The following is a 230,686-nucleotide window of genomic DNA, read 5'->3' on the forward strand; positions in this document are numbered from 1 at the left end:
GCGGAGTGAGACGCTGGCATTCCCTGGAACACCCCTCATCCGACCTCGCTTCGCGAGGCCACCTTCCCCCACAAGGGGGAAGGGAAAAACAGCTCACGCCGCCTTGTCGCGGACCTGATAGTCCTTAACCGCGGTGAAGCGGATCGCCTTCCAGCGCTCGGCTTCGTAGTTAAGCGAAAAGGCGTGCTGGGCGAGGAACACGGGATCGTTGTCGAGGTCGCGGGCGATGTCGCCGCGATGCGCCTCGATGAAGCGCTGCACCTCCGCCTTGTCGTCCGCCGAGATCCAGCGGCAGACGGAAAAGCGCGACATCTCGAAGTCCACCGGAAGCGTGTATTCGAAGTTCAGCCGCTCCTTCAGCACATCGAGCTGCAGGGCGCCGACGACGCCGACGATGGCCGGCGAGCCGTCCTCCGGCGAAAACAGCTGCACGACGCCTTCCTCGGCCATCTGGTGCAGCGCTTCCTTCAACTTCTTGGCCTTCATCGCGTCGCCGAGCCGGACGCGGCGCAGGATTTCCGGGGCAAAATTCGGCACGCCGCGAAACAAGATTTCCTCGCCCTCGGTCAGCGTGTCGCCGATGCGCAGCGTGCCGTGGTTGGGAATGCCGACGACGTCGCCGGCAAAGGCCTCGTCGGCGGTGACGCGGGTGCGTGCGAAGAAGAACTGCGGCGCCGAGAGCGACATCGGCTTGCCGGTGCGCACCAGCTTGGCCTTCATGCCGCGCTCCAGCTTGCCCGAGCAGACGCGGACGAAGGCGATGCGGTCGCGATGGTTGGGATCCATGTTGGCCTGGATCTTGAAGACGAAGGAGGTCATCTTGTCCTCGGTCGCCTCCACCATTCGCGCATCAGCGTCCTGCGCGCGCGGCGGCGGGCCGTAGGCGCCGAGCGCTTCGATCAGGTCGCGCACGCCGTAATTGCGCAGCGCCGAGCCGAAATAGACCGGTGTCAGATGGCCTTCGCGAAAAGCGTCGATGTCGAGCGGGCGGCAGGCCTCGCGCGCGAGCTCCAGCTCCTCGATGAAGGCCTCGCGCTCGTTTTCCGGCAGCAGGCCGGCGACGCGGTTGGAATCAGGACCGTTGACCGGCGTGCGCTCCCGCTCCGCATCGCGCTTGCGCACGGCGTTCAGCGCCAAATGATAGGTGCCGCAAAAGCTCTTGCCGCGGCCGATCGGCCAGGTGATGGGGGCGGTGTCGAGCGCCAGCTTCTGCTCGATCTCGTCGAGGATCTCGAACGGATCGCGGCTCTCGCGATCCATCTTGTTGACGAAGGTGATGATCGGGATGTCGCGCAGCCGGCAGACCTCGAACAGTTTCAGCGTGCGCGGCTCGATGCCCTTGGCGGCGTCGATGACCATGACGGCCGAATCCACCGCCGATAAGGTGCGGTAGGTGTCGTCGGCAAAATCCTCGTGGCCGGGCGTGTCGAGCAGGTTGAAGACATTGTCCTCATATTCGAAGGTCATCACCGAGGTGACGACCGAGATGCCGCGCTCGCGTTCGATCTTCATCCAGTCGGAGCGGGTCTGGATGCGATCCTTCTTGGCCTTTACCTCACCGGCAAGCTGGATGGCGCCGCCGAACAAAAGCAGCTTTTCGGTGAGCGTGGTCTTGCCGGCGTCGGGATGCGCGATGATCGCGAAAGTGCGGCGGCGCGCAACCTCTTCAGGTATGATTTCGGGCATTTCTCTTTTAAGGCGTTCCGTGTGACAGGCGGCGCTTCTACCAGCGCGGCGCCGGTCTGTCGACCTGCGGCGACGAACGCCTTGTGCCCGCGGCTCCGGCTCAGGCCGGTTCAGTCTCACCTTCCGCCCGGGCGATCTCAGGCAACCAACCGGCAACGGCCTTGCCGATCGTATCCGGATGGTCTTCCTGCAGATAATGGGCGCCTGGCCCCAGATCGATGAAGCGGCAGTTCTTCAGCGTCGACGCAAATTCCTTTGCCGCCTGCGGTGAAATCAGAGCGCCTGGATCGCCAGCGAAAAGCAATTTCGGATAGGTGGAGAGCCGCAGCGCCCGGTGGTCGTGCGCGCTGATTGCGGCGACATCGGCCGGCAGGCCCTCGATCGGCAGTTCCCTCGGCAGGCGCAGCGCCGGCTTGCGCGACTGCGGCGTCGGGAACGGCGCCCGGTAAGCATCCATTTCCTCCTCGCTCATCGACCGCAACACGGAGGCCGGCAGTACTTTCTCGACAAAGACGTTCTCCTCCAGCACCAGCTTCTCGCCGGCGCCCGGCGTGCGCAACGCCTTGAAGAGCTCGCGCGCCTGCGGACGCTGGTGGAAATCGTCCCAGCGCTCGAAGGGCCGGATGAATTCCATGAAAGCAAGTCCCAGAATGCGCCGCGGCCGTCGCGCGGCGAAATGGAACGCGAGCGCGGTGCCCCAGTCCTGGGCGACGATCGCCAGATCCTTGAGGTCGAGGGCGTCGATGAAGGCGTCGAGATAACGAACCTGATCGAAGAAGCGGTAGTCGATATCCGGCTTGCCCGACTGACCGTAACCGATCAGATCGGGCGCGATGCAGCGGCCGACCTGCGCGACATGCGGGATGATGTTGCGCCAGATGTAGGAGGAGGTCGGGTTGCCGTGCAGGAACAATATGGTCGGGCCATCCGATCCGGCCTCCAGATAGGACATGATTGAATCCAGTACCGCCACATGTGAACGCCGCAAGGCGGCCTGTTGTCCGTCGGTCGTCGCATTCATCACGCTGTCTCCTTCCCAAATACAGTGCTGAAGATGATTTTCTTGAACCGCTCGAGCGGTTCCGGGCTGCGCTCGACCTTCATGCGCAGCATTGCGCCCTGCCAGGACGACAGCAGGAAATCGGCAAGGTCCTCGGCATCGAATGTCCTGGATATCTCGCCTGCCGCCTGACCCTCCGCGATACAGGCTGCAAATGGCTGGCGCCAGCGCTCGAAAATATCGACCAGCCTGAGCCGGAGCGGCTCGCTGTGAACCGCCGTCTCGAGGCTGAGATTGCCGATCATGCAGCCGCGCGCCCAGTCATGAGCTTCGAGCTTGGAGGTGATGACGTCGAGATAGCGGCGCAGCCTGCCGACGGGCGGCGTGCCGTCCTGCGCCAGCGCATTTTCCACCAAGCCGCTAACATAGGCGAAGTAGCGTTCCAGCACTTCGCCGGCGAAGTCTTCCTTCGAGGCGAAATGGTTGGTGAAGGAACCCGGCCTGGCGCCGGCCGCCGCGACGATGTCGCGCACGCCGGCTGCGGTGTAGCCGGCATTCCAGATGGTCTGGAAGCCGGCCTCGAGAAGGTTTTCGCGGAGTGATTGTCTAGCCATGGCAATATAATACGTACGTACGTATTTATGTCAAGCGAGAAGTTTGCGTTGGCAAAAGCCCGCGCAGATGGCAGGTAAAAACGACCTCACCGACGAGAGGACTGAGAGGGCAGCGTGACAAAAGAAGTCATCGTCATCGGCGCCGGTATCATCGGTGCATCTATCGCTTGGCATCTGAGCAGAGCGGGTGCGCTGGTGACGGTGATTGCCGACAGCGGGGCCGGCGGTGTCGCCACACCCAATTCCTTCGCCTGGATCAATGCCAGTTGGGGTAACCCGGAAACCTATTTCCGGCTGCGTGTCCGCGCCATGGCCGAATGGAAACGGCTGGCGAAAGACCTGCCCGGCCTGCCGCTCGCATGGTGCGGCGGCCTGTGCTTCGACCTGCCGGCGGACAGGCTCGAGGCCTATGCGGCCGAGCATTCGGCCTGGGGCTACGGCATCGAGCGGGTCGGCCGCGAGCAGGCGGCGCTGATCGAGCCCAATCTCGCCGAGCTTCCGGATTTCGCAATGTATGTTGCCGAGGAAGGCGTGGCCGAGCCGGTCGCCGCCGCCAAGGCGCTGCTTGGCGATGCCGAACGGCGCGGGGCGCGGATCGTCACGGGGACCGTCGGTGCCCTGGCGATATCCGGCGATCGCGTCACCGGCGTGGTCGTGTCCGGAGAAGCAATTGCCGCCGACGAGGTCGTCGTCGCGGCAGGCGCCGGCGTTCCAGCCATCGCTGCAACGGCCGGCATCAAGCTGCCGATCGAAACGCCGCCGGGCCTGATCGTCCACTCGCGTCCATACGAAAAACTGCTCAACGGGCTGGTGCTGGGCGACCGGCTGCATATGCGGCAGACGGCGGAGGGCCGTATCATCGCCGGCTCGGATTTCGGCGGTGGCGATCCGGGCGTGGATGCAACCGCGACCGCGCGGGACCTGTTCGCGGCGACGAAGGCGATGCTGCGCGGCGCCGAGGGGCTGGAGCTCGATTTCCATACCGTCGGCTACCGGCCGACTCCGATCGATGGTTTCCCGATCATCGGCCGCGCCGAAGGTGTTGACGGTCTTTATATCGCCGTCACACATTCAGGCGTCACGCTGGCGCCCGCTGTCGGGCTGTTTGCCACCCGCGAGATCCTCGATGGCGAACGCGATGCGCTGCTTGCGCCCTATGGGCTGGGGCGGTTTGCTCAGTAGCCGGCGGGCAACCCCGACCGGGACGCGCTTGATCAGCCGACCAGCGCCAGCTTCGCCGCTGCCGGAGCAAACGGGCGGATGCTGGTGGCGTCCCCGGACATGGTGACGAAGCTCGACGGCGGGATCGCCTGCCACTCGCCGCCGTCGCGGTCGAAGGGTTCCGACACGATGCAGCGGCCGCCATTGCGGAAGACGGAGGTGTAAAGCGTCGGCGCATGATGGTCGGTAGCATAGCGCACGGCGTAGAGCGCCTGTCCGTCGGAGAAGGCGGCGGTGAGTCTCAGGGCGGGCTCGAGCCCGGCGCGGCGGGAGGCTTCCAGCACGCGGCTGGTGGCGCGCGCAACTGCGCCTTGCGGGTCGCTCGCCAAATCCTCGTCGATCATCAGCAGGAAAAACAATTCGGAATCGGTGGTGCCCTCGCGCAGGTCGAAAACTTCGTCGGAGAGCGAGTTTTCCAGGGCGCGGCGGATTTTTTCGAAGCCGCCGATCTGGCCGTTGTGCATGAACGACCAGCGGCTGGAGATGAAGGGATGGCAGTTCATGCGGCTGGTGGCGCCGCCGGTCGAGGCGCGCACATGGGCGAGGAACAGGCCGGATTTGATCTGCCGGCACAGGCTCTTCAGATTGGGATCCGACCAGGCCGGCAGGATGTCGCGATAGAGGCCGGGCTCCGGCCGGTCGCCGTACCAGGCAAGACCGAAGCCGTCGCCATTGGTCGGCGACTTGGCTTCCTGGGCGCAATGGCTCTGGGCGATCAGCGAATGGCAGGGCGCGGTGATGATGTCTTCGAGGAAGACCGCTTCACCAAAATAGGCCGCCCACCGGCACATCGCTTCTTCCGTTGCTAGGCGCGATCCATCAGGGCCCGAGGCTCCTTGACCGCATGTGAGCCTCTGTTGTGCGTGCGCTCATAGAGCTCGCGGACGATTCGGCTGGCCGTAGTCTCGAACAGAAATGGCAAGAAAGCATGAACGAGCGCGGCGCCCGCGGCCATCGACAGGCGGGAACAGAACCAGGCGGCAAAGGCCATATGGCTGAAATAGGTCTCGCCCACCTTGGCCGGGTGAGAGGTGAAGAGCGAAGCAAACCGTGTCGTCATGGTGATCCCTCCTGCCGGGATGAGCCCCGATGCTGAGTATCCTGCCACGGACCGAAGGTTCATTGGTCTCAAATTGTCCTTGTATCGCGCCATTTTTTGGGACATTTATCCCAACATGACGCTGGAAATCGATGAAATCGACCGAAGATTATTGGCAGAACTCCAGCGCGACGGCACACTGTCGGTCGACCAGCTGTCGGAGCGGGTAGCGCTGTCGCGCAACGCCTGCTGGCGGCGGGTCAAGCGGCTGGAGGAGGACGGGGTCATCACCGGACGGGTGGCGCTGGTCGATGCCGACAAGCTGGGGCTGGGGCTGTCGGTGTTCATCCTGATCCGCACCTCCAACCACGATCCGGACTGGCTGCAGAAATTCCGCGCCGCGGTGACCGTGTTTCCGGAGATCACCGGAGTCTATCGCATGTCCGGCGATCTCGATTATGTGGTGCGCGCCCGCGTCGCCGACGTAAAGGCCTATGACCGGCTCTACCAGCGGCTGATCGCCAAGGTGGCACTGTCGGACGTCTCGGCTTCCTTCGTTATGGAGGAGATCAAGGAGACGACGGTGGTGCCGGTGGAGCTGCGCTGAGGCAGCCACGGCCTCCCAACTTCGTCATCCTCGGGCGGAGCAACGCGTAGCGGAGCGCAGACCCGAGGATCCATTCTGTTACCTCGACCGTAGAATGCAGCGGAGCAGAATTCTGGATCGTCGCGACGCTTCCCAGTCACGGAATGGATCCTCGGGTCTACGCGCGTCGCTTCGCTCCTTGCTCCGCCCGTGGATGACGACGTGATGGGCGTTCTCGCCAATCGCCAAGTGGGCATTCCACCAGCGCAGCACCTTGTTGACACGTCTTCGCTTGAAAGCAAGGTCATCGTGACGCCTCAAAGAAAGCGTTGGATACCGTCACGGTCGAGTTGACCGAATCGGCATTCGCGACGATAGGAGTGGGCTCATGCGCACAGCTGTCTATCCCTCCTCCGTCATCGGCCCCCCCGTCGGTTTCGTCAGGCTTCCGCATGGCGAGGGCCTGCCGCTGCCGGCCTATGAAAGCGCCGGCGCCGCCGGCATGGATTTGCGCGCCGCGGTGCCGGACGATCGGCCACTGCTGATCCTACCGGGAAAACGCGCGCTGGTGCCAACCGGATTGATCCTGGAAATCCCGGAAGGCATGGAAGGCCAGGTCCGGCCGCGCTCCGGCCTTGCCTTCAAGCATGGGCTTACCGTCCTCAACACGCCCGGCACCATCGACAGCGACTATCGCGGCGAGGTGAAGGTGCTTTTGATCAACCTCGGCGATGAGGATTTCGCGGTGACGCGCGGCATGCGCATCGCCCAGATCGTCTTTGCCGCGGTGACGCAGGTCGCCAGCGAAGAGCGATCACTGACTGGCGGGACCGCGCGAGGTTCCGGCGGATTCGGGTCGACCGGCACCGCTTGATGGCTGGGCATTGTTTCAGTCATATTGAACCATTCTGGTGGGTGAATTCGGGCCAAATCCTTCGGCCTTCGGACTTGGCCGTGCCACCAGCACGGCCTGCGCCGAAGGTCTCGACCTTGGCCCAAATTCCCTCCGCCAGAATGGTGCAATATGACTGAAACAATGTCCCTTCCCAAACTCGTCATCTTCGATTGCGACGGAGTCCTGGTCGACACCGAGAATCTGGCTAACCGGCGTCTCGCCGAATGGCTCAAGGCTGCCGGCTTTGCCACCACTTTCGAATATTGCCGCAAGCATTTCTCCGGCCGCAGCATGATCTCGGTGCAGAAGGAGATCGAAGAGGCGACGGCTGTCAGGCTGGGCCCAGACTTCGTCGAGCGCTGGAATGCCGGTCTGCCGGATTTGTTCGCGCATGGGGTCGAGGCGATCCCCCATGCGCGCGACTTCATCGAGAAGCTGCGCGCCGCCGGCATCGCCTATTGCGTCGCCTCCTCGGCGCGCGTCTCGAAGATGCACATCACGCTCGGCCAGACCGGGCTGCTGCCACTGTTCGAGCATGCCATGTTCTCTTCGACCATGGTCGCGCACGGCAAGCCGTTTCCCGACCTATTCCTCCATGCCGCAAAGACTATGGGCTTCGCGCCGGCCGACTGCATCGTCATCGAGGACAGCGTCGCCGGCACCGAGGCCGGCATGGCCGCCGGCATGCGCGTCTTCTCCTATCATGCCGATCCCTATTCCGACCGCGACGGGCTGGCGGAAGCCGGCGGCATCCTGTTCGACGACATGCGCGATCTGGCCGGACTGGTGCCGATCCAATAGGCTGGTTTGGGTTGGCTGACCGACTGGCTCTCCAAGACACTCACGAATTGTCAGCAGAGAACGTAAAACGTTTCTGAACCAACCGCATTCGTTTGCCCGGCCCCGGCTGGCGCGATAAATTCCCCCGACAATTCCGATCATGATCGAGGACCCGCCATGGACAAAGGCAAGATCTTTCGCGACCTGCATGCCTCCACCTTCGTCATGCCCAATCCCTGGGATGTCGGCACGACCAAGCTTCTTTCCTCCTTCGGCTTCAAGGCGCTGGCGACGACCAGCGCAGGCTTTGCCTTCTCGCGCGGCCTGCCCGACGGCGGCGTGACGTTCGAGGCGATGATCCACCACTGCCGCGAAGTGACGGCGGCAACCGACCTGCCGGTTTCGGCCGACCTCGAGCGCGGCAAGGGCGACAGTCCCGAACAGGCCGCCGAAACCATCTTCGCGGCGGAAGCCGCCGGCCTTGCCGGCTGCTCGATCGAGGATCACACCGGCGACCCGGACAACCCGATCTACGAATTCTCGCATGCGGTCGAACGGGTCGCCGCGGCCGCCGAGGCGGCGCGGGCGCTGAAGCACGATTTCGTCTTCACCGCGCGGGCCGAGAATTTCCTCTGGGGCAAGACCGACCTCGACGACACGATCAAGCGCCTGCAGGCTTTCGAGAACGCCGGCGCGGACGTGCTCTATGCGCCGGGCATCAGCGATATCGAAATGGTGCGCACGATCTGCTCGTCAGTTGGCAAGCCGGTCAATGTCATGGCGCGGCCGGGCTTCACCACCGCCGACCTCGCCATGGCCGGGGTAAAACGCATCTCGCTCGGACCGTGGCTGACGAATTTCGCCTACGGCATGCTGGAGACGGCGGCGCGCGAGATCCAGCAGGACGGCACCTTCGGCTTCACCCGCGCGGCGATGCCGTTCGGCAAGCTGCAGGCGCTGTTCCGTGGCGGCGGCACCGACTAAACGGGCTCCTTCGCCGAAACCGCCTTGTGCAGATGCACCATCATGGCGGCGGCGAAGAGCGGCGTCAGCAGGTTGAGCAGCGGCACGGCTAGCAGGGCGGCGATGAGCAACCCGGCCAGGAACACCGTGCCGGCATATTTCCGGCGCAGCGCCTTGGCCTCCGCCTCCGGGCGGAACCGCATGGCGGCGAATTCGAAGAATTCGCGCCCGAGCAGATAGCCGTTGACGATGAAGAAGGCGGCGATGTTGATGCCCGGCACCAGCAAGAGCAGCAAGGCGACGATATTGCCCAAAATGACGACGCCGAAGAATTTTATCGCCAGCGCCAGCGAATGCAGCGCCGGCACGGCGCGGCCTGGCGGATCATCTGGGTAGTCGGTGCGCTCGACCACCTCGGCGATATCGTCGAGAAAGAGGCCGGCGACGATCGCCGTGGCCGGCGCGACGAGCAGTGCCATGCCCATCGCCAGGAGGATGCCGGCGATGATCGCGCCCAATAATCCGGCCCAGGACGGCAGGCCGGGCAGCAGCGCATCAAGCCACGGCCAGGCCAGCCATTCGAGCAGGCTCTCGAGAGCGAACCACAGCGCCACCAGGGCCAACAATGTCAGCCCCAGCGTCTTCAGGAACACGGTGCGGAATTCGGGCGAAAACAGCCGGCTGGCGGCGGCGCGGGCGGCGTCGAGAATCACGGCGTCCTCAAAACCCATTCGAGAAAAGACGCTTCCGAGATAAGCGGGCTTGATGAGCAGCGCAACTATTGCGCAAGCCTGGCCTGGCGGGCCGGAATGGTCATGGCCGCGACGCCGGCGACGACGAAGGCCATGCCGAGCCAGGCCGTCGGGCCGAGACTCTCGCCGAGGAAGAGGGCGCCGATGCCGACCCCGATCGGCACGCGCAGATAGGCCTGCGAGGTGGTGCCGACCGAGCCCAGCGTGTGGATGAGGCGGAAGAAGATTGAGAAGGCGAGAGCGGTGGAGAAGACCGAAAGCCCAAGCAGCGCCAGGATCGACGCCGTCGATGGCGACAATGTCCACGGCCGGTCGAAGACAAGGCTCAAGGGTATCAGGATCGCTGCGCCGCAGATCATCGAGCCGGCCGCCGGCACCATCGGGTCGAGACCGCGGAAATTGCGCCCGAAAATGGCGGCACCTGCATAGCATATGGTGGCCGCGACGACCGCAAGCTGCGCCCAAAGCTGATGACCGATGCCGCCAAGCGCTTGCGCGCCGACGATGAGGCATATGCCGGCGATGCCGGCGCCGACGCCGACCAGCTTGCGCGTCGTCACCGGCTCATGGCGAGTGATCAGCGCCGTCAGCAGGAAGGTGAAGATCGGCGACGTCGCGTTGAGGATGGTGGCAAGGCCGGCATCGATCGAGCGCTCGGCGGCGGCAATCAGCGTGAATGGCACGACGCTGTTCATGCAGGCCTGAAACATGAACCGGCGCCAGTGCACCGCATCCCAAGGCATGGCAAGGCCGCGCCAGCGGATGACTGCAAGCAGAATGCCGCCTGCGATCAAGGTGCGCCCGGCGATGAAGGTCACCGGCGGGATCGTTTCGACGCCGATCTTGATGAAGGTATAGGACGCGCCCCACAGCACCGCCAGCACCGCAAGCAGCGCCAGTTCAGTGGCCATGTCGGTCTTTGCGGGCATTGGTGTGGTTCGCGCCTCGGTTTCTGCCGGATCATCCGCTTCTAATCCACAATGAAGCGGGATGTTTCGGCCAAGGTCCAACCATAGCGGTCGTTGCTGCAGTCGATATGGTCCAGTTCGATCCGATCGATGCCGCAGCCGGCGAACAATCGCGACCGAGGTCGGCGCTGGGCAAAACGGCACCGATTTTCGGGGTATGCAAAGCGTCGGCAACTCGCTAGACCCGCGCCCGGCCGGCATGGCAGAAAGCCGGCAGTTTTTTGGCGGAGATATTGATGCCGGAATACGACGTGCTTTGCATCGGCAACGCCATTGTCGACATCATCGCCCAGTGCGACGAGGAATTTCTCGAGACCAACGGCATCATCAAGGGCGCGATGAACCTGATCGACGGCAGGCGCGCCGATCTGCTCTACAGCCGCATGGGGCCGGCGATCGAGGCTTCGGGCGGCAGCGCCGGCAACACGGCGGCGGGCGTTGCCAGCTTCGGCGGCCGCGCCGCCTTCTTCGGCAAGGTGTCGAACGATGCGCTCGGCGAAATCTATGCCCACGACATCCATGCCCAGGGCGTAGCTTTCGACACCAGACCGCTCGACGGCGAGCCGCCGACGGCGCGCTCGATGATCTTCGTCACGCCGGACGGCGAGCGCTCGATGAACACCTATCTCGGCGCCTGCGTCGAGCTCGGCCCGGAAGACGTCGAGGCCGACAAGGCCGCTGGCGCCAAGGTCACCTATTTCGAGGGATATCTGTGGGATCCGCCGCGCGCCAAGGAAGCGATCCGCCAGACCGCGAAGCTGGCGCATGCCGCCGGCCGCGAAGTGTCGATGACGCTGTCGGATTCCTTCTGCATCGACCGCTATCGCGACGAGTTCCTCGAGCTGATGCGTTCGGGCACCGTCGACATCGTGTTCGCCAACAGCCACGAGATCAAGTCGCTCTACCAGACCGCTTCATTCGAAGATGCGCTGGCGGCCATCCGCAAGGATTGCAAGATCGCCGCCGTCACCCGCTCGGAAAAGGGCTCGGTGATCGTGCGCGGCGACGAGACCGTCGTCGTCAAGGCGACGACGATCAACGAACTGGTCGACACCACCGGCGCCGGCGACCTCTATGCCGCCGGCTTCCTCTTTGGTTACACCGCCGGGCGCAGCCTCAAGGATTGCGGCGATCTCGGCTCGTTGGCGGCCGGGCTGGTGATCCAGCAGATCGGCCCACGCCCGCGACAGAATCTGCGCCGCGAGGCCGAACAGGCGGGGCTGCTTTAGATCGGTTCAGCGTCTCACTGAAACGTCGAGCCAATCCATCTTTGAGGACGGAAACGGTTTCACACTTTTCTGGAGTTGCTTTGGGTCCCCTTGCGTCACCACCGGCAGGCTCCAAAGGAGGCCATCTGTCGCGTGGCTGTCATGGAGCGCTCCTACACGAAAACTTGGGGGCCCTATGACTGACATTTCGGGGCCAGCATTTGGGGTGTCTAAAATGCACGACAGCAACCTGCCGGGTGGCTGCATCTTTTGCCGTTGCGCATTCCACTTCCCGCCATAGCCGTACAACAACCGGCCGCAGTTGGGGAGGAGCGCGCGGCCCGCAAGACAGATGCATGACCAGATTTCAGAATCCGACGGATGGAATTTCCCAAGAGGCCTTGGCAGGCCTGATCGCCGAGGCGGTGCAACAGGCATTGACGCAGCATGGCGTCGTGCTGGATGCGCAGGCCCTGGTTTCGGCCGGCGCGATTGCCGGCGCCGTTGCCGCTGCCCTTCCCTTCCTGCCGCAGGCACAGCGGCTGGAGATCGGCTCGTTCAAGGGCGAATGGACCGCTCTCGCCTCCGATTTGCTCCGCACGGCGGCTGACAGGATCGCGCGTGGCACTATCGATGCCGGCAGCGCCGGCGAAACTCCGGCAGCCCGGACCGGGAAGCCCGCGTTTCAGCTCCTGGCCGAGCAGGCTCCCGACCTCCAATCAATGCTGATCGAGGACTGGGCGGGCGAGGTTGCCGGCTCGACCTATCTGGAGGAAAACTTCCGCATCCCACGCTCGACATTGCATCGCTGGCAAAGGCGGGGCGAAGTCGTTGCGCTTCGCAAGGGCGGCCGCAAGCATGTCTTCCCGCTGGCCCAGTTCGTCGATGGCAGGCCGGCTCCAGGCATAAGCGAGGTGCTGTCGGCGATCGCCAACCCGAGGCTGGCATGGTTCTGGCTGATCCGTCCTTCACTGGAGCTCGATGGCCGCATCCCCATCGAAATGCTCAGGCAGGACATGGTCGAAGAGGTGGTCCGGGTCGCCCGCGCCTTCTCTTAACATGCTGATTTTCGGACGGCTGCAATTCTTCACCATCAAGGCCTGAAACATTAGCCGGCTATAGAACCGTCATAAAACTGCAATAAATGGGACGTTTGGCACAGTTGTAAGCTTATTTTCCGTATCTATTGTATAGATTGTGCCATATGTCCCATTCTTTCAAATATGTGACGTGATATTTACGCAACAAGACTTTTTGAAGAGTTCAAAAGCCGCTTTCCAGACACAATCTCTGTTGTATGGCGCCGCCAATTAGGTCATGTCGAAGGCGAAAAAGCGGCGCCGGTGCGCGACTTTTTCACGATGGGGACGGGGATGGCAAAGCCGAATGGCAGTCCAGGCCTGTCTTGAACCTTTGACTGGAGATTCAAGAAAATGAATATCAAGAGCCTTCTTCTCGGCTCCGCTGCGGCTCTGATCGCAGTTTCCGGCGCCCGCGCCGCCGATGCGGTCGTCGTCGCCGAGCCGGAACCGGCCGAATACGTCAAGATCTGCGACGTTTACGGCGCGGGTTACTTCTACATCCCCGGCACCGAGACCTGCCTGCGCGTCGGCGGCTATATCCGCTATGACGCCGGCTTCGGCGACGTCGGCACTTTCGACGGCCGCAAGACCACCGACGTTCAGGACGGCGACTCGCAGAACAGCTGGAACAAGAACGCCCGTTTTAACCTGAAGACTTGGACCGGCCAGGAGACCGAGCTCGGCACGTTGAAGACCTATACCGAGACGCGTTTCAACTTCAAGAATGGTGGCCCGACGAGCACGCCAACGCTGAACTTCGCGTGGATCCAGCTCGGCGGGCTGCGCGTCGGCAAGGACGAGACGCCTTATGACTCGTTCATCGGCTATGCCGGCAACGTCATCCAGGACACGACCATCCCGTACGGCATAAAGGACACCAATGTCGTCAGCTACTACTTCGATGCTGGCAGCGGCTTCTCGGGCGTGATCTCCCTTGAAGAAGGATCGGACGTTACAGGTCTTGTTACCGGCACGGGTACGGGCGTTATCGCAGGCACGATCGACAGCTACGTTCCGCATGTCGTCGGCGGTCTGAAGTATAAGGGCGACTGGGGTGCGATCACCGGTGTCGTTGCCTATGACAGCAACTACGAAGAAGTGGCCGGCAAGGTTCGCCTGGATGTCAATGTCACCAAGGAACTGACGCTGTTCATCATGGGCGGCTACGGTACGGACGATAACTTCCGCGACGCGGGTAACGCCATCAACACCCATGGCCGCGGCTTCTACAAGCCGTGGGGCGGCAACTGGGCTGTCTGGGGTGGCGGCACCTACAAGTTCGACGCCAAGACTTCGTTCAACCTCCAGGCTTCGGCTGACGACGACAAGAACTACGCCGTGGCTGCGAACATCGCCTACAGCATCGTTCCGGGCTTCACGATCACAGGCGAAGTTGATTGGGATCATTTCGGCAGGTTTGACGATGGGATCGGTGACACCAATGTCGTCGACTGGACCAAGGCCGACAAGAAGAACAGCGTCGGCGGCATCGTTCGCTTCCAGCGCAATTTCTGATCGGACTGGCGATCTCAGGGAAGGCTCGCGGCATCGCCGCGGGCCTTTTCCAATTCCAAACGTTGGCGATGTGGGCAAACGCCTCGTCAGCAAACGCCTTCGTCAGTTGCCCGCCGTATAAGCTGCAATTGCCGCCATATTGACGATGTCCGAGTCCTTGGCATTCAGCGAAACGATCTGTACCGGCTTGTTCAGGCCGACCAGCAGCGGGCCGATGACTGTCGAGCCGCCAAGCTCCTGCAGCATCTTGGTTGAGATCGACGCCGAGTGGAACGCCGGCATGATCAGCACGTTGGCCGGGCCGGTGAGCCTTATGAATGGATACTGCGCCATGGCGCGCGCATTGAGCGCCACATCGGCAGCCATCTCGCCGTCATACTCGAAATCGACGCGGCGCTTGTCGAGGATGCGCACCGCCTCCTGCACACGCTCGGAACGCTCGCCCTGCGGGTGGCCGAAGGTGGAATAGGCGAGCATGGCAATCCTCGGCTCATAGCCCATGCGGCGGGCAAAGCCGGCCGCCTCCTCGGCAATGTCGGCGATCTGCTCGGCGTTCGGCATGTCGTGCACGGCGGTGTCGGCCACGAGAACCGTCTTGCCCCGCGCGAGCACGATCGAGACGCCGATGACGCGGTGGCCTGGCTTGGCGTCGATGATGCGGCGCACGTCGTCGAGCGCGGTGGAATAGTTGCGGGTCACACCGGTGACGATGCCGTCGGCATCGCCCAGCGCCACCATGCAGGCGGCGAAATGGTTGCGGTCGTTGTTGATCAGGCGCTGGCAGTCGCGGAACAGGAAGCCCTTCCGCTGCATGCGCTCGTAGAGATAATCGGTGTATATGCCGTTGCGGCGCGACAGCCTGGCATTGATGATTTCGAGGCCCTGCTTGTCGAGATCGATGCCGGCATGCCTGGCGTTCTCCTTGATGACGTCGTCGCGGCCGAGCAGGATCGCCGTGCCGAGCTTCTGGTTCACATAGGAGACGGCGGCGCGCATCACCTGCTCCTCCTCGCCCTCGGCGAAGACGATGCGCTTGGGCTGGCGGCGCACGCGGTCGTAGATGCGCTGCAAGGTCGACGCGATCGGGTCGCGGCGGGCGGATAGTTCCTGCGCATAGCGGTCGAGGTCGAGGATCGGCTTGCGGGCGACGCCGCTGTCCATCGCGGCTTTCGCCACGGCAAGCGGGATGGCCGAGATCAGGCGCGGATCGAAAGGCACCGGGATGATGTAGTTGGGGCCGAATCTCGGCCGGTTGCCCTGATAGGCGGCGGCGACATCGTCGGGCACGTCCTGGCGCGCAAGTGCTGCGAGCGCCTGGGCGGCGGCGATTTTCATCTCGTCGTTGATGGTGGTGGCCCGGACATCCAGCGCGCCGCGGAAAATGTAGGGGAAGCCGAGCACATTGTTGACCTGGTTCGGATAGTCGGAGCGGCCGGTGGCCATGATGGCGTCGGTGCGGATCTCGGCCACCTCCTCCGGCGTGATCTCCGGATCGGGATTGGCCATGGCGAAGATGATCGGGTTTCTGGCCATCGACTGCACCATGGCGGTGGTCAGCGTGCCCTTGGCGGACAGGCCGAGGAAGACATCGGCGCCGTCCAGCGCCTCGGCCAGGCTGCGCGCCTCGGTCTTGACCGCATGCGCCGACTTCCACTGGTTCATGCCTTCGGTGCGGCCCTGGAAAACCACTCCCTTGGTATCGCACAAAATGATGTTTTCGGGCGCAAAGCCCATCGCCTTCATCAATTCGATGCAGGCGATGCCGGCGGCGCCCGCGCCGTTGCAGACCATCCTGGTGGTCTTCATGTCGCGGCCGGTGATCTCCAGCGCGTTGATCAGCCCGGCGGCCGAGATGATGGCGGTGCCGTGCTGGTCGTCATGAAAGACCGGAATGTCCATCAGCTCGCGCAGGCGCTGCTCGATAATGAAACATTCCGGCGCCTTGATGTCCTCGAGGTTGATGCCGCCGAAGGAAGGGCCGAGAAAGCGCACGCAATTGATGAACTCATCGGCATCCTCGGTCGCCACTTCGAGGTCGATCGAATCGACATCGGCGAAGCGCTTGAACAGTACCGCCTTGCCTTCCATGACCGGCTTGGAGGCGAGCGCACCGAGATTGCCGAGGCCGAGAATGGCGGTGCCGTTGGAGATGACCGCCACCATGTTGCCGCGCGCCGTATAATCGAAGGCGCGGCTCGGGTCCTCGGCGATGGCGCGCACCGGAACGGCGACGCCCGGCGAATAGGCGAGGCTCAAATCGCGCTGCGTGGCCATCGGCTTGGTGGCGACGATTTCAAGCTTGCCGGGCCGCCCCATGGCATGGAATTCGAGCGCCTCCTGCGCGCTGACGGAGGGCCCGCTGCTTTCGGTTTTCCTGGCCATGATGCTTTTGATTTCCTCACCGGTGCGGCACCGCTTGGGACGGGTGCTTTCTTATGGATTTCCGGATTAAGGCTACACGCGGCCACTGTAAACCGACAAGCCCGGCGAAGCTGCTTCAACGAGCAGGCATTGCCGGGACTCGGTTGGCGGCCGACTGGCAGTTTGCTGGCGGTTTCCCCTGCTTTTCGAGCGGCCGGCATTAAACCCCGCAGCCACATCTGCTAGCGTTTCGCTATGAATATGCACATGCCAACCGATCCCGACGGCCTGGAAACAACAGCGGCGGCGCCAGCCATGGGCGGCGTCACGCCGATGATGGAACAGTATATCGAGATCAAGGCGGCGAACCCGGATTCGCTCCTGTTCTACCGCATGGGCGATTTCTACGAGCTGTTCTTCGACGACGCCGAAAAGGCTAGCCGGGCGCTCGGCATCGTGCTGACCAGGCGCGGCAAGCACCAAGGCCACGACATCCCGATGTGCGGCGTGCCGGTGCATGCGGCGGACGACTATCTGCAGAAGCTGATCGCGCAGGGTTTTCGCGTTGCCGTATGCGAGCAGATCGAGGATCCGGCGGAAGCCCGGAAGCGCGGCGGCAAATCGGTAGTGCGCCGCGACGTGGTGCGGCTGGTCACGCCTGGCACCATCACCGAGGACAAGCTGCTCGCGCCGTCGGAATCGAGTTTCCTGATGGCATTGGGGCGCGTGAAGGGCAGCAGCGACACAAGAGGCGGGGAGCGCGGCAGCGCGACGGGGAACCCAGGAAGTTTCGCGCTTGCGTGGATCGACATCTCGACCGGCGCTTTCAGGGTCGCCGAGACGACCGCAGAGCGGCTGCTTGCCGACATCTTCCGCGTCGATCCGCGCGAGCTGATCGTTGCCGAACCGGTCTTCCACGATGCCGAGCTTAGGCCTGTGTTCGATGTGCTCGGCCGCGTCGCCAACCCGCAGCCGCCTTCGCTGTTCGATTCGGCATCGGCCGCGGGCCGCATCGCCCGCTTCTTCGAGGTGGCGACGCCGGACAGCTTCGGCGCGTTTTCGCGCGCCGAGCTCTCGGCGATCTCGGGGGCCATCGCCTATGTCGAGAAGACGCAAAAGGCCGAGCGGCCGCCGCTGTCGCGCCCCGAGCGCGAGGAAGCCGGCTCGACGCTGTTCATCGATCCGGCGACCCGCGCCAATCTGGAACTGTTGCGCACGCTTTCCGGCAGCCGCGACGGCTCGCTGTTCAAGGCGATCGACCGCACGGTGACCGGCGGCGGCGCAAGGCTGCTTGCCGACCGGCTGATGGCGCCGCTCACCGATCCGGCGGCGATCGCGGCAAGGCTGGACTCGGTGTCGTTCTTCCGCACCGAGACGCGGCTCTGCCAGGGGTTGCGGACGAGCCTGAAAGGCGTCGCCGACATGCCGAGGGCGTTGTCGCGACTGGCGCTCAACCGCGGCGGCCCGCGCGATCTCGGCGCGCTGCGGGCCGGCTTCGAAGCGGCCGGCGCGATCGCCGAACTGTTCGAGGGCGCAGAGCTGCCCGCCGAGCTGGCTGCGGCGCTGGCGGCAATCAAGGCTTTGCCCGAAAAGCTAGCCCGGCACCTCAGCGAAGCGCTCGACGACGAACTGCCGCTCATCAGGCGCGACGGCGGCTTCGTGCGCGCCGGCTATCACGCCGAGCTCGACGAGATGCGGGCGCTCCGCGACGAATCGCGCAAAGTGATCGCCGGGCTGGAGCGCTCGCTGATCGAGGAAACCGGCATCCGCTCGCTAAAAATCCGGCACAACAATGTGCTGGGCTATTACATCGAGGTCACCGCCAACCATCACGCGGCGATGACCGGCAGCGACGGCGCCAAGGCGCGCTTCATCCACCGCCAGACCATGGCCAACGCCATGCGCTTCACCACGACCGAGCTGGCCGAGCTGGAGACGAAGATCGCCAATGCCGCCGACCGGGCGCTGAGCATCGAGCTTGCCGCCTTCGATCGGCTGACCATGGAAGTCGTGGGAGAAGCTGACGCGATCCGCGCCGGCGCCGAGGCGCTCGCTGTCCTCGACGTGTCGGCCGCGCTTGCCCTGCTTTCGGAGAGCGAGGCCTGGTGCCGGCCGCTGGTCGATGCCAGCCTTGCCTTCGAGATTTGCGGTGGGCGCCACCCGGTGGTCGAACAGGCGCTGCGCCGTTCGGGCGAAGGGCCGTTCGTCGCCAATGACTGCAATTTGTCGCCGGAAGGCAACGCGAAAAACGGCGCGATCTGGCTGCTCACAGGCCCCAATATGGGCGGCAAGTCGACCTTCCTGCGGCAGAACGCGCTGATTGCGATCCTCGCCCAGACCGGCTCGTTCGTGCCGGCGCAAAGCGCCCATATCGGCGTCGTCGACCGGCTGTTCTCGCGCGTCGGCGCCTCCGACGATCTGGCGCGCGGCCGCTCGACCTTCATGGTCGAGATGGTCGAGACGGCGGCGATCCTCAACCAGGCGGGCGAGCGGGCGCTCGTCATCCTCGACGAGATCGGCCGCGGCACCGCGACCTTCGACGGCCTGTCGATAGCCTGGGCGGCGGTCGAATATCTGCATGAGAAGAATCGCTGCCGGGCGATCTTCGCCACGCATTTCCACGAGATGACGGCGCTGGCCGGCAAATTGCCGCGGCTCTCCAACGTCACCATGCGGGTCAAGGAATGGGAAGGCGATGTCGTCTTCCTGCATGAGGTCGGCAAGGGCGCGGCCGACCGCTCCTACGGTGTGCAGGTGGCGCGGCTCGCCGGTCTGCCCGAGGCCGTCGTGGCGCGCGCGAAAGAAGTGCTGCGCCAGCTGGAAGAAGGCGAAGTCTCGGGCAAGGCGAACCGGCTGGTCGACGACCTGCCGCTGTTTTCGGTGGCGGTGAAACGGGAAGCGCCGAAGCCGGTGAAGGACGATGCGCTGGGTGCGGCCTTGGTCGAGATCAATCCCGACGAGATGACGCCAAGGGAGGCGCTGGAAGCACTGTACCGGCTGAAGGGGCTGGCGACAAAACAATAGCAGCCGTCCGGGCACTGCTCATTGTGCCATTCGGTAAAAGCGCCGGTTCTATACGGGCTCAAAGCGGAAGCCGGTTTCGGTTCGGAAGATCCGCCCGACACCCGGTGAATCGAGATGCGCTCCTGCAACGCACCAGGCGTTGTCGGCGGCAAGGGCCATTATCCGCAGCCGGCTTGCTCGCGCTTGCTCCTGATCCGCGTCGAATTCCCACGCAACCTCCGGCCGATCGAACTGAAGCGACGGCACATGCACGATGTCGCCCCAGATCAACAATGTTTCGCCCCTGCTCGTCACCCGAAAACATGTGTGGCCGACTTCGTGGCCAGGGGTGGCGATCGTCTCGATGCTCACACCCAGGCGCTGTCCAGGGTCGAAAGGTTCGGCGCGGCTGTGGAAGCGCTTCAATCTCGCCTCTTGCCGAAACATGTCGAGCTCGGCTCGAGGGACAAGCAAGCGGCAGAGTTGCGGGAAACCGTCCCCGCCATTCGGAAGGATGAGCCCCTGGATATGGTCGAGATGGGTGTGGGTGAAGGCAACCGTGCGTATCCGATCGACGGCGATCTTCGCCTCGCTCAGCGCCTGCGGCAGAAAGCCCATCGTCGGGTGCCAGGCGTTCGAGGATCCGGTATCGATCAGCGTGATGTCTTCGCCGTCGTGGACGGCAAAGGCATTGACCGACAATCGGAGCGCGCCTTCGAAGAGCGGCACCTGCGAGGGGAGATCGTCGCCGAAAGGCTTGTCTCCCGGCTGGCGCAGTCTCCGGACCGGCATGTCGACATAACCGTCGCGCAGCGAGGTGACGGTCAAGTCGCCGATTTTATAGGTCGTGTGATAAGACCCGTCTGAAACTCGTTCCAATGCTTGCTCTCTTTCAGCCGTGCATTCCGACGTGGGGTTTTCGGCTAGATCATCTCCAGGCCGCGCTTGCGCGTCGGCGGCGGGAAGGCGCGGTCGAGCTCGGCGAAATCCTCCGGCGTCAGCCTGATGTCGAGCGCGGCGGCGTTCTGGCGGACGTGCTCCTGCCGGCTGGCTTTCGGGATGGCGATAACGCCTTGCTGCGCCATCGTCCAGGCAAGTGCGATCTGCGCTGCCGTGGCGTTGTGTCGGGCGGCGATCGCGTCAAGCCTGGCGTTGCGTGCCAAGGCGCCCTGCTCGACCGGCGAATAGGCCATCAGCGGAATGCCGCGCTTCAGGCTCCAGGGCGCGAGGTCGAATTCGGGTCCGCGGCGCGAGAGATTATAGAGGACCTGGTTGGTCTGGACGTTGCCGCCGTGGGCCAGGTCGACCAGTTCCTCCATCTCGTCGGTGTCGAAATTGGAGACGCCCCAGTGGCGGACCTTGCCGGCCGCCTTCAAGGCCTCGAAGGCTTCGACGGTTTCTGCCAAAGGCACGCTGCCCGGCCAGTGCAGCAGATAGAGATCGATGCGGTCGGTGGCGAGCCGTTTCAGGCTGTTCTCGCAGGCCCGCTCGACGCCGGCGCGCGAAGCGTTGGTCGGCAGCACCTTGGAGACCAGGAAGGTCTCGTCACGGCGCCCGGCAACAGCTTCCGCCACCACTTCCTCGGCGCCGCCGCCGGCATACATCTCCGCCGTATCGATCAGCGTGATGCCGAGGTCCAGGCCAAGCCTCAATGCCGCAACCTCGTCGGCGCGGCGCCGGCGGTCCTCGCCCATTTTCCATGTGCCTTGACCGAGCACCGGAACGGCTTCACCGGACGGTAGAGTGGTGGTTCTGATTTCAGCAGATTTCGGCTTGGAAGACATGGTGGCTTGCTCCGCGTGAAGCCGGATCGCAGCACAGCCATGGCCGGAAATCCAGAGCGAAGGCCTCACCTTCGTCCAGAGTCCTGGCTCTGGCTGCTACTGCACCGGATGCTTGGCAAGCCAGTCCTGCATTTCCTTGATCTCGGTTTCCTGCGCCTTGACGACGCCTTCGGCGAGCTTGCGGATTTCCGGGTCCTTGCCATTGGCGATCACCACCTTGGCCATATCGATGGCGCCCTGATGATGCGGGATCATGCCGCGGACGAAGTCGACATCTGCATTGCCGGTGTATTTGATCGTCATGTCCTTGTGCATCTTTTTCATCGCCTTCTCGTAGCCGACTGTGGCCGGGCTCTGGGCGCCCATCGCCATCTTGGACATATCGTGCTTCATCTCCTCCGACGAGGCCGGCACGCTTTCGAGGAAGACGGCAAGCAGCATTCCAGCCGCCATCAGCAACAGCACGATTTTCTTCGCCAGCGTCATTCAAGCTCTCCTTGTGGTTGGGGTTCGTATCTGGGGGTTTTGGTCAGAGTTTCAACGTCCTCAGCCGCAAGGCGTTGCCTATCACCGAGACCGACGACAGGCTCATCGCCGCCGCCGCGATCATCGGCGACAGCAGTGTGCCGGTAAGCGGATAGAGCACGCCGGCCGCGATGGGCACGCCGAGCACGTTGTAGAGAAAGGCGAAGAACAGGTTCTGGCGGATGTTGCGGATCGTCGCCTGGGCGAGCGTGCGGGCTCTGACGATGCCGTTGAGGTCGCCCTTGACCAGCGTGATGCCGGCGCTTTCGACCGCGACATCGGCGCCCGTGCCCATGGCGATGCCGACATCGGCGCCAGCCAGCGCCGGCGCATCGTTGACGCCGTCGCCGGCCATCGCAACACCGGCGCCGCTCGCGCGCAGCTCCTCGACCAGCGCGCCCTTTTGCTCGGGCAGCAAGCCGGCGCGCACCTCGTCGATGCCGAGCCTGCCGGCTATAGCTTTCGCGGTGCGCTCATTGTCACCGGTCGCCATGATGATCCTCAAGCCCTTGTCGTGCAGCGCCCTGATCGCTTCGGCCGTCGTTGCCTTGACCGGGTCGGCGACGGCGACGATGCCGGCCAACCCGCCGTCAACCGCAACGAACATCACCGTCTTACCTTCGGCCTGCAGCGCGTCGGCATTGGCCGCCGACGTGTCGATGCCGAGGTCCTTCATCATCGCGGCATTGCCGAGCGCCACCTTCTTGCCTGACACCGTGCCGGACACACCTTTGCCGGTTGCCGCCTCGAAGCCGTCGGCGTCAGCGATCTTCACGCCGCGCTCGGCCGCGCCTTCGACTATGGCCTCAGCCAGCGGATGCTCCGAACCTTTCTCTAGCGCGGCAGCGAGCGCCAGAAGGCCATTCTCATCAATGTCGTCGGCCGCCACCACGTCGGTCAATTTCGGCCGGCCCTCGGTCAGAGTGCCGGTCTTGTCGACGATCAGCGTGTCAACGGAAGCAAAACGCTCCAGCGCCGCGGCTTCCTTGACCAGCACGCCGGCGTGGGCGCCGCGCCCCGTGGCGGTCATGATCGACATCGGCGTGGCGAGGCCCAGCGCACAGGGGCAGGCGATGATCAGCACCGACACCGCCGACACGATGGCGAAGATCAGGCTGGGCTCGGGGCCGAAGAGCGACCAGGCTGCGAAGGCGATGATCGCCACGAGCACCACTGCCGGGACGAAATAGAAGGAGACGCGGTCGGCCAACCCCTGGATCGGCGCGCGCGAGCGCTGCGCCCTGGCGACCATCTCGACGATGCGCGACAGCGTGGTCTCGGCGCCGACCTTCTCGGCGCGCATGATCAGCGAGCCGTTTTTGTTCAGCGTGCCGCCGGTGAGAGGATCGCCTTTCGATTTTTCGACCGGAAGCGGTTCGCCGGTGATCATTGATTCGTTGACCGCCGAGCGTCCCTCGAGCACGGTCCCGTCGACCGGGACCGCGTCGCCCGGACGGACGCGGAGCTTGTCTCCGGTATTGACGCTGTCGAGCGGCACGTCCTTCTCGGACCCGTCGGCGCCGATCAGGCGCGCCGTCTTCGGCGCCAGGTCGAGCAAGGCGCGGATGGCCGAGCCGGTGCGCTCGCGGGCTCTGAGCTCCAGCACCTGGCCGAGGAATACCAGCGCGACGATCACGGCGGCCGCCTCGAAATAGACCGGCACGGCGCCGTCATGGCCGCGGAACTGATGCGGGAAGACTTCCGGGAACAGCGTTGCGACAAGGCTGAACAGATAGGCGGCGCCGACGCCGAGCGAAATCAGCGTCCACATGTTGGGGCTGCGGTTCAGGATCGATTCCCAGCCGCGATGGAAAAAAGGGAAGGCCGCCCACAGCACCACCGGGCTTGCCAGCGCCAGCTCCAACCAGGTTTTCGTCCGGCCGTCGATGAAGCTTTCGAAGCTGACGCCCAGCATCGGCGCCATGGCAATGACGAGAAGCGGCAGCGAGAGCACCGCGCTGACCCACAAGCGGCGGGTGAAATCGACGAGTTCCGGGTTCGGACCTTCATCACCGGTTGGCACGCCCATCGGCTCCAGCGCCATGCCGCAGATCGGGCAGGAGCCGGGCTTGTCGCGGATGATCTCGGGGTGCATCGGGCAGGTGTATTGTGTGCCTTTCGGCATCGGCTCCGGCTCAGGCCGGCCGGAAAGGTATTTTTCCGGCTCGGCTTCGAACTTGCCCTTGCAGCTCTCTGAGCAGAAGTAGAAGCCCTGCCCTTCGTGGCGAATAAAGTGCTTGGCACTCGCTCGGTCGACCTTCATGCCGCAGACGGGATCGGTGGCCGTCAAATATTTGTCCGGCTCAGCCTGGAACTTCGCGCGACAGCGCTCGCTGCAGAAATGAAAGGTCCGGCCGGCATGCTCGGCCGTCGGCTTGCCGGCGGCCGGATCGACCGTCATGCCGCAGACCGGATCGCGAATCACCGCCACGGTTCCGGGTGTGGCATTTTTCGCCGAACAGCAGGATGCGCCGTGTGCATGATGATGGTTGTGGTCGGGATGGCTCATGAGCAAATGCCTCGGAATTCTCGAATTGAGGCGGAGGTAGCCCTTCCAGCAACTGGAAGGTCAAGGGCCAGTTTCAATTTTCGGAAATTCCGGCCCGGCCTTGCGCTGCATCAATCGCACGTCATTGAAAGCGCGGCCGCCAGCCCCATACACAGCGCCGCGAAAACACGCTATAGACGCCGCCGAAATGGCAAAGATCTCCCTGAAACTCGACGAGCTCATCGACGGCGATGCCTTGCGCCGCGACATGACCGCACTGACGGCGGCGAGCACCGGCGACGGCTCCGGCAAGGCCACGCGCATGGCCGTCCTCCATCTGCTCAAAGATCGGCTGGCGGAAGGGCGAAAGATTGCCGAGGCGATGTTGAAGGAGGACGGCGGCGGCAATGCCTGCGCCGAACGGCTGTCGCATCTGATGGATGAGCTGATCCGGGCGCTTTACGATTTCGCCGCCGCCCATGTCTACCGGGTCAAGAACCGCTCGGCGGCGGAGCGCATGGCGGTCGTCGCGGTCGGCGGCTATGGGCGCGGCACGCTGGCGCCGGGTTCCGACATCGACCTGCTTTTCCTGCTCCCCTACAAGCAGACCCCATGGGGCGAGCAGATCGTCGAATACATGCTCTACATGCTGTGGGACATGGGGCTGAAGGTCGGCCACGCCACCCGCAACATTGACGAATGCTTGCGCCTGTCGCGCACCGACATCACCATCCGCACCTCGATCCTGGAAGCGCGCTTCCTGTGGGGCGAACGCAAGCTCTATGACGAGCTGCTGACCCGCTTCGACCATGAGGTGGTACGCACCACCGGGCCCGAATATGTGCAGGCCAAGCTTGCCGAGCGCGACGAGCGCCACGCCAAGGCCGGCGAGAGCCGCTACCTGGTCGAGCCCAACGTCAAGGACGGCAAGGGCGGGTTGCGCGACCTGCAGACGCTGTTCTGGATCGGTAAGTATTTCTACCGCGTGCGCACCGGCCAGGAACTGGTCGAGAAGGGCGTCTTCACCGAGGCCGAATATCGCGAGTTCCAAAAGGCCGAGGATTTCCTCTGGGCGGTGCGCTGCCATATGCATTTCCTCACCGGCAAGGCGGAGGAGCGGCTGCATTTCGACATCCAGCGCGAGATCGCCGAGCGGCTGGGCTACACCACGCATCCCGGCCTGTCGGCGGTCGAGCGCTTCATGAAGCACTATTTCCTCGTCGCCAAGGACGTCGGCGATCTCACCCGCATCTTCTGCGCCGCGCTCGAGGAGGAGCAGGCCAAGCATGTGCCCGGCTTCAACCGCATCTTCCTCACCTTCCAACGGCGCAAGAGGAAGCTTGCCGGAACCTCAGACTTCATCGTCGACAATCACCGCATCAATGTCGCCGACGACAGCGTGTTCGAACGCGATCCGGTCAACCTGCTCAGACTGTTCTGGTTCGCCGACAAGCACGGGCTGGAATTCCACCCCGACGCGCTGAAGCTGCTCACCCGCTCGCTCGGCCTGGTCAACAAATCGCTCAGGCGCGACGAGGAGGCCAACCGGCTGTTCCTCGACATTCTGACCTCGGACCGCAACGCCGAGCTCAATCTGCGGCGCATGAACGAGGCCGGGCTGCTCGGCAGGCTGATCCCGGATTTCGGCAAGATCGTCGCCATGATGCAGTTCTCGATGTATCACCACTACACGGTGGACGAGCACCTGATCCGCTGCATCGGCGTGCTGGCCGAGATCGAGCGCGGCGACGGCCAGAAGGTGCATCCGCTGTCCCATACGCTGATGCCTGGCTTGAGGAAGAGCCGCGAGGCGCTCTATGTCGCGGTGCTGCTGCACGATATCGCCAAGGGCCGGCCGGAAGACCACTCGGAGGCCGGGGCCAGGATCGCGCGGCGCATCTGCCCGCATATGGGGCTCTCCGCCGCCGATACCGAGACCGTCGCCTGGCTGGTCGAGAACCACCTCGTGATGTCGATGACGGCGCAGACGCGCGACCTCAACGACCGCAAGACGATCGAGGATTTTGCCTCGATCGTGCAATCGGCCGAGCGGCTGAAGCTGCTTTTGATCCTCACCGTCTGCGATATCAGGGGCGTCGGGCCGGGCGTCTGGAACGGCTGGAAGGGGCAATTGCTGCGCACGCTCTATTTCGAGACCGAGCTGCTTTTGACCGGCGGCTTTTCCGAGGTGTCGCGCGCCGAGCGCATTGCAGCGGCACGCGAGCAGCTGGCCGGGGCGCTCGCCGCCTGGCCGGCGAAAGAGCGCAAGCGCTATGTCGCGCAGCACTACGAAAATTACCTGCTGGCTGTCGACCTGCCCGACCAGCTGCGGCATGCCGAATTCGTCCGTGAGGCGGATGCGGCCGGCAAGAAGCTCGCCACCATGGTCAAGACGCATGAATTCGAAGCGGTGACCGAGATCACCGTGCTGGCGCAGGACCATCCGCGCCTGCTCTCGGTGATTGCCGGCGCCTGCGCTGCCGCAGGCGGCAATATCGTCGACGCGCAGATCTTCACCACCTCGGACGGACGCGCGCTGGACTCGATCCTGATCTCGAGGGAATTCGACCTTGACGAGGACGAGCGGCGGCGCGCCGAGCGCGTCGGTAAGCTGATCGAGGATGTGCTGTCGGGCAAGAGCTGGCTGCCGGAGATGATCGAGAAGCGCGCCAAGCCGAAGCGCGGCGCCAAGGCCTTCCGCATCCAGCCTCGGGCCGAGATCCGCAACACGCTGTCTAACCGCTTCTCGGTGATCGAGATCGAGGGCCTGGACCGGCCGGGCCTGCTTTCCGAGATCACCCGCGCGCTGTCGGATCTGTCGCTCGACATCGCCTCGGCCCACATCACCACGTTCGGCGAAAAGGTGATCGACACCTTCTACGTCACCGACCTCACCGGCCAGAAAATCGACAGCCCGACACGCATCGCCGCCATCCACAAGCGGCTGATCGATACGCTGGAGGGCAACGCGTCCGAACGCAACGGAAAGACCAAGGCAGCCGCCGAGTGACCATGCATTTGTCGCAATTTTCGTTGCAGTCGTCCCGCGCATGAGCCTTGTCAAGAAATTCGCCACCGTCGCCTCAGGCACGCTGATGAGCCGCGCGCTGGGTTTCGGCCGCGAGATGCTGATGGCGGCCGCTCTCGGCACCGGGCCAGTCGCCGATGCCTTCAACGCCGCCTTCCAGTTCCCCAACACCTTTCGCCGGCTGTTCGCCGAGGGCGCCTTCAACGCCGCCTTCGTGCCGCTGTTCGCCAAGGAGATCGAGACGCACGGCACCGAAGGCGCCAAGCGCTTCTCGGAGGAAGTGTTCGGCGTGCTGTTCTCGGCGCTGCTGGCGCTGACCATCGTCATGGAACTGGCGATGCCGCTGATCGTGCGCTACCTGGTGGCGCCGGGCTTCGCCGACACGCCGGGCAAGTTCGAGACGACCGTCACGCTGGCGACGATCATGTTCCCCTACCTCATCTGCATGTCGCTCGGCGCCATGATGGCCGGCATGCTGAATTCGCTGCGCCGCTATTTCGCCGCGTCCGTCGCGCCGGTGTTCCTCAACATCATCCTGATCGGCGTGCTGGCCTATGCCTGGTATCACGGGCTGGATGCCCGCGCCGTCGGCTTCGGCCTCTCCTGGGGCGTGCTTGCGGCCGGGCTGGTGCAGCTCGCCATCGTCTGGGTGGCGGTGCGCAACGCCGGCATCTCGATCGGTTTTCGACGGCCGAAGATGACGCCATCGGTCAAGCGGCTCCTGATCCTGGCGCTGCCGGCGGCGATCACCGGCGGCATCACCCAGATCAACCAGCTGATCGGCACGGCGATCGCGTCGGCGCAGGACAGCGCCGTGTCCTCGCTCGCCTATGCCGACCGCGTCTACCAGCTGCCGCTCGGCGTCGTCGGCGTGGCGGTGGCGATCGTGCTGTTGCCGGAACTGTCGCGGGCGCTGAAATCGGGCAATCTGATCGAGGCCGCCAATCTGCAGAACCGCTCGGTAGAGTTCACTTTGTTCATGACGCTGCCGGCGGCGGCGGCGCTCTGGGTCATGTCGGAGCCGATCGTGCGGCTGGTCTACGAGCGCGGCGCCTTCGCCGCCAACCATTCGACACCGGTGGTGGCGGCGATCCTGGCGATCTTCGGCCTCGGCCTGCCGGCCTTCGTGCTGATCAAAGCCTTCACGCCCGGCTATTTCGCGCGCGAGGACACGCGCACGCCAATGATCTTCGCCGCCATCTCGGTCGGCGTGAACGTCGCCACCGCGCTGACGCTGTTTCCGTCGATGGGCGCGCCGGGCATCGCGGTGGCGTCCGCGGTCGCTGGCTGGGTCAACGCGATGATGCTGCTCGCCGTGCTGATCCGGCGCGGCCATTGGGGCCGCGACATACCATTGCTCAAGCGCATTCCCAGGCTGGTGCTGTCGGCGGCGATCATGGCAACGGCACTCTATTTCGCCGAGCACTATTTCGCCGTCAGGCTCGGACCCGGCTCGCCGCTGGTCATCAAGGCGACGACGCTGCTGGCGCTGGTTGCCGGCGGGGCGGCGCTCTATTTCATCGCCGCCTTCGCCACCGGCGGCGCCGATTTCGGCATGATCCGCAGGAACGTGAAGCGGGGCTCGGCGAAATCTGCGTCGCGGGAATCGAATACCGGCCTGGACGAATAATTCGAGCTGGCTTGCAGCAACACCGGTATTGATCCCGCAAACACCTTCGTCCATAAGCGCGCCGTCGAAAGACTTTCGCCACTCGCGGTTCCCAGCCGCATGATTGGGTTCCAAAAAGTCTGCAATTTTTTGGAATCATGCCTAGACGGCCCTCCACAAGCCAAGAGGAAACCATGTCCGCCTTCAAGCCACTCGTCTTTTCGGGCGTCCAGCCGACCGGCAATCTGCACCTCGGCAATTATCTCGGCGCCATCAAGAAATTCGTCGCCTTGCAGGAGACGTCAGACTGCATCTATTGCGTAGTCGACCTGCATTCGCTGACGGCGCAGCTTGTCTACCAGGACCTTGCCGACCAGACGCGTTCGATTACCGCAGCCTTCCTCGCCTCCGGCATCGATCCGAAGAAGCACATCGTCTTCAACCAGTCGCGGGTCATGCAGCACGCCGAGCTTGCCTGGATCTTCAATTGCGTGGCGCGCATCGGCTGGATGAACAAGATGACGCAGTTCAAGGACAAGGCCGGCAAGGACCGCGAGAACGCCTCTCTCGGCCTGCTCGCCTATCCCAGCCTGATGGCGGCCGACATCCTGCTCTACCGCGCCACCCATGTGCCTGTCGGCGAGGACCAGAAGCAGCATCTGGAGCTCACCCGCGACATCGCCCAAAAATTCAACAACGATTTTTCCGAGCGCATTGCGGCGCTCGGTGTCGGCGTCGAAATGCAGGTAGGCGAGGAGACCGTCAACGGCTATTTCCCCATCACCGAACCGGTCATCGGCGGCCCGGCGGCGCGCATCATGAGCTTGCGCGACGGCTCGAAGAAGATGTCGAAGTCGGACCCGTCGGACCTGTCGCGCATCAATTTGACCGACGATGCCGACACCATCTCGAAGAAGATCCGCAAGGCCAAGACCGATCCCGAGGCCTTGCCGAGCGAGGTCGACGGGCTGGAAAGCCGGCCGGAAGCGGAAAACCTGGTCGGTATCTATGCCGGGCTGGCCGATGTCTCGAAGCAAGACGTGCTGAAGGAGTTCGGCGGCCAGCAGTTTTCCGTGTTCAAGCCGGCGCTCGCCGACCTTGCGGTGGAAAAGCTGGCGCCGATCGCCGGCGAGATGCGCCGCATCGAAGGCGACCGCGCCTATGTCGACGCCGTGCTCAAGGACGGCGGCGACCGCGCCCGTACGTTGGCCGAAGCGACGATGAGGACGGTGCGCGACATCATCGGCCTGCTGCAGGACTGAGCGAGCCAACTTCGTGGACCAGTTCGTGGACCAGCAGCGCCGCACCGGACGGCGGCTTGCCGCCGACCCGTGGCGGTGGCAGATTGCGCCCGAATTGATACCGAGCAGATAGACATGGTTTCCAAACGCCTCAGCCGCGAAGCCGGGCATCGCCGAAAATTCCTGGCGATCATCGATGACACGCCCGAATGCGAACGCGCCGTCGCCTACGCCTCGAAGCGGGCGCAAAGCACCAGCGGCGTGCTGGTGCTGCTCTATGTCATCGAGCCCGACGATTTCCAGCACTGGCTGGGTGTCGAAAAGATCATGCGCGAGGAAGCGACGGCGACCGCGCGCGCCGCGCTCGACAGCTACGCCAACAAGGTGCGCCAGAAGGTCGGCATCGAACCGGAGCTGGTGGTGCGCGAAGGCAAGCCGACCGAGGAGATCCACAAGCTGATCGAGGAAGACCAGGACATCGCCATCCTGGTGCTAGCGGCCGGGGCCGGCAAGGAAGGTCCGGGGCCGCTGGTCGGCGCCGTGGCCGGCAAGGGCGCCGCCTTCCCCATTCCGGTCACCGTGGTGCCGCAGAATCTGTCGGACGAGGAGATCGAGAGCCTGGCCTGACGCAGCCCAGGTCTCGAGACAGGCAACCGCTTTCCCAGCGACATATCGGCGCAACCACGTTCGTGTCATGGCCCCTTGGCCTGTCTTTGCAGCGCGCCATTTTGGAATCGTCACGCAGATGACATTCCATGGAGGGCCGATGGCCAAATCGAAGCGCGGGGCAAGCCGAAGCAGAAAGTCGACACATCAAAGCGAGGCAGCCGGACCATCGGTACAGCCCCGCTCGCAAGCAGCACGATCGCAGGAAAGAGCAAGGCAGACGCCTCATGCGCAGCAGGAGCGCAAGCGCCGCGTGCTCGCCAAGGGCCATCCGGCCATCGTGGACAGCATTGCCGGAGCGGTTACCGTCAAGAATCTCGATCTTTATTATGTCGTCGCTTCCGACGCTCAGATCCCGCTGAAAGGCGGGCACGGCTTCGGGCTGTATTTCCACGACTGCCGCTTCCTCGGCGGCTATGAGATGACATTGGGCGGCTTGCCCCCGATCGTGCTGGCCTCGACCGCGCAAAAGGGTTACGCCGCGCTTTTCGAATTGGCCAATCCCGACCTCCATTGCGACGGAGGGCGACTGATCCCCAAGGACGAGCTCGGCATCCGCTGGGAGCGCATCCTCGATGCGGGACAAACATGCGTGCGGGAGGTCCTGACCATCCAGAATTTCGGCAACGAGCCGCATGGCTTTCCGCTGGCCCTGCATTTCGGCGCCGGTTTCGAGGATATTTTCAATGTGCGCGGGTTGGTGCCGAGGTACCCCGGCAGGTCCGAGCGGCCCGCCTGGCGGGAGGGCAGGCTGCACTTTGTGTATCACGGCGCCGACCAGGTTCGCAGAACGGCGACAATCGTCTTCTCGCCGACGCCCGATGCGATGCACAAGACGGCGGCCGAGTTCCGGCTCGATGTGCCGTCGGGCGAAAAGCGCATCATCGCAATCACCATAGAACTGAGGGAACTGCCCGAAGAGCCTGAGCCCGAGCAGTCGAGCCAACACCCGGCGGCGTTTGCTCTCGGCAGCCTTGCCGGGAAGGTTCAGTCAGACACCGAAGATTGGCTGGAGCAACATACGAAATTCGACAGCGACAGCCTGCTGCTTAACAGCATCATGGACCGCTCGCTGCGCGACCTCGCAGTGCTCAGATCCGATCTCGGCAACAGGGAGTATTTTGCCGCCGGCGTGCCGTGGTTCGTTGCCCTCTTCGGGCGCGACAGCCTGATCGTCGCGCTCGAGATGCTCGCCTTTCAGCCGGAGATCACCGCCGAGACGCTGCGCCTCCTTGCCAGTTACCAGGGACTGCGAACGGATCGATGGCGAGAGGAACAGCCCGGCAAGATCCTGCATGAGCTGCGCGTCGGCGAGCTCGCCCGTGCAGGCGATGTCCCGCATGCCAGGTTCTACTGCACGGTCGACGCGACCCCGCTTTTCCTGCTGCTTCTCGGCCGCCATGCGACATGGACAGGCGACCTTGCGCTCTTCCGCGAACTGCAGGAGCCCGTGGAACGGGCCTTGGGCTGGATCGCAAAGGCCGGAGACAATCACGGCGGAGGCTATCTCAAATATCGCACCATATCGGAGAGCGGCCTTATCAATCAGGGATGGAAGGACTCCGCCGGTGCGATCGTCAGGACTGACGGCGGCATCGCCAGGCCGCCGATCGCGCTTGTCGAGGTGCAAGGCTATGTCTTTGCCGCCAAACACGCGATCGCCGACCTCTACGAACGCACGGGAAAGCGCGATCGCGCCAGGCAGCTTCGCGAAGAGGCCGAAAGGCTTCGCACGCGGTTCAACCGCGACTTCTGGTGCGAGGACCAAGGTATCTTTGCCCTTGCGCTCGAAGCGCGAAGGCGCCCGCTCGGGGTCGTTTCCTCAAATCCCGGGCAGGCGTTGTGGACCGGTATCGCGGACAAGGACAAGGGCCGCCGGTCGGCTCGGCGGCTGATGCAGGACGACATGTTCAGCGGCTGGGGCGTGCGCACGCTTTCGACCGCCGAGCGGCGTTACAATCCCGTCGGATATCATCTCGGAACCGTCTGGCCGCACGACAACGCATTGCTGGCAGCCGGTTGCCGACAGTATGGCGAGGACGACGCCGCGCTGCGGATCTTCACTGCCATCGCCGAGGCGGCGATGCACTTCCGCCACCATCGGCTGCCCGAGGCGATGGCGGGGTTTCCACGCAAGGATTTTCAGGTGCCGGTGCACTATCCCGTGGCCTGCCACCCGCAGGCTTGGGCGGCGGGGGCAGTGCCGTTCCTGGTGACCACCTGCCTCGGCCTGGAGCCCGATGCCTTTGCCGGCAAGCTTCGGATCGTGCGGCCGCGGCTGCCCGATTTCGTCAATCGCATCGAGCTTCGCGGGCTGCGGGTCGGCGGCGGATCTGCCGATCTCGAATTCAGGCGGACGGCCGACGGAGCCGAGGTGAACATCCAGAAGACGAGTGGACAACTCAGCGTCGAAATCGGAGGATGAACTGGCCGCGGTCGAAGCGCTCCGACCGGGCAAAGACATTCCGCCAGCCAGCCATCCGGGCGATGCGTTTCGCTTGAATGTCCAGCCGACAAAGCCTATTTAGAATTATTCCAAACTGTACGCCCTTGCGGGCATGGAGCCAGCCCATGTTCATCCAGACCGAATCGACGCCAAACCCGGCGACGCTGAAGTTCCTGCCCGGCAGGGAGGTGCTTCGCGAAGGCACCGCCGACTTCCGCAACGCCGAAGCGGCCGCTCAGGCCTCGCCGCTGGCCGGCCGACTGTTCGATATCCCCGGCGTCACCGGCGTCTTTTTCGGCTACGATTTCATCACCGTCACCAAGGACGGCCCCGACTGGCAGCATCTGAAGCCGGCCATCCTCGGCGCCATCATGGAACATTTCATGTCGGGCACGCCCGTCATGGCGTCGAGCGGGCCTGCGGCCGAGACCAGCCAGACCGGCGAATTCTATGACAAGGCCGATGAGGAGCTGGTGCTGACCATCAAGGAGCTGCTCGACACGCGCGTGCGTCCGGCGGTCGCCCAGGACGGCGGCGACATCACCTTCCGCGGCTTCGAGAACGGCACCGTGTTCCTGCACATGAAGGGCGCCTGCGCCGGCTGCCCGTCGTCGACGGCGACGCTGAAGCACGGCATCCAGAACCTGCTTCGTCATTTCGTGCCTGAAGTACAGCACGTCGAACAGGTCGCCTGATCTTTTCGCGGCGCGCCGCGACCATGTTCGCCACAACAAAAAACCGGGCCCCAACAGCCCGGTTTTCTGTTCTGGACGTCTTGTTGTTGCCTAGACGGTCCGCTTGCGAAAGCTTTTGCCTTCGGTCTTCGTGATCACAACACGATGACCTTGGCGCCGACCGAGGTGCGGTCGTAGAGATCGATAATGTCCTGGTTCATCAGCCGGATGCAGCCCGACGACATCGCCTTGCCGATTGAATTCCATTCCGGGCTGCCATGCAGGCGATAACCCATGTCGCCGCCCTTGTTGAACAGATACATGGCGCGTGCGCCGAGCGGGTTCATCAGGCCCGGCTCCATGCCGCCGGCGAATTTGGCGAGCTCGGGCTGGCGCCTGATCATCTGCGAGGGCGGCGTCCAGGTCGGCCATTCGCGCTTCAGCGCGATATGGGCGGTGCCGTGCCACTCGAACCCTTCGCGGCCGACGCCGATGCCGTAGCGCATCGCCATGCCGTCACCCTCGACGAAGTAGAGGAACTTGTTCTGGGTATCGACGATGATAGTGCCCGGCTTCTCCGGGGAGTCGTACCGCACTTCCTGCCGGTGATACTTTAGGGGCACCTTCTCTATCGGGATGCGCGGCAGCTGATAGCCGGCATCGGTCATCGCGCCATAGTTGTTGGTGAACAATTGCCCGCCGATGGTGCTGCAGCCGCTGATCGCCGTCGATAACGCAAGAGCAGCGACGATTGCAAATGACTTCACGCGCATGAATAGGTCCGCTGCCCTGCCTGAATATCAGCGGCACGAGTCGGCCGCTTTGTTGCCTACATTCATGCTGGCAATTCTTTTGCTTGCCAAGCAGGTACTGCCTATATGCGAGGTTCTACCTGCCGGTAAGCACGCAACTGCGACATTTCGGCAACAGGCCCTACAGGATTGTGAAACAAAATCAATGGGGCCTGCCCGAAGCACCGCTGAAGACAAAGGAGAGCGCCATGAATGTCGGTGATGCCGCGGAGCGTTCCGGCCTGCCGGCCAAGACCATCCGCTATTATGAGGAGATCGGCCTGATCCGGCCGGCGCGGGCCGAAAACGGCTACCGCGATTATTCCGGCGACGACATCCACAGGCTGGCTTTCCTGCGCCGCGCCCGCAATCTCGGCTTTTCAATCGACGATTGCAGGCAGCTTATGGCGCTTTACCAGGATCGCAGCCGCGCCAGCCACGACGTGCGCGAAATCGCCGCCGCCCATGTCAGGGCGATCGAGGAGAAGGTGCGCGAGCTGCAGTCGATGCGCGCGACGCTGCAGACACTGATCCACGCGTGTCATGGTGACGCGCGGCCGGAGTGTCCGATATTGGATGATATGGCGGGGGTGGTGGAGGACGAGAAGGCGTTGCTCGCGTAATTTTTGTCGATGGGGGAGCAAGCCAGCGACAAGCGCCTCAACCAAACTGGTGCAAGAGCGGGAAGGTGGAGAGTAGCGCTGTTCGCCTGCTATGTGTTTGGGTTGTGGATAATTTCCCACAGATGTCCGTCCGGGTCACGAAAGTAACCGGAGTAGATACTCCAGGGTCTGTCGTGCAGTTCAGTGACGGGTGCTCCCGCCGCTTCGGCTTTGGCTAGCAGCTCGTCCACTTACTGCCGGGTCTCGACGACATGGCCAAGGCTGAACTCCCCGCTACGCGCCGGCCCGGGTGCGATGCCTGCGTCTTTAGCAAGTTCACTACGCGGGTAAAGGGCGAGAGGCACGCATCAGTGGTTCCCATCCATCGGGCTGGTTTGTCAACCAGATAATCGCCGTCAAACAACGGGTTCAAACCGTGAGCAAAATCTGGCATGGTGGCTCCCATGCCTATCATCTCCCCGATTCCCATCAATCCCCTGATCGACGGCCGCCAGTCGGAGCGCGCCATGCTGGTGAGGCGCGGCGTGCAGCGTCTGCTCAAGGAAATGGGCGCGCATGTGCTGCCAGAGCTGTCGCTCGCGACCGGCCGGCGCGCCGATCTCGTCGCGCTGACGCGGCAGGGCGACATCTGGATCATCGAGATCAAATCCTCGATCGAGGATTTCCGGGTCGACCGCAAATGGCCGGACTATCGCCTCCACTCGGACCGCTTCTTCTTCGCCACCCATCCCGGCGTGCCCTCGGAGATTTTCCCCGAAGAATGCGGCTTCATCCTTTCCGACGGCTACGGCGCCGAGATCCTGCGCAACGCGCCGGAGCACCGCATGGCGGCCGCAACGCGCAAGGCGCTGATGCTGCGCATCGCGCGAGCGGGTGCTGCGCGCCTGCTGGCGGCGGAACTCGCCGGGGTTTCAGTGCCGGCGCTGGAGGGGGAGAGCGAGTAGCCGGTTCCTCGCCCACGAAGTGGTCCGCCTTCGCCTGGGCCTGGCCTACTCCACTTCTTCCTCAACTCCACCAGTGGCGGGCGCCATCAGCAGCACCGCGGCGCCAAGCAGTGCTGCGAGCAGCGAGCCGGCAAGGATGCCGATCTTCACCGCGTCCTGAAGCGCCACATCGCCGGCGAAGGCGAGAAGGCCGATGAAGAGGCTCATGGTGAAGCCGATGCCGCACAGCAGCGAAATGCCGATCATGTGCGTCCAGCCGGCATTGACCGGCAGGTCGGCAAGGCCGAGCCGGATGGCAAGCGCGGAGGAGCCGAAGACGCCGACCAGCTTGCCCAGCACAAGGCCGGCGGCGACGCCGAGCGTCAGCGGTTCGACCAGCCCGGCGAGGCTGAGGCCGCCAAGCGAGACGCCGGCATTGGTGAAACCGAAGATCGGGATGACGATGAAAGACACTATTCTGTATAGGCCGTGTTCCAGCCTATGCAGCGGCGAATGCTCGGTGTCATGGCCGATGCCGGCGGTGCGTTCGAGCGGGATGGTGAGCGCCAGCGCCACGCCGGCAAGCGTGGCATGCACGCCCGATTTCAGCACCAGCACCCAAAGCACCGCGCCAAGCACCAGATAAGGCACGAGGTTCATCACCCGCATGCGGTTGAGCACGATGAGCACGGCGATGACGGCGAAGGCTGAGCCGAGATAGGCGAGCGACAGACCGGTGGTGTAGAAGATCGCGATGATGATGACGGCGCCGAGATCGTCGATGATGGCGAGCGCGGTCAGGAACACCTTCAGCGAGGCCGGCACGCGGCTGCCGAGCAGCGACAGCACGCCGAGCGCGAAGGCGATGTCGGTGGCGGTCGGAATCGCCCAGCCGGAGAGTGCTGCGGAATTGTTGCGGTTGATCGCGACATAGACCAGCGCCGGCACCACCATGCCGCCGGCGGCGGCGATGCCGGGCAGCACCCGGCGCGGCCAGGTCGAGAGCTGGCCGTCCAGCATCTCGCGCTTGATCTCCAGCCCGACCAGCAGGAAGAACACCGCCATCAGCCCGTCATTGATCCAGTGCGAGACGCTGAGCGGCCCGAGATAGGCATGGAGGACGGCGAAATAGGTTTCGGCCAAGGGCGAATTGGCGACGATCAGCGCAAGGGCCGCGGCCGCCATCAGGATGATGCCGCCGGCCGCCTCACTATCGAGGAATTCGCGCAGGATCGGTTTTGGCCGCTCGTCTTGCATGGTCGCTCCCTAACCCAGCCTATTGGCCGGGAACCTGTAGTCCATTGATGCGCAGCGCCAGTGGCGATGCAAGGCTTACGAGTTACACGGCAGCGCATGTTTCGAAAATTAACTAACCGCCCGTCCCATCGTCATCCACGGGCGAAGCAAGGAGCGAAGCGACGCGGCGCAGACCCGAGGATCCATTCCGTTACATCGGAGCGGTGCCAACGGTGCAGAATTCTGCTCCGCTGCGTTCTTCGGCCGGGGTCACGGAATGGATCCTCGGGTCTCCGCGTCCGCTTTGCTCCCGCTCCGCCCGTGGATGACGACGCCTGCCTAACGCGGCGCGCGCTTGGCCAGGATACGCTGCAAGGTGCGGCGATGCATGTTGAGCCGGCGCGCGGTCTCAGAAACGTTGCGGTCGCACATTTCGTAGACGCGCTGGATGTGCTCCCAACGGACCCGGTCGGCCGACATCGGATTTTCCGGCGGCGCGGCGCGCGTGCCCGAGGTGCGGGTCAGCGCGGCAAAGACATCGTCGGCGTCGGCCGGCTTGGAGAGATAGTCGATGGCGCCGAGCTTCACCGCGGTCACCGCGGTGGCGATATTGCCGTAGCCGGTCAGGATGACGGTGCGGGCATCGTCGCGCTTCTCGCGGATGGCGGCAACGACGTCGAGGCCGTTGCCATCGCCCAGTCGCATGTCGACCACCGCATAGGCCGGCGGACGGGCGCGCGCCTTGGCGACCGCCTCTTCGACGCTCTCGGCCGTCTCGACCACGAAGCCCCTGGTTTCCATGGCCCGGGCAAGCCGGGTCACGAACGGCTTGTCGTCATCGACGATCAGCAGCGAGGTGTCCTCGCCCTCTACCATCGTAGCCGTGGTTTCGTCTGCGCTCATCGTCATTGCGATTCCTGCTGCCTTAATTTTACGCAGATACAATTCCGCAACACCAATGTCCAACTTTTAGAGCCAGTCGCAGGTTGCCATGCGGCCAGCAGCGCCGGCTCAGGTCCGGGTCAGGCCCGGCTCAGGCATTGTCGAACATGCTCGCCGGCGCCTGCTCTGGGTTGAGGAAGACACTGCGCGGCCAGGATACCTGCACCACGGCGCCTTCGCCGAGGCCGCTCGAATTGCGGAAATCGAGCGTCGCCCCGGAGCGCTCCAGCAAGGTCTTGGCGATGAACAGCCCCAGCCCGAGGCCACCGCCCGCCTCGTTGCCCTGGCGGGTCGACATATAAGGCTCGCCGATGCGGTCGATGATCTCGGCCGGGAAGCCAGGCCCGTCGTCGGTGATGGAGAGGGTGACTGCGACCTCGTCCCAGGTCCAGCTGATGGTGACCGACTTGCGGGCGAAATCGACGGCGTTCTCGACCAGATTGCCGAGCCCATAGATGACGCCGGGGCTGCGCTGCCCGACTGGCTCGGGGCCGATGCGCTCGCCGGGACGCAGCTGGATCGAAATGCCGAAATCGCGGTGCGGCGCCGTCACCTCCTCGATCAGCGAGGTCAGCGGCAGGCGCGACAGATGCGCCTCGCCCTCGGTGGACAGGCTGGTCAGCCGCTTCAGGATCTCGCGGCAGCGCTCGCTTTGCGTGCGCAGCAGCGTCACGTCCTCGCCATAGGTCGGATCCTTGCCGAGCGCCTTTTCCATCTCCCTGGAGACGAGCGCGATGGTGGCGAGCGGGGTGCCGAGCTCATGCGCGGCCGCGGCCGCAAGCCCGTCCAGCGCCGACAGATGCTGCTCGCGCTGCAGCACGAGCTCGGTGGCGGCCAGCGCATTGGCGAGCAGGCGTGCCTCGGCGGCGACGCGGAAGGCATAGATGGCGGTGAAGGCGATGGACGCGAACACCGCCATCCACATGCCGGCGACATAGATGAACGGCATCGGCAGCGGCGCGCCTTCATACCAGGGCAGCGGCAGATGATAGAACACCAGCAGGCTCGCCGCCGTCAGCACCAGTGCGCCCAGCACCGCGGTGAAGCGCAGCGGCAGAGACGCCGCCGAAATGACAACCGGCACCGAGAGCAGCACCGAGAACGGGTTGGTCAGCCCACCCGTCATGTAAAGCAGGCCGGTGAGCTGCAGGCCGTCAAAGGTCAGGATGCCGAAAGCCGAGGCAGGGGTCAGCCGGTGGGCGGCCGGATAGCGGAAGGTGAGCCACAAATTCATCCAGGCCGAGCAGGCGATGAGCGCGAAGCACATCGGGACCGGCAGCGGGAATTTCAGCCCGTAGGCCACCACCAGCACCGTCAGGCTCTGGCCGACGATGGCCAGCCAGCGCAGGCGGATCAGCGTGTTGAGCCGCAGCCGCTGGCTCAGCTGGAAATCGGGGGTGTTGAGGATGTTGATCATCGACTTACGATTATAACCGCGGGAGGGTAAGCGCTAGTAGTGCTGACCGGTCGGCAGCTGGTGTTTCGGTTCACCATCATGAGCGCTTGGTGATTGGCGAGACCCCCTCGCGATTTCGTCATCCACGGGCGCAGCGACGCGAAGCGGAGCGCAGACCCGAGGATCCATTCCGTTACCTTAACCATAGAATGCAACGGAGCAGAATTCTGAACCGTCGCAACGCCTGGAAGTCACGGAATGGATCCTCGGGTCTGCGCGCGTCGCTTCGCTCCTTGCTCCGCCCGTGGATGACGAAGTAATGGCGTTTGCGCCAATCACCAACGCACATTGTCCACTAACGCGAATGGCCTGCCGACGTGGCACGAACCTACGTCCCGCGCGGCTTGGCGCGGCTGGTTGCCGGGGCGAGCAGCGGGTTCTCCGGCCAAACATGTTTTGGGTAACGGCCGCGCATGTCGGCGCGCACATCCGCCCAGGAGCCGCGCCAGAAGCCGGGCAGGTCGCGGGTCGTCTGGATCGGCCGGTGCGCCGGCGACAACAGTTCGAGCGTCAGCGGCACGGTGCCGTTGGCGATCGAAGGATGGCGGTCGAGGCCGAACAATTCCTGGACGCGGATGGCCAGCACCGGCCACTCTCCTTCATAGCGGATCGGCACATGGCTGCCAGACGGCGCATCGAAATGCGTCGGCGCCAGCGCGTCGACCTTGCGCTGCAGGTCGTGCGGGACCAATGACATAAGAGCATTTGCAAGCGCCGCCGGCTTGATAGCCGAGAAGGAAGCGTCGCCGGCGAGAAACGGCAGCAGCCAGTCGTCGAGGCGATCGAGAAGGGCGGCATCGGAGACATCTGGCCAGGGCGCGCCGAGGCCACGATTGAGCCAGCCCAGCCGCTGGCGCAGCGTCTCGGCCTCCTTGCCCCAGTCGAGCAGCGACAAGCCGTGCTCGCGTAAAGCATCGAGGATGGCGCGGTCGGCATCGGCGCCCGACGGCGCCGGCAGCATGCGCTCGGACAGCGTGATGGCGCCGAGCCTGGCCGTCTCGCGCACGCGCACCGTGCGGCGCTCGCGGTCGAAGCTGGTCTCGCGCCGCGTCTCGATGCGGTCGGCGAGCGCCGCACGGATATCGGCTTCGTCGACCGGAGCCGCTGCGGTGATGCGGGCATTCTGCGCCTTGCCCTGCATATCGGCGACGACCAGCCAGGTCTCGCCGGCCAGCGGATCGGCGGCATCGACCACGGCGCCTGAGCCATTGGCCAGCACGAAGCGGCCGCGCTCGCCGCGCGCCCGTGCCACTCGGTCGGGCCAGGCGTGGATAAGGAGTGCGCCGGCGCCACCCTCCCCCCTGAGGGGAGGGTCGACCCGCGCAGCGGGGCGGGGTGGGGTCGCCGATGGCGTGCCCGAACCGACCCCACCCCGCTCCGCTATGCGGAGCGACCCTCCCCTCGAGGGGGAGGGTTTTGCCAGCCGCTCGGCGAGTTGCCGGGCGGCATTGGCGCGCGGCGATTTCTCGCTGCGAAAGCGCATCAGCCGGCGCTCGAGGTCGGCGCTGTCGCCGCCCAGCCCACGCTCGGTCAAGAGCACGGCAAGCGTCGCCGCCTCCAGCGCCTGTCCGCTCCTTGCCGCTTCGGCGACCATATGCGCCAGCCGCACCGGCAGCGCCAGCCCGCGCATCGCAGCGCCCGCTTCCGTCAAGCGGCCGGCCTCATCGATGGCGTGCAGGGCGCGCAGCAGCGCCCTCGCCTCGTTCAGTGCCGGCCCCGGTGGCGGATCGAGGAAGGCGAGGCTCGACGGATCGGCGACGCCGAAGGCGGCACAGTCGAGCAGCAGTCCGGAGAGATCTGCCTCGAGGATTTCCGGCGGCGTGAAGGCCGGCAGCGCCGCCGTCTGCTCGGCGCGCCACAGCCGGATGGCGACGCCGGCTTGCGTGCGCCCGGCGCGGCCAGCGCGCTGGTCGGCGGAGGCCTTGCTGACACGCACCGTCTCCAGCCGCGTCAGGCCGCTCGCCGGCTCGTAACGCGGCAGCCGCGACAGGCCGGAATCGATGACGACGCGCACGCCGTCGATGGTGATCGAGGTCTCGGCGATCGAGGTCGCCAGCACCACCTTGCGGCGACCGGCCGGCGCCGGCTTGATCGCGGCGTCCTGCGCCTTGTTGTCGAGTTGGCCGTAGAGCGGCACGATGTCCGTATCGGCGCCGACATTGCCGTGCAGCCGTTCGGCGGTGCGTTCGATCTCGCGCTGGCCGGGCAGGAAGGCGAGCACACTGCCCTGCTCGGTGGCGAGTGCTGAGCGAATCGCCTTGGCCATGGCGTCCTCGATGGCGACACCAGCCGGCCGTTCGTCATAACGTATATCGACCGGGAAAGCGCGGCCTTCGCTTTCGATCACCGGAGCTTGCACCAGGAGCCTCGCGACACGCGCGCCGTCGAGCGTCGCCGACATCACCAGCAGGCGCAGGTCGGGCCTGAGCGCGCCCTGCACGTCGAGCGCCAGCGCAAGGCCGAAATCGCCATCGAGCGAACGCTCATGGAATTCGTCGAAGATCACCGCCGAAACGCCGGGCAGTTCCGGATCGTCGAGGATCATTCGGGAAAGAACGCCCTCGGTGACGACGAGTATCCTTGTCCGGGCCGAGGTGCGGTTCTCCATGCGCATGGCATAGCCGACGGTGCCGCCGGGTTCCTCGCCCAGCAGCTCGGCCATGCGGCGGGCGGCGGCGCGGGCGGCGAGCCGGCGCGGCTCCAGCAGCACGATCTTGCCGGTGCCGAGCCAAGAGGCATCTAGCAGCGCCAGCGGCACCAGCGTCGTCTTGCCGGCGCCGGGCGGCGCCACCAGCACGGCGCTGTTGCGCCCGGCCAGCGCCTCGCCGAGCGCCGGCAGCACGGCGGAGACCGGAAGCTCCGGCAAGGGTTTTGTCGTCATCGCGCCCGCATATCAGCGGTCGTGCATGGCATGCAACTGTCGCACAAATTGAAGGCGCCGGCGCTGCCGGCGCACTTGCCGAAGGCTTCCGCTTCGAACCCACCTTCCCCTTCGCCGACATCCGCGCGCTGTTGCCGCCGGCGCCGCCGATCCGGCCGGTGACGGTAAGCACTAGGAGCGTCGGGTAAGCTGGCTGACGAACGACCCGACGAAGCATCCCGGCGGGCATTTAGCAACGATTTCAATGAGGCTTTCGCTATGCTGCGGCGCAGCAACGAATTCGCTTGCCTTGTTTAGTAAAAATTGCATCACTAAACAAATTACTAAACATCCGCCGCGCCGCGCGCTGCCATGTTTGGGCCTCTGAGGAGAGAGGTTTGAGGGCTCTTGAAACCGTCATCCGGACGCGTTTCGCAAATGGGAGGAAGGCATGAAATCGACCTTGAAAATGGCGTTGGGACTGGCCTCGGCGATCGCTGCGTCGACAGCCGTCACCAGCGCCGCGCATGCGGAAGACCTGACGCTGTGCTGGGCGGCCTGGGATCCGGCCAACGCGCTCGTGGAACTGTCCAAGGACTTCACCAAGGAAACCGGCATCGGCATGAAGTTCGAATTCGTGCCGTGGACCAACTATGCCGACCGCTTTCTCAACGAGCTCAACTCGCACGGCAAGCTCTGCGACCTGATCATCGGCGACAGCCAGTGGATCGGCGGCGCGGCCGAGAACGGCCATTACGTCAAGCTGAACGATTTCTTCGACAAGGAGAAGATCAGCATGGACGACTTCGTGCCGGCGACCGTCGTCGGCTATTCGGAATGGCCGAAGAACACGCCGAACTACTGGGCGCTGCCGGCGATGGGCGACGTCGTCGGCTGGACCTATCGCAAGGACTGGTTCTCGCGGCCTGAGCTGCAGAAGGAGTTCAAGGAAAAATACGGCTGGGATCTCGGCCCGCCGACCACCTTCGACCAGTTGAAGCAGATCGCCGAATTCTTCCAGAAGCGGCAGATCGACGGCAAGACTGTCTACGGCGCCTCGATCTACACCGAGCGCGGTTCGGAAGGCATCACCATGGGCGCCATGGACGTGCTCTACAGCTACGGCTTCCAGTACGAGAACCCGAAGAAACCCTATGAGATGGAAGGCTTCGTCAATTCCGAGAAATCGGTGAAGGGGCTGGAATTCTACAAGGCGCTCTATGATTGCTGCACGCCGCCCGGCGCCTCCAACAGCTACATGGGCGAAGGCGTCGACGCCTTCAAATCCGGCCAGGTGGCGATGCATATGAACTTCGCCTTCACCTGGCCCGGCCTGCAGAAGGACGAGAATGTCGGCGGCGACAAGATCGGCTACTTCGTCAATCCGAAGGGTCCCGACGGCGACCAGTTCGCGCAGCTCGGCGGCCAGGGCATTTCGGTGGTGTCCTATTCCGACAAGCAGGAATCGGCGCTGAAATACATCAAGTGGTTCGCCAACAAGGACGTGCAGGCCAAATGGTGGTCGCTCGGCGGCTATTCCTGCCTGAACTCCGTGGTGAAGGACCCCAAGTTCCCGTCAAGCCAGCCTTACGCGCAAGCCTTCCTCGACTCGATGGCGATCGTGAAGGATTTCTGGGCCGAGCCGAGTTACGCGCCGCTGCTGCAGGCTTCGCAGAAGCGCTTCCATGACTATGTCGTCGCCGGCCAGGGCTCGCCCAAGGACGCGCTCGACGGGCTGGTCAAGGACTGGACGCAGGTCTTCCAGGACGACGGCAAGATGTAAGCTCCTCCCGAGCTAGAAGAGGCGTCCCGTGCCACCCTTGGCACGGGACGCGGTTCAGATAAATTCCATCGCCGAGAAGACCCAAGTGACCGAAGCAGGACTGACCATGCTCAATCGGACTGCGGACAACGTTGCCCGGGCTACGCCGGAGCCGTTGGCCAAGAAGATCCGGGGCATCAGCGACAAGGGGCTGGCCTGGCTGTTCATTTCGCCGACGATCCTGCTTTTGCTCGCCATCAACATCTTTCCGCTGTTCTGGGCGATCTATCTCTCCTTCACCAACTTCCGCGCCAACCGGCCGAACGAGGTGGTGAAGAACCTTGGGCTCGCCAACTACCAGCGCATCCTCGGCGACCAGGACATCTGGATCGCCATGCAGACGACGGCGCATTTCGTGTTCTGGACCATCCTCCTGCAGACGCTGATCGGCTTTACGCTCGCCTGGCTGATCGACAGAAAATTCCGCGGCCACGCCTTCTGGACCACCATCATCCTGGTGCCGATGATGCTTTCGCCGGCGGTGGTCGGCAATTTCTGGCGCTTCCTCTACGAACCGCAGATCGGCCTGTTCTCCTATGTCATCTCCTTCGTGTCAGGCATTCCGCCGACTAACGTGCAGATGCTGTCCAATGTCGAGCTGGCGCCATGGTCGATCATCATCGTCGACACCTGGATGTGGACACCTTACGTGATGCTGATCTGCCTCGCAGGCCTGCGCTCGATCCCCGAATATATCTATGAGGCGGCCGAGGTCGACCGCGCCTCCAATTGGCGGCAGTTCTGGTCGATCACGCTGCCGATGGCGCTGCCCTTCATCATGCTGGCGGTGCTGTTTCGCGGCATCGAGAACTTCAAGATGTTCGACATGGTCAATCTGTTGACCGGCGGCGGGCCGGGCTCGACCACCGAGGTCGCCTCAATCACGCTGAAGCGGCAGGCCTTCGAAAGCTGGCGCACCGGCTATTCCTCGGCATTCGCCATCATCCTGTTCGTCGCGGTGTTCGGTCTCGCCAACATCTACGTCAAGGCGCTCAACAAGGTGAAGCAGAGATGAGCCTGACCACCGCCCATTCCGTCGTCGCGCCTTCGGCGAATTCGAAGCGCATCGCCGGCACTATCATCGTCGCTTATGCGCTGATCTCGATCGTGCCGCTGCTGTGGATCTTCGCCACCAGCTTCAAGACGCCGCCGGATTCGATCGCCTATCCGCCGAAGATCGTCTTCCAGCCGAGCATCGAGGGCTATTGCAACCTGTTCACCACCCGCACCAGGCAGACGCCGGAATACATCAACTCGCTCGGACCGGCGACCGGCTTCTGCGACGAGACGGTGCGCAAGCGCAACATGGTGATCGCCGGGCCGTCGAACTTCCTGCCGCGCTTCGTCAACTCGCTGATCATCGCCTTCGGCTCGACCTTCTGCGCTGTCTTCCTCGGCACGCTCTCGGCCTATGGCTTCTCGCGCTTCAAGGTGCCGCTGGCCGACGATCTGTTGTTCTTCATCCTGTCGACGCGCTTCATGCCGCCGATCGCGGTCGCCATCCCCATCTACCTGATGTACCGCGAGCTCGGCCTCTCCGACACCGCGCTCGGCATGATCCTGCTCTATACCGCCGTCAACGTTTCGCTGGCGGTGTGGCTGCTCAAGGGCTTCATCGACGAGATCCCGCGCGAGTATGAAGAGGCCGCGATGATCGACGGCTATACTCGGCTGCAGGCATTCTGGCGCACCGTGCTGCCGCAGGCGACCACCGGCATTGCCGCGACCGCCATCTTCTGCCTGATCTTTGCCTGGAACGAGTATGCGTTTGCGGCGCTGCTCACCTCCGGCACGGCGCAGACGGCGCCGCCCTTCATCCCGACCATCATCGGCGAAGGCGGCCAGGACTGGCCTGCGGTGGCGGCCGGCACGACGATCTTCCTGGTGCCGATCCTGGTCTTCACCATTCTGCTGCGCAAGCAATTGCTGCGCGGCATCACCTTCGGCGCGGTGCGTAAATGAGCAGTGTGGGAATAAGAAGCCGAGGCGTGCACGCTAAGCAGGCGCATGCATTGTCTCGCGTCGCGCCGGGTCGACCCCCACTCCGTCGAGCTTCGCTCGACACCTCTCCCCCGATCGACGGGGTGGAGGAAGGGCGCGAACTTCATTCAGCCAGGCTCCCTTCCTCTCCCTCCGGAGGGGGGAGAGGTGGCGCTGCGAAGCAGCGACGGAGTGGGGGAACCACCTGGCAACCATCTCTCCCCTTGAACGGGAAGGAAGGGAGGGACGCATGAACCGCTCTGTTGCCTCCAAGCGCTCCTCTTGGCCGCGCTGGGCAAGGCGCGGGCTGATGGAAAACATCGCCACGGCGCTGATCGCCATCGGCTTCCTGATGCTGTTCCAGCCGTTCGCGCTGGCGCTCTATACCTACTCCTTCATCACCATGCTCGCCGGCACCGTGATGTTCATCATCGTCTCGAAGTTTCCGGAATAGACATGGCCGAAATCCGCGTCCAGCATCTGAGAAAAGCCTTCGGCGATTTCGTCGCCGTGCAGGATTCCAACTTCGTCGTCGAGGACGGCGAGTTCTTCGTCATGCTGGGGCCGTCGGGCTGCGGCAAGACGACAACGCTGCGGATGATCGCCGGGCTCGAACTGCCGACCGGCGGTCAAATCCTGCTCGGCGGCGAGGACGTCACCATGCGCCGGGCGCGCGAGCGCGACATCGCCTTCGTCTTCCAGCTGTTCGCGCTCTATCCGCACATGAATGTACGCAAGAACATCGGCTTTCCGCTGCTGGCGCAAGGCATGCCGGCAGCCGAGATTCGCCAACGCGTCGAGGAGACGGCGAAGCTGCTGCGCATCGACCATCTGCTCAACAAATCGGTGTCGGGTTTGGCGGGAGGCGACCGCCAGCGCGTCGCGCTCGGCCGCGCGATCGTGCGGCGGCCGAAATGTTTTCTCATGGACGAGCCGCTGGGCACGCTCGATACCGAGTTCCGCGATTTGATGGTCCATGAACTGCGCGAGCTGCACAATCGCATCCACGCCACCACCGTCTATGTCACGCACGACCAGATGGAAGCGATGTCGATGGCCGACAAGATCGCGGTGATGAACCACGGCGTCATCGAGCAGTTCGGCACACCGCGTGAGATCTACGACCGGCCGGCGACGATGTTCGTCGCCGATTTCATCGGCTCACCGCCGATGAATTTTCTCGGCTTTGGCGGCGGCTTGTCGAAAGGTGCGAAGGAAATCGTCGTGCAAGGCGCCAAGGTGTCGGTGCCGGAGGTGCGCGAGGATGTGGCGCCCAGCGCCATGGCGCTCGGCATCCGGCCTGAGCACATCCGCTTCGACGATGCCTCGAAACTGCGTGGCGCGATCTACGGCAGCGAATATCTCGGCACCACGCAGATCGTCGCGGTGGAAACGGCGGAAGGTATCATCAAGGCCCGTGTGCCGGCCGGTATCCACCTCAATCCGGGCGAGCAGGTCGGGCTGTCCTTGAGCAGCGCCAGGCTGTCGCTGTTCGAGAAGGGCTCCGGCCGCGCGGTGCGGACCGCCATGCATGACAAGGCTGCGGAGGCGCGCCATGGCTGATGTCCATATCCGGGGTGTGACCAAGCGTTTCGGCGAGACGGTCGCTATCGACAATCTCGACCTGCAGATCAAGGACGGCGAATTCGTCGTGCTGCTCGGCCCGACCGGCGCCGGCAAGACGACGACGCTGAGGCTGATCGCCGGGCTGGAGCGGCCGGACGGCGGCACCATCCATATCGGCGGCCAGGACGCCACGACGCTGTCGCCGGCCGAGCGCGACACGGCCTTCGTCTTCCAGCAATATTCGCTCTATCCGCATCTTTCGGTCTTCGACAATCTGGCCTTCCCGCTGCGTTCGCCGGCGAGACGGTTTCCCGAGGAGGCGGTGCGGCGCCGCGTCGAGGAAGTGGCGAAGATGGTGCGCATCCACCACAAGCTCGACAACCGGTCGACCAAGCTCTCCGGCGGCGAAATGCAGCGCGTCGCCATCGGCCGCGCGCTGGTGCGCAAGCCGGCGATCTACCTGATGGACGAGCCGCTGTCGTCGCTCGACGCCAAGCTGCGCGCCGATCTGAGGCTCGAATTGAAGCGCATCCAATCCGAACTCGGCGCCACCATGCTCTATGTCACGCACGACCAGATCGAGGCGATGACCATGGCCGACCGCATCGGCATCCTTGCCAACGGCGTGCTGGTGCAGATCGGCACGCCGCGCATGATCTATTCGGAGCCGGCTAATCTTCACGTCGCGGCCCGCCTCGGCCAGCCGGCGATCAACCTTTTACCGGCCGGATTGCTGCCCGATGGCGGCGCGCCGACCGGCACGACGACGATCGGCGCCCGCACCGAGCATCTGTCGATCGAGAAGGCTACAAACGGCCATGCCGACGGCGTCGTCGATTGGATAGAGCATCTCGGCGACCAGAACCATCTGCATGTCACGGTGGGAGCGAAGAAGCTGGTGACATTGACCGATCCCGACACGCCATTCGGAAAGGGGGACAAGGTGACGATCCGCTATCGCTCACCGCTTTATTTTGGTTCGAACGGACAGAGGCTGATGTAGCCGGTTTCGCACACACCGCACACTGATTAATGACCGCAGATACGGACTGGACGAAATCCATGAAGCACTTTTTCAACCGCAGGGACTCAATCGTCACCGAAGCGCTGGACGGGTTTCTTGCGACCGCAGGCTCCGGCACGCTAGCGCGTCTGGACGGCTATCCCGAAGTCAAGGTCGTGCTGCGCGCCGACTGGGACAAGACCAAGGTCGCCGTCGTTTCCGGCGGCGGCGCCGGGCATGAGCCTTCGCATGCCGGCTTCGTCGGCGCCGGCATGCTGACCGCCGCCGTCTCGGGCGAGATTTTTGCCTCACCAAGCGTCGAAGCGGTGCTGCAGGCGATCCGGGCGACAACCGGTCCGGCCGGCTGCCTGCTGATCGTCAAGAACTACACGGGCGACCGCCTCAATTTCGGGCTAGCCGCCGAGAAGGCGCGCGCCGAGGGCTTTTCGGTCGAAATGGTGATCGTTGGCGACGACATCGCGCTACCCGACATTGCGCAGCCGCGAGGCGTCGCCGGCACGCTATTCGTGCACAAGATCGCCGGGCATCTGTCCGAAACCGGTCACGACCTGGCGTCCGTTGCAGCGGCAGCGCGGGCGGCGGCAGCGGATATCGTTTCGCTCGGTATTTCGCTCTCCTCCTGCTCGATCCCCGGGCAGGCGCATGAGGACCGATTTGGCGCCGATGACGGCGAGCTCGGCCTCGGCATCCATGGCGAGCCGGGCGTCGAGCGCATTCCCCTGCAGAGCGCCGGCAAGCTGGTGGCCATCATGGCCGAACGCCTCGCCGCGCGGCTCGATCCCGGCAGCCATTATGCGTTGCTGATCAACAATCTCGGCTCGGTGCCGCCGCTCGAAATGTCTTTGATCGCCAACGCTGTCTTGTCCTCGCCGCTGGCGAAGGCCGTGGCGCTGACGGTCGGCCCCGGACATCTGATGACGGCGCTCAACATGAACGGCTTCTCGCTGTCGCTGATCAGGCTGGACGCCGAGCGCGAGACGGCGCTGCTGGCGCCGGTCGGCCCGCATGCCTGGCTGCCGGCGAAGCCGGTTCACCCGCCGGTGGTCGTGGCAGTCGCCAAACCCGCCAGTCGCGATACAAAGGCGGCAAGTCGCGATGCCGGCGCTGAGCGGCTGATCGCCACGGTCTGCCAGAAACTGATCTCGCTCGAACAGACGCTGAACGGGCTGGACGCCAAGGCCGGCGATGGCGATACCGGGTCGACGGTGGCGACAGGCGCGCGCAGCGTGCTTCACCGCCTCGATACGCTGCCGCTTGCCGAAAAGGCCGCAACGCTCGCCGCAATCGGCGATATATTGGGGACCTCGATGGGCGGTTCCAGCGGCGTGCTTTTGTCGATCTTCTTCACGGCAGCGGCGCAGTCGCTCAGAGGCGGCGCACCGTTCAGCAAGGCGCTGCTCGCAGGGCTTGACCGCATGACCTTCTACGGCGGCGCGAAGCTCGGCGACCGCACCATGGTCGACGCGCTAGAGCCGGCGCTCGAAGCGCTATACTTGAATGGTCTGGAAGCAGCCGCCAAAGCGGCGCGGCACGGCGCGGAGACTACCGCGGCGATGCAGAGGGCAAAAGCCGGCCGTTCCGCCTATATCGGCCGCCAGCTTGACATACCGGATCCGGGCGCCTTCGCGGTGGCAGAGGTGTTCGCTGCCGTGGCTGCGCTGTTTGCCCCGGCATGAAGGACTGAGAATGGCCGCATCCGATTTCTCTCGATTGATCGCGGCGGCGGCGGACACGATCGCGGGGCATGCCGATGAGCTGACCGCGCTTGACCAGGCGATCGGCGACGGCGACCATGGGCTCAACATGAAGCGCGGCTTCGAGGCGGTGCGCGCCGACGCGGACGCAATTTCGGCAAAGCCGTTGCCGGAGGCGCTGAAGGCGGTCGGCACCAAGCTGGTGATGACGGTCGGCGGCGCCTCCGGCCCGTTGTTCGGAACGCTGTTCATGGCGCTGGGCAAGGACCTTTCGGCGGCGCCTGATCGCGACGGCCTGGCGGCGGCGCTGGGCAAGGCGATCGAGGCGGTTGCCGCGCGCGGCAAATCGCAGACAGGTCAAAAAACCATGCTGGATGTGCTGCAGCCGGTCCAGGAAGCGCTGGCGCAAGGCGGGACGGCAAAAGAGATCGCCGAGGTTGCCGACAAGGCGGCGGACGCCACCATAGCCATGAAGGCGCTGCGCGGACGTGCCTCCTTCCTTGGCGAGCGCTCGATCGGGCATATGGATCCCGGCGCACGTTCGACCGCGTTGCTGGTGCGGGCAATCGCTGAAACCATCGAGGGTTCTTGATGAGCAATGTCGGCATCGTCATCGTATCGCATTCGCCCTTGGTAGCCGAAGGCACCGCGGACATGGTTCGCCAGATGGTGGGCGACGAAGTGCCGCTTGCATGGTGCGGCGGAAACGGCCATGGCGGTCTGGGCACCAGCGTCGAGGCGATCATGGGCGCCATCGACAAGGCCTGGTCGGAAGCGGGCGTCGCCATCCTCGTCGATCTCGGCGGCGCCGAGACCAACAGCGAGATGGCGATCGAAATGATCGGCGAACCGCGCTCGCACAGAATTGTCGTCTGCAACGCGCCGATCGTGGAAGGCGCGGTGATGGCGGCAACCGAATCCTCCGGCGGCGCCTCGCTGAAGGAAGTGGTGGCGACGGCGCATGAACTGTCGCCGTCGTGAGTGGGAATTGACTGAATGTCCGCATCGGCCGAAGCGACCGTCATGATCACCCACGATGTGGGCCTGCATGCGCGCCCTTCGGTGAAGTTCACCAAGCTCGCCAAGTCGTTTGCGGCCGAGGTGGAGGTGGCGGTGGCGGCCAACGGTCCCTGGCTCGATGCCAAGAGCATCGTCAAGGTAATGGCGGCCAAGGCGCCGAAGGGAACCATGCTGCATATCAGGGCCAGGGGCGACGGCGCCGGCGAAGCGGTCGGCGCGCTGGTCGAGCTGGTTCGGCGCGACTTCGACGAGGACGCGGATCATGCCCGGTCGGCTTGAGACCGGCCAGCGCGGCTTCCAACCCGCGAGGACTGCGGGCCATGCGGATTGAGGGTATCCCGGCCTCGGCCGGCTATGCCGAGGGGCCGCTGTTTGACCTGGATCGGCCGCCGGCGGTCTACATCAGCAAAGCGAGCCCGGTTGAGGAGAAGGCGGCGCTGAAGGCCGCGATCGGCAAGGCGGTGAGCCGGCTTGCGGCACTGGTCGAAAGCGTCGATGGCGACGCCGCCGGCATCCTCGAATTTCACATCGCCATGCTGGAAGACGATGCGTTGAGCGGCCCGGCCTTGGCGTCGATCGGTTCCGGCCAGAGAGCGGATGTCGCCTGGCGGGCGGCACTCGACACCGAGATCGCCGGCTACGAAACGTCCGACCAGGATTACTTTCGCGCGCGCGCCGCCGATCTGCGCGACATACGCGACCAGGTGCTGCGGGCGCTGAGCGAGGACAGCGAGACCGCCGCGCCGCCGGGCGCCATCCTCTTTGGCGAGGACATCGCGCCGACGCGCTTTCTCGAAACCGACTGGAGCAAAGGCGGCGGCATCGCGCTCAGGGCCGGCAGCACGGCGAGCCATGTCGCCATGCTGGCGCGCTCGCGCGGCGTGCCGATGGTGGTAGGGCTCGCCGCCTCGCCGGCTACGCCCGCTGGCGTCGCGTTGCTCGACGCCGAGCATGGCGCGATATTGCTCTCGCCCTCGCCGGCCGAGATCGAGGCCTTTCGGCAGTCGTCGTCCTCCTTCGCGGCACGCCAAGGCGAGGCGCAGACTTTCCTGACGCGGCCGGCGGTGACCAGAGCAGGCACCGTTGTGCGCGTGCAGGTCAACATCGCCTACCCTTCGGATGTCGACGGCATCGATGTCGCGAGCTGCGACGGCGTCGGGCTGATGCGGACGGAGTTCCTGTTCGGCAAGACGCTGCCTGACGAGGAGACGCAATACCAGGCCTATCGCAAGGTGCTGGAATGGGCCGGCGACAAGCCGGTGACCATCCGCACCGTCGATGCCGGCGGCGACAAGCCGGTGCCGGGCTTCACCGTCGAGGAAACCAACCCTTTTCTTGGCCTGCGCGGCATCAGGCTTTCGCTGGCGCGGCTCGATGTCTTCCGCCTGCAGATCCGGGCATTGCTGCGCGCCGCCGTCCACGGCAATCTGAAGGTGATGTTTCCGATGATCGCCACACCCGAGGAGTATAGCCAGGCCGCTGCGCTGTTTGCGCAGGAGCGGGACACGCTTGCCGCGGACGGCATCGCGCACAAAGTGCCGCCGCTCGGCATCATGGTCGAGGTACCGTCAGTGGCGATTACCCCGGAAGCCTTCGCCCATGTCGCCTTCTTCTCGATCGGCTCCAACGATCTTACGCAATATGTGATGGCGGCGGCGCGCGACAATGCCGCCGTCGCGCATCTGAATTCTGTTCGTTACCCTTCGGTTCTGCGGCTGATCGCGTCCGTCGCGGCCTTCGGACGGGAGAAAAAGATTCCGGTCGGCCTGTGCGGCGACGCGGGCGGCGATCCGGCCGCCATCCCGGCGCTGATCGAAGCCGGGCTGCGCGACCTCTCGGTCGCACCCGCCCAGCTTGCCATGGCCAAGGCGGCCATCGCAGACGTGACGGTCTAGGCGCCATGGCCAAGACAGCCAGGATAGCTGAATCGGGCTCGGAAGAAGCAATCCGCGCCTACAAGACGATCCTGTCACATGTCATCGATCAGCGCCCGTCCGGCATGCGCCAGCGGCTTGCCGACGCGCTCGGCAAGCACCGCAGCTTCGTCACCCAGATCTCCAGTCCGGCCTATTCGGTGCCGATCCCGTCGAAACATCTGCCGTCCATCTTTTCCGTCTGCCATTTCAGCCAGGCCGAGCGCGACCAGTTCCTCGTCGCCTATCACCAGGCGCATCCCGGCAAGGTGCCGATGGCCTCCGGCCCGCGCAGGACGCGCCATGTTTCACTGATCGTTCCGGATTTCGGCGACGACAGGCAGAATGCCGCCCTCGACCGGGCGATCAATGAATTCATCCAGAAGATCACCAGCATCGCCGGCAAGGGCAGCGGCTGAACGCTACAGCAATTCCAGGAAAAGTGCCTGGCGGTTTTCCGTCCGGAATTGCGTAAGATCCAAGACTATTTCGGGAGGACTGCCATGAAGAAATTTATGAATTCGGTGGACACGGTCCTGACGGAGAGCCTTGACGGCTTCGTCGCCGCGCACGGCGACATTCTTGTGCTTGGTGACGAGCACAAATTCGTCCGCCGCAAAGCACTGAAGCCGGGCAAGGTGGCGCTGATCTCGGGCGGGGGCTCCGGCCACGAGCCGCTGCATGGCGGGTTCGTCGGCCACGGCATGCTGGATGCCGCCTGCCCCGGCCAGGTGTTCACTTCGCCGACGCCGGACCAGATGCTGGCAGCCGCGCAGGCCGTCGACACCGGAGCCGGCTGTCTGTTCATCGTCAAGAACTACGAAGGCGACGTGATGAACTTCGACATGGCGGCCGAAATGTCGGAAGGCGTCATGAAAGTGGTGACCAATGACGATGTCGCGGTCGAGAACTCGTCCTACACGACGGGGCGGCGCGGCGTTGCCGGCACGCTGGTGGTGGAGAAGATCGTCGGTGCCGCCGCCGAGCTGGGCATGGCGCTGCCGGATCTCAAGGCGCTTGGCGATCGCGTCAATGCCGCGACGCGCTCGATGGGCGTGGCGCTGACCAGTTGCACCGTGCCAGCCGCAGGCAGGCCGACCTTCGAGATCGGCGACAACGAGATGGAATTCGGCGTCGGCATCCATGGCGAGCCCGGCCGGCGGCGCGATACGCTGAAGAGCGCCGACGCGATCACCGAGGAGGTCTGCACGGCGATTGCCGATGACCTCGGCGGGCGGGCGAAGGGACCGGCGCTGCTGTTCGTCAACGGCTTCGGCGGCACGCCGCTGATGGAACTCTATCTGATGTACAACAGCGCCCGCAGGATGTTCGAGGAAACGGGCGTGACGGTGACCCGCTCGCTGGTCGGCTCCTATGTGACCTCGCTCGACATGGCCGGCTGCTCGATCACGCTGAGCCTGCTCGACGACGAGATGACGATGCTATGGGACGCACCGGTGCATACGGCGGCGCTGCGCTGGCGGATGTAACCGGCGCTGGCTTCGCCGGGGCTTTTCTGCGACACATCGCGAAACGAGCCGGGTAGATGCTGCCACCCCTCACGCCTGCCGACGAAAAACTGCTGCTCAACTTTGCCGATCCCGAGGCTCCGGCTGCCTGGGGGCAGGATCGCTCGGCCAATACCTTGATGGCGCTGCTGGCCAATGCCGAATTCCATGGCGTCTTGCCGATCATGCTGCGCAAATTGAGAGAAGTTGGCGACGCTCGTTTGCCGGGGGATGCGGCCTTGCGGCAGAAACTGTCGGAGCTGCGCGACCAGGCGACGCTGGCGACCGGACAGTCGATGCTGCTGCAATATCACGGCGACCGCATCATGAAGGCTCTTGCCGCGAAGGGCGTTCCGGCCCGCATCGTCAAGGGTCCGGTCTTTGCGCGAAAGCTGTACCGAAACTCTGCCGACCGACCATTCACCGACATCGACATTCTGGTCGATCCGGCCAGCATCGGCGACGCCAACCAGGTGATCGCCGGCTGCGGCTTCGAGCTCGCCAGCGACGAAGCGGAATCGCACGAGCTGCAGGAGTTCAAATGGCTGGAGAAGGAGAACTCCAGTCTGATGATCGAGCTGCATGGCAATCTGGTGCACGACACAGGCATGCGGCGGCGCCTGTCGCTCGGCTTTCGCGAATTGCGGGCGATCGACGGCGGCGAGACCGACACGCCGGCGGCGCTGCTGACTATCGCCATCGTCCATGCCGCCGGCGGCCACAAGTTCCACCGGCTGCAGCTTTGCGTAGACGTGTTGCAAGGCGTGCGAGCGCTGCAAGCGCCGGGAGCCGAAGCGCGCCTGCTCGAGGCCGCGCGCATGACCGGCATCGAGCTCGAACTGGCGACGGTTCTCAACGTGACCGGCCGGCTGTTCGGCGCGCCGCGCGCAATCGAGCTTGCCGACCGCATCAAGCCCGATCTGTCGATACGGCTGGCTAGGTGGCTGATCACCGGCAATACGCTGCTCCGCGTCAATTCCAGGGACAAGATCCGCTCGCGCCTGCGCCGCGATGCTTTTCGCTGGGTCCAGAGGCTTGCCAAGGCAAAGCCACATCCAGCCTAAGCTTGTCTAAACCCGATCCAGCGCCGCGCTTATCAATGGGGCCGCCTCGGCCGGCCTGGCTCCGACCTCAAGGGTGAAGGTCGGGACCTCCCTGACCAGCGCCGCGATCGCTGCCATGCGCCGTTTCTGCATCGCCAGCAGGCCGGTCATGCCGGTGCGGACATTGTCGGCAGCGAGCGCTACCATGGCGTCCGTCCTGGCCATCGGCAGCAGCCGGGTTTCCGCATCGGCCGAACGGGCAAGATGAAGCAGCGCCGCGACCGGCCTGACGATCGTGCCCTCGATGCGGATGATTTCAGCCAAACACTCCAATGAAACCGCCTGCTCGCTATTGCGGTCCCAGGAGGAGCCCAGACAAGGCGCCACGAAAGGCAGCATCGCGGCGGTATTGCGGTGGATCTTCACCTTGCGCGGCAGACCCCAGGCCGTGGTGCCGCCATCAGGCATCACCTTGAGGATCATGGCGTCGTCGGAGCAGAGGCCGAAGCCTTGCGAGGCCAGCGCCAGCGACGTCGTCGACTTACCGGTGCCGCTCGGCGCATGGATCAGCACAAGCGCATCGCGGCCGGGCAGCGTCAGGCCGGCAGTGTGGAGCATGTGCTGCCCGCCGGCATCGAGCGCGGCATCCAGCACCAGCATCAGCAGTGTCCATTTGACCTTGCTGTCGGGGTGAAGGCGGATTTCGGCCCACCCTTCCCTGGCATGGATCGAGGCCGTCTGCAGGCCGGGGAAGATCAAGTGGACGATGTCGCCGCCGTCGATCATGCGGCAATGGCCGTCCTCCGGCACTTCGCCATCGAAAGCGAGCTTCCCTTGCGGGTCTTCCGGCAGGGCCGGCGTCTCGACGATGTTGACGCGAAAACCGGGCTCTACCGGCTCGGTGACGCGCAAGGTGCCGAGCATCAGGTCGAAGTTCGGCCACAGCTCGGCGCGCGCCGCCGATATCGCGACGACCTGGCCTTGGAGGTCATAGCGGAAAGTGGCCACTATGCCGGTCAAGCGGCGTGCGCCTTGGCCGCGCCGGCATGGTGGCGATAGATTTCCACCATTCCGGGCAGGCTGTCGCTGACCACCGGCTTGCCGTCGAGGCAGACCCAGCAATGCGCCGACAGGCGCGGTTCATGCATCGATTTCGCATCGACGCCGAAGCGCAGCTCGGGATCGAAACCGGCCAGGCCCAGGAAGCGGAAGCCGAGCAGACCTTCCCTCAGGCATCTGCGATCGCGCATCAGCCAGGGATGCCGGACCGTGCGGTGGACGCGGGTGACGACATAGGTCGCGGGCAGGCCGCGATAGGGCGTGGGCGAGCTCAACGGGGCCCATTTCAACACGCTTTCGAAATCGCGCCGGCCGATCAGGACCGGCATCAGCCGGGCGCTGAACCACAAATGGGCACGGAACAGGGCTCGCAGGAACGCTCCGTCGGCCATCACGCGCCCGGGCCGGCGAGGATGCCTTCCGCCATCAGCTCGGCGGCCAGTTCGGCCATGTCCTGGTCGAGCGTTGCCTTGTCGATCTCGAATTCGTCCGACATCAGGACAACGATCTGGTCGAGGCTGCGGGTCCCGTTCACCTTGTCGAGAAAAGCCTCGGTCGTTTCGTTGCAAGTGTAGAGCTGACCGCTGCGCGCCAAAAGCACCACGGCGCCATCGCCGACATGCTGCACCGAGGCATCGTCCGCCATTCGCAGAACCGTTTCAGAGGCGATTTCGACCATGCGCCCGCTCCAGACCAATTGCCGCAGAGCAATTAGCGCGGCACCGCGGCGCTGTCCATTGCTGATGCGGATATCGCTTCGCGTGCCGTCAAGGCGGCGGTTCCCGTCAGGGTTGCCATCCTTACCCAGAGTAAGCTATGAGTCCGCCGGGGTTTTTTGGGGAGTGATGAGTATGCGTTACAATTGGGATCGGGCTCCAACGGCTTTCGAACGTCATCGGAAGGCGTTGGCTGCCGCCATATTGATCGCCGGCGGCGTCGGGCTGATGCTGGCGGCGCTGCCGCTCTAAGCCGGCTGAGATTCCCGACAGGCAGAACGGCGCTCCAGCCGGGAGCGGCGCATCAAGACGTTTTGCCGGCAACGTCGACCAAGATGCAGGAAGACATGGCCCAGAAAATCGGCATAGGCTATTGCAGGGAGGCAAGCCGTATCCGGGAGGAAGTTCCATGGCGTCACGCTACCATGAGGTCTACGAGGGCTGGAAACGCGACCCCGTAGGGTTCTGGGCGGACGCCGCGAAGGCTATCGACTGGTACTCGCCCGCCGAAAGCGTCTTCGATGCGACAGAAGGCGTCTACGGGCGCTGGTTCACCGGCGCCTCCTGCAATACCTGCTTCAACGCCATCGATCGCCACGTGGCGGGCGGGCGCGCCGACCAGCCGGCGCTGATCCATGACAGCGCGATCACCGGGACGGTGCGGAAATTCACCTATGCCGAATTGAAGCGCGAGGTGGTCGCGCTGGCTTCGGTGCTCAGGCATCGCGGCATCGGCAAGGGCGATCGCGTCATCATCTACATGCCGATGGTGGCGGAAGCGGCCGTAGCCATGCTTGCCTCAGCCCGCATCGGCGCCGTGCATTCGGTGGTGTTCGGCGGCTTTGCCTCGCATGAGCTTGCCACCCGCATCGACGACGCCAGGCCGAAGCTGATCATCACCGCGTCCTGCGGCCTGGAGCCAGGCCGCGTGGTTGCCTACAAGCCGCTGCTCGACAAGGCGATCGCGATGTCGAAGCACAAGCCCGATGCCTGCCTCATCCTGCAGCGCGATCAATTGCGCTGCGAGATGAAGGACAATTACGATTTCGACTACGCGGACGCCGTTGCCCGCGAGCGCGCCGCCGGCGCCAATGTCGACTGCGTGCCGGTGCTTGCCACCGACCCGCTCTATATCATCTACACCTCCGGCACGACCGGCCAGCCGAAGGGCATCGTGCGCGACAATGGCGGCCATATGGTCGCGCTGAAATGGACGATGGACAACGAGTTCGGCGTCAAGCCGGGCGAAGTGTTCTGGGCTGCCTCCGACGTCGGCTGGGTGGTCGGCCACTCCTACATCGTCTACGGCCCGCTGCTGCATGGCGCCACCAGCGTGCTGTTCGAGGGCAAGCCGATCGGCACGCCGGACGCCGGCACCTACTGGCGGGTTATATCCGAGCACGGCGTGGTCGCGCTGTTCACCGCGCCGACCGCCTTCCGCGCCATCAAGGGACAGGATCCGCGCGGCGAATTCGTGCCGAAATACGATCTGTCGAAATTCCGCACCCTTTTCCTTGCCGGCGAGCGCGCCGACCCCGAAACCATCAAATGGGCGGAGCAGAAGCTGAAGGTGCCGGTGATCGACCACTGGTGGCAGACCGAGACCGGTTCGCCGATGACCATCAATCCGGCCGGCCTTGGGCTGTTGCCGGTGAAATACGGCTCGCCCGGAGTGCCGATGCCCGGCTACGACATCCGCGTGCTCGACGATGCCGGCCATGAGGTGCCGCGCGGCACGCTCGGCAATGTCGTGGTCAAGCTGCCGCTGCCCGCCGGCTGCCTGCCGACGCTGTGGAATGCCGATGCCCGCTTCCGCCAGGCCTATCTCGAGGAGTTTCCCGGCTTCTACAAGACGGCCGATGCCGGCATGATCGACGAGGACGGCTACCTCTATGTCATGGCGCGCACCGACGACATCATCAATGTCGCCGGCCATCGGCTATCGACCGGCGCCATGGAGGAGGTTCTGGCGGCCCACCCGGATGTCGCCGAATGCGCCGTCGTCGGCATCGCCGACGCGATGAAGGGCCAGGTGCCGCTCGGCTTCGTCGTGCTCAATGCCGGTGTGTCGCGCGATGCCGGCGCGATCGAAAGCGAAGTGGTGGGGCTGGTGCGCGAGCGGATCGGCCCGGTCGCCGCCTTCAAGACGGTGGTGACCATCAAGCGGCTGCCCAAGACGCGCTCCGGCAAGATCCTGCGCGGCACGATGCAGAAGATCGCAGACAAGGAGGAATGGACCATGCCCGCGACCATCGACGATCCCGTGATCCTCGATGAGATCACCACGGCGCTCAAGGGACGTGGCATCGGGGTTTAAAGCATGTCTCCCGAAAATGTGCAGCGGTTTCGGGATAAAGACATGCTTAAAATCGAAGACCTAAAGCAGGTCGCGTGAATCCTTTTTCACGCGACATGCTTTAGCTGCTTGATCCGGTGTGGCGGTGTGAAGCGCCGGCCGGTGTGGAATTGTTGGCATCCGGCATGATATCGAGGCTTGGTCCACACCCTTGTGGCGCAATGCTTATCCGAGTACCGAGCCTCAAGACGTGAGCCTTTTCCAGCGATCGAGACGAACCCGGGCCCTGCCGCGCGAGCGCCTGGTGATGGACATGCGGGACACGATTGTCTACGCGGTCGGCGACGTGCATGGCTGCTATGACGAATTGCAGGCGCTGGAGCGGAAGATTGTCCTCGACGCGCTGCGGTTCCGCGGCCGCAAGATCATCATTATGCTCGGCGACTATATCGATCGCGGGCCAAATTCGCGGCGTGTGGTCGAGCATCTCATGGCGCCGCCGCCGAGAGGTTTCCTGCGCATCTCATTGGCGGGAAACCACGAGATGATGATGCTGAACTATCTCGACGGCTATCTTTCGCGGCAATCCTGGCTGGGCGTTGGCGGACTGGAGACGCTGTTTTCCTACGGCGTCGATCCGGCGCGCCTGGAACACCTCTACGCTTCGAGCGAAGACGTCGACGACCGCATCCGCCAGGTTATTCCCGCCAGCCATGTCGGCTTCCTGCGCACGCTGCCGGTGATGGTGTGCTCGGAAAACTTCGTGTTCGTTCATGCCGGCATCAGACCCGGCATCGCGCTCGAGGCGCAGGACGAGGCCGACCTGCTCAACATCCGCGAGGAGTTCTTCCAGGCCGCCCACCGGCTCGACCGGTGGGTGGTGCACGGCCACACTATCGTCGAGATTCCGAAGCTCGGCGGACGGGCGCTCGGCATCGACACCGGCGCCTTCCGGAGCGGACGGCTGACGGCGCTCAGGATCGTCGGCAAATATGGCCGGCTGCTATCGTCCCGAGACTGAACGCTGCGCTTTTCTAGCAGCGGTCCACCGTTTTCACGGAAACGGTGGAATTTCTTTGTTTGGCGCAATTCCGGAGGGCTACGGCGAAGGCGCCGAGCCTAACGTTTCACACTTTGCCTGGAATTGCTCTGGAACTGCTTCAGGCGGCCTGCTTGGTGCGTTGCTCCGACTTCTCCAGATAGTAGGTCGAATAGCGGTCGAAGAATTTTTCCGATCCGCCGAGCGAGCCGTATTTCGCCAGTTTCTTCAAATTGACCTTATTCAGCACCGCCCCGACGATCTTGTTCGCGATATAGGGTTCCGATTCGAGCATGGAGCGCACCATGGCGCGCGGCGTGCGACCCCATTCGGTGACCAGCACGAAACCGTCGACCAGCGGTGCGAACGCCTTGGCGTCGACCACCGGGCCGAGCGGCGGCAGGTCGACGATGATATACTCGAACGTCTCCTTGGCGTTCTCGATGAAGCGCCGCATGCCGGCCGAACCGAGAAGCTCGCTGGTGTGCGAGAACTGGCCGCGCAGCACGGCCGGGATGATCGCCAGCTTGGTCTGCCGGTCGACCTTGCCGACTGACTGCCAAGTCTGGCCGTTGACCACCGCTTCCATCAGCCCTTGCTCGGTTTCCATGCCGAGGCTGCGGCTGAGGCCAGGATTGCGCAAATCGCCGTCGATCAGCAATGTCTTGGCGCCGTTGGCGGCCAGCAATCCGGCAAGGTTTGCCGCTACCGTCGACTTGCCCTCGCCGGGCAGCACGGAGATGACGCCGATGACCCGGCTGCCCTGGTCTTCCATCACCACGTCGAAGGCGATCTTGGCGTTGCGCAGCGTCTCGGCGAACATTGAGGCCGGCGCATCGATGCTGACCCGCATTCGCGCCCGTTTTTCGGCGGCCGACAGGCTGGCGACCTTGGCGTCGACCGGCACGTCGTCAGGCTTTTCGTCCTTGACCTTGCCGCCGCCGATCGTCGGCAGGTAGCCGAGGAATTTCAGCCCGACGCGGTCGCGAACGTCCTCGCCCGTCCTGAAGAAGCGCTCGTTGAATTCGTTCAGCCCGCCGCAGCCGGCGCCGAGCATCAGACCGAGCACCAGCGACAGAGCGAGCACCCGCAAGGTGCGCGGGCTCGACGCCGAAAGCGGCATCGTCGCATCGGAGATGATGCGGACCTTGCCGACCGGGAAAGTCTGCTGCTGCGAGGCTTCCTCATAACGGCTGAGGAAGGTCTGGTAGAGCGTGGTGAGCGCCTGTGCCTGCTGGTCGAGCTCCTTCAGCTTCACCTGCGACTGGTTGTCGATCGAGCTCTTGCCGGCGGCAGTGGCGATCTTCTCCCGCAGCGCGGTTTCGCGCGCCTGCGCCACCTCGTAGTCGTTGCGATAGCTTTCGGTGAGCTGCTTCAGCTGTCCGAAGATCTGCGCCGACACGTCGGCCTTCTCCTTGGCGAGCGCCACTGCCTGGGGGTGGTCCTTGCCGAAATTCGCCTCGATATCCTGCAGCCGCTTGGTGACGGCGAGATAGCGGGTCTTGAGCGCTATGATGACCGAGCTGCTCGGCTGATCGGACGCGATGGCCGAATCGTTGAAGGCGCTTTCAGAGCCGCTGTCGACGATCGCCTTGTACTGCTGGTAGCGGGCGCTGGCGCGTGCCGTGTCGGCCTGCGCGACGATGAGCTGGGCGTTGAGATCGGAAAGCTGCTTGTCGCTCAGCAACTGGCCCTCGCTGTTGGCCGAGAGGCCGTGCTCGGCCCGGAATTTCTCCACCGCCAGCGAGGCCGCCTGCGAGCTTTCACGCAACTCGGTCAGCCTGCCCTGCAGCCAGACTGCGGCGCGCTCGGTTGCGTCGAAGCTGGCGTTGAGCTGATCGGCGAGATAGGCGTCGCTATAGGCCTTGGTGATGGCTGTTGCGAGCTCGGGATTTGTCGACTGATACGCGATCGAAATCACATAGGAGCGGCCGTTGCGCTGCGCCTGAATTTCGTTCTGCAGCTTGAGCACCGCATAGTCATGAGTCGCCGTCTTGATCATCGCCGCGCGCGTCGCGGCGTCGACATTTTCCATGCCGGGGATGACGTCGTCGGAACCGCTGCGGAAAAAACCGAACACGCCACGCAGGAAACCGACGCCCTGGGCCAAAGCCGATTGCGGCGGGTTCATGAAATCCTGGTTCTGATCGAGCTTCAGCTTGTCGACCACCACCGATGCCAGACGCGCGGAATTGAGAATCTCGATCTGACTGAGAAGAGCTGCGTCGTTCTGCATGGTGACGGATGCCGCCGAAATGTCGTCGACCACCTTGTTCAGACCCTCGTCGATCAGCACAGCGGCGAACGACGTGTATTGCTTGGGTGTTGTCTGCAGATAGATCACGCCCAGGAAGAGGCCGATGATGGCGCAGACCGCCACCACCTTGGCCTGCCGGGCCGCCATGCCAAGCAGACGCTCGACATCGATGAAGTCTTCACCCTTTTCCTGATCGGTACTGGGCAATGGCATCCTCTTGTCGAGGGGGAAGTTGGCATAGTTCATCTTCGGTCCAATTCCAGGTTGCAGGCGCTACCGGCCTTCGAAAAGTGGCGTCGTTACCAGAAGAGACCACGCAACATTCATGCCGGAACGCGCGGACCCATGAGGGCCACGCGCCGGGGCGGCTGTTGCGCCATCGCGATTTCGCATATGCACCCAAAAGATGGGCATTATGCGGCTACTTCCCGGCGCTCATGCGACCGGACGAATTGCTGCAGCATCTCGAAGACAGGTCCCTTCATGTCGTCGCGTGCCAGGGCAAAGGCGATGGTGGCCTCGATGAAGCCGGTCTTGGAGCCGCAGTCGAACATACGGCCGCTGAACGGCTGGGCGTAGAAGGCCTGGCTCTGCGCGAGGCGGACCATGGCATCGGTAAGCTGGATTTCATTGCCTGCGCCACGCTGCTGGTTGCCGAGCAGGGCGAAGATTTCCGGCTGCAAGACGTAGCGGCCGTTGATGTAGAAGTTCGACGGCGCATTGGCGGGGGCCGGCTTTTCGACCATCGCCGTCACCTCGAAACCGGAACCGACCTCGGCGCCGCGGCCGACAATGCCGTAGCTGCTGGTCTCGGAGGGGTCGCAACGCTCGACGGCGATGACGTTGCCGCCGGTCCGCTGGTAGAGGTCGACCGTTTCGGCTAGGCATCCCGGCGCGCCGAACGACACCATGTCGGGAAGCAAAAGCGCGAACGGCTCGTTGCCGATCACCTCGCGCGCGCACCATACGGCATGGCCGAGCCCCAGCGGCGACTGCTGGCGGATGAAGCTGGTGGCGCCGGCCACGGGCAAAAGGTCCTCCAGCGATTCGAGCTGCGCCCTCTTGCCGGCCTGCTCGAGCGTTCCGATCAATTCAGGATGCAGGTCGAAATAGTCCTCGATGACCGCCTTGTTGCGGCCGGTGACGAAGACGATGTGCTCGATGCCGGCCTCGAATGCCTCGTCCACGGCATATTGCACGACGGGCCTGTCGACGACGGGAAGCATTTCCTTCGGCATCGACTTGGTCGCCGGCAGGAACCGCGTTCCGAGCCCCGCCACCGGTATGACTGCCTTCCTGACTTTCTGCATCGCGTAATCCTTCTGAGGAGATCGATTTTTAGCTAAAGCTGGCTATGAAAAATCATTCCATGTGCCCGCATGCTTCACCTCCCCGTCCCCACGGCAAACTGTGCCGCAACCCTTTTGAGCCGGACCGCGATCGGCATCGACATATGCCTGACCGCGGCCGGATCGCTGAGCGCCGTGCGTATCGCCTTGAGCGGCGCGCGCGCCTTGATGTGCTGGACCAGCGACAGGAATGACGCCGCCTTGCGCAGGCTGCGGCCGCGCCTCGCAAAGGCGGCCCTGGCCCGGTCGTCCATGGGATGCACCGCGGCGAAAGCCGCGTCGGCGCTCGCCATCGCCTCGACATGATGCAATTCGAGCACGCGCGAGATCGAGCCGGTGCGGATATGATAGACGTAGCCGGTGGTCGGCTCGACCACGCAGCGGCCGCCCCTGGCCAGCGCGCTCGCCAGCAAGATGTAGTCTTCGCCGATGCGCAAATTCTCGTCGTAGCGAAGCGCGTTTTCGTTCAGGAACCGGCGCTGGAAGACGGGCTTCAGATAGCCGAGGTTGAAGCGCGATTCGAAGACGACGTTGCCGGCGATGTAGTCGGCGAGCGAGATCTCGCGCAGCGCTTCCAGATAGCCGGCGGGGAACATCATGTCCTCGGGCGTGCCGTCCTCGCGCACGACCTGGACATTGTCGACCGCGATCTGGGCATCCGCCTTTTCGGCCCGTGCGATCATCGCGGCCAGCCGGCCGGGCAAGACCGCATCGTCGGAATCGAGCACCGCCACCCAGCGGCCGCGGGCAGCATCGAGGCCGGCATTCCTGGCCCCGCCGGGACCGCGGTTGGCGGGCAGCGCGATCAGCTTGACGACATCCTCGGGATAAGAGCGTGCGACGTCGAGCGTGCGGTCGCGCGACTGGTCGTCGACGACGATGATCTCGACGCTGACGTCGCGCTGCGCCATCGCGCTGGCGATCGCCCGGTCGAGGGTCGCCTCGGCGTTGTAGGCGGCGATGACGAAGCTGACGTCAGGCTGCACGCTTGTCCCCTTGCTGCGAGGTGAGGCCGTATTGGCGGATTTCGCGGACGCCGACCAAACCGCTGACGACACCAACATGCATAATGCCGCGCAGCACGCTGCGGTTCCGTCGGACCGGGCTGATCGCCGTCAAAACCGCCATGCCGAAGCAATAGGCCGCCTTGGCGGAAGCGAGACCGATCTGGCCGGCACGGCGCACGCCGCCGGCATCGCGTCCGATCAGGTGGCCATGCGTCTGGCCGAAGCGGAAGCGGCGCCGGCGCAGCCAGTCGAATGCCGCCCTGGCACGCGGCACCACCTCCTCGACAAAGGCGTCGGGCGCAAAGGCGATGCGCCCGCCCGCCTTGACCATATTGTCGAAGAATTCGGTGTCTTCGCCGCCCGTCTGGCCGCGCGCCAGGCTGAAGCGCCGGTTGCGCAAGCTTGCGTCGGCCATGTTGAGCAGCACGTTGCAGGTGTAGCCGGCGCGGATCTCGCCCCCCACCCAGACCGGCAAGGTCGAATGGAAATCGCCCTTGCGCATCCAGTCGGGCGCGTCGGCGCGGTAGCGTGCCCTGACCGGTCCGAGCACGGCGGGCGCCCCTGTTTCGTCCGCGGTCGCCGCCAGTTCGACAAGCCAGGCGGGAGAAGCCGTCTCGTCATCGTCGATGAAGGCGACGAAGTCCGACACGCTGGCGTCGAGACAGGCATTGCGGGCGATCGAAATGTTGCGCGCCGGCGCATGGCGATAGCGGACGGGCAACTTCAGCTCCTGCGCCAACGCCTTCACCTGAGAATGCGCCGTCGGCTCGTCATCATTGTCGGCGACGACTATGCCGATTTCGAATCCCTCGGGCGTCTCCAGCGCGGCGATGGAACGCAGCGTGTCGGCAAGCTCCGGCCGCCGGAACGTGCAGATGCAGATGTCGATGGAGCGGCCCGTCATCATGCCACCCCGCGCCGCGCTCTGGGCGTCAGCAGCTGCAGCCAGAAGCCGACCGACCAGCCGAAATGCATAACCATCGCGGAAACGCCGGCCAGCGCTATGCCCGCATTGGCCTGGCGTATCGCCGTCACGACGCCGTAGCCGAGGCACACTGCCGCCCACAGCAGGAAAGGCACCGCCGCCAGCCAGTGGGCGAAGGAGAAGAGCGCGAGCAGCACCACGGGGGCGACCAGCAGCGGGATCATCTGTCTGATCTTCGGCAGCATGCGGTGCTTCAGCACGTTCTTGGCGCGGCCGCGGCCATAGCCGAGATACTGGAAATAAAGGCTCTTCAGCGAGGAGCGCGGATAATAGACCATCTGCGTCTTGCCGCTCATCCAGATGCGGTAGCCGGCCCGCCGCAGGCGATAGTCGAGCTCGGCGTCCTCGTTGTGGCTGAAGGTCTCGTCATAGCCGCCCACGGCCCGGAAGGCGTCGATGCGCATCAGCGCATGATGGCCGTGGTCGACCCATTCGCCGGCCGACAAATGCCGGTGCTTGGAACCGCCGGTGCCGAGCTTGGAATTCTGCGCCGCGGCGACAGCCTTCTGCACGGCGCCGGTGCCGCTGGTCAGCATAGAGACGACCACCGAATCCGCGCCCGTCGCCAGCGCCTCCTCGACCAGCCTGTCGCAATAATCGGCGGGATAGCCGCCATGCGCGTCGATGCGGATGAGATAGTCCGCGCCATCGCCGAACGCTGCGACCGCGAGGTTGATCGCTGCGCTCTGGATGCGCTTCGGGTTGGCGAGCAGCGCGACCTGCGCATCTTGCGCCGCGACCTTTTCGACGATGGCTTGCGTGCCGTCGGTGCTGCCGCCGTCGGCAACGACGATGCGGGCGCCGAGCCGTGCCGCGGCCGGCCGCAATTGTTCGAGCAGCGTGCCGATATGGGCGGCCTCGTTGAGGCAGGGAATGACGATCAGGCTCGATGCCGGTGTCTGCGTCATAGGCGCGTGCGTATCCTCGGTCATGCTACGCCAACGCCTCGGCCGCGAAGGTGCCGGGGGTTGCGGCAAGGCCGCGCAGCTTGTCGACGAAGGCCAGGCAATCGCTGCGGTCGTAGCTCCAGGTTCTCGGATTGCGCGCCAGAACGCGCGACTTCAGCCTGCGGAAGCGGTCCTGGTCCATCCGGCCAAGCGCGGCATCGAGCGCCTCGGGCGTGGCCTCGGACAGAAGCACGCCGATATCATGCCGCTTGAGGAAGCGGCCGGTTTCGGTTCTGGCCATCGAGATCGGCACGGCGCCGAAACGGCACCCCTCGTAAAGGCGGTTGGGGAGCAGCCACTCCGAATTCTGACCCTCTTCGAAGAAATCGATCGCCCAGGCGAAGTGCACCTCCCGGTAGATCGCCGCCATGTCTTCCGGGTTGCGGTAGGGCCCGCGAAACGAAAGCCACGGCTCGGCCTCGACTAGGCCATGAAAATCCGGGAATTCCGACAGCGCCGGACGGCCCCTGAGTACGACCTCGAAGCGACCGTTCTGCCCGCGGGTGAACTTGGCCAGAAGCTCCAGCGAGCGGCGGCAGCGCAACGCGCCGAACCAGCCGATGCGCCAGGGCGGCGGTACCGGGTTGCCCTCCTCGCGCAGATCGTCCGCCGTGACCGGAGCGGTGTCGAAATACTTGTTCTCGACCAGCTCGACCGGTGCGGCGATTTGCCCGAACGGCTCGAAATAGTTGGCAACGAAAGCCGGCGAGCTCGTCACCAGCAGCTTCACGTCACGGGCGAGATGGCGTTCGGCGCCACGCAGCGTCCGACCGAGCAGGTCGTTGCGCAGCACCAGACGATGGATGTCCAGGCATTCGTAGACGATCGGCACGCGCGCCCCGAAAACACCATTGGCGCGGCGGGCGAGCGCCAGCATTTCCAGGTTACGCGCAATGATGAGGTCAGGCCGCTGCATTGCGGCCAGCTTGGCGCCGATCGACACCGCCGCCTTGGCCACCGCGCCGATGCGCTGCGCGAATCGGCCGTCACGCGTCGCGCCAAGGTCGATCGGCTCGAGGCCCTCGATCTCGGCGACCGGATCGGTGGTGCGGCGGAAGCCTGCCAGGGTTATCCTGGCACCGCCTGCCCTGAGCATGATGACCCTCCGGCGCACCGCCGGGTCGGATACGTCATGCACAAGGTACAAGACATGCAGCATGAAACTTGACCGCTTTTGGGCCCACCCAGGAGGATGCTAGTACAGCTTTTGCTGCATCGCAACATTTTTGGTGCAGCGTAGCAAAACGGCAGCCTCATCGCACTGCACGATTTTTCGGCATTTCAGCGTGAAAATATACCTGAAAGCGGGCAAAACCGCGCCTCGCGTCGGGGTCGCCGATCACAACGACGCGATCCGGCGATCTAAATCGGACGCACGAGAACGGGTGCGTTAAATTAATATGTTGCACCGCAATAAAATATGGTTTTAAAATCGTAAACGTAAGTAGGCCTTCAGAACTGAGCATGGGTTTGCCGCCTGCACCTGGTTGCAGCGGTGGCGTGCAGAGTTGGGGCGGCTCGGCACTGCTTTGCGAAGACTCCCATGCAGCTAATTGCACAGGCGGAGCATGGCATGAGCAGATCTCTTCGCATTGCCGTCTACGACGACAAGTACCCGACCAGTTTTGTTACACCGCGCGCTTCCAGACATACGATCCTGCGCAAGCGGTTTCTGCCGTTCAATTTGATCTCGTCGAAGCTGGAAGGCATCACGCTGATCGAGCCCGACCGGTCGGTCGACCTCGTACATGCGTTCAACCGGATACCGGTCAACGCCTCGAAATTCATCATGTCCTTCGAATCGCATTTGCCGCGTCATTTCGCCCTGCGCAAGAAGGGCCGGATACCGCAGTATATGCGATCGCGGATCGCCAGCCCCCGCTGCCGCCGGATCATCGCCCTGTCGCATTTTGCCCGCAGATGCTTTCTGAAACAGCACGCCGACAATCCCGATCTCGGGGTCCTCACCGAAAAGCTGATCGTGCGCCATCCCAACATCATCGTTCCTGCCGTCGAGGATGCGATGGCGGACAATACCGCGGAAGAGCTCGTGCTGACATTCGTCGGCGCCCATTTCGGCCGCAAGGGCGGATGCGTGGCGGTCAAGATCGCGGAAAAGGCCTTAGAGCGGCACCTGCCGATCCGGCTAAACATCGTTTCGAGCCTGCAAGTTGGTGGCCCGATATGGACGGATCCGACAAGCCCGGGATTCTTCGATCCCTATCTCGGGCTGCTTAACCTGAAGAATGTCCAACATCACGGTGTGCTGCCCAACCATGAGGTGCGGCAATTGTTGCGCCATTCGCATTTCGGCATTCTCGCCACCTTCGGCGACACGTTCGGCTATTCGGCGCTGGAATCGATGTCGGAACACACGCCGGTCCTTGGCACCAGGGTCTGTGCCCTGCCGGAATTCCTGCAGGATGGTGTCAACGGGATCTCGTTGCCGGTGAAGCTGACCGAGACCGGCGACTGGTCGAGCCCGGGATATAATTTCCGGGGCGATGCGGGCTACGCGCGCTATTTCCGCGACGAGGTCGAGCGCCTTGCCACCGAGGCCGTCGAACGGCTAACCGTCTATATAGGGCAGCCGAAACTGATGGCGCCGCTGCGGCGCCAGGCCCGCAGAACGGCCGAGATCATGTTCGGGTCAGGGCCGGCGGCGGAATTTTTCGACGCGCTTTACGATCGTGTCGCGCTGGAGTCCACCAGGGAGCCGGCCCGGCTCGATCCAATGCACGACATTTCTTCTCCGCAATCCCTGCCGCCTGAATCCGGAGAAAAGGGCCCAGCGGCTGAGATCCGCTCGCCGCCGAGAGCTTCGGCTGCCTGAGCCCGCCGCGGACTTAATCGAACGGTTGCCTGACGGGAACGCAGCCGACTTCTGTCTTGCCAGCCGTGCGGACAGTCGGGCGCCTGCGGTCGTGGCGAGCTGGATAAATTTGCTGCATTGCAACAATTTTTGATGCGCCGCCGCAAAAATTGCCATATCCTCGCAGCACTGTTGACGTTGGACGGAGCATTTCGGTGCTCAAAGACGGTCAGGTTCACGGACCTAAACTGCACGAAAGTCAGGAGTGCTGAGTTTGCAAGGCAATGCATTCGGTCCGCCACAAAGCTCTGTTCGCAAATCGGCCGGACGCGGAGCACCAGCGACCAGGCGTGCGAGTCGGACCACAGATCGTCTCGGCCAGTCCAATTCGAAGTGAAATCGGGGGCGCTGCAATCGGAGATCGGTTATGGACGTCAAACGCAGAGAACTTCTGGCATGCCTTTGTGCCTCAGTAGCAATGCCGCTGGTCGCCGGACGCGCTTTGGCGCAGACGGTTGCCGACAAGCCCGCCCTCGATCCGCTTCCGGATTGGTCAAAGGTCAAGCTCCAGCTTTGGAAGTACAACAACCCCTTCGTTCCCTCGCAGTGGAGCGAACCCAAGCTCGGCGGCTACGACTGGAAGGGCTCGAACGTCAAGATTGTCGACGGCGCGCTGCAACTGACCGTCAGCGAAAAGGCCTCCGCGGAAGTCATCGCCGGCGGCAAATCGGCGGCGGCCTCAGCCGCGCGCTGGGAAGTGGACGTGACATTGCCAACCATGCGGCCGGGGCTTATCGCGGCTCCGCTGTGGACGTTCAACGACAAGGCCCACGAGGAAATCGACTTCGAGATCGTCGGCACCAGGGGGCTGCAGCTCACCGTCTGGGCAAGCGTGGACAACAAGCACAAGAGCGTCTGGGTCAAATGGGTCAAGCTTGGCGACCTGTCGGGTCAACGCTACCGGCTCGGCATAGAATATGAAGCCGGCAAAAGAGTAGCGTTTTTCATCGATGGCAAGGAAGCCGCCGTCGTGACACCCGCCGACACGACCGGAGGCGCTTTCCCGAGCAATCCGATGAAGCCCTATTTTGACCTGTGGGTCGCCGCGGGCGACGTCATGGATCCGCGCTGGGCCGGCAAATGGGAGCCGATGGCGCCCGCCGACAAGCTGGTCATGACCATCCACGGCTACAGGCGGTCCGATATCAGTTCGTGAGGCCAGCTGCCGCAAACTGAAAGCCAGGGCCTTGGCGGCGAACACAAAAAAACGAGGATTACCGCATGAGAATCGTCATCGAAAACACCGTGTGCCTGAATACCGGGGATGCGGCGATTCTCCTGGCCATATGCCATATCTTCCAATCCGTTGCCGGCGGCGACACGCAATTTTTCGTTTTCGACAGTCAGCCGGAGGTCGCTGCGAGGCTCTACCCGAAAAAGGACTATCCACGTCTTGAATTTCACAAGCTGCTGTCGGAATCCCTGTTCAGGTACAAAGATGGGCGAAGGATAAAAGACCAGCTCAAGTCGGTCTATAATTGGGGTGTTTTCCGCGCTCTGCGGCGGTTCGCCAAAAACAGCCCCGCGAGCAGTGCTTTTCTCAGCCAGGGTGACCGGCGCGGTCTCGATATCTATCGAAACGCCGACCTCGTGGTCACGACAGGCGGCACCTATCTGGTCGAGAATTACAACCTTGAACGGCGACTGAACCAGTTCCGCATCGACGCAATCCTTGGCAAGGATCCCGTCTTCTTCACGCAATCCCTGGGTCCGTTCAACAAAAGCTACAATCGACAGGAATTGGGGCCGATCTTCGACCGGAGTCCGCTCATCCTGCTGCGCGACGAGCGTTCGAGAGGCCACATACTGGACATGGTGAAAGAGCCTGGCAAATGCCATGTCGTGGCCGATGCCGTGTTTGCGCTCGCCGACACCGACAGGATCGAACAACGGCTGGCCTCCGCCAAGCCAGCGGCAGAGACGGGCCGCGTCGCCATCTCCGTCCGCCACTGGAACTATGTCAATGACGGGGAAGGCGGCATGCGCCGCTATATCGATTCGGTTCGCGAGATCGCGACCATCCTTGTCAGGGATCACGCCAAGGAAGTGACCTTCGTGTCGACATGCCAGGGCGTGCCGGAATACGCGCACGACGATTCCAAGACGGCGCGCGCGATCGTTGCCGAGCTTGATCCGGAGATCGCCAGGCACGTCAGTGTGGACGCTTCCTTCCATACTCCCGATCAGTTGATGGCACTGGTGAAAGGTTTTGATTTCGTCGTCGCGACGCGCATGCATATGATGATCATGTCGCTTTGCGTCGGCACGCCGGTGCTGCCGATCGCCTATGAATTTAAGACCAAGGAAGTCGCCAAGCGCATCGGTGTCGCCGACCTGTTGCTCGACATCGACACCGTCACGCCGCAGGAGGCGGCCGAAAAGCTGGGCAGGTTTGCCGGCAACCTCGACCAATATCGCCGCACCAGCCTTCAGGCCGTGCTTGAAGAGCATACCTCGGCGATGTCGGCCGCGGACTTGTTGCGGCCCCTGGTCGCCGGCGCTTCAGCGCATGTTGCGAGCAATGTTCGGAAGGGTGGCGAAGAGCATCTTGCGCGACTGGGGAAAGATCAGCATCAGGATCAGGGCGAGCCCGTAGTTGAGGCATAGCGCAAGGGCCACGGCGAAAAGGTCTGATCGGCCGATGAGCGAGGCCGGCAGCCCCAGAAAGGCAAGCCAGGCCAGCAGCGACGAAGCGATGAACAGCCCTTGCATGACCAGGAAATCGCCGGCAGTCACCGGACCGACGCGGTGGACCAGCACGGCAAGCACGGGAATGCGCAGCAAATAGCCGCTGATGGCGTAGGCAGCGGCGACGCCGACAGCACCCCAATGCAGGCCGACGACGAAAGAGGCGACCGTCGTCAGCGACGAGTAGATGCCCCACTGAAACATCACCTTGGTCTTGCCCTGGCAAATGAATATCCAGCCGGTGGTGCTTGAGACGGACTGCATCAGGCTGGCGACGCCCAGCCAGGCAAAAATAGGCGCCACGGCTGTCCAGCGCGGTCCGAAAAGAAGCGCGACGACCTGTTCGGATGTCAGCGTCAGCGCCGCGATGCCAGGCATGGTTATGGCTGCCAGCATCCAGTTGGTTCGCACGTAAAGGTCGCGGAAGCGGGGCTTGTCCTCGTGAATGCGGCTGAGCAGCGGCACCATCACGCGCGTCAGCGGCTGGGTGATGTTCTGCAGCGGAAACAGAAGCAGCTTGTAGGCACGGTCATAATAGCCAAGCTCGACCGCTCCGGAATATTTGCCGATGAGGATATTGTCGAGATTGCGTGAGAAGAAGTTGACGAGATTGAAGCCGGTCAAATTGGCGCCGAAGTGCAAGATGTCGCCCTCGACTTTCAGATCCGGCCGCGAGGGCGTCCAACCCGCCACCCGCCATGCTGCGGCGAGCGCAACCACTGCCGCGGCCGCCGGCCCCAGCACCAGCGACCAGTAACCCATTCCGGCCCAGGCCGCGATCGCGGTGACGACAAGTCCGGCGGCGGCCGTTATCACGTCGTTGAGGGCCAGCTGACCGAATTGCAGATGGCGGTTCATCAGCGCCAGCGGGACCGCGGCAACGCTGCCAAGCAGCAGCGGCAGCGCGGAGGCAATGGTGATGCCGAGCATGCGCTGGTCGCCGTAGAAGGCGGCAATGGCTGGCGCCAGCGCCGCGACCACCACGGAACTGCCCAGTCCGACAACGGCGCTGACCCAGAACACCTGGTTGAGCTGCTTCTCGCTGATGTTCCTGCGCTGGACCAGGGCTTGCTGCAGGCCAAGATTTTGCAGCAATCCGACAAAAGCGACGATCGGTCCAACGGACGCCACCAGACCGAAATCCTCGGGCACGAGAAGACGGGCGAGGATGATGACCGAAAGGAACTGGATCACCATCTTGAACCCTTGGGCGCCGGCGGTGACCAGCCCGCCGCGCAGTGCGACACGGCCGAACTGAGGAGGAGGCGGGTTGGCGTTCATGTGGGCGCTCTCATCTCAGCAAGCTCGGTAGCAATCTGCGCAAACCGTTCGTTCAGCATGTCCGCGTTGAAATCCGCCTCGATCTTGCGGCGTGCAGCGAGCGCGATCGGTTCGCACAGCTTCGGATTTTCGGCGATCCAGGTGAGTTTGCGGGCAAGGGCCGCGACGTCCCGCTCCGGTGCGAGAAAGCCTGTCTTGCCGTCCTCGATCAGCTCGGGAATCCCCGAATGATAGGTGCTGACAACCGTCAGCCCCGCAGCCATGGCTTCCATCAGCGCGACCGGTATGCCCTCGATATCGCCATCGCGCGCGCCGACGCTGGGCAACACGAACACATGCGCGTCGCGCAGGCGCTGCTTGACCTCGGCATGCGGCCTCGGACCCAGAAAACTCACCCTGTCGGCGATGCCGAGCTCGACGGCAAGACGCTTTAGCCCTTCCAGCAACTCGCCGCCGCCGATCACCGAATAGATCCAGTCGCGGCGCGGCAGGCTGGCAAGCGCGCGAAGCGCATATCCGATGCCTTTTTTCTCGGTCAGGCGGCAGACCGAGATGAAGCGTATCGTGTCGTGCTCCCAAGAGCGCCACCGGTACTCCATCTCGCCGGGCCGAACGCCCATATGGTGCACCAAGACCTTCTCCGGCGCCGCGCCTGCCTCGATCAGGGCGTCGCGGAAAAAGGCGTTCACCGGCAGGTGGAGAACGCCGTTTTCGAATACGGGCCTGTAACGCGCCAGCGTGTTGTCATGCATCGGCCCGCCCACATCATTGCCATGATAGATCGTCACCAGCGGCGCGGAAATCCTGCCGCGCTTGATGGCGCGCGCGACGCGCAGGCCATTGGTGCCGAAATGCGCGACGATGACATCGGCTTTCTGCAGTTTGTGGGCGTGCACGACATCGATGGCGGTCGAGAGTTTGTCCCACAGCCTCCCGGACCATTTCCTGAGCAACGGACGGTAGCGGCCGAGGCCGCCCCACCAGCATACAACCTTTCCGGGCAGCGCCTGCCAACGTCGATCATCGATATTGCGGTCCCTGCCGAAGGTCGTCTCGTTGCAGACGACGCCGACCTCCATGCCGCGCTCAAGGCACCCGGCTATCTGGTCGAGGACGAAGGTCTCGGACAAGGAGGGGAACTTGTCGACCACGAAGCAAATCTTCATGGGCAGGCTGCGCTCGCGCCAAAACCGGTCGGATTGCCCGTGTCAAACGGCGCATGGCCATGGTCAGCGCGCCCGCGAAGCTCGCGGGCCGGCCCTCGCGCATCACAATCGAGCGCCCGGGGAGCCGATGTGCAGCCGACGATTGTCGAGCCGAGAAACTCGTGCCCGAGGCACATGACATACAGCATGAACTCGACCGCTGTTGGCCCACCCGCCGGGAACCTAGTATAGCTCTTGCTGCACTGCAACATTTTTGACGCCGCGCAGGCAGATTTTCACATCTTCGCTGCGTCGCGAAGGTCACAAGTCTCTTCCCGTCAATAGCTGAAGAGCGCCGTCAGCCGGCCACGGGAGGGCCTGGCAAGGCATTGGCGACGCCGATATGCGACGCAGATTCATGCCCAGAGCCCTGCATGGCCACCTGGGCAACGATCTGCGCGAAACGTTCATTCAAGACGTCTGCGTTGAAATGCTCCTCCACTTTGCGACGTGCGGCAAGCGCCACACGCTCGCATTCCTCCGGATGCTCGGCGACCCAAACAAGCTTGTCGGCGAGTGCCGGAATATCCCGCTCAGGTGTGAGGAACCCCGTCTCCTGATCCACGATGAGCTCGGGGATGCCGGAATGATACGTACTGACGGCGATCAATCCCGCGGCCATAGCCTCCATGAGCGCGACGGGGATGCCTTCCATATCGCCGTCGCTGGCGGTGACACTTGGCAGCAAAAACAGATGCGCCATGCGAAGCCGACGCTTCACGTCCATATGCGAGAGGCTGCCAAGGAATGTCACCCGGCCCGTCAAGCCGAGCTCGTCGGCCAGCTTCTCCAAACTCGGCCGCAAAGGACCGTCACCGACGATGTCATAGCGCCAGTCTATCTGCGGATGGGCGGCCGCCATGACGGCCAAGGCGCGCAAGGCGAACTCGACGCCCTTCTTCTCGACCAGGCGACAAACCGTTGTCACGATCAGCTGGGTGCCTTCCCATGATTGCCAGCGATAGCTGATTTCGCGAGGATCGATTCCCATGTGATGGACCGCAGTCCCTGCCTGGGAGGCACCTGCCGCCAGCAGCATCCCGCGAAAGAACTCATTGACCGTCAGATTCAACGCGCCGCGCTTGATGAGCCCATCATACTGGGCAGCGAGCACAGCCTGGTGTGAGGGGATCGCCACGTCCGCGCCGTGAAAGATGGTTATGATCGGAGGTTTGAGGAACTTCCATTTCTTGAGTGCGACCGCTCTCTCCCCGTTCTGTCCGAAGTGGGCGACAATTACGTCGCAGCGGTTGAGGCGGCGTGCAAAAACGATATCGAGAGCGATCGAAGCCTTGTAGCGCAGGCGTGGCGGTAAGCGCGATATCAATCCGTCGAGGCCTGCGGCCCATTTCCACCAACGCTGGGTTCTTGCGAGCAGCGTCGCCATCGGCTCGCTTCGCCGGTCGATGCGATCGTCAGTCCTTACCCGGTTGCACACGACCTCCACGTCAAAGCCACGCGTCAGCAGCCCAGCCATCTGGTCCACGACGAAGGTTTCTGACAGGAGGGGAAATTCGCCGACAACAAAGCCAACGCGCATAGCCCGCCCGTAAACGTTGCGGACTGGCCTGACCATCGACGGTCCGGCAAGCCCAAGCCCCAAGTTTAGACGGGTCGAATATACACGGTCGGCTGCTGCGTTGCCACATAAATTATTGCAGCGCAACATCCGTTGAATTGCCACCAGGCACGACTGCCATCCCATTGCCCGCTGCGGGCTGGGGCTTACGAGGCCTTGCGCATGTTGTGTTGTTCGGTGGCGTAGCCCAAAACATCCATGAACGTTGCGAATTGGCTGTCGGGGTTCATTTGAGGCCGCTCTGAAAACGCCCGTGCCGCGGCCGATAATCGATCGTATTCGGCCTTGTCGTTCCACAATCGCCGAACCGCCGCAACCCAGTCGGCCAGCGGAGCATCGTAGTCGAGCACCACACCGCCGCTGCCAATCGCCTCCGGCAGGCCGCCGCGACGGGACCCCACGACTGGAATGCCGCTGCAATGTGCCTCAGATGCCACCCTGCCCCAGGCCTCTTCCCATTTGCTCGGCGCAAGCAGAATCTTCGTGCGGCCGTAAACCGTCTTCATGTCGCTGGTCCGGCTCTCCAGGGTGGCGTTGCCGAGCGGGGCGAGCGTTCGTTCGATCTCGGCCCGGTGGTCGTCGTCGAGCATCCAGCTCTCGACGAACAGGAACGGAATCTCCGGGCATTCGGCGGCAATACGAACCGCCAGCTCGAACCCCTTTTCATTGTAAGGGTTGATCATCGTCACGAACTGGCCGGTGGTTGGCGTGCTGTAAAGCGCAGGATTGATGGTGGGCGGAATCACCGTCGAATCGATGCCGAACTTTTCCTTGTAGGCGTGGGCTGTGAACTCCGAATTGGCGATGTAGAGCGCAGAGTGCAGGTCGCGCAGATCGCCGGCCAGTTCATGGAATTCGACATTCCTGAGATAGGCGACCAGCGGCACGCCCAGCGCCTGCAGTTCCTTGCCGATCGGCACCGAGTTGTGGCACTGGACCACCGCGACGTCGGGCTTCAGCTTTTTGACCGCGAAGCCCGCGGCTTTCCAGGGAAACCACGCCCGCACCACCGGATAGCCCGGGAACGTGTCGATCACGGCAGGCTGGCGGAGCAGCTTCATCTTGGCGCGCGCCTTGAAGCCGAAGATGCCGTCGCCAAACAACGCCGCCAGAACCGAGGCTTCATGACCGTGTTCGCGCAACTGCTCGACCAGATGGTGCGTGCTCGACTGAACGCCGCCGCTGAATTGCGGCGTGTAGCCGGTCCCACCTGCAAACAGAACTTTCATGAACCTGGCTCCTTATTGTGCCTCGCCACCTGCCGCCATGTCCTCATGCCGCCATCCTGCCGATCGAATGGTATTCGATGCCGTAGCGGGCGATCACCTTCGGATCGTAGAGATTGCGGCCATCGAAGATGACCGGCGTGGTCAGCGCGTCCTTGAGCGCGTCGAAGGAGGGAGCCCTGAAACTCTTCCATTCGGTGCAGATCAGCAGCGAGTCGGCGCCGCGCAGGGCGGCCTCCTTGGTGCCGCACAGCAACAGATCGTCGCGCAGACCGTAGATGGCCTGGCATTCCTGCATCGCCTCCGGATCATAGGCCTGCACCTTGGCGCCGGCCGCCCACAGCGCCTCCATCAGGTTGCGCGACGGCGCCTCGCGCATGTCGTCGGTGTTGGGCTTGAAGGCAAGGCCCCACAGCGCGAATGTCTTGCCCTTGAGATTGCCCTGGAAGTAGCGGTCGACCTTCTCGAACAGGACCGACTTCTGCGCGTTGTTGCGCTCCTCGACGGCGCGCAGCAGCTTGGCGTCGAATTGAACGCCCTCGGCAGTCTTGATCAGGGCGCGCACGTCCTTGGGGAAGCAGGAACCGCCATAGCCGAGGCCCGGATAGATGAAGTGGTAGCCGATGCGCGGATCGCTGCCGATGCCCTTGCGCACCTCCTCGATGTCGGCGCCAAGCTGTTCGGCGAGATTGGCCATCTCGTTCATGAAGCTGATCTTGGTCGCCAGCATGCAGTTGGCGGCGTATTTGGTGAACTCGGCGCTGCGCACATCCATCACGATCATCTTCTCGTGATTGCGGTTGAACGGCGCGTAGAGCTCGCGCATCACCGCTTCTGTGTCCTCGCTCGCGGTGCCGACGATGATGCGGTCCGGCTTCATGCAATCGGCGACGGCCGAGCCTTCCTTGAGGAATTCCGGGTTCGACGCGACATCGAAGGCCAAATCCTCGCGGCCACGTTTCTTCAGCGTCTCGGCAATCCTGGACTTTACCTTTTCACAGGTTCCAACCGGGACGGTCGATTTGCCGACGACGATCTTGGGTGTTTCCATCTCGCGGCCGATGGTCTCGGCGACGGCAAGCACATATTTGAGATCCGCCGAGCCGTCCTCGCCGGGCGGCGTGCCGACCGCGATCATCTGGATCTGGCCGTGCCTGACGGCGGCGGCCGCGTCGGTGGTGAACTTGATCCGGCCGGCGGCGTGGTTTTCCCTGACCAGGCTTTCCAGCCCGGGTTCGAAGATCGGGATAAGGCCCTGGTTGAGCCGCTCCACCTTCAACTCGTCGATGTCGACGCAGACCACTTCGTGCCCAACCTCTGCCAGCACAGCGGCCTGGACAAGACCGACATAGCCAATTCCAAACACCGTCAAGTTCATTCGGTTTTGTTCCTGTTCATGGCCGGGTCGCCTGCGGCCCGGCTGGTTCAGATGTCCCCCGGGCCGATCGGCCTGGATGTTCGGGCATGATCTTATCCGAGATCCCACTTTTCGGGATCATGCGTTTGGTTGCTCTCACTTATGCTGGGCAATCGCATATGGCTTAGGGAGTTTGAATAATCGGCATGCCTTGGCGTCATCCTCGGGCTTGTCCCGAGGATCTACCGGCCTCCCTGAACTGGTTGCGCTATATCCGCGTGCGACGGCGGATCCTCGGGACAAGCGCGAGGATGACGGCGTTGCGTTGGCGGCGAATGGGGCGCGCGACGCGCTGCAAACCGCCGCGGCGGAGGCGTTGTCCGGATCTGCATTCATAAACAAACTTACCTTTGTGCTGTCCGCCCAACCCAAAGTCAGTCTTGGCCCGCTTCGAACGAGCCCTTCTGATCCTTCGCCCCGTGAACTCCTCTAAAGTCTTGTACCGATGATTTATGTCTCGTATCGATGACCGGCGCCAGCCGGCGCGCCGGTCAGCCTCTTGTCGCCGACCGGGCAGGGCCGGTCCGCGAACCGGACCGCTCGGCACCGTCGTCGACGATCGCATCCAACGAATGACGCAATTCCTTCATCAGGCCGTTCTGGTGCGCGAGCTCGGCAATGCGCCGCTCGCAATTCAGGATCGCGTTGGTCATCGCGCCAACTTCCGACAGCTTGCCGGTCGATGCCGAGCCGTTTTCCACCGCCTCGACCAGGAAAGCAGCATTGGCCGCCGTCGACCGGTAGCGATTCTCCAATCCGGTTTTCTCCGCCTCGATCTCGGCGGCGATCTGGTCGAACAGCTTCGCCAGACGGTCGAAGCGCTGGAGATCGGTCTGCCGGTCGCGGCCCGGATCCCTGGACCTGAAGCCGAAAATCGACGCCATTCATCGGCCTTTCGAATTTGCTGCACCGCAACATAGATTGCCATCGTCGAAGCGACTAGGCAACCTCGTAGTTTCGGAACGCGGATTTTTTGGGACGACTCCCGGAAACCGACGCGGGATCACTCTTTTGCCGCGTTGGTTGCTGCCATGAGGAAGCGCATCGGCGGCACCTGCTGCTCTGCGGCAATGCCGGTGCGGCGGAACAGCGCGTCCAGCTTGTCGGCGGCCACGCCGCTGACGATCGGGATCAGATTGGACTGACTGGCGAAGGCGTAAGCCGCGGCCGACGCGATGCCGCGCTCGGCTTTCACGTCGAGGAAATTGCGCAACCGGTATTTGTTGCGCACGTGGCGTTCGTGACGCCGCAACGCGGCTTTCGCGCGCTCCGGCAGGTTGTTGATCGCCAGCAGCGCCAGGTCGGCGTCGGCAAGGCGCTTCAGATCCTGCGTCTTGTGGCGGCCGCTCAGCGAATCGGCGCGGACGATGGCGCCATAGCCGCAGGACTTGATGATCTTGAAGCGTGCCCCGCAGGCGACGGCGCGCGCATAAAGCTCGTAGTCCTCGCCGAGCCGCAGGTTCTCGTCGTAGCTCAGCCCGTGGCGGTCGAGGAACGCCCGGCTGATCACCGGCTTGAGAAAACCCAGTTCGCCGCGCCGAACGCGGCGGCGCGAAATGTTGCCGTCGACGAAGCGCTCGAAATCGAGAAATTCCGGATCGGCCGCGAAGGGCGGCGCGGCAAGCTTGGCCAGGTCGGTCGACGCATCGTCCCTGATCAGCATGATGTTGTCCGCCGCGAAATCCCAGTCGAGGCTGGCAAACAGCCGGCGAAAGCGGCCCTCGAGAAAGAAATCGTCGGCGTCGAGGATGCTGAGGAACGGCGATTTGGAGGCCTTGATCGCAGCGTTGCGGGCAAAGGATGGGCCGCGGTTGACGTCGAGGCGGATGACCGAAAGCCTGCCGCTGCCGTCATCGGCGGCGCGCGCCACGTCTTGCGTATCGTCGGTGGAGGCGTCGTCGACCACCACGACTTCCGCCACTTCGGCCTCGCGCAAAGCCGAAGCGATGGCGGCGGGTATCGTGCGCGCCGCATTGCGGGCGGCGATGATGACGCAGACCCTCGGGGTCGTCACGGGCATGGGCTCACCTTTCGACTGCATGGCTGGTCAGTTCCCCACCCCGGAACCTTGACTGCAAACAGGGTTCTCATCAGTCGCCCCGCATCGGTTGGATGGCGGCCGGCCGGTCGAAGATACGCCGGCTGAGATCGGCCGACGCCGCCCAGCCGGCCTCGGCCAGGTAGCGAACGGGCTCGCGGCCGCAGAGTTCCCACAGCACGATGCGCCGCTGCGGCCAGCGCAGCGACGACAGCCAGGGCGCGATCACCATGTGGAAGAGATCGGCATTGTCGATCCGCGCCAGGATCCGGGTAGCGCGATCCGAAAGCAACGTCCCGGTGCCGCCGAGCAGCACGTCGGCCGCGCGCAGGCCGAGGAGCAGCGTGTCCGCCAGACCCTGCTCTGCGGCGTGGTCGAGCACCTTGCGTTGCTCGGCCTCGCTCAGGCGGCTGGCGCTGGCCCTGACATCGCAGACATAGCCGGCGCAAGGTTCGCGGTTGAAGAAGGCCTTGGCGACGCTGATGCAGGACAAAAGCAGCATGTCCGACGCCGAAATCAGGGGAATGGCTATGCCGGCAAGCTCGACCTGGCGTTTGCGGCGCAGGAAGCCGTCGATGTCGCGCGGGCTCGGCGAACCCGGCTGCTGCAGCCGATGGTGGAGATCGACCGTGGAAACCCTCGCGCCATCGTCGCGGACCATGTGCTGCTCGCCGAGGAAGCGCACCCACCAGACTGAGCGGGACTTACCCGCAACCTCGTAGCCGACGGAGCGGAGGGCTTCGCGGGCCAAGGCGAAACCGGTCGGCGAAACCAGTATGTCGACATCGCCGGACGGTTTCATGAAATGGTCGCCATAGAGCATATGCTGCTGCAGCGGTCCCTTGAGAAAGACGAAGTCGACTTTCCTGGCGCTCAGCACCTGATGGATGGCCATCGAATCACCGAGGCAGGCAGCATTCATCGACATGGTGCGGCGGCGATAGCCATCCAGCCACGCCGGAAATTCCGGCGGCATCGCGCCGGCCGGCGCATGCCTGAGAGCCTTGAGCACGAAGACCGCGACCTTGTTCAGCCTCGCAATGTCGGCGACATGGGCCGCCGAGATCGCGGGCGCCGGCATGTCGCCTTGCATGTCGCCTTGACTGGCGGCGGCGCCGCCGGGGTTGAAAAACAGCCTCAGACAGGCCTGGACGTAAGCGACCTCGTCGGCGCAGCCGGCGGCACGCAACCTTTCATAGGACCCGTCCAGCACGGCCATGCCCGATATCGTTCTCCGCAAAAACCGCTCGCGGCTTTATACTGCAGGTGCGAAGGAAATCATCGCCAAAATTGGGCCGGTCGTCCAGTTTTCCATTGCCCCGCCCCGTTTCCGCAACCGGAGCGTTTAAATATGCCCCGCGACCGATCACATTTGGAGACAGCTTCGGCGGCTTGAGAGCGGGACTTGCGATCGGCACCTCCTGCAGCAATTTCTCGCATCCGCGAAACAGACGGGTACTTCTCAAAATTTATCGCAATTAAATCATGTGCTTATTTGACAGGCAAAGACATCGCATTGAATTCCGAGGCGATGTCCACCCGGGATAGCGCAGTCAACGGCCTATTCACCGACCAAGTCAGGCGCAACCAAGAATTGATTAATGCCTGGTAAATCAGGCTTGACTCATGAATGTTGCCGTGCAGCAATTGCATTGCAGCATAGCGGTATGCTGGCGGCATTCTTGGGGCCGCTTCCAGTCCTTAGTTGGAGAGTACAATGGAACAGAACGCAGAAAAGTATGAGTATGAGACTCCCAGCCTGACGGTTCACGGTTCGATTGAAACGATCACGCAGGGCGGCGCCGGTACGACGGCGCTTGACGCGAGTTTTCCCGCGCATACGCCGGTTGGCGAGCTTACGTTCTCTTGAGCTTGACTGCTCCCGGGGTAACGCAGTTGGGGCTCCGGACGCCGTCTATACAGGCGAGTCGGGGGGCCCTTGTCCCCCGGCTTCCTGCCCGGGCCAATCGCCGACAGCTAGCCCGGTTCGGACGATCACACGGTTCAGGTCTGGAACCCTCAGGTCTGGAAGCGAGTGGCGTTCAAAAACGAGGTTTAGGATGCACTGGAACCCTTCGGACCAGGACCGCGTGGTCGCAACCAGCGATGCGGTGGCTTGCGAATTCGGCAACGGACTGGCGCTGCTCAACCTGAAATCCAACATCTATTACAGCCTGAACGGCGTTGGCGCCTATATCTGGGAACTGATCCAGGAGCCGCGGTCGGTCCTCGACGTCCGCACCGCCTTGCTTGCGCGCTACGATGTCGACGCCGCGCGCTGCAAGGCCGACGTCGAGGGCCTGTTGAAGGGGCTGACCGAGGCAGGGCTTGCGAGGGTCCACCATGAGGAACTGGCCTAGGCTCCTCACGCTCAGCGTTCCCGAAATGTTGTTTCTGGCGCGCTGCCTTGCGGTCGTCGCAGTCGTGCGTCTCGGGTTGACGCTGTCCTCCTACAACCGCATGCGTGGCCTGGTGACACGGCTGAAAGCCAGCGATGCGGCCAGCATCGCCGATCTGCGGCGCGTCGCCTGGGGCGTCGCCGCCGCGGCACGTTTTGTGCCTGGCGCCAGCTGCCTCACCCAGGCTCTTGCCGGGCAATATCTGCTCGCCCGGCAAGGCAATGCCTCGAAAATCCGCATCGGCATCGAGCGGCATACAGGCCCGGAACTCAAGGCGCATGCCTGGCTCGTCAGCGGCAATCACATCGTTCTCGGCGGCTCGATCAACGGGTTCGCCCATCTCGTCGACCACGGACAATAGCGATGAGCGGCGTCGCCGGAATTCTGCCGAGGCAGGACGGCAAGCCGGCCGCCGCGGCCGACATCCAGCAGATGCTGGCGCGCATGCGCCATCGCGCCCGCGACGGCAGCTCGTGGTGGACGGACCGGAGCGTGGCGCTTGGCCATGCCTGGCTCGACACGACCGGCGAGGCCGGTCCCGGTCCGCTGACGATGGCCGGCGGCAAGTTCGCCGTCACCGCCGACTGCCGGTTGGACAACCGCGACGAATTGCTGGCGCGGCTCGGCATCCGCGACCGATCGATCGCGGATGCGACGCTCGTGATGCACGCCTATCTCAAATGGGGCGAAGCCTGCCCGACCTTTCTGCAGGGCGATTTTGCTTTCGCGATCTGGGATGCTGAGCGCCGGGCGCTGTTTTGCGCGCGCGATCATTTCGGCGTCAAACCATTCTACTACCATTCGACCGACAGGCGCTTTGCGTTCGCTTCGGAGATCGGTCCTATCCTTGCTCTCGAGGGCGTCGGCAGACGCATCAGCGAGCATCAGATTTCCGGCTTCCTCGCCGGGTTGCCCGACGATCCGCAAGCCACGCCCTACAGCGAAATCTTCCGTCTGCCGGCGCGCCACAGCCTTACCGTGACCGGCAGCCAGGTGGCGCTGCGCCGCTACTGGCAGATCGAGCCCTCTCAACGGCCGATGCGCCCGGATGCGGCGGAGGAGTTCGGGCATCTTTTCTCGCAATCGGTGCAAAACCGGATGCGCGGCACGCCTGCCGTCGGCGCGATGCTGAGCGGCGGCCTTGATTCTTCTTCAATTGCCTGTGTCGCCGGCCTGCGCAATGCGGCGGAGCGAAAGCCGAAACTCAAGACCTTCTCGCTGGTCTTCGAGAGAGGCTCGCCGATGGACGAAAAGCCCTTCATCGACGCAGTGCTTAGCCAGCGCCCGGTCGAGGGCACGCTGATCGCGGTGGGCAACTATGCCCCCTTCGCCGAATTCGAACGCATCCTGGAAGAGCAGGAAGGGACATTCCTGGCGCCCGGCCTGTCGCTGACCCGCAACATTTATCGTACGGCGGGCGCCAAAGGCGTGAAAGTGCTGCTCGACGGCCATGGCGGCGACGAGGTCGTGTCGCAAGGCCATGGCTATCTGCACGAGCTCGCCAATGCCGGCAAATGGCTTGAGCTGTGGCGCGAATTGCATAGCGCCGCCAACACCTATGGCAGCGGTATGCTGGGCCTATATTTCAAATTCCTGACCATCTATGGACCGGCCTGGCGGATCGCCAGGCTGAGGAGCCGGATGAACCGCGTGCTGGCCCGGCTGCAGCGCAAGCCGGGCCAGCGGTCACGCGCCACCTGGAGCGGCCTGGTCAATCCTGAGCTTGCCAGGCGCACCGACCTTGCCGAGCGGTTCCATCGCGCCGGCTACATGCCCGCCAACGTCATGGCCAGCGAGGCGCTGACGCATCGCTGGCTGCTGTCGAACGGTCTGGTGCCGCACGCTTTCGAGGTTCTCGACAAGGCCGCCGCCAATTTCGGCGTCGAACCGCGTTATCCGTTCTGGGACAAGCCGCTGGTCGAATTCTGCCTTTCGCTGCCCGGCGAAGAAAAGCTCAAGGACGGTTTTGGCCGCCATGTGCTGCGCCGGGCCATGCAGGGCGTCCTGCCGCCTGCGGTGCAGTGGCGGCGCGACAAGATCGACTTCACCGCCAATCTGGTCAAAGGCATGATCGGCAACCATCGCGACCTTCTGGACAGGCTGCTGGGGGCGGACAGCGATCTGATCGCGCCCTATGTCAACCTGCCCGAAGTCACCGCCGTCTATGCGCGCCTGCTGCGGCAGCCGGACCAGGCGAGGTTGCCCGATGTCCAATATGTCTGGCGCTCGGTCTCGCTGTCGCTGTGGCTGCGCCAGGTCCAACACGGCGGAAACCCTGCATGAACCTCTCGAGCGATTCGCTTGCCGTCAGGCCCGCCGACGCCGCCGGCAAGGCCGAAAGCCGGAGCGGGCGCATCCGCCGGTTCTACAAGGCCTACGGGCTGACGATCAGCTCCGAAGTGGCGTTGCCGGAACTCGAGCCGACGCCGCCTTCGGCGCCCGACATCGTGATTGCGGTCGGCCCGGTCGACTTTCCGAAAGCTGCATCGGAAGGCGCTACGGCCTTCCGCTTCGCGCCGACGCGCCAGTATCTGTCCTGGCAGGCGGTCGGCACCTTCCGGATCAGCGATGCCTCCCGGATCGATGTCGATCCGGCGCCCGGCGTCGACGACCCGCTGCTCGCCTTCCCGCTGCTGGGGCCGGTCATGGCGCTTGCCCTGCACCAGCGCGGCCTGCTCATCCTGCATGCCAGCGCCATCGCCGTTGGCGGCAAGGGCGCGATCTTCATGGGCGACAAGGGCGCCGGCAAATCGACGACGGCTGGCGCCATGATCCGTGCCGGCCACCTTCTGCTCAGCGACGATGTCGTTGCGCTGGATCTGTCGAACCCCGCCGGGCCGATGATCCTGCCGGCATTTCCGCAGCTCAAGCTCGCCGCCGACGCTGCCTGCGCCATCCGGATCGGGCAAGCCGAGGTGCGCCCGCAGGCGCATCCGCAGATCGACAAGGCGCAGCATCGGCTGCGCGACGGATTTTCCGCGGAACCGGTGCCGGCGACGCGCATCTATGTGCTCGAGCGCGGCGGGCGGGCGGCGATCTCGCAATTGCCGGCCGCCGCTGCCCTGCCGGCGATCATCAAATTCTCCTACGTCACGCGGTTCGGGCGGGAGGCCCTGGTCGGCGAATCTGCGTCCATCCATCTTCGCCAATGCGCGCAGCTCGCCGGCCGGATCGGCGTCTGCCGGCTCGAAGTGCCGGCCGGGCTTTCACGGCTCGACGAAGCCGTCGCCCTGATCGAAAACGATCTGGCGGCCGGCGTCGGGGCAGGGTGAGCAGAGCCATGGGCTGGTCTTCCAGGCTGCGCCTGTCGCTTTTGCGGGATGTCGCCGGCTTCGGCGCCATCTTGGCGCATGTCGGCGGGCGGCGTACCGTCACGGCGCTGGTCTTCCTGATCCTTGGCAGCCTGACCGAAGGCCTGTCGATCCTGCTGCTCATCCCGTTGCTGCATCTGATCGGCAAGGCCGACCAGGATTTCGCCGTCCGGATACCTGATGCCCTGCGCTGGCTTGTGCCCGGCGGGACGCTGCCGCTTGCGGCGGTGCTCACCCTGCTCGTCGGACTGGTGGCGCTGCAGGCGATGTTCAACCGCTTCAAATCCATCTACATGGCGCGGCTGCTCTACGATTTCGTCAATCGGGTGCGTCTCAACCTGTTCGAAAGCATCGGCAAGGCGCGCTGGGGCGTCTTCACCCGCACCCGCAGTTCCGACCTCGACCATGCGCTCAACGGCGATATCGACCGGGTGCAGGTGGCCGCCTTCTCGCTGCTGATGCTCACCCAGGCGGCGCTGCTTCTGACGGGATACCTGGTGGTCTCGCTGTTCATTTCGCCGGTGATGACCAGCTTCGCCGTGCTTATCGGCGCGGTTTTGCTCGTCGCGCTGCAGCCTTTCCGCGCCCGCGCCTCCGCCTATGGCCGTGTCCTGACCAGCAATCGCCAGGACCAGTATCGCACGGTCTCGGAATTCCTGGGCGGCATCAAGGTGGCCAAGAGCCTGAACGTGGAGGCGAGTTATTTCGCCGAGCTCGGCGCGACGCTGGACAAGATGAAGGCCGACAATATCGCCTATGTCCGCAACTCGACGCTCGGCACCGCGCTGTTCCAGATGGCGTGCGTGATCGGGCTCAGCCTTTTCATCTACATCGCGTTGGTCCGCTTCCACCTGTCGCTGGCCGAGATCGTGGTGCTGCTTCTGGTCTTCATGCGGGTCGCGCCTCGCTTCATGGACCTGCAGATCCAGGCCCAGCAGGTGCTGATCAACCTGCCGGCCTATGCCTCGATGCGGGGCCTGCAGGCTCGTTTCGATGCCGAGCGCGAGCCGGCGCAGGGTGATGCCGGACAAAGCGCCAGGCTGTCGCTCGACACAGGTCTCGACGTCCGCGAGGTTTCGTTCGCCTACGGCGACAGCGGACCGGTGGTCAGCGGCATCACCTTTGGCCTTCCCGCCGGCAAGGTGACGGCGCTGATCGGCCCGTCCGGATCGGGCAAGAGCACGATCGCCGACATGCTGCTTGGGCTGCTCGAACCGACCGAGGGCCATATCCTTGCCGACGGCGTCGATATCTCGGCGCACAACCGAAGAGCCTGGCGCGACCAGGTGGCCTATGTGCCGCAGGATGTATTCCTGCTGCATGACACGATCGCCGCTAATCTGCGCCTCGCCGCACCGCAAGCCGGCGACGACGAGCTCTGGGCGGCGCTGCGCAAGGCGCATGCGGCCGAGTTTGTCGAGCGGCTTGAGATGCGGCTCGAAACGGTGGTGGGCGATCGCGGCGTCAGGCTGTCCGGCGGCGAACGCCAGCGCATCGCGCTGGCGCGGGCGCTGCTGCGCAAGCCTTCGCTGCTCATCCTCGACGAGGCGACAAGCGCGCTGGACTGGCAGAATCAGGCGCTGATCGCCGAATCGATTGACGGTCTGCGCGGCCAGATGACCATCCTGACCATCGCCCACCGGCCGTCGATGATTGCCTTCGCCGACTGGGTGGTGGCCATCGAGAACGGCCGCATCGTCGAAGTCGGACAGTACGGGCGGCTGAAAGCAAAGTCGGGCAGCCGGCTGGCCAGGATGCTGTCGGGAGAGCAGGCCGAACGCGAAACCGCCACGTCGGCTGAAAGCACGGCCGCCCCGGCGGCTGAAAAATCAGTGCAGGCTGCGCCTGGCGCTTAGCTTCTCGGCCTCGGCCGTCTTGTCGAGGACGAGGTTTCGCTCGGCGCCACGGAGCTTGCCGGCAGACGTCGGCACGCTGTAGGCGATCATGGCATAGATCAGCAGAAAATAGCCGACCTGGATGACCACGAGGCAGATGACGGCGCGCATCATGATGGTGCCGAGCGACGCGCCGTCGAAGCAGGACCAGCAGACCACGATGGCGAGCGCGAACATCATGCCCAGGACGAATTTTGGAAGAGACATGGTCGCCGGCCCCTCAACCGATGCGAACATGCAAAAGCTGCGACTTACCCACCCGCGTATCTCCCCGTTCCGCCAAAGAGCTATTTCTGGCTGCCCAATCCGACCGGTTGCTTCCGGCCTTTCCGACCCATCCAGACTCTGACAGAAACAATTTGCGACTCTATTAAGGCAGGACGCTGACGGCAAGGCCAGCGGCCGGAGATTTCCAATGCTTTCGCAAGCTCGATTCTTCCATGCTGCGATGCACACTCCACCGCCGCCACCTATTCAAGATACCGAAGACCCGTTCAGTAATACCTACAATATTGATTAGTATTTTATGCGAACAACTTACCATAGCGAGTGATCCCGACGATCTGCAACCCGCGTTCGTCTGCAGCGAAGATCGCTTTGCCCAAAATCAGCCCAAAAACAGCACTACATTTCCCGAGAATTCTCTCACCTTGTCATAAACATGCCACAAAGACGAAAATTTGAGCAGGGAGCGTTTATTATTTAGTCAATTCATGACGCGAACATTTCACTCGGATGGGAAATTGTGTGTTGCGCTGCAGCATTTTTTTGATATCGTGCTGTAAACCATCCGTTCAACGTATGGAGCTTTTGCATGAGGGACGTCGCCAAGTCGGCTAATGCGGGTTTTTCGCAGGCCGGCATTGATTTTCCACCCCCCATCGGCGGCCTGCTGAAGCGCAGTTTCGATATCATCGGCTCACTGGCCGGTCTTGTGCTGCTCAGCCCGCTGTTCCTGATGATCGCCCTGCTCGTCAAGCTTTCGGATGGCGGCCCGATCTTCTACGGCCACAAGCGGATCGGCCGTGGCGGCCGCATCTTCGCGTGCCTCAAGTTCCGCACCATGGTCCAGGATGGCGAGCGGGTGCTCGCCGCGCATTTGGCCGCCAATCCGGACGCCAATGCCGAATGGCTGGCGACGCGCAAGCTGAAGGACGATCCGCGCGTCACGCGTGTCGGCCAGGTGCTGCGGAAACTCAGCCTCGATGAGTTGCCGCAGGTCATCAACATCCTGCAGGGCGACATGAGCCTTGTGGGGCCGCGCCCTGTGGTGCGCGACGAACTGGAGATCTATGGCAGCGCGGCGGTCTATTACCTGAAATCTCGTCCCGGCCTGACCGGGCTGTGGCAGGTGAGCGGACGCAATGACGTATCCTACGACACCCGCGTCGCCTTCGATCGCCACTATGTCGAGAACTGGTCGATGGTCGAGGACATTCGTATCATTGTAAAGACAGTGCCTGCCGTGTGGATGTCGCGCGGCAGCTATTGACCACCAGGCCTGCCCCCCGGGGGGCAGGCGTCCGGCGGTGATCTCATCGGGCGGATGGGGCCAAAGCGGATCGGAACGTTGATTTGATTGAAAACCTCTTCGGACTGCCTTTGCCTGGCAGTCTTCTTTTCAGGGCTCACGGCCGGTTCGCGGCCATCGCGCTGGCAGCTTTGCTCGCGGCTTCGCCGCTGGCGGTTGCCGGCGAATATCGTCTTGGGCCGCAGGACAAGCTCCACATCCGCGTCGCCGAATGGCAGACGGTCGACGGCACGTTCCGCGACTGGTCAGCCGTCAACGGCGAATATTCGGTCGGGCCGGCCGGCACGCTCTCGGTGCCGTTCGTCGGCGACATGCAGGCGGCCGGCAAGACCACGTCGGAGATCGCCGCCGCGATCGGCCTCGCCCTGCAGCGCAAGCTGGCGCTGACGGACAAGCCGGAAGCATCGGTCGAAATGGCGCAGTTCCGGCCGTTCTACATCTCGGGCGAGGTCCAGAACCCCGGCCAATTTCCTTACGTGCCCGACCTGACTGTGCTCAAGGCGGTCAGCATCGCCGGTGGTATGCGGCGCAATGCCGACCTCGGCCCTCAACTCGCCAAGGACCTGGTCACCGCAAAGGGCAATTTCGACATCTATGACGACCAGCGCATCCGGCTGATGGTCAAGCGCGCCCGCATCGATGCCGATCTCGCCGGCAAGACGAGTTTCGAGGCGCCGAAGGAGGTCGAGGGCGATCCGAGGCTGCCGACTATCGTAGCCGATGAGATGGCGATCCTGACCTCCGACCATAAGGCGCTGAACCTGAAGCTGCAGGCGCTCGACGATTTGAAGGCAACCCTGCAGGCCGAAATCGAGTCGCTGCAAAAGAAGATCGACAACCAGCAGAAGCAGGCCGATCTGGCGCAGCAGCAGCTCACCAGCATCGGCCCGCTGGCGCAGAAGGGCCTGATCAACAACACGCGACTGCTGTCGTCGCAGCAGGCGGTGACGGACCTGCAGGGCAAGATCCTGGACTACGAGACGGCCATCCTCACTGCCAAGCAGTCGATCAGCAAGGCGACGCAGGACGCCATCGATGCGCAGAATACACTCACTTCGCGTCTCACCGCCGACCGGCAGCAGACCGAAGCCGATCTGAATGAGTCCATGCTTAGGGTTGGCATGCAGAAGGGTCTGATTGCACAGGCGTCGGACCCCGCCATGACGGCGGCCATCACAGGCAGCCAAGAGCCGACGCTGCTCTATTCACTGCTCAGAGTTGCCGACGGCAAGACGAGCGAGATTGAAGCCAAGGAAGACACGCCCGTGCTGCCGGGCGACGTGATCAAGGTGAAGCTGGCGCCGACAGCGAGCCAGTAGACGGCTTCGCCGCAGCCTGGCTCGAGGCCGCGCGACGAAGACGGATAGAGAAGGAAAACTCGCCCGCGCCCCATGGGTCGCGGGCGGCGATTTGTCTGGGCCGCTTGACGACCCGTTGAGGCAACAAGAATGCAGCCCGCCGCCCCGCGTCACGTCTACCTCAATCTCGACGCCATCCGCGGCGTGGCGGCAATCAGCGTGATGCTCTACCACTTCTCGCCATTCCTAGCCGACGGCAAAGTGCTGCCGTCGAGCTACCTCGCGGTCGACCTTTTCTTCCTGCTCAGCGGCTTCGTCATTGCGCATGCCTATGACGGAAAGATCGAAAACGGCATGGGCTTCGGCATGTTCGTGGCGATACGCCTGATCCGCCTCTATCCGCTTTACCTGGCCGGCACGCTGCTGGGTTTCTTCTACCTGCTGGTCAAGAATCGGCTGATGCCGGCGGAATACGTGCCGGTCTCCGAGATCGGCACGATGCTGACGACAGGCATGCTGTTCATTCCGCTGGTCGGCGATGCCTATCACACGATCTTTCCGCTCAACCCCGCCTCGTGGTCGCTGTTTTTCGAGCTGATCGTCAACATCGCCTACGTGGCCGCCTTCTTCCTGCTGTCCAGGCGCGTGCTGACGGCGATCATCGCCGGCAGTCTGGCGCTGCTGATCGTCGCCGCGATCGTGGCCGGCACGCTCGACTTCGGCATGACCGGGAAGACCATCATCAGCGGCCTGCCGCGCGTAGCGTTTTCCTTCTTCCTCGGCGTGTTCCTGTGCCGATCGCTGGCACGCTACCAGGGCAGCCTCGGCTTCCTGCGGCGCGGCTGGTGGGTCGAGGCCGTGATAGCGCTGACGCTGGCCGCCTTCGCCATCGCGCCGGCCGGCGCCGGACGCGTCGGCTACAACCTCGCCTGCGTCGTTTTCATCTTCCCGGCCATGGTCGTCGCCGGCGCGGTGGCGCCGACCTCGCCGCGGCTGGCGGGGTTCTATGGCTGGCTGGGGCGGATTTCCTATCCGATCTACATCATCCACACGCCGATGCTGATGATCATCGCCGGGGCCGGCAAGGCGGTGGCGATCGACCCGTTCGCGCACCATCCCTGGTTCGGCATCGTCATGGCGCTATCGGTCGTCGTCATCGCAGATATTGCCACCCGCATCTTCGACGAGCCGCTGCGGCGCTTCCTGCAGCGGCAGATGCAGCGGTCGCGGGCCGTGGCCTAGCTTACGCAATTGCGGACGGGAAACCGCTGCGCCCGAGCCGAAACCGCTGCGCACTTTCGGGAGACATGCTCCGGCCCATCAGACCGGAGCCGGCATGCGGCCGTTCGCAGGCTTTTCTTCCTGCGCGGGAATATGCGTGCGCCGCCGGCGGACAACCGGTGCCGACTTCAGCTTGAACAGGCCGTAATAGACGATGAACGAGGCGGTGAAGTAAGGACCGAGCATCTCGACCTCGAAAAAGGAGCGGATCAGCATCAGTCCGATAGCGCCGGCAAGCACCACCGAATCGGCGCTCCAGTCGCCGAACACCACTTTCGACACATGGCCGTAGAAGGCGCGCAGGATGATCAGCGCCAGTATCGTCACGCCGACGAAGCCGAGCTCGACCAGCGTTTCGACATAGGTGTTGTGGAAATGGAAGCCTGTGCGAGTGGTGATATAGAATTCCGCCCACAGCCGCTCCGCGTCGGCGAAGCCCTGCACCCAGTAGGCGGCATAGCCATAGCCGAGCAGCGGATATTGCTGCGCCGCCTGCCAGCCCTGCTCCCAAAGATAGGTGCGTCCGGTCAGCGTCGAATCCTTGCCGAAGAGGCCGAGCACGAAATCCAGCAGGCCAAGGTTGAGGGCGGCCGCCACACCCGCCACCATCGCACCGGCGCCGACCACGAAGAGCACGCGGCGGTATTGGCGCGACAGAACCTTGCTCATGGTGAGCAAGATGACGATGCCGAGCACCACCGGCAGCGAGGCGACCGACGTGGCCGAATGCGCGATCGCCAGCATGTAGACCGACAACAACAGGAGGGGGGCGGTCCAGAAGAAGCTCAGCCAGTTGCGCCGGTAAAAGCCGAGAAAGATCAGGCAAAAAAAGATACCCAACGAGGCGAAGAAGCCGACCTGGTTCTTGGAGCCGAAGGCGCCGACGAAATTGTAGGTTCCGTCGATCACGTCGAGTGCATAGCCGTTGACTTTCAGCGAATAGAGCAGGACGAAGAAGACGCCGATCAGCGAACCCAGCACCAGCGTGCGGACGCTGATGGTTCGCGCGGCGATGTAGGCGCACAGGATATGCGAGGAATATTGTACCGCCGCCCGCGCGCTGATCCCGGCCGCATGCGACCAGAAAACCGACAGGCAGACATAGGTGGCGAAAAGCAGCGGCAGCCAGGCGTCAGAGAGATTGCGGGTGAAGCGCCGGTAATCGACGAAGAGCAGCGGAAGCCACACCGCGTAGTAGGCAAGGATCAGGATCTTGCCGAAATTGCTGGAGTAAGCGAAAGCAACAACCGAAACCGCCACGGCGAAGGCGCCATAGGCCCTGTTTGCCTCCGGATCGATCAGGATGGATTTCGGTATCTTCATGCCGGATCTTTCATCCGTTGAGCCTTCGATGCTGGCGCGGCGACCAACGGTGCCTCATTGTGCACTGCAACATAAACTATCGCCCTATTGCCGGCGGCTCAACCGGAAATCTTGTCACGGGCGCAGAGCAGCCATCAAAATGGGGATGACACAACGAAACGGCTGGAATGCGGCGGCGGCTACCGCCTTTGTAGAAGCTATGCAGTGCATTCCTGAAACCAGCGCTTGACGGCGGTGCCGTCGGCTAATGAAGATCGAGTGGTTTTCCAGCAGAGGGATCACGGAACGCTTGTGTGCATGCGGCCTGAGGCGCTGACCGACTATGCTGTCAGGTTATTGGAGCGGGGCTATATAGGCCTGCCGCTTCGAGCTGGCGGCAAGCATCTCGATCTTGCGGCGATGGGATATGAACCGCTGCACTTCAAGACCCAGCGCAAGGATCTCAAGGAGCTGGCTTTCACATCCATAGCCTTCCAATTGTCGCAGAAGCCGCCGACGGCCCGAGACATCGAGCGCTGGTTTCACGGCTTTTCCGGAAATCTGGGCATACTGGGCGGGTATTCCAATCTGATGATACTCGATTTCGACGACGGCGCCGCCTATGGCAGTTGGCTGAAGGACCACCGGGAGGTCGCAAGCGGCACGCCCACAGCGAGATCGCCGAGCGGATTTCATGTTTATCTCAGAACGCGAGAACCAACCGTTTCCTCCAGCCTGCATTTCGGGACGCGCCGGGTCGGCCACGTCAAGGCCCTGGGTGGCTATATCGTCGCCAGTCCGTCCATGCTGAAGGACGGCTCCTGCTACAGCTGGATCGGCGGCCAGTCGCCATTCGAGGTCGAACCGCAGACCGTCGAAAATCTGGCCGGACTTTCGCTGCGGCCGGTGTCACCGTTCAAGCATTTCTACAACCGCCTGCTCGGGCGCGGGTTCTTCGAGCGGCAGTGAGCAACTGAGCGCATGGCCGCCGACATCAGCGTCGTCATTCCGGCGAAAAACGCAGCGGCGACCATCGGCGCCACGCTCGGCAGTCTCGTTTCCGACCGGCCGCTGATCCTCGAAATCCTTGTGGTCAACGACGGTTCGGAGGCTGCGACCGCTGCTGTGGCTGCCGATTGCGCCGAACGCCTTGGCCTGCCGATAAATGTCGTCGACATCGATGCGGGCGGCGCGGGCGCGGCACGCAATGCCGGCATGGAACGGGCCGGCGGCGCATTCATCTTCTTCCTCGATGCCGATGACCAGGTGATGCCGGGAAGCCTTGCCGCCTTGCGCTCCGCATTCGAGGGACGCGGCGCCGGCCTTGCGATCGGCGCCAGCATACGGCGCACGAAGGGCCGGCCGGACAAGCTCAAGACGCCGCATGGCTACGGCCCGGACAGGCGCCAGAACACGCGGCGATACCTTCGAAACGAGCTGTGGCCGATCGCCATGGGAAGCGGGCTGGTGGCGAAATGGGCTACGGCAGGCATCCGCTTTCCGGAAGCCATCGGCCTTGACGAGGACACGTGCTACTGGACGGCGCTGCTGGCGCGTGCCGACGTGGTCACAGTCGACAGCCCGGTGCTTCTCTATCACCATGACGAAGAACGGATGGCGCGGCGTTTTGTCAGCGCGCCGCGCCGGACCTTCCTTGCCATAGCGCGCGAACTCAACAGGCTGGGGGCTGCGGGCGTCGACAGGGATGCGGTGCAATGGCGCAAGGCATGGATAGCGCAACGCATCGCCCGCCAGTTGATCAAGCACGGGATGTATGCGGATGCCGCCGCCATGATGCGCGCGCTCCGGGCGCACAAGGAATTGGATCGGAGCTGGAAGGCGCTGCAATACCGGGCCAGGATACGCATCGGGCGCATGATAAGGCCGGCGACGCCATCAGCCTCCCGCGCCGGCGTGACCCATTTGCGGCGCACGCTGTTCATCAGCTTCGACCCGGCCTTTCCGGCGATGTCCGGGGCTGATCTGAGGACCTTCGGCAATGCCTTGGCGGCCGCTGAATTCGGTCCGGTCTGCCTCGCCTCGATAAGGCCGGTTTCCGGTCAGGCACCGGCACTGCCCAGGCCCGACATGCGCAGCGTCGGTCTGACCGAAGAGGGGGCGAAGCGCGTGCGATCTCTTGGCTGGCGAAGGATCAGGGGCGAGAACAGGATTCCACGAATTGCCCTGGCCCGCCTCAAAGCACTTGTCCGGGAATTCGGTCCCGATACCATCGTCGTTGAGAGCATTTGGTTGTTCAAGCTGCTGCGGCCTTTGCGCCGGCTGACAGAACGGCTTGTTCTCGACATGCACAATGTCGAATCCGATCTCGCCGCGCAGACGCCGTCCCTCGGCGCAGCACGGCAATTTTCGCCCGCCGTCAGGCAGCTGGAACGCAAGGCTGCCGCCATCGTCGACCGTATCTGGGTCTGCTCGCTGCGGGATCGCGAGCGACTGAAGGCGTTCGTTTCCCAAATTTTGCCGATCGACGTCGTGCCGAACGGCATCCCGCACGCCGGCGAAATAGCGCAGGCGCTGCGACCGCCGCCCGGCACGTCGGGCGGCTTTCCGGTGATCCTGTTTGTCGGCCATCTGGGTTATGGGCCAAATGTCGATGCCGCACAAAGGCTGGCACGCACCATCCTGCCCCGCATCCGGCAGGCGTTTCCCATGGCGAGGCTCGTCCTTGCCGGCCGGGCACCCAATGCGGCCGTCGCGCTCTTATCAAGACTGGACGGCGTCACACTGGTCGAGAATCCTGACGATGTCGGGCCCCTGCTGGCGGCCGCGCATCTCAGCATCATTCCACTCAAAGTGGGCGGCGGAACGCGCATCAAGATCCTCGAAGCGATGGCCTCGGGCGTTCCGGTGGTCGCAACGCCGCTTGCCGCCGAAGGACTGGACCTCATCGACGGCGAAACCGTGTCGATCGGCGAGACCGACGAAGGGCTGGCAGACCTCGCGGTGTCGCTTTGTTCCGACCCTGCCCGGATGGCCGGCTTGCGTGCCCGCGCCCATGACACGGCGTGGTCGCGCTTCGGACCGCAGGCGATCCGCGACGCGGTCCGGCGTGGCCTGGAGGCCACCAGAAGATGACAGCCAGCATGCCGAGCCGCCGAACCATGAGCCGTCGATGATCCCGAAAATCCTGCACCAGACGTGGAAGACCGACATCGTCCCACCCCGTTTCCAGCCCTATGTCGAAAGCTGGAAGCGGCACCATCCGGACTGGACGACGATGTTCTGGGACGACCGGATGCTGCTCGAGTTCGTCGCCAGGCACTATCCGGATTTCCTGCCGATTTTTTGCAGCTACGACTATGGCGTGCTGCGCGCCGACGCCGGCCGCTACCTGCTCCTCCACCATTTCGGCGGCGTTTATGCCGATATCGACTGCGAATGCGTAGCGCCGTTCGATCTCCTCACGAGCGAGGACCGGATCGTGCTGTGCAAGGAACCGGATACGCATGCGCTTGTGCAGGCGGATTTCCGTGGGCTGCCCTATCTGCTGTTCAACGGCACGATGGCCAGCCCGCCCGGACATCCGTTCTGGCTGCACCTTTTGGCGCTGCTGCCGGGACTGGTCCACGCAAAACAGGCGATCGATGCGACAGGACCTTGCGTGCTTACCTCGGCGCAGCTCGGCTATTGCGACCAGACCGCCTTCGCCATCCATCCGCCCGATCTGTTTTCACCTGTCGACTCGGCCGGCAAGCCTGCCGGCAGCGGAGGCATGACGCTGTCGATCCATCATTGGGCCGGCACCTGGTGGACGCGCGAAGCACCGCCGCGATGGCGGCACAAGGCGCGCAAGCTGCTCTATCAGACCTTGCATCAGCTGACGCGCGGGACCCATCTTGATGAAACGACCACCAGGCAGAGCGTCAGCCCTGCCGCGGTTTCAGCAGCTCTACCGTCCGGCGAAAACATCGCCATCCTGGTGCCGCTGCGCGACGCCGCCCAGCACATTGAGCCATTCCTCGCCGCCATACAGCAGCTGGATTACCCCAAGGAAAAGATCAAACTCGTCTTTTGCGAAGGCGATAGCTCCGATGGCAGCTGGGAGCGGCTGCAGGCCGCGGTGGCACGGCTCGGCAAGGCATATCGCAGCATCGTGCTGCTGCAGAGACAGCTCGGCACTCGCCTGGACCGGGCAAAGCGCGCCCACCGGCGCCTGCAGCGCGTCAGACGCAGCGGCATCGCCAAAGTGCGCAACCACCTCATCGATCATGGGCTTGCCGGGGACGATGACTGGGCGCTGTGGATCGACATCGATGTCTGGCGATTCCCGCCGGATGTCGTCACCCGGCTGATCGGAAGCGGCCACCGCATTGTCGTGCCCCACTGCGTCAAGGTTGCGGGCGGCGACAGCTTCGATCTCAACAGCTTCATCACCATCCGGCCAACCAAGGACTATCGCTACTACCGCCACGTGCGCGGCGGCCTCTATCAGCCGCCGTTGCGTACGCCGGGCCGCCTGCATCTCAGCGATGTCAGGCATCTCGACCAGATTGGACTGGACGGTGTCGGCGGCACCATGCTGCTGGTCGATGCCGCCTTGCATCGCGGCGGCCTGCGTTTCCCGGAGATACCCTACCGCGACCTGATCGAGACGGAGGGTTTTGCCGCTTTAGCCAACGATCTCGGTATAAGGCCGGTGGGCCTGCCCAAGCTCGAGATTCTGCACGTGCCCTGGTGAAGCCTTCGCCAGGACAATCAGCCGCCGCTGGCGGCTTTCCGCCAGCGGCGCAGCCGGGTGCGAACGAAAGATGCGGGGCCAAACGGCAGCGAAGGTCCGCCCGACAACTGGCTTCCGCACCGCTCGAGGCGGTACTGCACGAGTTGTGCAAGGCGACATAATGGCGGCAAGGAGATTTGGCCGAGACGCGCCGCCAGCCCTGCGGGCAGGGGCTTTGAGCGCCAGGCAAAGTAGGCCTGATATTCCTGCGGCGTCTCAATGAGATGCCTAAGGTAGGCTGCAAGCTCGGCCGGCGTGCCGAAGGACGCCGCGTCGATATAGGAATTTTCCGGGACGAACTCGGCCGCATTGGGCGCGCCGAGATAGACCGGCACGGTGCCGGCCGCCAGCGGATCGAACATCTTTTCGGTGACATAGTCGGGCGCGATCGAATTTTCGAGCGCAAGGCAGAAACGGTATCGGCCGATGGTTTCCAGCTTCGTTTTGCGGCCAAGATCCGGGCCTTCGATGTGGCGCGTGGGATTGAACCGGCCATAGCGGTCGACCCCGATGCTTCGGGACAACTCGGCAACGAAGACGTCGCGGCCGCTTTGGTTGATCTTCGACGACTGGAAATGCACCGCCGGTGCGTCTTCCGTCTTGAGCGGTATCGCCGCTTTTCGCGCAGCTTCCCACCAGCCGGCTTCCGGCAGATAAGGCATCCAGACGTCCGATCCGGCTTCGTAGGTCATGGTGATGTCGAAGTGCCGCATGAAGGCCGGTTCGGCCGTCAGGCGATAATTCTCGACGCTCTCCATCGACCAGGCAACCCAGAGCTGACCGGGGTATTTGCGGGCATCGCCGACCTCGCGATAGTTCGGCAGATGAAAGACCACGGCCGCCGCTTCGCGAAGGCGCCGCCGGTCGTTGGTCCATTCGACCGGAACAGCGCATTTCGGCATGGCCGCGATGTCGACCGGCTTGGCAAATAAATTTGTGTAGAAAAGGATGAGCGGAGCGTTCGACAGCATCGGGCCCTTCTGGTTCAGGCGGATGCGCCGTCTTACACTTCTCGCGGCAGTCCGGGAAGAATGGCCGATTGCCGATCCCGGCTTTCAGTCGTGCAATTCCCTGGAAATCGCCGGCCCGACGGCGAAGTCGGAAAATGTCACCTCAAAGCCTTCGCGCTGCGGCGAACAGCACATCATGCCGATGTCGACGGTCTTCGAGACCGGGAAATAGGCCAGCCGCACCGGCCTCCAGCGGCCATCGGAGACATCGAGATATTGGACGCGGATGGCCTCGGCGTGGCGGGTCAGGCGGATCCTGGCTCCCTCGGGGCCGGTGGGAATGTTGACCAGCGACCAGTCGGAGGTGTCGTTGGTGACGACGACCGAAAAATAGGCGATCCCGTCGGTCAATTCGATGCCGGCCTTGATCCAGTGCGTTTCGGCGAGCCGGACCATCAGCCCCGCCTGATCGTAGAGTACTTCGTATTTGCCCTTGACGGTGACCTCGGCGCTGAAGTCGCCCTCGACCGGCCGGTGCAAGAAATGGCCGCTGTCGCGCCGGAAACCATAAAAAGTCTCGCGCCAGAAGTCGGTTTCCCTGGCCGTTCGAACATGCAGCGTGCCGTCGCCGAATTCGTGGTACGGCGGCGGGTTGAGCCAGCTCATGCCGGCCATGCCGAACGTCATGGAGCCGCCCATGCAACAGATTTGAATTTGCCGGCCATCTGATTAGCCGGCAAATGTATAGGCGGTCTTTACCGTGGTGTAGAATTCCGCGGCATAACGGCCCTGCTCGCGCGGGCCGTAGCTCGAGCCCTTGCGGCCGCCGAACGGCACGTGGAAGTCGACGCCCGCCGTCGGCAGATTGACCATGACCATGCCGGCCTCGGAGTTGCGCTTGAAGTGCGTGGCGTGCTTCAGACTGGTCGTGCAGATGCCGGAGGTCAGGCCGAACGGCGTGTCGTTGGCGACCGCCAGCGCCTCGTCGTAATCCTTGACGCGGATGACGCTGGCGACAGGCCCGAAGATCTCCTCGCGCGAACTGCGCATGGCGTTGGTGGCTCCCGTCAGCAGCGTCGGCCGCAGATAGAAGCCCGGCGTCTTGCGATCGAGCCGCTCGCCGCCGAAGGCAAGCGTAGCGCCTTCCCTGACGCCGATGGCGATATAGTCCTCGTCCTGCTTCAACTGGGTTGCATCGACGACGGGACCGATCTGGGTCTGCGCATCAAGCGCGTCGCCGATGACAAGCTTGTCCAGGCGCTCCTTCAAGGCATCGACGAAGCGATCGTGAATGCCCTCGGTGACAACCAGGCGCGAGGACGCCGTGCAGCGCTGGCCAGTGGAAAAATAGGCGCCGTTGATGGCGCAATCGACGGCGACGGCCAGATCGGCGTCATCGAGCACGACGAGCGGGTTCTTGCCGCCCATCTCGAGCTGGAACTTGCGCATGTGCTCGACGCTGGCCGCGGCGACGCGTTTGCCGGTGCCGACCGAGCCGGTGAAGGTGATGGCGTTGAGGTCGGGACTGTCGAGCATGGCCTGGCCGACCACCGAGCCCTTGCCCATGACGAGGTTGAGCACTCCCTTGGGCAGGCCGGTGCGGTGCAGGATGTCGACGATGGTCCAGGCGCTTTCGGGAACCAGCTCGGCCGGCTTGAAGACGACGGTGTTGCCGTGGGCCAGCGCCGGCGCGATCTTCCAGGCGGGAATGGCGATCGGGAAATTCCACGGCGTGATGATGCCGACCACGCCGACGGCCTCGCGGGTGATCTCGACGCCGACGCCCGGCCGCACGCTCGGCACCAGCTCGCCCGACAGGCGCAGCGTTTCGCCGGCGAAGAAGTCGAAAATCTGCGCCGCCCGAATGGTCTCGCCGATGCCTTCGGCCAGCGTCTTGCCTTCCTCGCGCGCCAGCGAGCGGCCGATCTCGTCCTTGCGCGCCATGATCTCGTCGGAAGTCTTCTTCAGCACCGCGTGGCGCGCCAGCGGCCCGGACCGCGACCAGGCCGGAAAGGCCGCCTTGGCTGCGGCGATGGCCTGCTTGGCCTGCTCCGGCCCGGCCGAAGCGTATTCGCCGACGACGTCATCGGTGTTCGACGGGTTGATGTTGCGCGAGCCGGCCTCGCCCAGCCACTCGCCGTCGATCAGGTTCTTGCGGAGCATGGTCGTCATCTTGTTTCCTTCGATTGGCTTCAAGCGGCAAGCGCCGTCATTTGTCAGACAAATGATATACGCATTGTCCGCCGACAGGTCTACCCGTGACCTTTCGATAAACCTAGGCGCACGGCGGCGGAAGTCCATCGAGCCCGTCCGCGACCACCTGTCACGATGCGGTGGGCCTCAACCGGAGAACGACCAGAACAGGCAGGCGAGCGTCACCGCCGCGAAGACGACGAAGAACAGGCTCCTGAGCAGGATGTTGCGGCGAAGACCGTTCATGGTCAGATGCGCCGCGACGATCGCCACGACGAACAGAAAGCGCCAGTTGACGAGCGCCCACAGCACCTCATGCTGGCCGAAGGCCCACCTGGCGAGGAGCGAGCCGACAATGGTGGCAAACAGCACGATCGTCGCCCAGAAGACCGCGTCGGCGCCATGGGTGAGAACGACGCCGGCGGCGCGGATGGGCAGGATCATCATCAACAGCGCGCTGAAGAAATAGAGGGCGGCGATGGCAAGGAAGGAGCCGGCATCGGCGATGCCGTCAAGGCGCTTCACGCCGAAGGCGCCATAGGGATAGCCGTGCCTCGCCACCGCCAGCGAGAGCGCCATGAGCAAAGCGCTCAACACCGTGACCAGAGCGAATGTGCCGAGGGCCTTTGTCATGCCGTTCCTTGCCGAGACGAATCAACAGGGCATGATTTTAGCCTACGGCCAACTGCCCTGCACGGCAGGCTAGCCCGAATATCTCACCAAAAGAAGTGCATCGGCCCCGAGAATCTGAGAAACTGCTTTTGCAACAAAGAGTTATCAGATTCAGGAACGGGGTCCGATGCAGACACACTGTACTTCCGAGCAGCTTGAATTTGAAGGCTTCGACGGCCACAAAGTTGTGGCTGGTTTCGACGGCGGAGCCATTACCTCAGACGCGGGCGCCTTGCTTCTGCGTCACGTTGATCGGGCCATCGGGCTGTTCGACCGGGTGGCCTCGTGCTTCGTCGATTACCGCGATCCGGATCTCACGGTTCACAGCGTCCGCACGTTGGTCGGGCAACGCATCGCAGCGATCGCGCTGGGATACGAGGACATCGACGACCACGACACGCTTCGCCACGACCCGGTGCTCGCACTTGTGTCGGAACGCTTGACGCCGAAGCGAGACGATTGTGCGGTGCTTGCTGGCAAGTCGACGCTCAACCGGCTGGAGCATGGCCGGGTCGGGGAGCCGACGCGCTATCACAAGATCAGCTACGACAGGCTAGCGTTGGAGGCCTTGTTCGTGGACCTGTTCCTAAAAGCCCACGACAAGCCGCCGGCCGAGATCGTGCTCGATCTCGACGCCACCGATGATCCGCTGCACGGCCGGCAGGAAGGCAGGTTCTTTCACGGCTACTACAACTGCTACTGCTACCTGCCGCTCTACATCTTCTGCGGCCGGCACCTTTTGGCGGCAAAGCTCAGGCGTTCCAACATCGATGCCAGCAAAGGAGCGGTCGAGGAGGTTGAGCGGATCGTGACCCAGATCCGCAAAACCTGGCCCAGGGTCCACATCATCCTGCGCGCTGATTCCGGCTTTGCGCGCGAGGAACTGATGGCCTGGTGCGAGATCAATCGCGTCGACTACGTCTTCGGCCTCGCCCGCAATGAACGGCTGGAAACCAAGATCGCCCCGACCTTGAAGGAAGCCTGCCTGGCATCTCGGGCAAGCGGGCAGGCCGCCCGGGTCTTCCGCGACTTCAGGTGGTCGACAAAAGACAGCTGGTCGCGCCGCAGGCGGGTCGTGGCCAAGGCCGAATGGACGACGCAGGGCGCCAATCCGCGCTTCATCGTGACGTCACTCAAGCCGGGGCGCTGGGCGGCACGGGTGCTTTACGAGGAGCTCTACTGCGCCCGCGGCGACATGGAGAACCGGATCAAGGAGTGCCAGCTCGACCTCTACGCTGATCGCACCAGTGCCAACACCATGCGCGCCAATCAGCTGCGGCTGTGGTTCGCCTCGTTTGCGTATGTCCTGATCTGCGCCTTGCGTCGCCTCGGTCTTGCCCATACCCGGCTCGCCAACGCCAGTTGCGGCACGATCAGATTGAAACTGCTGAAGATCGGCGCGCAGGTGCGCGTCTCGGTTCGTCGCATCAAGGTGGCGATGGCCTCAGCGTGTCCCTATGCCGAGGAGTTCGCCCTGGCTCACGCCCGAATACGTGCCGCGGCTCTGTAATGCCGCCGGACCTGAACCCTTCTCACAAACAATAGAGGACACATTGCTGAAGACCTGACCGTCGCCACACCGCGGCGCTGATCGCCGCCGTCCTCGAACTCCACAGCCATGCCAATGGCCGCGCCGCCTCAAAGCGCAGCCCGGCGATAGATTCGGTGAGAGAAGCGGGCTAGCCGATGCGGTTGCCGCTTTTCGGATCGAACAGGTGTAGCGCCGCCGGATCGGCCGACAACCGGACCGTATCGCCCGGCTTGACGCTGCTGCGCCCCATGACGAAGACGCAGACCTGCTGATTGGCCAGCCGGACATAGAATTGCGTCGACAGGCCGAGCGGCTCGACCACTTCGACCTCGCCTTTCAGCGCGCCGTCGTCGGCCAGCCTGATATGCTCCGGCCGCAGGCCGACGGTGAGCGCATCACCGTCGTTCAACGAAAGGCCTTCCGGCAATTTCAGCTTCTGGCCATCGGCCAGCACGGCGTCTGCACCGGAGACCGTCGCCGGCAGAAAATTCATGCCGGGCGAGCCGATGAAGCCGGCGACGAAGGTGTTGACCGGCCGGTCGTAGAGCTCCAGCGGGTGGCCGACCTGCTGGACGTAGCCGTCATGCATGACGACGATGCGGTCGGCCATGGTCATCGCCTCGATCTGGTCGTGGGTGACATAGACCGAGGTGGTCTTGAGCTGCTGGTGCAGCGCCTTGATCTCGGCGCGCATGTGGACGCGCAATTTGGCGTCGAGGTTCGACAGCGGTTCGTCGAACAGGAAGACCTTCGGATCGCGCACGATGGCGCGGCCCATGGCGACGCGCTGGCGCTGGCCGCCGGACAGCTGCCGCGGCAGGCGGCCGAGGAAATTGTCGAGGCCGAGGCGCCTGGCGGCCGCACCCACCCTGCCATCGATCGTCGCCTTCTCGGCCTTCTTCAAAAGCAGGCTGAAGCCCATGTTGGAGGAGACGTCCATGTGCGGGTAGAGCGCATAGGACTGGAACACCATGGCGATATCGCGGTCCTTCGGCGCCACATCGTTGACCAGCCGCTCGCCGATGCGGATCTCGCCGCCGGTCACCTCTTCCAGCCCGGCGATCATACGCAGGAGCGTGGACTTGCCGCAGCCGGACGGTCCGACCAGGACGACGAACTCGCCGTCGGCGATTTCGAGGTCGACGCCGTGCAGGATGCGCAGCGCGCCGTAATCCTTCTCGACATGTTGCAGCGTGACGGAGGCCATCGATTATCCTTTGACCGCGCCGGCGGTAAGGCCGGTGACGAGATAGCGTTGCAGGAAGGCGAAGAAGATGCAGACCGGGATCAGCGCCAGGATGGACGCCGCCATCATCTGCCCCCAGTCGACCGCGAACTTGCCGATGAAGGTGAGCAGCCCGACGGCGAAAGTCTTCTGGGCGTCGCTGGAGATCAGCATCAGCGCGAACAGCAATTCGCTCCAGGCGGCGGTGAAGACGAAGCCGAGCGTCGCGCCCATGCCGGGCAAGGTCAGCGGCACGATGACCCGGCGCATGGCCTGCGCGCGCGTGCAGCCGTCGATCATCGCCGCTTCCTCGAGGTCCTTGGGGATGCCGTCGAAGAAGGACTGCATGAGGAAGGTGGCGAAGGCGGTGTTGAAGGCGGTGTAGATGATGATCAGCCCGACCAGGCTGTTGGTCAGGCCGAGCTGGCCCATGATGCGGTAGATCGGCGGGATGACCATGACCAGCGGGAAGGTCTGGGTGAGCAGCAGCAGGATCGCCAGCGTCGCCTTGCCGCGGAAGGCGAAGCGCGACATGGCGTAGCCGGCGAGCGTGGCAATCACGGTGACGAACGCTGCCGTCGACACCGAGACGATGACGCTGTTGAGGAAATAGCGCGGGAAGTCGGAGGCTTCGAGCACGGTGACGAAGTTCTGGAACGTCGTCTCAGACGGCCAGAAGGTGATGCCTTCGGAATAAAGCAGGCGTTCCGGCGTCAGCGATATCTTCAGCGTCCAGAAGATCGGGAACAGCGCGAAGATCACATAGGCAGCAATCGCCGCATAGAGGCCGAAGCCGCCGACAATGCGCGAGGAGGTGGAGCGCCCGGCGATCATCAGACGTGCCTCACCAGCGTGCGGCGGATGGCGATCAACCCCACGGCATAGGCAATCAGCAGCACCAGCAGCAGCACCGCGACGGCCGAGGCATAGCCCTTGTCCAGCGACTTGAAGGCGCTGACATAGATGTAGACCGGCACCGTGCTGGTCGAGCCGGCCGGCCCGCCCTCGGTCATGACGAAGATCAGGTCGGCGAAAGTGGCGATCCAGATGGTGCGCAGCATGACGGTGATGACGATGGTCGGCGCCAGGAAAGGCAGCGTCACCTTGGTGAAACGCTGCCAGGGCGAGGCGCCGTCGATGGCCGCAGCCTCATGCAATTCGGACGGGATCGATTTCAGCGCCGCCAGCAGCGTGATGGCGAAGAACGGGATGCCGAACCAGATGTTGGCGACGATCGGGCCCCACATGGCGGTTGCGGGATCGGACAGCACATTGGTCGGCTCAGCCTTCAGGCCAAGGGCAAAGAGCCAGTGTGGCAGCGGCCCGATGATCGGGTTGAACAGCCAGGCCCAGGTGAGGCCGGACAGAAAAGACGGCACCGCCCAGGGCAGGAACACCACCGCCTGCACTATCCTGCGGCCAAAGAACGGCTTGTCGAGCAGCAGCGCCAGGCCCAGCCCGAGGAAGAACTGGAAGAACAGGCTGGCGACGGTCCACCACAGCGTGTTGATCAGCGCCTGGCCGAGCACCTGGTCGGACAGCATCGCCTGGTACTGGCCGAGCCCGACATATTCCGACCTGAAGGCGGAGAACTTTCTGAACGAATAGCTGACGCCGATGATCAGCGGCACCAAGAGCACGACGACCAGGAGAACGATAGCCGGCGAAAGATAGAGCCAGGGCTCGATCGCCGCCCTGCTCAGCCGCTTCTTGCGCGGCCGGCCGGCGGTTCGGATTTCGGAAACGGCATAGGTCATGGGGGCTCGCGATGGGAGGGGCAGGCGTGGCAACTGCGCCCTTCTCCCCGTTTACGGGGAGAAGATGCCGGCAGGCAGATGAGGGGCAGCGCTAAGCTAGCAGGACTTGGCGCCGTCCCTCATCCGTCACTTGTCTGTGAATGTCGTTCTCCCAAAACCGCTACGCACTTTTGAGCGACATTCATCGGGTGACACCTTCTCCCCGTGAACGGGGAGAAGGAAGAAGAAGCTACTTCTTGTTCTTCGCCATCCAGTCCTGCTGTTCCTTGGTCAGGAACGCTGCCCATTCGTCGGCCACCTGCTTGGCCGGTTTCTGGCCGAGCAGCACTTCCTGGAAATTCTTGATCGCCACCTGGTCGACGAAATTGCCGAGGTTCTCCAGATGCGTCGGCGGCGTCACCATTTCATATTTGGAGCTGTCGGAGAGCTCGGTGAACCAGCCCTTGAACTGCTCGGTCTTGAAGTGGGCGTCCTGGTCGGCGCCTTTGTGGATCGGCACCACGCCGACTTCCTTGGCCCATTCCAGATTGTCCTTGGGCGACAACAGCGTCGCCATCAGCTTCCAGGCATCATCCTTGTGCTGGGAATTGGCGAACATCGCCCAGCCGGCATAACCAAGCGTCGGATAGGATTTGCCGCTCGGCCCGACCGGCAATGGCGCAACCGCGAAGTCGTCGGCGCTCATCTTGTCGGCGATGCCGAGCAGCGCGTCCGGATCCTGGTTGAGCATGGCGCAGGTGCCGGAATAGAAGCCGGTCACCGTCTCGTTGAAGCCCCAGCTCACGGCGTCCTTCGGCGCCAGGCGGTTCTTGTACATATCGGCCAGCATCTGCAGGCCCTTGACCGAGCCTTCCTCGTTGATTGTCGAGGTGCCGTCCGCGTTGAAGTAGCCGCCCTTGCCGGCGGCGATGTTCATGAACATGTGCATGCCGTTGAAGGCGCCGGGACCGCCGCGCAGGCAGTAGCCGTATTTGCCTGGAATGGCCGAGATCTTCTTGGAATCCTCGACGAACTCGTCGAGCGTCGCGGGCGGGCCGTCGAGACCGGCCTGCTTGAACAGCTTCTTGTTCCAGAACAGGGCGTTCACATAATAGCCGTAAGGGATCATGTACTGGGTGTTGTTGACGGTCGAGCCGAACTGCTTGGCGCGATCGCCGAGCGTCTTGGCGTCGGGCCACTTGGCCATATACGGCCCGAGGTCCTCGAGCTGGCCGTTGTTGGCATAAAGGCCCATCCAGCGTTCCGGCATCTCGACGACGTCGGGCGTATCGCCGGCCTGGACCATGGTGAGGAATTTTTCGAAGGCCTGGCCCCAGGGCAGCGAAACCAGCTCGACCTTGATGCCGGGATTGGCCTGCTCGAATTCGGCGATCTGCTTCTTCAGGAATTCGGTGCGCGGCGGGCTGGTGATGACCTCGACCATCTTGACGGTGGTATCGGCCAGCGCGCCGCTGGCGGAAATCGCCAGGCCGGCAGCGGCGGCGAGCATGACTGTCAGTCTTTTCATGTTCAGGACTCCCATTTTGAACAATTTATTTTTTTGCCTTGTCGAAGGCCTGGGCGACGTCTGCCCAGAGATCCTCGACATTTTCCAATCCGACATTGAAGCGGATGGTACGGGGGCTGACGCCGAAGCGCGCCATCGAATTCAAACCCGGCGTCTGCTCGAGCGAAGCCTTTGCCGGCACGACCAGGCTTTCGTGGCCGCCCCAGCTGACGCCGATGCGAAACAGCTTCAGCGCATCGACAAAAGCCGGGATGTCGACATCCTCGGTGACCTCGAAGGAGAAAAGCCCGGCATAGCCGGCGAGCGTTTTCTTGCCGGGATGATTGGAATAAACGGGGTGGTTGACCCGCTCGACCTTGCCATGCGCCTTCAGCCGCTCGGCCAGCGTCAGCCCGCTCTTCATGTGGTGCGGCAATCTCAGCGGCAGCGTGCGCAGGCCGCGCAGCAGCAGCCAGCCTTCGAAGGGCGACAGCTTGGCGCCGAGCTGGGAATAGGTCTGCTCGTTGATGCGCTTGATGTGGGCCGCCGACCCCGCCACCACGCCGGCGACGGTGTCGCTGTGGCCGCCGAGATATTTCGAGGCCGAATGCAGCACCAGGTCGACGCCATGCGAGATCGGCTTCTGGAAGACCGGCGTCGCCCAGGAATTGTCGATGGATGTGACGATACCCTGCTCCTTGGCCAGCCGTGCCAGATGGGCGATGTCCTGCAGCTCGAACATCATCGAAGTCGGGCTTTCGAGATAGAGCAGCCTGGCGCCGGGAAGGGCAGCGGCGACCGCGTCGGGGTCGGAGCCGTCAACATAATCAACCTTGATGTTGAGGCGCGGAAACAGCCGCTCGAACAGCCGGTAGGCGTCACCATAGCAGTTGCGCACGGCAAGGATGCGCTCGCCGGCGCCAACGAAGGCAAGCACGGTGGCGCTGATCGCCGCCATGCCGCTGGAAAAGCCGCGCGCGGCCTCCGCCCCTTCAAGCGCCGCGATGCGGGCCTCGAACTCCATCACCGTCGGGTTGTCGCCGCGCGAATAGATCGGCTGCTTGCGTCGGCCGGCAAAGGTGTCGGCCATGTCGGCATAATTGGCGAAGGTGAACAGCGAGGTCTGGTAGATCGGCGGCACCACCGCGCCGTCCGGGAACGGGTCGTCATGCGCCAGCAGTGTCGCCGCCTCGCCGAGATAGTCGCCGGCCAGGGACGCGGGGTCGAAATCGGTCGGGTGCTCGTTCATTTTCGGTCCGAAAGTTTGAGGTTGGCGGCGCCGCGCTTCAGATCGTCCTCGACGGTGGCGATGAGCTTCAGCGCTTCGGCGCGGGCTCCGGCCGGATCGTGCGCGGCGATGCAGTCGAAGATGGTGCGGTGATAGGGAAAGCTGGCATGGCCGAAATCGCGCACGCCGAGCGGATGTTCCCAGAAGCGGTGGAACAATTCATGCATGGCGGCGATGATCTGCTCGAACAGCGGATTACCGGAGGCGCGGTAGATCGACTGGTGGAACTCCCAGTCCTCTTCCGAGGACATGCCGGCGCGGGTCCGGAAAGCCTCTTCCATGATGTCGAGCTTGCGCTCGATCTCGGCGATCTCGGCCTTGCCGGCGCGGACGGCGCAGAGTGCCGCGGCCTCGGCCTCCAGCGCGCGGCGGATCTCCAGCGTGCGCATCAGGCCGGAAAAATCATTACCGCCGGCCAATGTCAGCGGCATGTGCAGCATGTCGGGCGAGACGGCGGTCTTCAGATAGGTGCCTGAGCCCTGCCGCCGCTCGACGAGGCCCAGCCCCTCCCAGCGGGTCAGCGCCTCGCGCACCGTGTTGCGGCTGACCTTGAGGCGCTCGGCCAGAATGCGCTCGGTCGGCAGCTTCCCGCCGGGGCCCAGCGCCTCCTGCCGGACGAAGCCGGCCAACGCTTTCAGCACCGCGTCGTCGCGGGCCGTGGTCTGGATGGGCGGGAGGAGATCGGTCACGCCAAGCTTTACCGAAAGTGGTCCAATGGTCCAACCAATTTCTGCATGAACGAAGTGGTGAGTCAACCGTGATATTCGGGTTCAATTGGGAGATTTTGGCCGGCTTATGCGCCGACGGCGCAGCCGCTCACGCGCCGACCTCCATGCCGAGCCGATCGGCCTGAGACTGGGCGACCTGCGGCGGACCCTCAAGGACCCAATGTGATCGAATGGCGGCCTGGCCGGCTTCGGTCAGCGCGTAGACGCCGCGCTCGGCCCTGGCGAACCAGCCATAGTAATTGTGCAGCAGGATGCTGGCCGCGCGCGGCGAAAGCACTTTGAGATCGCGCGGCCGCTTCGGGCCTTCGGCCATGGCAGCGGCGCAGGCGAGCGCTTCCTGCCGGTAGGCGGTCATGATCGGTTTTCTGCTGCTGCCGCCGATCGCCGGATCGCCCTTGCGGCGGTGATGTTCCTCGATCAGGCGGGAGCGCCGCCTGGGATCGCGGCGAGGCGGCACGGCGGCGGGGCTGAGCAGCAGCTCGACCTTGCCCTTGCCGTCGACCGCCAGCAGCCCGAAACCCAGCCGCCGGCAGAGCGCGCGAAACCGGCGGTCATGCTCGCGGCCCTTGCCGCGCGCCGACTGCCGAGCCGCGAGCCAGACCTCGTCGCAGGCGGCGGCGCGGTCGACGCCCTGCAGCACGAGCTCGAGGTTGAACTGCAGCTTCAGCTCGCAGATGACGACGACCGGCGGCTCGCCATCGCGCAGCCCGACGATATCGCAGCGGCCGACTTCGCCCTTGACGGTGAAGTCGAGGCTCTCGAGAAACCGCTTCACCGGGCCGTAGAGGGACGTCTCCTGCATGACACAGGCATAACCGATTCGAACCGGCGCGGCACCTGAACGGCGCTCGCCAATCCAACCCGCTGCGTTCCGTGGATTACTGCCTGGCGAACTGGCCCGAATAGGTTTGTCCGGCAAGCGTATAGGTGCCGGCCAGCACTCCATCGGAGAGCATCGTGAAGGTGAGATCCGCCCCGTTCGGGAGGCGCCCAATCTTCAATGTGTTGCCGACAATCCTGCCGGCGCCGTCGGCCACTCCCGGCTTGTTGTCGGCCACATCGCCCCACGCATAGCTGACCGTCACCTGCCCGCCTGGAGAAACCGTCAGCACGGCCAGCTTGCCTTCATAGATGCCATTGAGCTGGCCGGCCCATATGCCCGAAAATGCGGCATATTTGGCCGGAACGCCCTTGCCGGGGGGAGTGATGGTTACGGTCTCGTCCAGCACCGCCGAATTTGGGGCAGCAGGGGCCGCGACAGCAGCCAACGCGGGTTGAGATGGGGGCTCGGGCGGCGACTCGGAAGCCGACTGGCAGGCAACGAGCGCGAAGGCCGTCAAGCCGAGGATCAGAAAAGGGCCGAGAATCAGAAAAGAACTGTTTGGTGGAGCCAATCGGGATCGAACCGACGACCTCTTGAATGCCATTCAAGCGCTCTCCCAACTGAGCTATGGCCCCACTCCCGGCAGTCGGCCGGCGCCGTTTCCGGCGAAGAGATCCGGCGCGGGCCGAAGACCGCGCCGTCGTTAGTGCTGGCGGCTTCTAGCGCCGCCTTCGGTCAAGATCAAGCCTTCAAAGGGCGCTTTTTCGTCACAAGCCAGGAAGGCCGGCAAACGATCGCGCCAAGCGCCGGATCAGACCTCGTCGTCATCGTCGCCGACGCCGATCATGTCGGCAACGTCGTCGTCTTCTTCCTCTTCGTCGGCAAGGAAGGTGTCGTCCTCGTCTTCGCCGAGATCGACATCCTCGTCCTCACCGAGATCGGGCAAATCGTCGCCGCCGGCCTTGGTCTCCTCGTCCGCCTCTTCGAGCGAGACGATCTCGGCACCCTCTTCTTCCTCGGTGTCCAGTTCCTTTTCGGCGACTTCCTCGTCTTCTTCGACGGCGGAAATCTTGCCCTCCTCGAAATAGGAACGCGGATAGCTCTTGCCGGTATAAGGCGAGACGACCGGGTCCTTGTTCAGGTCGTAGAATTTCCGACCCGTTTCGGGGTCGATGCGTTTGGTGCCAAGTTCAGCTTTTGCCACAGCAAGCCTCGTCAGTAAAAGAACGGTCCCCTTAGCGGCAGTTTGCGACGCTGTCAAAGCCAAAAGCCGGCATCATAAAACCCTGTCTTGAAAGGTCTCGCGCCAGGGGATGACCATTGCCCAACGCCGTGATACGAGACCGCCGCACACAACGAATTCCAGCCGGGTCCGCCGGCATTCTGTTTGGAAAAGACCATGTCCCACGCTGCCGCCCCGAAGCCGGCCACGGCCCGCAAGTCCCCAGCGCTGAACGGCGCGGCGCGGGTGCCGGGCGACAAGTCGATCTCGCATCGCTCCTTTATGTTCGGCGGGCTCGCCTCCGGCGAGACGCGCATCACCGGCCTGCTCGAAGGCGAGGATGTGATGCGCACGGGAGCGGCGATGAAAGCGATGGGCGCGCATATCGAAAAGAAGGGAGCCGAGTGGGTGATACGCGGCACCGGCAACGGCGCGCTCTTGCAGCCGGAAGGCCCGCTCGACTTCGGCAATGCCGGCACCGGCTCGCGGCTGACCATGGGCCTGGTCGGCACCTATGACATGGAAACCACCTTCATCGGCGACGCCTCGCTCTCCGGCCGGCCGATGGGCCGGGTGCTCGAGCCGCTGCGCCAGATGGGCGTGCAGGTGCTGAAGGCAGCACCCGGCGACCGCATGCCGATCACGCTGCACGGGCCAAAGCACGCAGCCCCCATCACCTACCGCGTGCCGATGGCCTCGGCGCAGGTTAAATCTGCGGTGCTGCTGGCCGGCCTCAACACGCCAGGCATCACTACCGTGATCGAGCCGGTGATGACGCGCGACCATACTGAAAAGATGCTCAAAGGTTTCGGCGCCAATCTGAGCGTCGAGACTGACGAGCGCGGCGTGCGCCATATCTTCATCGAAGGCCAGGGCAAGCTCATTGGGCAGACGATCGCCGTGCCGGGCGATCCTTCCTCGGCCGGCTTCCCGCTGGTCGCCGCGCTTATCGTGCCGGGCTCCGACATTACGATCGAGAACGTGCTGATGAACCCGACCCGAACCGGGCTTTTGCTGACGCTGCAGGAAATGGGTGGCCGGATCGACATCCTCAACCCGCGCAATGCCGGCGGCGAGGATGTCGCCGACTTGCGTGTTCGATACTCCGAATTGAAGGGTGTCGCCGTGCCGCCCGAACGGGCGCCGTCGATGATCGACGAATATCCGGTGCTGGCGGTTGCCGCGAGCTTCGCCGAGGGCGAGACGCTGATGCAGGGGCTGGAGGAATTGCGCGTCAAGGAATCCGACCGGCTGTCGGCCGTCGCCAACGGGCTGAAGCTCAACGGCGTCGATTGCACGGAAGGCGAGGCGTCGCTCGCCGTGCGCGGCAGGCCCGGCGGCAAGGGACTCGGCGGCCACGCGAATGGCCGGGACACGACGGTGCAGACCCATCTCGACCACCGCATCGCCATGAGCTTTCTGGTGATGGGGCTGGCGACAGAGAAGCCGGTGACGATCGACGACCAGGCGATGATCGCGACGAGCTTTCCGGAGTTCATGGGGCTGATGAAGGGATTAGGCGCGGAAATCGAGTGACGGGTGATGGCAATCGCAAACCTGGAAAATTGGCGTCCGACATCCCTCCCTTCGTCATCCTGGGGCGAAGCAAGGAGCAAAGCGACGCGGCGCAGACCCCAGGATCCATGCCGTGACTTTGAAGCGTCGCAACGGTGCAGAATTCTGGTTCGCTGCACTCTTCGGCTGATGTCACGGCATGGATCCCAGGGTCTCCGCTTCGCTACGCCCTGGGATGACGAAGGCGCGAGGGTTTGTCGCCAAGCAAACGAAGCGTCGGTCCATCCATGACCCCGATCTTCACCATCGCCATCGACGGCCCCGCAGGTGCGGGCAAAGGCACGCTGGCCCGCCGGCTCGCCGACCACTACCGGCTGAACCTGCTCGACACCGGGCTCACCTATCGCGCCGTCGCCCACAAGCTGCTAGAGCTCGGCCTGCCGCTCGACAATGTCTCGGCGGCGGAAACCGCGGCGCGGCAGGTCGATCTGTCAGACCTCGACCGCACGGTGCTGTCGGCGCATGCGGTGGGCGAGGCCGCCTCGAAAGTCGCCGTCATCCCGTCGGTGCGGCGCATCCTGGTCGAAAAGCAGCGCGACTTTGCAAAAAAGTCGCCGGGCGCGGTGCTCGATGGCCGCGACATCGGCACGGTCGTGTGTCCCGACGCCGCGATAAAACTCTATGTGACGGCAAGCGCCGAAGTGCGGGCGAGACGTCGCTTGAATGAAATCGAAAGCATGGGCGGCACGGCCGATTTCGGCGAAATCCTCGCCGACATCGAGCGCCGTGACGAGCGCGACATGGGCCGAGCCGACTCCCCGCTCAAGCCGGCTGCCGACGCGCACTTGCTTGATACCAGCGAAATGGCTATAGAAGCCGCGTTCCTGGCGGCGAGAGCGATCATCGACGACGTGCTCGCCAAGAGAAACAAGGCCTGAGCCTGGGTTTTCTCCCGTGTTTCCGTTGTCGGAGACAGAGAAAATACCCATATCGGGCACGAACCAGCCTGCCAGCATTCTTCATGCGCCGGACTTGCCGCTTAAGAAGCGGCCAAGGGCACTTTGCCCGGAACGCCGGCAGGCCAACGCAACGCTAACCCACGGCGCCCGCTCCGCTCAATTTGCGGGGCATCCAGGAGAAACAATGTCTGTAGCTAATCCCTCTCGCGACGATTTCGCGAGCATGCTCGAAGAATCATTCACCGCCGGCCATTCCGGCGAGGGCCAGGTTGTCCGGGGCACGATCACCGCGATCGAAAAGGACATGGCCATCATCGATGTCGGCCTCAAGGTCGAAGGCCGCGTGCCGCTGAAGGAATTCGGCGCCAAGGGCAAGGAAACCTCCCTCAAGGTCGGCGACACCGTCGAAGTCTATGTCGAGCGCATCGAGAACGCGCTGGGCGAGGCCATGCTGTCGCGCGAGAAGGCTCGCCGCGAGGAGAGCTGGGTGCGCCTGGAAGAGAAGTTCACCAAGGGTGAGCGCGTCGAAGGCGTCATCTTCAACCAGGTCAAGGGCGGCTTCACCGTCGACCTCGACGGCGCCGTGGCGTTCCTGCCGCGCAGCCAGGTCGATATCCGTCCGATCCGCGACGTCTCGCCGCTGATGCACAACCCGCAGCCCTTCGAGATCCTCAAGATGGATCGTCGCCGCGGCAACATCGTGGTATCGCGCCGCACCGTGCTCGAGGAGAGCCGCGCCGAACAGCGTTCGGAAATCGTGCAGAACCTCGAGGAAGGCCAGGTGGTCGAGGGCGTGGTCAAGAACATCACCGACTACGGTGCCTTCGTCGACCTCGGCGGCATCGACGGCCTGCTGCACGTCACCGACATGGCATGGCGCCGCGTCAACCATCCGACCGAGATCCTCAACATCGGCCAGACGGTCAAGGTGCAGATCATCCGCATCAACCAGGAAACCCACCGCATCTCGCTCGGCATGAAGCAGCTCGAGTCGGATCCGTGGTCGGATATCGGCACCAAGTTCCCGATCGGCAAGAAGATCAAGGGCACCGTCACCAACATCACCGACTACGGCGCCTTCGTCGAGCTGGAGCCGGGCATCGAGGGTCTCATCCACGTTTCGGAAATGTCGTGGACGAAGAAGAACGTGCATCCCGGCAAGATCCTGTCGACGACTCAGGAAGTCGACGTGGTGGTGCTCGAGGTCGATCCGGCCAAGCGCCGCATCTCGCTCGGCCTCAAGCAGACGCTCGAGAATCCGTGGGAAGCCTTCGCACGCAACCATCCGGTCGGCAGCCAGGTCGAGGGCGAGGTCAAGAACAAGACCGAGTTCGGCCTGTTCGTCGGGCTCGACGGCGACGTGGACGGCATGGTCCATCTCTCCGACCTCGACTGGACCCGTCCGGGCGAGCAGGTGATCGAAGAGTACAATCGTGGCGACATGGTCAAGGCGCAGGTGCTCGACGTCGACATCGAGAAGGAGCGCATCTCGCTCGGCATCAAGCAGTTGGCCCGCGACACGGTCGGCGAAGCGGCGACTTCCGGCGAATTGCGCAAGAACGCCGTCGTCACCTGCGAGGTCACCGGCGTCAAGGATGGCGGCCTGGAAGTGCGGCTGGTCGACAGCGGCCTCGAGACCTTCATCAAGCGCTCCGACCTCAGCCGCGATCGCGACGAGCAGCGCCCCGAGCGCTTCACCGTCGGCCAGAAGGTCGATGCGCGCGTCATCGCCTTCGACAAGAAGACCCGCAAGCTGCAGGTCTCGATCAAGGCGCTGGAAATCGCCGAGGAGAAGGAAGCGGTCGCCCAGTACGGCTCGACCGACTCCGGCGCCTCGCTGGGCGACATCCTGGGCGCGGCGCTGAAGAAGCAGGGCAGCTAAGCGCTTTCCCACAACCCGAAAACAAAACCCCGCCGGAGCGATCCGGCGGGGTTTTTCTTTGGCGGAATGTCTATGGCATCAGGCTCGGCCGTAGAGCGGCGCCAGCGTGCCGCTCATCGCCTGGTTGGCCGGCGAGGCAAGATAGGCAATCGCTTCGGCTGCCGCCTCCAGACTGACCCATTTGGCGACATCGGCATCCGGCATGGCGGCGCGGTTTGCCGGCGTGTCGAGCGTCGAAGGCGCCACGGCATTGACCAGGATGCCCTTGCCCTTCAGCTCCTCGGCCATTGCCACCGTCATTGCGGCGACGGCTGCCTTGCTCATCGCATAGGCGACCATGCCGGAGCCGCGGCGCGGATCGAGCCCGGCGCGCGCGGTGACGTTGACGATGCGTCCGGCCGTGTCGGATGCCAGCATCGAACGCACCGCCGCGCGGCTGCACAGGAACGCGGTGCGGACATTGGTGTCCATCATTTCGGCAAAGGATGCCGATTCGATCTTTTCCACCGGAGCCATGGTGAATCCGCCGGCGAGATGGATCGAGCCCCAGAGCTCCGGCACATTGTTGTAGAAAGCATCGACCTTTTCCGGATCCGACAGATCGACATTGTGCGCCAGGTGGACGCTCGCATGCGCCGGGTAAGGGAAATGCGGCGGAGCCGCGGCATGGGCGTTGGGCACGTAGCAGATGGCGCCCTGCTCCAGCAACCTGCCGACAACCGCGCCGCCGAGCGCGCCTGTGCCGCCTGTGACCACGACATGTCTGCCGTTAAGCGTTTCCGTCATAGTTCAACCGCTCCTGTCATTTTTATGATTATGCTTCTTGTGGTTATGCCGCCCCAATTTTCGAACGTCGCGCCTTTCGCGCTGTCACTCAATTGAAATATCGGCATGGCTGGCGCAGCGTCTTTGCATGTGTCATCGGGCCGGCGCGGCGCCAATGCGACGATGGCGGGCTGGCGGCAGCCAGGATCTTCAGTCGATGGTGATCTCGACAAGGCGTGGCCGCCCGGCCGCCCGCGCGCGCTTCAGCGCATCGGCGAGGCCGCCAACACCGCTCAGACGCTCGGCCCCGATGCCGTAAGCCTCGGCGAGCTTGCAGAAATCCGGCGGCGCCGGCGACACGCCGACCGGCTCGACGCCGACATCCAGCATCGAGGTCTCGATCTCGCGGTAGCCGCGATTGTTCCAGACGACGAAGATGACCGGCGCTTTCGCATCGAGCGCGGCACCAAGCTCCGCCAAGGTGAACTGGAAGCCGCCGTCGCCGGTGAGACACACGACCGGCGCATCCGGCACCGCAAGGACAGCGCCGATCGCCGCCGGCGGACCGTAACCCAGCGCGCCGAAACCGGTTGCGGCGTTGAACCAGCCGCCCGGCCGGTCGTGATCGTAATAAAGATTCGCGGCATAGATCGGCTGCGTGGAATCGCCGACGATGATCGCGCCGGGCAAGGCGTCGCGGATCACTTCGACGGCCCGTACCTGCGCCACATAATCCGGTTTCAGCTCGGCGAGCGCTGCCTCTCTTGCCGTGGCTGCGCGGGCTTCGCCGTCTTTTGCGGCGACGTGGTCAGGGCCGATCTCGGCCAGGAGCGCACGCAACGCCTCGGCGCAATCGGCCTGGATGCCGACCGTCACCGGGCGGCGGGCGAGCTGGTCGGCGCCGATGTCAATGCGGATCAGCTTCGACGGCAGCACGAAGCCGCCATCGGCATAGCCGTCATAGTCGGTCGGGCCGAATTCGGTGCCGGCCGCTAACACCAGATCGGCGCCGGCCATCAGCGCGCGCATCGCCTTCAGGCTGGGGCTTGCCGGCACACAGAGCGGATGGCGATGCAGCAGGCCGCGCGCATTGGCGGTCTCGACGACCGGCGCGCCGAGCGCTTCAGCAAGGCGCTTCAGCGCCGGTTCGGCCCGCTTCGCCCCGCCGCCGGCCAGGATAAGCGGCCGCCGGGCGGCTTTGATGAGCCTTGCAGCTTCGGTGATCGCCGCCGCTGCCGGCGCGGGCGGCGTAGCGTTGGTCAGCACAGCCGCGATGCCGTCTGCCGGCTTCACCATAACATCGGTCGGGATCTCGATATGGACCGGTCCCGGCCGCGCGGAGGCGAACAGCGCGAAGGCGCGGGCGAGCGCGCCCGGCAATTCGTCAGCCTCGGTGACGCGTTGCGAGAACAGCGCCACCTTCTCCATCATGCCGCGTTGGTCGGGCAGTTCGTGCAGGAAGCCGAGGCCTTTGCCCAGCGTGTCGATGGCGTTGACGCCGGAGATCACCAGCATCGGCACCGAATCGGCGCGCGCCTGGCCCATGGCGGTGATGGTGTTGGTGAGGCCCGGCCCGGTGATGACGAAGGCGACGCCCGGCCGGCCGCTGGCGCGTGCATAGCCGTCGGCCATGAAGCCGGCCCCCTGCTCGTGGCGCGGCGTGACGTGGCGGATTTTTGACCGCGCAAGCCCGCGGTAGAGCTCGACCGTATGCACGCCCGGAATGCCGAAGACGGTGTCGACGCCATGCGCCTCGAGCAACGTGATGAGCGCTTCGCCGAGCGTGGTCATTGGTTTTCTTCCCTTCTCACTTTTCCTGGAATTGCTGTAGCGGCGCAAGGCCGAGTTCGGCCTCGACAGCCTTGATGCCTATCGCTGCCAATTCGCCGGGCGAGAACATCTCGCCGGCAAGGCAGCCTTCGATCCAGAGCCCGTCGATGATTGCATTGATCGCGATGGCATGATGGCGCAGCCGGCTCGCGTCCGGCTTGCGCTGTTCGGCGGCGAGCACCTCGGCCACAACCGCTTCCACCTCATTGCGAAAGCCAAGGTAGCCTTCGCGGTGGGCACGGGCCAGGGTCGCATCCGCACTGGCGCGGCCGAGGAAGGTTGCCCAGAGCGAAAACACCCGCGCATCGATGATCGGCGCGTTGAGGTTGGCGGTGATGAAAGCCGCCAAGCGTTGGCGTGGCGAGGCATCTTCCATGACCAATGCTGCTTTCGCCTGCTCGGTCATGCGGCCGACCAGTGCCGTATAGGCTTCCTGCAGCAATTCTTCCTTGCCGGGGAAATAGTGCCGGATCAGCCCGGCGGTGACGCCGGCACGCAGCGCGATGGTGCGCAAGGTGGCGCCCTGCAGACCATATTGCGCTACGCTGTCGAGAGTCGCTTCGATCAGGTCCTGCCGCCGCCGCTCCTCGCCCTCGCGACGGAACTTGCGGCGCGCGTTCATTGGCGCAGGATCGGCCGCGTCAGGCATGTCGGCCCGCCTTCGCAGGCGATGCAGAGCGCATCCGCCTCGAAGATTTCAACCGTGCAGCCGGCGGCCTCCATCGCGGCTTTGGTCCTGGGAAAGCCTGCAACGGCAATGATCTTGAGCGGGCTGGTCGGCAGTACGTTCAGGCTAAGGCCATTGGACGCGGCGAACTCGTCGGCGTCGCCTTCGACCAGCCGGATGCCGCGCGCCTTCAGCATCTGATAGAACGGGGCCGGCAAAAGCGGTGAATAGACCAGCGCCAGGTCGTCAGCCAGCGGGCTGATCACCGACATCAGATGCAGGCACGCCTCTTCGCCCTGCCACAGCGGCAGGTCAAAGCCGTAGACGGAAATGCCCAGCGGCGTCAGCAGGTTGGAAACCTGCTGGATGCCTTCCTGGTTGGAGCGGATGCCGCGCCCGATCGCCAGCGTGCGGCCATCCAGCCACACACAATCACCGCCTTCGACCTGGCCCGGAGCCTCGACGCGGCCGAGAATCGGAATGCCCAGACTTCTGTAGGTTTCCTCATGCAGGGAGGGCTCCCTGGCGCGCAATGGTTTGCCCATGGACAGGATCAGCGCGCCGCGGTCGGTCATCAGCGATGGGTCATGCGTGAACACCGAATCCGAAAGTCCGTCGGCCTTGTCCTCAATCCATTCGATTTCGGCGCCGGATGCCGCCACCAATTCGGCGAGGACTGCGTGCTGCGAGGCGGCTTTCGCCGGGTCGAATGTCGGGCCGTAGTGCCATGCAGCCCTGTCGGCGCCGCGCATGGCATTGGTTGCCGCCCGCATGAGCACACGCCGCAGCGGCGCCGCCATGGACTGTGATCCGAAAGCGCTCAATCGATGCCCTTTTTAAGCTGAAAAAAATCGAGAAAATTTCATCGGAGGCTATTTATACACTTGCACAATAAGGCCGCAAGTGCCGTAATGAGCGGGATTGACGGGCTCGCGCTGTTGGGTCCATGCTGAAGTCTGGAGCGGGCAATACAGCGTATGTTGATTAGCCGGATAGACGTTCGACGAACTGCCGTCGACCATACAGAGGTCACCCGGTGAGCGCGGTGGAAGCTGCCGCAGTCTTACCCGGCAAGGTCCAGGACGGCGCCGCCGAAGCCATCCATGTCGAAAACCTGCATAAGAAATTCGGCCATTTGCATGTGCTGAAGGGCGTTTCGCTGTCGGCGCGCGACGGCGAGGTAATCGCCATCATCGGCGGCTCGGGCTCGGGCAAGTCGACGCTGCTGCGCTGCATCAACTGCCTGGAGAACCCGACCAGCGGCATCATCCGGGTCAATGGCGAGGAGATAAAGCTGAAGGCCGACAGCCACGGCCACACCATTCCCGCCGACCGCAAGCAGATCGAGCGCATCCGCTCCAAGCTCGGCATGGTGTTCCAGAATTTCAATCTGTGGAGCCACATGACGCTGATCGAGAACGTCATCGAGGTTCCGGTGCATGTGCTGGGCGTCAAGCGCGACGAAGCGATCGCCCAGGCCGAGAAACTGCTTGCCCGCGTCGGCCTGGCCGAGAAGCGCGACGTCTATCCTGCCTATCTGTCGGGCGGCCAGCAGCAGCGCGCCGCGATCGCCCGGGCGCTGGCGATCAATCCGCGCGTCATGCTGTTCGACGAACCGACCTCGGCGCTCGACCCGGAGCTGGTCGGCGAGGTGCTGAAGGTGATCGGCGACCTGGCGCGCGAGGGGCGCACAATGGTGCTGGTGACGCATGAAATGAAGTTCGCCCGCGAGGTCGCGACGCATGTCGTCTACCTCTACAACGGGCTGGTCGAGGAAGAAGGCACGCCGGAACAAATATTCGGCACGCCCAAATCCGAAAGGCTCAAGCAATTCCTCCGCAACGTCGGCTAGGGCCGGCGTCAAGCGGAGCGAAAAACCGGGAACAACAACAAACTGGGAGTCCTGAAATGAAGACTGTTCTCAAGACAATGGCCGCCGCGCTGCTGTTCGGCGTCGCCGCGATGGGCGTAGCCAAGGCCGATCCGGTCAAGATCGGCGTCGCCGCCGAGCCCTATCCGCCGTTCACCTCGCCGGATGCCTCGGGCAAATGGGTCGGCTGGGAAATCGACTTCATCGACGCCGTCTGCGCCGAAGAGAAGCTCGACTGCGTGATCACGCCTGTCGCCTGGGACGGCATCATTCCGGCGCTGACCACCAAGAAGATCGACCTCATCGTCTCCTCGATGTCGATCACGGACGAGCGCAAAAAGACGATCGACTTCTCGGACAAGTATTACAACACGCCGACGGCGATCATCGGGCCGAAGGATCAGAAGTTCGGCGCCACGCCGGACGACCTCAAGGGCAAGGTCGTCGGCGTTCAGGTATCGACGGTGCATGCCGTCTACGCCAAGAAGCACTTCACCGGGGCGCAGGAAATCAAGGAATACCAGACCCAGGATGAGGCCAACCAGGATCTCGCCGCCGGCCGGCTCGACGCGGTGCAGGCCGATTCCATCGCGCTCGGCGAATTCCTGAAATCCGATCAAGGCAAGGCCTGCTGCGACCTCAAGGGCATGGTGGCTCCGGACGACGAGGTGCTCGGACCGGGCGTCGGCGCCGGCGTGCGCAAGGAAGACACCGCGCTGAAGGAAAAAATCAACGCCGGCATCAAGGCGATCCGCGCCAACGGCAAATATGACGAGATCTCGAAGAAATACTTCGATTTCGATATCTACGGCGGCGCGCCGCAGTCGAACTGACGCCCTTTCGCGCATGAGTGAGGGCATGGCGCCGGCGCCATGCCCCTTGCCCAATTGCCACGCATGCCTGCCGCTGCTCCTGTGGCCAGCGGCTGAGCCAGGACTCCGGGGGCGAAGCTGATCGACGCGTTTCTTCCGGCCTCGGCGGCCGGCATCATCGAACTTCTGTCGCCCGTGCCGCCCGGCTGGGGCGCTACGTTGCTGGTCGGCTTGCTGCATTCGATCGAGATTGCCCTTGGCGCCACCTGCCTCGGCCTTTTGATCGGCACCGGCGGCGCCTTCGGCAAGCTCTATGGCGGGCCGGTGACGCGCGACCTTTTGGCGGTCTACACCACAGTGGTCCGCGCGGTGCCGGAACTAGTGCTGATCCTGCTGCTCTATTACGCGGGCACCGACCTGATCAACCAGGTGCTGACGGCGATAGGCTATCAGCGCGTCGATATCAGCGGGCTGGCGGCCGGCATTTTCGTCCTCGGCGTCGTCCAGGGCGCCTATTCGACGGAGGTCATCCGCGGCGCCATTCTTGCCATCCCGCAGGGGCAAATCGAAGCCGCCCGCGCTTACGGCATGCCGCCGGGCCTGATGCTGCGGCGCATAACGCTGCCGGCGATGCTGCCCTTCGCCATTCCCGGCCTTGCCAATCTCTGGCTGATCGCCACCAAGGACACCGCGCTGCTCGCCGTCGTCGGCTTCTTCGAGCTGACGCTCGCTACAAGGCAGGCGGCAGGGGTGACCAAAGCCTACCTGCTCTTCTACGTCGCCGCCGGCGCGCTCTATCTCGCCCTGACGCTGTTTTCGAACCTGATCATCGGCCGCGTCGAGGCGTGGTCGCGACGCGGCATGCCTTCGGTCAAGGAGGCGCGCTGATGTCGAGCGAGGCGACCGCGATCAACATGGCGGCGCGCGCCTCCATCTGGCTCAGGCCGCACCGCATCGTGCTGATCCTGATTGCGCTCGCCCTGGTGTTCTGCGCGGCGTTCTTCATGCGCTGGGACTGGCTGCCGCAATATTGGGAAATGGGGCTTGTCGGTCTCTGGCGGTCGCTGTGGATCCTCGCCGTCACCTGCGCGCTCGGCTTCATGATTGCCCTGCCGGTCGGGCTGGCGCAGGCCGCCGGATCGATCTGGGTCGCGGCGCCGGCCAAAGTGTTCTGCACGATCATTCGCGGCACGCCGCTGCTGTTGCAACTGTGGCTGCTCTATTACGGCCTCGGCTCGCTGTTCCCGCAATATCCGTGGATACGCGAGTCCTGGATGTGGCCGTATCTGCGGCAAGCCTGGCCCTATGGCGTGCTGGCGCTGACCTTGTCCTTCGCGGGCTATGAGGGCGAGGTGATGCGCGGCGCCTTCGCCGGCGTGCCGAGAGGGCAACTCGAGGCCGCGCGCGCCTTCGGCATGAGCCGCTGGAAGATCTTCCGCCGCATCTGGCTGCCGCAGGCCTTCTACCGCGCGCTGCCGACGCTGACCGGCGAAACCGTGCTGCAATTGAAGTCGACGCCGCTGGTGGCGACGATCAGCGTCATCGACATCTTCGCCGTCTCGTCCAAGGTGCGCCAGGACACTTATCTCACCTACGAGCCTTTGCTGCTGCTGGCGCTGATCTACATGACCATCACCGGCATTCTGGTCTTGATTTTCAGCCGGATAGAGGCTCGGATTCCGGTGAAGATCGGATAAGCGAATAGGGAATAGCGAATAGCGAGTAGTTAGCTTATTCCCCTTCTCGCTACTCGCTATTCCCTACTCGCTGTTGCGGAGCAACTCCAATGCAACTCACTCTCGACCAGGCAACAGGGCTGTGCCGGATGGCAGCGCTCGGCGCCGGCGCCAATGAGGAGGCGGCGCAATCGCTGACCGCTGCGATCGTTGCGGCGGAGGCGGAAGGCCTGGCGACGGTCGGCCTGTCGCATCTCATCGACTACCTTGAGGCGATGGAAGCCGGTCGCATCGACGGCAATGCCGATCCGGTGATCACGCGGCCGGCGCTTGCCGTCTATCTTTCCGACGCGCGCGGCGGGCTTGCCCATACCGGCTTCGACCGCACGATCGAGGACCTTGCCAAGGCGGCAAGGCTGTTCGGCGTCGCCATCTTCTCGCAGAATAACGCCTATACCTGCGGCGCGCTCGGCTATTTCACCGGGCGGCTGGCCGCGCAGGGACTGGTCTCATTCGCCGCGACCAACGGGCCGGCCCTGCTTGCCGGCTCGGGCTCGGTCAAGCCGGTCTACTGCACCAATCCGATATCCTTTGCCGCGCCCGCCGCGGAGGGACCGCCGCTCGTCATCGACCAGGCGTCCAGCTCCACTGCCTTCGTCAACATCCGCAAGGCGGCCGAGAACGGCGAGAAAATCCCCGAAGGCTGGGCGCTGGATGCCAGCGGCAATCCGACCACCGATCCTGCAGCGGCCATGAAAGGGGCGATGCTCGCCTTCGGCGGCCAGCGCGGCGCCAACATAGCACTCATGGTCGAGGTGCTGTCGGCAGGCCTTTCCGGCGCCAACTGGTCGCTCGACGCGCCCTCCTTCACCTCAGGGGCGGACAGTCCCGGAACCGGCCTCTTCGTGCTGGCTATCGAGCCCAAACTGCTCGACCCGGATTTCGAACAGCGCATAAGAGACCAGCTCGACCGGCTGCGCCGACGCTATGGCGTGTACATTCCCGGCCGCGGGCGGGCCGAGGCCGCCGAAAAAGCGACGGCGCGCGGCATCGACGTGCCGAAGGCCGTGGTGCAGCGCATTTCCGAATTTGCCGAGCGCTATTCGGCCTGATCCGGAAACCATTCCCGCGACCAGCCGTATCTTCAAAGCCTGTTGAACCTTTCGCCGTTCCGCAGCAACCCATCGGCGGCACTCCACACCGCAAGCCGCAAGGGTGGCTTCGTCGCGGCTTGCGGTTGGCGGCGCCGCGCCGGGCGTTCAGGGCCGAGGCGGGCGTGCTTGCTTCACGCCGCCTTGATACCGTCTCAGGTCAGGCCGCCTCGTTGGTCCCTGTTTTCGGCGGGCGCGTTGCCCGGAAAACCCCGCTTCGGCGGGGTTTTCTGCATCCGCTTCATCGCCGGCAGACGCGCCTCGGCAAGACATTCCGACAAGACCAAAACATGGCGCCAGCGACGACGCGTCGCCCTTTGCCTTTGGCGCGAAACCGACTATGAAACGGCTGCAGCCAAGCTTTCGAGCGCCGGAGCCAGCCATGACCGAAATCCTGCAGACGCCCAAGCTCATCGTCATCTTCGGCGGATCCGGTTTCGTCGGCCGCCATATCGTGCGCGCGCTGGCCAAGCGCGGCTACCGCATCCGGGTCGCCTGCCGGCGGCCCGACCTTGCCGGCCATTTGCAGCCGCTCGGCAATGTCGGCCAGATCCAGCCGGTGCAGGCCAATGTGCGCGTGCGCTGGTCGGTCGACCGCGCCGTGCAGGGCGCCGATCACGTCATCAACCTCGTCGCCATTTTGCATGAGACGGGCCGGCAGAAATTCACCGCCGTGCACGAATTCGGCGCCCGCGCCGTCGCCGAAGCCGCGCGCTCGGTCGGCGCCGGCCTCACTCACATCTCCGCGCTCGGCGCCGACGAGAATTCCCCCTCAGACTATGCCCGCACCAAGGCGCTCGGCGAAAAGGCGGTGTTCGAGACGATCGCGGATGCCGTCATCTTGCGGCCGTCGATCAATTTCGGCCCCGAGGACGGCTTCTTCAACCGCTTCGCCAACATGGCGCGCTATTCGCCGGTGCTGCCGCTGATCGGCGGCGGGCAGACGAAATTCCAGCCGGTCTATGTCGGCGACGTCGCCGAGGCGGTGGCGCGCTCGGTCGAAGGCAAGGTCGGGGGCGGCCAGGTCTACGAGCTCGGCGGGCCGCAGGTGCTGACCTTCAAGGAATGCATGGAAGAACTGCTCGCGGTGATCGATCGCCAGCGGCTGCTGATACCGGTGCCGTGGTGGGTGGCGAACATCCAGGCCTCTGTCCTCGGCCTCTTGCCCAATCCGCTGCTGACCAGGGACCAGGTGCTGCAGCTGCGCGAGCACAACATCGTCTCCGAGGAAGCCGCCAAGGCAAACAGGACACTTGCCGGCCTCGGCATCCAGCCGCAGGCGATCGCCACGATCCTGCCGAGCTATCTCTGGCGCTTCCGCGCCGCGGGCCAGTTCCAGCAGCGCCGCCCGATCGCTGACCGATAGAGCGTTTCACCGTTTCACGGAAACGGCGAAACACTCTATCTCTTTGTTTTTACGCAATTCCGGACGGAAAACCGTGTCACACTTTTCCTGGAATTGCTCTAGCGCGCTCCCTCAGCCGCGGCGGGAGACCTGCATCGGCAAGCCGCCTTGCGGCTGCGTGGTCAGTTTCTGTACCGGCCAAGGTTTTGTCTCGGACGTTACGTCGAAGCGGAAGCGCGACAACAGGATCGCCAGCGCGATGATTGCCTCCTGCATGGCGAAGCTGGCGCCGATGCAGACGCGCGGGCCGGCGCCGAACGGCAGATACTGGAAACGGTCGATCTTGTCGCGGTTTTGCGGGTGGAAACGCTCCGGCATGAAGGCATTCGGCCGGTCCCACAGCTTGCGGTGGCGGTGCACTACCCAGGGCATCACCAGCACGGCGGCGTAGGGCGGAATGTAGAGGCCGTTCCAGGTCTCCGGCTCGATCGGCTCGCGGTTGATCGACGGCGCCGGCGGATAAAGCCTGAGCGCCTCCTCGAAGGCGGCCCGCGTCAGCGGCATGGCATCCAGCCACTTCGTCGGGTCGGGCTCGCGGGAAAGCACGGCGTCGATCTCGTGCTCGATCTTGTCGCGCTCCCAAGGCGCCTCGGCGAGGCAATAGAGCGTCCAGCCCAGCGCGCGCGCCGTCGTCTCGTGGCCGGCGCCGATGAAGGTGATGATGTTGTCCTCGACCTCGGAGCGCGTCAGACCCTCCGGCCCCTCGGCCTTGAGCAGCAGCGTCAGAAAATCCTGCGGCACGCCGTCGGGATCGCGCTTCATGCTTTCCTCGCGCATCTTCACCGTGCCGGCGACGATGTTGCGGAAATAGGCCATGGTCTTGCGGCCGCGGATGCGGGTGAAGCGCGGCAGCCATTCCGGCGCGCGCAACAAATCGAGCGGGTCGACGCGACCCATGGTCTCGAACAGGCGGTCGATCTCCTTGGCGAAGCTGCCCGGCTCGCCGGCGATCTCACCCGAAAACAGCGTCTCGGCCAGGATGTCATAAGTGAGCAGCGTCATGTCGTTGGCGATGTCTGACGTGCCGCCGGCCTCGTAACGGCTGACGAAGTCCAGCGTGCGCTTCAGCATCGGCTGGGCAAAGCCGAAGATGTGGCGCGGCGTGAACATCGGCGCCATCGCCTTGCGCGAGCGCTTCCACACTTCGCCCTCGGCGGTGAGCAGGCCGTCGCGCAGGATCGGGCGCAGGATCAGCTGGCGCACCGTCGCCATCTTGTAGTTTTTGGCGTTGTCGATCAGCACGTGGCGGATCAGGCCGGGATCGTTGGCGATGACCAGCGGCCCGCCGATGCCGGTAACGGATATCCAAGGTTCGTTGTAGGTGTGCTCGCCCCACAGTTCGAGCGGGTTGCGGTAGACGATGCGCATCATCTCCAGCGTCGACGGCGGCGTGGTGCGCGGCGTCGGCGCCGGCGGCACGAAGGGGGCGGGCTGGGTGTCCATGGGCATGCTCCGCTGGCAGCGCGAATGTAATGCGCGGCAAAGCCGGCGTCCATGTGACCGAACGGCTGGCGGCAATCGCGCCTGACGCGGGCACTCGTTCGGCCCGCTTGCCGGTCTGCCGGCTCAGGGCGAATGAAAGGCTTCTGGCCAAGCCGGCAAAATGGCCGCAAACCTTGGAAAACCAGCCATTTGCGCCTATATCTAGGACATCAAAACGGCGCGATTCGGGACCAGTTTCTCGCGGCCGACAAGCGCCATCAATCAGACAGGATTTCATGAGCGACCAGACCGAAAGCGCCATTGGCGCGCAAGCCGAATACGGCGCCGATTCCATCAAGGTTTTGAAGGGGTTGGACGCGGTGCGCAAGCGGCCGGGCATGTATATCGGCGATACCGACGACGGCTCGGGCCTGCATCACATGGTCTATGAGGTGGTGGACAACGCCATCGACGAGGCGCTGGCCGGGCACGCCGACCTCGTCTCGGTGACGCTCAACCCCGACGGTTCGGTGACCGTCATCGACAATGGCCGCGGCATTCCGACGGATATCCACACCGGCGAAGGCGTTTCGGCGGCCGAAGTGATCATGACGCAGCTGCATGCCGGCGGTAAGTTCGACCAGAATTCCTACAAGGTATCGGGCGGCCTGCATGGCGTCGGCGTATCGGTCGTCAACGCGCTATCCGCCTGGCTGAAGCTCAAGATCCGCCGCAATGGCGAGATCTACGAAATGAGCTTCACGCATGGCAATGCCGACGCGCCGCTGAAGGTCACCGGCAGCTACGAGCAGGACCGGCGCCCGGGCACCTATGAAGGCCGCAGCGGCAGCGAGATCACCTTCTTTCCGTCGGCCGAGACCTTCACCATGGTCGAGTTCGACTATGGCACGCTGGAGCACCGGCTGCGCGAGCTCGCCTTCCTGAATTCCGGCGTGCGTATCGTCCTGACCGATGCCCGCCATGCCGACCTCGTGCGCCACGAGCTGCACTATGACGGCGGGCTGGAAGAATTCGTCAAATATCTCGACCGGGTGAAGAAGCCGCTGATCGAGAAGCCGATCGCCATCCGCGCCGAGCGCGACGGCATCACCGTCGAGGTGGCGATGTGGTGGAACGACAGCTACCACGAGAACGTGCTGGCCTTCACCAACAACATCCCGCAGCGCGACGGCGGCACGCATCTGGCCGGCTTCCGCGCCGCGCTGACCAGGCAGGTCACCGGCTATGGCGAATCCTCCGGCCAGACCAAGAAGGAGAAGGTGACGCTGACCGGCGACGACTGCCGGGAAGGGCTGACGGCGGTGCTGTCGGTCAAGGTTCCGGATCCGAAATTCTCCTCGCAGACCAAGGACAAGCTGGTCTCGTCCGAGGTTCGTCCAGTGGTTGAAAGCCTGGTCAACGAGGCGCTCGGCACCTGGCTGGAAGAACATCCGGCCGAAGGCAGGGTGGTGGTCGAGAAGGTGATCCAGGCGGCGGCCGCGCGCGAGGCGGCGCGCAAGGCGCGCGACATCACCCGCAAGAGCTCGCTCGGCGTCACCTCTTTGCCCGGCAAGCTTGCCGACTGCCAGGAGCGCGATCCGGCGAAGTCCGAAATCTTCATCGTCGAGGGCGACTCGGCCGGCGGCTCGGCCAAGGGCGGCCGCTCGCGCCAGAACCAGGCGATCCTGCCGCTGCGCGGCAAGATCCTCAACGTCGAGCGGGCGCGCTTCGACCGCATGCTCTCCTCCGACATGATCGGCACGCTGATCACCGCGCTCGGCACCTCGATCGGCAAGGATGAGTTCAATGCCGACAAGCTGCGCTACCACAAGATCATCCTGATGACCGACGCCGACGTCGACGGCGCCCACATCCGCACACTGCTGCTCACCTTCTTCTTCCGGCAGATGCCGGAGCTGATCGAGCGCGGCCATCTCTACATCGCCCAGCCGCCGCTCTACAAAGTGACGCGGGGCAAGAGCTCGCAATACCTCAAGGACGAAAGCGCGTTCGAGGAGTATCTGATCGAATCCGGGCTGGACGAGGCCTCGCTGACGCTCGCCTCCGGCGAGGTGCGGACCGGACGGGACCTGCGCAGCGCCATCGACGATGCGCTGGCGGTGCGGCAGCTGATCAACGGGCTGCACACGCGCTATAACCGCAGCGTGGTCGAGCAGGCGGCGATCGCCGGCGCGCTCAATCCCGATGTGCTTGCCGATCTCGGCCGCGCCAACGCCATGGCGGAGCGCGTCGCCGGGCGGCTCGACATCATCGCCGAGGAGACCGAGCGCGGCTGGACGGGCCGGATGTCGACCTCCAACGACGGGACCGGCGGCTATGTGTTCGAGCGCACGGTGCGCGGCGTCAAGGACGTTGCCCAGCTCGATGCCGGGCTGATCGCTTCGGCCGATGCGCGCCAGCTCGACCGCTATGCGCCGCGCCTTGCCGAGATCTATGGTGAGCCGCCGGTGCTGCGCCGCAAGGAGGTTTCCGAAACGATCTCGGGACCCATGGCGCTGCTCAACGCGGTGTTCGCCACCGGCCGCAAGGGCCTGACCATGCAGCGCTACAAGGGCCTTGGCGAGATGAATGCCGAGCAGCTCTGGGAAACGACGCTCGATCCCAACGTGCGCTCGCTGCTGCAGGTCAAGGTCAACGACGCCACCGATGCCGATAGTCTGTTCTCGCGGCTGATGGGCGACGAGGTGGAGCCCAGGCGCGAGTTCATCCAGGACAATGCGCTGTCGGTAGCCAATCTCGATATCTGAGCCGACCGGCCGACAGCCTTCTGCAACAAAAAAAGCCCAGCGGATGCTGGGCTTTTTTGTTGCAGAAGCTGCGGCTAATCAGTGATCCATGGCCTTGACGATTTCCTCGGTCATCTTCTTGGCGTCGCCGAGCAGCATCATGGTGCCGTCCTTGTAGAACAGCGTGTTGTCGATGCCGGCATAACCGGAGCCGAGCGAGCGCTTGACGAAGAGGCAGGTGCGGGCCTTGTCGACGTCGAGGATCGGCATGCCGTAAATCGGCGAGGACTTGTCGTCACGCGCGGACGGGTTGGTGACGTCGTTGGCGCCGATGACATAGGCGACGTCGGCCTGCGCGAACTCGGAGTTGATGTCCTCCAGCTCGAACACCTCGTCATAGGGCACGTTGGCCTCGGCTAGAAGCACGTTCATGTGGCCGGGCATGCGGCCGGCGACGGGATGGATGGCGTATTTGACGTCGACGCCATTAGCCTTGAGCTTGTCGGCCATTTCACGCAGCGCATGCTGCGCCTGGGCGACCGCCATGCCGTAGCCGGGCACGATGATGACCTTCTGCGCGTTCATCATCAGATAGGCGGCGTCCTCCGCCGAGCCCTGCTTGACGGTGCGCTCGATGCCATCATCGGCAGCCGCGGCCGTTTCGCCGCCGAAGCCGCCGAGGATGACGGAGATGAAAGAGCGGTTCATGCCCTTGCACATGATGTAGGACAGGATCGCACCCGACGAGCCGACCAGCGCGCCGGTGATGATCAGCGCCAGATTGCCGAGCGTGAAGCCGAGCGCAGCCGCCGCCCAGCCGGAATAGGAGTTCAGCATCGACACCACGACCGGCATGTCGGCGCCGCCGATCGGGATGATGAGAAGGACACCGAGGACGAGCGATGCCGCCACGATCAGCCAGAAGACGAGCTTCGATTCCGTGGTGACGAGCAGCACGATCAGCACCACAAGAGCAATGCCGAGCGCGATGTTGATAAGGTGGCGGCCGCCGATCATGATCGGCTTGCCGGACATGCGGCCGTCGAGCTTCAGGAAGGCGATGACCGAGCCGGTGAAAGTGATGGCGCCGATGGCGACGCCGAGGCTCATCTCGATCAGCGCCTGGCCGTGGATGTCGCCCGCCGTGCCGATGCCGAAGCTTTCCGGGGCATAGATCGCGGCAGCCGCCACCATGACGGCGGCAAGGCCGACGAGGCTGTGGAAGGCGGCGACCAACTGCGGCATCGAAGTCATGGCGATGCGGCGCGCGGTGACTGCGCCGAGGCCGCCGCCGATAGCAAGACCGAGCACGATCAGGCCGAAGCCGCCGACCGAAGGGACGGCAAGCGCCAGGGTGGTGGCGATGGCGATGCCCATGCCGATCATGCCGTAGAGATTGCCCTGACGGCTGGCGGTCGGGTGCGACAGACCACGCAGCGCCAGGATGAACAGGATGCCGGAGACAAGATAAAGGAACGAAGCGAAGTTGGCGTTCACGTCACTTGTCCTTCTTCTTGTACATGGCCAGCATGCGCTGGGTGACGAGGAAGCCGCCGAAGATGTTGACCGAGACCAGCATCAGCGCCACGAAGCCGAAGCCCGTGGCAATGCCGGACGCCGAGATGCCGACGGCAAGCAGCGCGCCGACGACGATCACGGAAGAGATTGCATTGGTGACGGCCATCAGCGGCGTATGCAGTGCTGGCGTTACCGACCAGACCACATAATAGCCGACGAAGATCGCCAGCACGAAAATGGCGAAGCGGAAGACGAAGGGGTCGATGGCGCCGCCCGATAGAGCGTGTGCGGCGCCGCCGGCGGCCTCGGCGCCGCCCGGTGCCGCTGCAAGGTTCTGCACCGCGACCTTGACGGCAGCGGTCGCCTGATCGAGCTGATCGAGGGCTCTCTGCAAGCTCTGGTCCATCACGCAGTCCCCTTCGGTTTGGCCGCGGCCTTCCTGTCAGCTGTTTTTCTCGGTGCCGCCTTCTTTTCTGAGGCGTCGGCGACCATGGTCGACGCTGGGACCGCCGCCGGTTCGACATGCGGCTGCTGGTCTGCTTTGGCAAAATTGGGATGCACGACCTTGCCGCCATCGGTCAGCATCGTCGCCTTGACCAGGTCGTCGTCGCGCCTGATGGCAAGCGTTTTTGCCGCCTTGTCGACCATCGTCTCGAGGAAGGCGTAAAGGTTCTTGGCATAAAGCAGCGAAGCGGATGCAGCAACACGACCGGGCACGTTGAGATGGCCGACGATCTTGACGCCGTTCTCAGTCGTCACGACCTTGCCCGGTACCGCGCCTTCGACATTGCCGCCGCGCTCGACCGCGAGATCGACGATCACCGAGCCCGGCTTCATAGAGGCGACCATGGCGGCCGAGATCAGCTTCGGCGCCGGACGGCCGGGGATCAGCGCCGTGGTGATGACGATGTCCTGCTTGGCGATATGCTCTGCGGTCAGCGCCGCCTGCTTGACCTGGTATTCCTTCGACATTTCCTTGGCGTAGCCGCCGGCCGTCTCGGCGGCCTTGAACTCCTCGTCCTCGACCGCCAGGAATTTGGCCCCGAGCGACTGCACCTGCTCCTTCACCGCCGGACGCACGTCGGTGGCGGTGACCACGGCGCCAAGACGGCGCGCGGTGGCGATCGCCTGCAGGCCGGCGACGCCGACGCCCATGATGAAGGCTTTCGCGGCCGGCACGGTGCCCGCCGCCGTCATCATCATCGGCAGCGCGCGGTCATATTCGGCGGCCGCGTCGATCACCGCCTGGTAGCCGGCGAGATTGGCCTGAGAGGACAGCACGTCCATCGACTGCGCGCGGGTGATGCGCGGCATGAATTCCATCGAGAAGGCGGTGATGCCGGCCTTAGCCATCGCGGCCACCGCAGCATCGTTGCCGTAGGGGTCCATGATGGCGATGACGGCAGCGCCCGACTTGTAGCCCTTGAGCTCCGCATCCGTCGGCCGGCGCACTTTCAGCACCAAGTCGGCCTTCGACGCGTCGGCAGCCTTGCCGATCGCGGCACCAGCCTTGGCGAACTCCTCGTCAGGGATGCGCGACCCCGTGCCAGCGCCCTTCTCGACGATCACGTCGAAGCCGAGACCCGCCAGACGCTTGACCGTCTCCGGCGAGGCCGCGACACGCGGCTCGTTGGCGTCAAGCTCACGAGGGATGAATACCGTCTGCCCCACCGCACGATCCTTTCGGCTGGAACCTTAATGCGCAAAGCGTCGGCCGGCACTCCGGCGGCGTCAAGGGCAATGGGTTTTTTGAACAGTCGAAAGCAAGTCGCGTGAAAAAGGATTCAAGCGACATGCTTCAGGTCTTTGATTTCAGAAATGTCTTGGTCCCGAAACCGCTGCACACGGGAGACATGCCCTAGCGCAGAATGAAGGCGCCGACGGCCATGATCAGGATGAACAGGATGGCCCCGGAGAAGATGCCACCGACGAAGAACCCGAAGGCCATTGCCAGGAGGACGCCAGCGCAGAAGAGCGAGCCGTATTTGGCAAGCGCAAGGAAAGCCTTATAGGTGCGGTCATGCTCGGCATAGTCCATCTGCGCGCCCAATTCGACAGGACCGGTCGGCGAGTGATCAGCCATAGGAGTACCCCTTCGAAGATGCCTTCGAGGCACATAGCGAAAAGCCGGACCGAGAGCAATGGCGCTATTGCCGCACAGGACGCGACAACAGCCTCAAATCAAAGTTGAAATTGGGGAAGACTGCCGCTCCGGCAACGGGGCGACCCGGCTTTTTCAGCTGGCGAGATGCGGAAACAGGCCGAGCAGGCCGACGACGATAAGATAGAGCGCGACGATGTAGTTGAGCAGGCGCGGCATCACCAGGATCAGCACGCCGGCGATCAGCGAGATCAGCGGCGTGAGCGCAAGGGAATGGATGGTCATGTCGGTGTCCTTTAAACAGCTCGGAGCAGAACGATTGTCAGGCAGGACGGCAGCCAAGGCCGGTCACCGCGCCAGCCTTATAACGGCGCAACTGCCGGAAAGGTCCATGAGACGAGGACGGACCCCCATTCAGGCGGCTTCTTGCAAATATTTCGCTGTCGGCAGGATGGACAGAGGCATCAGCCGGTTGATGGCCGGATTGCCAAACATCAGCCGTTGTTCCGTCGGCGTGGATTTGAAGAATGGCAACCGTTTGAGCGTCAGGCGCATGTTTTCGCCGGCCGGGATTTCGAACAGCGCGAGCGGGGGAAGAACGCCCGGGAATACTTTACCCTCTGTCCTCTGCACGGCCTGAAAGTAACGAACATAAAAAGCGGAATGCTCCATCTTGACCGGCGTCAGCACCGAGTCCTGGCCAAAATAACAGGAGGCGACCATGGCAATCCTGAGCGTCAGGAAGGGTATCACTCCGGGCGACGGCGCGCTGGCAGGATCGGCCGCGAACCGGGTTCCATCGATGAAGGTTTCTCCGCGCGCAAGCCGCTCGTTCAATATTTCCGGATAGGCATCGACGGAGGGCGAGAACGGACACTCGCGGGTAATATAATGGAAGCGCAGTGTGCTGACCAATTGGTCATAGCAATAGACACCGAACCGGTAGGAGTTGGGCAGATTGTCCCAGCGATCCTCGAACATTCCACTGGCGATCGGGCCACACATGCCCGAGCGCATGTAGGATTGATAGCGAAGTCGGTAGATCGCCTCCAGATCCTCGCCGCCCGTAATGAGGCGATACTCAACGTGCTCCAATAACTGCATCATCGATCGGTTAAGCACCGACTCGCCTCTTGCGCCGGCGCCAGCCAACACATCCTTCCTCGCAACATCCATTGCCAGTCCTCGAATTCCGCCTGCAGCTAGGCTATTCGAGTTGAAATGAGACACAAGCTGAAAATTCGACGGTGCTGATTTACCGTATGTTAACCTTAACGGCTAGCGGGATACTTGTCGTCAATATTGTGCAAGAAACGCAAAATCGGGACTTGGCCGTACCGCCGATCACAAGAAGGCGGCGGTTCGTCGATCCAATCGGGCGAAGCCCGCAATCGGCGCTAACTGGCTGTTCGTTTGCCGATGAGACGCAGGTCCGCGGCGAATGGCCAGGTGACATTCGACATCGTCTCGATACCCGACGCACTGAGCGCGGCACCGAAGAGGAAGCCTTGCACCAGATCCGGTTTGACCGAATGCACCAGTACCTTCAGCTGCTCGAAGCTTTCCACCCCTTCGATGGTGACGACCAGGCCCAACGTCCGGGTCAAGCCGACGATGCCCTTCAAAAGGTCGAGCGACTGCGGGCTCTGGGTTACGTCTATCAGGAAGGAGCGGTCGATCTTGATCTTGTCGAGCGGCAACTTGTGGAGATAGCTGAGGCTGGAGTAGCCGGTGCCGAAATCGTCGAGCGCTATGCGCACGCCAAGCTGCTTCAGCTCTTCGATATACTGCCTTGTCAGCGACTTGTCGTCGAGCAGCGCGGTCTCGGTGACTTCGATCTCGAGGCGGCCTGGCGCGAGGCCCGATGCCACCAGCGCCTCGCGCACCTTCTGCACGACATCGCGGTTGCGGAAGTCCTTGGCCGAAAGGTTGACCGATACGCTGGTCTGCGCCGGCCATTTGGCGCATTCGGCGCAGGCCGCCTGCAACACGAAAGTACTGATGTCGGAAATGATGCCCATCTCCTCGGCCAGCGGGATGAAGACGCCGGGCGAGATCGGCCCGAGGTCGGCGTGATCCCAACGGCAGAGCGCCTCGCAGCCAGCTATGCGCATGGTGCTCATCGCCACGATCGGCTGATAGACGACGCGCAACTCCTTGTTTTGCACGGCTGTGCGCAGATCGGCCTTCATCAGCTGGCGATTGCGGAACGCGGCATCCATCGATGCCTCGAACAGCCGCCAGCTGTTCTTGCCGAGCTCCTTGGCCTTGTAGAGGGCAAGGTCGGCCTTGACGATCATGGCGTCGACATCGGTGTCTGCGACCCTGGACAACACGGCGCCGCCGCTGGCCTGGATGCGTAGGCTGTGACCGGCGACATCCACCTCGCCCTGCAGGTCGACGAAGATCTCGTCGAGCAAATCGTTCAGATGGCTCTCGTCCTCGATGCGGTCGAAGAAGACCATGAACTCGTCGCCGCCGAAACGGCTGACATTGATGCCTGGCGCGGCGACCGCCGCCAGCCGCTCGGCCACGGCATAGATCAGCCCGTCGCCGACCGGATGGCCGAGCGTGTCGTTGACGCTCTTGAAATCGTCGAGATCGAGCACGGCGAGGCCGCAGAGCCGGTCGCGGTCGCCGGACGCCATGGCTTCGCCGACGAGCTCATGGAAATAGGCGCGATTCGGCAGGCCGGTGAGGTTGTCGTAGCGCGCCATAAAGCGGATCTTTTCCTCCGCCTCGACGCGGGCAGTCACATCCTCGAAGGTGATGACGCCCAATTCCTGGCTGCCTTCGCGCGCCGAAAACTCGTAATGCTGGCCATTGGCAAGCGAAACCAGCACCTTGCGGTCGCGGCCTTCGCGCAAGGCGCGCGTCAGCTGCGCCTCGATGTAGCGGCAGTCCTTCGGCGCCAGCATGCCGCCGGCAGCGCCGCGCATCAAAAGGCCGTGAATTGAACGCCCGAGCAGCGCCTCGGCCGATTTCAGCGACATCAGATGGGCAGCCTCGGCATTGGCGACCACGACGCGCCCATCCGGGCCCAGCATGACCAGGCCATGTGACATGGTGTTGAGCGCGCGGTCGAACCTGCGCGTCAGGTTCCTCGCCTGCTTGTGGCCGATAACCGCCGAGAACAGCACGTTGCGGACATGGTCAGCGCTGCTGATCGTGACGAACGTCAGCGGGAAGATCATCAAGCCGAGGACGACAGAAGGCATATCCATGCGCAGGACGAGCGCAAGAGCTGCCGGCCCAACGAGGGTCAAGGAAAAAATCTGGACCATGCGCATGGACCCGTAGCTTCGCCCGACAACCGTTACCAGGGTCGTCAACGACAACGACACCGACGCCAGCTCAGCAAATTGATCAGGACGCAGATAGATCGACACGAAGCAGAATGACCCCAATGCGAGGCCCTGCGCGCTGCCTTTGAGAATGTAATTACGCTCTATCGCTTCTGCCTCTGCGACACTTGCTATGGTGCCGCCCGCTCTATGGAAGCTCCGGATGCTGAAGTACCGCCAGAGGCTGGCCGACAGCAGAAGGAAAGCTAACGCCAGATAAAGCAGATCCTGCGTGCGCAGGTAGACCATGAACCCGAGAATCCAGTAGCATACGCCGCCGATCGCCACCATGCCGGCGTTGTCGAACAATGCCCGCACGAACTGGATATAAACATCCGCCGGGATGTTCTCGGTCTTTGTTCTGCCCATGTCGCTGGCCCAACACTACGCCCTGTAATGCCACGCCCCGCCTTAAGAAAGGCTTAGAAACATCGGCTTGACCTCGGTTGCCGAGGTTACGAAACCGCGGGACAGATCAGAAAATTCAACCCTTCGGCAAACAATCGGCCGGCTGGTGCGATCACTCCGCCGCCCGGAGTGCCGGCTCCGGCAAGGGCTGGGTCAGGCGGTCTAGCAGCCTAGAACGCTCGCCTGCCGCCTTTTCGGCGCTGGCCTGCCGGACATGGCCGTAGCCGCGGATGAGCGCCGGCACCGAGGCCAGGGCGGCAGCGGCTTCGATCCTGCCCGGCGCAAGTGCTGCGGCGATCAGCTCCAGATCGGCCTCGTACCGTGTCAGTTGCTGGCGTTCCATGCGCCGTTCGGCGGTGCGGCCAAAGACATCGAACGCCGTACCGCGCAGACCCTTCATCGCCGCGAGCAGCCGAAGCCCCTTCATCATCCACGGGCCGAAGCTCGATTTCCTCGGCCTGCCGTCGCTGCCGCGCCGGCCAAGAATGGGCGGGGCGAGATGGAATTCGAGCTTGTCGTAGCTCTGGAACTGCCTTGCGAGGTCGGCGGCGAAGCTGCCGTCGGTGTAAAGACGCGCCACCTCGTACTCGTCCTTTACCGCCATCAGCTTGAACAGGTTTTTCGCAGCGGCCTCGCTGACGGCGGTCGATCCAGGCACCGCCTTCGCCTCCACGGCGCGCAGCCGCGCCAGCCTGTCGGCATAGCGCTTGCCATAGGCGGCGTTCTGGTATGCGGTCAGAAATGCGACGCGGCGGGCGATGATGTCGTCAAGCGTCTCGGCAGGTGCGGGCGCCGTCTTGCCGGGCTCGCTGGCCAGGGCGCGCACAAATTCCGGCTGATGCGCGGCGCGGCGGCCCCAGCGGAAGGCGGCGATGTTCATCGCCACTGCCTCTCCGTTCAATTCTATTGCCTTTTCAACGGCTTCGGCCGAGAGCGGCAGCCCGCCATGCTGGAAGGCGAAGCCGAGCATGAACATGTTGGCGCCAAGCGAATTGCCGAACAGCGCGGTCGCCGTGCGGGTGGCGTCGAAGAAGTGCGCCCGGTCGTCGCCGGCGGCGGCGCGGATCGCCTTTTTCAACCGCTCGACCGGCAGCGAGAAATCGGCTGCGCGGGTGAATTCGCCGGGCATGATCTCGGCGGTATTGGCGAGGAAGATCGTGTGGCCCTCGCGCACCGCGGCAAGCACCTTCCTGGCGCCGGACACGACGAGGTCGCAGCCGAGCACCAGATCGGCCTTGCCGGCGGAGACACGGATAGCATGGATATCGTCAGGCGTCGGAGCGATGCGGACATGGGTGAAGACCGAGCCGCCCTTCTGGGCCAGCCCGGCCATGTCGATCATGCCGCAGCCCTTGCCTTCCAGGTGGGCGGCCATGCCGAGCACCGCGCCGATGGTGACGACGCCGGTGCCGCCGACGCCGTCGATGATCGCCGCCCAGCCCTCGCCGCCGAGCGGGAATTCGGCTGGCCTGGGCACGCCGTCGAGCGGATCGGCCCTGCCGGCAATGCCTTCGGTCTTCCTGATTTTGGCGCCGTGCACGGTGACGAAGGACGGGCAGAAGCCGTTGACGCAGGAAAAATCCTTGTTGCAGCTCGACTGGTCGATCCGGCGCTTGCGGCCGAACTCGGTCTCCACCGGCTGGATCGAGACGCAGTTCGACTGCACGCCGCAATCGCCGCAGCCTTCACAGACCAGTTCGTTGATGAAGACGCGCTTGTCGGGATCGGGAAAGGTGCCGCGCTTGCGGCGGCGACGCTTCTCGGCGGCGCAGGTCTGGTCGTAGATCAGCACCGAAACGCCCTTGACGCCACGCAATTCGCGCTGGACGAGGTCGAGGTCGTCGCGGTGATGGATGGAGACGCCCGAGGGGAATTCAACCTTGCCGGCGTATTTGTCGGGCTCGTCGGTGACGACGGCAATGCGCTCGACGCCTTCGGCGCGCACCTGCCTGGCAATCATGTCGACCGTCAGGCCGCCTTCATGCGGCTGGCCGCCGGTCATGGCGACGGCGTCGTTGTAGAGGATCTTGTAGGTGATGTTGGCGCCGGAGGAAAGCGCGAAGCGGATCGCCAGCACGCCGGAATGATTGTAGGTGCCGTCGCCGAGATTCTGGAAGATATGGTCGCGTTTCGAGAATGGCGCCTGGCCGACCCATTGCGCGCCCTCGCCGCCCATCGCCGTGAAGCCGACGGTGTTGCGGTCCATCCACAACGCCATGAAATGGCAGCCGATGCCGGCGGCGGCGAGCGAGCCGTCCGGCACCTTGGTCGAGGAATTGTGCGGGCAGCCCGAGCAGAAGAAGGGCGTGCGCGAGCCGATGTCGGTCGCGTCGGCGAGCATGGCCTGGAACTGCCGCAGCTTCGCCACCCGCGCGGCGATCTCTTGCGATGGGCCGATGGTGCGCAGGATCCTTTCGCCGAGCGCTATGGCGATCTCGTTCGGGTCGAGCGCACCCTTGGCCGGGAACAGCCAGTCGCCGCGCTCGTCCTTCTTGCCGACGATGACCGGCTGCATGGCGGTGCCGTAAAGGTTCTCGCGCAGTTGCACCTCGATCAGCGAGCGCTTCTCCTCGACGACGACGATGGTGTCGAGGCCGCGGGCGAACTCGGCGATATGCTGCAGGTCGAGCGGCCACGGACAGCCGACCTTGAACAGGCGGATGCCGATGCGGTTGGCAGCCGCTTCGTCGATGCCGATGTCCTCCAGCGCCTGGCGGACGTCGAGGTAGCTCTTGCCGATGGTGATGACGCCGAGTTTCGGATTGCGGCCACCGGAATAGACGATCCGGTTCAGCCCGTTGGCATGGATGAAGGCGGACGCCGCGGCCCGCTTGTACTCATGCAGCCGCTCTTCCTGGCCGAGCATGTCGATCTCGTGGCGGATGTTGAGGCCGCCTGCCGGCATGTCGAATTCGGGAATGACGATGTTGAGCCGCCCGATCGAGGCGTCGACCGAAGCGGTCGATTCGATGTTGTCCTTGACGCATTTGATCGCCGCCCAGGTGCCGGCGAAACGCGACATAGCAAAGCCATAGAGGCCGTAGTCGATGATCTCCTGGACGCCGGCCGGATTGAGGATCGGCACCATGGTGTCGACGAAGAGGAATTCGGTGGCGTGCGCATTGGTCGAGGATTCGGCCATATGGTCGTCGCCCATCAGGGCGAGCACGCCGCCATGTCTCGACGAGCCGGCGAGGTTGGCGTGGCGGAACACATCGCCCGAGCGATCTACGCCAGGGCCCTTGCCGTACCAGACCGAAAAGACGCCGTCATGGGTGCCTTCGCCGAGCAATTCGGTCTGCTGCGAGCCCCAGCAGGCGGTGGCGGCGAGCTCCTCGTTGAGGCCGGGCTGGAAGACGATATCGGCCTCGGCGAGCTGCTTCTTCGCCCGCCACAGCTGCATGTCGAGGCCACCGAGCGGCGAGCCGCGATAGCCGGAGACGAAGCCCGCGGTGTTCAAGCCGGCGCGGCGGTCGCGCTCGCGCTGCATCAGGAGCATGCGGACGACGGCCTGCGCGCCGGAAAGGAAAACACGCTCCTTGGCAAGGTCGAACTTGTCGTCGAGCGCGACGTCATGCAGCGTCATCAGGCAATTCCTGTGCGGAAGCGCGCGGAAGTCGGGCGCCAACGTCGGGTGGACGCCGCAGTCTTTCTCCCCTTGCCGGAGAGGTCAAACGAAATCGCAGGGGCCAGGCAACACGCAACAAACCGTCCCTTCGACGGCCGCCGGCGCATTCAAATCCCTGCCAAGCGCCCAGCAAAGCACGAAAATTTCAGCCAATTTGCGCCTGTCAGCCGGCCTTCGAGCAATCCGGCTTGGGCTCGCCAGGCAGCCTGCCGTCGGGGTGGCCTGCAAGGTCCTTGTTGAGCTCGTAGTTCGGTCCGATCACCAGCGGCCGGTCGGGCAGGATCGACTGGTCCTCCGACGAGGTCATCGTGGTTTCGATACTCTGCAGAACAGCGCCGCCGGCATCCTGGATGCGGATCGAGACGGCGTAGGGCTTGTCCTTGACCACGCAGGTGAGCGGCGGGCTGGTGAGAGTAATATGGGGAAGCTTGGGCCAGATCTTCTGGTTGACGATAAGCGGGTCGCCACCGGCCGGATTCTGGAAATTGACGACGGCGACCTGGCCCTCGCCCACCGGCCGCAACGGCTTGAGAGTGATGACATAGGTGGCGATCGCCAGCCGATAGTTGAACTCGAACAGCTTGCCGGAAATGGCAAAGAGCTGATCCTTGCCGGTATCGCGGCAGGCACCGAGAACGGTTGCGGCAATCAAGGCGGCGCCGAGAACGGTCGAACGCGTAAACTTGCTAGGCATTGATGACCTCCCTGACCGCCGTGCGGCGGCGATAATAACGGTTCGCTTTCTGGCGGTTGCCGCAGACGGCCATGTCGCACCAGAGGCGGCTGGAGTTGCGACTGCGATCGACAAACAGCCAGCTGCAATTGGGACAGATCCTGAGTCTTGCAACGGTTTCCTCGCGCAGCAGCGACAGTGCCGAGACGGCCAGGGCCGCCTCGAAGGCGATGGGCGTTGCCGGATCGCCGAAGGGTCGCCCCGGCGCGGCGATCTCGGTGGCGCTGCCCGCCAGCCCTGCGGCGCAGGCCGTCAGGAAATCCGGCAGATGGCCGGTGGCAACCGCGCCTTGTGACACGGCATGGCGGAACAGGCGATCGGTCGCCTCGCGGATCGACAGCACGGCCGGCGCAATCCTGTCCGGTTCCGGCGCCGCCAGCCGCCGGCCACCGAGCTCGGCGGCGCGAAAGCCGCTTGCCGCCTCGGCGAAGCGGGCGATCTCGGCCGGGTCGTCGAAACGGTCGAACGTCTTTTCCGCATCGTTGCGCAGCACGACAGTGTTTGCGGTGTCGAGCGCAAGGATGCCGCCGGTGAAGCGATGCGGGGTCCAGGAGACTGTCATGGCAGAAATCTAACCGATAAAGCGTATTTGACAAGTTAGATTCCGAGTGTAACGCTCGCAATGGATCGAGGCGCACGGCCCCCAGGGAATGCCAATGCTCTATTTCTTCCAGCAGGTGCTCAACGGGCTGCATTCGGGCGCGCTTTATGCGCTGCTCGCTTTCGGCTACGTGCTGACCAACGGCATCCTGCACCGCACCAACCTGGCCTATGGCGCGCTGTTCGCCTTTTGCGGCCAGACGATGATCCTGACCGCAGCCTTCGGCTACCAGGCGCTGTGGCTGACGCTGTTCGCCTCGGTGGCGCTAGGCATCGTCGCTGCCCTGCTCTACGCGGCGCTGATCAGTCATGTGCTGTCGCGCAGCGTCTTTGAAATGCTGGCCGACCGCTCGCCCAACGCCATCGTGGTGACGACGCTCGGCATACTGCTGTTCCTGTCGGAGGCGAGCCGCATCGCCGCAGACACCCATGATCTGTGGCTGCCGCCGATGCTGGCCGATCCGGTGATCTTCGCCGAGGGCGGCGGCTTCAAGGTGACGCTGACCCTCATCCAGTTGCTCGACTGCGCGGCGGTGGTGGCGGTGGTGGTGCTGGCCGCCTGGTTTTTCTCGCATTCGAGCTTCGGCCGCGCCTGGCGCGCCGTGTCGGACGATCTGAAGGCGGCAGCGATGTGCGGCGTCGACGTCACCGCCGTGTTCCGCCGCGCGGTGCTGTTCGGCGGCTTCTGCGCTGCCATGGCAGGCGTGCTCGCCGGCCTCTACTACGGCAACGTCAGCTTCGGCACAGGGCTCGTCTACGGTCTCAAGATCCTGTTCGTGACGGCGGTTGGCGGCTACCTGTCGCCGCTCAAGGCGGCGCTGGGTGCTGCCGCCTTCGGCATGGCCGAATCGCTTTGGGCCGGCTATTTCCCGCTCGAATGGCGCGATGCCTGGATGTACCTTTTCCTCGTCGCCATGCTGGTGCTGATCGGCGCAAGCCGCGACCAGACCAAAATCGCCTGACCGTCAGACCTTGGTTGCATGACGTGCCGTAAGCCGAAGGGTTTTGCCACAAGTTACCCGTGGTCATGCCCCCGTCGGCCTTTGCCATGTTGACCGGCCCGACCACGCGCTGCATACCGTTGGGCCAGGCGGCGCGACATCGGGGGGGAATCGGGCGCGCCGTAAAATATCCGGGAGGAATGCATGGCAGGGCTGCTCGCTCTATCCAGAACGATCGACCGCATGAACGAGTTCATCGGCAAATGGATATCGTGGCTGATCCTGCTGGCGATCCTGGTCAGTGCCGGCAACGCCATCATCCGCAAGGTGTTCGACATCTCGTCGAACGCCTGGCTGGAGCTGCAATGGTATCTGTTCGGCGCCGCCTTCATGCTGGCGGCCGCCTATACGCTGAAGCAGAACGACCATATCCGCATCGACATCGTCTACGGCATGTTCCCGCGCCGCGTGCAGCACTGGATCGACCTCTTCGGCCACCTCTTCTTCCTGATGCCGTTCGTGACGCTGATGGTGATCTATTTCGTGCCTTACGTGTCGCTGTCGTTCCGCAGCGGCGAGATGTCGACCAATGCCGGCGGGCTGATCATCTGGCCGGCAAAGGCCATCCTTCTCGTCGGCTTCTTCCTGCTCGCCCTGCAAGGCACCTCCGAGATCATCAAGAAGGTCGCCATCATGCGCGGCGACATGGATGACCCCAACCCGTTCATATCGGCGCATGAGCAGGCCGAACTCGAGGCGAAGGCACTCGCCGAAGAAGCCAAGGCGCTGGCCCAGGAGGCGCGCCAGTGATCGAATTCATCGCGCAGAACATGGCGCCGATCATGTTCGCCTCGCTGGTCATCTTCCTCCTGATCGGCTACCCCGTCGCCTTCTCGCTCGCCGCCAACGGCCTGATGTTCTTCTTCATCGGCGTCATGCTGTCGCCCTATTCGGGCGGCTCGATCAACCTTGCCTGGCCGCTGCTGCACGCGCTGCCCGACAATTTCTACGGCACCAGGGTGATGTCCAACGACACGCTGCTGGCCATCCCGTTCTTCACCTTCATGGGCATCGTGCTGGAACGGTCCGGCATGGCCGAGGACCTGCTCGACACGATCGGGCAGCTGTTCGGGCCGATCCGCGGCGGGCTCGCCTATGCCGTCATCTTCGTCGGCGCGCTGCTTGCCGCAACCACCGGCGTGGTGGCGGCGTCCGTCATCGCCATGGGCCTGATCTCGCTGCCGATCATGCTGCGCTACGGCTATGACCGCAGGCTGGCCTCCGGCGTCATCGCTGCTTCGGGAACGCTGGCGCAGATCATCCCGCCGTCGCTGGTGCTGATCGTGCTTGCCGACCAGCTCGGCCGCTCGGTCGGCGACATGTATGCCGGCGCCTTGATCCCCGGCCTCGTGCTGACCGGCATCTACATGTTCTATATCCTGATCATGTCGATCATCCGGCCGAACTCGATGCCGGCGCTGCCGCTGGAGGCCCGCACGCTCGGCCACGGCGTGCTGTCGCTGCTGGCGGCGCTGCTGCTGGCGGTAGTGGTTGCCTACGCGGCCTACCGCTATCTCGAGCCAACCCACGGCGACAATGCCGACATCCTCGGCGCAACCGTCGGCGTGATCGTCATCTACATCGTGGCGATTGCCGACCAGCGCCTCCACATCAACATGATGTCGAAGCTGGCTCAGCAGGTGGTGATCGTGCTGATCCCGCCGCTGGCGCTGATCTTCCTGGTGCTGGGCACCATCTTCCTCGGCATCGCGACGCCGACCGAGGGCGGCGCCATGGGCTCAGTCGGAGCATTGATCATGGCGGCGGCCAAAGGCAGGCTATCGCTCGATGTCGTCAAGCAGGCGCTGGCCTCGACGACCAGGCTCTCCTCCTTCGTGCTGTTCATCCTGATCGGCGCGCGCGTCTTCTCGCTGACGTTCTACGGCGTCAACGGCCACGTCTGGGTCGAGCATCTGCTGACCTCGTTGCCAGGCGGCGAGGTCGGTTTCCTGATCGGCGTCAACATGCTGGTCTTCGTGCTCGCCTTCTTTCTCGATTTCTTCGAGCTTGCCTTCATCATCGTGCCGCTGCTGGCGCCGGCCGCCGACAAGCTCGGCATCGACCTGATCTGGTTCGGGGTGCTGCTCGGCGTCAACATGCAGACCAGCTTCATGCACCCGCCCTTCGGCTTCGCGCTGTTCTACCTGCGCTCGGTCGCGGCGCGCGTGCCCTACCTCGACCGCATCACCGGCAAGCAGATCGCGCCTGTCAGCACCGGCCAGATCTATTGGGGCGCGGTGCCTTTTGTCTTAATCCAGGTGATCATGATCGGGCTGACCATCGCCTTTCCGCAAATGGTCATGCGCTACAAGGGCGCTGCCGTCGAACCGAGCACGATAGACATCAAGCTGCCGGAAATGCCGGCACTTTCGCCGCTCGGCGCGCCGCCGGCTGACAATGGCGCGGCGCCCGCCGCGCCCGGCACGCCCGATCTGTCACAGCCGCCGAATTTCGGCGACACGGCCCCGGCCAAGCCGGCCGCGCCAGCGCCCGACCTTTCGAAGCCGCCGAGTTTCAATTGAGGTGAGCAAGCCATGAGAGCCGTAAGGCTGGAAGCAATCGGCGCCATCGCGCTGCATGAAGTCGACAAGCCGGTTTCCGGGCCGGAGGATGTTCTCGTCAAGATCGAAGCGTGCGGCGTCTGCGGCACCGACCGCCACCTTTTCCGCGGCGAATTTCCCTGCACGCCGCCGGTGACGCTCGGCCACGAATTCTCGGGTATCGTCGAGGCGGTCGGCAGCGCCGTGTCCGGCATTGCCGTCGGCGATCGCGTCACCGGCGATCCAAACATCGCCTGCGGGCGCTGCGCGCATTGCCATGCCGGCCGCGTCAATCTGTGCAGCAATCTCAGGGCCATCGGCATCCACCGCGACGGCGGCTTTGCCGATTATGTGGTGATGCCACAACGCCAGGCCTTCCTGCTGCCCGCCGGCCTGAAGCCGACGCATGGCGCCTTCTGCGAGCCGCTGGCCTGCTGCCTGCATGGCGTCGACCTCGCCGCCATCAGGCCGGGTGCCTCGGTGGCAGTGCTGGGCGGCGGCGTCATCGGCCTGCTCGTCGTGCAACTGGCGAAGCTCGCGGGCGCGGCGACCATCATCCTGTCGACCAGGCAGGCCTCGCGCCGGGTGCTGGCCGAAGAGCTCGGCGCGACGGCGACCATCGATCCCGGTGCCGGCGATCCTGTCGAAGCCGTCCGCGGACCGGCAGGCATCATGCCCGGCGGCGTCGACGTGGTGCTGGAATGCGCCGGCGTGCGCGACACGGTCGAGCAGTCGATGCGGATCGCCAAAGCCGGCGGCACAGTCGTCATCGTCGGCGTGGTGCCGCAAGGCATGAAGGTGGCCGTCGAACCCTTCGACCTGCTGTTTCGTGAGCTGAAGGTGCTGGGCTCCTTCCTCAACCCCTACACCCATGGCCGCGCGGCCCAGCTCATCGCCTCGGGTGCAGTCGAGATCGACAGGCTGATCTCAAGGCAGGTCAGTCTGGAAGAGGCACCGCAGGTGATTGCCAATCCGCCGGCGCCGGGCGAGGTCAAGGTGCTGGTGGTGTCTGGTTGAGGGTGAGCTTCCTTCAACGAAGAGGCGTGCTTGACGTTTGAATTCGCCTCTCACGTCTACGTCGCGCCGCCCCTCATCTGGCTGCCGCCATCTTCCGCCCGTGAACGGCAGGGCAACCGCATATGGCGCTCCCCCACTCCGTCTCGGCTTCGCCGAGCCACCTCTCCCCCACCCTTCGGTGAGGGAGAGGAAATGCCAACCGCCGAGGTCGTGGCCTTGAAAGGCTCGGATTTCCTCTCCCCCATGGACATGGGGGAGAGGTGGCCGCGCAGCGGCCGGAGTGGGGGGGGCCGGGCGCCGCCATACACGATTGCACTGCCGTCCCGTAAAGGGGCGAAGGACGCTGTCATAAAGAACCCCGGAGCAACCGCCCCGGAGGTCAGGATCGAACCGGCAGCGATTACTACAGCTTGCCGTTGCGCTGCTGCACCATCATGAAGGTGTCGTAATTGTATTCGGCGACCTGGGCCCAGAGATAGTGCTCCTTGCGGAAGCCCTTGATCGACTCCCAGATCTTCTTGAACGGGGCGTTCGAGGCTTCCATTTCGGCATAGACCTCGTTGGCCTTCTCGAAGCAGGCGGCCATGATCTCCTGGCTGAACGGCGCCAGCTTGGCGCCGCTGGACACCAGCCGCTTGACCGCAGCCGGATTGACGTAATCGTATTTCTGCAGCATGTCGGCGTCCGTTGCCTGGGCGGCGGTGCGAACCAGCGACTTGTAGGTTGGCGACAGCTCTTCGTATTTGGCCTTGTTGAACATCAGATGCACGGTCGGGCCGCCTTCCCACCAGCCGGGATAGTAGTAATAGGGCGCGACCTTGTAGAAACCGAGCTTCTCGTCGTCATAGGGGCCGACCCATTCGGCGGCGTCGATGGTGCCCTTTTCCAGCGCCGGATAGATATCGCCGCCGGCGATCTGCTGCGGTACGACGCCGAGTTTCTGCACCACTTTGCCGGCAAAGCCGCCGATACGCATCTTGAGGCCGGAAAGGTCGGCCACGGTGTTGATCTGCTTGCGGAACCAGCCGCCCATCTGCACGCCGGTGTTGCCGCCCGGCAGGCCGAACAGCCCTTGCGTGGCGAGAAACTCGTTGAACAGGTCGATGCCGCCGCCGTGATAGTGCCAGGCATTCATGCCGCGCGCGTTGAGCGAGAACGGCACGGCGGCGCCCAGCGCCCAGGTCGGGTCCTTGCCCCAGTAATAGTATGCCACCGTATGGCAGGCCTCGACGGTGCCGGCAGTGGTGGCATCGGCGGCCTGCAGGCCGGGCACCAGCTCGCCGGAGGCGAAGACCTGCACCTGGAAATTGCCGTCGGTCGCTTCCGACAGCATTTTTGAGAAGACTTCGGCGCCGCCATAGATCGTGTCGAGCGATTTCGGGAAGGACGATGCAAGCCGCCAGGTCACTTTCGGATTGGACTGGGCTATTGCCGGCGTGGCAAGTGCTGCGGCGGCGGCCGCAGCACCGACGCCGGAAGCTCCGGCCTTGCGTATGAATGAACGACGATCCATGCAGTTCCTCCCTTGTGATCAGCTGACCGACGGTCCGGACATCCTCCATGCCCAATCGGCTTGCGAAGAAACATACACAGGCAAGTAGTTGAGTCCAGCTTCGCGGCCGCATTTGCCGGCAGCGTTCCAGCCAATCCGGCGCCGGCTGCAACTATAGTCTAACGAGAGGACGCCTGGCCCATTCGAGACGGCGAAACTTGCCATGGCAAAGCGCCTTCGGATCGCCTATTTTGCAGGCAGAATAATTTCTTAGCGCTCAACGGAACCCGGATCCAAAATGCAGCAGCCGCTCGTCGCCATCTCGACAGACGTCCGTCAGTTCGACAACTACACCTGGCACGCCGCGCCGCAGCAATATATCGAGGCTGCCATCACCGGCGCCGGGGTGTTCCCGCTGCTGGTGCCTTCCTTCGGCGACCGGCTGGATTTCGACGAGCTGCTGTCGTCGGTCGACGGCGTCATGCTCACCGGCTCGAAATCCAACGTGCATCCCTCGCTCTATGGCGGCGATCCGAGCGAAGCTAACGGCCCCTACGATCCGGCCCGCGACGCCACCACGCTGCCGCTGATCCGCAAGGCGATCGAACGCGGCGTGCCGCTGCTTGCCATCTGCCGCGGCATCCAGGAACTGAACGTGGCGCTGGGCGGCACGCTCGGCACCGAGATCCAGGAGCGCGAGGGATCGCTCGACCACCGCGCGCCGGTGAGCGACGACCAGGATGAGCGCTTCGGCATCCACCAGACGATCTCGATCAAGCCAGGCAGCTGCCTCGCCGGCGTGTTCGGCGCCGGTGACATCAAGGTCAACTCGCTGCATCGCCAGGCGATCGACCGACTCGGCTCAAAGCTGCAGGTCGAGGCGCTGGCCAGCGACGGCACGGTCGAGGCGGTCTCGGTCAAGGACGCCCGCGCCTTCGCGGTCGGCGTTCAGTGGCACCCCGAATATTGGGTGAAATCGGACAGCAATTCCGCCAAGATTTTCCGCGCCTTCGGCGATGCCGTGCGCCTGCACGCGGCCGCGAAAGCCGGCGCCCGCGCGGCGGCGGAATAATTCCCGCCCGAGCGGTCGTCATCTATCGTTGTTGAGCGCCAGCAGCGGTGCGGCCGGCGCATAGGATTCGTAGCCATCGCCGTCGGCAACGGAAAACGTGACGATCGGATCGACGCCGTTCTCGCTGAAGGCGACCGAGCCGTCGGCCTGCTCACGCCAGAATTTCACCCGCTCGATACCGGGCATCAGCCGGCGGCAGTTTGGTGCGACGGTGAGTTGCGACAGGCCCTCTGAGATTTCCACGCCGCGCTGGACCGCGCAGGCCGCTTCGTCGCCATTGGCGGTCAGCCGATAGGTGCTGGAAGGGGCGGCCTCAACCGCGTTCTGCCTATCGTCGCCATGCAGAAGCTGGACGCTTCCGAACAACGCAACCGACGCAACCAGACCAGCCAACAGCTTCACTCTGTTTCTCCGCACAACCGTGAGGCGTGCAGAATGATTCCAAAGGGTTAAGCCGGCGTTAATAAATATGAAGAGCCGGTTATGCGCGAGGCTTGACGTTTGCCGTTTCGGGCACCGGCGTCAGCGGCCGGCGATCGGTGAACCAGGAAATCAGATTGTCGACGCAGAGATCGGCCATGGCGCGGCGGGTGTGTTCCGACGCCGAGCCGACATGCGGCAGAAGCGAGGTGTTGGGGGCGTCGAGCAGCGCCTGCGGAACATTCGGTTCGTCGGCAAAGACATCGAGCCCGGCGGCGGCGATGGTGCCATTGGCAAGCGCGGCGGCAAGGGCCTGCTCGTCCACCGTGCTGCCGCGGCCGATGTTGACGAAGACGCCGTTCGGACCCAGCGCCGAAAGAATCTCGGCATTGACCGCCTTTTCCGTTGAGGCGCCGCCAGGCGCCACCGAGATCAATGTGTCGACCGCTTCGGCGAGGCCTTTCAGCGTCGCATGGTATTCGTAGGCCAGGCCTTCGATCTTGCGGCGGTTATGGTAGGCGATCGGCAGGCCAAAGGCTTCCAGGCGCCGGGCGACGGCAAGGCCGATGCGGCCCATGCCGAAGATGCCGACGCTGCGGCCGCGCAAGGTTAGCCGGCTCAAACTGTAATTGCCCTTCTTCACCCAGCTGCCGTCGCGCAGCCATGTCTCGGCGGCATAAAGCTCGCGCACCGTGTTGATCAGCAGGCCGATCGTGGTGTCGGCGACCTCCTCGGTCAGAACGTCGGGCGTGTTGGTGACCATGACGCCGCGCGCCGCCGCATGGCGAGCATCGACCGAATCATAGCCGACGCCGAAATTGGCGATGATCTCGAGATTGGGCAGCGCATCGATGAAAGCGGCGTCGATACCGCCGAAGGACGCGATGCCGCGCACGGTTTCGCGCATCTCGTCAGTCAGCTCCGACGGATCGGTGCGCGCGACGCGCACCCGCCGGAACGTCTTGTCGATGCGGCCGATGGCATGGTCGTTGAAATTGCCGGGCACCAGGATGGCGATAGTTTGCAGCTGTTCGGCCTTCGTCATGCACGCTCCACCGGCTTGCCGGTGGACTGACGCACATGCAGTTCCGGCCTGATCAATTCCTGCGACGGCCGTACCGCCTGTCCGTTCAACTTGTCGAGCAGCGCGCTGGCGGCACGGCGGCCGACCTCGCGCTGGCCATTCCAGACCGTGGTCAGCGCCGGCGTGGCGATCGCTGCCTCTTCGAGATCGTCATAGCCGGTGACCGAGATGTCGATGCCCGGCACCAGACCGGCCCGCGCGATGCCGTTCATCAGTCCGATGGCGACCAGATCATTCCAGCAGCAGGCGGCGGTTGGCTTGTCTTTCAGCGCCAAAAACTGTCCTGCCGCCTCAAATCCGGCCTGTTTGGTGCGCGGCCCGGCGATGCGCCAGGACGGCTTGACCTCCAGCCCGGCCGCTTCCATGGCGTTGACGTAGCCCTGGTAGCGGTCGCGGCCGGTCGAGGTCTGGTCGGTGCCGCCGATCATGGCGATACGCTTATGGCCGAGCGAGATCAGGTGGTTGGTGGCAAGGCCGGTGCCGTAGGCATCATCGCCGCGAAACACCGGCACGCCGGCGCCTTCGACCGTGCGCGCGATCAGCACCGCCGGCAGGCCGTTGTCCTCGGCCATGATGATGTCCTCGGCCGGCGTGCCGATGGCCGGCGACATGATGACGCCGTCGGCGCCGAGCTGCAGCAGCGTGTCGATGAAGGTGCGCTGCTTTTCGAGCTGGTCGTAGTGATTGGACAGGATGAAGGTCTGCCGGCTGCGGTCGAGCTCGCTTTCGATCGAGCGCAGGATCTCGGCGAAGAACGGGTTCATGATGTCGTGCACGACGACGCCGACAATGCCCGAGCGCGAGGTGCGCAGCGAGGCGGCGCGGCGGTTGTAGATATAGCCGATGGCGCGGGCATGGTCCTTGATGCGCTCGCGCGTGCTGCCGGCGACCAAGGGGCTGTCGCGCAATGCCAGCGATACCGTGGCCGTGGACACACCGAGCGCGTCCGCGATCGTCGAAAGCTTGATCTTCTGTGCCAGTGCCCTTCGCTCCCTAGGGTGCTTAAATTCAAGTCTTTAAATTTTTTAAAAGCGCCTTATGCCATCTGATCCAGGCCAAATCAAAGTTTTTTCGCCAGCGCCTCGGCTTCGGTGTCAAGCGAGGCGGGATTGCGCAGACGGAGCCTGTGCTCGCGATGAATGATGTAGAGGCCGCTGGCGACTATGATGGCGGCACCCAGCAGGGTCCAGCGGTCGGGAAACTGGTTGAAGATCACCAGGCCGGAAATGATCATCCACACCATCTGCGAATAGGGATAGGGCGCCAGCTGCGTCGTGGTCGCCAGGCGATAGGCCTGCACCAGCAGCCAGTGGCCGCCAGCGCCGAAGATGCCGAGCATCAGCAGGATGACCCAGTGCCAGCCGTCCTGCGGCAAGGCGTGCGCAAAGGGCAGGACGGGCAACAGCAGCACCGCCGGGGCCAGCGCCGAGAACAGGATCAGGCTCTCGGAAGTTTCCGACGACGACATGCGCCTCGTCATGATGACGTAGAAGGAGTTCGACAGCATCGAACCCAGCGCAAACAGGTGACCGATGCCGAACACGCCGACGCCCGGCCTGGTGATGATGAGCACGCCGACGAAGCCGGTGAGGATCGCCAGCCAGCGCCGCCAGCCGGCCCATTCGCCAAGCAGGGGACCGGCAAGTGCGGTGATCACCATCGGACCAAAGAAATAGATCGAGGTGGTCTCGGCCAGTTGCAGCGTGCGCAGCGCCAGGATGTTGAACATGGTCGAGCCGAAAAGCAGGCATCCGCGCAAGATGTGCGCCTGCAGGTTGTTGGCGCGGAAGCGCGATGGCTCGCGCCAGCCGCTCAGGAAAATGCCGACAAGCACGACATGCACGGTGAAGCGGGCCCAGGCGACGATCAGCGCCGAGACGCCGGCAAGCACCAGATATTTGCTCGATGTGTCGAGAAAGGTGAAGCAGACATAGACGCAAAGCATCAGCAGCATCGCCGCAGGCGGCGTCGCGCTGTCGTCTTGGTTTTTGGGAGTGGTCAAGAGCGTGCCGAAGGAAGATAGACGTTACCGTTCTGCGGCAATCGGCGCTGCCCGGCAAGCCAAAAGCGACTGGCCCAACAAAGCGCTTCGCACAGGCTTAGATCGCCTCACTATTGGCGATTCGCCTGACCGTTTCCTCGCGGTCGTCATTCTAGGGCGGAGCAAGGAGCGAAGCGACGCGCGCAGACCCTAGAATCCATGCCGTTTCTTCGAAGCATTGCGACGGTGCAGAATTCTGCTCCGTTGCATTCCTTGGCTAAGGTCGCGGAATGGATCCTCGGGTCTGCGCGTCCGCTTCGCTCCCGCTCCGCCCGTGGATGACGAAGCTGGATGGCGGCCGTATATTTTGCCGCAAACGCCACCTCCCGGCCACTCAGGCATGCATGCGGGCGCCCTTGGTGATCTTGTCGACGAGCTTCTTTTCAGCGCGCAGCGCGATGCCGACCACCTTGGCATCGTCCGGCGCGAATTCGGCGAAGACGGCGCGGTTCGCCACATCATGGCCGGTCGAGAACATCTCTTCGACATAGAGGGACGCTGTGATACCGCGCTCCAGGGCGCGGCGATGGATGGCGTTCAGTGTCGGGCCGTCGGCCGACAGCACGATCACCGGCTGGATCGACAGCGGATTGTAGAGATTGCCGGCGCGGTCGCGGTACGGCTCACCGATGATTTCGGGAAACTGCGCGACGATGCCGCTGGTCAGGAACGCGGTGACGTTGAGTTTCTGCCAGACGGCTAGGTCTTCTCTCAGCACGATTGCAAATTTCGTATCGAACACCAAAATTGTCTCTCCGAGGAATGACCTGTGAAGGCATGGAAGATGCGATGGTGTACGGTGTAGGTGCAGACGCCCTGCAAGGTCTTGAACGTTCGTGCTCGGACATCATTGAAGACCGGATCGTTTCGGCGCCGGGCGGCGCCGGCATCGAGCGTATCGAGGCGCGTTTTCACGGCAACGCCTTCGACCTGCACCGCCACGACACCTATGCCATCGGGGTGACGCTTTCCGGCGTGCAGCGCTTTCACTATCGCGGCGTGGTCGAGCACAGCATGCCCGGCCACGTGATCGTGCTGCATCCAGACGAATTGCACGACGGCGGCGCCGGCACCGAGGAAGGCTTACGCTACCGAATCCTCTATCTGGAGCCGTCGCTGCTGCTCGACTGCCTCGGCGGCGCGCCGCTGCCTTTCGTCCGGAATGTCGTGATGAGCGATTCCGCGTTACGCGCCACCCTGCTTTCGGCACTGGCGCCGCTGGACGAGGCGCTGGACGAATTGTTCGTTGCCGATTTCGTAGCGCAGTTGGCGCAGCATCTGGGGCGCCATGCCGGACAGCCGGCCAAACCCACGGGAAAGACGGCCTGGCGCGCAGCGGCGCTTGCCCGCGACTATCTCGAGGAGAATGCCGAACGGCCGGTGCGGTCAGACGAGCTGGAAGCCATCACCGGCCTCGACCGCTATGCACTGTCGCGCCATTTTCGCGCAACCTATTCGACCAGTCCGCATCGCTTCCTGCTGATGCGCCGGCTGCAGCGGGCGCGCAGGATGATCGCGGCGGGCGAGCCGCTGGCCGAAATCGCCATCGCCGCCGGCTTCAGCGACCAGAGCCATTTCAACCGGCATTTCAAGAAAGCGTTCGGGTTGACGCCGGGCCGGTGGTCGGCGCTGGTGCGAAGTGCGACGCGCGGCGTCGTCGCTCAACCGCGAGACGTCCGGTGATAGCGCTCAGGCGCGACGCGCAGCGTCATCGCCCTTCCCCTGAGCCGCCGATGCTTTGGTGGTGCGTGGAGAGACGACGTTGCGCGTCGCGCTTACAATGCTGGCGCGGCGCGTGAAGCGGCGATGCTGCGCATCGCGCCTATGTCGCCCGAGACGACGCTTTCGCGTCGCTCGTAGGTCACCAACGTCTCGCGGTTGAGCGATGACGCTGCGCGTCACGCTTCATCGAGTTCGGCGTCGTCGTCGATCAGCACCAGCTCTTCGTTCGAGAGGTTGGCCTCGATGCGGGCAAGCAGCTTGAACAGCGCCTTCTGGTCTTTCTTGTCGAGGCCTCTCAGCGCCTGCTTCTCGGTCTTCTTGACCGATTTTTCGATAGCGCGGATGGTATCGCGGCCGGTATCGGTCAGGAAGATGTGAGCCTGGCGGGCATCAGCGTTGGAGGCACGCTTTTCGAGGAAACCCTGCGCCTGCAGCCGGTTGATGGTCTTGGTGATGGTCGGCGGGCGCACGCCCAGCTTGCCGGCGAGATTGCCCGGGGTCTGGCCGTCCTCGCGGTCGAGCGCCAGCATGATCTGGTCCTGGCCGGCGTAGAAGCCATGCGCCAGAAGCCGCGCCGCAAGCGCCGTGCGCGCCAGCCGCGCCGCCGAATGCAGCCGGCTCATTGTCGCTGTCTTGTCCGCCTTGGCCATGGTCATCCCTCTTCGATAGAACCGGCGCGGCCAGCATAGAGGCTGTCCGGCAACTGGCAAATGACGATCTAAAAGGTCCCGGCTTGCAGAACAGCTTTGCCGGCAAGCATTGCGATGTCCGCCGTGGTGATGCCAGATGTTTATTTCAGTTAGATGACAAACGACTTTTCGGAGCCAGGATTTACACTGACAAATGGCGCCATGCCAGGGGTGCTCAACCCGCTTCCACCGCCGTCGTCGGCGCTGCCTGAACAGCACCCTTTTTTCGGCGGCGGAAGCCCATAAACCTGCTGGACCTGGTTTGCCCGACAGATTCGGCCGGATCGGCTGGCCCATCGATTTGCCTCGTGCAAAGGCGCGGTTCGCATCCTATATGAGGCCGACAAATCCGAAATTTTCGAGGCCAGACTTTTCGAGGTAACGCCATGAGCGATGCACAGACGCAGATCCCCGTAACCGTTCTCACCGGCTATCTCGGCGCGGGCAAGACGACGCTGCTCAACCGCATCCTGTCGGAGAACCACGGCAGGCGTTATGCCGTCATCGTCAACGAGTTCGGCGAGATCGGCATCGACAACGATCTGATCGTCGAGTCCGACGAGGAAATCTACGAGATGAACAATGGCTGCGTGTGCTGCACGGTGCGCGGCGACCTTATACGCGTCGTCGAAGGCCTGATGCGGCGGCCCGGCCGCTTCGACGCCATCGTCGTCGAGACCACCGGGCTCGCCGATCCGGTGCCGGTGGCGCAGACCTTCTTCATGGATGACGATGTCCGCTCCAAGACCAAGCTCGACGCGGTGGTGGCGCTGGTCGACGCCAAGCATCTGCCGCTGCGGCTGAAGGACTCCAAGGAAGCCGAAGACCAGATCGCCTTTGCCGATGTGGTGGTGCTCAACAAGACCGATCTCGTCACGCCCGAGGAACTCGCCAAGGTCGAGGCGACGATCCGCGCCATCAACCCGGCGGCCAGGATCCACCGCACGACGCGCGCCGGCGTGGCGCTGGCCGAGGTGCTCGATCGCGGCGCCTTCGACCTTTCGCGCGCGCTGGAGAACGATCCGCATTTCCTCGACGCGCACGATCATGACCATGATCATCACGACCACGACCATCACGAGCATGACGGGCATCATCACCACGACCACCTTTCCGACATCCATGACGTGACGGTGAAGTCAGTGTCGCTGCGCGGCGGCGAGATGGACCCGAAGAAGTTCTTCCCCTGGATCGAGAAGGTGACCCAGATGGAAGGCCCGAACATCCTGCGGCTGAAGGGCATCATCGCGCTGAAAGGCGACGACGAGCGCTATGTCATCCAGGGCGTCCACATGATTCTCGAAGGCGACCACCAGCGCGCCTGGAAAGACGGCGAGAAGCATGAGAGCCGGCTGGTGTTCATCGGCCGCGACCTCGACGAAGAGCGGCTCAGGAAGAGTTTCGAGGCCTGCCAGGCGGCCTGATTTCGGCGCGGCTCTTCCTTCTCCCGTAATCCAAGGCGGGGTTGAGACCCGAAGCTCAAACCCTTAAGGGGGAGGGCAGAAATCTCGAATGGAATAGCCTTGCATGCCCACCGTCGCCCCGCTTGATCTTGAAGGCCATTGCGTCGCCGCCGTCTTTCTCGGTGACGCGCCACATTTCGCTCTGGCCGACGGCGCGATCCATCGGCTCGACAATGGGCACAAGACCGTGCAGGCCAACGACGGGCTGCTCGCGGCCTTCCACGACGCGGCCAACGACCGGCTGATCACCGGCGGCGAGGACGGCAAGGTGTTTGCCGTCAAGGTGGGTGGCGAGGTGGCGGAACTCGCCAGCGCCGGCAAAAAGTGGATCACCAGCGTTGCCGCCGGTCCGCAAGGCGCGATCGCCTATGCCTCGGGCAAGACCGCTTTCGTGCGTTTCGCCGACGGCAAGGTGAAGGAATTCCAGCATCCGCGCTCGGTCGAGGGGCTGGCCTTTTCGCCAAAAGGTATGCGCTTCGGCGTCGCCCGCTACAACGGCGCGACGCTGCATTTTCCGGCGGCCGAGGGCAAGCCGGTCGAGCTGGAATGGGCCGGCGCCCATACCGGCATCAGCTTTTCGCCTGACGGCGCCTTCCTCGTCACCACCATGCAGGAAAACGCGCTGCATGGCTGGAAGCTGGCCGACGGCAAGCACATGCGCATGTCGGGCTATCCCGGCAAGGTCAAAAGTCTGTCGTGGAGCGTCAAAGGCAAGTGGCTGGCCAGCTCCGGCGCGCCGGCGGCGATCGTCTGGCCGTTTTCCGGCAAGGACGGGCCAATGGGCAAGGCGCCGCTGGAGCTCGGCACGCGCGGCAACACCATGGTGACATGCGTCGCCTGCCATCCGAGCCAGGACGTCACGGCCATCGGCTATGAGGACGGCATGGTGATCGCGGCGCGCTTCGCCGACGCCAAGGAAGTGCTGCTGCGCCGCCCCGGCAAGGGCGCCATAACCGCGATGATGTGGGACAAGGAAGAACGGCGCATCGTTTTCGGCAGTGCCGCCGGCGACTGCGGCGTGATCGACATCACTGGCTAGGAGAGTAAGGGAGTAGGGGAATAAGGGAGTATGAAAGGGTAGATTGCGCGATTGAGCCTACTCCCCTACTCCCCTACTCCCCTACTCCCCTACTCCCCTACTCCCCTACTCCCCTACTCCCCTACTCCCCTACTCCCCTACTCCCCTACTCCCCTACTCCCCTACTCCCCTACTCCGGTTGCGGCCCGGCTTGCGGCATGAGACAAGCGACCATGGACAATCCAAACGCGGCCGTGACCTCCCCTACGGGCTCGACGCCAAGCGAGGCGAGAGCGTTTCTCGGCGCCCATCCACATATCGAGGCTTTCGACATCGTCTTGACCGACGCCAACGGCATCGGCCGCGGCAAGATCGTGCGCCGGCATGAGCTGATGAGCATTTTCGAGGGCGGCAGGCACATGCCGATCTCGATCCTCGGCCTCGATATCACCGGCGAGGACGTGCACGAGACCGGGCTGATCTGGGACACCGGCGACGGCGACCTGCGCGCATGGCCGATCCCCGGCACGCTGGTGCCGCTCTACGGCACCAAGCCGGCGCGCGGCCAGGTGCTGATGTCGATGTATCACCTGGACGGCCAGCCTATGTCGTCGGATCCGCGCCTGGTGCTGGCGAGACAGGTCGAGCTGCTGGCAGCGAGAGGGCTGCATCCGGCCGGCGCCTTCGAGCTCGAATTTTTTCTGCTCGCCAATGAGCGCGACGCCGACGGCAAGGTGCAGGCAGCCCACGCGGTGCTGGACGGACGCCGCTCGGTCAAGACCGAGGTTTATTCGGTCGACCACCTGCACGGCATGGAGCCGCTGTTTTCCGACATCTACGCGGCGGCGAAAGCGCAAGGCATTCCGGCCGAGACGATCATCTCCGAATATGCTCCCGGCCAATACGAATTGACGCTCAACTACCGCAAGGACGTGATGCGGGCGGCCGACGACCTGGTCATGCTGAAGCGGCTGGTGCGGGCGCAGGCGCGCCGGCACGGCATCACCGCCTGCTTCATGGCCAAGCCGATCGAGACCTATGCCGGCTCCGGCATGCATTTCCACGTCTCGCTGCGGGACGATGCCGGCCGAAACGTCTTCACCGAAGCCGACGGCGAGACATGGTCGCTGCCGCTGCTGCGCGGTCTCGGCGGGCTCATCCATACGATGGCGGAATCGATGCTGGTGTTTGCGCCGCACGCCAATTCCTGGCGGCGCTTCGTCTCGCAATCCTATGCGCCGGTGGCGCCAAGCTGGGGCGTCAACAACCGTTCGGTGGCGCTGCGCGTGCCGGCCGGCGACGCCAGGAACCGCCGCATCGAGCACCGGCCATCCGGCGTCGACGCCAACCCCTATCTGGTGGCGGCGACGGTGCTGGCCGGCATCGTCAAGGGACTGGACGAGGAATTGGATCCCGGCCCGGAGACGGCCGGCAACGGCTACGAGCGGGCCGTGGAAACGTCGCCCATGCCGGCTGACTGGCGAGCCGCGATCGAAGCGGCCAGGGCCTCCAGTTTCCTCAAATCGGCGCTCGGCGCGGATTTGCACCGGACTTTCGTGGCTATCAAGCAGGCGGAATATCTACGCGTCGCGCGCACCGTCAGCGAGTTGGACTACCACCTCTATCTGCACGAGGTATGAGCCTCGCGGCCCGCGCGGAGCAATCCCTCGCCCCTCGCGGTGAAGGCGATGCCGAAGAAATATTGGCGGAACCTTCCGGAGGCCTCGCTCATTGCAGTTTTGATTGCAGGAGCGGACGGAGCCAAATCAGCCATGATCGCCCGGATGCCAACCACGCCAGCACCCCATCACGCCAAGGCCAAGGCAAAGCACTGGCCGACGCCGCAGCCCTCGGACTTGATCGGGCCGGAGAGCGCTGACATTCCGGCGTTGCGTGAAGAAGCGAAAGGCTGCCGCCGCTGCCCGCTCTGGCGCGATGCGACGCAAACCGTGTTTGGCGAAGGACCTGAGAGCGCGGATGTGATCTTCGTCGGCGAGCAGCCCGGCGACCAGGAGGATTTGGCTGGCAAGCCGTTTGTAGGCCCGGCCGGCAGGGTGTTCGACAGCATTCTTGATGATGCCGAAATCAACCGGCGAAAGGTTTATGTGACCAACGCGGTGAAGCACTTCAAATTCGAGCCGCGCGGCAAGCGCCGCATTCACTCCAAGCCCAATGCCGGCGAAATCCAGGCCTGCCGCTGGTGGCTGGACAAGGAGCTCGATCTGGTCAAGCCGAACCTCGTGGTGGCGCTCGGCGCGACCGCGGCGCAGTCGCTGCTCGGCAAGGCAGTGCCGATTACCAGAATGCGCGGCGACGTCATCGAGCGCGAGGACGGCGTGCGCATTTTCGTCACCATCCACCCCTCTTTCATCCTACGCATTCGCGAGCATGAGGACAAGGAAGCCGAGCGCGAGCGGTTCCTCCAGGATATGAGGAAGGTGAAGCAGCTGATGGCTGCTTGACGGTTATGCAACTTTGAAGATTAGCCGAAACGCCTGTCGCTTCGTCATCCACGGGCGGAGCAAGGAGCGAAGCGACGCGCGCAGACCCGAGGATCCATGCCGTTACTTCGACGCGTTGCAACGGTGCAGAATTCTGCTCCGTTAGCATTCCATGCGAGAGGTCACGGCATGGATCCCAGGGTCTGCGCGCGTCGCTTCGCTCCTTGCTCCGCTCTGGGATGACGACCTTGGGGGTATTGCCGCTATCGGACGAGAATAGCACGCAAGTCGTTCACGTTGGTCCCGGTCGGTCCCGGCACGAACAGATCGCCGATAGAATTAAAGGCCGTCCAGGCATTGTTGCCGGCAAGCATCGCCTTGGCGTCGACACCGGCAGCCCGCATGCGCCCAACTGTCGAGCCGTCGGCAAACGCCCCGGCATTGTTCTCCGAGCCGTCGATGCCGTCCGTATCGGCCGCGAGCGCATGAATGCCATCCAGCCCATCGATGCCGATGGCGAAGGCGAGCAGGAATTCACTGTTGCGACCGCCCTTGCCCTTGGCCCGCAGTGTTACGGTGGTCTCGCCGCCGGACAGGATCAGCACCGGCCTGGCGAACGGACGATTGCGTGTCGCCACTTCGCGGGCAATCGCGGCGTGGACGCCGCCGACCTCGCGCGCCTCGCCTTCGATGGAATCCGACAGGATAACCGCCTCGACGCCTTGCCGCTTCGCCTCGGCGGCCGCGGCTTCCAGCGACACGCCGGCCGAGGCGACGAGATGCACTTCATTGCCGGCAAAGCGTGGATCATGAGGACGCGGGGCATCGGCGGCCGGCGAGTTGATATGCGCCATGACCGAAGCCGGCAGCTTCATGTTATAGGCGGCAATCGAGGCCAGCGCGTCGTCGCGGCTGCCGCTGTCGGGAACGGTCGGCCCCGAAGCCACAAGCGCCGGATTGTCGCCTGGAATGTCGGAGACGACCAGCGAGACCACTTTGGCCGGATGAGCGGCGGCGGCGAGGCGGCCGCCCTTGATGGTCGAGACATGCTTGCGGATGGTGTTCATCGCCGCGATCGGCGCGCCGGAGGCAAGCAGCGCCTCGTTGACGGCGATCTCGTCGGCTAAAGTGAGGCCTGCGGCCGGCGACGGCAGCAGCGCCGAACCGCCGCCGGAAATCAGCGCCACGACGAGATCGGCCGCCGTCAATCCGCGCACCTTCTCCAACAACCGCCGCGAGGCTTCCAAGCCGGCGGCGTCCGGCACCGGATGCGCCGCCTCGATAATCTCGATGCGCTCGCATTTGGCGCCATAGCCGTAGCGGGTGACGACCAGGCCTTCGACCGGACCGTCCCAAGCCTTCTCGAAGGCCGCCGCCATCTGCGCCGAGCCTTTTCCCGCGCCGATGACAATGGTGCGGCCTTTCGGCTTTGCCGGCAAATGATCGCGTATCGTCTTTTCAGGATCGGCGGCGGCGACGGCCGCGTTGAAGATCGCGGTGAGGAAGGCCTTCGGATCGGTCATTTGTCTTCCGGCGGCAAGCTGAGCCCGCTTGCATCGATGCCGAGGTGGCCACAAAGCGCCTCGACGACGACGCCATGATCCTCCCGCTCCGGCAGGCCGGAGACGGCGATCACGCCAATGACGCCGGCGCCCCTGACGGTGACAGGAAAGCCGCCGCCGGCCAGCACGTAGTCGGCTATGTCCAGCGCCTCGCCGACCTTGAAGGTGCGGTCCGGCCGCTGCTGTTCCAGCACCATGCGGTAGGTGCTTCTAAGATAACGTTTCACGACGTTGATCTTGCGCCGCGCCCAGTCTGGATTGGAGGCGTTGGAGCCGGGCATCGCGGCATAAAACAGCGGCCGGTCGAAGGTCCTGATGTCGACGATGATCGGGAGGTTTTCCTTCAGAGCCCGCTCCCGGATCGCCGAGCCTATCTGAAAGGCGACGGCCTCGTCGAAGGCGGGAAAGACCAGCGTGGATTCCTGTTTCTGGATCAGAGCGATATCTTCGGCGGCGGCCATATCTCGTTCTCCGAAAGTCGACACCGTCGTTTGTACGACAACCTCTGTCCGGTCAAGCACTCGTCGCAGAAGGCCCCCTCATCCGGCCGCTTCGCGGCCACCTTCTCCCCGGCGGGGAGAAGAGGCGTGCGCCGGCGATCTCCTCTCCCCCTCGGGGAGAGGTCGGATTGCCCTGAATTGCCTTTCGCAATTCAGCTGGCAATCCGGGTGAGGGGGTTCACGCAACAATCGCGCTCTTCGCCGGCCGGCCCGCCACATAAACTTCGCGCACGGCGCGGTCGTCGCCGAGCGTTTGCAGCAGGAAGAGCTCCTCGGCAAGCGTCTCCACCGTCTCCATCCTGAGCCGCATCGCCGGCGTGGCGCTTGCGTCGAGCACGACGATGTCGGCGTCGGTGCCTTCGTCCAGTGTGCCGATTTTTTCCGCCACCGACAGCGCCTCGGCGTTGCCGCGCGTCAACTGCCAGAAGGACTGGAACGGGTTGAGCTTCTCGCCGTTGAGCGCGATCACCTTATAGCCTTCATCCATGGTGCGCAGCATCGAATAGTTGGTGCCGCCGCCGACATCGGTGGCGGCAGCGATCCTCAGCGGCTTCTCGCGGCGGCGGAAGCGCTGGTAGTCGAACAGGCCGGAGCCGAGGAACAGGTTGGAGGTCGGACAGAACACCGCCACCGAGCCCGACTGCGACAGCGCATCCGCCTCGCGTTCCGACAGATGGATGCAGTGGCCGAACAGGCTCTTTTTGCCCAGCAGCCCGTAATGCTCGTAGACGTCGGTATAGTCGCGCGACCAGGGATAGAGCTCCTGGGTGAAGGCAATCTCGGCGTGGTTCTCCGACAGATGCGTCTGCATGTGGAGATCGGGATATTCGCGACAGAGCGCGCCGGCCATTTCCATCTGCTCGGGCGATGAGGTGATGGCGAAGCGCGGCGTGATCGCATAGTGCTGGCGGCCCTTGCCGTGCCATTCGGCGATCAGCGCCTTGGTGTCGTCATAGCCGGTCCGCGGCGTGTCGAGCACGCCGTCCGGCGCATTGCGGTCCATCATCACCTTGCCGGCGACGTTGAGCATGTTGCGATCATGCGATTCGGCGAAGAACGCTTCCGCAGAGGCCTTATGCACCGAGCAATAGGCGGCGACCGTCGTCGTGCCGTGGCGCACCATCTCGTCCAGGAACAGCCTGGCGATGCGGCGGCCATGCTGGGCATTCTGGAATTTCGACTCCTCCGGAAAAGTGTATTTGTTCAGCCATTCGAGCAGCTCGGCGCCGTAGGACGCGATGATCTGCATTTGGGGAAAGTGCACATGCGCGTCGATGAAACCCGGCAGGAGCAAATGCGGGCGGTGATCGATCTTTTCGACGCTTTCGCCCGCGCGCTTCTCGACCTCGGCGTAACAACCGGCGGCGACGATCTTGCCGTCACCGACGAGCAGCCCGCCATCCTCCTCGTAACGCCAGGCGGAATAGTCGTCTATCGCTTCGGGCCAACGCAGGAAGGAAAGCGTGCGGCCGCGCAGGAGTTTCGATGTCATGTTACCTGCCCGCGCCTTCGAACCAGGCCACCAGCAGGGCTCGCTCCTGGTCGGTTATCTGGGAGACGTTGGCGGGCGGCATGGCATGGCTGCGGCCGGCCTGTAGGTAAATCTCGCGGGCATGCTCGGCGATTCGCGCGTCGGTGTCGAGCATGACGCCCTTCGGCGCGTGGTAGATGCCTTCGTAGCCCGGCTCTTCGGCATGGCACATCGAGCAGCGGCCGAGCACGGTGTCGCGCACGGCCGGGAAATGCGCCGAGGCCATATAGACCTGGGCCGCGGCGGAAGCAGCGGAAGTCTTCGGCTCGCCGGTCAAAACTTTCGGCACAGTCGACAGCCAGATGATGACGACGAAGAGAACGGCCGCACCCAGCCAGGTCCAGGTCGGGTTGCCCTTGCGGGCGTGAACAGTGTTGAAATAGTGCCGGATCAGCACGCCGATAATGAAGACCAGCGAGGCGATGACCCAGTTGAACTCGGTGCCGAAGGCCAGCGGGTAGTGGTTCGACAGCATCAGGAACAGGACCGGCAAGGTCAGGTAGTTGTTGTGCAGCGAGCGCTGCTTGGCGATCTTGCCGTATTTCGGGTCCGGCTTGCGGCCGGCGATCAGGTCGGCGACGACGATCTTCTGGTTGGGGATGATGACCATGAAGACATTGGCCGACATGATCGTGGCGGTGATGGCGCCAAGATGCAGGAAGGCGGCGCGGCCGGTGAAGAGATGGGTCAGCCCCCAGGCGATGAACACCAGCACGCAATAGAGCACCAGCATCAGGCCGGTGTCGCTTTTGCCGAGCGGCGAGCGGCAGAGCAGGTCGTAGACGATCCAGCCGACGCCGATGGTGGCCAGGGACAGCAGGATGCCGACCGGCACCGAGATGTTGAGCACGTTGGGATCGATCAGGAACAAATCGGCGCCGGCATAATAGACCACGCACAGCATGGCGAAGCCCGACAACCAGGTGGCGTAGGATTCCCATTTGAACCAGGTGAGGTGCTCGGGCATCTCGGCCGGCGCCACCAGGTATTTCTGGATGTGATAGAAGCCGCCGCCATGCACCTGCCATTCCTCGCCGAAGGCGCCGGCGGGCAGGCCGGGACGCTGCCGGAGCCCGAGGTCGAGCGCGACGAAATAGAAGGACGAGCCGATCCAGGCGATGCCGGTGATGACATGCAGCCAGCGGACGGCGAAGCTCAGCCAGTCCCAGAAAATAGCGAAATCCATCATTTGAAGTCGTCCCTGCCGATGTGAGCGACTTTACGGGCTGGCGCGCAAACGAAAAGAGGCGAGGTGCGCGATGACTTTCAAAAAAAAATGGAAAATACTAGGGTTGTCACCCGCAGCCGTTTGAGAGCCATGCATGGCCTATCTCGACAATATCGCCGTCTTCGTCCGCGTCGTCGAGCTGGGCAATCTTTCGGCGGCCGGCCGCGACATGCGCATCTCGCCGGCGGTCGCCTCGAACCGCATCAAGGAGTTGGAGAAGCATCTCGGCGTGAGGCTGTTCAACCGCACGACCAGGCAGTTGATGCCGACCGAGCACGGCACGGTGTTCTATACCGGCGCCAAGCAGGTGCTGGACGCGATCACCGAGGCGGAGGCCGCGGTCTCGGCGCTGTCGGGCCAGCCGCGCGGCACGATCAGGGTGACGGCGCCGCTCGGCCTCGGCCGGCGCCTGATCGCCTCCGGCATTCCGGATTTCCACGACCGCTATCCGGATATCGAGGTGCGGCTGAGGCTCTCCGACCACAATGTCGACATCATGAAGGAAGGCATCGACGTCGCCTTCCGGCTGGGCATCATCGAGGATTCCAGCCTCAGGATGCGCGGCATCATGGAATGCGAGCGCGTGCTGGTGGCGGCGCCGAAATACCTGGAAGCGCGCGGCGAGCCGGCCGAGCCGCAGGAATTGATCGGCAAGAAGCATGACTGCCTGATGCTGCGCTATGCCGGCGCGCGCGAATATGTGTGGACGCTGCAGACGCCGAACGGCCCGCAGAAATACGAGGTGCACGGACCCTACGACACCGACGATGGCGACGTGCTGACCGGCTGGGCGCTGTCGGGGCGCGGCATCATCAACAAGCCGCGCTTCGAGGTCGAGCCGTTCATCCGCGACCAGCGGCTGAAGGTGATCCTGGCCAAGACCCCGCCGACGCCGGTGCAATTCGCCGCTGTCTATCCGCACAAGAAGCTGCAGGACCCGAAAGTGCGGCTGCTGCTCGACTTCATGGCCGAGCGCTGCCAGCGGCTGATCAAGGATCTGTTGGCTGGGAAATAGGCCATAGCGTTGCATAGCTTCGAAATTGGCCGAAGCCCCCCCGTGACATCGTCATCCACGGGCGGAGCGACGCGAAGCGGAGCGCAGACCCGAGGATCCATTCCGTGACCTTCGCCGAAGAGCGCAGCGGAGCAGAATTCTGCGCCGTTGCAACGCTTTGAAGTCACGGAATGGATTCTATGGTCTGCGCCGCGTCGCTTCGCTCCTTGCTCCGCCATAGAATGACGACCGCGAGGGGCGCTCAGGCCAATCGTCAATGTATATCGCTCGCCGACGCAATACCCGGCCGTCAAGAGTACTACCCGCGGGATGCGGTGGCTGGCTGGCAAGTGACAAGCTAGTGGCCCACTCGATCCCGTTGTCTTGTGCAAAAGTGGGTCTAGGTTTGGTAGCCAGAACGGTCGCCCGATTTTCAGGGTAGCCGAATGGACCACTTCATGCATCTTGCCGTTTCGCTCAACATCGCCGCCGCCAAAGGGCAGGCTGTCCTAGACTTCGGCCAGATCAGCAGCTTTGTGCGCAAGGTGGAAGCGGCCGATGCCGACATGGTCATCATCTCCGACTCGTTGCCAAGCGGCGAGCCATCGATCAGCCCTTTCGAAGCGACGACGTTGCTGGCTGCCCTGGCAACCGTGACCGACAGGATAGGCCTCGTGGCCAGCGCCTCGACGCTCGCGCATCAGCCCTACAACCTGGCGCGCCGCTTCGCTTCGCTCGACATCATCAGCCACGGCCGGACCGGCTGGAACGCGACCATGAGGCAGAACCCGCGCGAAGCGGCGAATTTCAGCCGCCCCGAAGGTTTCTCCGACGACGACTTTCGCCGCCGTGCCAAGGAATTCATCGACATCGTACGGACATTGTGGGTCGGCTGGGAACACGACGCGCTGCTGTTCGACAAGGCATCAGGCCGCTTCCACGATCCCGACAAGATGCATCCGATGGACTTCACCGGCGAATTCTTTTCGGTGCGCGGGCCGCTCAATGTCGCGCGCTCACCGCAGGATAGTCCGCTGCTTCTGTTGTCGGACTTGGAGCAGGCCGACTTCGATTTCGCCAGCCGCCGCGCAGATGTCGTCCTATTGAACGAGCCTAAGCCGCCGGAAGCGAAAGCGGCCTGCGACAAACTCAGGCACAGGGCGCGCGAGGCCGGGCGTGATCCGTTGTCGATAAAGATGCTGACGGTCGCGGATGCGCGACAGGAACCCGATGGCGCCAGCTTGGAAGCCTTGTGCCTCGCATCTGGTTGCGATGGCGTCGTTCTGACTGTGCAACCTCATCCGGCTGCCTTCGAGGATTTCAGCGAGCGCTTGCTGCCGCAACTTAAGCGTCACGGACTTATTGAGGCACACCCGGGTAAGACACTGCGCGACCGTCTTGAGTTGGATAAGGACGGCTGGCCATGACGCCGCGCCAGATGAAGCTCGGCCTGTTCCTGTGGGCGACCGGGCACCACATTGCCGCCTGGCGCCATTCGGATGCGCATGTGAGGGCCGGCATCGATATCGACCACCACGTCAAGCTGGCGCGCACGGCGGAAGCGGCGAAGTTCGACATGGTGTTTTGCGAGGACGCCGCCGGCCTGCGCGAGGCCAATGTCCAGATCGCCAGCCAGACCTCGCGCTCGATCGGCTTCGAGCCGATCAGCCTGCTTTCGGTCCTTGCGGTGCAAACCGAGCGCATCGGCCTCGTTTCGACGGCATCGACCAGCTACAACGAACCCTATGGACTGGCGCGGGCTTTTGCCTCGCTCGACAATCTGAGCGGCGGTCGCGCCGGCTGGAATCTCGTCACCTCGGCCAGCCCGATCGAAGCAGCGAATTTCGGTGCGACGGGTTTGCGGCCGCATGCCGACCGTTATGCGCGAGCGCGCGAATTCGCGACGGTGATCACCGGCCTATGGAACCGGCGCGCCGCCGGTCATGACGGCGAGAGCTTTTCGGTGCGCGATCCGCTCGACGTGCCGCCCTCGCCGCAGGGTGCGCCGGTCATGGTGCAGGCCGGAGCCTCCGACGACGGCAAGGATCTTGCCGCGCGAACCGCCGATGTCGTGTTCTCAGCGGCGCAGACTTTTGAAGAGGCCAAGGCCTTCTACGACGATCTCAAGGGGCGGCTCGCGGCCTACGGACGCCAGCCGGACGATGTGAAGATCATGCCCGGCGTGGCGCCGATCGTCGCGGCGACGAGAGCCGAGGCCCAGGCAAAATACGATGCGCTGCAGGAGCTGATCCCCGACGAGGTCGGCGTGGCGCTGCTCTCCAGCTATCTCAGCATTTCCGACCTGTGGCGCTATCCGATCGACGGGCCGCTGCCCGAACTCCCGGAGGGCGAAGGGATGAAAAGCCGGCAGGCGCTGGTCATCGAGCAGGCGCGCCGCGACGGCCTGTCGATCCGCCAGCTGGCGCGCTATTTTGCCGGCGCGCGCGGTCATTGGCGCCTCGTCGGCACGGCGTCACAGATCGCCGACGAACTGCAGGCGCGCTTCGAAGGCGGCGCCGCCGACGGTTTTAATGTCATGCCCTCCTGGTTCCCCGGGGAACTCGACGCCTTCGCCACGCTCGTCGTGCCGGAACTGCAGCGGCGCGGTCTTTTCCGCACCGATTATGAAGGCCGTACTTTGCGCGAGCACCTCGGCCTGAAGCGGCCGATCCGGAACTGACGTTTGCGGGGCACGCACCGCATAGAGCTTGCAGCGAAGTCGACGCGGAACGAAATCCGCCCGATTGCCGTTGTGGCAATCGGCGGCCGCACCGAGCCGCACTTCGAGACCAGCCCCTAAGCTTTCACCAAGCGACGCACCCGCGACAGGAGCCGATCATGGATGCCATCGTCACCAAGAACGACCTCAAATCCGACGCCAAGAAGGAATCGATCGATCTTCTCAATGCCAGGCTTGCCGACGCCATCGACCTGGCGCTGATCACCAGGCAGGCGCACTGGAACGTCAAGGGGCCGCAGTTCATCGCCATCCACGAAATGCTGGACGAATTCCGCGAGGAGATCGACGGCCATGTCGACATCATCGCCGAGCGCGCCGTGCAGCTTGGCGGCACCGCGCACGGCACCTCGCAGGAGGTGTCGAAGGCCACCAAGCTGAGGCCCTATCCGAGCGACATCCACAAGACCAAGGACCATCTGGCGGCGCTGATCGACCGCTACGCGACGGCCGCCAAGCTGACCCGCGAAGCGATCGACGAGGCGGCGGATGCGGGCGACGCCGACACCGCCGACATCTTCACCGCCTATTCGCGCGCGCTCGACAAATTGCTGTGGTTCCTCGAAGCGCACACACAAGAGAAGGAATAGTTTTCCGCCGATGCCGGCTTGATCAAACGGCCATCGCCTTCTCGGGGGTGGTCGACCGTGCCGCTTCCGCGGCATGGGATACCAGCGCCGACATGATCTCGGCGGCAGCGAGTGCTGCTATGACCGGAGGTCGCTTGTCCTTCACCACGTTGCCGCCGATCGGCGAGACGAGACGGTTGAACTGCGCCTCGCTGCCATCGGCCGACTTCAGGAACCAGTTCTTGAAGGTCGCTTTCTTGGTCTTCGAGCCGATCATGCCAACATAGGCGGTGTCGTCGCGCTTCAGCGCCTCGGCGACGATCAGGAAATCGAGCGCGTGGTCGTGGGTCAGGACGGCGAAGGCTGCTCCCGCCGGGGCCTCGCGCACAACGGCCTCGGGCATCGGCGTCAGCCTCGTCTCGACCGTTTCCGGCATTCCGTCCAGAGCCTCGGCGCGGGTCTCGACGACGACGACACGGATCGGAAGAAGCGACAGCGATGCGGCCAGCGCCTGGCCGACATGGCCGCCGCCGAAGAGATAGACATGAGGCAGATGCGCTTCCTCGGCTTGCGCCGCCGCTACCAGTTGCTGCGCCAATGCGCCATCGACCAGCCGGATCAGCACCTCGACCCGGCCGCCGCAGCACTGACCGATCTCCGGCCCGAGCGGAACATCGAGCGTGGCGCAGACCTCATCGACTTCGATGCGGGCTTCCCTCGAGGGGAGGGTGGCGGCGAAGCCGCCGGGTGGGGTCGCTGCGGCAGTGCTCGGCACCCTTGCGGCGCCTCCTGAGAGGACCACCCCCTCTGGCCGCTTTGCGGCCATTTCCCCCTCACGGATAAGCTGCCGCGCCTTGTCGATCGCCATGTATTCGAGCTGGCCGCCGCCGATGGTGCCGAAAATCTTCGAAGCCGAGACGAGCATGAAGGCGCCGGCCTCGCGCGGCGTCGAGCCTTTCGTCGCCGCGACCTCGACAAGCGCCACTCGGCCGGCCTGGCCGAGAAAAGCTTTCAGGCGTTGCACGTTTGAGTTCATCGTCTGCATTCCCTATCGCGAAATATAGGGTTTTTCGGCCTGAATTGCACGTTTGCCCGGTTCAGTCCGGCTTTTCGGTCTTCAGCCGCTCGATCGCCATCAGCACCCGCTCCGGCGTCGCCGGCGCGTCGAGGCGCGGGCAGATCCTGTGGCCGGCGACGCTCGCCACCGCATCCGACAGCGCGTGCAGCACCGACATGCCGAGCGGGAAGGGCGGCTCGCCAACCGCCTTGGAACGGTGCACCGTCGGCTCGTGCGCCTCAGGCCAGTCGGCCAGCGTCACGTTGAAGATCTTTGGCCGGTCGGAGGCGAGCGGGATCTTGTAGGTCGAGGGCGCATGGGTGCGCAGCCGGCCCTTATCGTCCCACCACAATTCCTCGGTGGTCAGCCAGCCCACGCCCTGGATGAAGCCGCCCTCGACCTGGCCGAGATCGATGGCCCGGTTCAGCGAGCGGCCGGTCTCATGCAGGATGTCGGTACGCTCGACCACATATTCGCCGGTCAGCGTGTCGACAGACACTTCCGAGCAGGCGGCGCCATAGGCGAAATAATAGAAGGGGCGGCCTTCGCCGTTGTCGCGGTTCCAGTGGATCTTCGGCGTCTTGTAGAAGCCGGCCGCCGATAGCTGGATGCGTGCCATGTAGGCCTGCTTGACGAGATCGGCGAAGGCGATCTCCTGGTTGCCGATGCGCACCCGGTTGGGCAAAAAGACGATCTGGTCGCGCGGCACCTGGTAATTCCCGGCGGCGAAATCGGTCAGCCGGTCACGGATTTGCCGGGCGGCGTTCTGCGCCGCCATGCCGTTGAGGTCGGTGCCCGACGATGCCGCGGTGGCCGACGTGTTCGGCACCTTGCCGGTCGTCGTCGCGGTGATTTTCACCTGGTCGAGGTCGATCTGGAATTCTTCGGCGACAACCTGCGCCACCTTGACGTAGAGGCCCTGCCCCATCTCGGTTCCGCCATGGTTCAGGTGCACCGAACCGTCGGTGTAGACATGCACCAGCGCGCCGGCCTGGTTATAGTGTGTAGCGGTGAACGAAATGCCGAACTTGACCGGCGTCAGCGCCAGGCCGCGCTTGATGAAGCGGCTGTTGTTGTTGAAGGCCGATATGTCGCGCCGGCGGCTCGCATAGTTTGAGCTCGCTTCCAGCTCGGCGACGATGCGTTGGATGATGTTGTCCTCGACCGTCTGGTGATAGGGCGTGATGTTGCGGTCGCTGGTCCCGTAAAAACTCTTCTTGCGGATCTCGAGCGGGTCCTTGCCGACGGCAAAGGCGACCTCGTCGATGACGCGCTCGGCGCCGACCATGCCCTGTGGACCGCCAAAACCGCGGAAGGCGGTATTCGAGACAGTGTTGGTGTAGAGCGGCGCCGACCGCGCATGCACGTTCGGCCAGAAATAGGCGTTGTCGCAGTGGAACAGCGCGCGGTCGGTCACCGGGCCGGACAGGTCGGCGGAAAAGCCGCAGCGCGCCGCGAACATGAAGTCGACGCCGAGAATGTTGCCGTCGTCATCGAAGCCGACCTCGTAGTCGACGAGGAAATCGTGGCGCTTGCCGGTGGCGATCATGTCGTCGTCGCGGTCGGGCCGGATCTTGACCGCCCGATGGTGCCGTTTGGCGGCAATCGCGGCGAGCGCTGCAAACTGGTTGCCTTGCGTTTCCTTGCCGCCGAAGCCGCCACCCATGCGGCGGATCTCGACGGTAATGGCATGGCTCGGCACGCCCAGCGCATGGCTAACCATATGCTGGACTTCGCTCGGATGCTGGGTCGAGGAATAGATGGTTACGTCCTGGTCCTCGCCGGGAATGGCCATGGCGATATGGCCCTCGAGATAGAAATGCTCCTGGCCGCCGATGCGCATCTTGCCCTTCAGGCGCCGCGGCGCCTGGCGGATCGCGGTGGCGGCGTCGCCGCGCCTCAAGGTCAGCGGCGGCGTGACCAGTTTGTCCTTCCGCGGGTCGAGCTCGCCGATATCGGCGACGAAGGGCAGTTCCTTGTATTCGACCCTGGCCAGCCTGGTGGCGCGGCGCGCCTGCTCGCGCGTCTCGGCGATGACGCAGAAGATCGGCTGGCCATAAAACTCCACCTTGCCGTCGGCGAGCACCGGCTCGTCATGACGGCCGGTGGGCGAAATGTCATTCTCGCCCGGCACATCCTTTGCGGTCAGCACATCGACGACGCCGGGGGCGGTCCGCACCGCCGCCAGATCCATTTTGGTGATCGCGGCGTGGGTCGCCGCGGAAAGGCCGAGGCAGCCATGCAGCGTGCCCGCCGGCTCCGGCATGTCGTCGATATAGACGGCGGTGCCGCTGACATGCTTGTGCGCTGAATCGTGGCGCTGGTCGGTGGCGACGCCGCCGGAGATTTTTTCGGCCTTGAGGTTGGCGTGCTTGTCCATCAGGCCGCCTCGTTGCGTGACACCTGGAATGGCGCCGTTGTGCCGCTCGTTTCGACATAAAAGCGCAGCAGCAGGTTCTTCGCCGCCAGCGCCCGGTATTCGGCGCTCGCCCGCATGTCGGTCAGCGGGGTGAAGTCGCTGGCGTATTCGGCCATGGCGGCCTCGACCGTCGCTTCTGTCCAAGGCCTGCCGGCCAACGCCTTTTCCACCGCGAAAGCGCGCTTCGGCGTCGCCGCCATGCCGCCATAGGCGATGCGGATATCGGCAACGGCGCCATCCTTGGCCAAGGTCAGATAGAACGCGCCGAGAGCCGCTGTGATGTCCTCGTCGCGGCGCTTGGTAACCTTGTAGACGGCAAATCTTGCGCCCTTTGCCGGCACCGGAACATGCACCGCCTCGACGAATTCGCCGGGCTGGCGGTCCTGCTTGCCATAGGCGATGAAGAAGGTTTCGAGCGGTATGGTGCGCCTTGTGTCGCCGCGCCGCAATGTAAGGCGCGCGCCGAGCGCGATCAGCGGCGGCGGCGTGTCGCCGATCGGCGAGCCGTTGGCGATGTTGCCGCCGATGGTGCCCATGTTGCGCACCTGCTCGCCGCCGATGCGGTCGAACAGCGGCCCGAGCGCCGGGATGCGCTTCGACAGCATGGCGAAGGCTTCGGAGTAAGTGACGCCGGCGCCGATCGAGATCACGCCGCCGGCTTCCGATATCGCACACAGACCGTCGAGATTGCCGATGAAGACCGCCGGCGAGATGTCGCGCATATGCTTGGTCACCCACAGGCCGACATCGGTGGAGCCGGCAACGATCGTGGCGCCGGGCTCCCTATCGAGCACGGCAGCGAAATCGTCGACATCAGCCGGCATAATGAGCCGTGTCTTGCCTGAGCCGATCTCGATCCGGGCGCCGTCGCGCAGCGCTTCCAGCCTCGCGGTAATCTCCCTGCGTTCCACCGCGAGCGGGTCCTTAGCGGCTTTGCCGTAGCTCGATGTGGCGCGGGCGGCGCGCATGATCGCCTCATAGCCGGTGCAGCGGCAGAGATTGCCTTGCAGCGCCTTCTCTATGGCCGCATCGGAGGGATCTGGCGTCTTCATCCACAGCGCATAGAGCGACATGACGAAGCCGGGGGTGCAGAAACCACATTGCGAGCCGTGGAAATCGACCATCGCCTGCTGCACCGGGTGCAGTTGGCCAGGCAGGCCACGCAAATGTTCGATGGTGACGACATGGGTGCCATCGAGCGAGCCCATGAAGCGGATGCAGGCATTGACGCTTTCATAGACCAAGCCTTCGGCCGACAACTTGCCGACCAGCACGGTGCAGGCGCCGCAATCGCCTTCGGCGCAGCCTTCCTTGGTGCCGCGCAATGAGCGGTCGAGCCGTAGCCAGTCCAGCAAAGTGGCATCGGGCGCAACGTCACTCAGCGCGACATCGCTGCCGTTCAGGATGAAGCGGATTTCGTTGCGGATTTTGATCTCGGCCATCTATTTCAGCTCCCGCGATAGGTCGAGTAGCCGTAAGGCGAAATCAAGAGCGGCACATGGTAATGCCGTTGCTCCGCCATGCCGAAGCGGATCGGCACGGTGTCGAGGAAGGCCGGCTCCGGCAGGCTCACCCCTTGCCCGCGCAGATAATCGCCGGCGGCGAAGATGAGCTCGTATTCGCCTGTACGGAATTCGGCGCCGGCAAGCAGCGGCGCATCGCAGCGGCCGTCATCATTGGTGATGACGGTTTTCAGATGCGTGCGGGTCTGGCGTTCGATGCGAAACAGCTCGATCGACAGACCCTTTGCCGGCCTGCCGGTCGCGGTGTCGAGAACATGGGTCGTCAGACGCCCGCCATCGGCTTTCGACGTTTCTGCCACTGGCCGCCTCCCACTTCCAGTACGACCGATTGGCCGGTACTGTCCGACATTTTCAAGTCAATTGTGCGCTCATTAAAGGCCATGCATAAGTCCCGGTCGAGCGGAGTGGGACAAAAAGCACTTTCAAAAATTTTCGGGGGAATGCGCGGGCACTCCTTTCGATATCCTCACATCAACCATCGGGCAGGAGCGGCAATGCGTTACGAACGGGACATGCGCGGTTACGGGGCAAATCCGCCGGACCCGAAATGGCCCGGCGGCGCGCATATCGCGGTGCAGTTCGTCGTCAATTATGAAGAAGGCGGCGAGAATTGCGTGCTGCACGGCGACAAGGCCTCGGAAGCCTTTCTCTCCGAGATCGTCGGTGCGGCGCCCTGGCTCGGCCAGCGCCACTGGAACATGGAATCGATCTATGAATATGGCGCGCGGGCCGGCTTCTGGCGGCTCCACCGGCTGTTCACCGAAGCCGGAGTGCCGGTGACCTGCTACGGTGTCGCCACCGCGCTGGCGCGCTCGCCCGATCAGGTCGCGGCGATGCAGGAGGCCGGCTGGGAGATCGCCTCGCATGGGCTGAAATGGATCGACTACCGCGACCACGGGGCGGAGGACGAGCGGCGCGATCTCGAAGCGGCGATCCGGCTGCACTATGAGGTGACTGGCGCGCGGCCGACCGGCTGGTACACCGGCCGCACTTCGGTCAACACGGTGCGGCTCGTCGCCGAGGAAGGTGGCTTCGACTACGTCTCCGACACCTATGACGATGAGCTGCCCTACTGGCTCGACCGCGAGGGGCTGGAGACGCCGCAGCTCATCATTCCCTATACTCTCGACGCCAACGACATGCGCTTTGCAACGCCGCAAGGGTTCAATTCGGGCGACCAGTTCTTCGCCTATCTGAAGGACAGTTTCGATACCCTCTGTGCCGAGGGCAAGGCGGGGCGGCCGCGCATGATGAATATCGGCCTGCACTGCCGGCTGGTCGGCCGTCCCGGCCGCGTGGCGGCCCTGAAGCGCTTCATCGACTATGTGAAGTCGCACGACAAGGTGTGGCTGGCTCGGCGCATCGACATCGCGAAACACTGGCGCGAAACGCATCCCTACCAGGCGCCGGCGCTACGCCCCTCCAGGATGGAGTTCCAAGAATTCGTGCATGCCTTCGGCGGCGTGTTCGAACACTCGCCGTGGATTGCCGAGCGCGCCTTTGAGCTGGAGCTCGGCCCGGCGCATGACAGCGCCGGCGGGCTGCACAACGCGCTTTGCCGTATCTTCCGCGCGGCGACGGAGGCCGAGCGGCTCTCGGTGCTCAACGCCCATCCCGATCTTGCCGGCAAGCTGGCCAAGGCCAAGCGGCTGACGGCGGAATCGACCAAGGAGCAGGCCTCGGCCGGGCTCGATGCGCTGACCGACAAGGAGCGCGAGCTGTTCTCAAAGCTCAACGCCGCCTATGTCACCACCTTCGGCTTTCCCTTCATCATTGCGGTCAAGGGCAAGACAAAAGACGAGATCCTGGCGGAATTCGAGGCGCGCATCGGCAACAGCCGCGGCGCCGAATTCGAAACCGCCTGCAAACAGGTCGAGCGCATCGCGCTGCTTCGGCTGAAAGACATGCTGCCACTCTAATGTTTGTTTTTACGCAATTCCGGACGGAAGGCCACGGCGAAGTCGCCGAACCTAACCGCTTCACACTTTTCCTGGAATTGCTTTGAGAGCCAGGAACCCCATGGATATGATCAAGACGCCCGAGCGAACCTACTACGCCCCGCATGGCGGCCACCCCGGCCAGAGCGAGCTCTTGACCGGCCGCGCAGTCTTCACCGAGGCCTATGCCGTCATCCCCAAAGGCGTGATGCAGGACATCGTGACAAGCGCGCTGCCGTTCTGGGACAAGACCAGGGTGTGGATCATCGCAAGGCCGCTTTCGGGCTTCGCCGAGACCTTCTCGCAATACATCGTCGAGGTCGAGCCGGGCGGCGGCAGCGACCGGCCGGAGCCGGATGAAGGCGCCGAGGGCGTGCTGTTCGTGGTCGAGGGCGAGCTCAGCGTTTCGCTTGCCGGCAAAAAACACGTGCTTGCCCCCGGTGGCTTCGCCTTCCTGCCGCCGGCGAGCGGCTGGACGGTTCGCAACGAGAGTGGCTCGGCCGTCCGCTTCCACTGGATCCGCAAAGCCTATGAGGCGGTGGATGGCCTCGACGCGCCGGAAGCCTTCTTCACCAACGAGCAGCAGGTGGCGCCGAACGCGATGCCGGGCACCGAAGGCCGCTGGGCGACGACGCGCTTCGTCGATCCGGCCGACATGCGCCACGACATGCACGTCACCATCGTCACGCTGGAACCGGGCGCGGTCATCCCCTTCGCCGAGACGCACGTCATGGAGCACGGGCTCTATGTGCTGGAAGGCAAGGCCGTCTACCGGCTCAACCAGGACTGGGTCGAGGTCGAGGCCGGCGACTACATGTGGCTGCGCGCCTTCTGCCCGCAGGCCTGCTATGCCGGCGGCCCCGGCAAATTCCGCTATCTGCTCTACAAGGACGTCAACCGGCACGCCAAGCTGGGCGGCCATCTCGGGGGCCGCGCGCGGTGACCCGCGTCGTTGCCCGGCCATTAACGCGGGAAAATTTCGCGCCTTTCGGCGATGTCATCGATATGGGCGGCGACAATCACTATCCGATCAATGGCGGCAAGGCGATGCGCTACCACGACCTCGCCACCGCCGAGGCCATCGGGCCGAACGCAAAGGTGCTGATCTCGATGGTGCGCGGCACGCCCTACGAGATGCCGCTGAAGCTTACTATGGTCGAGCGCCATCCGTTCGGCAGCCAGGCCTTCATCCCGCTGTCGCCGCGCCCGTTCCTGGTCGTCGTCTGCCATGACACCAAGGACGGTCCTGGCGAGCCGCATGCCTTCATCACCGCGCCAGGCCAGGGCATCAATTACCGCCGCAACCTCTGGCACGGCGTGCTGACGCCGATCGGCGAGGAGCAGGATTTCCTGATTGTCGACCGCGGTGGCGAGGGCTCCAACCTCGAGGAGTGCCATTTCTCGCATCCTTATGAAATCCACCTTCCCTAAGAGCTTTCGATTTCCCATGACCGACATTTCGCTGATCGACCGCCTGCTCGACGTGATCGAGCACGATATCGTGCCGAAGACGGCTGAAGGCGTTTCTCACGGCAACAAATTGTTCGGCGCCGCGATCCTCAGGAAGGACGATCGCTCGCTGGTGCTGGCCGAAACCAACAACGAGATCGAAAACCCGCTCTGGCATGGCGAGGTGCATTGCCTGAAGCGCTTTTACGAGATGCCGAAGGCCGAGCGTGTCGACACCAAGGATGCGCTGTTCCTGGCCACGCACGAGCCCTGCTCGCTCTGTTTGTCGGCGATCACCTGGACCGGTTTCGACAATTTCTACTACCTCTTCAGCCACGAGGATTCGCGAGATTCATTCGCCATCCCGCATGATCTGAAAATCCTGAAGGAGGTGTTCACACTGGATCCAGGCGGCTACAATGCCGAGAACGCTTATTGGAACAGCTTTTCCATACGCAGGCTGGTCAGGGCTTTGCCCGAGGCTGAGCGCAAGCGGCTGGAGGCGAGGATCGGCAGGATTGCGGCGCGCTATGACGAGCTGTCGGACGCCTATCAGGCAAGCAAGGCGGAGAACGACATTCCGCTGAACTGACGCGGATTGCCTACCTTACCTTCGCGTTTTTCAGCACTTCATTTATCCTTGCCTGCCAGCCTTTGCCGGTCGCCTTGAATTTCCTGACGACGTCCTGGTCCAGGCGGATGGAGACGACTTGCTTTGGTTTTTCCAGGGCCGGCCGGCCACGGGAACGCCGTATGCTCTCGAAAAGCTCCGGGAGCGCTTCTGCGAAGGACTTGGCTTGAGTCAGCTGTTCGTCGGTCGCATCTCCGTCCTCGGGATCGGCAGCAATCTGTCTTTGAATTTCTGCTTCCTCGGCATCAGTAAGCCGCCGAATGTGTGACTTAGCGTTGCTCATACACGGACCTTTCCTTTCGGCTGGCATGACGCATCGAGATCACCGAGATAGCTTCGGAACCAAGCGGCTTGAAGATCACGGCGAGAATGACCTCTCCAAATTCTCCAACCGCCTTGAGCCGGCCGGCCTTGGCCGGGAGGACGATTGACGTGGCAAAAAACTCGATGTCGAGATCGGCGAAGTCGAGACCCCGGTTTTCGAGGTTCGTCACCCGTTTTGGCTCATCCCAAACGATTTTCAGGCGAGATCATCCACTATGTATGCGTCGGGCCATTTAAATAAACGTAATACATAAATTAATCGGGGATGCAAGAGAAGCGGATAGTGGAGGATGCGCTCACTAACGACCCAGGTCGCATTTTTTGATGCTCCAGTCGCGAATGGCGATTGAAAGTCGGGCCGCCGCGGGGCGTTATGCCCGCCATGAAAACCGTCACCGAATTTCCCCGCAAGATCGTCGAATTTCCTGATGTGGGCATCGTCATGCCGGACGGCTGCCGGCTGTCGGCGCGGGTCTGGATGCCGGAGGACGCGTCGGACGACCCAGTGCCGGCGATCATCGAGCATCTGCCCTACCGCAAGCGTGACGGCACCATTTTCCGCGATCAGCTGACGCATCCTTATTTCGCCGGGCACGGCTACGCCTCGATCCGCGTCGACATGCGCGGCAACGGCGATTCCGAAGGGCTGATGGACGACGAATATTCCGAGCAGGAATTGCAGGACGCCTGCGACGTCATCGCCTGGGCGGCGGCGCAGCCATGGTGCAACGGCAATGTCGGCATGATGGGGATTTCCTGGGGCGGCTTCAACTGCCTGCAGGTGGCGGCCAAGCAGCCGCCGGCGCTGAAGGCGGTGATCAGCCTGTGCTCGACCGTCGATCGCTATGCCGACGACATCCACTATAAGGGCGGCTGCCTGCTGCTCGAGAATTTCGGCTGGGCCTCGACGATGCTGTCCTATTCGTCGCGGCCACCGGATCCGCTGATCGCCGGCGGCAATCGCTGGCGCGATTTGTGGCTCAGCCGGCTGGAGAACCAGCCCTTTCTTCTGCCGCTCTGGCTCAGTCATCAGCATCGCGACGCCTATTGGAAGCGCGGCTCGATCTGCGAGGATTTTTCGGCTGTTCAGGCCGCGGTGCTGTCGATCGGCGGCTGGCATGACGGCTACCGCAACACGATCTCGCATCTCGTCGCCAATATCCAGTCGCCGGTCAAAGGCATCGTCGGCCCGTGGATCCACAAATACCCGCACTATGCGGCGCCCCAACCGGCCATCGGCTTCCTGCAGGAGGCCTTGCGCTGGTGGGACCGCTGGCTGAAGGGCATCGAGACCGGCGTCGAGGCCGATCCCGCCTACCGCGCCTATGTGATGGACAGCGTGCGGCCGGCGCGCTGGCATCCGGAGCGGCCGGGCCGCTGGGTGGCCGAACAGCAATGGCCGTCGCCCGACATCAGGAACAGCGAAATCGAGCTTATCGCTGATGGCGCCAAGCCCGCGATCGTCGCCTCCCCGCAAAGCTGCGGGCTTGCCGGCGGCGAGTATTTTCCGTTCACCTTCGGGCCGGAATTGCCGGGCGACCAGCGTCCCGACGATGCGTTTTCCATGTGCTTCGACCAGCCTGAGCTCGGCCAGGCGATCGACATCGTCGGCGCGCCGGAGGTCGAGGTCCGGGTTGCCTCCGATCGGCGCCAGGCCAACATCGCGGTCAGGCTGTGCGACGTGCATCCCGACGGCGCCTCGGAGCTGATCGCCTACGGCGTGCTCAACCTGACCCACCGCAACTCGCACGAATTCCCGGAAGCGGTGGTGCCCGGCGAGACGGTTTCGGCGCGTGTCGTGCTCGACCAGTGCGCCTATCGGGTACCGGCCGGCCACCGGCTGCGGATCGCTGTTTCCAATGCCTACTGGCCGATGATCTGGCCGTCGCCCGAGCCGGTCCGCCTCGAATTGTCGAGGGCGACACTGAAGCTGCCGCTGCGCCCGCTGGCGAAAGGCAACGAGGTTTCCTTCCCCGAACCGGAAGCTGCCGCTCCCTGGGCTGCCGAGACGACCAGGCCCGCCAGCTCCGAGCGGCATATCGACCGCAACGAAAAGACCGGCGTCGTCACGCTTTCTATCACAGATGACTTCGGCGAGGTGCGCGACCTCGAGCACGGGCTTGTCCACGGCAGCATGGTCAAAGAGAGCTGGGCGATTCATCCCGACGATCCGCTGTCCGCCACAGGCAGCACCCATTGGACGCAGACATTTTCGCGAAACGAGTGGTCGGTGCGGACCGAGACCTTTGCCGACATGCGCTGCGATGCGCAGAACTTCATCGTCAGCGCCAGAATCGAGGCCTATGAAGGCGGTACCTTGGTCTTCGAACGCGATTTCGAGCAGGCGATTCCCCGCGCCTTCGTCTGATCGGTAACGGATTGGTCCAAATGCGACGCGCCATTTACGCCACGGCATGTCGCATTCGGTCTTGCTTACAGCTTTCCCTTACGGTCATTATCTCCTCCAATAAGCAGAAACGACCATAAGGTCGGACCATCAGAGTGAGGAACCCATAATGACAAATGAACTGGACTATCTCAGCCGTCGCGTTGTCGCCGGCAAGCTCAGCCGTCGCGACTTCCTTGGCCGTGCCGCTGCGCTCGGCGTAACCGCGCCCTTTGCCAATTCTCTGCTTTCCAGCGCTGCCCGCGCCGCCGGCCCGGTCAAGGGCGGTACACTGAAGGCCGGCCTGGTCGGCGGTGAATCCACCAACAGCCTCGATCCTGCGCTGATGATGACGCAAGTGCCCTTCGCTTTCGGCAAGTGCTGGGGCGAAATGATCGTCGAACTGTCGCCGGAGGGCAAACTCGAGAACCGTATCGCCGAGGAGATCGGCTCGTCGGACGACGCCAAGGTATGGACGCTGAAGATCCGCGACGGCATCGAATTCCACAACGGCAAGACGGTGACCGCCGAAGACGTCGCCGCCACGCTCGAGCGCCATTCGGACGAGAAGTCGAAGTCCGGCGCGCTGGGCTATATGAAGGGCATCGAGACGATCAAGGCGAGCGGCAAGGAAGTGGTGCTGACGCTGAAGGAGCCGAACGCCGACCTTCCCTACCTGCTCAGCGATTACCACCTGATCGTCCAGCCGAACGGCGGCAAGGACAAGCCCGATGCCGGCATCTCGGCCGGACCCTACAAGGTCAAGGTCAACGAGCCCGGGGTGCGCCATGTCGGCGAGCGTTTCGCCAATTACTGGCAGGGCGACAAGATGGGCCATGCCGACCAGATCGAAGTGGTCGTCATCAACGACGCGACGGCGCGCACGGCGGCCCTGCAGGGCGGCCAGGTCAACATGATCAACCGAGTCGAGCCGAAGATCGTCGATCTCATCAAGCGCGTGCCGGGCGTCACCATCCGCAACCACTCCGGTCCCGGCCACTACGTGTTCATCATGCATTGCAACACGGCGCCGTTCGACAACAACGACCTCAGGATGGCGCTGAAGCTGGCGATCAACCGTGAGGAGATGCTGAACAAGGTGCTGCGCGGCTACGGCTCGCTCGGCAACGACTTCCCGATCAATGCGTCCTACCCGCTGTTCACCGAGATCGAGCAGCGCAAATACGATCCGGACAAGGCCAAGTTCCATTACAAGAAGTCGGGCCATGACGGCTCGATCCTGCTCAGGACCTCGGATGTCGCCTTCCCCGGCGCCGTCGATGCCGCGCAGCTCTATCAGCAGAGCGCGGCCAAGGCCGGCATCAAGCTGGAGATCAAGCGCGAGCCCGGCGACGGGTATTGGAACGAGGTCTGGAACAAGCAGCCCTTCTGCGCGTCCTATTGGGGTGGCCGCTCGACTCAGGACCAGATGTACTCGACCGCCTATCTGTCGAGCGCCGACTGGAACGACACGCGTTTCAAGCGCCCGGATTTCGACAAGATGGTGCTGGCGGCGCGCGCTGAGCTCGACGAGGCCAAGCGCAAGCAGATGTACCACGACATGGCGGTCATGGTGCGCGACGAGGGCGGCCTGATCCTGCCGATGTTCAACCAGTTCATCGATGCCACCGGGCCGAAGGTCGCCGGCTGGGTGGAGGATCCGCACCAGGAGCTGTGCAACGGCTACGCTTTGGCGAAGTGCTGGCTCGAAGCCTGAGCCCGGCCTTGCGCTTATGTCCGCACCCATCGTGAAACTGGTGGCCCAGCGCATTGCGCTGGGCGTCCTCCTATTGCTGGCCGTTTCGGTCCTGATCTTCGCCGGCACCCAGATCCTGCCCGGCGACGTCGCGCAAGCCATCCTCGGACAATCGGCGACGCCGGAGTCGCTCGCCAATCTGCGCGAGCAGCTCGGGCTCAACGACCCGGCCTATATCCGCTACTTCCATTGGCTGGGCGGCGTGCTGACCGGCGATCTAGGCACCGCCATGTCGAGCGGGCAGGACATAGCGACATCGATCAAGGAGCGGCTGTGGAACACGCTGTTCCTTGCCTTCTGGGCGGCGATCGTGGCCATTCCGCTGGCGATCATCCTCGGCCTGATCGCCGTGCGCTACCGCAATGGCTGGGTCGACAAGCTGATCTCCGGCCTGGCGCTCGCCTCGACTTCCTTCCCGGAATTCTTCATCGGCTATCTGCTGGTGTATTTCTTCGCGGTCAAATGGCAGATCTTCCCGGCCATCTCCACCGTCTATGAGGGCATGTCGTTTGGCGAGCGCTTGCAGGCGATTGTCCTGCCGGCGACCGCGCTGACACTGGTGGTGCTCGCCCATATGATGCGCATGACGCGCGCGGCGATCCTTAACGTCATGCAATCGGCCTATGTCGAGACCGCCGAGCTCAAGGGGCTGTCGGCCTTCTCGGTCATCCGCAAGCATGCCTTCCCGAACGCGATCGCGCCGATCATCAACGTCGTCATGCTCAACCTTGCCTATCTCGTCGTCGGCGTCGTCGTCGTCGAGGTGATCTTCGTCTATCCGGGCATGGGGCAATATCTGGTCGATCACGTCACCAAGCGCGATGTACCCGTGGTGCAAGCGGTCGGCCTGATCTTCGCGGCGGTCTATATCAGCTTGAACATCATCGCGGACATCGCGGCGATTGTCGCCAATCCGCGGCTCAGGCATCCGAAATAGGGGCGGCAGATATGCTCGATATCAGACGCATCCCCGTCGCGGCGCTGGTCGGCATCGTGCTGACGACGCTGTTCGTGCTGGCGGCGGTCTTCGCGCCACTGATCGCACCCTACGGCAATGCCGAGATTGTGAGCGAGGTTCCCTGGGACGTGATGTCGGCGGCACACTGGCTGGGCACCGACAATCTCGGCCGTGATCTCTTATCGCGCATGATCTACGGCGCCCGAATCACGCTGTTCATCGCGGTGCTTGCGACCGCGCTGTCCTTCTCGCTCGGCGCCATTCTCGGCTTTTCTGCGGCGGTGTTCGGCGGCTGGTTCGACACCATCCTGTCGCGCCTCGTCGACCTCCTGATGTCGATCCCGACGCTGATCATGGGCCTCGTCGTGCTGTCGGTGCTGCCCTCCAATCTGGTGACGCTTATCCTGGTGATGGGCATTCTCGATTCGACCCGCGTCTATCGCCTGTCGCGCGCCGTCGCCGTCGACATCAACGTCATGGACTATGTCGAGGCGGCGAAGCTGCGCGGCGAAGGCAAGGGCTGGATCATCTTCCGCGAGATCCTGCCCAACGCGTTGTCGCCGCTGGTCTCGGAACTCGGCCTGCGCTTCATCTACGCGGTGCTGTTCCTGTCGACGCTCTCCTTCCTCGGCCTTGGCGTGCAGCCGCCGGATGCCGACTGGGGCGGCATGGTGAAGGAAAACAAGGACGGCATCGTCTTCGGCATTCCCGCAGCGCTCATCCCGGCGGCGGCGATCGCAGCACTTGCGATCTCGGTCAACCTTGTCGCCGACTGGGTGCTCAACCGCACGACGAGTCTCAAGGGAGGACGCGGCTGATGGCTGACACAAAAGCGAACTCCGGCCTGCTGCTCGACATCCGCAATCTACGCATCGAGGCGACGGTCTATCCGCCCGGCGAGGCGCCGAAGACCATCACCCTCGTCCACGACGTCTCGCTGACGCTGGAAAAGGGCAAGGTGCTCGGCCTGATCGGCGAATCCGGCGCCGGCAAGTCGACCATCGGCCTGTCGTCGATGGGCTATGGCCGCGGCGGCGTGCGCATCACCGGCGGCGAGGTCATTCTCAACGGCCGCGACATCCTGAAGGGCGGCAAGGAGGGGTTCCGCAAGCTGCGCGGCCGCGAGGTGTGCTATGTCGCGCAATCGGCGGCGGCCGCCTTCAATCCGGCGCACCGGCTGATGGACCAGGTGGTGGAGGCGACGCTGCTGCACGGCACGGCGACCCGCGCCGAGGCCGAGAAACGCGCCGTCGCGCTGTTCAAGAAGCTCAGCCTGCCCAACCCCGAAACCATCGGCGAGCGCTTCCCGCACCAGGTCTCGGGCGGCCAATTGCAGCGCGTTATGACGGCGATGGCGCTGTGCTCGGAGCCGGACCTCATCGTCTTCGACGAGCCGACCACGGCGCTCGACGTGACAACGCAGATCGACGTGCTGGCGGCGATCAAGGACGCTATCCGCGACACGCATGTGGCGGCCCTCTATATCACCCACGACCTTGCCGTCGTCGCGCAGGTGGCGGACGAGATCATGGTGCTGCGCCACGGCCGGCTGGTCGAATGGGGCGGCACCCGTCAGATCATCAAGGAACCGCGCCAGGAATACACCAACGCGCTGGTGTCGGTGCATGAGATCGAGCACCAGGAGCAGAAGCCCGGCAACGCGCCATTCCTGTCGGTCAAGAATGTCACCGCCGCTTATGGCGGCGGCCACATCAAGGTGCTGAAGAACGTCTCGGTCGATATATACCCGGCTCAGACGCTGGCCGTGGTCGGCGAGTCCGGCTCCGGCAAATCGACGCTGGCGCGCGCCATCACCGGCCTGCTGCCGCCCGAACAGGGCACGGTGACCTTCGACGGGCGGCCGCTGGCCAACCGGCTTGCGGACCGGCCGAAGGAGGATCTGCGCCAGCTGCAGATGATCTACCAGATGGCCGATGTGGCGATGAACCCGCGCCAGACGGTGGGCACCATCATCGGCCGGCCGCTGGAGTTCTATTTCGGCATGAAGGGCCGCGAGCGCGACAGGCGTGTCGCCGAACTGCTCGACGAGATCGAGATGGGCAAGGGCTTCATCGACCGCTATCCGGCCGAGCTGTCGGGCGGCCAGAAGCAGCGCGTCTGCATCGCCCGCTCGCTCGCCGCCAAGCCGAAGCTGATCATCTGCGACGAGGTGACCTCGGCGCTCGATCCGCTGGTGGCCCACGGCATCCTCAAGCTGCTCTTGAACCTGCAGCAGCACGAGAAGGTCGCTTATCTGTTCATCACCCATGATCTCGCGGCGGTGAAGTCGATCGCCGATTCGATCGCGGTGATGTATCGCGGCGAGGTGGTGCGCTATGGCGCCAAGAGCAAGGTGCTGACGCCGCCCTTCGACGCCTACACCGACCTTCTGCTGTCGTCGGTTCCCGAAATGGAGATCGGCTGGCTGGAGAAGGCGATCAAGGGCCGGCGCATGGCAAGCGCCGGCAATTAGGACGCCTCTTTCCCGCGCATTTGGGACCTGGCCGTGGCCTCCCCGACGCCGTCTCCTTCTGCAGAACCCTATGGAGCCGCTCGTGGCGCTCAAATCCAAACTGCTGCTCATCATCCTCGACGGCGTGCCTTACCGGAACTGGCGCCGGCTGATGGGCAATCTCGAGGGCTGGGTGCAGTCCGGCGAGGCGCAGGTCTGGAAAATGCGCTCGGTGCTGCCATCGACCTCGGCCTGCTGCTACGCCTCGATCCACACCGGCGTCTCGCCGCAGGTGCATGGCATTCTTTCCAACGAGAACCGGTTTCGGGCCGAGCAGCCGGACATCTTCTCGGAGATCAGCAAGGCCGGCGGCAAGACCGGCGCGGTTACCCATTCCTACTGGTCGGAATTCTTCCGCAGCTTCCTGTTCGACGTGGTCGAGGACATGGAGTTCGACGAGCCGGACGGGCCGATTACGCATGGCCGCTTCCACACCATGACCGGATACAATGCCAGGAACCAGATGACGCCGAGCGACGTCGACCTGTTCGCGACGCTGACCATGCTGACCAGGCGCCACAGCATCGACTACGGCATCCTGCATACCTGCACGCTGGATTCGATGGGCCACCGCTTCGGCCACGACTGCATCGAGATGGACCATGCCTGCTACGCCATGGACGGGATGCTCGCCGCCTTCCTGCCGGGCTGGCGGCAAGCCGGATACGAAGTGATCGTCACCGCCGATCACGGCCAGACGAACCGCGGCCATCACGGCGGACATGACGATGAGATGCAGGATTTTGCGCTCTATTATTTCGGACAAGGCGACGGCCCCGAGGCCGATACGCTGCTCGACCAGCTGCAGCTGGCGCCGACGGTGCTGAGCCGGCTTGGCGTGCCCATCCCCGCGACGATGACGGCGAAGTCGTTCCTGGGGTGATCGGCGCGCCTCTGGCAACCGCCGCGCTCTTCGGTTAGCCTCCACAAATTCCTTGGCGGAGGATGAACCTTTTTGGACCGTTCAGCGACTGAACAGGCAGGAGCCAGGCGGCTCGACCGGCGATGACCGCGGCGACGGAAACTGACCGCGCGCTTGTCGACCGGGTCGCGAAGGGCGACCGGGCCGCCGTGCGGCTCCTGTTCATGCGTCACCACGCGCGGATCTACCGCTTCGTGGCGCGCCAGACGGGATCGGAAATGATGGCCGACGATATCGCGAACGAGGTCTTTCTGGAGCTGTGGCGGCAGGCGCCCGGCTTCGAGGGACGCTCGGAAGTCTCGACATGGCTGCTCGGCATCGCCCGTTTCAAGGCGCTGTCGATGCTGCGCAAGAAGAAGGAAGACTGGATCGACGACGACGATGCGGCGCAAGTTCCCGACGGCGCCGACACGCCGGAAGTCGTCACCATGAAGGAAGACAAGGCCGCCGCCTTGCGCCGCATGATCAACGCCTTGCCGGAAGAGCACCGCACGGTGATCGATCTTGCCTATTACCACGGACAGTCGGTGACCGAGATCGGCGAGGTGCTCGACATTCCGGTGGCGACCGTAAAGACCAGGATGTTCTACGCCCGCAAGAAACTCGGCGAGGCCCTCAAGGCCGCCGGTTACGACAGGGGGTGGCCATGAGCGCCGCTGAAAAGATGTCGCGCCGCGACGCGATGGAAACGCTGCTGCCGTTCTACCTGAACGGCTCGCTGGAAGGCGCCGAGCTGGAAGCCATCGAAGAATGGCTGGCGTCGGACCCGGCCGCGCTTGCCGCCCTTGACGAGGCCGAAGCCGAGTTTTCCGGCACGGCGGCCGCCAACGAGGCGATCCGCCCGCCCGCCGATGCGCTGAGCCGCTTCGTCAAGGCGCTCGACGCCGAGGCCAGGCCGGTGCGCGAACCGGCCGGCCAGTCATGGCTGGCGCAGGCCTTCGGCCGGCTGGGGGCGATACCGGCCGGCTTCGCCTGGGCGGCGGCAGCAGTGCTGCTTGCGCTGGTCGTGGTGCAGTCCTTCGAGCAGCCGGGCGGCAAGGGCAATGATTTCCAGGTGGCAGGGCAGGAAGACGAGCTGGCGAAGCTGCCGTTCGCGCTGGTCAAGTTCAAGCCGGATGCGAAGATGTCGGACATCGCCGCCTTCCTTGGCCAGAACGGACTGAAGATCGCCGGCGGGCCGACCGCCGATGGTGTCTTTCATGTGACCGTTCCGGCGAGCACCGCGGCCGATTACGACAAGCTTGTCGGCCTTATTGCCACCCAGCCTTTCGCGGAGGCTGTGATGCAGGGGAGGAAACCGGTCGATGGCGACTAAGGCGGTCATGCTTCATGCGGCAATGCTTGCTGCGACCTTTATCGCCGCGCCTGCGTTTGCGCAGACCAACGACCCGAATCTATCGCAGAAGCAGATTGACTGCCTCAATGGCAAAACGGCGGCCGGCGCCGATTGCGACAAGGACAGCGGCGCCAGAAACGATGGTGGCACGCCCGGCGCGGGCACGACTGTCGGCGGCGGCGCGGTGTTCCTGCCGGCGCTGATCGTCGACCTGTTCCCGAACCCGCCGGCCGGTCCAGCAGCGCCGGCACCCCCGAGTGGGACGTCGCCGCCGACCAGTCCCGCCAACACGCCGACACCCGCGCCAGCGCCGAGCGGACCTGTCACGGTGCCCAACGGTCTCAATCTCGCCGCGCCGCCGCGCGCGATCAGCGGCGAGTTCGTGCCCGACGAGGTGCTGGTGACGGTGAACGGCGACGCCGGCGCGGTGCAGCAGATCGCCAATTCCTTCGGCCTTCAGGTGCGCTCGCAGCGCCAGTCGCGGCTGCTCGGCACCACGCTGGTACGCTACGGCATTCCGGACGGGCGGCCGGTCGGCGTCGTGCTGGCGCAATTGGCAGCCGACGGCCGCACGCAGCGGCGCGAGCCGAACCACATCTATTCGCTGCAGCAGGCCGCCGGCATCGTGAACTATGCCTTCGACCGCATCGCGCTCGATTCCAAGAACGCGAGCGGCGAGAATGTGCGTGTCGCCGTCATCGACACCGGCATCGACGACACCAACCCGGCGCTGAAGGGCGTGATCGCCGCACAGTTCGACGCCATGCCGAACGTGCCGATCGAAAAGCGCGACCACGGCACCTCGGTCGACGGCCTGATCGCCGGCGTCGGCCCGCTGGAAGGCATGGCGCCGGGTGCAATGATCTATCACGCGCGCGCCTTCGAAGGCGGCAAGTCGACCATGGACGTTATCCTGTCGGCGCTCGACTGGGCGGCGGAACAGGACGTGCGCATCATCAATATGAGCTTCGTCGGCCCGAAGAACGAGTTGCTGGGCACCGCTTGCCGCAATGCGCGCGCGCTCGGTATGGTGCTGGTCGCCGCTGCCGGCAACAACGGACCGAAGGCGCCCTATGGCTACCCGGCCGCCTTCGACGGCGTCATCGCTGTCACCGCCACCGACGCCAAGGACGCGCTGATGCCGCAGGCCAATCGCGGCGCTTATGTCTTCCTCTCCGCACCCGGCGTCGAGATGGTGGCGCCGAGCGGTGCCGGCTCCGATGTGGTGACCGGCACCTCCTTCGCCGCCGCGATCGTCAGCGGCGCCATCGCCAATCTGATCCACGCCGCGCCCGATCGCTCAGCCGACGACATCGAGAAGGCGCTCGCCACAACAGCCAGGGATCTCGGCCCGAAAGGGCGAGACAATGACTTCGGCTACGGGCTGCTGGATATCAAGGCGGCAGCGGCGGCGAAGGAGTGAGTTTTTAGACGAGGAATTCAACCCATTCGCATCGCACTGGTTTTTTAGTAGGCTGTCGCGAGGCAAGGTTGAGGATCCGGCGTGACGGTAGTCGACGATCGTCTGCTCGAAAGCAAGATGACCAAGGTGGAGCAGGCGCGAGCCTGGAGCCCACGCGTCATCTCGAAATTCGAGACGCTGATCAAGAGCGCCGACGACCACTCACTCTATCGCGTTAATCCGCTGGCCTTTGCTCGCGACCGCGCAATCGCCGAGCCTGAAGCCATCGACCTCTTCCTTCATGCCGCCCGCTGTGGCTTGTTCGAGATGAGCTGGGATGTGCTCTGTCCCCAGTCCGGGATGGTGCTCGACAGTTTCGGTGCCCTGCGCACGCTGAAGACCCACTATGTCTGTGGCCTGTGCGACGTATCGGGCGACACCGACCTCGACGACTTCATCGAGGTCACCTTCTCGATATCGCCAAAGTTACGACGCCTGCCGTACCACGATCCCGAGACGCTCTCCGTCGAGGATTTCCACTGGAAGCTCCACTTCGGACATGACGCGCGGCTGCCGGGCCAGGACGTTCGCTTTCTCGACGTTCTGCGCGGCTTCGTACGCGGCATGACGTTTCTGCCGCCCGGCACCACCACAGTGCTCCGCGCCGACCTGGGACCGGGCGCCCTTGCGGGCGTCAACGTACAGACGCAGGCCGCATTCGCTGTGCCGGTCTCAGGCGATCCGGTGCTGGCGCCGACACTTCTGAAGATCGATTATGACGGCAGACGCTTCTTGCCGGCGTTGCCCGCTGTGCCGCCTGGTCCGATTGTCATCGAGGTAGCGAATAAGGGGCCGGTACGAGGGTCCTTGCTTGTCATCAACTGGCCGCCGGAGCTCGTCGCGCTGACGACCAAGCCGGCACTCGATTTCGACCCTTATGTTTCCGGTGGAGCGCTGCTTGCGCGGCAAACCTTCCGTCAGCTCTTCCGGTCCGAACGTGTCGACGAGAAGGAGGGGCTCGGCATCCGGCAGATCACCTTCCTGTTCACGGACCTCAAGGGTTCGACCGCCATGTATGAGCGTCTGGGCGACCTCAACGCCTATGCTCTGGTCCGCGAGCATTTCGCCCTGGTCAACGCGGCGGTTCAGCAACATTCCGGAGCGGTGGTCAAGACAATCGGGGATGCGGTGATGGCTGCATTTTCGCAGCCGTCGGATGCGATTTCGGCTGCACTCCACATCTTTGAAGAAATCGATCGCTTCAACGGCGACCATGACGGGCCGGGGATCATCCTCAAGATCGGTGCCCATTGTGGACCGTCGATCGCCGTGACGCTCAACGACAACCTCGACTATTTCGGCCAAACCGTGAATGTCGCCGCGCGCGTGCAATCCCTGGCAGAAGCCGGACAGGTCTGCATTTCCGAGGCGCTCTATTCCGCTTCCGGGGTCCGCGAAAGGCTTGCCGGCCATCATGTCGTGGCTTTTGACGCGCCTCTTCGGGGTGTGGAGGGGAATGCAACTGTCTATCGCATTACGCGGGGATAGACACAATCTGGTGCCACGGCTTACCACGTCGCTCGGAGCGATTGAGTTTTGATCTCTACGCGGGTGCCCCGGCGACCGAACCTCTGACCACCAGGTCGACCGGCCAGACCTCGCCTCGCGCCCCTTCTTCCAGCCCCGATATGCGCGCTGCAAGGCGCTCGGCGACGCGGGCGCCGGCGAGGCGGATCGACGAGCGCGTCGTCGACAGCGGCACCGGAAAGTTCTCCGGCCGCAGCCAGGGGAAGACGTCGTCATGGGCAACCAGCGACAAATCGCCCGGAATGGTCAGGCCGAGATCGCGGACGGCGCGCACGACGCCGAGCGCCATGATCAAACTCGAGCAGGCGATCGCGGTCGGCGGTTCGTCCTGTTCGAGCAGGCGCCTGGCGGCACGGTAGCCGTTTTCCTCGGTCATGGTCAGCGAGCAGATGTGGCGCTCGCCAAGCGTCAGGCCGCTTGCGGCGAGCGCGCGGCGCATGCCGCACTCGCGGTGGATGGCGAAGGTCTCGCGGTCGTCGCCGTTGATCAGCGCCAGCCGCTTGTGGCCGAGCTGGACGAGCAGCCGCGCCGCTTCATGGAAGGCGCCCTCATTGTCGATATCGACATAGGGATAATCGAAATCGAGGCCGTCGCTGCGGCCGTGGACGATGAACGGAATGCCCAGCGTGTTGACAAGCGTCAGCCGCCGGTCGGACGGACGCGGTGAGGAGACGTAGACGGCATCGACCTGCCGGTTGGCGACGATGCGCCGGTAGGTCGTTTCCTGGTCGTCGGCGTCGGCCGGCGACAGCACGAGGTCGAGATCGTGCGAGCGAGCATAGTCGCCGAGACCGGAGAGGAACTCGACGAAGTGCGGATCGATGTCGACGGCATTGCCGGTGGGCAGCACGTAGCCGATCATGCCCGACTTGCCGGTGGCCAGCCGCCGCGCGCTGGGGTTCGGCCGGTAGCCATGGCGCTTGGCGGCATCCATCACCCGCCGCCGCGTTTCCTCGTTGACCTCGGGATAGCCGTTCAGCGCCCGGCTCACCGTGGTCTGCGACAACGACAGCATATGAGAGAGCTGTTTGAGGTTCACCAGAGGCCTCCAAGCCTCAAAGCGCTTTCAATTTGAATCGATCCGATGACCGGCTGGTGACACAGCCGCACTATGCGGACCATAGAGGTGACGGAGATCACTTTGAAGCAGAATTGTTATATATAACCATAAAAAACACCCCTGCGGCGCGCCTTGCCTCAAGTTTGGAGCAGAAACTAAATCGGGCAGTTCCCCTCGCTCTTGACTCTCCCGCAATTCAATGGCGAGATCGGAAAACCCAAAGCGCTTTGGAAGACTCTACGAAAGGTTGCGGTTCCCTTCTCGCTGAGTCACAGTCCTGCGGCGCCGGCGGGCGGAATGGAGGTTCCGTCCGGCAATTTGTGACCACTGGGAGGAATAGCTATGAAGAGAATGCTTCTGCTGGGTGCCGCGTTTGCCGCGCTCACCCTTAGCCTGCCGGCGCAAGCCGAGCTGAAGTTCAAGCCGGGCGAGGACCCGCGCTTCCACTGGGCGAATTACGACGACCTCAAAAAGGTCGACCTCAAGGGCGAGACGCTGACCATTTTCGGGCCGTGGCGCGGCGAGGACGAAGGCCTGGTGCGAACGGTTCTCGAATATTTCCAGGAAGCCACCGGCGCCGAGATCAAATATTCCTCGTCGGAAAATTATGAGCAACAGATCGTCATCGACACCCAGGCGGGCAGCCCGCCCAACATCGCCGTGCTGCCGCAGCCGGGGCTCATCCAGGACCTCGCTTCCAAGGGCCTTTTGACCCCGCTCGGCGACGACACCGTCAAATGGATCAAGGACAATTACGGCGCCGGCCAGTCCTGGGTCGACCTCGGCACCTTCAAGGACAAGGACGGCAAGCCTGGCTTCTTCGCCTTCCCCTACAAGGCCGACGTGAAATCGCTGGTCTGGTATTCGCCGGACAATTTCCAGGAAGCCGGTTACAAGGTGCCGAAGACGCAGGAAGAGCTTGCCGACCTCGAGAAGAAGATCATCGCCGACGGCGGCACGCCCTGGTGCATCGGGCTCGGCTCTGGCGGCGCCACCGGCTGGCCGGCGACCGACTGGGTCGAAGACATCATGCTGCGCACCCAGACGCCCGACGTCTACGACAAATGGGTGAAGAACGAGATCCCGTTCAACGATCCGGCCGTGGTCAACGCCATCGATACCTTCGGCAAGATCGCGACCGACGACAAGATGGTCGACGGCGGCGCCAAGGCGGTCGCGGCGACCGACTTCCGCGACAGCCCGAAGGGGCTCTTCTCGGTGCCGCCGAAGTGCTACCTGCACAAGCAGGCATCGTTCATCCCGACCTTCTTCCCGCAGGGCACCAAGATCGGCCAGGACGCCGACTTCTTCTACTTCCCGCCCTATGCTTCCAAGCCCGATCTCGGCACGCCGGTGCTCGGCGCCGGTACCTTTGCCATGATCACCAAGGATTCCAAAGCGGCGCGCGCCTTCATCGAATTCCTTAAGATGCCGCTGGCACACGAAATCTGGATGGCGCAAGGCGGTTTCGTGACACCGTTCAAGTCGGTCAACAAGGAAGCCTATGCCAGCGACTCGCTGAAGAAGCAGGGCGAAATCCTGGCCAACGCCTCGACCTTCCGCTTCGACGGCTCGGACCTGATGCCCGGCAAGATCGGCGCCGGCTCGTTCTGGACCGGCATGATCGACCTGGTCGGCGGCAAGTCCGCGCAGGATGTCGCCACCGACATCCAGAAGAGTTGGGATGCGATCAAATAGGCAGCCGGTTGCGGTTCCTCGCTAGACCTTTCTGATCTTCATACCGGATCCGGGCCACACGGCCCGGATCCCAACGGCGCACGCCGGAAGCCTTTTGCGTTCGCTTGTTCCGAATAATCAAAAATCGGTGCGTCCGATCGCCAGAATTGTCTGGCCGGTCATGCGCAGGGAGAGAGGGACCCATGGCGGCTCAGATTTTCTCGGCCATTTTCGTCATCATCATCGGCGTCGGCGGCTGCGTCGCCTATTTCTGGGGCGCCAACAAAGCGCTCGACCTCATCTTCCCCTCGCGCGGCGTCAAGGGTGCTGCGGCAATCGACAATCTGCGCCGGCAGGGGCTGGTGCGGCCATGGCTGTTCGTCGGCCCGGCGATGATCATCCTCACCATCTACCTGATCTATCCGGTCATCGAAACGCTGCGGCTCTCATTCCTCGACCGCGGCGGCGCAAGCTTCGTCGGCCTTGCCAATTACGAATGGGCGTTCGGCGATCGCGAGCTCCACAGCTCGATCCTCAACAACATCGTCTGGCTGGCGGTGGCGCCGGCGGCCTGCACCTTCCTTGGCCTGATCATCGCCGTGCTCACCGACAAGATCTGGTGGGGCACGATCGCCAAGAGCCTGATCTTCCTGCCACTGGCCATCTCCTTCGTCGGCGCCAGCGTGATCTGGAAATTCATCTACGAGTATCGCGGCGACGGCCAGACACAGATCGGCCTGCTCAACGCCATCATCCAGTATTTCGGCGGCCAGCCGCAGGTCTGGATATCCATACCGTTCTGGAACAATTTCTTTCTGATGGTCATCCTGATCTGGATCCAGACCGGCTTTGCCATGGTGATCCTGTCGTCGGCGCTGCGCGGCATTCCGGAAGAGACGCTGGAAGCGGCAGTCATCGACGGCGCCAACCCGTTCCAGATCTTCTGGAAGATCATGGTGCCGCAGATCTGGGGCACCATCGCCGTGGTCTGGACCACCATCACCATCCTGGTGCTGAAGGTGTTCGACATCGTGCTGACCATGACCAACGGCCAGTGGAACAGCCAGGTGCTGGCCAATTTGATGTTCAACTGGATGTTCCGCGGCGGCGGCGATTTCGGCCGGGGCGCCACGATCGCCATCATCATCATGATCGCGGTCATTCCGATCATGGTCTGGAACATCCGCCAGGCCAACAAAGAGACCGGAGGGCACTGAGATGGCCGTCGCCACCGGAAACTCCTTCGCCAGCCGCTTCGGCGTCCACATCGCGGTGCTCGTCTTCGTGGCGATCTGGACCGTGCCGACGCTGGGCATCCTGGTCTCGTCGCTGCGCGACAAGGACCAGATCATCGCTTCGGGCTGGTGGAATTCCTTCGCCAGTTCCAGCCAGACGGAAGCCGGACGACTGCCCGCCGCCTCGGCGCAAACACAGAAGGACGGCAAATACGTCATCGAGGGCAACGTCTTCGGCAACGGCGCCAAGCGCGACATCAGCGCCTTCGGCGTCAAATCGTCCGCGCCGACGCAGTATCCGGCAGGCTCGACGGCCGATCTCGGCGACGGCGTCACCCTGCAGGTCAACGCCGACGGCAGCTTCGTGCTTGCTTCGCCGAAAGCCTTTGAGGGCGACCGCGGCCAGCGCGTCTATTTCGCGTCCTCGGCGCCGCCGAAATTCACCGCCGACAATTACCAGACCGTGCTGTTCTCGGAAGGCATCGGACGCTCCTTCATGAACTCGCTGACCGTGACTATTCCCTCGACCGTCATCCCGATCCTGATCGCAGCCTTCGCGGCCTATGCGCTGGCCTGGATGCGCTTTCCCGGCCGCGCCCTGCTGATCGCCGTCATTATCGGCCTGTTGGTGGTGCCGCTGCAGATGTCGCTGATCCCGCTGCTCAAGCTCTACAACGGCGTCGGCAGCTTTTTCGGCGTGCCGTCGAAGACCTATCTCGGCATCTGGCTGGCGCATACCGGCTTCGGCCTGCCCTTCGCCATCTATCTGCTGCGCAGCTACATTGCCGGCCTGCCGCGCGAGATCATGGAATCGGCCCGCATCGACGGCGCCAGCGATTTCGAGATCTTCGTCAAGATCGTGCTGCCGCTGTCCTTCCCGGTGCTCGCCTCTTTCGCCATCTTCCAGTTCCTGTGGGTTTGGAACGATCTCCTGGTGGCGATGGTTTTCCTCGGCACGGAGGCCGATCAGATCGTGCTGACGGCCAAGCTCAATGCGCTGCTCGGCTCGCGCGGCGGCGACTGGGAGATCCTCACGACATCGGCCTTCGTCACCATCATCGTGCCGCTGATCGTGTTCTTCTCGCTGCAGCGCTATTTCGTCCGCGGGCTGCTTGCCGGCTCGGTCAAAGGAGGTTGAGAAATGCTATCGGCTTTGAAGCCAAGTTCGAGACCGGACCCCGCCGTCGACCGCGACTGGTGGCGGGGCGCGGTGATCTACCAGATATATCCGCGTTCCTATCAGGACTCGAATGGCGACGGCATCGGCGACCTCAAAGGCATTGTGCGGCGCCTGCCCTACATCGCCTCGCTCGGCGTCGACGCGATCTGGATCTCGCCCTTCTTCAAATCGCCGATGAAGGATTTCGGCTACGACGTGTCGGACTATTGCGACGTCGATCCGATGTTCGGCACGCTCGCCGATTTCGACGCGCTGGTGAAGGAAGCGCACCAGCTCGGCCTCAAGGTGATGATCGACGAGGTGCTGTCGCACACCGCCGACATCCACCCCTGGTTCAAGGAAAGCCGCTCCAGCCGGAGCAATCCTAAAGCCGACTGGTATGTCTGGGCGGACGCCAGGCCCGACGGCACGCCGCCCAACAACTGGCTGTCGATCTTCGGCGGCTCGGCCTGGCAGTGGGACACCAGCCGCCAGCAATATTACATGCACAATTTCCTGGCCGAGCAGCCGGACCTCAACTTCCACAACGTGAAAGTCCAGGACGCGCTGCTCGACGTCACCCGCTTCTGGCTGGAGCGCGGCGTCGACGGCTTCCGTCTCGATACCATCAATTTCTATTTCCACAGCCAGGGGCTGGAGGACAACCCGCCGCTGCCGCCGGAAGAGCGCAACGACCAGACCGCACCCGCGGTCAATCCCTACAACTACCAGGACCATATCTACGACAAGAGCCGGCCGGAGAATCTCGGCTTCCTCGAGCGCTTCCGCGCGCTGCTCGACGAATATCCGGCGCAGGCGGCGGTCGGCGAAGTCGGCGATTCGCAGCGCGGGCTGGAAGTGGTGGCGGCCTATACCGCCGCCGGCAAGCGCGTGCACATGTGCTATTCCTTCGACTTCCTGGCGCCCGAGAAGATCAGCGCCGCCAAGGTGCGCGCGGTGCTGGAAGCCTTCGGCAAGGTCGCCAGCGACGGCTGGTCGTGCTGGGCCTTCTCCAACCACGACGTCATGCGCCCCGCCTCGCGCTGGGCGGCCAACGAGGCCGACCCGACCGCCTACCTCAAGGTGATCTCGGCGCTGCTGATGTCGCTGCGCGGCTCGGTCTGCCTCTATCAGGGCGAGGAGCTCGGCCTTAGCGAAGCCGACCTCAAGTTCGAGGACCTGCAGGACCCCTATGGCATCCGCTTCTGGCCCGAATTCAAGGGTCGCGACGGCTGCCGCACGCCGATGGTGTGGGACGCCGCCGCCAAGAATGGCGGCTTCTCGACCGCGAAGCCCTGGCTGCCGGTGCCGGGCAAGCACCTGTCGCAAGCGGTCAACGTGCAGCAGAGCGATCCAAGCTCGCTGCTCGAGCACTACCGGCGCTTTCTCGCTTTCCGGCGCCAGCATCCGGCGCTGGCCAAGGGCGACATCGATTTCATCGAAAGCGATGGCGACACCGTCGCCTTCACGCGCCGCGAGGGCAATGAGCGCATCGCCTGCGTCTTCAATCTCGGCAGCAAGCCCGCCGATGTCGATCTCGGCCAGGGCTCGCTGCAGCCCTTGCCGGGTCATGGCTTTTCGGGACAGACTGGCTCCGGACCTGTCCGCTTGGGCGGCTATGGTGCCTGGTTCGGGCGCATCGACTGAATGCAACGGAAATTCACTGGGAGGACAAAATCATGGCCGATGTCACGCTGAGACAGGTGAAGAAATCATACGGCAACCTCAACATTCTTCACGGCATCGACCTCGACATCAAATCGGGCGAGTTCATCGTCTTTGTCGGGCCGTCGGGCTGCGGCAAGTCGACCTTGCTGCGCTCGATCGCCGGGCTGGAGGAGATCACCTCGGGCGAGCTCAAGATCGACGGCGAGGTGGTGAACGACGTGCCGCCGTCGAAGCGGGGCATCGCCATGGTGTTCCAGTCCTACGCGCTCTATCCGCATATGACCGTCTACGACAACATGGCCTTCTCGATGAAAATCGGCAAGGAAAGCAAGACCGAGATCGACAAGCGGGTGCGGCAGGCGGCGGAAATCCTGCAATTGACCAAATATCTCGACCGCCTGCCCAAGGCGATGTCGGGCGGGCAGCGGCAGCGCGTCGCCATCGGCCGCGCCATCGTGCGCAATCCGAAAGTGTTCCTGTTCGACGAGCCACTGTCGAACCTCGATGCGGCACTGCGCGTCGCCACCCGCATCGAGATCGCGAAGCTGAAGGAATCGATGCCGAACACGACGATGATCTACGTCACCCACGACCAGGTGGAGGCGATGACGCTGGCCGACCGCATCGTCGTGCTCAAGGAAGGCCATATCGAGCAGGTCGGCACGCCGATGGAGCTCTACAAGCGGCCCGGCAATCTGTTCGTCGCCCAGTTCATCGGCTCACCGGCGATGAACATCCTGCCGGCCAAGATCGAAAAGGCCGGCAATCCGACTGTGGTCAGCCATGTCGGCGGCCGCAAGGCTACGGTGCCGATCGCGACGCCTGCCTCGGCGAACGGAGCGGCAGTGAGTTTTGGCGTGCGGCCCGAGGATCTGGCGATCGCCACCGGCACGGACTATCTGTTCGAAGGCAAGGTGGACTATGTCGAGCAGCTTGGCGAGGTGCAGCTGGTCTATGTCGATATCGGCCGCGCCGACCTGCCGCTGGTGACGAAGCTGCCGGGCAATGTCGAGGTCAAGCGCGGCGAGACGTTGCGGCTGAATGCCAGTGCCGGCGACCTTCATATCTTCGATGCCGACGGCCACTCCTTCACGCTGCATCGCGAGGAGGCGAAGGCGGCCTGACGCTGACTGGTTCCGGCTGCTTCGCTGGCTGAAGGCAGACGTAAGTCCGGCTAAAAAGAAAGAGCGGCGGGCAAAAGCCCGCCACTTTTTTTGGAAATCGGATCGGCTGTTAGTTGTTGCCGAACAGGTTCCGATCGCTGCCCTGCGGGGCCGACTTGTGCTCGTCGCCCGAGGCATTCAACAGCTTGTGGACCGACGAGTTGGTGCCGATCGACGAGGTGCGCGTGGTATCTGCAGCGGGAGCCGGCTGGTTGACGCCGTTGGAACCATAATTGTCGCTTGCCGCGAAGGCAGCGCTCGAGACGGCCAAAAGGGCCGCGGTGGCAAGAACGATCTTTCTCATCTTAGTCTCCTGAATTTTGTTGAATTCGACTTTCCCGGGTCAGCCGGGGACGGCAGCGAACCTGCCGCCAGTCTGAAATCGGCTATTAGCGGCCGAAGAGGTTGCGATCGGCGCCCTGGGTGACAGGCTTCTGAACCGGCTCCGACTTGTTGGTCGAGGCGGTGTAGGAAGTGTCGGCCGCGACGGCCGGCTGGTTTGCGCCGTTGGAACCGTAATTGTCGCTGGCTGCGAAGGCGCTGCCGGAAATGGCCAGAAGGGCAGCGGCAGTGAGAACAATCTTTTTCATTTTTGCTACTCCAGTATTTTATTTCCGTCCGTCTAGCGGCGTGTCTTGGGAATGAAATCGCGTCGTTCGGACAGCGCCGATGTGGGTGGGCCGGCTGGCGGATTCCAATCACGAAGATTTTCCGGCTGGACCATGAACCCGCATCTTGAAATTATGATAAGCATGCCTACGATCTATTTTTATCGTAGCTAAATCAATCCATTACCCGATCCTGGCGGTTGGCTCACCGAGCGTGTCAGGACGCCAACGTTCACCGCTTCTTGTACGCACCGTCAACAGAAACGAACCGTTCAGTTCGATTAGGATCTTCTAATAGTCACTTTTCGATACCGTCGGCGCTTTAGAACCGGTCGGAAGTCGGTTCGAAAGGCGTTTGGGCTCGCATGGTCCGACGGACAAAAATGACGATTTCCAGTGCGGCCAAGACGAATGAATAACGACGGCACCCTCGGTCAAGAGATCGATGGCGGCTTCATCGCACGCCGCTCGAAAGCGCACCCGCCACTCGAAATTGATGCTTGATCGGCGTCCGCCGCAGGCGCATCCATAGCCGAGACTTGGCGATGTCGTGAACCATTCGTTGGTCGAGGGCGGCCCGATGCGTATTGTCTTCCGTTGTGACCCGGCGCTGGCCGAAATCTTGCCTCGTCCGGTTGCCGCGCGAGGCATCCTGCCGGACTGGCTTCGCGCCATGCCCGCGAAGGCGCATTCGGAAATTCATGGCCGCGCAATTCGAACCGTCAAGCAGTGTCCACCGTTCGTCGACGCCATGTCGTATGGATTCATGATCCTGCTGCCATGCGATGTGACGGTTCATAACGGTGGATTCTCCTGGCATTGGGACACCCCGGAACCGTCAACCAAAGGGCACCCGCGGTCTCCGCTCAGCTTTCACGTGGCCGAGCAGCTTGCCGGCGCGCCGCAGTTCAATGGCTTGGCCGCGATAAAGTTCAACAGCTTCTGGACGATCGAGCTGGAGGACGGCTGGTCGCTCTTCGCAACCCATCCGGTCAACCGCGACGACCTTCCCTTTCGCCTCGTCACCGGTATCGTGGATGCCGATCGCTTTCAGGACGCCGGCATCAATTTCCCGGCGATCTGGTCGGATCGCGACTTTTCGGGTGTCCTGCCGAAGGGCACCCCGGTCGCGCAATGCTTCGCGGTGCCGCGTGCCGCGTCGGAACTGGTCTTCGAGAGCTTCGACCCCGCCCGGGAAGCGGCCTATTCGAAAACCGTCGCGGACGTGCTGGCCGCCCCCGGCGTCTATCGCAAGCAGTTTCGCGTCAAGCGCCCTCGGTAGGATATTCCAGCAGTTGCCTGAGCGCCTCGCGATCCAGCCACAACCGGCCGCTCGGCGCCGAGGTCAGCGACATTGCGATGACGCCGAAAGTAGCTGGTCGCAGACGGTAGGCAATCCGGTAGGCCTCGATCGCGGCTTCCACGTCGCCCATGTCCTGGAGGGCTGCACCCAGATTGACGGCAGCCTCGGCATCGTCAGGGCGCTTCCGCAACGCCACCCGGTAGGCGGCGGCGGCTCCAGCCGCGTCATGCAGCTCGTGCCTGGCCAAGCCAAGGTCGAACCAGGCCGAGGCTGGGCTGTTCTCGGTTGCGGCTCGCTCCAGCAAGGGTGCCGCCGCGGCCGGGAATCCGTCCTCCAGCAACATTCGGCCCAAGCGGGCGGCGGCCTCGCGCGATGCCGGATCGGCCTGCACCACTTGCCGCCAGGCATCGCGCGCCCGGTCGCGGTCGCCCGCCGCATCCAGCGTTCGTGCGCGCTCGACATACGCGTCGCCGCCCGGCGCCAATTCCCGCGCCCGCCCGAAATGGACCAGCGCTTGATCGAAATCCTCGGCTGCGCGCGCAATTCGCCCGGCAAGCAGCTGCGCGGGCGCATTGTCGGCCCTCACCGCGAGACTTGCCTGAATGCGGCTCCTGGCTTCCTCTACCTTGCCCGAGGCAAACAGGACGGCGGCCAGAAGATGGTTCAGGGCCGGGTCGCGCGGCTGGCGCCGCAGCGCTTCCTCACAACCCCGGCGCGCCTGTTCGTGGCGGCCGGCATTGAAATCGGCCACGATGCGATGCATTTGATCTTGAGCCGCCGGCTCGGTCCTGGTCATCCGCCCTGCACCATCCCGCGCCAACAATGTTCTGAGCGTGTCCGCGGCCACCCCTTGTAACACGCCCGCGCACGTGCATGCACTGATGGCTCCGATTCCATTGGCGGCTTACATGCGTGAGAATTTGCCATGCTGGCTGCGATCCGGTCGAGGATAGCGGGGCCGGGACTAAATGCGTATTCCGATGTCTGTGCGGTTCCCAGGCAAGGACATTGTCTTTGAAACCTTCGACTGCGAAGCCGTTGTGCTCGATCTCTCCAGCGGCAGGTATTCAAACCCCGTAGCGCTCGGTGCGGATCAGCCTTGCCGGGATGCCGGCATCGATCATGGCCTGGGCGGCGGCCGAGACGAAGGCATTCGAGCCGCAGACATAGGCGAGCACAGGCGCCTTTGGCAGCCGCTCGATGGCTTGCACGATCATCCGGGCATCGACGCGCCGGGAATAGTCGGCAGGGCGCCGGGCCTGCTCGCGCGTCAGCGTCAGCACCAGGTCGAACCCGTCGCGGCGGTCGTCGAGCCCGATCAGCTCGTCGCGAAAGATCACCTCGTCCCAGACCCGCGCCGAAAACACCAGCGCGATCGGCGCGGCCGATTTCCGCAAGGCGCGATGACGCACCATGGCCATCAGCGGCACCACGCCGGAGCCGCCCCCGACCAGCAGCAGCGGTCCGCCATCGCTGTCGGACCAGATGAAATGGCCGCCGAGCGGCCCGCGCAGCTCGATCTCGTCGCCGACGGCCGCCACGTCGTGGAAGAAGGGGGAGACCTCGCCGTCATCGAGCCGCTCGATCGCCAGCTCGATACCGGCGCCTGCTTCCGGCGCCGAGGCGATGGAATAGGAGCGCCGCGCCTGATAGCCGTCCGGCGCGCTCAATCTGACGTCGACATGCTGCCCGGCCTGGTGGACAAATGGACGCGACGGCTGGAACCAGAAGCTGGTGACGCGCGGCGTGCGCTTTTCGATGCGAGAGATCGTGGCCGTCTGCCAGGGCGACTGCGGCAGCGGTTCGGCGCTCATGGATCGCCCGAATAGCGCTGCTCACGCCAGGGGTCGCCATACATGTGATAGCCGCGCAGCTCCCAGAAGCCCGGTTCGTCGCGCTCGGTGAATTGCAGCCCGTTCACCCATTTGGCCGACTTCCAGAAATAAAGATGCGGAACCAGCAGGCGCGCCGGCCCGCCATGGTCGGCGGTGATCGGCTCGCCTTCGTAAAGCAGCGCCACCATCGCCTTGCCGGTGACAAGGTCTTTTGGTCGGCACATTGGTGGAATAGCCGTCGAAGGACAGCGCCAGCGTGAAGGCGGTCGGCGGCTCGATGCCGGCGTCGGCGAGAATGTCGTCGATCAGCACGCCTTGCCAGGGCGTGTTGAACTTGGTCCATGCCGTTACGCAATGGATGTCGCGGGTCATTTTGTTCTGCGGCAAGGCGTTGAATTCGGCCCAGTTCCATTTCTTGATCGGCCGCGGTCCGTGCTTGAGCGTGAACGACCAGTCCTCGATGCGCACGCGCGGCGTCGGCCCGGCCGACAGCACCGGAAAGCCGTGCTCCAGATACTGTCCGGGCGGAATGCGTGCGTCGGTATCGGTGGAGGGGCGCCGTCCGGAGAAGAAGCCGCGGGTGACCATCGGGACGCCTCCTTGGCAATGAGGTCTTGTCGTCAGCAGTGTTCTCGAAGACGCCCCGGCGGGCAACCGAAATCTTGGGGGAGGGACCCGCCGAAATTGTCGGCAGGTCCCGTCATTTCTCAGCCGGCGGCGAAAGGCACGGCGACAAAGATCTGCTGGTCGCCGCGGTCGACCAGCAGCAGCACCGACTTCTTGCCGGACTTGCCCGCCTCGGCGAGCGCCTGGTTTGCCTGCCTGGCGCTTTTCACCGGCGTGCGGTCGACGGCGACGATGACGTCGCCCGGCTGGATGCCGGCGGCCGAGGCGCCCTTGTCCGGGTTGACGCGCTCGACGACGGCGCCGCGCTGGTTATTGGCAAGGTTAAGCTGCGCGCGGATGTCCGGGGTGATGTCGGTCAGGCCGAGGCCGAGCGAAGGCAGGCCCTGTTCGGCCGACGGCTTGCCGCCTTCACGGTTGGAGGCGGTCTTCACGTCCTCGGTGTTGCGGCCGACATCAGCGGAGATCTGCATCACCTTGCCGTTGCGCCAGACGTTGAGCGTCTCCTTGACGCCGGGCTGAACGTCGGCGACGGCACGCGACAGGTCCTTGGGATCCTTGATCTCCTGGCCGGCAAAGCCGGTGATGACGTCACCGGTTTCAATACCGGCCTTGGCCGCCGGCGATCCGTCGGTGACCGCGGCGACCAGCGCGCCGCCCGGATGATCGAGGCCGATGGCGCTGGCGACGTCCTGCGTCACCGGCTGAATCTGGACCCCGAGGTAACCGTATTCGATATTGCCGCCCTTCATCAGCTTGGCGACGACCTTCTGCGCCTGGTCCGACGGGATGGCGAAGCCGACACCGACGCTGCCGCCATTGGGCGAATAGATCGCGGTGTTGATGCCGATGACATTGCCGTTGACGTCGATCAGCGGACCGCCGGAATTGCCGTGATTGATCGGCGCGTCGATCTGGATGAAGTCGTCGAACGGCCCGCTATGCAGGTCGCGGCCGCGCGCCGAGACGATGCCGGCGGTGACGGTGGTGCCAATGCCGAACGGGTTGCCGATCGCCAGCACCTGATCGCCGGTCATCAGCTTGTCGGAATCGCCCCATTTGACGGTCGGCAATGGTTTGCTTGCCTTGACCTTCAACACCGCCAGGTCGTTCTTGGCATCGTGGCCGACCAGCGTGGCGGGAAGCTCGGTGCCGTCATCAAGCGTTACCTTGATCGAGGTGGCGCCGTCGACGACGTGATTGTCGGTGACGATGGTGCCATCGGCGCCGACGATAAAGCCTGAGCCAAGGGCCTCGGCCCGCTGCGACTGCTGCGGCGGCGTCTTCGGCATCGGAATGCCCTGGTCGCCGAAGAACCGCTGGAAATATTGGTCGAAGGGCGAGTTGCCGTCGAAGGGCGAGCCCTCGCCCGTGGCGTCCGGCTGCCCCTTCGTGACCGTCGTGATGGTGACTACTGCCGGCTTGGTGACGGCGATGATCGGCGCGAAGGAGCCGTTTGGCGCTGTGATGCCGGCAGCCGGAGTCTGAGTGGTCGCGACGGCATTGCTCAGGCTGGCTTTGCCCGCGTTTTGCGCGGCAAAGGAGACGATGACGGGCGAAATGATCAGCGCAGCGCCCAGCAGGGCGGCGACGCGATGTCTGCGAAGAATGCTTGATGGTGACATGGTCGTTCTGTCCGGGCGAGAGTTGATCCGGCGCCGCGGGTGGTTCTCGAGGGAAGCGCCCATCGGCGTGTCGAGGGCCGGGATTGCCTGTCTCGCCATGCAGCGCAGCCGGCCGGATCGACAACCAAGCATCTAGGGTGCGGATTGGCCCGATTTAGGGTTTTGAGGTGACCTTACGAAGATTTAATTCAGAAAGCGCTCACGAAACGCTCCTGCGACGCAGGTAGGCGGACGCGATTTCGCGCATCCTGGCGCGGTCGAAACTCGGGCCGTGGCCGCCATGGCCGATGCGGATCGGCAGGTCGAGCAGGCGCCGCATCGTGTGGCAATAAGCGGCGCGATCCGAATCCGGCAGGTCGTCGATCAGCATGCCGTCATAGACGGCGTCGCCGGCGAAGAACAGGCCGTCGGCCTCGTCGAAGAGCGCGATCGAATCCGGCGAATGGCCGGGAACATGCAGAACGCGGAATTTTCTATCGCCGAGGTCGACGGTATCGCCCTCATCCAGCGCGCGCGTCAGCGGCGCCGGCGGAACGCGATAGTCAGCCGGCTTCCAATCGGGCGCCGGCAATTTCGAAACGGCGCCATCGAGATTGTGGAACATATAGGCATAGGTGACGGCGTCATCCATGCTGTCGAATTGCGCCGCGCTCATTTGCGGTCCTATCCTGAGCGGAAATTCGTGCAGCGAGCCGACATGGTCGAGATGAATATGGGTGGCGACGACGATGAGCGGCTTGCCGGCCGGCGTGTCGATCTCCGGCGCCAGCGGACGGATGCCCATGCCGGTATCGACGAGCAGGTCGGCGTCGCGGCCCTTGAAATGCCAGATATTGGCGCGCACGAAGTCGTGCACGAAGGGCTCGGTCAGCATTGTTGTTCTGGCATCGACGACGGCCTTGCCGAACCAGTCGCCCACCACAAGCTCGCCCATCAGACGAACGGCTTTCCGACCTTGTATTTTTCAGGCACCAGCCGCTTCAGATAGGCCATGCCCGCATCCGCCAGCTGGTTGACGTCGGCTTTCATGAAATCGTCCGGCATGTGGCGCGTCTTGCCGGCGACGGCCTTCAGCGGCACCTTCTTCATCAGCACGGTCTTCGACCCGTCATATTGCAGCGCCACCGAGCCGCCGCCTTCCTCGGCGACGCCGACGGCGAAGGCGCCGGCATCGAAAGCCTCCTGCGCATCGACGGCGCTGATGGCGCCTACATAGCCGCGCGGCATATAGCCCAGCGCATCGACACGCGCCCGCTTGCCGGGCAGGCCTTCGGCGAGCGCACGCTCAAGTGCGGCCGGCAGGTCGCTGCCCGACAGCTTGACGTTGCCGTGCTGGTCGCGCTCGAGCTTTTCCGGCGGCACCAGGCTTTCGACCAGCGCCTTGCCGTCGGCGGTGCTGACGCCTTCGGACACCGCAACGATGCAGCGCTTGTGGCGGTCGAGCGTTTCGCGCACGTCTTCGATGAAGCGCTTGGCAGAGAAGGCGCGCTCCGGCACGTAGACCAGATGCGGGCCGCTGTCGGGATCGAGCTGCCAGGCGGCCGCGGCAGCGGTGAGGAAGCCGGCATGGCGACCCATGACGATGCCGACGTAGATGCCAGGCAGCGCGCGGAAATCGAGATCGACCGAGAGGAAGGCGCCGGCGACGAATTCGGCCGCCGAGATGAAGCCCGGCGTGTGGTCGTTCTCCTCGAGGTCGTTGTCGATGGTTTTTGGCGCATGCACGAAAGCCATCGAGCCGCCGGCGGCATCGGTGAGGATCTGCTGGGTGCCGGAGGTGTCGTTGCCGCCGATATAGATGAAGGCATCGGCCCCGGCCTTCTTCAGGCCGTTGAGGATGACCTCGCAATAGGCGGCGTCGGGCTTGTCGCGGGTCGAGCCGAGCGCGGCGCTCGGCGTGCCGGCGATCAGCCGCAGCCGGTCCTCCGGGATGGCGGAAAGGTCGACGTAATTGCCGTCACGGATGCCACGCACGCCATGGATCGAGCCCAGCACTCTGGCGCCGGGATGGCGCTTGCGGATTTCGAGTGTGGCGCCGACGACCGTCTGGTTGATGACCGCGGTCGGGCCGCCGCCCTGTGCGATGACGAAAGTTCCGGCCATGCTTTTCTCTCCCGATGCGAAGGTTTTCAGGGCACCTTCGCCTGTCTTGCGGTATCGCGCAACCGGGAGAGACGGGTAGATAAAAGGATCAGACGACGACGACCGGGTTTTTCTTCGACACGCGGCTGTAGAGGTCGATGATGTCCTGGTTGATCAGCCGCACGCAACCCGACGACATCGCCTGGCCGATGCTCCACCATTCCGGCGAGCCGTGGATGCGGTAGCCGGTATCCTTGCCGTTCTGGTAGATGTAGAGCGCCCGGGCGCCGAGCGGGTTAGTGAGGCCGCCGGGCTGGCCGCCCTGCCATTTCACCAGTTCGGGCTTGCGCTGGATCATTTCCGGCGGCGGCGTCCAGACCGGCCATTCCTTACCGTACTGGATGTTGGCGCGGCCCGACCAGCGGAAGCCGTCCTTGCCGATGCCGACGCCGTAGCGGATGGCGTCGCCGCCCGGCTGCACCAGATAGAGCATGCGCTCCTGCAGATGGACGACGATCGTGCCGGGCGCCTCGCCGGTCTGGTCGACGACGATTTGGCGGCGGAACTGGGGCTTGACCTTCAGGTAGGGCACCGCCGGCACCTGGAAGCCGCCGTCGGTGAGCGCGGCATACATCACATCGGGACCGGTGATGTTCTTGTCGACGCTGATCGCCGGGCGGATGGGATGGACGGAGCCGGTGACGGTATCGTCGAGCCGCAATTGCGGCAGGTCGAGCGTGTCGGTGGTGCTGCAGCCGGCGATGCCGAGCAGCGCCATGGCGCCGGCGCCGGAAAGCACGGCGCGGCGGGAAAGCTGAATTTCGGTGTCGATCGTGTCGCCGCTCGATGGCGGCGTTTGCGGCAACTCGCGCATATACCCAAACCCTACGCTGTCGGCGGGAAGCACGGTCCGGCCGGATAGCAGGCATTTTCATCATTCATGGTTGAAAAAGCGTGAAAGACTTTGCGCCAGCCTTAACCCTAACGCCCGGTTGCTTTGGCTCTCGGGCTCACAGGCGGGTGACGAAGAGATTTTCTGCGCGCCTCTTTACATTCTCGCGCCGCCAAGGATTTATCCTTTTCTTTGCGCTCAAAGGAGTGAGGGAATGTCCTTCGAAAACTGGGCCGCCTTTGCCGCCGCCTCCACCATCCTTCTCGTCATCCCGGGGCCGACGATCCTGCTGGTCGTCTCCTATGCGCTCGGCCAGGGCTGGCGCACGGCGCTGCCGATGGCGGTCGGCGTGGCGCTCGGTGACTTCACCGCCATGACGCTGTCGATGCTCGGCATCGGCGCGCTGCTGGCGGCCTCGGCAACCGTTTTCACCGTGCTCAAGGTGATCGGCGCCGGCTACCTCATCTATCTCGGCATCAAACTGTTCCGCGCCGGCGGCGCGCTGAAGGCCGAGCCGCGCACCGATGAGGTATCGGCGGCGAGGATGACGGCGCATGCCTGGCTGGTCACCGCGCTCAACCCGAAGAGCATCACCTTCTTCGTCGCCTTCCTGCCGCAGTTCCTCGACCGGCATTCCGACTTCTGGACGCAGATGCTGATCTTCGAGGCGACCTTCCTGGCGCTGGCCTTCAGCAACGCCTTCGGCTACGCGCTGATTGCGTCCAGGGCGCGCGCCGTGGTGCGCAACCCGAAGGCGATCCGCATCTTCAACCGCACCGGCGGCACGCTGCTGGTCTGCGCCGGCATCGCCACGATGGCGGTGCGGTCCAGCAATTGAGGGCAGGCCCGGCGGCACCTCTCGATGAGACGCTGCCGCCTCGGTTGGCGGACCAGCTTTTGATGCTTTGAGAAGCCGCGCTTCGCGCCGGCGACGCGGCGCTGGCACGAGCGCTTGCGGCCGAGCGTTCACCGGCAAGGCCGGACAGTCCGCTGTCGGCGCTGCTTTCGCGGCGCGGCCGATTTGTCAGAGAATTGACCGCAAAGGGATCTTGTCTTAAGAACTGGCTTAGCCATATTTTTTCGAGATCCGAAAAAATTAACGGCGATGGGAGGACATCATGTATCTCGGCCTCGACCTGGGCACATCGGGCGTCAAGGCGCTGCTGATCGATGCCGGGCAGAAGGTCATCGGCTCCGGCCATGGCTCGCTCGACGTCTCGCGGCCGCATCCCGGCTGGTCGGAGCAGGAACCCGCGCATTGGATCGAGGCCTGCGAGACGGCCATTGCCGAGCTCAAGGCTTCGCACCCGAAGGAACTCGCCGCGGTCAAAGGCATCGGCCTGTCCGGCCAGATGCATGGCGCCACCTTGCTCGATGCGGCGGACAAGGTGCTGCGGCCCTGCATCCTGTGGAACGACACGCGCAGCCATGTCGAGGCGGCGGCGCTCGACGCCGACCCGCGCTTTCGCAAGCTCACCGGCAACATCGTCTTTCCGGGCTTCACCGCGCCTAAGCTTGTGTGGGTCAAGGACAACGAGGCCGGTGTTTTCGCCAAGGTGGCGAAAGTCTTGCTACCGAAGGATTATCTGCGGCTCTGGCTGACCGGCGAGCATATTTCGGAAATGTCGGATTCGGCCGGCACCTCCTGGTTCGATGTCGGCCAGCGGCGCTGGTCCTCCGAACTGCTGGGGGCGACATCGCTAGACGAAAACCAGATGCCGTCGCTGGTCGAAGGCGCGGCCCAGGCCGGCGCCTTGCGCGCCGGGCTCGCCGCCAAGTGGGGCGTCACGGCCGGCATCCCGGTGGCCGGCGGCGCCGGCGACAATGCGGCCTCGGCCTGCGGCATGGGCACGGTGGGCGCAGGCCAGGCCTTCGTCTCGCTGGGCACCTCTGGCGTGCTGTTTGCGGCGAACGCTGCCTATCTGCCCAACCCGGAAAGCGCGGTGCATACCTTCTGCCACGCGTTGCCCGAAACCTGGCACCAGATGGGCGTCATCCTGTCGGCGACCGATTCGCTGAACTGGCTGTCGGAGATCACCGGCAAAGGCGCGGGCGAACTCACCGCCGAGCTCGGCGACACGCTCAGGGCGCCGACGGGCGTATCCTTCCTGCCCTATCTTTCGGGTGAACGCACGCCGCACAATGATTCCGTCATCCGCGGCTCCTTCACCGGCCTCGCGCATCAATCCAGCCGCGCCGTGCTGACCCAAGCCGTGGTCGAAGGCGTCGCCTTTGCTTTCCGCGACAGTCTCGAAGCGCTGAAGAAGGCGGGCACGACATTGACCAAGGTGACGGCCATCGGCGGCGGCTCGCGCTCGCGCTACTGGCTGAAGGCTATCGCCACCGCGCTTCAGCTGTCTGTCGACATCCCAGCCGACGGCGATTTCGGCGCCGCCTTCGGCGCCGCGCGGCTGGGGCTGATCGCGGCGACGGGGGCCGATCCGCTGGCCGTGTGCACCGCGCCGGTGACGGATGCTACGGTCGAGCCGGACGCGGGGCTTGGCGGCGCTTTTGCCGATGCCTACCAGCGATATCGGGGGCTTTATCCGGCGATCAGGAGCGCAACCGCGTGAGTCGGTGCGAGGCCCCCCTCTCTGCCCTGCCGGGCATCTCCCCCTCAAGGGGGGAGATCAGCAGTTCGGGCGCTGGCTCCTACCTGTCGGCGTTGGTAATTGGCGAAGGTCCGCGCGACAGCCAATCTCCCCCCTTGAGGGGGAGATGGCCGGCAGGCCAGAGAGGGGGGCCTCGCGCATCCCTTAGCGGCGTACCCTCACTGCGCCGGCACCTTGTCCAGGAACCCGGTGACGCTCTTCAGACGCCCATCCTCGATGACACCGATATCGGTGCCTTCGAAGACGGATTCCGTACCTTCCGGCCCGAGATTCCAAGAGAAGCGGATCTTGTCGCCAAACCCGTCCGGCCGGCCCTTCAGCGAGAAGCGGAAGCCGGCAAAGCGCTGCTGCACGCCGTCGATCAGCGCCGCGATGCCTTCATGGCCATCACCCTGCATGACCGGGTCGCGGTAGCTGACATCCCTGGTGAAGGCCGCATCGAGCAGCGCCTTGCGGCGCGTCGCATCGCTCTCGTTCCAGGCAGTGATGTAGTTTTGGGCGATCGTGTTGAGGTCGGTCATTGTCTTCATCCTTCGTTGGATCGTTTCGACGCGATCGTTTTCGCCCCACCAGCGCATGAAACCAATTACGCCTGAGGTAATCGGGCGGATCTATTTCGGAGAGGAAAGAACCCATGAGCAGCGGATTTTTCGGCGACATCAGCAAGATCAAATATGAGGGGCCGGATTCGACCAATCCGCTGGCCTACCGGTTCTACAACCCGGACGAAATCGTTGCCGGCAAGCGGCTGGAAGACCATCTGCGCTTTGCCGTCGCCTACTGGCATTCCTTCGCCTGGCAAGGCGGCGACCCGTTCGGCGGCCAGACCTTCGACCGTCCCTGGTTCGCCAAGCCGGGTGGCGTCGACACGATGGAACTCGCCAAGCTCAAGGCCGATGTCGCCTTCGAGATGTTCTCGCTGCTCGGCACGCCGTATTTCTGCTTCCACGACGCCGATGTCCGCCCCGAGGGCAAGGATTTCTCCGAAAGTGCCGCTCGGCTCGACGAGATCGCCGACTATTTCGCCGACAAGATGAGAAAGACCGGCGTCAAGCTTTTGTGGGGCACGGCGAACCTGTTCTCCAACCGCCGCTTCATGTCGGGCGCGGCCACCAATCCCGATCCGGATGTCTTTGCCTATGCGGCGGCGACGGTGAAAAGCTGCATCGACGTCACCAAGCGGCTGAAGGGCGAGAACTACGTGCTGTGGGGCGGGCGCGAGGGCTATGAGACGCTGCTCAACACCGACCTTGCCCGCGAGCAGGAACAGGCCGGCCGTTTCCTCAATCTCGTCGTCGACTATAAGCACAAAATCGGCTTCAAGGGCACCATCCTGATCGAGCCGAAGCCGCAGGAGCCGACAAAACACCAGTACGATTACGACGTCGCCACGGTCTATGGCTTCCTCAAGCGCTTCGGGCTGGAGAAGGAGGTGAAGGTCAACATCGAGCAGGGCCACGCCATCCTCGCCGGCCACTCTTTCGAGCACGAGCTGGCGCTGGCCAATGCGCTCGGCATCTTCGGCTCGATCGACATGAACCGCAACGACTACCAATCGGGCTGGGACACCGACCAGTTCCCCAACAATGTGCCGGAAATGGCGCTGGCCTATTACCAGGTGCTGCAGGGCGGCGGCTTCAAGACCGGCGGCACCAATTTTGATGCCAAGCTCAGGCGCCAGTCGCTCGATCCGCAGGATCTGCTGATCGGCCATATCGGCGGCATGGATTGCTGCGCGCGCGGTCTGAAAGCTGCGGCCAAGATGATCGAGGACAAGGCGCTGTCGGCTCCGCTCGCCGAGCGCTATGCCGGCTGGAACACCGCCGAAGGCAAAGCGATGCTTTCGGGCAAGCGCACCTTGGAAGAGATCGCCGAGCGCGTGGTGAAAAAGAAGATCGAACCGCAGCCGCGCTCCGGGCGGCAGGAAGCGCTGGAGAACATCGTCAACAGGTACGTTTAAAGCCTGGCCCGACAGCTGCCGCGTGTGGCTGAAAGCCGCCGCGGCTCAAGCGGCTGGCCTCGCGCGACCGTGGCGTGGAGCTAAGAACGGCTTTGCCTGAAGGGGCGTATCCGACGACAAGGTTTTGCCCCTGGCGCCTCTCAATGACCTCGCTCCTGCCTTCAAACTGCCGTCACGTATCTCGTATAAGAAGAGCGCGTGGCGGGAAGGAAAGGAGGCGAAACGATATGCAACACGAACGTGAAATCGACGCCCTGCTCTCACCTGGCGAGAACGGATCAATCATCGATCGGCTGATGGCAATGCCGCACCCGAAGGATGGCGCAAAGCGCGCCAACGAATGGGATCGCGCCGTCGCCAGCCGCTTCGAGACCCACCTTGCGCGCCAGATGCGCTCTGAAATCGACAGCGCCAGCACTCGCCAGACTGCTGGCTGACTGATCCCGTTTTGTGCATGTCGTAGTCCCCAAAACTGCAATACACCCTCGGGTCAAGCCCGTGGGCATGCTTTTGGGCGACATGCACGATCAGCCCCTGCGAAACCTGACCGGCGCCTCGCCGAAAGCTCTTGAAAACGCTCTGGAAAATGCCGCGGCGGACGAAAAGCCCGTCCGCCCGGCAATATCGGCCATGGCTACCCGCGTGTCGACCACAAGGCGCCGCGCGGCGCTGAGGCGCAGCCTCAGATAGTAAGCGCCGGGCGTCTCGCCGATCGACCTGCGGAAAATGCTTTCCAGCGTTCGCGCCGTCACCCCGGCGCGCCTGGCCACCGCGTCGATGGTCAACGGCTGGTCGACATGCGCCTCCATCAGCCGGATCGCCTGCGCCAGCCGCGGGTCGTAGCCGTCGAGCCGGCCGAGCGAGACCAGTGGCTGCGCGTCGGTGGCGGCGCGCGCCTGGTCGTAGATGAACACGCTCGCCACATCGAGCGCCGCCGCCATGCCGAGCCTGGTGCGAATGAGATGCAGCATCAAATCGAAGGTCGGCGAGGCGCCGCCGGAGGTGAAGACCGGCCCGTCGATGACATAGCGATCCGGGCGAACGTCGACGCCAGGAAAAGCGGCGGAAAAGTCCTCCATGTCTTCCCAATGGGTGGTGGCGCTGCGGCCTTCCAGCAGGCCGGCCCGCGCCACCAGCCAGGTGCCGGCCTCGACGCCGCCGCAGGCGCGGGCCGCACGCGCCGCCCTTCGCAGGCCGGCAAGCAGCGCCGACGTGGCGTAGTTCTGAGTGCCGAAACCGGCGACGACGATCAAAACATCAGTGACCTCGTTGGCATCGAAGCGGCCGCTGACCGCGATCGGCAGCCCGCAGGTGGTGACCGGCGCTTCGCCGGTAACCGAAACCAGCCTGAAATCGAACAATGTCTCGCCGGAAATGCGATTGGCGGCGCGCAGCGGGTCGACAGCAGAGGCCACGCACATGATCGATGCGCCGGAAAACACCAGCAGCGTCACCTTGAGCGGTGAGCGCTCGGCGCGAAAGATGCTCGGTTTTTCGCTTTTGATCATGCGGGCTTCGTAAAATGCAAAACAGTTTCCGGCAAGTCGCGCGATGCTGGCGCTTGATCGAATTTGGGAGGATACGATGCCGCTCGCGATGAACCGTGAGGTCTTCATTACCTGTGCCGTGACCGGATCGGGCGGCACGCAGGACCGCAGCCCGCATGTGCCACGCTCGCCCAAGCAGATCGCCGATTCGGCGATCGACGCCGCCAAGGCCGGTGCTGCGATCGTGCACTGCCATGTGCGCGACCCCGAGACCGGCAAGCCCAGGCGCGACGTGCATCTCTACCGCGAAGTGACCGAGCGTATTCGCGAGGCGAATGTCGACGTGGTGCTGAACCTCACCGCCGGCATGGGCGGCGACATGGTGTTCGGCTCGCCGGAAGCGCCGCTGCCGCTCAACGAAAAAGGCACGGACATGGGCGGCGCCACCAACCGCATGGAGCATGTGCGCCAGTGCCTGCCGGAGATCTGCACGCTGGACTGCGGCACCATGAATTTCGCCGAGGCCGACTATGTCATGACCAACACGCCCGGCATGCTGCGCGCCATGGGCGGCATGATGACGGCGCTCGGCGTCAAGCCGGAGATCGAGGCCTTCGACACCGGCCATCTGTGGTTCGCCAAGCAGCTGGTCGAGGAGAAGGTGCTCAACGCGGACGCGCTGGTGCAGTTCTGCATGGGCGTGCCATGGGGGGCGCCGGACGACCTCAACACCTTCATGGCGATGGTCAACAACGTGCCCTCGACCTGGACCTGGTCGGCCTTCTCGATCGGCCGCAACCAGATGGCTTATGCGGCGGCGGCGGTGCTCGCCGGCGGCAATGTTCGCGTCGGCCTGGAAGACAATCTGTGGCTCGACAAGGGCGTGCTGGCGACCAACGCGCAGCTGGTCGAGCGAGCCGCCAGCATCGTCACCAACCTCGGTGCCAGGATCCTTGGGCCCGAGGAAGTGCGCAAGAAGCTCAACCTGACCAAACGGGCGCCGATTGCTGCGTAAGTCGATTGCCGGGAGGCAGAGATGACGACCGTCAAATTCACCGCGATGAAGGATGGGGACAGGGATGACTACGAGTTCCTGACCGCCCACGAAATCGACTATGCCGCCAAGACCGGCGAGCGGCTGCTCGACGCGCTGGTACAGCTCGACGAGGGCCTGTCCGGCTACAAGATCACCCGGCTCGGCCATTCGCTGCAGGCGGCGACGCGGGCCTGGCGCGACGGCGCCGACACCGACTGGATCGCCTGCGCCGTGCTGCACGACATCGGCGACATCTACGCCCCCTACAACCACGACGAATACGCCGCCGCGATCCTGAAACCCTTCGTGCGCGAGCAATGTACCTGGGTGGTGGAGAAACACGGCGACTTCCAGCGGCTGTATTACGCCCACCATCTGGGCGGCAACCGCCATGCCCGCGACCGCTTCGCCGGGCACATGTATTTCAACGATTGCGACCAGTTCTGCGAGCGCTGGGACCAGTCGAGCTTCGATCCGGATTACGACACGCTGCCGATCGAATTCTTCCGGCCCTTCGTGCTCGAAGTCTTCGCCCGCAAGGCTTACGACCCGGCCGTGATCCGCGCCGGCGAACGCGTGGCCCTCACCGACCCCGAAACAGCCAGGACAAGGACCGGAGCATGAGCATCATCAACAAGGCGGCCGCCATCGGCGGCGGCGTCATCGGCGCCGGCTGGGTGGCGCGGCTGCTCTTGAACGGCATCGACGTGTCGATCTTCGATCCCGATCCGGAGGCCTCGCGCAAGGTCGGCGAGGTGATGAAGGGTGCGCGCCGCGCCTATAAGCAGATGCTGCCCGACGGCCTGCCCAAGGAAGGCAAGCTCACCTTCGCCAAGACAATCGCCGAGGCGGTGGCCGATGCCGACTTCATCCAGGAAAGCGTGCCGGAGCGGCTCGACCTCAAGCATCGCGTGCTGGCCGAGATCGACCAGCATGCGCCGGCCAACGCCATCGTCGGCTCGTCCACCTCCGGAATCAAGCCGACCGACATGCAGGTGGCGATGAAGAAGCACCCCGAGCGGCTGGTCGTCGGCCATCCGTTCAACCCCGTCTATCTCTTGCCGCTGGTCGAGATCGTCGGCGGCGAGCAGACTTTCCCGGAGGCGATCGAGGTCGCCAAGGAGCTCTACGCCTCGATCGGCATGAAGCCGGTGGTGATCCGCAAGGAGATCGAGGCTTTCGTCGGCGACCGCCTTTTGGAGGCTGCCTGGCGCGAGGCGCTGTGGCTGGTCAAGGACGGCATCTGCACCGTCGAGGAACTCGACGACATCATGCGCTATTCCTTCGGCCTGCGCTGGGCGCAGATGGGCATGTTCCAGGTCTATCGCGTCGCCGGCGGCGAGGCCGGCATGCGCCACTTCATGGCGCAGTTCGGGCCCTGCCTGAAATGGCCGTGGACCAAGCTGATGGATGTGCCGGAATTCAATGACGAGCTGGTCGATCTCATCGCCACCCAGTCGGATGAGCAGGCGCACGGCCTGTCGATCCGCGAGCTGGAAAAGATCCGCGACGACAATCTGGTCGCGATCATGGAGGCGCTGTCGAAGCAGAACAAGGGCAAGGGCTGGGGCGCCGGCGCGCTGCACAAGGACTATACCAAGCAGCTCGCCAAGCTGGCGGCGAAGAAACCCACCGCCTCCAAGGTCGCGGAAAAGGCGAAGGCGAGCAAGCCGGTGAAGAAAGCCGAGAAGCCGGCGAAAAAGAAGAAAGGCTGAGGCGATGAATTTCGGTCTTTCGGACGAGCAAAAACTCATCGTCGAGACGACACGGGCCTTCGTCGAGAACGAGCTCTACCCGCATGAGCGCGAGGTGGAGCGCACCGGCGTGCTGCGCCGCGAGCTGATCGAAGAGCTCAAGACCAAGGCGATCGGAGCCGGGCTTTACGCTGCCAACATGCCGGCCGATGTCGGCGGCGCGGGGCTCGATACGGTGAGCTGGCTGCTCTACGAGAAGGAGCTTGGCCGCGCCAACTACGCGCTGCACTGGACCTGCGTGGCGCGTCCTTCCAACATCCTGCTTGCCGGCACGCCGGAGCAACGCGAGAAATATCTCTTCCCCTGCATCCGCGGCGAGAAATGGGATTGTCTCGCCATGACCGAGCCGGGCGCCGGATCGGACCTACGCGGCATGAAGGCGACCGCCGTTCAGGACGGCTCGGACTGGGTGCTCAACGGCACCAAGCATTTTATCTCCCATGCCGACATTGCCGACTTCGCCATCGTCTTCATGGCTTCCGGCGAGGAAGATTCGCCACGCGGCAAGCGCAAGAAGATCACCGCCTTCTTCGTCGACAAGGGCACCAAGGGGTTCACGGTGCGCGACGGCTACCGCAATGTCTCGCATCGCGGCTACACGAATTCGATCCTTGAATTCGACGATTGCCGGCTGCCGGCGAGCCAGGTGCTGGGCGAAGTGCACAAGGGCTTCGACGTCGCCAATTCGTGGCTCGGCGCCACCCGCCTGCAGGTCGGCGCCACCTGTCTTGGCCGCGCCGAGCGGGCGCTCGGCCATGCCATCGAATATGCCGCGCAGCGCCAGCAGTTCGGCCAGCAGATCGGAAAATTCCAGGGCGTGTCGTTCAAGCTCGCCGACATGGCGACAGAACTGAAGGCGGCCGACCTGATGGTGTTCGAAGCCGGCTGGAAGTACGATCAGGGCACCGTCACCGATCAGGACATGGCGATGGCCAAGCTGAAGGCCACCGAGATGCTGGCGTTCGTTGCCGACGAAGCGATCCAGGTCCATGGCGGCATGGGACTGATGGACGATTTGCCGCTGGAGCGCATCTGGCGCGACGCGCGCGTCGAGCGCATCTGGGAAGGCACTTCGGAGATTCAGCGACATATTATTTCGCGGGCGCTGCTGCGCCCGTTCGGGGCTTAGAGCATGATCCCCAAAAGCCGGGCTCCGGTTTTGGAAAAGATCATGCTCAAACGAAAAGATGACCATGCATAAACTCGAACGTCTCCTGCGCCCGAAATCGATTGCCGTGTTCGGCGGGGCGCAGGCCGCCGCCGTCGTCGCGCAATCGATCAAGATGGGCTTTGCCGGCGAAATCTGGCCGGTGCACCCGACCAAGGACGAGGTCGCCGGCCGCAAGGCCTACCGCTCCGTCGCCGATCTGCCCGGCGCGCCGGACGCTGCCTTTGTCGGCGTCAACCGGCACCTCACCATCGAGATGGTCAAGGCGCTGGCTGAGCGCGGCGCCGGCGGCGCTGTGTGCTTCGCTGCCGGCTTCCTCGAGACCGAGGCCTATGACGAGGACGGCGAGCGGCTACAGGCCGAGCTCGTTGCCGCTGCCGGCCAGATGCCGATCATCGGTCCGAACTGCTATGGCCTGATCAACTATGCCGACGGCGCGCTGCTGTGGCCCGACCAGCATGGCGGCATCAGGCTGCCCGAGGGCGGCAGGGGCGTCGCCATCATCACGCAATCGTCCAACATCGCCATCAACATGACGATGCAGAAACGCGGCTTGCCGATCGCCTTCCTGATGACGGCGGGCAACCAGGCGCAGACCGGTCTTTCCGAAATGGCGCTCGGCCTGATCGAGGACGAGCGCGTCACCTCGCTTGGCCTGCACATCGAAGCTTTCGACTCCGTAGCCGGCTTCGAGCGGCTGGCAGTAAGGGCACGGGAGCTCAAAAAACCAATCATCGCCATGAAGGTCGGCCGCTCAGAACAGGCCAGACTGGCGACCGTTTCGCATACCGCTTCGCTGGCCGGTTCGGACGCTGCCTCGGGCGCCTTCTTGAGGCGGCTCGGCATCGCCCGGGTCGATTCCATCCCTGCCTTCATCGAGGCGCTGAAGCTGCTGCACATCACCGGGCCGCTGCCGGGCAACCGGCTGTCGTCGATGAGCTGTTCGGGCGGCGAGGCGTCCGTCATGGCCGACAGCGCCGAAGGCCGCTGGGTGCATTTCCCGATTCTGACGGAACAGCACCGCGCGCATGTCAAATCGACGCTCGGGCCGCTGGTCGCGGTCGCCAATCCGCTCGACTACCACACCTTCATCTGGAACAACGAGCCGGCGATGACCGCCACCTTCACCGCCATGGTGTCGGGCGGCTTCGACCTCAACATGCTGGTGCTCGACTTCCCAAGGCCCGACCGCTGCTCGGTCACCGACTGGTGGGCGACGCTGCGGGCCTTCGAGGCGGCGCTTAAGACCAACAAGGCAAAGGGCGCGATCGTTTCCTCGCTGCCCGAAAACCTGCCGGAAGAATATACCGCCGAGTTAATGGCACGCGGCATGGTGCCGTTGTTCGGCATTTCCGAAGCCATGGATGCCGCCCAGGCTGCGGCCTTCATCGGCTGGGCCTGGCGCGAGCCGCAGGCGCAGCCGGTCGATACCACCGCATCGGGCGCGTCAAGCGGCAGCCGTGTCACGCCGGACGAGGCCGAGGCCAAGGAACGGCTGCTCAAGGCGGGCCTGCCGGTGCCGAAGGGCGAGCGCGCGGTCAACGCCGTCGAGGCGGTGATTTCCTCGATGGCGCTCGGCTTCCCGGTGGCGCTAAAGGCGCTGGGCGTCACCCACAAATCCGAGGTCGGCGCGGTGCGGCTGAACCTCAAGGATGCCGAATCCGTCAGCACGGCGGCGCATGATCTTTTGCCGCTCGGCACCGGCCTCTACGCCGAGCGCATGGTGCGCGACGGCGTCGCCGAGCTGATCGTCGGCTTCACCCGCGACCCGATGTTCGGCGCGGTGATGACGCTGGGCACCGGCGGCGTATTGGTCGAATTGTTGCGCGACAGCGTGACCCTGATGCTGCCGGCGACGCGCGACGACGTCGAGGCGGCGCTGCGTGGACTGAAGCTCTTCCCGCTGCTCGAAGGCTATCGTGGCCGGCCGAAAGCCGACGTCCAGGCTGCCATAGACGCTATTTCGGGCATCGCCGCCTTCGTGCAGCAGAATGCCGGCGAGATCGAAGAGCTTGATATCAACCCGCTGATCGTCTGCGCCGAAGGCAAGGGCGCCTGGATCGCGGATGCGCTGCTGGTGCTTGGAGAAAAGAAGAATGGCTGACGTCATCACCACCCGCCGCGAAGGCACGATCCTCGAGGTGACGCTCGACCGGCCGAAGGCCAACGCCATCGACCTGAAAACCTCACGATCGATGGGCGAAACCTTCAAGGCCTTCCGCGACGATCCGGAACTGCGCGTGGCCATCGTCAAGACCGCCGGCGACAAGTTCTTCAGCGCCGGCTGGGATCTGAAGGCCGCCGCCGGCGGCGATCCGGTCGACGGCGATTACGGCGTCGGCGGCTTCGCCGGGCTGCAGGAGCTGCGCGACCTGAACAAGCCGGTGATCGCCTGCGTCAACGGCATGGCGGTCGGCGGCGGCTTCGAGCTGGCGCTGTCCTGCGACCTGATCTACGCCTCCGACCATTCCTCTTTCGCGCTGCCCGAAATCCGCGCCGGCACGCTGGCAGATGCCGCGACGATCAAGCTGCCCAAACGCATTCCCTACCATGTCGCCATGGATCTCCTGTTCACCGGCCGCTGGATGGATGTGGCGGAAGCGCATCGCTGGGGCCTGGTCAATGAAGTGCTGCCCAAGGAAAAACTCGAGGAGCGGGTCTGGGAGATCGCCAGGCTGCTCGCCAGCGGCCCGCCGCTGGTGTTTGCGGCGATCAAGGAGACCGCGCGCGTTGCCGAGGCGCTGACCTTCCAGGACGCGATGAACAAGGTGACGCGACGCCAGTTGCCGACGGTCGATGCGCTTTACGGGTCGGAGGACAATATGGAGGGATTCCGCGCCTTTGCGGAGAAGCGCGAGCCGGTTTGGAAGGGGAAGTGATCTCGCGCAGATGACAGCGCCAGGCCCCCCTCTCTGTCCTGCCGGACATCTCCCCCTCAAGGGGGGAGATCAGCAGCTTCGGCGACATCGCCCTTTCTGCAATGTTGGAGATTGGCGAAAACCTTCGCGACATCCAATCTCCCCCCTTGAGGGGGAGATGTCCGGTCCACCCTCCGCAGCTGCAGCGCAGCTGCTGCGGAGGACGGGCAGGACAGAGAGGGGGGCCTGGGCGCCATCACCTAAAGCTGGTCATCTGATATGACCGATTACAAAACCCTCATCGACGCCGAGACGTGGGCCTTCATCGAGAAGACCAATTCCTATTATCCGCCGGATACGATCGACTACACGATCGCCGAGCAACGCGCGATCTACAACCGCATGTGCCGGGAATTCTTCGCCGGCTATCCGCAAGGCGTGACAGCCGAGACGACGGCCATCACTGATCCCACCAACAGCATCCCGATCCGCATCTATCGCAGCGCGACGCCGAACCAGGCGGCGGCGGTGCTCTACATCCATGGTGGTGGCTACATTCTGGGCGGGCTCGACAGCCATGATGATGTCTGCGCCGAGCTCTGCCACCGCACCGGCTATGAGGTGGTCTCCGTCGATTATCGCCTGGCGCCGGAACATCTGCATCCGGCCGCCTTCGACGATGCGATGAGCGCCTTCGAATGGGCCGCTGAGACCTATGACCGCGCGATCGTGCTCTGCGGTGACAGCGCCGGCGGCAATCTCTGCGCCGCGGTCAGCCACGCGACGCGCGGTCACGTCAAGAAGCCGGCCGGCCAGGTGCTGATCTATCCCAGCCTTGGCGGCGACCGCTCGCGCGGCTCGTACATCAACCATGCCGGGGCGCCGATGCTGACTGCGCGCGATCTCGACTTCTACAAAGATATCCGCACCGGCGGCGTCGACCGGACCGGCGACATCACCTTGTATCCGCTCGCCGATGCCGATTTCGCCTACCTGCCGCCGACCGTGGTGATCACCGCGCAATGCGATCCGCTGTCCTCCGACGGCGAAGCCTATCGCGACCGCGTCATAGCTGCCGGTGGCCTGGCCTATTGGTTCGAGGAGCCGGGGCTGGTGCACGGCTATCTCAGAGCCCGGCACGCGGTCGGCCGGGCGCGGTCGAGCTTCACCCGCATCGTCGAGGCGGTATCCATGCTCGGCAAGGGCGAGTGGGTCTGGTGATCCAGGGTCAGCCTACTCAAACAGATTGAACCTTTCCATGCCCGTCCGCGACTGACGTGCAGGCACCGCAATGGTGCGGGCCGAAAGGAAAGCCCCAATGACCCGAAACCCAGAGGCTCCGCGGTCTCCAGGAACAACGCAAGCTCGGCGCGCCCACCGTCTTCGGGACGGGATCGATGCGCTGGGCTTCCGGCTGATTCCGTTGACCCTGCCAAGGAGCCGGCGTATCGTGACCAAGCGGAAAAAAGACAATTCGATCAGGGACGAACGAGCCGGAACGCCGCGCCTTGCCCTGATTTGCGCGGCGAAAACGGATGGTTCTTCCGACGGCCTCGGGGGGAGTTCAATGTTTTGCGACCGCGGCTCGTTCGTGGCTTCCCGCGCTGGCCATATAGGCCGCGCGATAACGACGACCAGCGGAATTCTCGCTTTGGCGCTGTCCGCCGGCCTCTGGCCCGGCAGCTCCGCCCAAGCCCAGGAAGCACGGATCATCTATCCCGGCTCGATGGCGGTGACCGGCTTCCCCGGCACCGTTATCCCCAATTTTGACTCTCCCGATTCTGAAAAGGGGGGCCTGCCACCCGGCGTCGACCCGGTCGACGAAACCTTCATCGACACCGCGCAGGCCTCGTTGCGGATTTTCGACGTCTCGCATCTCGGTGGACCGGCCTCCGGTCAGCTCGTCTACACCCCGCCGCCTTTCGAGGTGACTGCCGGCCAGATCGGCGAAGTATTCGGCCTCACCTATGACGACGGCGTCCGCGATGGGGTGCCGTCGGGTGTTCCGAACCTCTATGCGGCGGCGACCTCGCTGCATGGCATCGAGATCGTCACGCCGGACGCCGACAATGACGGGCGCCCCGAGCGGCAGCGCCGCGGCACCGCGGGCGCCGTCTTCATGGAGGGGCAGTTCGGCACCGAGAACGGCGGCGGGCCTGGCACGATCTGGAAGATCGACGGCATCAGCGGCGCCGTCTCGAAATTCGCCGACATCGGCACAAACAGCGGTCCCGGCATCGGCAATCTCGCCTTCGACCCGACCCACCGTGAGTTCTTCGCCTCCGACCTCGACACCGGGCTGATTCACCGCATCGATATCGAGGGCAATCTGATCGACACGTTCGACCATGGCGTTGCCGGACGCCCGGCGCATGGGCTGGCCCCGGTCGCCGACGACGGCGCCGTCATGGACATCCAGGGCGCCGCCTTCGATGGCGAGAACCCCGGAACCTGGGGTTATACGCAGGACGAACGTCGCGTATGGGCAGTCTCCTATCATGGCGGGCGGCTCTATTATTCGGTCGGCGGGAAGGCCGAGATCTGGTCGGTCGGCATTGCGAGCGACGGCGGCTTTGCCGGCGATCCGCGCTGGGAGTTGACGGTCAAGGCCGACAAGGACCAGGCCGTCACCGATATCGCCTTCGACAACAAGGGTTTCATGTATCTCGCCCAGCGTGGCCCGGTCGAAAACCGCTACGACTACAGCCGCTTCGCCGATTCCGGACAGGGCGAAGTCATCCGCTACCAGCGCGAAGACCCGGACGATCCGGCGACGGCATCGGTCTGGGTGGAAGCCCCGCAGGAATACGCAATCGGCTTCCCGCAGACCAACCGTCAGTCGGCCGGCGGCGTCGACCTGCAATATGGCTATGACGCCGAAGGCAATCTCGACACTTCGGTCTGCGCCGATACCGTCGCCAACACCGGCGACAAATTGCGCGACAATCCGGGGCTGGCCGAGCGGCTCGCCGCCGGCGGGCCGCTTGCCGTGCATGGTGTGCAGTTGACGCCGAGCGCGCTGGTCAAGCCGGCCAACGTTCCGCCCTTCGGCTCATGGTTCGTCGACTTCGACGGTTATTTCGAAGACCCCGACGTTGAAGGCCATGTCGGCGACATCAGGGTATGGCGCCCCTGCGAGGGCCGCGCCGGCTATTATGAGGAAATCCCCGGCGGCGGCTTCCTGCCCCCCTTCTATCCGCCGGACTTCCCGCCGCCCGGCAATCTGCCGCCCTGCGTCGATGTCGAGGACGTGCACTATTACTGCACGCCGCGCGGACTTCAGGCCGATCTCTATCTCAAAGACCCGGCCGGCTTCGGCGGCGATTCGATAAAGGCGCAGTCCAAGACGCCTGGCGTCGGGGTGACCTCGCCGATCTCGCACGCGCCGGGCAAGCCCTACACGATCGACGTCACCGGCCATAATCCGGGTGAGACCGTCAATGTCGGGCTCTGCTTCTACAAGAAGTCCGACCAGGACAAGGGCGGCTATTACCCTTGCTGCAAGATGACGCTGCCGCTCAGAACGCCGGCCGTCAGCTGCGAAGCGCCGAGGAGGGACAGATGAGCAGTCTCGCCCTTCCCCGCTTCGCTTCGCGCAAAACCGTTACGATCATGAAACCGCTGTCATACGCCAGGCGCGGCGCGCGTTGGCTGATGGCGGCCGGCATCGCGATCGCCATGATGCCGGCATTGCCGGTGCTTGCCCAAGACAAGGCCGCGGCGGCTACCGGCCAAGCCGCGGAATCCGCTCCTGAACCGCGCGGCATCAATCCTGAGCTCAGTCGCATAGTGCCATTCTTCACCAAGAAAGGCGGCCAGAGAGGCTGCGATTCCGCCGACTATGTCTTGAGCTTCGGCATCCGCGGCGACCCGCAGGACTTCGACCGGCCAAGCGTGGCGGCCCTGCTGAAAGCGACAAGGCTCGACTTCAAGGACCAGTTGCCGCACGGCTTGCAGATCGTCAGCGTCGATGTCGCCGGAGACGGCACCAGCGCCTCCGGCGGACCGTTGCCCGCTGCTTCGATCAGCACATCGGCCAGCCCGAACGACACGGCCAGCGTTTCCAACTTCCGCATCAGCGCTTCCAACCTCGACGGTGTCGGCGCCGCGAATGAACGCATCATTAATTTCCGGATCACGGCCAAGATCGATCCTGCGACCTTCCCCGTGCCGGCGACGGTCGATAACCAGGGACTGATTGAAGTGGCCTTCAGGGGTGGTCCGGCAACCACGATCCCGTCGCAGGATCCCGACAAGCCCGACGACGGCGATTTGCTCACCGGCGTCAAGACCTCGATCCAGATCGACCCGACCAAATGCAACCCGCCGCCTCCGCCTCCTAGCAAGGAGTGCTTCAAGTTCGAGCGCGGCACGGTCGATTGCGTGCCCGGCGGCGGCGCCTTCATCTACCACATGCCGGTCGGCCCGGAGATGGGCGGCAAGTGGGTGCAGGTGTCGACGACCACACCCGGCATCACAATCGTGCCCGACACGCAGCAGGTGCCTGCCGGCGGCGGCGTGCTGGACTGGAAGATCGTCGGCGCCTCGCCCGGCGAGGCCATCCATCTCATCGTCTCCGGCATCGAACCCTATGCCGGACCGAAGGAGGGCTGGGGGCTTTGCTGCACGCAGACGATCGACATCGTCATCCCGCGCGACCTCAGATGCCCGCCCGAAAAGCAACCCGACCTCAAGGTGGAGAAGTGGGCCGAGGTGCCGCGCTGCACGATGGCCGGCGGCTGCGACTTCACGATCACGGTCACCAATGTCGGCGATGCGCCCTACAACGGCAAGATCGTGCTCGACGAGGTGATATTGCCAGCCGGCTCGGTGCTCACTTCAGGGCCAAATCCGCCCTGGGTCTGCGTGCCCGCAACGACTCCGATGACCTGCACCTATCCGGCGACGACGCTCAATCCCGGCGCCTCCGTCGTCCTCAAGCTCGGCTTCAAGCCGGCCGGCGGCTGGCAGGGCGGCGTGCTGCGCAATTGCGCCGCCTATGACTACCAGGCCAGCGGGAAGCCGCTGTTTGGCAGCCAGCAGAACGACCGTGGCTGCGCCTCGATCCCGATCTGCCGCCGTGGCGATCGCGACCCGCAGTGCCAGCCTCCGGTCGGGAAGAAGGTCGACCTGATCCTGAAGAAGCGCGCCCGCATCCCGGTCTGCACGCCGGACGGCGTCTGCACCTTCGTGATCGACATCATCAACAACGGCACCAGCACCTATAACGGGCCGTTGACGGTGCTCGACACCTACCCGGGCGGCGCGCCGACCTCCTCGACCTTCGGGCCGAGCCCGCCCTGGACCTGCGGCCCGAACGGCCCCGGCCAGTTCCGCTGCGACAATGCCGGCATCTCGTTGCCTCCGGGTGCTTCGGCGTCGATTGTCGTCAATGCGGCGATGCCGGCGAATTACCGGCTGGACAGTGTCGAGAACTGCGCCGAGGTGAAGGCGGTAGCCGGTGAGGTCGACTTTGCCAATAACAAGGCCTGCGCCAAGGAACGTATCCGCCATCCGAACGGCGGCCTGCCCGGCCTGCGCATCACCAAGGTGTGCGACGGTTCGCTGGCGGGTGCTGCGACGGTGTCCTGCCGCATCACTGTCAGCAACACCGGCACCGCAGCCCCGACCGGGCCGGTGCGGGTCAACGATGCCGCCACGCTGGTGTCGGGCGGAGCGCCCGCGCAGGTCCAGACCATCACGCCCGATGGCGCAGACTGGACTTGCGGACCGGTGCCTGCCAACACAGTGTCGTGCCAGATACCCGGCTCCGTCATGACGCCCGGAGCCTCCAGGCATTTCAACGTGACTGTGAGTGGTAATGGCGAATTCGAGAACTGCGCGCGCGGCTCCTACGGGCCGGCGCCGGGAGACGACGTCGTCTATCCGATCGGCCAGGCCTGCGCGAAGGGCGGCGGCGGCTCGACCATTCGCGTCGAGAAGACCGGCGATGCCGAGTGCCGGCCGGGAGAGTCCTGCTCGTTCGAGATCACCATCACGAACGATGGCCCGAACTCCTTCTCCGGTCCGGTCCGCATCGGCGATGCGATCGGCGTGGACGGGCTCGGCCGGCTGGAAGGCGTCCGGATCACCGCGATCGAGCCGCCCTTCGGCTGCTCGCCGGAGCCGGCGACGCTGCCGGCGTCCTGCATCGCCAACCTGGCGCTCGGCGCCGGCGAAAGCCGCAAGCACCATGTCACCGTGACCCTTCCCGACGACAGGCGGCTTGCCGATCTCAAGGGCACGGTCAGCGGGCAGAACTGCGTTGGCGTGCTCTCGCCGAACACACCGGTGCAAAGCGGCGGCGACGTGCTGTCGCGCACGCCGAGCGGCGTGCAGGGCGATCGCGGCAAGGCTTATGCGTGCCATCCCTTCACCGTCAGCCGAGAGGTTAAGAACCAGTG

Annotated in this window: 200 protein-coding genes, 1 tRNA gene and 2 pseudogenes (1 of these 203 only partly in view); 108 read left to right on the forward strand and 95 right to left on the reverse strand. The window is 64.1% G+C overall.

The genetic code is table 11. The annotated features are described in order from the left end of the window. Positions 1-93 precede the first annotated feature (93 nt). The 3 genes from FJ974_RS00810 to FJ974_RS00820 all read right to left on the reverse strand — a co-directional run bounded on the left by FJ974_RS00810 (position 94) and on the right by FJ974_RS00820 (position 3,300). Positions 94-1,686 (reverse strand): peptide chain release factor 3, encoded by a 1,593-nt coding sequence (locus FJ974_RS00810; RefSeq protein ID WP_140534643.1) that lies wholly within the window; start codon positions 1,684-1,686, stop codon positions 94-96. 100 nt (positions 1,687-1,786) lie between these two features. Next, positions 1,787-2,707 carry a haloalkane dehalogenase gene (locus FJ974_RS00815; RefSeq protein ID WP_140534640.1) on the reverse strand — a complete coding sequence of 307 codons (921 nt, stop codon included), beginning with the start codon at positions 2,705-2,707 and terminating at the stop codon, positions 1,787-1,789. After that, on the reverse strand, positions 2,707-3,300 hold the full coding sequence (locus FJ974_RS00820) for a TetR/AcrR family transcriptional regulator (RefSeq protein WP_140534638.1): 594 nt from the start codon (positions 3,298-3,300) through the stop codon (positions 2,707-2,709). Before FJ974_RS00820 ends, FJ974_RS00815 begins: the two co-directional genes overlap by 1 nt. A 114-nt stretch (positions 3,301-3,414) precedes the next feature. Between FJ974_RS00820 and FJ974_RS00825 the strand changes: the two genes are divergently transcribed. Next, positions 3,415-4,482 carry an NAD(P)/FAD-dependent oxidoreductase gene (locus FJ974_RS00825; RefSeq protein ID WP_140534635.1) on the forward strand — a complete coding sequence of 356 codons (1,068 nt, stop codon included), beginning with the start codon at positions 3,415-3,417 and terminating at the stop codon, positions 4,480-4,482. Positions 4,483-4,514: 32 nt separating this feature from the next. Here the strand turns inward: FJ974_RS00825 and FJ974_RS00830 are convergent, their stop codons facing one another. Then, the gene (locus tag FJ974_RS00830; protein ID WP_140534633.1) at positions 4,515-5,312 is read right to left on the reverse strand and encodes a class II glutamine amidotransferase; all 798 of its coding nucleotides are present in this window, start codon (positions 5,310-5,312) and stop codon (positions 4,515-4,517) included. 14 nt (positions 5,313-5,326) lie between these two features. Further along, complete coding sequence (locus tag FJ974_RS00835) at positions 5,327-5,581, reverse strand: DUF6356 family protein (protein ID WP_140534630.1); 255 nt, start codon at positions 5,579-5,581, stop codon at positions 5,327-5,329. Between the two features lie 115 nt (positions 5,582-5,696). Here FJ974_RS00835 and FJ974_RS00840 point away from each other — a divergent pair, with 115 nt between their 5' ends. The 4 genes from FJ974_RS00840 to FJ974_RS00855 all read left to right on the forward strand — a co-directional run bounded on the left by FJ974_RS00840 (position 5,697) and on the right by FJ974_RS00855 (position 8,805). Next, positions 5,697-6,167, forward strand: coding sequence for an Lrp/AsnC family transcriptional regulator (locus tag FJ974_RS00840; protein WP_140534627.1), 471 nt, complete (start codon positions 5,697-5,699; stop codon positions 6,165-6,167). Between the two features lie 367 nt (positions 6,168-6,534). Then, a complete protein-coding gene (gene dut, locus FJ974_RS00845; RefSeq protein WP_140534625.1) occupies positions 6,535-7,020 on the forward strand; it encodes a dUTP diphosphatase in 486 nt (161 codons plus the stop codon). A 162-nt stretch (positions 7,021-7,182) separates the two neighbouring features. Then, positions 7,183-7,842 carry an HAD family hydrolase gene (locus FJ974_RS00850; RefSeq protein ID WP_140534622.1) on the forward strand — a complete coding sequence of 220 codons (660 nt, stop codon included), beginning with the start codon at positions 7,183-7,185 and terminating at the stop codon, positions 7,840-7,842. 156 nt (positions 7,843-7,998) lie between these two features. Then, positions 7,999-8,805 carry an isocitrate lyase/PEP mutase family protein gene (locus FJ974_RS00855; protein ID WP_140534619.1) on the forward strand — a complete coding sequence of 269 codons (807 nt, stop codon included), beginning with the start codon at positions 7,999-8,001 and terminating at the stop codon, positions 8,803-8,805. Here FJ974_RS00855 and FJ974_RS00860 read toward each other — a convergent pair. Together FJ974_RS00860 and FJ974_RS00865 are read right to left on the reverse strand one after the other, a co-directional pair. After that, positions 8,802-9,497 (reverse strand): sulfate transporter family protein, encoded by a 696-nt coding sequence (locus FJ974_RS00860; protein ID WP_140534697.1) that lies wholly within the window; start codon positions 9,495-9,497, stop codon positions 8,802-8,804. The genes FJ974_RS00855 and FJ974_RS00860 overlap by 4 nt on opposite strands. A gap of 65 nt (positions 9,498-9,562) precedes the next feature. Further along, complete coding sequence (locus FJ974_RS00865) at positions 9,563-10,465, reverse strand: DMT family transporter (protein ID WP_140534617.1); 903 nt, start codon at positions 10,463-10,465, stop codon at positions 9,563-9,565. A gap of 275 nt (positions 10,466-10,740) precedes the next feature. Here FJ974_RS00865 and FJ974_RS00870 point away from each other — a divergent pair, with 275 nt between their 5' ends. From FJ974_RS00870 to FJ974_RS00880, 3 genes are all read left to right on the forward strand, one after another. Beyond that, positions 10,741-11,733: an adenosine kinase gene (locus FJ974_RS00870; protein WP_140534614.1), complete on the forward strand. Its 993-nt coding sequence runs from the start codon at positions 10,741-10,743 to the stop codon at positions 11,731-11,733. A gap of 335 nt (positions 11,734-12,068) precedes the next feature. Then, positions 12,069-12,770: a hypothetical protein gene (locus tag FJ974_RS00875; RefSeq protein ID WP_140534612.1), complete on the forward strand. Its 702-nt coding sequence runs from the start codon at positions 12,069-12,071 to the stop codon at positions 12,768-12,770. Positions 12,771-13,145: 375 nt separating this feature from the next. Beyond that, the gene (locus FJ974_RS00880) at positions 13,146-14,309 is read left to right on the forward strand and encodes a porin (protein WP_140534609.1); all 1,164 of its coding nucleotides are present in this window, start codon (positions 13,146-13,148) and stop codon (positions 14,307-14,309) included. Positions 14,310-14,411: 102 nt separating this feature from the next. Here FJ974_RS00880 and FJ974_RS00885 read toward each other — a convergent pair whose 3' ends face one another. Beyond that, positions 14,412-16,691 carry an NADP-dependent malic enzyme gene (locus FJ974_RS00885; protein ID WP_140534607.1) on the reverse strand — a complete coding sequence of 760 codons (2,280 nt, stop codon included), beginning with the start codon at positions 16,689-16,691 and terminating at the stop codon, positions 14,412-14,414. 234 nt (positions 16,692-16,925) lie between these two features. On the opposite strand from FJ974_RS00885, the gene mutS reads away from it, so the two are divergent. Next, the gene (gene mutS, locus FJ974_RS00890; protein ID WP_140534605.1) at positions 16,926-19,694 is read left to right on the forward strand and encodes a DNA mismatch repair protein MutS; all 2,769 of its coding nucleotides are present in this window, start codon (positions 16,926-16,928) and stop codon (positions 19,692-19,694) included. A gap of 48 nt (positions 19,695-19,742) precedes the next feature. Here mutS and FJ974_RS00895 read toward each other — a convergent pair whose 3' ends face one another. The 4 genes from FJ974_RS00895 to FJ974_RS00910 all read right to left on the reverse strand — a co-directional run bounded on the left by FJ974_RS00895 (position 19,743) and on the right by FJ974_RS00910 (position 24,491). Then, the gene (locus tag FJ974_RS00895; RefSeq protein ID WP_140534602.1) at positions 19,743-20,552 is read right to left on the reverse strand and encodes an MBL fold metallo-hydrolase; all 810 of its coding nucleotides are present in this window, start codon (positions 20,550-20,552) and stop codon (positions 19,743-19,745) included. Between the two features lie 44 nt (positions 20,553-20,596). Next, the gene (locus tag FJ974_RS00900) at positions 20,597-21,457 is read right to left on the reverse strand and encodes an aldo/keto reductase (protein ID WP_140534600.1); all 861 of its coding nucleotides are present in this window, start codon (positions 21,455-21,457) and stop codon (positions 20,597-20,599) included. 96 nt (positions 21,458-21,553) lie between these two features. Next, positions 21,554-21,943, reverse strand: a complete 390-nt coding sequence (locus FJ974_RS00905) for a DUF305 domain-containing protein (RefSeq protein ID WP_140534597.1) — start codon at positions 21,941-21,943, stop codon at positions 21,554-21,556. A gap of 43 nt (positions 21,944-21,986) precedes the next feature. After that, complete coding sequence (locus tag FJ974_RS00910) at positions 21,987-24,491, reverse strand: heavy metal translocating P-type ATPase (protein WP_140534595.1); 2,505 nt, start codon at positions 24,489-24,491, stop codon at positions 21,987-21,989. 187 nt (positions 24,492-24,678) lie between these two features. On the opposite strand from FJ974_RS00910, the gene FJ974_RS00915 reads away from it, so the two are divergent. The 6 genes from FJ974_RS00915 to FJ974_RS00940 all read left to right on the forward strand — a co-directional run bounded on the left by FJ974_RS00915 (position 24,679) and on the right by FJ974_RS00940 (position 34,155). Then, positions 24,679-27,480, forward strand: a complete 2,802-nt coding sequence (locus FJ974_RS00915) for a [protein-PII] uridylyltransferase (protein WP_140534592.1) — start codon at positions 24,679-24,681, stop codon at positions 27,478-27,480. A 40-nt stretch (positions 27,481-27,520) separates the two neighbouring features. Then, positions 27,521-29,128: a murein biosynthesis integral membrane protein MurJ gene (gene murJ, locus FJ974_RS00920; RefSeq protein WP_140534589.1), complete on the forward strand. Its 1,608-nt coding sequence runs from the start codon at positions 27,521-27,523 to the stop codon at positions 29,126-29,128. A gap of 173 nt (positions 29,129-29,301) precedes the next feature. Further along, positions 29,302-30,369, forward strand: coding sequence for a tryptophan--tRNA ligase (gene trpS, locus FJ974_RS00925; RefSeq protein WP_140534586.1), 1,068 nt, complete (start codon positions 29,302-29,304; stop codon positions 30,367-30,369). A 114-nt stretch (positions 30,370-30,483) separates the two neighbouring features. Then, on the forward strand, positions 30,484-30,975 hold the full coding sequence (locus FJ974_RS00930) for a universal stress protein (RefSeq protein ID WP_140534583.1): 492 nt from the start codon (positions 30,484-30,486) through the stop codon (positions 30,973-30,975). Positions 30,976-31,267: 292 nt separating this feature from the next. Continuing rightward, a complete protein-coding gene (locus FJ974_RS00935; RefSeq protein WP_226891438.1) occupies positions 31,268-33,439 on the forward strand; it encodes a glycogen debranching N-terminal domain-containing protein in 2,172 nt (723 codons plus the stop codon). Positions 33,440-33,585: 146 nt separating this feature from the next. Beyond that, entirely contained in the window at positions 33,586-34,155 is a 570-nt protein-coding gene (locus tag FJ974_RS00940; protein WP_140534578.1) for a NifU family protein, read from the forward strand. 134 nt (positions 34,156-34,289) lie between these two features. Here the strand turns inward: FJ974_RS00940 and FJ974_RS00945 are convergent, their stop codons facing one another. After that, entirely contained in the window at positions 34,290-34,907 is a 618-nt protein-coding gene (locus FJ974_RS00945; RefSeq protein ID WP_140534575.1) for a L,D-transpeptidase, read from the reverse strand. 227 nt (positions 34,908-35,134) lie between these two features. Between FJ974_RS00945 and cueR the strand changes: the two genes are divergently transcribed. After that, positions 35,135-35,548 (forward strand): Cu(I)-responsive transcriptional regulator, encoded by a 414-nt coding sequence (cueR, locus tag FJ974_RS00950; protein ID WP_140534572.1) that lies wholly within the window; start codon positions 35,135-35,137, stop codon positions 35,546-35,548. Positions 35,549-35,637: 89 nt separating this feature from the next. Here cueR and FJ974_RS30365 read toward each other — a convergent pair whose 3' ends face one another. After that, the gene (locus FJ974_RS30365; RefSeq protein ID WP_413468330.1) at positions 35,638-35,778 is read right to left on the reverse strand and encodes a VOC family protein; all 141 of its coding nucleotides are present in this window, start codon (positions 35,776-35,778) and stop codon (positions 35,638-35,640) included. 213 nt (positions 35,779-35,991) lie between these two features. Between FJ974_RS30365 and FJ974_RS00955 the strand changes: the two genes are divergently transcribed. Beyond that, positions 35,992-36,492: an MmcB family DNA repair protein gene (locus FJ974_RS00955; protein WP_181177185.1), complete on the forward strand. Its 501-nt coding sequence runs from the start codon at positions 35,992-35,994 to the stop codon at positions 36,490-36,492. 45 nt (positions 36,493-36,537) lie between these two features. On the opposite strand, the gene nhaA is transcribed toward FJ974_RS00955, so the two are convergent. From nhaA to hrpB, 4 genes are all read right to left on the reverse strand, one after another. Beyond that, positions 36,538-37,728, reverse strand: coding sequence for a Na+/H+ antiporter NhaA (gene nhaA / locus FJ974_RS00960; RefSeq protein ID WP_140534567.1), 1,191 nt, complete (start codon positions 37,726-37,728; stop codon positions 36,538-36,540). Between the two features lie 318 nt (positions 37,729-38,046). Beyond that, the gene (locus FJ974_RS00965) at positions 38,047-38,610 is read right to left on the reverse strand and encodes an ActR/PrrA/RegA family redox response regulator transcription factor (protein ID WP_181177184.1); all 564 of its coding nucleotides are present in this window, start codon (positions 38,608-38,610) and stop codon (positions 38,047-38,049) included. A 130-nt stretch (positions 38,611-38,740) separates the two neighbouring features. Continuing rightward, positions 38,741-40,066: an ActS/PrrB/RegB family redox-sensitive histidine kinase gene (locus tag FJ974_RS00970; RefSeq protein ID WP_140534564.1), complete on the reverse strand. Its 1,326-nt coding sequence runs from the start codon at positions 40,064-40,066 to the stop codon at positions 38,741-38,743. 367 nt (positions 40,067-40,433) lie between these two features. Continuing rightward, complete coding sequence (gene hrpB / locus FJ974_RS00975) at positions 40,434-42,986, reverse strand: ATP-dependent helicase HrpB (RefSeq protein WP_140534561.1); 2,553 nt, start codon at positions 42,984-42,986, stop codon at positions 40,434-40,436. A 68-nt stretch (positions 42,987-43,054) separates the two neighbouring features. On the opposite strand from hrpB, the pseudogene FJ974_RS00980 reads away from it, so the two are divergent. The 15 genes and pseudogenes from FJ974_RS00980 to FJ974_RS01050 form a co-directional block, all read left to right on the forward strand. Continuing rightward, positions 43,055-43,174, forward strand: a pseudogene (locus FJ974_RS00980) (PIG-L family deacetylase); the annotation flags it as partial. Between the two features lie 242 nt (positions 43,175-43,416). Continuing rightward, positions 43,417-44,748, forward strand: coding sequence for an ABC transporter substrate-binding protein (locus FJ974_RS00985; RefSeq protein WP_140534558.1), 1,332 nt, complete (start codon positions 43,417-43,419; stop codon positions 44,746-44,748). A gap of 106 nt (positions 44,749-44,854) precedes the next feature. Further along, positions 44,855-45,802 carry a carbohydrate ABC transporter permease gene (locus FJ974_RS00990; RefSeq protein WP_140534692.1) on the forward strand — a complete coding sequence of 316 codons (948 nt, stop codon included), beginning with the start codon at positions 44,855-44,857 and terminating at the stop codon, positions 45,800-45,802. Further along, the gene (locus tag FJ974_RS00995) at positions 45,799-46,749 is read left to right on the forward strand and encodes a carbohydrate ABC transporter permease (protein ID WP_140534555.1); all 951 of its coding nucleotides are present in this window, start codon (positions 45,799-45,801) and stop codon (positions 46,747-46,749) included. The genes FJ974_RS00990 and FJ974_RS00995 overlap by 4 nt, the downstream gene beginning before the upstream one ends. 268 nt (positions 46,750-47,017) lie before the next feature. Continuing rightward, the gene (locus FJ974_RS01000) at positions 47,018-47,221 is read left to right on the forward strand and encodes a hypothetical protein (protein WP_140534552.1); all 204 of its coding nucleotides are present in this window, start codon (positions 47,018-47,020) and stop codon (positions 47,219-47,221) included. A 2-nt stretch (positions 47,222-47,223) separates the two neighbouring features. Next, entirely contained in the window at positions 47,224-48,330 is a 1,107-nt protein-coding gene (locus FJ974_RS01005; RefSeq protein ID WP_140534549.1) for an ABC transporter ATP-binding protein, read from the forward strand. Then, positions 48,323-49,336 (forward strand): ABC transporter ATP-binding protein, encoded by a 1,014-nt coding sequence (locus tag FJ974_RS01010; protein WP_140534546.1) that lies wholly within the window; start codon positions 48,323-48,325, stop codon positions 49,334-49,336. Before FJ974_RS01005 ends, FJ974_RS01010 begins: the two co-directional genes overlap by 8 nt. A 59-nt stretch (positions 49,337-49,395) precedes the next feature. Further along, on the forward strand, positions 49,396-51,033 hold the full coding sequence (locus FJ974_RS01015; protein ID WP_140534544.1) for a dihydroxyacetone kinase subunit DhaK: 1,638 nt from the start codon (positions 49,396-49,398) through the stop codon (positions 51,031-51,033). A gap of 10 nt (positions 51,034-51,043) precedes the next feature. After that, a complete protein-coding gene (gene dhaL, locus FJ974_RS01020) occupies positions 51,044-51,643 on the forward strand; it encodes a dihydroxyacetone kinase subunit DhaL (RefSeq protein ID WP_140534541.1) in 600 nt (199 codons plus the stop codon). Further along, on the forward strand, positions 51,643-52,032 hold the full coding sequence (gene dhaM, locus FJ974_RS01025) for a dihydroxyacetone kinase phosphoryl donor subunit DhaM (RefSeq protein ID WP_140534538.1): 390 nt from the start codon (positions 51,643-51,645) through the stop codon (positions 52,030-52,032). Before dhaL ends, dhaM begins: the two co-directional genes overlap by 1 nt. A gap of 15 nt (positions 52,033-52,047) precedes the next feature. After that, on the forward strand, positions 52,048-52,350 hold the full coding sequence (locus FJ974_RS01030) for an HPr family phosphocarrier protein (protein WP_140534536.1): 303 nt from the start codon (positions 52,048-52,050) through the stop codon (positions 52,348-52,350). 41 nt (positions 52,351-52,391) lie between these two features. Further along, on the forward strand, positions 52,392-53,966 hold the full coding sequence (gene ptsP / locus FJ974_RS01035) for a phosphoenolpyruvate--protein phosphotransferase (protein WP_140534533.1): 1,575 nt from the start codon (positions 52,392-52,394) through the stop codon (positions 53,964-53,966). A 5-nt stretch (positions 53,967-53,971) separates the two neighbouring features. Continuing rightward, a complete protein-coding gene (locus tag FJ974_RS01040; RefSeq protein ID WP_140534530.1) occupies positions 53,972-54,403 on the forward strand; it encodes a hypothetical protein in 432 nt (143 codons plus the stop codon). Positions 54,404-54,487: 84 nt separating this feature from the next. Continuing rightward, positions 54,488-55,474: a dihydroxyacetone kinase subunit DhaK gene (dhaK, locus tag FJ974_RS01045; protein ID WP_140534528.1), complete on the forward strand. Its 987-nt coding sequence runs from the start codon at positions 54,488-54,490 to the stop codon at positions 55,472-55,474. 56 nt (positions 55,475-55,530) lie between these two features. Continuing rightward, positions 55,531-56,556, forward strand: a complete 1,026-nt coding sequence (locus FJ974_RS01050; protein WP_140534527.1) for a nucleotidyltransferase family protein — start codon at positions 55,531-55,533, stop codon at positions 56,554-56,556. A 6-nt stretch (positions 56,557-56,562) separates the two neighbouring features. Here the strand turns inward: FJ974_RS01050 and FJ974_RS01055 are convergent, their stop codons facing one another. Genes FJ974_RS01055 through FJ974_RS01065 form a run of 3 tightly spaced genes read right to left on the reverse strand, consistent with a single transcriptional unit; the run spans position 56,563 to position 58,273 of the window. Then, positions 56,563-57,555: a serine kinase gene (locus FJ974_RS01055; RefSeq protein WP_140534524.1), complete on the reverse strand. Its 993-nt coding sequence runs from the start codon at positions 57,553-57,555 to the stop codon at positions 56,563-56,565. Beyond that, positions 57,552-57,986 carry a lasso peptide biosynthesis B2 protein gene (locus FJ974_RS01060; RefSeq protein WP_140534521.1) on the reverse strand — a complete coding sequence of 145 codons (435 nt, stop codon included), beginning with the start codon at positions 57,984-57,986 and terminating at the stop codon, positions 57,552-57,554. Before FJ974_RS01060 ends, FJ974_RS01055 begins: the two co-directional genes overlap by 4 nt. After that, entirely contained in the window at positions 57,986-58,273 is a 288-nt protein-coding gene (locus FJ974_RS01065) for a PqqD family protein (protein ID WP_140534518.1), read from the reverse strand. The genes FJ974_RS01060 and FJ974_RS01065 overlap by 1 nt, the downstream gene beginning before the upstream one ends. Before the next feature lie 446 nt (positions 58,274-58,719). On the opposite strand from FJ974_RS01065, the gene FJ974_RS01070 reads away from it, so the two are divergent. Next, on the forward strand, positions 58,720-60,627 hold the full coding sequence (locus FJ974_RS01070) for a propionyl-CoA synthetase (protein ID WP_140534516.1): 1,908 nt from the start codon (positions 58,720-58,722) through the stop codon (positions 60,625-60,627). A gap of 292 nt (positions 60,628-60,919) precedes the next feature. Next, positions 60,920-61,627 carry a metallophosphoesterase family protein gene (locus FJ974_RS01075; protein WP_226891439.1) on the forward strand — a complete coding sequence of 236 codons (708 nt, stop codon included), beginning with the start codon at positions 60,920-60,922 and terminating at the stop codon, positions 61,625-61,627. Between the two features lie 139 nt (positions 61,628-61,766). Here the strand turns inward: FJ974_RS01075 and FJ974_RS01080 are convergent, their stop codons facing one another. The 6 genes from FJ974_RS01080 to FJ974_RS01105 all read right to left on the reverse strand — a co-directional run bounded on the left by FJ974_RS01080 (position 61,767) and on the right by FJ974_RS01105 (position 69,349). After that, the gene (locus FJ974_RS01080; protein WP_140534510.1) at positions 61,767-64,148 is read right to left on the reverse strand and encodes a polysaccharide biosynthesis tyrosine autokinase; all 2,382 of its coding nucleotides are present in this window, start codon (positions 64,146-64,148) and stop codon (positions 61,767-61,769) included. Between the two features lie 167 nt (positions 64,149-64,315). Then, positions 64,316-65,212: a UTP--glucose-1-phosphate uridylyltransferase gene (locus tag FJ974_RS01085; protein WP_140534509.1), complete on the reverse strand. Its 897-nt coding sequence runs from the start codon at positions 65,210-65,212 to the stop codon at positions 64,316-64,318. Between the two features lie 74 nt (positions 65,213-65,286). Beyond that, a complete protein-coding gene (locus FJ974_RS01090; RefSeq protein WP_226891440.1) occupies positions 65,287-66,237 on the reverse strand; it encodes a glycosyltransferase family 2 protein in 951 nt (316 codons plus the stop codon). Further along, positions 66,227-67,165: a glycosyltransferase gene (locus FJ974_RS01095; protein WP_140534505.1), complete on the reverse strand. Its 939-nt coding sequence runs from the start codon at positions 67,163-67,165 to the stop codon at positions 66,227-66,229. Before FJ974_RS01095 ends, FJ974_RS01090 begins: the two co-directional genes overlap by 11 nt. Beyond that, positions 67,162-68,151 (reverse strand): glycosyltransferase family 2 protein, encoded by a 990-nt coding sequence (locus tag FJ974_RS01100; RefSeq protein ID WP_140534504.1) that lies wholly within the window; start codon positions 68,149-68,151, stop codon positions 67,162-67,164. Before FJ974_RS01100 ends, FJ974_RS01095 begins: the two co-directional genes overlap by 4 nt. 25 nt (positions 68,152-68,176) lie before the next feature. Then, positions 68,177-69,349 carry a glycosyltransferase family 4 protein gene (locus FJ974_RS01105; protein WP_140534502.1) on the reverse strand — a complete coding sequence of 391 codons (1,173 nt, stop codon included), beginning with the start codon at positions 69,347-69,349 and terminating at the stop codon, positions 68,177-68,179. A gap of 414 nt (positions 69,350-69,763) precedes the next feature. On the opposite strand from FJ974_RS01105, the gene FJ974_RS01110 reads away from it, so the two are divergent. The 3 genes from FJ974_RS01110 to FJ974_RS01120 all read left to right on the forward strand — a co-directional run bounded on the left by FJ974_RS01110 (position 69,764) and on the right by FJ974_RS01120 (position 73,669). Then, positions 69,764-71,023, forward strand: a complete 1,260-nt coding sequence (locus FJ974_RS01110) for a glycosyltransferase family 4 protein (protein WP_181177183.1) — start codon at positions 69,764-69,766, stop codon at positions 71,021-71,023. 406 nt (positions 71,024-71,429) lie between these two features. Continuing rightward, positions 71,430-72,218, forward strand: a complete 789-nt coding sequence (locus tag FJ974_RS01115; protein WP_140534499.1) for a family 16 glycosylhydrolase — start codon at positions 71,430-71,432, stop codon at positions 72,216-72,218. Between the two features lie 65 nt (positions 72,219-72,283). After that, positions 72,284-73,669 (forward strand): polysaccharide pyruvyl transferase family protein, encoded by a 1,386-nt coding sequence (locus FJ974_RS01120; protein ID WP_140534497.1) that lies wholly within the window; start codon positions 72,284-72,286, stop codon positions 73,667-73,669. Here FJ974_RS01120 and FJ974_RS01125 read toward each other — a convergent pair. From FJ974_RS01125 to FJ974_RS01160, 8 genes are all read right to left on the reverse strand, one after another. Continuing rightward, the gene (locus FJ974_RS01125; protein WP_140534496.1) at positions 73,565-75,031 is read right to left on the reverse strand and encodes a lipopolysaccharide biosynthesis protein; all 1,467 of its coding nucleotides are present in this window, start codon (positions 75,029-75,031) and stop codon (positions 73,565-73,567) included. The two genes, FJ974_RS01120 and FJ974_RS01125, sit on opposite strands and share 105 nt — an antisense overlap. Beyond that, a complete protein-coding gene (locus tag FJ974_RS01130; RefSeq protein WP_140534494.1) occupies positions 75,028-76,197 on the reverse strand; it encodes a glycosyltransferase in 1,170 nt (389 codons plus the stop codon). Before FJ974_RS01130 ends, FJ974_RS01125 begins: the two co-directional genes overlap by 4 nt. 337 nt (positions 76,198-76,534) lie before the next feature. Next, a complete protein-coding gene (locus FJ974_RS01135; RefSeq protein ID WP_140534493.1) occupies positions 76,535-77,776 on the reverse strand; it encodes a glycosyltransferase in 1,242 nt (413 codons plus the stop codon). Between the two features lie 185 nt (positions 77,777-77,961). Then, a complete protein-coding gene (locus tag FJ974_RS01140) occupies positions 77,962-79,044 on the reverse strand; it encodes a glycosyltransferase (protein WP_140534491.1) in 1,083 nt (360 codons plus the stop codon). A gap of 43 nt (positions 79,045-79,087) precedes the next feature. Next, on the reverse strand, positions 79,088-80,419 hold the full coding sequence (locus FJ974_RS01145; protein WP_140534489.1) for a UDP-glucose dehydrogenase family protein: 1,332 nt from the start codon (positions 80,417-80,419) through the stop codon (positions 79,088-79,090). 530 nt (positions 80,420-80,949) lie between these two features. Beyond that, entirely contained in the window at positions 80,950-81,342 is a 393-nt protein-coding gene (locus FJ974_RS01150; RefSeq protein ID WP_140534488.1) for a hypothetical protein, read from the reverse strand. A 119-nt stretch (positions 81,343-81,461) separates the two neighbouring features. Next, positions 81,462-82,478: a glycosyltransferase family 2 protein gene (locus FJ974_RS01155; protein ID WP_140534486.1), complete on the reverse strand. Its 1,017-nt coding sequence runs from the start codon at positions 82,476-82,478 to the stop codon at positions 81,462-81,464. A gap of 70 nt (positions 82,479-82,548) precedes the next feature. After that, positions 82,549-83,715, reverse strand: a complete 1,167-nt coding sequence (locus FJ974_RS01160) for a nucleotidyltransferase family protein (protein ID WP_140534484.1) — start codon at positions 83,713-83,715, stop codon at positions 82,549-82,551. Between the two features lie 498 nt (positions 83,716-84,213). Here FJ974_RS01160 and FJ974_RS01165 point away from each other — a divergent pair, with 498 nt between their 5' ends. From FJ974_RS01165 to FJ974_RS01190, 6 genes are all read left to right on the forward strand, one after another. After that, positions 84,214-84,366, forward strand: coding sequence for a lasso RiPP family leader peptide-containing protein (locus FJ974_RS01165; RefSeq protein WP_140534483.1), 153 nt, complete (start codon positions 84,214-84,216; stop codon positions 84,364-84,366). Positions 84,367-84,556: 190 nt separating this feature from the next. Next, positions 84,557-84,856 carry a PqqD family protein gene (locus FJ974_RS01170; RefSeq protein WP_140534481.1) on the forward strand — a complete coding sequence of 100 codons (300 nt, stop codon included), beginning with the start codon at positions 84,557-84,559 and terminating at the stop codon, positions 84,854-84,856. Continuing rightward, on the forward strand, positions 84,840-85,256 hold the full coding sequence (locus FJ974_RS01175; protein ID WP_140534479.1) for a lasso peptide biosynthesis B2 protein: 417 nt from the start codon (positions 84,840-84,842) through the stop codon (positions 85,254-85,256). Before FJ974_RS01170 ends, FJ974_RS01175 begins: the two co-directional genes overlap by 17 nt. A 2-nt stretch (positions 85,257-85,258) precedes the next feature. Beyond that, positions 85,259-87,178 carry a lasso peptide isopeptide bond-forming cyclase gene (locus FJ974_RS01180; protein ID WP_140534478.1) on the forward strand — a complete coding sequence of 640 codons (1,920 nt, stop codon included), beginning with the start codon at positions 85,259-85,261 and terminating at the stop codon, positions 87,176-87,178. Then, positions 87,175-88,167, forward strand: coding sequence for a serine kinase (locus FJ974_RS01185; RefSeq protein ID WP_140534476.1), 993 nt, complete (start codon positions 87,175-87,177; stop codon positions 88,165-88,167). Before FJ974_RS01180 ends, FJ974_RS01185 begins: the two co-directional genes overlap by 4 nt. 8 nt (positions 88,168-88,175) lie before the next feature. Next, positions 88,176-90,062 carry an ABC transporter ATP-binding protein gene (locus FJ974_RS01190; protein ID WP_140534475.1) on the forward strand — a complete coding sequence of 629 codons (1,887 nt, stop codon included), beginning with the start codon at positions 88,176-88,178 and terminating at the stop codon, positions 90,060-90,062. Here the strand turns inward: FJ974_RS01190 and FJ974_RS01195 are convergent. Further along, positions 90,036-90,308, reverse strand: a complete 273-nt coding sequence (locus FJ974_RS01195; RefSeq protein ID WP_140534473.1) for an exopolysaccharide production repressor exox — start codon at positions 90,306-90,308, stop codon at positions 90,036-90,038. The genes FJ974_RS01190 and FJ974_RS01195 overlap by 27 nt on opposite strands. A 607-nt stretch (positions 90,309-90,915) precedes the next feature. On the opposite strand from FJ974_RS01195, the gene FJ974_RS01200 reads away from it, so the two are divergent. The 3 genes from FJ974_RS01200 (at position 90,916) to FJ974_RS01210 (ending at position 94,172) form a co-directional block, all read left to right on the forward strand. Then, complete coding sequence (locus tag FJ974_RS01200; protein ID WP_140534472.1) at positions 90,916-91,593, forward strand: sugar transferase; 678 nt, start codon at positions 90,916-90,918, stop codon at positions 91,591-91,593. 110 nt (positions 91,594-91,703) lie between these two features. Next, positions 91,704-92,951 (forward strand): polysaccharide biosynthesis/export family protein, encoded by a 1,248-nt coding sequence (locus FJ974_RS01205; protein WP_413468331.1) that lies wholly within the window; start codon positions 91,704-91,706, stop codon positions 92,949-92,951. A gap of 129 nt (positions 92,952-93,080) precedes the next feature. Continuing rightward, the gene (locus FJ974_RS01210) at positions 93,081-94,172 is read left to right on the forward strand and encodes an acyltransferase family protein (protein WP_140534468.1); all 1,092 of its coding nucleotides are present in this window, start codon (positions 93,081-93,083) and stop codon (positions 94,170-94,172) included. Between the two features lie 78 nt (positions 94,173-94,250). Here the strand turns inward: FJ974_RS01210 and FJ974_RS01215 are convergent, their stop codons facing one another. Beyond that, positions 94,251-95,534: an O-antigen ligase family protein gene (locus FJ974_RS01215; protein ID WP_140534467.1), complete on the reverse strand. Its 1,284-nt coding sequence runs from the start codon at positions 95,532-95,534 to the stop codon at positions 94,251-94,253. Here FJ974_RS01215 and FJ974_RS01220 point away from each other — a divergent pair. The 4 genes from FJ974_RS01220 to FJ974_RS01235 all read left to right on the forward strand — a co-directional run bounded on the left by FJ974_RS01220 (position 95,515) and on the right by FJ974_RS01235 (position 100,209). After that, positions 95,515-95,763, forward strand: coding sequence for a hypothetical protein (locus FJ974_RS01220; RefSeq protein WP_140534465.1), 249 nt, complete (start codon positions 95,515-95,517; stop codon positions 95,761-95,763). The two genes, FJ974_RS01215 and FJ974_RS01220, sit on opposite strands and share 20 nt — an antisense overlap. Before the next feature lie 68 nt (positions 95,764-95,831). Beyond that, a complete protein-coding gene (locus FJ974_RS01225; RefSeq protein WP_140534464.1) occupies positions 95,832-96,482 on the forward strand; it encodes a bifunctional DNA primase/polymerase in 651 nt (216 codons plus the stop codon). A 12-nt stretch (positions 96,483-96,494) separates the two neighbouring features. Beyond that, positions 96,495-98,606, forward strand: a complete 2,112-nt coding sequence (locus tag FJ974_RS01230; RefSeq protein WP_140534462.1) for a glycosyltransferase — start codon at positions 96,495-96,497, stop codon at positions 98,604-98,606. Positions 98,607-98,643: 37 nt separating this feature from the next. Further along, entirely contained in the window at positions 98,644-100,209 is a 1,566-nt protein-coding gene (locus tag FJ974_RS01235; RefSeq protein ID WP_140534460.1) for a glycosyltransferase, read from the forward strand. 17 nt (positions 100,210-100,226) lie between these two features. Here the strand turns inward: FJ974_RS01235 and FJ974_RS01240 are convergent, their stop codons facing one another. The 4 genes from FJ974_RS01240 to FJ974_RS01255 all read right to left on the reverse strand — a co-directional run bounded on the left by FJ974_RS01240 (position 100,227) and on the right by FJ974_RS01255 (position 104,024). After that, positions 100,227-101,219 carry a glycosyltransferase family 10 domain-containing protein gene (locus FJ974_RS01240; RefSeq protein WP_140534458.1) on the reverse strand — a complete coding sequence of 331 codons (993 nt, stop codon included), beginning with the start codon at positions 101,217-101,219 and terminating at the stop codon, positions 100,227-100,229. A gap of 84 nt (positions 101,220-101,303) precedes the next feature. Then, positions 101,304-101,885 (reverse strand): DUF1349 domain-containing protein, encoded by a 582-nt coding sequence (locus tag FJ974_RS01245; protein WP_140534457.1) that lies wholly within the window; start codon positions 101,883-101,885, stop codon positions 101,304-101,306. Positions 101,886-101,927: 42 nt separating this feature from the next. Continuing rightward, entirely contained in the window at positions 101,928-103,361 is a 1,434-nt protein-coding gene (locus FJ974_RS01250; protein ID WP_181177187.1) for an aldehyde dehydrogenase family protein, read from the reverse strand. A 177-nt stretch (positions 103,362-103,538) separates the two neighbouring features. Then, positions 103,539-104,024, reverse strand: a complete 486-nt coding sequence (locus tag FJ974_RS01255; protein WP_140534453.1) for a hypothetical protein — start codon at positions 104,022-104,024, stop codon at positions 103,539-103,541. 166 nt (positions 104,025-104,190) lie between these two features. Between FJ974_RS01255 and FJ974_RS01260 the strand changes: the two genes are divergently transcribed. Further along, positions 104,191-105,573: an IS1380 family transposase gene (locus FJ974_RS01260; RefSeq protein ID WP_140539328.1), complete on the forward strand. Its 1,383-nt coding sequence runs from the start codon at positions 104,191-104,193 to the stop codon at positions 105,571-105,573. A gap of 169 nt (positions 105,574-105,742) precedes the next feature. Here the strand turns inward: FJ974_RS01260 and FJ974_RS01265 are convergent, their stop codons facing one another. The 10 genes from FJ974_RS01265 to FJ974_RS01310 all read right to left on the reverse strand — a co-directional run bounded on the left by FJ974_RS01265 (position 105,743) and on the right by FJ974_RS01310 (position 114,105). Then, a complete protein-coding gene (locus FJ974_RS01265) occupies positions 105,743-106,801 on the reverse strand; it encodes an ABC transporter ATP-binding protein (RefSeq protein WP_140538732.1) in 1,059 nt (352 codons plus the stop codon). A 3-nt stretch (positions 106,802-106,804) separates the two neighbouring features. Further along, positions 106,805-107,653, reverse strand: a complete 849-nt coding sequence (locus tag FJ974_RS01270; protein WP_140538731.1) for a carbohydrate ABC transporter permease — start codon at positions 107,651-107,653, stop codon at positions 106,805-106,807. Next, positions 107,653-108,576, reverse strand: coding sequence for a carbohydrate ABC transporter permease (locus FJ974_RS01275; protein WP_140538730.1), 924 nt, complete (start codon positions 108,574-108,576; stop codon positions 107,653-107,655). The genes FJ974_RS01270 and FJ974_RS01275 overlap by 1 nt, the downstream gene beginning before the upstream one ends. A 229-nt stretch (positions 108,577-108,805) precedes the next feature. Next, complete coding sequence (locus tag FJ974_RS01280; RefSeq protein WP_140538729.1) at positions 108,806-110,083, reverse strand: ABC transporter substrate-binding protein; 1,278 nt, start codon at positions 110,081-110,083, stop codon at positions 108,806-108,808. Positions 110,084-110,108: 25 nt separating this feature from the next. Then, on the reverse strand, positions 110,109-111,311 hold the full coding sequence (locus FJ974_RS01285; RefSeq protein ID WP_140538728.1) for a PLP-dependent transferase: 1,203 nt from the start codon (positions 111,309-111,311) through the stop codon (positions 110,109-110,111). Next, positions 111,308-112,039 (reverse strand): FadR/GntR family transcriptional regulator, encoded by a 732-nt coding sequence (locus tag FJ974_RS01290; RefSeq protein ID WP_140538727.1) that lies wholly within the window; start codon positions 112,037-112,039, stop codon positions 111,308-111,310. Before FJ974_RS01290 ends, FJ974_RS01285 begins: the two co-directional genes overlap by 4 nt. A gap of 127 nt (positions 112,040-112,166) precedes the next feature. Beyond that, positions 112,167-112,880: a DUF2161 domain-containing phosphodiesterase gene (locus FJ974_RS01295; RefSeq protein WP_140538726.1), complete on the reverse strand. Its 714-nt coding sequence runs from the start codon at positions 112,878-112,880 to the stop codon at positions 112,167-112,169. A gap of 76 nt (positions 112,881-112,956) precedes the next feature. Then, positions 112,957-113,418, reverse strand: coding sequence for a hypothetical protein (locus tag FJ974_RS01300; protein WP_226891442.1), 462 nt, complete (start codon positions 113,416-113,418; stop codon positions 112,957-112,959). 42 nt (positions 113,419-113,460) lie between these two features. Continuing rightward, positions 113,461-113,536 (reverse strand) — tRNA-Ala (locus FJ974_RS01305). A 176-nt stretch (positions 113,537-113,712) separates the two neighbouring features. After that, complete coding sequence (locus FJ974_RS01310; protein WP_140538725.1) at positions 113,713-114,105, reverse strand: TIGR02300 family protein; 393 nt, start codon at positions 114,103-114,105, stop codon at positions 113,713-113,715. Positions 114,106-114,300: 195 nt separating this feature from the next. Between FJ974_RS01310 and aroA the strand changes: the two genes are divergently transcribed. The 3 genes from aroA (at position 114,301) to rpsA (ending at position 118,479) form a co-directional block, all read left to right on the forward strand. Next, positions 114,301-115,659, forward strand: a complete 1,359-nt coding sequence (gene aroA, locus FJ974_RS01315; protein ID WP_140538724.1) for a 3-phosphoshikimate 1-carboxyvinyltransferase — start codon at positions 114,301-114,303, stop codon at positions 115,657-115,659. A gap of 266 nt (positions 115,660-115,925) precedes the next feature. Then, on the forward strand, positions 115,926-116,576 hold the full coding sequence (gene cmk, locus FJ974_RS01320; protein ID WP_140538723.1) for a (d)CMP kinase: 651 nt from the start codon (positions 115,926-115,928) through the stop codon (positions 116,574-116,576). A 205-nt stretch (positions 116,577-116,781) separates the two neighbouring features. Next, positions 116,782-118,479 carry a 30S ribosomal protein S1 gene (gene rpsA, locus FJ974_RS01325; protein ID WP_140538722.1) on the forward strand — a complete coding sequence of 566 codons (1,698 nt, stop codon included), beginning with the start codon at positions 116,782-116,784 and terminating at the stop codon, positions 118,477-118,479. Between the two features lie 78 nt (positions 118,480-118,557). Here the strand turns inward: rpsA and FJ974_RS01330 are convergent, their stop codons facing one another. From FJ974_RS01330 to FJ974_RS01345, 4 genes are all read right to left on the reverse strand, one after another. After that, on the reverse strand, positions 118,558-119,265 hold the full coding sequence (locus FJ974_RS01330) for an SDR family NAD(P)-dependent oxidoreductase (RefSeq protein ID WP_140538721.1): 708 nt from the start codon (positions 119,263-119,265) through the stop codon (positions 118,558-118,560). A 189-nt stretch (positions 119,266-119,454) separates the two neighbouring features. After that, positions 119,455-121,035: a 5-guanidino-2-oxopentanoate decarboxylase gene (locus FJ974_RS01335; protein WP_140538720.1), complete on the reverse strand. Its 1,581-nt coding sequence runs from the start codon at positions 121,033-121,035 to the stop codon at positions 119,455-119,457. A 16-nt stretch (positions 121,036-121,051) separates the two neighbouring features. After that, positions 121,052-121,723 (reverse strand): TetR family transcriptional regulator C-terminal domain-containing protein, encoded by a 672-nt coding sequence (locus FJ974_RS01340; protein WP_140538719.1) that lies wholly within the window; start codon positions 121,721-121,723, stop codon positions 121,052-121,054. Continuing rightward, on the reverse strand, positions 121,693-122,541 hold the full coding sequence (locus FJ974_RS01345) for a dimethylarginine dimethylaminohydrolase family protein (RefSeq protein WP_181177314.1): 849 nt from the start codon (positions 122,539-122,541) through the stop codon (positions 121,693-121,695). The genes FJ974_RS01340 and FJ974_RS01345 overlap by 31 nt, the downstream gene beginning before the upstream one ends. A gap of 236 nt (positions 122,542-122,777) precedes the next feature. Here FJ974_RS01345 and FJ974_RS01350 point away from each other — a divergent pair, with 236 nt between their 5' ends. From FJ974_RS01350 to FJ974_RS01375, 6 genes are all read left to right on the forward strand, one after another. Continuing rightward, positions 122,778-123,593 (forward strand): ABC transporter ATP-binding protein, encoded by an 816-nt coding sequence (locus FJ974_RS01350; RefSeq protein WP_140538717.1) that lies wholly within the window; start codon positions 122,778-122,780, stop codon positions 123,591-123,593. Between the two features lie 56 nt (positions 123,594-123,649). Then, the gene (locus FJ974_RS01355) at positions 123,650-124,444 is read left to right on the forward strand and encodes a transporter substrate-binding domain-containing protein (protein WP_140538716.1); all 795 of its coding nucleotides are present in this window, start codon (positions 123,650-123,652) and stop codon (positions 124,442-124,444) included. Between the two features lie 201 nt (positions 124,445-124,645). After that, entirely contained in the window at positions 124,646-125,311 is a 666-nt protein-coding gene (locus tag FJ974_RS01360; RefSeq protein ID WP_181177316.1) for an ABC transporter permease, read from the forward strand. Beyond that, on the forward strand, positions 125,311-126,120 hold the full coding sequence (locus FJ974_RS01365) for an ABC transporter permease (RefSeq protein WP_140538714.1): 810 nt from the start codon (positions 125,311-125,313) through the stop codon (positions 126,118-126,120). The genes FJ974_RS01360 and FJ974_RS01365 overlap by 1 nt, the downstream gene beginning before the upstream one ends. Before the next feature lie 89 nt (positions 126,121-126,209). Further along, positions 126,210-127,211, forward strand: a complete 1,002-nt coding sequence (locus FJ974_RS01370; protein ID WP_140538713.1) for an Ldh family oxidoreductase — start codon at positions 126,210-126,212, stop codon at positions 127,209-127,211. 421 nt (positions 127,212-127,632) lie between these two features. Beyond that, the gene (locus tag FJ974_RS01375; RefSeq protein ID WP_140538712.1) at positions 127,633-128,616 is read left to right on the forward strand and encodes a complex I NDUFA9 subunit family protein; all 984 of its coding nucleotides are present in this window, start codon (positions 127,633-127,635) and stop codon (positions 128,614-128,616) included. A 111-nt stretch (positions 128,617-128,727) separates the two neighbouring features. Here FJ974_RS01375 and FJ974_RS01380 read toward each other — a convergent pair whose 3' ends face one another. Further along, a complete protein-coding gene (locus tag FJ974_RS01380; RefSeq protein ID WP_140538711.1) occupies positions 128,728-130,098 on the reverse strand; it encodes a cytochrome P450 in 1,371 nt (456 codons plus the stop codon). Positions 130,099-130,373: 275 nt separating this feature from the next. On the opposite strand from FJ974_RS01380, the gene gyrB reads away from it, so the two are divergent. Continuing rightward, a complete protein-coding gene (gene gyrB, locus FJ974_RS01385; protein ID WP_140538710.1) occupies positions 130,374-132,845 on the forward strand; it encodes a DNA topoisomerase (ATP-hydrolyzing) subunit B in 2,472 nt (823 codons plus the stop codon). A gap of 78 nt (positions 132,846-132,923) precedes the next feature. Here the strand turns inward: gyrB and FJ974_RS01390 are convergent, their stop codons facing one another. From FJ974_RS01390 to FJ974_RS01435, 10 genes are all read right to left on the reverse strand, one after another. Continuing rightward, the gene (locus tag FJ974_RS01390) at positions 132,924-134,321 is read right to left on the reverse strand and encodes an NAD(P)(+) transhydrogenase (Re/Si-specific) subunit beta (RefSeq protein WP_140538709.1); all 1,398 of its coding nucleotides are present in this window, start codon (positions 134,319-134,321) and stop codon (positions 132,924-132,926) included. Between the two features lies 1 nt (position 134,322). Then, positions 134,323-134,748, reverse strand: coding sequence for a proton-translocating transhydrogenase family protein (locus FJ974_RS01395; RefSeq protein ID WP_140538708.1), 426 nt, complete (start codon positions 134,746-134,748; stop codon positions 134,323-134,325). After that, positions 134,748-136,013: a Re/Si-specific NAD(P)(+) transhydrogenase subunit alpha gene (locus tag FJ974_RS01400; protein ID WP_140538707.1), complete on the reverse strand. Its 1,266-nt coding sequence runs from the start codon at positions 136,011-136,013 to the stop codon at positions 134,748-134,750. The genes FJ974_RS01395 and FJ974_RS01400 overlap by 1 nt, the downstream gene beginning before the upstream one ends. Positions 136,014-136,200: 187 nt before the next feature. Further along, positions 136,201-136,425: an aa3-type cytochrome c oxidase subunit IV gene (locus tag FJ974_RS01405; protein ID WP_140538706.1), complete on the reverse strand. Its 225-nt coding sequence runs from the start codon at positions 136,423-136,425 to the stop codon at positions 136,201-136,203. A gap of 153 nt (positions 136,426-136,578) precedes the next feature. Next, on the reverse strand, positions 136,579-136,728 hold the full coding sequence (locus tag FJ974_RS01410; RefSeq protein ID WP_127866594.1) for a DUF3096 domain-containing protein: 150 nt from the start codon (positions 136,726-136,728) through the stop codon (positions 136,579-136,581). A gap of 129 nt (positions 136,729-136,857) precedes the next feature. Beyond that, positions 136,858-137,598, reverse strand: coding sequence for an N-acyl amino acid synthase FeeM domain-containing protein (locus FJ974_RS01415; protein ID WP_226891597.1), 741 nt, complete (start codon positions 137,596-137,598; stop codon positions 136,858-136,860). Positions 137,599-137,840: 242 nt separating this feature from the next. Continuing rightward, entirely contained in the window at positions 137,841-140,156 is a 2,316-nt protein-coding gene (locus tag FJ974_RS01420) for a putative bifunctional diguanylate cyclase/phosphodiesterase (RefSeq protein WP_140538704.1), read from the reverse strand. A gap of 151 nt (positions 140,157-140,307) precedes the next feature. Further along, positions 140,308-143,781 (reverse strand): indolepyruvate ferredoxin oxidoreductase family protein, encoded by a 3,474-nt coding sequence (locus FJ974_RS01425; RefSeq protein ID WP_140538703.1) that lies wholly within the window; start codon positions 143,779-143,781, stop codon positions 140,308-140,310. A gap of 205 nt (positions 143,782-143,986) precedes the next feature. Further along, on the reverse strand, positions 143,987-144,517 hold the full coding sequence (locus FJ974_RS01430) for a hypothetical protein (protein ID WP_140538702.1): 531 nt from the start codon (positions 144,515-144,517) through the stop codon (positions 143,987-143,989). Next, entirely contained in the window at positions 144,510-145,118 is a 609-nt protein-coding gene (locus FJ974_RS01435; RefSeq protein WP_140538701.1) for a CGNR zinc finger domain-containing protein, read from the reverse strand. The genes FJ974_RS01430 and FJ974_RS01435 overlap by 8 nt, the downstream gene beginning before the upstream one ends. Before the next feature lie 94 nt (positions 145,119-145,212). Between FJ974_RS01435 and FJ974_RS01440 the strand changes: the two genes are divergently transcribed. From FJ974_RS01440 to FJ974_RS01455, 4 genes are all read left to right on the forward strand, one after another. Continuing rightward, a complete protein-coding gene (locus FJ974_RS01440) occupies positions 145,213-146,118 on the forward strand; it encodes a branched-chain amino acid ABC transporter permease (RefSeq protein ID WP_140538700.1) in 906 nt (301 codons plus the stop codon). 183 nt (positions 146,119-146,301) lie between these two features. Further along, on the forward strand, positions 146,302-146,907 hold the full coding sequence (locus FJ974_RS01445) for a TRAP transporter small permease subunit (RefSeq protein ID WP_140538699.1): 606 nt from the start codon (positions 146,302-146,304) through the stop codon (positions 146,905-146,907). Continuing rightward, on the forward strand, positions 146,907-148,679 hold the full coding sequence (locus tag FJ974_RS01450; protein WP_140538733.1) for a TRAP transporter large permease: 1,773 nt from the start codon (positions 146,907-146,909) through the stop codon (positions 148,677-148,679). Before FJ974_RS01445 ends, FJ974_RS01450 begins: the two co-directional genes overlap by 1 nt. A gap of 12 nt (positions 148,680-148,691) precedes the next feature. Next, positions 148,692-149,714 carry a zinc-dependent alcohol dehydrogenase family protein gene (locus FJ974_RS01455; RefSeq protein WP_140538698.1) on the forward strand — a complete coding sequence of 341 codons (1,023 nt, stop codon included), beginning with the start codon at positions 148,692-148,694 and terminating at the stop codon, positions 149,712-149,714. A gap of 403 nt (positions 149,715-150,117) precedes the next feature. Here the strand turns inward: FJ974_RS01455 and FJ974_RS01460 are convergent, their stop codons facing one another. Next, on the reverse strand, positions 150,118-151,227 hold the full coding sequence (locus FJ974_RS01460; protein ID WP_140538697.1) for a TRAP transporter substrate-binding protein: 1,110 nt from the start codon (positions 151,225-151,227) through the stop codon (positions 150,118-150,120). A gap of 277 nt (positions 151,228-151,504) precedes the next feature. On the opposite strand from FJ974_RS01460, the gene FJ974_RS01465 reads away from it, so the two are divergent. Further along, on the forward strand, positions 151,505-152,278 hold the full coding sequence (locus FJ974_RS01465; RefSeq protein ID WP_140538696.1) for a gamma-glutamyl-gamma-aminobutyrate hydrolase family protein: 774 nt from the start codon (positions 151,505-151,507) through the stop codon (positions 152,276-152,278). An 18-nt stretch (positions 152,279-152,296) separates the two neighbouring features. On the opposite strand, the gene FJ974_RS01470 is transcribed toward FJ974_RS01465, so the two are convergent. The 5 genes from FJ974_RS01470 to FJ974_RS01490 all read right to left on the reverse strand — a co-directional run bounded on the left by FJ974_RS01470 (position 152,297) and on the right by FJ974_RS01490 (position 156,565). Continuing rightward, the gene (locus tag FJ974_RS01470; protein ID WP_140538695.1) at positions 152,297-152,680 is read right to left on the reverse strand and encodes a hypothetical protein; all 384 of its coding nucleotides are present in this window, start codon (positions 152,678-152,680) and stop codon (positions 152,297-152,299) included. Positions 152,681-152,759: 79 nt separating this feature from the next. Then, a complete protein-coding gene (locus FJ974_RS01475; protein WP_140538694.1) occupies positions 152,760-153,743 on the reverse strand; it encodes a 2-hydroxyacid dehydrogenase in 984 nt (327 codons plus the stop codon). After that, a complete protein-coding gene (locus FJ974_RS01480; protein WP_140538693.1) occupies positions 153,740-154,762 on the reverse strand; it encodes a LacI family DNA-binding transcriptional regulator in 1,023 nt (340 codons plus the stop codon). The genes FJ974_RS01475 and FJ974_RS01480 overlap by 4 nt, the downstream gene beginning before the upstream one ends. Positions 154,763-154,842: 80 nt before the next feature. Beyond that, positions 154,843-155,727, reverse strand: a complete 885-nt coding sequence (locus FJ974_RS01485) for a DMT family transporter (RefSeq protein ID WP_181177315.1) — start codon at positions 155,725-155,727, stop codon at positions 154,843-154,845. 430 nt (positions 155,728-156,157) lie between these two features. Beyond that, on the reverse strand, positions 156,158-156,565 hold the full coding sequence (locus tag FJ974_RS01490) for a DUF2000 family protein (RefSeq protein WP_140538691.1): 408 nt from the start codon (positions 156,563-156,565) through the stop codon (positions 156,158-156,160). Positions 156,566-156,612: 47 nt separating this feature from the next. On the opposite strand from FJ974_RS01490, the gene FJ974_RS01495 reads away from it, so the two are divergent. Further along, entirely contained in the window at positions 156,613-157,506 is an 894-nt protein-coding gene (locus tag FJ974_RS01495) for an AraC family transcriptional regulator (protein ID WP_140538690.1), read from the forward strand. Between the two features lie 215 nt (positions 157,507-157,721). On the opposite strand, the gene FJ974_RS01500 is transcribed toward FJ974_RS01495, so the two are convergent. After that, positions 157,722-158,195: a MarR family winged helix-turn-helix transcriptional regulator gene (locus tag FJ974_RS01500; protein WP_140538689.1), complete on the reverse strand. Its 474-nt coding sequence runs from the start codon at positions 158,193-158,195 to the stop codon at positions 157,722-157,724. Between the two features lie 425 nt (positions 158,196-158,620). Between FJ974_RS01500 and FJ974_RS01505 the strand changes: the two genes are divergently transcribed. The 4 genes from FJ974_RS01505 (at position 158,621) to FJ974_RS01520 (ending at position 163,177) form a co-directional block, all read left to right on the forward strand. After that, positions 158,621-159,658 carry a CobW family GTP-binding protein gene (locus FJ974_RS01505; protein ID WP_140538688.1) on the forward strand — a complete coding sequence of 346 codons (1,038 nt, stop codon included), beginning with the start codon at positions 158,621-158,623 and terminating at the stop codon, positions 159,656-159,658. A 103-nt stretch (positions 159,659-159,761) separates the two neighbouring features. After that, a complete protein-coding gene (locus FJ974_RS01510; protein ID WP_140538687.1) occupies positions 159,762-160,736 on the forward strand; it encodes a WD40 repeat domain-containing protein in 975 nt (324 codons plus the stop codon). Between the two features lie 197 nt (positions 160,737-160,933). Next, a complete protein-coding gene (locus tag FJ974_RS01515) occupies positions 160,934-162,355 on the forward strand; it encodes a glutamine synthetase family protein (protein WP_413468332.1) in 1,422 nt (473 codons plus the stop codon). A 132-nt stretch (positions 162,356-162,487) separates the two neighbouring features. After that, positions 162,488-163,177: a UdgX family uracil-DNA binding protein gene (locus tag FJ974_RS01520; protein WP_140531544.1), complete on the forward strand. Its 690-nt coding sequence runs from the start codon at positions 162,488-162,490 to the stop codon at positions 163,175-163,177. A gap of 242 nt (positions 163,178-163,419) precedes the next feature. On the opposite strand, the gene FJ974_RS01525 is transcribed toward FJ974_RS01520, so the two are convergent. The 4 genes from FJ974_RS01525 to FJ974_RS01540 form a co-directional block, all read right to left on the reverse strand. Continuing rightward, a complete protein-coding gene (locus FJ974_RS01525; protein WP_140531542.1) occupies positions 163,420-164,679 on the reverse strand; it encodes a glycerate kinase in 1,260 nt (419 codons plus the stop codon). Then, positions 164,676-165,179: a heme-degrading domain-containing protein gene (locus FJ974_RS01530; protein WP_140531539.1), complete on the reverse strand. Its 504-nt coding sequence runs from the start codon at positions 165,177-165,179 to the stop codon at positions 164,676-164,678. The genes FJ974_RS01525 and FJ974_RS01530 overlap by 4 nt, the downstream gene beginning before the upstream one ends. A gap of 217 nt (positions 165,180-165,396) precedes the next feature. Further along, on the reverse strand, positions 165,397-166,710 hold the full coding sequence (guaD, locus tag FJ974_RS01535; RefSeq protein WP_140531537.1) for a guanine deaminase: 1,314 nt from the start codon (positions 166,708-166,710) through the stop codon (positions 165,397-165,399). Position 166,711: 1 nt separating this feature from the next. Next, positions 166,712-167,938 carry a urate hydroxylase PuuD gene (locus FJ974_RS01540; RefSeq protein WP_140531534.1) on the reverse strand — a complete coding sequence of 409 codons (1,227 nt, stop codon included), beginning with the start codon at positions 167,936-167,938 and terminating at the stop codon, positions 166,712-166,714. Between the two features lie 133 nt (positions 167,939-168,071). Here FJ974_RS01540 and FJ974_RS01545 point away from each other — a divergent pair, with 133 nt between their 5' ends. The 4 genes from FJ974_RS01545 (at position 168,072) to dps (ending at position 172,298) form a co-directional block, all read left to right on the forward strand. After that, the gene (locus FJ974_RS01545) at positions 168,072-168,992 is read left to right on the forward strand and encodes a LysR family transcriptional regulator (RefSeq protein ID WP_140531532.1); all 921 of its coding nucleotides are present in this window, start codon (positions 168,072-168,074) and stop codon (positions 168,990-168,992) included. Between the two features lie 515 nt (positions 168,993-169,507). Beyond that, positions 169,508-170,398: an LLM class flavin-dependent oxidoreductase gene (locus tag FJ974_RS01550; RefSeq protein ID WP_319023052.1), complete on the forward strand. Its 891-nt coding sequence runs from the start codon at positions 169,508-169,510 to the stop codon at positions 170,396-170,398. Beyond that, the gene (locus FJ974_RS01555) at positions 170,395-171,651 is read left to right on the forward strand and encodes an LLM class flavin-dependent oxidoreductase (RefSeq protein WP_140531529.1); all 1,257 of its coding nucleotides are present in this window, start codon (positions 170,395-170,397) and stop codon (positions 171,649-171,651) included. Before FJ974_RS01550 ends, FJ974_RS01555 begins: the two co-directional genes overlap by 4 nt. Before the next feature lie 158 nt (positions 171,652-171,809). Next, positions 171,810-172,298, forward strand: a complete 489-nt coding sequence (gene dps / locus FJ974_RS01560; protein WP_140531527.1) for a DNA starvation/stationary phase protection protein Dps — start codon at positions 171,810-171,812, stop codon at positions 172,296-172,298. 22 nt (positions 172,299-172,320) lie between these two features. Here the strand turns inward: dps and xdhC are convergent, their stop codons facing one another. From xdhC to uraH, 4 genes are all read right to left on the reverse strand, one after another. Next, positions 172,321-173,313 (reverse strand): xanthine dehydrogenase accessory protein XdhC, encoded by a 993-nt coding sequence (gene xdhC / locus FJ974_RS01565; RefSeq protein ID WP_140531524.1) that lies wholly within the window; start codon positions 173,311-173,313, stop codon positions 172,321-172,323. Positions 173,314-173,374: 61 nt separating this feature from the next. Further along, positions 173,375-175,714, reverse strand: a complete 2,340-nt coding sequence (xdhB, locus tag FJ974_RS01570) for a xanthine dehydrogenase molybdopterin binding subunit (RefSeq protein WP_140531521.1) — start codon at positions 175,712-175,714, stop codon at positions 173,375-173,377. Next, positions 175,714-177,195, reverse strand: coding sequence for a xanthine dehydrogenase small subunit (gene xdhA, locus FJ974_RS01575; protein ID WP_140531518.1), 1,482 nt, complete (start codon positions 177,193-177,195; stop codon positions 175,714-175,716). Before xdhA ends, xdhB begins: the two co-directional genes overlap by 1 nt. 5 nt (positions 177,196-177,200) lie before the next feature. Next, positions 177,201-177,575 carry a hydroxyisourate hydrolase gene (uraH, locus tag FJ974_RS01580; protein ID WP_140531515.1) on the reverse strand — a complete coding sequence of 125 codons (375 nt, stop codon included), beginning with the start codon at positions 177,573-177,575 and terminating at the stop codon, positions 177,201-177,203. Positions 177,576-177,770: 195 nt separating this feature from the next. Between uraH and puuE the strand changes: the two genes are divergently transcribed. The 4 genes from puuE (at position 177,771) to FJ974_RS01600 (ending at position 181,254) form a co-directional block, all read left to right on the forward strand. Next, positions 177,771-179,195: an allantoinase PuuE gene (puuE, locus tag FJ974_RS01585; protein WP_140531512.1), complete on the forward strand. Its 1,425-nt coding sequence runs from the start codon at positions 177,771-177,773 to the stop codon at positions 179,193-179,195. Between the two features lie 100 nt (positions 179,196-179,295). After that, entirely contained in the window at positions 179,296-180,156 is an 861-nt protein-coding gene (locus FJ974_RS01590; RefSeq protein WP_140531509.1) for a bifunctional allantoicase/(S)-ureidoglycine aminohydrolase, read from the forward strand. Beyond that, a complete protein-coding gene (locus FJ974_RS01595) occupies positions 180,153-180,644 on the forward strand; it encodes an ureidoglycolate lyase (RefSeq protein ID WP_140531507.1) in 492 nt (163 codons plus the stop codon). The genes FJ974_RS01590 and FJ974_RS01595 overlap by 4 nt, the downstream gene beginning before the upstream one ends. Positions 180,645-180,660: 16 nt before the next feature. Next, on the forward strand, positions 180,661-181,254 hold the full coding sequence (locus FJ974_RS01600) for a nucleoside deaminase (RefSeq protein ID WP_140531504.1): 594 nt from the start codon (positions 180,661-180,663) through the stop codon (positions 181,252-181,254). A gap of 10 nt (positions 181,255-181,264) precedes the next feature. Here the strand turns inward: FJ974_RS01600 and FJ974_RS01605 are convergent, their stop codons facing one another. Then, on the reverse strand, positions 181,265-181,576 hold the full coding sequence (locus tag FJ974_RS01605) for a BrnA antitoxin family protein (RefSeq protein ID WP_140531501.1): 312 nt from the start codon (positions 181,574-181,576) through the stop codon (positions 181,265-181,267). Then, positions 181,563-181,817 (reverse strand): BrnT family toxin, encoded by a 255-nt coding sequence (locus FJ974_RS01610; protein WP_140531499.1) that lies wholly within the window; start codon positions 181,815-181,817, stop codon positions 181,563-181,565. Before FJ974_RS01610 ends, FJ974_RS01605 begins: the two co-directional genes overlap by 14 nt. A gap of 182 nt (positions 181,818-181,999) precedes the next feature. Between FJ974_RS01610 and FJ974_RS01615 the strand changes: the two genes are divergently transcribed. From FJ974_RS01615 to FJ974_RS01660, 10 genes are all read left to right on the forward strand, one after another. After that, a complete protein-coding gene (locus FJ974_RS01615) occupies positions 182,000-183,985 on the forward strand; it encodes a CocE/NonD family hydrolase (RefSeq protein WP_140531496.1) in 1,986 nt (661 codons plus the stop codon). Between the two features lie 148 nt (positions 183,986-184,133). Then, positions 184,134-185,720: an ABC transporter substrate-binding protein gene (locus FJ974_RS01620; protein ID WP_140531493.1), complete on the forward strand. Its 1,587-nt coding sequence runs from the start codon at positions 184,134-184,136 to the stop codon at positions 185,718-185,720. A gap of 16 nt (positions 185,721-185,736) precedes the next feature. Beyond that, positions 185,737-186,696, forward strand: a complete 960-nt coding sequence (locus FJ974_RS01625; RefSeq protein WP_140531490.1) for an ABC transporter permease — start codon at positions 185,737-185,739, stop codon at positions 186,694-186,696. 11 nt (positions 186,697-186,707) lie between these two features. Beyond that, a complete protein-coding gene (locus tag FJ974_RS01630) occupies positions 186,708-187,535 on the forward strand; it encodes an ABC transporter permease (RefSeq protein ID WP_140531487.1) in 828 nt (275 codons plus the stop codon). After that, the gene (locus tag FJ974_RS01635) at positions 187,535-189,190 is read left to right on the forward strand and encodes an ABC transporter ATP-binding protein (protein WP_140531484.1); all 1,656 of its coding nucleotides are present in this window, start codon (positions 187,535-187,537) and stop codon (positions 189,188-189,190) included. The genes FJ974_RS01630 and FJ974_RS01635 overlap by 1 nt, the downstream gene beginning before the upstream one ends. Positions 189,191-189,272: 82 nt before the next feature. Further along, positions 189,273-190,112, forward strand: coding sequence for an alkaline phosphatase family protein (locus tag FJ974_RS01640; protein WP_140531482.1), 840 nt, complete (start codon positions 189,273-189,275; stop codon positions 190,110-190,112). A 122-nt stretch (positions 190,113-190,234) separates the two neighbouring features. Next, positions 190,235-190,801: a sigma-70 family RNA polymerase sigma factor gene (locus FJ974_RS01645; protein WP_140531479.1), complete on the forward strand. Its 567-nt coding sequence runs from the start codon at positions 190,235-190,237 to the stop codon at positions 190,799-190,801. Next, positions 190,798-191,466, forward strand: a complete 669-nt coding sequence (locus tag FJ974_RS01650) for an anti-sigma factor (RefSeq protein ID WP_140531476.1) — start codon at positions 190,798-190,800, stop codon at positions 191,464-191,466. Before FJ974_RS01645 ends, FJ974_RS01650 begins: the two co-directional genes overlap by 4 nt. Then, positions 191,456-192,910, forward strand: coding sequence for a S8 family serine peptidase (locus FJ974_RS01655; RefSeq protein WP_140531474.1), 1,455 nt, complete (start codon positions 191,456-191,458; stop codon positions 192,908-192,910). Before FJ974_RS01650 ends, FJ974_RS01655 begins: the two co-directional genes overlap by 11 nt. Before the next feature lie 81 nt (positions 192,911-192,991). Beyond that, positions 192,992-194,437: an adenylate/guanylate cyclase domain-containing protein gene (locus FJ974_RS01660; protein WP_140531471.1), complete on the forward strand. Its 1,446-nt coding sequence runs from the start codon at positions 192,992-192,994 to the stop codon at positions 194,435-194,437. A 55-nt stretch (positions 194,438-194,492) separates the two neighbouring features. Here the strand turns inward: FJ974_RS01660 and FJ974_RS01665 are convergent, their stop codons facing one another. Further along, positions 194,493-195,515: a LacI family DNA-binding transcriptional regulator gene (locus tag FJ974_RS01665; RefSeq protein WP_140531468.1), complete on the reverse strand. Its 1,023-nt coding sequence runs from the start codon at positions 195,513-195,515 to the stop codon at positions 194,493-194,495. 363 nt (positions 195,516-195,878) lie between these two features. Between FJ974_RS01665 and FJ974_RS01670 the strand changes: the two genes are divergently transcribed. The 5 genes from FJ974_RS01670 to FJ974_RS01690 all read left to right on the forward strand — a co-directional run bounded on the left by FJ974_RS01670 (position 195,879) and on the right by FJ974_RS01690 (position 202,399). Then, the gene (locus tag FJ974_RS01670; protein WP_140531466.1) at positions 195,879-197,234 is read left to right on the forward strand and encodes an ABC transporter substrate-binding protein; all 1,356 of its coding nucleotides are present in this window, start codon (positions 195,879-195,881) and stop codon (positions 197,232-197,234) included. Between the two features lie 182 nt (positions 197,235-197,416). After that, a complete protein-coding gene (locus FJ974_RS01675) occupies positions 197,417-198,430 on the forward strand; it encodes a carbohydrate ABC transporter permease (RefSeq protein WP_140531463.1) in 1,014 nt (337 codons plus the stop codon). A gap of 1 nt (position 198,431) precedes the next feature. Further along, positions 198,432-199,586 (forward strand): carbohydrate ABC transporter permease, encoded by a 1,155-nt coding sequence (locus tag FJ974_RS01680; protein WP_140531460.1) that lies wholly within the window; start codon positions 198,432-198,434, stop codon positions 199,584-199,586. A 3-nt stretch (positions 199,587-199,589) separates the two neighbouring features. Further along, positions 199,590-201,254: an alpha-glucosidase gene (locus FJ974_RS01685; RefSeq protein ID WP_140531458.1), complete on the forward strand. Its 1,665-nt coding sequence runs from the start codon at positions 199,590-199,592 to the stop codon at positions 201,252-201,254. Between the two features lie 32 nt (positions 201,255-201,286). Continuing rightward, complete coding sequence (locus FJ974_RS01690; RefSeq protein WP_140531455.1) at positions 201,287-202,399, forward strand: ABC transporter ATP-binding protein; 1,113 nt, start codon at positions 201,287-201,289, stop codon at positions 202,397-202,399. A 109-nt stretch (positions 202,400-202,508) separates the two neighbouring features. Here FJ974_RS01690 and FJ974_RS01695 read toward each other — a convergent pair whose 3' ends face one another. Together FJ974_RS01695 and FJ974_RS01700 are read right to left on the reverse strand one after the other, a co-directional pair. Further along, the gene (locus FJ974_RS01695) at positions 202,509-202,742 is read right to left on the reverse strand and encodes a DUF680 domain-containing protein (protein ID WP_140531452.1); all 234 of its coding nucleotides are present in this window, start codon (positions 202,740-202,742) and stop codon (positions 202,509-202,511) included. Positions 202,743-202,827: 85 nt separating this feature from the next. After that, complete coding sequence (locus FJ974_RS01700; RefSeq protein WP_140531450.1) at positions 202,828-203,028, reverse strand: DUF680 domain-containing protein; 201 nt, start codon at positions 203,026-203,028, stop codon at positions 202,828-202,830. A 598-nt stretch (positions 203,029-203,626) separates the two neighbouring features. Between FJ974_RS01700 and FJ974_RS01705 the strand changes: the two genes are divergently transcribed. Continuing rightward, on the forward strand, positions 203,627-204,328 hold the full coding sequence (locus tag FJ974_RS01705) for a hypothetical protein (protein ID WP_140531447.1): 702 nt from the start codon (positions 203,627-203,629) through the stop codon (positions 204,326-204,328). On the opposite strand, the gene FJ974_RS01710 is transcribed toward FJ974_RS01705, so the two are convergent. The 7 genes and pseudogenes from FJ974_RS01710 to FJ974_RS01740 all read right to left on the reverse strand — a co-directional run bounded on the left by FJ974_RS01710 (position 204,312) and on the right by FJ974_RS01740 (position 211,389). Continuing rightward, complete coding sequence (locus FJ974_RS01710) at positions 204,312-205,145, reverse strand: tetratricopeptide repeat protein (protein WP_140531444.1); 834 nt, start codon at positions 205,143-205,145, stop codon at positions 204,312-204,314. The two genes, FJ974_RS01705 and FJ974_RS01710, sit on opposite strands and share 17 nt — an antisense overlap. 271 nt (positions 205,146-205,416) lie before the next feature. Then, positions 205,417-206,163, reverse strand: coding sequence for an FAD-binding oxidoreductase (locus tag FJ974_RS01715; protein WP_140531441.1), 747 nt, complete (start codon positions 206,161-206,163; stop codon positions 205,417-205,419). Next, positions 206,160-206,772: pseudogene (locus FJ974_RS01720) on the reverse strand (molybdopterin-dependent oxidoreductase). The gene FJ974_RS01715 and the pseudogene FJ974_RS01720 overlap by 4 nt, the downstream one beginning before the upstream one ends. A gap of 119 nt (positions 206,773-206,891) precedes the next feature. Continuing rightward, the gene (locus tag FJ974_RS01725; protein WP_140531438.1) at positions 206,892-208,433 is read right to left on the reverse strand and encodes a DegQ family serine endoprotease; all 1,542 of its coding nucleotides are present in this window, start codon (positions 208,431-208,433) and stop codon (positions 206,892-206,894) included. Positions 208,434-208,632: 199 nt separating this feature from the next. Further along, positions 208,633-209,367, reverse strand: coding sequence for an MBL fold metallo-hydrolase (locus FJ974_RS01730; protein ID WP_181177038.1), 735 nt, complete (start codon positions 209,365-209,367; stop codon positions 208,633-208,635). After that, a complete protein-coding gene (locus tag FJ974_RS01735) occupies positions 209,367-210,536 on the reverse strand; it encodes a diphosphate--fructose-6-phosphate 1-phosphotransferase (protein ID WP_140531435.1) in 1,170 nt (389 codons plus the stop codon). The genes FJ974_RS01730 and FJ974_RS01735 overlap by 1 nt, the downstream gene beginning before the upstream one ends. Before the next feature lie 88 nt (positions 210,537-210,624). Next, on the reverse strand, positions 210,625-211,389 hold the full coding sequence (locus tag FJ974_RS01740; protein WP_140531433.1) for a L,D-transpeptidase: 765 nt from the start codon (positions 211,387-211,389) through the stop codon (positions 210,625-210,627). 232 nt (positions 211,390-211,621) lie between these two features. On the opposite strand from FJ974_RS01740, the gene FJ974_RS01745 reads away from it, so the two are divergent. Together FJ974_RS01745 and xylB are read left to right on the forward strand one after the other, a co-directional pair. After that, positions 211,622-212,245: a LysE family translocator gene (locus FJ974_RS01745; RefSeq protein WP_140531430.1), complete on the forward strand. Its 624-nt coding sequence runs from the start codon at positions 211,622-211,624 to the stop codon at positions 212,243-212,245. A gap of 280 nt (positions 212,246-212,525) precedes the next feature. After that, entirely contained in the window at positions 212,526-213,980 is a 1,455-nt protein-coding gene (gene xylB, locus FJ974_RS01750; protein ID WP_140531427.1) for a xylulokinase, read from the forward strand. A gap of 197 nt (positions 213,981-214,177) precedes the next feature. On the opposite strand, the gene FJ974_RS01755 is transcribed toward xylB, so the two are convergent. Next, positions 214,178-214,540 carry a nuclear transport factor 2 family protein gene (locus FJ974_RS01755; protein WP_140531425.1) on the reverse strand — a complete coding sequence of 121 codons (363 nt, stop codon included), beginning with the start codon at positions 214,538-214,540 and terminating at the stop codon, positions 214,178-214,180. Between the two features lie 113 nt (positions 214,541-214,653). On the opposite strand from FJ974_RS01755, the gene xylA reads away from it, so the two are divergent. After that, positions 214,654-215,979 carry a xylose isomerase gene (xylA, locus tag FJ974_RS01760; RefSeq protein WP_140531422.1) on the forward strand — a complete coding sequence of 442 codons (1,326 nt, stop codon included), beginning with the start codon at positions 214,654-214,656 and terminating at the stop codon, positions 215,977-215,979. A 227-nt stretch (positions 215,980-216,206) separates the two neighbouring features. Continuing rightward, positions 216,207-216,416 (forward strand): hypothetical protein, encoded by a 210-nt coding sequence (locus FJ974_RS01765; protein WP_140531419.1) that lies wholly within the window; start codon positions 216,207-216,209, stop codon positions 216,414-216,416. A gap of 90 nt (positions 216,417-216,506) precedes the next feature. Here FJ974_RS01765 and FJ974_RS01770 read toward each other — a convergent pair whose 3' ends face one another. Then, entirely contained in the window at positions 216,507-217,487 is a 981-nt protein-coding gene (locus FJ974_RS01770) for a GlxA family transcriptional regulator (RefSeq protein WP_140531417.1), read from the reverse strand. Positions 217,488-217,563: 76 nt separating this feature from the next. On the opposite strand from FJ974_RS01770, the gene FJ974_RS01775 reads away from it, so the two are divergent. The 9 genes from FJ974_RS01775 to FJ974_RS01815 form a co-directional block, all read left to right on the forward strand. After that, entirely contained in the window at positions 217,564-218,481 is a 918-nt protein-coding gene (locus FJ974_RS01775; protein WP_140531414.1) for a 3-keto-5-aminohexanoate cleavage protein, read from the forward strand. Positions 218,482-218,502: 21 nt separating this feature from the next. After that, positions 218,503-219,126 (forward strand): HD domain-containing protein, encoded by a 624-nt coding sequence (locus tag FJ974_RS01780; RefSeq protein WP_140531412.1) that lies wholly within the window; start codon positions 218,503-218,505, stop codon positions 219,124-219,126. Further along, the gene (locus tag FJ974_RS01785; protein ID WP_140531409.1) at positions 219,123-220,217 is read left to right on the forward strand and encodes a carnitine 3-dehydrogenase; all 1,095 of its coding nucleotides are present in this window, start codon (positions 219,123-219,125) and stop codon (positions 220,215-220,217) included. Before FJ974_RS01780 ends, FJ974_RS01785 begins: the two co-directional genes overlap by 4 nt. A 4-nt stretch (positions 220,218-220,221) precedes the next feature. Beyond that, on the forward strand, positions 220,222-221,385 hold the full coding sequence (locus tag FJ974_RS01790) for an acyl-CoA dehydrogenase family protein (RefSeq protein WP_140531406.1): 1,164 nt from the start codon (positions 220,222-220,224) through the stop codon (positions 221,383-221,385). A 64-nt stretch (positions 221,386-221,449) separates the two neighbouring features. Beyond that, a complete protein-coding gene (locus FJ974_RS01795) occupies positions 221,450-223,528 on the forward strand; it encodes an acetate--CoA ligase family protein (RefSeq protein WP_140531404.1) in 2,079 nt (692 codons plus the stop codon). Beyond that, positions 223,521-224,303 (forward strand): carnitinyl-CoA dehydratase, encoded by a 783-nt coding sequence (locus FJ974_RS01800; protein ID WP_140531401.1) that lies wholly within the window; start codon positions 223,521-223,523, stop codon positions 224,301-224,303. The genes FJ974_RS01795 and FJ974_RS01800 overlap by 8 nt, the downstream gene beginning before the upstream one ends. 258 nt (positions 224,304-224,561) lie before the next feature. Beyond that, positions 224,562-225,503: an alpha/beta hydrolase gene (locus FJ974_RS01805; RefSeq protein WP_140531399.1), complete on the forward strand. Its 942-nt coding sequence runs from the start codon at positions 224,562-224,564 to the stop codon at positions 225,501-225,503. A gap of 70 nt (positions 225,504-225,573) precedes the next feature. Then, complete coding sequence (locus FJ974_RS01810; RefSeq protein ID WP_181177037.1) at positions 225,574-227,847, forward strand: hypothetical protein; 2,274 nt, start codon at positions 225,574-225,576, stop codon at positions 227,845-227,847. Then, on the forward strand, positions 227,844-230,686 hold the 5' portion of the coding sequence (locus tag FJ974_RS01815; RefSeq protein ID WP_140531393.1) for a DUF11 domain-containing protein. The gene runs 991 nt beyond the window's last position; the window shows 2,843 of its 3,834 coding nt (coding positions 1-2,843); it begins with the start codon at positions 227,844-227,846; its stop codon lies beyond the right edge, outside the window. The genes FJ974_RS01810 and FJ974_RS01815 overlap by 4 nt, the downstream gene beginning before the upstream one ends.

This window comes from Mesorhizobium sp. B1-1-8, from assembly GCF_006442795.2.
Taxonomy (GTDB): Bacteria; Pseudomonadota; Alphaproteobacteria; order Rhizobiales; family Rhizobiaceae; genus Mesorhizobium.

Bases quoted from the DNA above. Each gene is read 5' to 3' on its own strand.
- FJ974_RS00810 (WP_140534643.1), bottom strand. From the start codon at position 1,686: ATGCCCGAAATCATACCTGAAGAGGTTGCGCGCCGCCGCACTTTCGCG.
- FJ974_RS00815 (WP_140534640.1), bottom strand. From the start codon at position 2,707: ATGAATGCGACGACCGACGGACAACAGGCCGCCTTGCGGCGTTCACAT.
- FJ974_RS00820 (WP_140534638.1), bottom strand. From the start codon at position 3,300: ATGGCTAGACAATCACTCCGCGAAAACCTTCTCGAGGCCGGCTTCCAG.
- FJ974_RS00830 (WP_140534633.1), bottom strand. From the start codon at position 5,312: ATGTGCCGGTGGGCGGCCTATTTTGGTGAAGCGGTCTTCCTCGAAGAC.
- FJ974_RS00835 (WP_140534630.1), bottom strand. From the start codon at position 5,581: ATGACGACACGGTTTGCTTCGCTCTTCACCTCTCACCCGGCCAAGGTG.
- FJ974_RS00840 (WP_140534627.1), top strand. From the start codon at position 5,697: ATGACGCTGGAAATCGATGAAATCGACCGAAGATTATTGGCAGAACTC.
- dut (WP_140534625.1), top strand. From the start codon at position 6,535: ATGCGCACAGCTGTCTATCCCTCCTCCGTCATCGGCCCCCCCGTCGGT.
- FJ974_RS00850 (WP_140534622.1), top strand. From the start codon at position 7,183: ATGTCCCTTCCCAAACTCGTCATCTTCGATTGCGACGGAGTCCTGGTC.
- FJ974_RS00855 (WP_140534619.1), top strand. From the start codon at position 7,999: ATGGACAAAGGCAAGATCTTTCGCGACCTGCATGCCTCCACCTTCGTC.
- FJ974_RS00865 (WP_140534617.1), bottom strand. From the start codon at position 10,465: ATGCCCGCAAAGACCGACATGGCCACTGAACTGGCGCTGCTTGCGGTG.
- FJ974_RS00870 (WP_140534614.1), top strand. From the start codon at position 10,741: ATGCCGGAATACGACGTGCTTTGCATCGGCAACGCCATTGTCGACATC.
- FJ974_RS00875 (WP_140534612.1), top strand. From the start codon at position 12,069: ATGACCAGATTTCAGAATCCGACGGATGGAATTTCCCAAGAGGCCTTG.
- FJ974_RS00880 (WP_140534609.1), top strand. From the start codon at position 13,146: ATGAATATCAAGAGCCTTCTTCTCGGCTCCGCTGCGGCTCTGATCGCA.
- FJ974_RS00885 (WP_140534607.1), bottom strand. From the start codon at position 16,691: ATGGCCAGGAAAACCGAAAGCAGCGGGCCCTCCGTCAGCGCGCAGGAG.
- mutS (WP_140534605.1), top strand. From the start codon at position 16,926: ATGAATATGCACATGCCAACCGATCCCGACGGCCTGGAAACAACAGCG.
- FJ974_RS00900 (WP_140534600.1), bottom strand. From the start codon at position 21,457: ATGTCTTCCAAGCCGAAATCTGCTGAAATCAGAACCACCACTCTACCG.
- FJ974_RS00905 (WP_140534597.1), bottom strand. From the start codon at position 21,943: ATGACGCTGGCGAAGAAAATCGTGCTGTTGCTGATGGCGGCTGGAATG.
- FJ974_RS00910 (WP_140534595.1), bottom strand. From the start codon at position 24,491: ATGAGCCATCCCGACCACAACCATCATCATGCACACGGCGCATCCTGC.
- FJ974_RS00915 (WP_140534592.1), top strand. From the start codon at position 24,679: ATGGCAAAGATCTCCCTGAAACTCGACGAGCTCATCGACGGCGATGCC.
- murJ (WP_140534589.1), top strand. From the start codon at position 27,521: ATGAGCCTTGTCAAGAAATTCGCCACCGTCGCCTCAGGCACGCTGATG.
- trpS (WP_140534586.1), top strand. From the start codon at position 29,302: ATGTCCGCCTTCAAGCCACTCGTCTTTTCGGGCGTCCAGCCGACCGGC.
- FJ974_RS00930 (WP_140534583.1), top strand. From the start codon at position 30,484: ATGGTTTCCAAACGCCTCAGCCGCGAAGCCGGGCATCGCCGAAAATTC.
- FJ974_RS00940 (WP_140534578.1), top strand. From the start codon at position 33,586: ATGTTCATCCAGACCGAATCGACGCCAAACCCGGCGACGCTGAAGTTC.
- FJ974_RS00945 (WP_140534575.1), bottom strand. From the start codon at position 34,907: ATGCGCGTGAAGTCATTTGCAATCGTCGCTGCTCTTGCGTTATCGACG.
- cueR (WP_140534572.1), top strand. From the start codon at position 35,135: ATGAATGTCGGTGATGCCGCGGAGCGTTCCGGCCTGCCGGCCAAGACC.
- FJ974_RS00955 (WP_181177185.1), top strand. From the start codon at position 35,992: ATGCCTATCATCTCCCCGATTCCCATCAATCCCCTGATCGACGGCCGC.
- nhaA (WP_140534567.1), bottom strand. From the start codon at position 37,728: ATGCAAGACGAGCGGCCAAAACCGATCCTGCGCGAATTCCTCGATAGT.
- FJ974_RS00965 (WP_181177184.1), bottom strand. From the start codon at position 38,610: ATGAGCGCAGACGAAACCACGGCTACGATGGTAGAGGGCGAGGACACC.
- FJ974_RS00970 (WP_140534564.1), bottom strand. From the start codon at position 40,066: ATGATCAACATCCTCAACACCCCCGATTTCCAGCTGAGCCAGCGGCTG.
- hrpB (WP_140534561.1), bottom strand. From the start codon at position 42,986: ATGACGACAAAACCCTTGCCGGAGCTTCCGGTCTCCGCCGTGCTGCCG.
- FJ974_RS00985 (WP_140534558.1), top strand. From the start codon at position 43,417: ATGAAATCGACCTTGAAAATGGCGTTGGGACTGGCCTCGGCGATCGCT.
- FJ974_RS00990 (WP_140534692.1), top strand. From the start codon at position 44,855: ATGCTCAATCGGACTGCGGACAACGTTGCCCGGGCTACGCCGGAGCCG.
- FJ974_RS00995 (WP_140534555.1), top strand. From the start codon at position 45,799: ATGAGCCTGACCACCGCCCATTCCGTCGTCGCGCCTTCGGCGAATTCG.
- FJ974_RS01000 (WP_140534552.1), top strand. From the start codon at position 47,018: ATGAACCGCTCTGTTGCCTCCAAGCGCTCCTCTTGGCCGCGCTGGGCA.
- FJ974_RS01005 (WP_140534549.1), top strand. From the start codon at position 47,224: ATGGCCGAAATCCGCGTCCAGCATCTGAGAAAAGCCTTCGGCGATTTC.
- FJ974_RS01010 (WP_140534546.1), top strand. From the start codon at position 48,323: ATGGCTGATGTCCATATCCGGGGTGTGACCAAGCGTTTCGGCGAGACG.
- FJ974_RS01015 (WP_140534544.1), top strand. From the start codon at position 49,396: ATGAAGCACTTTTTCAACCGCAGGGACTCAATCGTCACCGAAGCGCTG.
- dhaL (WP_140534541.1), top strand. From the start codon at position 51,044: ATGGCCGCATCCGATTTCTCTCGATTGATCGCGGCGGCGGCGGACACG.
- dhaM (WP_140534538.1), top strand. From the start codon at position 51,643: ATGAGCAATGTCGGCATCGTCATCGTATCGCATTCGCCCTTGGTAGCC.
- FJ974_RS01030 (WP_140534536.1), top strand. From the start codon at position 52,048: ATGTCCGCATCGGCCGAAGCGACCGTCATGATCACCCACGATGTGGGC.
- ptsP (WP_140534533.1), top strand. From the start codon at position 52,392: ATGCGGATTGAGGGTATCCCGGCCTCGGCCGGCTATGCCGAGGGGCCG.
- FJ974_RS01040 (WP_140534530.1), top strand. From the start codon at position 53,972: ATGGCCAAGACAGCCAGGATAGCTGAATCGGGCTCGGAAGAAGCAATC.
- dhaK (WP_140534528.1), top strand. From the start codon at position 54,488: ATGAAGAAATTTATGAATTCGGTGGACACGGTCCTGACGGAGAGCCTT.
- FJ974_RS01050 (WP_140534527.1), top strand. From the start codon at position 55,531: ATGCTGCCACCCCTCACGCCTGCCGACGAAAAACTGCTGCTCAACTTT.
- FJ974_RS01060 (WP_140534521.1), bottom strand. From the start codon at position 57,986: ATGGCCGACGGAGCGTTCCTGCGAGCCCTGTTCCGTGCCCATTTGTGG.
- FJ974_RS01065 (WP_140534518.1), bottom strand. From the start codon at position 58,273: ATGGTCGAAATCGCCTCTGAAACGGTTCTGCGAATGGCGGACGATGCC.
- FJ974_RS01070 (WP_140534516.1), top strand. From the start codon at position 58,720: ATGGCGTCACGCTACCATGAGGTCTACGAGGGCTGGAAACGCGACCCC.
- FJ974_RS01075 (WP_226891439.1), top strand. From the start codon at position 60,920: ATGCGGGACACGATTGTCTACGCGGTCGGCGACGTGCATGGCTGCTAT.
- FJ974_RS01080 (WP_140534510.1), bottom strand. From the start codon at position 64,148: ATGAACTATGCCAACTTCCCCCTCGACAAGAGGATGCCATTGCCCAGT.
- FJ974_RS01085 (WP_140534509.1), bottom strand. From the start codon at position 65,212: ATGCAGAAAGTCAGGAAGGCAGTCATACCGGTGGCGGGGCTCGGAACG.
- FJ974_RS01095 (WP_140534505.1), bottom strand. From the start codon at position 67,165: ATGATGACGGGCCGCTCCATCGACATCTGCATCTGCACGTTCCGGCGG.
- FJ974_RS01100 (WP_140534504.1), bottom strand. From the start codon at position 68,151: ATGACGCAGACACCGGCATCGAGCCTGATCGTCATTCCCTGCCTCAAC.
- FJ974_RS01105 (WP_140534502.1), bottom strand. From the start codon at position 69,349: ATGCTGCATGTCTTGTACCTTGTGCATGACGTATCCGACCCGGCGGTG.
- FJ974_RS01110 (WP_181177183.1), top strand. From the start codon at position 69,764: ATGAGCAGATCTCTTCGCATTGCCGTCTACGACGACAAGTACCCGACC.
- FJ974_RS01115 (WP_140534499.1), top strand. From the start codon at position 71,430: ATGGACGTCAAACGCAGAGAACTTCTGGCATGCCTTTGTGCCTCAGTA.
- FJ974_RS01120 (WP_140534497.1), top strand. From the start codon at position 72,284: ATGAGAATCGTCATCGAAAACACCGTGTGCCTGAATACCGGGGATGCG.
- FJ974_RS01125 (WP_140534496.1), bottom strand. From the start codon at position 75,031: ATGAACGCCAACCCGCCTCCTCCTCAGTTCGGCCGTGTCGCACTGCGC.
- FJ974_RS01130 (WP_140534494.1), bottom strand. From the start codon at position 76,197: ATGAAGATTTGCTTCGTGGTCGACAAGTTCCCCTCCTTGTCCGAGACC.
- FJ974_RS01135 (WP_140534493.1), bottom strand. From the start codon at position 77,776: ATGCGCGTTGGCTTTGTTGTCGGCGAATTTCCCCTCCTGTCAGAAACC.
- FJ974_RS01140 (WP_140534491.1), bottom strand. From the start codon at position 79,044: ATGAAAGTTCTGTTTGCAGGTGGGACCGGCTACACGCCGCAATTCAGC.
- FJ974_RS01145 (WP_140534489.1), bottom strand. From the start codon at position 80,419: ATGAACTTGACGGTGTTTGGAATTGGCTATGTCGGTCTTGTCCAGGCC.
- FJ974_RS01150 (WP_140534488.1), bottom strand. From the start codon at position 81,342: ATGGCGTCGATTTTCGGCTTCAGGTCCAGGGATCCGGGCCGCGACCGG.
- FJ974_RS01155 (WP_140534486.1), bottom strand. From the start codon at position 82,478: ATGCCCGTGACGACCCCGAGGGTCTGCGTCATCATCGCCGCCCGCAAT.
- FJ974_RS01160 (WP_140534484.1), bottom strand. From the start codon at position 83,715: ATGGCCGTGCTGGACGGGTCCTATGAAAGGTTGCGTGCCGCCGGCTGC.
- FJ974_RS01165 (WP_140534483.1), top strand. From the start codon at position 84,214: ATGGAACAGAACGCAGAAAAGTATGAGTATGAGACTCCCAGCCTGACG.
- FJ974_RS01170 (WP_140534481.1), top strand. From the start codon at position 84,557: ATGCACTGGAACCCTTCGGACCAGGACCGCGTGGTCGCAACCAGCGAT.
- FJ974_RS01175 (WP_140534479.1), top strand. From the start codon at position 84,840: ATGAGGAACTGGCCTAGGCTCCTCACGCTCAGCGTTCCCGAAATGTTG.
- FJ974_RS01180 (WP_140534478.1), top strand. From the start codon at position 85,259: ATGAGCGGCGTCGCCGGAATTCTGCCGAGGCAGGACGGCAAGCCGGCC.
- FJ974_RS01185 (WP_140534476.1), top strand. From the start codon at position 87,175: ATGAACCTCTCGAGCGATTCGCTTGCCGTCAGGCCCGCCGACGCCGCC.
- FJ974_RS01190 (WP_140534475.1), top strand. From the start codon at position 88,176: ATGGGCTGGTCTTCCAGGCTGCGCCTGTCGCTTTTGCGGGATGTCGCC.
- FJ974_RS01195 (WP_140534473.1), bottom strand. From the start codon at position 90,308: ATGTCTCTTCCAAAATTCGTCCTGGGCATGATGTTCGCGCTCGCCATC.
- FJ974_RS01200 (WP_140534472.1), top strand. From the start codon at position 90,916: ATGAGGGACGTCGCCAAGTCGGCTAATGCGGGTTTTTCGCAGGCCGGC.
- FJ974_RS01210 (WP_140534468.1), top strand. From the start codon at position 93,081: ATGCAGCCCGCCGCCCCGCGTCACGTCTACCTCAATCTCGACGCCATC.
- FJ974_RS01220 (WP_140534465.1), top strand. From the start codon at position 95,515: ATGGATTTCGGTATCTTCATGCCGGATCTTTCATCCGTTGAGCCTTCG.
- FJ974_RS01215 (WP_140534467.1), bottom strand. From the start codon at position 95,534: ATGAAGATACCGAAATCCATCCTGATCGATCCGGAGGCAAACAGGGCC.
- FJ974_RS01225 (WP_140534464.1), top strand. From the start codon at position 95,832: ATGCGGCCTGAGGCGCTGACCGACTATGCTGTCAGGTTATTGGAGCGG.
- FJ974_RS01230 (WP_140534462.1), top strand. From the start codon at position 96,495: ATGGCCGCCGACATCAGCGTCGTCATTCCGGCGAAAAACGCAGCGGCG.
- FJ974_RS01235 (WP_140534460.1), top strand. From the start codon at position 98,644: ATGATCCCGAAAATCCTGCACCAGACGTGGAAGACCGACATCGTCCCA.
- FJ974_RS01240 (WP_140534458.1), bottom strand. From the start codon at position 101,219: ATGCTGTCGAACGCTCCGCTCATCCTTTTCTACACAAATTTATTTGCC.
- FJ974_RS01245 (WP_140534457.1), bottom strand. From the start codon at position 101,885: ATGACGTTCGGCATGGCCGGCATGAGCTGGCTCAACCCGCCGCCGTAC.
- FJ974_RS01250 (WP_181177187.1), bottom strand. From the start codon at position 103,361: ATGCTCCGCAAGAACCTGATCGACGGCGAGTGGCTGGGCGAGGCCGGC.
- FJ974_RS01255 (WP_140534453.1), bottom strand. From the start codon at position 104,024: ATGACAAAGGCCCTCGGCACATTCGCTCTGGTCACGGTGTTGAGCGCT.
- FJ974_RS01260 (WP_140539328.1), top strand. From the start codon at position 104,191: ATGCAGACACACTGTACTTCCGAGCAGCTTGAATTTGAAGGCTTCGAC.
- FJ974_RS01265 (WP_140538732.1), bottom strand. From the start codon at position 106,801: ATGGCCTCCGTCACGCTGCAACATGTCGAGAAGGATTACGGCGCGCTG.
- FJ974_RS01270 (WP_140538731.1), bottom strand. From the start codon at position 107,653: ATGATCGCCGGGCGCTCCACCTCCTCGCGCATTGTCGGCGGCTTCGGC.
- FJ974_RS01275 (WP_140538730.1), bottom strand. From the start codon at position 108,576: ATGACCTATGCCGTTTCCGAAATCCGAACCGCCGGCCGGCCGCGCAAG.
- FJ974_RS01280 (WP_140538729.1), bottom strand. From the start codon at position 110,083: ATGAAAAGACTGACAGTCATGCTCGCCGCCGCTGCCGGCCTGGCGATT.
- FJ974_RS01285 (WP_140538728.1), bottom strand. From the start codon at position 111,311: ATGAACGAGCACCCGACCGATTTCGACCCCGCGTCCCTGGCCGGCGAC.
- FJ974_RS01295 (WP_140538726.1), bottom strand. From the start codon at position 112,880: ATGCAGGAGACGTCCCTCTACGGCCCGGTGAAGCGGTTTCTCGAGAGC.
- aroA (WP_140538724.1), top strand. From the start codon at position 114,301: ATGTCCCACGCTGCCGCCCCGAAGCCGGCCACGGCCCGCAAGTCCCCA.
- cmk (WP_140538723.1), top strand. From the start codon at position 115,926: ATGACCCCGATCTTCACCATCGCCATCGACGGCCCCGCAGGTGCGGGC.
- rpsA (WP_140538722.1), top strand. From the start codon at position 116,782: ATGTCTGTAGCTAATCCCTCTCGCGACGATTTCGCGAGCATGCTCGAA.
- FJ974_RS01330 (WP_140538721.1), bottom strand. From the start codon at position 119,265: ATGACGGAAACGCTTAACGGCAGACATGTCGTGGTCACAGGCGGCACA.
- FJ974_RS01335 (WP_140538720.1), bottom strand. From the start codon at position 121,035: ATGACCACGCTCGGCGAAGCGCTCATCACGTTGCTCGAGGCGCATGGC.
- FJ974_RS01340 (WP_140538719.1), bottom strand. From the start codon at position 121,723: ATGCCTGACGCGGCCGATCCTGCGCCAATGAACGCGCGCCGCAAGTTC.
- FJ974_RS01345 (WP_181177314.1), bottom strand. From the start codon at position 122,541: ATGGCGGCGCCGCTGCGGCGTGTGCTCATGCGGGCGGCAACCAATGCC.
- FJ974_RS01355 (WP_140538716.1), top strand. From the start codon at position 123,650: ATGAAGACTGTTCTCAAGACAATGGCCGCCGCGCTGCTGTTCGGCGTC.
- FJ974_RS01365 (WP_140538714.1), top strand. From the start codon at position 125,311: ATGTCGAGCGAGGCGACCGCGATCAACATGGCGGCGCGCGCCTCCATC.
- FJ974_RS01370 (WP_140538713.1), top strand. From the start codon at position 126,210: ATGCAACTCACTCTCGACCAGGCAACAGGGCTGTGCCGGATGGCAGCG.
- FJ974_RS01375 (WP_140538712.1), top strand. From the start codon at position 127,633: ATGACCGAAATCCTGCAGACGCCCAAGCTCATCGTCATCTTCGGCGGA.
- FJ974_RS01380 (WP_140538711.1), bottom strand. From the start codon at position 130,098: ATGGACACCCAGCCCGCCCCCTTCGTGCCGCCGGCGCCGACGCCGCGC.
- gyrB (WP_140538710.1), top strand. From the start codon at position 130,374: ATGAGCGACCAGACCGAAAGCGCCATTGGCGCGCAAGCCGAATACGGC.
- FJ974_RS01395 (WP_140538708.1), bottom strand. From the start codon at position 134,748: ATGGACCAGAGCTTGCAGAGAGCCCTCGATCAGCTCGATCAGGCGACC.
- FJ974_RS01405 (WP_140538706.1), bottom strand. From the start codon at position 136,425: ATGGCTGATCACTCGCCGACCGGTCCTGTCGAATTGGGCGCGCAGATG.
- FJ974_RS01410 (WP_127866594.1), bottom strand. From the start codon at position 136,728: ATGACCATCCATTCCCTTGCGCTCACGCCGCTGATCTCGCTGATCGCC.
- FJ974_RS01420 (WP_140538704.1), bottom strand. From the start codon at position 140,156: ATGGGCAGAACAAAGACCGAGAACATCCCGGCGGATGTTTATATCCAG.
- FJ974_RS01425 (WP_140538703.1), bottom strand. From the start codon at position 143,781: ATGACGCTGCATGACGTCGCGCTCGACGACAAGTTCGACCTTGCCAAG.
- FJ974_RS01430 (WP_140538702.1), bottom strand. From the start codon at position 144,517: ATGCCTAGCAAGTTTACGCGTTCGACCGTTCTCGGCGCCGCCTTGATT.
- FJ974_RS01435 (WP_140538701.1), bottom strand. From the start codon at position 145,118: ATGACAGTCTCCTGGACCCCGCATCGCTTCACCGGCGGCATCCTTGCG.
- FJ974_RS01440 (WP_140538700.1), top strand. From the start codon at position 145,213: ATGCTCTATTTCTTCCAGCAGGTGCTCAACGGGCTGCATTCGGGCGCG.
- FJ974_RS01445 (WP_140538699.1), top strand. From the start codon at position 146,302: ATGGCAGGGCTGCTCGCTCTATCCAGAACGATCGACCGCATGAACGAG.
- FJ974_RS01455 (WP_140538698.1), top strand. From the start codon at position 148,692: ATGAGAGCCGTAAGGCTGGAAGCAATCGGCGCCATCGCGCTGCATGAA.
- FJ974_RS01460 (WP_140538697.1), bottom strand. From the start codon at position 151,227: ATGGATCGTCGTTCATTCATACGCAAGGCCGGAGCTTCCGGCGTCGGT.
- FJ974_RS01465 (WP_140538696.1), top strand. From the start codon at position 151,505: ATGCAGCAGCCGCTCGTCGCCATCTCGACAGACGTCCGTCAGTTCGAC.
- FJ974_RS01475 (WP_140538694.1), bottom strand. From the start codon at position 153,743: ATGACGAAGGCCGAACAGCTGCAAACTATCGCCATCCTGGTGCCCGGC.
- FJ974_RS01485 (WP_181177315.1), bottom strand. From the start codon at position 155,727: ATGCTTTGCGTCTATGTCTGCTTCACCTTTCTCGACACATCGAGCAAA.
- FJ974_RS01495 (WP_140538690.1), top strand. From the start codon at position 156,613: ATGGTGTACGGTGTAGGTGCAGACGCCCTGCAAGGTCTTGAACGTTCG.
- FJ974_RS01500 (WP_140538689.1), bottom strand. From the start codon at position 158,195: ATGGCCAAGGCGGACAAGACAGCGACAATGAGCCGGCTGCATTCGGCG.
- FJ974_RS01505 (WP_140538688.1), top strand. From the start codon at position 158,621: ATGAGCGATGCACAGACGCAGATCCCCGTAACCGTTCTCACCGGCTAT.
- FJ974_RS01510 (WP_140538687.1), top strand. From the start codon at position 159,762: ATGCCCACCGTCGCCCCGCTTGATCTTGAAGGCCATTGCGTCGCCGCC.
- FJ974_RS01515 (WP_413468332.1), top strand. From the start codon at position 160,934: ATGAGACAAGCGACCATGGACAATCCAAACGCGGCCGTGACCTCCCCT.
- FJ974_RS01520 (WP_140531544.1), top strand. From the start codon at position 162,488: ATGATCGCCCGGATGCCAACCACGCCAGCACCCCATCACGCCAAGGCC.
- FJ974_RS01525 (WP_140531542.1), bottom strand. From the start codon at position 164,679: ATGACCGATCCGAAGGCCTTCCTCACCGCGATCTTCAACGCGGCCGTC.
- FJ974_RS01530 (WP_140531539.1), bottom strand. From the start codon at position 165,179: ATGGCCGCCGCCGAAGATATCGCTCTGATCCAGAAACAGGAATCCACG.
- guaD (WP_140531537.1), bottom strand. From the start codon at position 166,710: ATGACATCGAAACTCCTGCGCGGCCGCACGCTTTCCTTCCTGCGTTGG.
- FJ974_RS01540 (WP_140531534.1), bottom strand. From the start codon at position 167,938: ATGATGGATTTCGCTATTTTCTGGGACTGGCTGAGCTTCGCCGTCCGC.
- FJ974_RS01545 (WP_140531532.1), top strand. From the start codon at position 168,072: ATGGCCTATCTCGACAATATCGCCGTCTTCGTCCGCGTCGTCGAGCTG.
- FJ974_RS01555 (WP_140531529.1), top strand. From the start codon at position 170,395: ATGACGCCGCGCCAGATGAAGCTCGGCCTGTTCCTGTGGGCGACCGGG.
- dps (WP_140531527.1), top strand. From the start codon at position 171,810: ATGGATGCCATCGTCACCAAGAACGACCTCAAATCCGACGCCAAGAAG.
- xdhC (WP_140531524.1), bottom strand. From the start codon at position 173,313: ATGAACTCAAACGTGCAACGCCTGAAAGCTTTTCTCGGCCAGGCCGGC.
- xdhB (WP_140531521.1), bottom strand. From the start codon at position 175,714: ATGGACAAGCACGCCAACCTCAAGGCCGAAAAAATCTCCGGCGGCGTC.
- xdhA (WP_140531518.1), bottom strand. From the start codon at position 177,195: ATGGCCGAGATCAAAATCCGCAACGAAATCCGCTTCATCCTGAACGGC.
- puuE (WP_140531512.1), top strand. From the start codon at position 177,771: ATGCGTTACGAACGGGACATGCGCGGTTACGGGGCAAATCCGCCGGAC.
- FJ974_RS01590 (WP_140531509.1), top strand. From the start codon at position 179,296: ATGGATATGATCAAGACGCCCGAGCGAACCTACTACGCCCCGCATGGC.
- FJ974_RS01600 (WP_140531504.1), top strand. From the start codon at position 180,661: ATGACCGACATTTCGCTGATCGACCGCCTGCTCGACGTGATCGAGCAC.
- FJ974_RS01605 (WP_140531501.1), bottom strand. From the start codon at position 181,576: ATGAGCAACGCTAAGTCACACATTCGGCGGCTTACTGATGCCGAGGAA.
- FJ974_RS01615 (WP_140531496.1), top strand. From the start codon at position 182,000: ATGAAAACCGTCACCGAATTTCCCCGCAAGATCGTCGAATTTCCTGAT.
- FJ974_RS01620 (WP_140531493.1), top strand. From the start codon at position 184,134: ATGACAAATGAACTGGACTATCTCAGCCGTCGCGTTGTCGCCGGCAAG.
- FJ974_RS01625 (WP_140531490.1), top strand. From the start codon at position 185,737: ATGTCCGCACCCATCGTGAAACTGGTGGCCCAGCGCATTGCGCTGGGC.
- FJ974_RS01630 (WP_140531487.1), top strand. From the start codon at position 186,708: ATGCTCGATATCAGACGCATCCCCGTCGCGGCGCTGGTCGGCATCGTG.
- FJ974_RS01635 (WP_140531484.1), top strand. From the start codon at position 187,535: ATGGCTGACACAAAAGCGAACTCCGGCCTGCTGCTCGACATCCGCAAT.
- FJ974_RS01645 (WP_140531479.1), top strand. From the start codon at position 190,235: ATGACCGCGGCGACGGAAACTGACCGCGCGCTTGTCGACCGGGTCGCG.
- FJ974_RS01650 (WP_140531476.1), top strand. From the start codon at position 190,798: ATGAGCGCCGCTGAAAAGATGTCGCGCCGCGACGCGATGGAAACGCTG.
- FJ974_RS01655 (WP_140531474.1), top strand. From the start codon at position 191,456: ATGGCGACTAAGGCGGTCATGCTTCATGCGGCAATGCTTGCTGCGACC.
- FJ974_RS01670 (WP_140531466.1), top strand. From the start codon at position 195,879: ATGAAGAGAATGCTTCTGCTGGGTGCCGCGTTTGCCGCGCTCACCCTT.
- FJ974_RS01675 (WP_140531463.1), top strand. From the start codon at position 197,417: ATGGCGGCTCAGATTTTCTCGGCCATTTTCGTCATCATCATCGGCGTC.
- FJ974_RS01680 (WP_140531460.1), top strand. From the start codon at position 198,432: ATGGCCGTCGCCACCGGAAACTCCTTCGCCAGCCGCTTCGGCGTCCAC.
- FJ974_RS01685 (WP_140531458.1), top strand. From the start codon at position 199,590: ATGCTATCGGCTTTGAAGCCAAGTTCGAGACCGGACCCCGCCGTCGAC.
- FJ974_RS01690 (WP_140531455.1), top strand. From the start codon at position 201,287: ATGGCCGATGTCACGCTGAGACAGGTGAAGAAATCATACGGCAACCTC.
- FJ974_RS01695 (WP_140531452.1), bottom strand. From the start codon at position 202,742: ATGAGAAAGATCGTTCTTGCCACCGCGGCCCTTTTGGCCGTCTCGAGC.
- FJ974_RS01700 (WP_140531450.1), bottom strand. From the start codon at position 203,028: ATGAAAAAGATTGTTCTCACTGCCGCTGCCCTTCTGGCCATTTCCGGC.
- FJ974_RS01705 (WP_140531447.1), top strand. From the start codon at position 203,627: ATGCGTATTGTCTTCCGTTGTGACCCGGCGCTGGCCGAAATCTTGCCT.
- FJ974_RS01710 (WP_140531444.1), bottom strand. From the start codon at position 205,145: ATGACCAGGACCGAGCCGGCGGCTCAAGATCAAATGCATCGCATCGTG.
- FJ974_RS01715 (WP_140531441.1), bottom strand. From the start codon at position 206,163: ATGAGCGCCGAACCGCTGCCGCAGTCGCCCTGGCAGACGGCCACGATC.
- FJ974_RS01725 (WP_140531438.1), bottom strand. From the start codon at position 208,433: ATGTCACCATCAAGCATTCTTCGCAGACATCGCGTCGCCGCCCTGCTG.
- FJ974_RS01730 (WP_181177038.1), bottom strand. From the start codon at position 209,367: ATGGGCGAGCTTGTGGTGGGCGACTGGTTCGGCAAGGCCGTCGTCGAT.
- FJ974_RS01735 (WP_140531435.1), bottom strand. From the start codon at position 210,536: ATGGCCGGAACTTTCGTCATCGCACAGGGCGGCGGCCCGACCGCGGTC.
- FJ974_RS01740 (WP_140531433.1), bottom strand. From the start codon at position 211,389: ATGCGCGAGTTGCCGCAAACGCCGCCATCGAGCGGCGACACGATCGAC.
- FJ974_RS01745 (WP_140531430.1), top strand. From the start codon at position 211,622: ATGTCCTTCGAAAACTGGGCCGCCTTTGCCGCCGCCTCCACCATCCTT.
- xylB (WP_140531427.1), top strand. From the start codon at position 212,526: ATGTATCTCGGCCTCGACCTGGGCACATCGGGCGTCAAGGCGCTGCTG.
- FJ974_RS01755 (WP_140531425.1), bottom strand. From the start codon at position 214,540: ATGACCGACCTCAACACGATCGCCCAAAACTACATCACTGCCTGGAAC.
- xylA (WP_140531422.1), top strand. From the start codon at position 214,654: ATGAGCAGCGGATTTTTCGGCGACATCAGCAAGATCAAATATGAGGGG.
- FJ974_RS01765 (WP_140531419.1), top strand. From the start codon at position 216,207: ATGCAACACGAACGTGAAATCGACGCCCTGCTCTCACCTGGCGAGAAC.
- FJ974_RS01770 (WP_140531417.1), bottom strand. From the start codon at position 217,487: ATGATCAAAAGCGAAAAACCGAGCATCTTTCGCGCCGAGCGCTCACCG.
- FJ974_RS01775 (WP_140531414.1), top strand. From the start codon at position 217,564: ATGCCGCTCGCGATGAACCGTGAGGTCTTCATTACCTGTGCCGTGACC.
- FJ974_RS01780 (WP_140531412.1), top strand. From the start codon at position 218,503: ATGACGACCGTCAAATTCACCGCGATGAAGGATGGGGACAGGGATGAC.
- FJ974_RS01785 (WP_140531409.1), top strand. From the start codon at position 219,123: ATGAGCATCATCAACAAGGCGGCCGCCATCGGCGGCGGCGTCATCGGC.
- FJ974_RS01790 (WP_140531406.1), top strand. From the start codon at position 220,222: ATGAATTTCGGTCTTTCGGACGAGCAAAAACTCATCGTCGAGACGACA.
- FJ974_RS01795 (WP_140531404.1), top strand. From the start codon at position 221,450: ATGCATAAACTCGAACGTCTCCTGCGCCCGAAATCGATTGCCGTGTTC.
- FJ974_RS01800 (WP_140531401.1), top strand. From the start codon at position 223,521: ATGGCTGACGTCATCACCACCCGCCGCGAAGGCACGATCCTCGAGGTG.
- FJ974_RS01805 (WP_140531399.1), top strand. From the start codon at position 224,562: ATGACCGATTACAAAACCCTCATCGACGCCGAGACGTGGGCCTTCATC.
- FJ974_RS01810 (WP_181177037.1), top strand. From the start codon at position 225,574: ATGGTGCGGGCCGAAAGGAAAGCCCCAATGACCCGAAACCCAGAGGCT.